Origin of the sequence: Mucilaginibacter sp. Mucisp86, from assembly GCF_047324315.1 — a bacterium.
Lineage (GTDB): Bacteria > Bacteroidota > Bacteroidia > Sphingobacteriales > Sphingobacteriaceae > Mucilaginibacter.
On sequence record NZ_CP168503.1, the window covers coordinates 1957484 to 2188169 of the forward strand.

Consider the following 230686-nt stretch of genomic DNA (forward strand, 5'->3'; position numbering starts at 1 on the left):
TATCAGCAACTGTAGCTGCGCCTTTGGCTGCAATTTCGGATGTTTTATGACCTATCTTTTTTGTGGCTTTACTGATCTTACCACCAAGGGTCGAATCTTTATGTGTTTGGGCAAAACCGGGAGTAACCATAAAGGTGCCGGCCGCAAACAAAGCTATTTTAAACAGATTTTTCATGAGTGACAATAATTAAGTTTCGTTTCCTAAAATTAACTCAATTTCTCGGCCAAATTTCTCATTTCTATCACAGGTGAGCGTTTTTGATATAAAATAGCATAAACGGCTTCGCAAATGGGGATACTTACACCATATTGCTTATTAACTTCATGTAGGCAATTTACTGCATAATATCCTTCGGCAACCATGTTCATCTCCAGTTGTGCCGATGTTACGGTATATCCCTTGCCTATCATATTACCAAAAGTACGGTTACGGCTAAACTGCGAATAAGCGGTAACCAACAGATCACCCAGGTAGGCCGACTCTTTAATATCCCTGTCAATAGGGTGTACAGCAGCCACAAAACGCTCCAGTTCGCGTATAGCATTTGATATCAGCACTGCCTGGAAGTTATCACCATAGCCTACACCATGGCAAATACCACTGGCAATGGCATACACGTTTTTTAATACAGCGCCGTATTCCGTACCGTAGATATCGTCAGAAATATTGGTTTTGATATACCTGGTATTAATCATGCCTGCAAACTGTGCCGCCAGTTCGGTATCGCCGGAGGCGATAGTGAGGTATGACAGTTTTTCAAGCGCTACTTCCTCGGCATGGCATGGACCGCTGATCACCATAAAATCATCAAACGATATATCGTATTTTTGATGAAGAAACTCGGCAATTATCAGGTTTTCGTCGGGTACTATCCCTTTTATGGCCGATACTATTTTCTTTCCTTTCAGGTCGGCAGCCGTTATATCTTTTAATGCTTGTTTTAAAAATGCCGCAGGTACATTAAGCAATACAATATCGGCAACTGCGATAAGTGGTTTCAGATCGGCAGAGATATTTTGTTCTGGAAGCTTGATCTCAACCGAGCTTAGATAATGCGGGTTGTGCGCAAACTTTTGCAGATGTTCCACAGCTTCGGCGTTACGCATCCACCAAAAAATCTCTTTTGGGGTGGTGTTGTCGATAAGCATTTTAATATTGGCCGTAGCCCAGCTTCCTCCGCCAACAACTGTGATCTTGTTTAATTTTTTATCCATCAATAAATAATAGAAAATCTATGTGCCAGGTTTTAATCGGCACAGCAAATTAATGAAATATTATGCAGATTGGCCACATGACTTTTAGATGCAGGAATTAAGATGAGAATTGATTAAATTTGTATAACAGCGATTTGAAACATGACGACAGTAACCGTAGATATTATAAACGAAAAGGCCATGAAGCTTTTGAAAGACATGGAACTTCTTCAGTTGATCCGGGTACATACCGAAACTAAGGAATACTCCAAAAATAAAAATTGGATTGCCAAATATAAGGGAGCAATGACTAAACAGCCGTTACCCGAAGTTGACGCCCAATTAAAAGAATTGAGAGACGGATGGGAATAACTTATCTTTGGGATAGTAATACAGCAATCTATTTCCTGCAAAAACAATTTCCTCCTGTAACAGAAAAGCTTATTGAGGGATTATTAACAGAAAGTCTTCCAACAATATCAGCAATTACCGAGATTGAATTACTTTGCTGGAAAACAACTTCTGATGCTGATCTCCAACTGCTGGCTGATTTCATTAACGACGTAACTATCTTCGAACTCGAAAAAGCAGTAAAGCTTAAGACTGCAGAAATCCGTAAAACAAATCGCATAAAACTTCCTGATGCAATAATTGCTGCTACAGCATTAGTTCATGAACTTACACTTGTAACAAGGAATATCAAAGATTTTGATCAAATCAGGGGGCTAAAAGTCATTAATCCTTGGGCCTGATATTGCGATAGAAGCCTCTTTCCCGTCACGGGGTACACTATCGCTAAACCCGCGGCAGTTATAACAAAAACGCCCGGCTTTCGCCGGGCGCTACAAAATTTAATTCCTCATCTGCAAATTTGAGATCTGCACATCAAAAATCAATTACTTAGTATTATCTGCATTAAATAATTTCGATTTATCTACTTTCTCAACAGCTTGCCCATCGCTAAGTGTTTTTGAGATAGCCGAATAAGGGGCTGATACTACTTCCTCACCTCCTTTAAGACCGGATAGGATCTGGATATAACTATCATTTTGAATACCCGTAGTTACCTGCACTTGTTTCAGTTTGCCCGCATTAAGTACAAATACATATTCTTTAGCTACCGGGCTGATCTGTGGCTTACTCTTATCATCATCAGCTTTCGGCGGACCATTATTTTCTTTCTTCTCTTCGCGGGTGGTTACCGACTGGATCGGTACCGACAACGCTTTGGCAGAATTGGTGCTGATATCAACAGTAGCAGTTAATCCCGGGCGGAAAGGAGACGGGTTATCGGCTGTTTTCTTTAACAGGGCGGCGTATGATTCAGCATTGATCCTCACCTTTACAGTGAAGTTAGTTACCTGATCAGCAGAGGTACCTACTACGTTTGCCGAGCTGCCTATTTCAGTTACCACACCGGTAAATTTCTTGCCTAAAAATGCATCTACTTCAATTTTTGATGAATCACCAAGAGAAATACGGTTGATATCATTCTCGTTCACATCAACATTAACATCCATTTTACTCAAATCAGATATGGTCATGATCTCGGTACCGGCAAACTGCTGGGTACCCAAAACACGCTCGCCTTTTTCGACAGATAGTTTTGAAACAACACCATCAACCGGCGAGTAAATGGTAGTTTTTGCCAAGTTATCCTGAGCTTCCTTAACAGATGCCTGAGACTGGGCTAAGCCGTATTGTGAACCTACAACATTCTGTTTGGCTGCCTCAAGAGAAGCTTTAGCGCCTTCATATGCAGCTTTAGCATTTTCAAATTCCGAAATAGTTAATACCTTTTTATCAAAAAGCTCTTTACTGCGTTTGTAAATACCAGCCTGATTAGCATAAGTAGCTTCGGCTTGTTTAAGCATTTGGCTTGAATTACCTACACTGGCTTTCTGGGTATTGTATGATGCGATAGCACGGTCATAACCTGACTTTAAAATGTCTGGTCTGATTTTACATAATAGCTGGCCTTTTTTAACCACATCCCCCTCTTTAATGGGCAGCTCAACCACCTCGCCCGATACTTCGGGGCTTATCTTAACCTCAACATGCGGTTTGATTTTTCCACTGGCCGATACTGTTTCATTTATTTCACGTGTTTCGGCCTTTTCGGTAGCTACCTGGGTTAGCGCAGGCTTACCTATTAAGCCCGCCGCCTTAGCAATGATCAGCAGGACAATCAGTACGCCAAGACCTATCAGAATATATTTAGTAGTTTTTCCCATGACGGTGAATTTGGATATTTTACGGTTAAGATTTTATTAAAGTGTTATAGGGTTGCCTAAATAATAGTCAATGACTTTGCTTCTGAAAATCACCTGGTATTGCGCCTCAATCATATCAAACTGCGATTTGTTGAGGTTAGTTAATGAGGTGTTATAATCAAGTGAGTTAACCAGACCAACAGTATAGCGTTGCTGTATAATATTAAACGCATCTTTATTGGCGTTGTAGGTTTGCGTTGCCGATGCATAACGCTTATCCGCCGCCTGCAAATCCCATACAGCCTGGTAAATGATCTTGCTCAGATTATTACGGGCCAGTTGCGCCGTTACTTCGGCATTTTGATTTTGCAGTTTGGCTTTCCGTACCGCCGTGCGCGACTGAAACCTGTTAAATATTGGAATCTGCAAACTTAAACCAACTGTTTGATTAAAATTATCTTTCAATTGCCTAAAAAAGGGATTGCTTTTAAAACCTACTTTATACCCATTGACTACAACCTGTTGTTGGGTATTTTGCACAAAACCAATAGTGTCAACTCTGCCTGTTGGCGTATAGCTGAAAGGGACGTTTTTTGCATCAGAAAAATTTGAACCGGCTGCGCCAAACAAAACTATAGATGGATAATAATTCCCCTGGGCTATTTTAACTCCCTGCGCAGCGGCTTTCTGGCGTTGCTCGGCCAGTAATACGTCCGGGTTTACTGCAAGGGCTGTTTTTACAACCTCTTGGGCGTCGTACACGGTTTTCACATTGTTAAGCTTGCTGATATCGGGGCGTTCAACCTTAATATCAGTTCCCGGATCCATCTCCATATATTGTTTCAGCGTTAGCAGCGATTGCTCCAGCTGATTTTCGGCATTGGTATAGTTCAGATCGTTGGTTGATAGCTGCGCTTTAGCTTGCGACAAATCTGCAAGGGTTTGATTTCCCACATCAAAATTTTTCTGCGCACGGTCTAAAGCTATTTTTGACACATTAATTTGTTGCTGCGCGGCAGTTACCAAATCCTGGTTAGTTAGTACAAGCAGGTAAGTGGTTACCACGTTTAATATCAAATCATTTTTTACCTTGGCTACGTTGGTTTTATCGGCGTCAAGTAAAATCTTGTTCTGGATAACCGTATTACGCAATTGCCCACCCTGAAATAAGGTCACCTGCGAACTGAAGTTGCCATTAACCGCCAGGATCCGCTGATTACCAAACTGGTTGGTTGAGGGGTCAATACTCCGACCAAAATTAAACGCGGCCTGCGGACTTACACCCAAATTAGGCAATTGATTGTACTTCGACTGTTTAAGATCTTCATTTGTGACAGCGGCCGTAAACTCGGCTTGTTTAATGGTAAGGTTGCGTTCGAGGGCAAGATCTACCGCTTTTTGCAAGCCTATTACTTCCTGCGCACCGGCATTAAAGCCGCATACCGAAAATATAATTGTGCAAATGAGCGTTGCTTTAACTGATAGTAATAATTTTAGTTTCATAAGGTTTTTCTATACAATGGTAAGCAACTGTTCATTACATTGCAGTGTTTATTTTTGTTAAATGTTGTTAATAGGGATAAAACACAAACTACCTCATCTGTATGTACCTGGTTAAAACTCCCTGGCTGCTAAAAAAGCTTTATCCCCAACTTACCTGGGAGATAAAATCAACTGACCGTTGCATTTATCTCACTTTTGACGACGGCCCTATACCAATTGTTACACCGGCTGTATTAAATATTTTAAAACAATACAATGCCAAAGCCACCTTTTTTTGTATTGGCGACAATGTACGCAAACACCCTGATATTTTTGAACAGGTAAAAGCCGAAGGCCATGCAATTGGCAATCATACTTTCAACCATCTTAAAGGCTGGAAAACCGACACGCAAACCTACCTTGATAATTTTTTAAAGGCTGATAAATTGCTGGATACACGCTTGTTTCGCCCTCCTTATGGCAGGATCAAAAGGGCCCAGATCCGCGCGCTGAAAACAGCAAAGCCCGATCTTAATATTTTTATGTGGGATGTGCTCAGCGGTGATTTTGACATGGCGCTTCAACCCGAAGATTGCTTAAAAGGAGTGCTTAAATATACCGAAGCAGGATCGATGGTGGTATTTCATGACAGCATCAAGGCTTTTAAGCGATTGGAATATGTACTGCCAAGGGTATTGGAGTTTTGGAGTAAGGAGGGGTTTAGTTTTACCCCCCTGGCCCCCTGAAGGGGGGATCAAGTGCTAAAATCAAAAAAGCCGTATGCTGCAGGCACACGGCTTTTTGATGCGGGGCGTTTTTCTCAGCTTATTTTTTCACAGAAGCATTTTCTGCTGCTTTGATAATTACAGCGGCAACAGCTTTAGGTTGCGATATGAAAACAACATGGCTTCCTTTTATTTCGGTTATTGTTGTATTTGAACGTTTGTACATAGCACGTTCTATATCAGGGTTGATACTTTTATCTTCAGTAGCAACTATGCCGTAAGCAGGTTTAGTTTTCCAGGCAGGATTAGTGATTGGCGTACCAAATCCCTTTGCATAAAAGGCACCTTGTGAAGCATACATGAAATCAGCTTCTTCTTTGCTGATATCGGCACAAAAGCCGGCATGGAATTTAGCTTTGTCATAATAAACAATGCCTTTATCATCTGGTGCTAAAACACCGTTTTCGGGAGCAGGAGGAGCAGTTTGTAACCACTGAACAGATGTTTCACCTTTATCCGGCTGCAGTGCTGCGATATAAACAAGGGCCGCTACCTTCGGATTGTTACCTGCTTCAGTAATTACTGTACCACCCCATGAATGGCCTACCAATATAGCTGGTCCGTCTTGTTTGTCAAGTGCAACTGTTACAGCTTTAACATCGTCTTCCAATGAAGATAATGGATTTTGCACCACAGTAACGTTGTATCCTTTTTTGGTAAGTTCGGTATATAAAGCTTTGTAGCCAGAGCCATCGGCAAATGCGCCGTGAACCAATACTACATTTTTAACGGCCTGGGCCTGTGCTGAAAAAGTAAAGCCTAAAATTGCGGCGAAGATTAACGCTAAACTGATTATGCCTGCTTTAATGCTGTTTTTTAATGTTGGAGTTTTCATATTGTTTTGTTTTTAAATGTTGTGTTTGATTTAACAATACAAAAGTGCCCCAAATGCGGCAGGCTGGAAATGTCGCCAGTTCCCGAAAGATTGTAATTTCTTCCCGGATGGTTTAAAGGAGTTGGGAAAGTCCTTCAATTCCCTCCCTTGGGAGGGGTGCGGCTGGTTTGCGCGGTGGCAGGGAGGGGTTTGTACGCCATGCTAATATGCCGGGCGATGCCCCCCCTCCCTACACCCTCCCAAGAATCACACATAATCCTGCTTTTAACATAATACCTTTGTTTCCTTTCACGCTGCCACCTGCTGAGTCTTCCCGCTCCTGAACTCAGCGGGCGATTGCTTGGTATGCCGTTTGAAAAAATTGCAGAAATAGGCCGGATCTTCAAAACCCAGTTCATAAGTAATCTGCTTAACCGACTTGGTAGTGTAGCTAAGCAGCCGCCTGGCTTCAACAATAATACGCGCCTGGATTACCTGCTGTGGTGTTTTGTCGTTATAAAGGGAGAAAATATTTGACAATGTTTTAGGCGATTTATTCATCAGGCCCGCATAAAAGTTGACTGAATGTTCGCTTTTGAAATTCATTTCAACCAGCAGGTTAAATTTCCGGAAGATGTCCAGCTTTTGATCCTGGTTGTTTTCTGCGGGGATATATTCAGTACGGGCCATCTGTGTCACCATGATGATCAGCCGCTTTAACAGCATGATCAGCATATCATTCTGAATATTATCTTTAATATGCAGTTCCTGGGTAAAAATATCAAGTAATACTTTAAGCTTTGATTGGTTGGGATCATCCAGAGGAATGAACAGCAAATCGCCCATGCCAAAAAGAAAGCCTACGCAGCTTACTTCAGTATCATGATCAATCAGGCAGTAAAACTCCCTGTTAAACTGCCAGGCGATGATGTCCGCAGATCTTTCGAAGGTAAATGTCTGATCGAACATGAGCGGCAGCAGCGTGTTGGAATTAAATGCATGATCCACGCCATCTATATTGATAATCTGGCTTGCGCCGGTATTCCAGGCAATAGTAAAGTACTTCTTTGCTTTATCACGGGTATAAAAAAAGCGGTCAAAATTTTCCTCTCCGCTGATCAGTAACAGATCGCCGCCGGTTTTATGATCGGAAACAATTAACTTCATTAATTTTTTTGGTGTTAAAGATAAGGCAGATTGATGAGGTTTTAAACAAAACATCCGCATACGGTTTAAGGCATGCGGATGCTTAAAGGGTAGATAGTTTATTTTTACACTTCAGAAGCTTTTTGGGCGGCTTCAATGATCACTTCGGCAACAGTTTCCGGGTGCGACATAAAGATTACGTGACTGCCTTTTACCTCTGTAACGATAGTGTTTGACCGTTTATACATAGCATGCTGAATATCCGGGTTGATACTTTTATCTTCCGTAGCTATTAAACCATAAGCAGGCTTGTGACGCCAGGCCGCATCAGTTATTGGTGCAACAAAGCCCTGGGCATAAAACGCGCCCTGTGAGGCATACATAAAAGCGGCTTCATCAGCGTCGATATCAGCGCAAAACCCTGCATGAAATTTATCTTTATCATAGTATACTATACCTTTTTCATCAGGAGGCAGCACACCGTTTTCGGGTGCAGGTGGGGCAGTTTGCAGCCACTGTAATGCCGACTCACCGTTATCCGGCTGAAATGCCGCGATGTAAACCAAAGCAGCTACATTTGGATGGTTCCCCGCCTCGGTAATAACAGCGCCACCCCATGAATGCCCGGCAAGAATAGCTGGCCCGCCGATCTTGTCCAGCACAACGTGTGTTGCTTTTACATCATCTTCCAGTGAACTTAGCGGGTTTTGTACAACCAATACATTATACCCTTTTTGAGTAAGGATTTGATAGAGGGCTTTAAAGCCTGAGCCGTCTGCGAATGCACCATGCACGAGCACGACATTTTTTAAGTTTCCCATAGTTAATCTGTTGTTTTATAACGATTTGACTTATCACAAAGCAACAAACTGTTTCAGCTTAAAACAATGTATGAATAGCGGAAACATATGTACAATTAGCGGTATTTTTTCCGGAAAGCCACCGGCGACATTTTTACCATACCGATAAACATCTTTGAAAAATAGGTATAATCGGCATAGCCCAGTTCAAAGGCGATAGCTTTAATAGTTTTATCGGTATAGATCAGCAGGCGTTTAGCCTCAACCATAATCATATACTGGATCCAATAACTAACCGTGTTACCCGAAATTTCTTTAACCGCCTCGTTAAGATAAGGCGTAGATATATGCAATGCCGCGGCGTATGATGACGGCTTTTTCAATTTTTTATATTCTGCAAAAATCAGCCTTTTAAAAGCTGTAGTGATCCTGACCGCGCTGGAATCTTTTCTTCCATGTGCTACTGTGCTATCGGTATATTCTCCGGCAAACATACCAGCTACCGCATCTATCAACCCGCGTTTAATATGCTCTTTACAGCTATTGATGCTTTTATCTTTTATCTCTGCAGCCAGCAACAAAATAGCAGCCTGTAATCTTTTAGCCTTTTCCGGATCTATTGAAACCGGTATTTGTGCAAAACAACCCTCATCAAGGATATACTTATAAGTTTGATTAAGCAAAAAGGCATCCACTGCAATAACATAGGCATCGGCATCGGTGTCAAAATGCTGCATTACTTGTCCCGGCAAAATGTAATAAACAGACTGGGCGGGTATCACCACCCCGCGCGAATCAACAATGAGTTTCAGGTTACCTTCATTTACCAATACAAAAAGATAATGCTCATTGCGGTGCGGGCTTTTAAGAAAATGGAGGTCACCCGCTTTTCTGTAATCAACCACTTGCAAACCAAGCTCAGTTACTTCGTCAAGTTTGATTGTAGGAATAAGTTCATTGCTCATTTTGTTAAATTTAATACAGTTATGCACTGTTGTTTAATTAATTACACAAAGTTGCTTATTCATCAGCGCAGTATATCTATGTATAATTCCCGGATGATTGTAATTATTTCCTGTTGGACGATACCAGTTCAAAATCCCTGCCTTACAAAATAACAGGGTTTTGAACTATTGCCGAATTATCTTTCCTTTGCACCCATGAGCAACGAACTCACCGACAAGGCATTTTGGGCCGGTTACTGGGAATCAAAAAAAGACCTGGCTTTTAATGTGCCGGCAAATTATACTTTTCATAAACTACTGAAAAACATTACAGAAGCTAACAAGCCGGCTTCAGCCATTGAATTGGGCGGTTTTCCGGGGTATTTTGCCATTTTTTTGAAAAAGTATTTCGGATTAAAAACTACGCTGTTTGATTTTTACGTACACCCTAAAGTTTTAAAGGAAGTACTGGATGCCAACCAGCTTAATGATCAGGATATCGCGGTTATTGAAGGTGATCTGTTCAAATATCAACCCGCAACCGAATACGACCTGGTACTTTCGTGCGGATTGATTGAGCATTTTAATGATACCAAAGGCATTATCGAAAAACACCTCTCCTTTCTTAAACCGGGCGGTACACTGTTCATTACCCTGCCAAATTTTACAGGTGTTAACGGCTGGGTACAGCGCAATTACGATCTTAATAATTACGAAAAGCACAACATCAATAGCATGAACCCGGCACTCCTGGCTAATTACTGCAAGGAACTGGAGCTAAAAAATGTTGAGGCATATTATTACGGCAAGTTTTCGGTTTGGCTGGAAGATAAGGCCAATAAACCGGCATTGGCTAAAGCCATCACCAAACTGGTTTGGGTGGCAGGTAAGGTTGTCACTAAAATTATCCCGTTTGAATCAAAACTGTTATCGCCTTATATCGTAGTTACAGCAACTAAATAAGGGGTTTTATCAACTCCCTTTTCGGAAACTATATTTTGCCAGTTTATGGTGTAAATATCCGCGTCTTTTCATCGCTTCCGAAAGCGTTTTGTCATCAGCAAAATCATCACGGAGTTTGGTTACACCAATTCTTTGCGAACCATAGATACCTGTATGCCCGCTGAAAAGGTAAGCGGTAAAACAAGCTACAGCAAATAACAGGGCATGCTCGCCGCCAAAAAGCTCTATCCCCATAAATGTGCAAGCCAGCGGTGTATTGGTTGCGCCTGCAAAAACGGCTATAAAGCCTAAAGCCGCAAACAGGCTTACAGGAGCATCGAGCAAGCCGGACAAAGTATTGCCCAAAGTAGCGCCGATATAAAACAGAGGCGTTACTTCGCCGCCTTTAAAACCGGTACCTAAGGTTATAGTAGTGTAGATGGTTTTCCAGAGCCAGCTCCAGGTATCGGCACCGCCGGCATGAAAGGCCGATGGAATGGTAACGGCACCCAGGTGTTCGGCATCTACCCCTAAACTTAAATAATCGGGTTTACCATTAATAAAAGTAAGCGCAATGATGATAAACCCTCCAATAAAGGGAATAAGCCAGGGGGTTTTAACATATTTAGTGAAAAACCTTTTAATGCCGTGCACCATTTTTGCGAACAGGTAGCTGGCCAATCCGAAAGCTATTGACGCTACTATTGTTTTCATGATCAGCAACAGATCGGTTGAGATATAACCCGAAAACCAGTGTGGTATAACAGGGATAATATCGATATGATAAGGCGTATGATGAACACCCCAGGCCGACACCGTAACATCACCAACTATGCCGGCGATGAGGCAGGGTAGCAGCGCATTATATTGTACCCGACCAATAGTTAGCACTTCCATAGCAAAAACAGCCCCTGTTAATGGCGTACCGAACACCGCCCCAAAACCTGCCGCTATACCTGCGGTAAGTAATGTTTGCGTATCGGCTTCATTGAGTTTAAGCCATTTGCCTATCATTTGGGCTAAGCTGCCCCCCATTTGCACAGCCGTACCCTCTCGCCCGGCCGAACCGCCAAACAGGTGCGTAATGATGGTAGTAATGAGTACCAGCGGGGCCATGCGTTTAGGAACCCCGCCGCCGGGATTATGAATTTCATCGATAATTAAATTATTTCCCTTCTCTGCCGAACCACCAAAAAGTTTATAGATGAAGTATATGGCTATACCTGCGAGCGGTAGCAAATACAACAACCAGTTATGAGTAAACCGAAAATGAATAGCCCAACTCAATAGCCAAAGAAATAAAGCCACCGCACTACCGATAACAGCGGCAATAGGAATGACGATGACCGTCCAACGAAGGGCGTTCTTCAGGATTGCGAAATGTTGTGAAGAGAAAAGTTGGTTTTGCATGCTGCTGATATTATTTACCCACAAAAAATTATCACAGGGCAAAACCCCGTGAGTTAATTATCTGTAGGCGCCATCAGCTTTTTTAGGGCGGTTAAGTAGGAAGACACCATTTCCTTTTGATGAGGCTAAGATAGCTTTCTTTTGTTAAAAATAAAATATGGAAAAATCGCTTTAAGTATAAGGAGGCACCTACGGAGCCAATACATGTGCTTCATTTTCTATAAACATGGTACACCTACGGAGTTTGAAACAGCATATTCACAAAACTCCGTAGGTGTACCATGTTTATAGCTTACGCAAGCGAGAAGACATCTGGCTCCGTAGGTGCCTCCTAATTAAAAGTTCCTCAAACAAAATAGCCTTACTTAGCACGCATGCATGAGTAAGGCTATTTTTCCAGGTCGGGTTGAACCAACCGGCTCAAGTTATTCTACTTAAGCAATGCTTAGTGTTTCCACATCCTTCAGAGCCAGAAGCATTAATTTACCCTGGTATTCCACCCAGATGTCGGCGAAACTGTTCTCATCGTACCCCATAAATTTTAATGGATGACCAATGTGCAGGTTTTTCCATTTTTTCCCGATGTACTTAAGGAGTTGTCCGCTTTTTAGTGTGTGCTTTGCCATAAGTTTTAACTTTTAGGAGTGAAAAACTAAATTAATTAACGAAACCGATAAAATTTAACTTTTTAAGAATATTTTTAGAATTGTATCAGGTTTATTACAACTGTTGGTTAAACAGCCTTAGCCTTACTTTGCTCAATTACCTCTAAATAAAAGTTCTCGTACTTGGGCAAAATGGTAGATAATTCGAACTCTTTGGCGTGCGCCAGCGCATTTTCTTTAAATTTAGCTAAACGTTCTTCATCTTCCAAAATAAATATTGCTTTTTCCGCCATGCCGTCCACATCGCCGGGCTCTTTCAAAAAGCCGGTTAATCCGTCAACGTTTAATTCGGGCAAACCACCCGCATTACTGCTGATTACCGGCACCTTACAAGCCATGGCTTCCAGCGCCGCCAAACCGAAACTTTCCGACTGCGATGGCATCAGGAACAGGTCCGATACCGAAAGGATCTCTTCAACAGCATCCTGCTTACCTAAAAAGCGCACATTATCGGTAACACCCAGATCACGGCAAAGCTGCTCACACATGGAACGCTCTGGCCCATCGCCCACCATTAGCAGTTTAGAGGGGATCTTTTTGATCACTTTGGCAAAGATCTTCACTACATCTTCGGTACGTTTTACCTTGCGGAAGTTAGAGGTATGCACCAATATCTTTTCGCCCGAAGGGGCAATGGCTTTCTTAAAGTGATCTTTCGGTTTAAGGCTGAACCTGGTAAGATCGATAAAGTTAGGGATCACCAGGATCTCCTTCTTAATATCAAAAAACTTATAGGTATCGTCTTTGAGGTTTTGCGATACTGCAGTTACGCCATCACTCTGATTGATGGAAAAAGTAACAACAGGTTTAAATGTGCGGTCTTTACCGACCAGCGTAATATCGGTACCGTGCAGCGTGGTTACTACCGGTATATATATGCCATAAGTCATTAATATCTGCTTGGCCATAAACGCAGCCGAAGCATGAGGGATAGCATAGTGTACATGCAATACATCCAATTGCTCATGGCGCACCACGTCAACCAGCCTGCTTGCCAGCGCCAGCTCATACGGCGGAAAATCAAACAGCGGATAGTTGGAAACCGAAACTTCGTGATAGAACAGATTTTCGGAAAAGAGGTCCAACCGGGCAGGCTGGTTATAGGTAACAAAATGTACCTGGTGACCGCGGTCGGCAAGGGCTTTACCAAGTTCAGTGGCAACAACCCCGCTTCCGCCAAAGGTTGGGTAACAAACAATTCCGATTTTCATTAATATGAATATGTTTTAATTGGTGCAAGTTTAACTGCAATTTACATCAAATGTGTTAAGGCTGTGTAAAATGATGGCCGGATGATAATTACCGCATATTTATTTTGCGGCCATAGTAAACCATACTTCAGGCTAAGCGTTTAAACATATATTAAACTTACAACAAACGTCTGATTATCAACATGAGCAGCAATATAAATTTAGCGATAAACGGCATACAACATATCGGCATCCCGGTAACCAATACTGAAGCATCACAACAATTTTACAGCCGGTTAGGCTTTAGCAATGTAATGCAGGCCCCCTTTACAGATAATGGTGGCACCGGCACCTGTGTTATGATGCAGCGCGGCAATATGATCATGGAACTTTACCAATTGCCGGAGGCTTCGTTAGCAGAGATCCGCTCGCGCTCAAACGGGCATGTCGACCACGTGGCTTTTGATGTAGATGACATAGACCTAACTTTTAAGACAATTAAAGAAGCCGGCTTTAATGTTCTTGAGCCGGAACCTGTGTTTTTGCAATTCTGGAAAAAAGGCTGCAAATATTTCAACATCACTGGGCCGGATGGTGAGCGGCTGGAGTTTAACCAGATATTGTGATTTGGGATTTCGGATGTTCGATTTCGGATTTAGATAGGCTGACAAGGAAAAGTTAAAGATGGGGTCATGCTGAGCCCGTCGAAGCATGGTGGGCTGGGCCTCTGCGTGCGTTCTTCGACAGGCTCAGGATGACGGCCCCTTTACACCTAAACATCACTTTTACCTTTAGAATCTATGAATTTTTCAAACACAGCATGATAAAAGTTTAAAACGCCCTGAATAACGGCCTGCTGATCAACGGCGAAAACGACCATGGGACAGAACTTAATATAACCAGCAGTGCAATAGTTAGCCAGATAGCTATAGTTTTAAACTTTTCCTGATCAGTTGTTTTCCGTTTAGCTTTTGCCGAAGCTATGGTGATCAGCGTTATGCCGATGAGCATCATGGTGACATGCTCCATGCCAAAAAACCGGATCTGCCGCTCGTGCACCGCTTCTTTAAAATGGCTGATGAAGTAATTTGCTATTGGACTTATAAAGTACAACCACAACCCAACAACTAATTGGATATGTGCCACGGTAGCAGCAATAGTGCGCACCCGTTCATCCAGTTTTGAAAAAGTTTTATTGCCGAGCCACCCGACATAGGCACGATAAAGAGCAAAAAGTAAACTGGCCAAAACAAACCAGCGAATAAGGGAGTGTAGTGCTAAAATAAAGGCGTACATATATTATATTATGACGAGCGGCAAAGGAAAAGATTTTATTTGAAATAAAATTATTTTGATGCCAGCCCTCTTATGTAAACAGTACCAGGCTTATCGTTAGGGTTCGGTTTATAAACAAACCCTTTACGGGCTTCAGGCGCCAGCATCCATATGTTGATTGTTACGTCAGTTGTAGCACCCTTATTCTTTTTCCAGGTTAAGTTTATTTCGTTAATATCCTGTGCAGAAATGAGCATGCTTTCATCATCAACAAAATAGCCATCTATAGCAAACCTGGCTTTGCCATCTATATTAAACCTCTTTTTTATATCATTAAAGGTGTTTGTTTCAATCTTCACATCTTTTTTAAGTGTGATGGATATTACACCAAACCTGCTTAAATTGGCCAGATTGGCTGGCGAATCCCTATCTTTCAAAACCGTTAAGGAAGCAATATCGTTAGGGTTTATATGACCAAGCCCGGTAATGATATTGGAGTTAACAATAATTAATGGTTGCTTTTCCTTCGCATCGGGCAAATGGCGGTATAACGAGTCCGATGCATTGCTTTTGACAGCCTTTGCACTATCAGCTTGTGCCATTACACTAAATGCACTAAAAACCGCAACTAATACTGTAATAAGTTTCTTCATGGTTTATAATTTATGGATAAGATGTAAGTACCATGCAATTTCCATAAATTAAATCGCTTTTTTTTAAGAAAACCTACCTGCTTGCCGAAACCTGATTAGTGAGCTTTACAAAATCATCAACGCTCAATCTTTCCGCACGGAGATCAAGTATCGGCTCACTGGCCATTTTTTCTTTGTTGATGAGTGACGAAATAGCGTTGCGTAAAGTTTTACGGCGTTGGTTAAAACCTGCTTTTACTATCTGCCAAAACAGTTTTTCATCGCAATCAAGGGTTTGTTTATCATTGCGGGTAAGCCTGATCACTGCCGATAGTACTTTTGGCGGAGGGTTAAATACACCGGCTTTTACCGTAAACAGGTATTCAACTTTATAGTAGGCCTGCAAAAACACACTGAGGATACCGTATTCTTTGCTGCCCGGTTTTGCGGCACAGCGTTCGGCAACTTCTTTCTGGAACATGCCAACTACCTCAACCACCTGCTGGCGGTTATCAAGCACTTTAAACAGGATCTGCGATGAGATATTATAAGGAAAGTTACCGATGATGGCGAAGCTTTCAGGAAAAATGCTCTGAAAATCAAGCTCCAGAAAATCGGCATTGATCAACCGTGTGCCTAACTGCGGATATTTCTTTTTCAGGAAATCGTACGATTCGGTGTCGATATCGATAAGCGATGTTTCGTACTCAGTTTTTTGCAGCAGGAAATCAGACAGTACACCCATCCCCGGCCCTACCTCAAGCACATGACCGAAACGCCCTTCGGGCCTCAGACTGTCAACTATCTTTGCTGCTATGTTTTTATCAGTAAGAAAATGTTGCCCTAAATGTTTTTTTGCCCTTACCAATGTCATTATTAATCAAATATTTGAGCAAATTAAATCATATTTGTGCTTTTATCAGGAACTGTAAGCTTAAAATCTTTTATTTGCATGTGTAAAGATAGGTTAAAGGTAAAAGGTTTGCCTTAACTACTAAGCTCTTATAAACCATTACAGGTTAAAGGCGAGTGGTAAAAGGCAAAAGGTTTGGTTAAGCTTTTATAAACCATTAATAATCATCACTGTTAAATCAACTGAAATCATTGCTTAAAAATCAGTGAAATCATAATTTAATCGGTGAAATCCACATAAAAAAATGAGCGATAAATTAAAAATTGGGATCAGCATTGGCGATGTAAACGGCATCGGTTTAGAGATAATTATTAAAACTTTGGCCGACAGCAAAATTTATGAGTATTGTACGCCTATTGTTTACGGGCATACCAAGGTGGCTTCTTTTCACCGTCGTGCAACCCATGTAAATGAGCTTAATTTTTTAGTGATCAATGATCCGTCGCAAACGCATTTCCGCAAGCCCAATATGATCAATTGCTGGGAAGAGGATGTAAAAATTGAGTTGGGCCAGGTTACCGAAGCAGGCGGCAAATATGCCTTCAAATCATTAGAGCGCGCAGTATACGACCTGAAAGAAGGTTACATAGATGCCCTCGTAACAGCTCCTATCAATAAGGATAACATCCAGAACGATAAATTTCATTTTCCGGGCCATACCGAATATTTGCAGCAATATGATGGCGCCGCCGAATCGCTGATGTTTTTAGTAAGCGACACTTTGCGCGTTGGCGTGGTTACCGGCCACATCCCGGTATCGAAAATTGCCGAAAGCATCACTGCCGAAAAAATATTGGCTAAGCTGAAGTTGATGAATCACAGCCTGCAAAATGATTTCTGGGTACGCAAACCCAAAATTGCTGTATTGGGACTAAATCCCCATGCGGGCGATAACGGCCTTATTGGCAGTGAAGAAAAAGATATCATTATACCTGCCATTGAAGAAGCCCGCTCAAATAATATCCTGGCGTTTGGCCCGTACTCTGCCGATGGCTTTTTTGCCAATGGCACCTACCTTCAGTTTGACGCTGTGTTGGCCATGTATCATGATCAGGGCCTCATCCCTTTTAAACAGATTGCTTTTGAATCGGGCGTTAACTTTACCGCCGGCTTAAACTTTGTGCGCACCTCACCCGATCATGGTACCGCGTATGATATCGCTGGTAAAAACCAGGCCTCTGAGATCTCGTTCCGCGAAGCTTTGTTTACTGCCATTCACATTGTAAAAAATCGCCGCGAAGGGCTCGAACTTAATGAAAATCCGTTATTATTTAGCAAGTTGAGCCGCGATAGGGATTAAAAAACGTTCTGTAATAGTAATGTTTCAATTTAATTGCCGTTAAATTAAAACATTTACCCCGCTACGCGCATTTACATGACTGAATGAGTAATTTTCTGAGTCGTATACGTTCAATTGATGCTTTCCGTGCTGTAACAATGTTTTTGATGATATTTGTGAATGACCTGGATGGCATTCCGAATACCCCAAACTGGCTAAAACACGCGGGCTCAAATGTGGATGCACTGGGTTTGGCCGATACCATTTTTCCGGCATTTTTATTTATCGTTGGGCTTTCAATACCCTTTGCTTTTCAAAACAGGTTAAAGCAGGGTGATAACTTCAAGCTGCTATCACGCATAGTAAGCCGCTCGTTTGCGCTCATTTTTATTGGCTTCTTCCATGCTAATATGGAAACTTATAATGAGGCTACTACGCTGTTGCCCAAGCCTGTTTGGGAAAGCCTGGTAACTTTCAGCTTTTTCTTTATTTTTTTAGATTACAGCAAAGACACACCACCCACAAGGCGCTATTTATTGCAGGGTTTCGGGGTTTTATTACTTGCGGGTATGGCTGCCCTTTATCGCACCAGCGACCCGGGACACACCTGGCTGCATTTTACCTGGTGGGGCATTTTAGGCTTAATAGGCTGGTCGTACATGTTATGCGCCCTTATCTACTATTACTCCGACGGGCATTTGTGGGTGCAGCTGGCAGCATGGATGTTTTTCATGTTCTTTAACCTGGATGTGCATTTCGGTTTTCTTGATTTTATCGACAGGCTGCAGGGCTATATCTGGATAGCGGGCAACGGCGCTATGCAGTCATTCACCATGGCAGGGGTATTTATATCGGTACTGTACATGCGCCTTAAAGCTAATAACGAAATGAAGATGCTCTGGGTAGCCATGATCCTGATTGCTATCATCCTTTTTAACCTCGGCTTCATAGTACGTTATTTTAGTGGTGGTATTTCTAAAGAACGCGATACACCATCATGGGTGCTCATTTGTACCGGGATAAGCCTGGTGGTATACGCCTTTTTCATTTTCCTGGTTGATGTTAAAAACAAATACAACTGGTTTAAGGTAATAGAGCCAGCCGGCACCAACACCTTTACCTGCTATATAGTACCTTTCCTGTTTTACCCTATATATGAAATGAGCAGGATAGGCTATCCCGAATACCTGAGCCAGGGTATCGGGGGCTTAATCAAATGTATTGTTTTTGCCTTTGTAATGGTATGGCTTACGGGGTTGCTGGATAAGATCAATATCAGGATAAAAATATAAGCAGATTATTTGGTTTGATAAGTCCGAACAAGATCACCTGTGCTGGGTTCTACAATTACTGCTGTATCGCACCAATTAAATAAAACCAATTCGTTTTGATCATTGATTAATGCCCCGACAAAAGGGCAATCTTTGCCCTTATAATATAGCGGCACATCCTTAATCTGCCACAAAAAATTGCCTACCCTGTCAAATGCAAAAACATTACGACGGTCATAAACTCCGTTTGGAATTTTCAATATAACAACTAAAATATTATCGACTTCAAAAATAGCGTCGACAGGATATTCAAAATCGACGATATTATCCTCGGTAAACGTTATTTGATTGCCATTTTTGGAATAAGCCATTGTTAATTTTTTAATTAAATGGGCAGAGTTAGGTTTTTTTCGATTTAAAATGTAAAATATATGTATTAAAAATCAAACCAATACCACGGTTAATTGCATTTAACACATTAGTGTTTATATTTGCGTTCGCAAAAAAACATCATTTTACTATAATGAGAGAAATACAATTCAGAGAAGCGCTAAGAGAGGCCATGGTCGAAGAAATGCGCAGCGACGAGAATATATACCTGATGGGTGAAGAGGTTGCCGAATATAACGGTGCGTACAAAGTAAGCCAGGGAATGCTGGACGAATTTGGCGAAAAACGCGTTATAGATACGCCTATCTCTGAATTGGGCTTTGCCGGTATCGGCATCGGCTCGGCAATGAATGGCTTACGCCCTATCATTGAGTTCATGACTTTCAACTTTTCACTCGTAGCTATCGACCAGATCATCAATGGCGCTGCCAAAATGATGTCAATGAGCGGTGGCCAGTTTTCGGTGCCAATTGTTTTCCGCGGCCCAACCGGTAACGCAGGTATGCTTAGCTCACAGCACAGCCAGTGCTTTGAAAACTGGTATGCCAACTGCCCGGGCTTAAAAGTGGTTGTACCGTCAAACCCTTACGATGCTAAAGGCTTGTTAAAATCAGCTATCCTTGATCCGGATCCGGTTATTTTCATGGAATCTGAATTAATGTATGGCGATAAAGGTGAAGTACCTGAAGAAACCTATTACATCCCACTGGGTAAAGCAAAGGTAGTAAAAGAAGGTTCTGACGTTACTTTAGTTGGCTTTGGCAAAATCATGAAAGTGGTTATCGCTGCCGCTGCTGAACTTGAAAAAGAAGGCATCCATGCCGAAGTGATCGACTTGCGTACCGTACGTCCTATCGATTATGCTACAGTTATCGAATCTGTAAAGAAAACAAACCGTTTGGTAATCATCGAAGAAAGCTGGCCTTTAGGTTCAATTGCTACCGAGGTTGCTTTCAAAGTTCAAAAAGATGCTTTCGATTACCTTGACGCTCCTATACAGCGTATCATGGGTGGCGACGTTCCGCTTCCTTATGCTCCAACTTTGATCCAGGAGTACCTGCCAAACCCTGAAAGGGTGATCAAAGCGGTTAAAGAAGTAATGTACGTTACCAAGTAATCGTTTTATAAATAAAATATCAAAAGGGCCCGGTGTGAAAATATCGGGCTCTTTATTTTTATCACCCTCAACCTAACTTTTTAAGTTCCTTATCATTATGAAGTACTTCTTTGCTTGTATTTTCTTAATAACAGGCCTTTTTGCATACGGGCAAAAAGCAAAAATAATCCCGCTGGATGATGTTGAGATCGGCAATGTTTTGAAAGAAAATCAAGCTATTATTTACGGAAGTTTTATTCAGCGCCTCAGCTTTTGGCAAACCGGTTACCAGCAAAATATCAGGATCAGAAACCTGGAAACCAACGAAATATTTTCATTTGTGGTGAAGCCCCCACTCAGGTCAAGAAAAGAGAACCAATTTTGTTTCTTTATAAAACCCGGTACTTATGAGGTGGTAAACTTCTATTATTCAAAAAGCAAATGGTATGGCACAGAATATAATATGAGACCGGTTTTCAGAGGGATTGATTTTGAGGTCAACGTTAAAAATAAAATAGACAGTGGCCTCATCAAGCTGGAAGATCTGCATCGTATTGTTTTTAAAGTAGCTAACAACACGCTTACCTATCTTGGACAATGGCACTTTGAATCCGGTGCGCCATCATTCACCGATGAAAAGGCAACACTTGATAAGAAGCTAAAGGAAGATTACGTTCTTCTTGAATTTGAAAAGGCTGTCACCGTACTGCCCGAGTAAAATTTTACACCCGTATCAAAATCTTTTTTTGTAAAAAATACCTACTTTTAAAAATTAACATTTGTAAACATGCGTTACACCTATTTTAAAGCATTTAAACCGTTATTTTTTATAGTATCGGCCCTGATACTGATTAGTGATACTGCTTCCGCACAAACCCAGCCAGCCGCCGTACCGGCCACTGCCGCACCGGCTGCAGTTGCCGGTGTGCAAACCCATATTGATAAGTTTTTTAAGGAATACGATAAGCAAGGTACGGCCCGGGCGGTGATTGATATTTTTAAAACCAATAAGCTGATGGATTCAACCAGGCTTACAGGGCTTATTGTTAAAATAGACTCCATGAGAAGCGTAATCGGCAAATACCTTGGCAAAGACCTTATCATGCAGCGTAAAGCCTCAAACAGCCTGGTATTATACAGCTACCTGCTTAAACATGAAGGCCAGCCGGCACGAATGACCTTTATGTTTTACAAACCGAAAAACGAATGGGAAATTTACCGTTTATATTTCGACATAGACGTTGACGGTGAACTTGCCGAGTCATCAAAGGTGACGGGAAAACCTTAAGAAAAGGTGAAAGGCGAAAGGATAAAGGTGAAAGGCTTATCTTGTATTGCCGATGAAGCAACCTTTTGCCTTTCGCCTTTAACCTTTTACCTCAAAATTAATCCACCAAGATATTTTCTCCAAACTTTTGGGAAACCGTGGTATCCTCGCGGTCTTCGATTTTTATCACCAGCGAATTATCGTAGGGTATTTTTTCAATCAGTTGGATTTTTGTGCCGATGCCGATGTTCAGCTTTTGCAGATATTGCAAAAAAGAGCTGCTGGTATCACGCACTGCGGCAACCTGGCTTTGAGAGCCGGGCTTAAGTTCAGACAAGCTTACGGAATATGATTTGGGCACTTTGCCGTTGGCTTTCGGAATAGGGTCGCCATGAGGGTCATACTCGGGGAAGCCCAGGAATTTATCAAGCCTGTCGGCGAGGCTGGCATCATTAATATGTTCCAGCTCTTCGGCAATATCATGGATCTCATCCCAATGATAGCCTAACTTCTCCAGCAAAAAAACCTCCCACAAGCGATGGCGGCGTACAATTAATATGGCATCCTTTAAGCCCTGCGTGGTTAGCCTCACACCTTTCTTTTTATCATATTCAATCAACTGCTTTTCGGTAAGCTTACGGATCATATCCACTACCGACGCCGGATTGTTATTAAGCGACTCTGCAATGGCAGTAGGCGTAATTTTAAAATCCTTCCCCTGCGATGCAAGGCGATAAATAGCTTTTAAATAGTTTTCTTCCGAAAGCGTGTACATCAGTAAAGAGGTTGATAAAATACAAACATAAGCAAAAGGAGGACGCTTATTATATGTTGAACGTTACTAATTAGCTGTATGTACCCGTAAAAACAAGAACGGCCTCCTTATCTGGAAGCCGCTCATGTTTTAGAAAATGTCTTTATTAATGGTGCCCGTGACCACCGCCATGTCCATGTTCGCCACCGCCGTGGCCATGTTCGCCACCACCATGCCAACCTCCCCTGTTTGGGTTGCCACCGTGCCAGCCATTATCGCCACGCCATCCACGGTCGCCCCCGCGCCAGTGATTAGCATATCTTACATCACGGCTGTTACGAATAATAACCTGGTCATGACGACCACGATAGCCATAATAGTGATCCCTGTAATAAGTATTACGGATCCATGGGTTGCGGTCGTTTATTACAACCTTGTAACCATTGTACACATTGTAATTGCGATATCTTACAGGTAAATACCTGCGGTGTACCCATACATTGTTTTCAAAATAAACGTAATTGTGTGCCGGTACATCGTAATAAGCATCAATGTCGGGCATGTAATAATAATTTACATAATCATACCCTACCGGGCCCCAATCTGGCTGACTGCCTATATTAATACCCAATCCAATACTCACTTGTGCCGAAGCCATCTTTGCAGTGAAACAGCTTAATAATATTGCAGCCGATAAAATAATCTTTTTCATGACGTGTGTAATAAGTTATGTAGGTATGACTATGGTTAACGCCCATGGTTTAACCTGTTTTAATACCTGTTGCGCTATTTATTCAAAATAGATGCCATTGTAATCACCTCCTTAGTGTAACGAACTAAAACTAAGTTATTACAATTCAGCCGCTACAGCTTGTTATTGTATTAATTAAACGCCATGTATTTTAAATTAAAAAACCTGTGTTTTACTATTAAAAATTAAAATTTACAGCGTGGATAAAGGTTAAATGCGGATACTCAATTGCGACAACACGCTGCTACGAATTGTATATAAAAATATACAATAATAACAATCTACAAAAAAAGCTACCCTTTTCGGGGTAGCTTTAAATATTAATAGTTAAAACTAAATTATTGTTTAGGTGGGGCAGGCTGATCGGCAGGTGCTTTGCCTATCAGATCCATAAACTGATCCAATTTTGGTGTAATGATGATCTGTGTACGCCTGTTTTGTGCTTTACCACTCGGAGTTGAGTTATCAGCAATAGGATTGTACTCGCCACGGCCACCGGCAGTTAAACGCTTAGGATCAACCTGGTAAGTGGTTTGCAGCGCCTGTACTACTGATGATGCACGTAAAGCACTTAAATCCCAGTTATTACGGATATTTTTCTGTGAGATAGGTACGTTATCAGTATTACCTTCAATCAACACATCGTAATTGCTATAATCCATAATGATCTTAGCTATTTTGCTCAAGGTAGCGCCAGCTTTGTCTGATATCTCGTAGCTGCCAGATTTGTACAGCATGTTATCAGATAATGAAATGTAAACAACCCCTTTTAACACTTTTACGTCAACATCCTGGGTTTCCTGCGGAGTTAACGAACGGGTAAGGTTGTTGGTTAACACCATATTAAGCGAATCGCTTTTGTTTTTAGCATTAACCAGTTGCTGGATATAACGGTTAGAAGCGTTGATTTCATCAACCAGTTTTGAAATGTTAACATTGCCCTGGCTGCTTGAATTTAAACATTTATTCAATGCATCCTGTAAAGCAGTTACATTGTTTTTTTGCTGCTCAATTTGTTCTTCAAGGCTTTTGTTGCGGCTATTAGCTACCGCAAGGGCTTGCTCGCTGGTTTGATATTTAATGCTCAAATCCTTGGTACTGTTTTGCAGTTGCGTGTAATTAGCATCCAGTTCTTTGTACTTCTTGCTGCTTACACAGCTTTGGCCTAATACTGCTACTACAAGCAGCGCCAAAACGGATATTCGATATTTCATAAGTGTAATTTGATTTAAATCGTTTAACAATAAATCGGTTAACTAAGTAACGAATATAATGTTTGTTTATAGCTAAACCTAAGTAAACAAACTATAAAAGTTAACTCAAACGTGACATAAATCGGCAAGTTTTGTGCCGAAGGACTGGAATGCCGCTCATAGCGGAAATGGCAAGGATTTCCATCAAAAAAGGACTGTCCTTTTTGGGGGACAGTCCTTCATAAAAACAATCAAAAATTACAACAATATAAAAACTTAATCACGGTGGCCACGGCCATGATCGTGATCGTCGTGACCGTGGCCACGTTTATCATGTTTAACTACATCAACCCTGCGTACGGTTTTGCGTTCAACATAATGGTTACGATACTTTTCATCATGGCTATCGCGAATCACAACCTGATCATGGCGGCCTTTATATGAAGCATATTTACGTTTGTAAACATCGTTTCTAACCCATGGGTTACGTTCATTAACTACCACTTTATAGCTGCGGTATACATCATAGTTGCCAAAACGCGGAGGTAACATGGCACCATGAACCCAAACATTGTTATCAAAATAAACATACTGGTGAGCATTGATATCATAATAAGAATCAATATCGGGCAGGTAGTAATAATCTACGTGATCATAACCTACCGGGCCCCAGGCCGGCTGGCTGCCAATGTTAATATTTAAACTTATTTGAGCGCTGGCTATTTTTACAGTTAAACTGCTTACTAAAATAGCAGCTGTTAAAATTATCTTTTTCATGTTGTGTTATTGTTTTGTTTGTAAGTATGACAATAACCGTGCATAAAAGTTTAACCCGTTACATGTTGCAACGGGTAACTAATTGGTTACAATATTTTAACTGATTTAAAACCTACTGATAATCAAACTATTCGTCATCATTATCTTTATCGGCAGCCTTTTTTCCGGCCATGGCAAGTACAGGCTTGCCAATAACTTTATAGCTGCCCTCACCCTTAAGAATAGATGCCAGCTGGGCTTTATCCTGCATGGTTTTTACGGCCTGAGCAAGTTCCTTGTCGTACTTAAAATTGGTTTCGTAGCGGCCTTTTTCGTAGTAATAGCGTGAAGCAATCTCATTTTCAAGCACTTGCCTTATCTCGTCTTTGTGCTGGATAAGATCATTCTTTTTGCTGGCAATCAATTTTGTTTTCAAACCCTCATATTCGGTCTGAATATCGTTGAACTGCTTATCCCTGGTGGCTTCAAGTTTTAAGGTGGTTAGTAATTTTTCCGACGCGGTGGTATAGTTGTAATTTTTATCGGCCAGGTATTTTATAAAGTCGTTGTAATCACCATCAGATAGCGTAAACGACCGAGCATCAGCAATTTTGGAATGCTTGTCGCGATAAACAGTTGCATAATCAAATATTAATAGCTTGCCTACCAGTGCCTGGGTAACGTTGGCAAATTTTTCCTGTTTAATAAACAGATCAGGATAAATGCCGCTGCCATCATAAACAGAGCGGCCGTTTTTTGTTTTAAATTCGTGGATAAGTGAATCAGCCACTTTTACCACGCTGCCATCATCTTTACGGTGAGTGTAATCCAGTGCCTGGATGCAGCGGCCCGATGGTACATAATACTTGGCGATGGTAATTTTTACCAGGCTATTGTATGGTAAATTAAACGTTTGCTGTACCAACCCTTTGCCATAGCTGCGCTGCCCGATAATAACCGCACGGTCGAGGTCCTGCAATGAGCCGGCAACAATTTCACTTGCCGATGCTGAATGGCTGTTAACCAGCACAACCAAGGGCAAATCAGGTTCGAGGGGCGAGCTAATAGTGCTGTAGGTAAAATTCTTTTCCTTTATTTTTCCTTTTTGCGATACGATTTCTACATCTTTTGGCACAAAAAGGTTTACAATTTTAACGGCCTCCTGTAATATACCGCCGCCATTTGATCGCAGGTCGAGAATAATACCGTTAGGGTTTTTCTTTTTCAGCTCGGTAAGCGCAGTAGTAACTTCGGCGGCTGAATTTTCGAGGAATTTATCCAGCTTAATATAGCCCATGTTACCATTAACCATCCCATAATAAGATACATTGGGTTGCTTGATCTCGTCGCGGATCAGGTTTTTCTCAAACGGCTGTGGTGTGTTATCTCGTTTAATGAAGAGTTTTATGGCAGCCCCCTTTGAGCCTTTAAGCAACTGGCTTACCTGGTCATTATCTTTACCGTTCAGGTCAACATCATTGATCTTCAGTAGCTGATCGCCGGGATGAACATCTCCTTTTTGGGCAGGAAAACCCGCAAAAACTTCGGATACAAATACCTTGCTGTTGCGCACAAAGATGCTGGCGCCAATGCCCCCATACTGGGTACTTACGTAATGGAGCTTATAGTCTTCTATTTCTGATTCGGGTACAAACTCGGTATAAGGATCAAGGCCATCGAGCATGGCGTCAACACCGGTTTTAACCAATTTGGCCGAGTTGATATCGTCGACATAATTGATGTTAACTTCCTTGTACACCGAAGCGAACACATCAAGATTTTTCGAGATCTGGAACAGGTCGTCATTAAAACCTACTATACCTGCGGCCAATAATGCAATACCTGCAAATAAGCCGGCTTTTTTGTATCCTTTTTTGAACACTAACCCCTGTTTCATCATTTATCCTCGAAAAAAATAAAAATACAAAAAAGCTTGCCAGTTTGTATAACCGCAGTGTCTATTTTACAGTCGGTTAGTATCAATATTAACCAGCGCCTTTTTTAAGGTGAAAACCACATATGCACGGTCGCGGTTAACAAGGTCCATTAGTTTGGTAATCAGGCTTTCTTCCTGTCCTTCGCTGTATTTCAACTGCTCGTCTGTAAGATGGTTGTATTTACGTTGAATTTTAATTTTTACGCGTTCCCAGTCCTTGTTTGTAATACTGATTTCAGCCATGTTCAATTTATTTTCAGCAAAAATATAAAAAATACCAAGTTGCTACTGTTTAAATGTTTGGCTCATGTATTGATAATGTACAATACGGCCCAAATATGAGCCTGGTTATAAACCAAAATAAATTAATAGCGTAAAGCCGTATACAATTTTAAGGATAACGTGCGTTTATGGCTTTACATTTAACATTGAAAATCATGAAAAAGTATCTATTAAGTGCGGTATTACTGATTGCTGTAAGCATCAGCGCCAAAGCACAGTTTTCTTTAGGTGTAAAAGGAGGTGTCAATTTTTCAAAAATTGGCTCCGATAATTTTAACGACAAAAACCTGACAGGTTACCAGGCAGGTTTGTTTGCCCGTGTAGGTAACAGCGTTTATTTACAGCCAGAGCTTTACCTGAGCGGTACGGGCGGTAAGTTTGAATCAAATGATAACAATACCGCTTTTAGTGGTAAGGTACGGTTCACCAACTTAAATGTGCCATTATTGATTGGTAAATCATTTGGCGAAAAAGATTTGAACTTCCGTATTATGGCAGGGCCTATTTATACCTACACCCTTGATCAAAGCACAAGTCTTGGCAATAATATCAGTAATGCCGCGAATGACTTTAATAAGAGCAATCTTGGCTTCCAGGCAGGTGCCGGTGTTGATATCGGCTCTATTACTGCCGATTTAAGGTACGAAGGTGGTTTAACCAAGGTAAGTGACAGCTTTGCTAAGCGTCAAAACCTTTGGGCACTGAGTGTGGGCTTTAAGATTTTTTAAGCTTGAAGTTCGTGGGGACACGAACTTGGGGAAGTAAAACGGCCCGGCAGGTTAACCTGCCGGGCCGTTGTTTTATAATATCAACCCGCCTTTAAAAAATGTCATTGCGAGCGATAGCGTGGCAATCGCATGCTTTACAGGGCCGCTTAGCCTTCGTGCGGTTGCTTCGTCGTTCCTCCTCGCAATGACATATTTAGGGCTACTTCGCGCTAAAAACCACCGATGTTACCCCGGCTGTCATGGCAGCTTTACTTGCCGGTTTGTACACAAAGAACAGCTTATGTATTTTGCCATCCGTTACCGGTGTAAGCACCAGGTGAACAACACCGCCCTTGGCATCTTTGGCCGGTACCGGCATGCTGCCTTTACCCGCAAGGGCACCAGTTTCTGAATCAAGCCTCAACTCAAAATTAAGCGGAGCAGTTGGTGGCGCCTGCCAGAAATTGGTCAGGTTGATTGAACGCACACCTGAAAGGTCGATATTATCCAGTTCAAACCAGCCTTCACCCGGAGGATAGATCATCAGGTTCATACCATTGTATTTAAAGGCGGTAAACCCGTTGAATTTTTCGGTGCCTTTAAACTGGTAGGTACTGCTGTTTAAAGATACAATGGCGCTACCGGTCAACTTCTTAATATCATTGCCGCCATCATCAGTATATTTAGCCGATAGTACCAGCGCCGCCGACTGTTGTTTCTCAGGTGGAGCAGGCAAAATAATACCTGACGAAGCCAGCGATGGTTTTTGATTACTATTGTCAAGCGAAAGCACCCAGTTAATGATCTGATCAAGGTCGCCTTGTTTAATGTTTGGATGGGCAGACATTGCGGTTTCGCCCCAAACACCTGCGCCGCCTTTGATTACCTTTTGGGTAAGCTTAGTCATAGCATTAGGGTCTTTTTTGTATTTCGCGGCAACTTGCACAAATGACGGGCCTATTGATTTACCGTCTTCCCTATGGCAGCTTTTACAATCCATAGTTAACATGAGTGTTTTACCGCGATTTTCAGGTTCGCCCTGCTCGTGCTGCGCTGCTGATTGCGCTTTGTCAAAACCTTCAATATAATCGAGTGCTACATAAATACGTTTCGGATCAACTGCTTTAGTATCCGGTCCGTCGGTTACGTTAACTGCATATTTGAACGGCACGCCCGGCAGATAGAATGATTTATTGCCTCCGGTAATATTGATACTAACCGTTGGCTGCTCGTTGCCTGCATAAACGCTAACCGGCGCGCTTTTACTTGCTGCACCTTTATCGTCTTTTGCTTCAACAGTAATTTTATAATCGCCAACTGTTGTATAAGTATAGCTAAGTGATGGAGTAGTTGTTTCTTTAGTTACGCCATTACCCAGGTTCCATGTGTAAGAAATATTATCTTTTTCCGGGTCGGTGGCTTTAGCAGTAAGCTTAACGGTGAACGGCAATACGCCCGATGTTTTATCAGCTTTGAAAGATGAAATTTCGGGAGGACGGTTTCCGGCGATATAGTCAATGCGGAACAGGCCTGCATCCGGGTTATGTGAAAACCAGCCGCTGCCATATTCCAAACCATAAAGCCTGCCATCCGGGCCAACCTCCATATCAATCATGGAGTTTACTTTCAATTTAGGGAAGAAAGGCTCCATTTTATCAAAATCACCTTCAGGAGTTAGGCTAACAGCTTTTATCCAGCCGCGCATCCAGTCGTACGCCAAAAACTTACCGTTATAATAATCAGGCAGGCGGGTTTCTGCCGGGAACATATCAGTATAATAAACAGGACCAGCCATAGCGTTACGACCACCTGTACCAACCTGCGGAAAATCGGCCGATGGACCATAAGGGTACCAGATAAATGCCGGTTGTGCCGGTGGCAGATCTGTTAAGCCGGTATTATTGCGTGAGTTATTAACCGGGTGCTTAGGGTCAAACGCCGGGCCCGATTTGCCTGTGGCATAATCATAAAGATGGTACGGCTTGTTATCGCCTACAAAATATGGCCAGCCAAAGTTACCCGCTTTTTTAGCCTGGTTAACTTCATCATAACCCATTGGGCCACGATTGTCAAGGCTATCATTATGCGCATCCGGGCCTACTTCGCCCCAATATAGGTAGCCGTTTTTCTGATCAACCGAGATCCGGTAAGGGTTCCTGTCGCCCATTACATAAATTTCGGGGCGGGTTTTTGGTGTGCCTTTCGGAAACAGGTTACCTTCGGGTATTTCATACGTGCCATCATCCTTAAGATTAATGCGCATAATTTTACCGCGAAGATCATTGGTATTGCCGGCCGAGCGGCGGGCATCATACTGCAAATGACCTGGTCGGTCATCCAACGGAGCATAACCACTGCTTACATATTTTTGTCCTTTTTCATCAAACGGAGTTGAGTTATCACCGGCCGAGAAGAACAGGGTTTTATCCGGCCCCGGACCAAAGGCTATCGAGCCACCTGTATGGCAGCAGATATCACGCTGAGCTTTCACCTCCAAAATAACTTTTTCGGTTTTTTTATCCAGCGTATCATTTTTAAAGGTAAACCTTGAGAGACGGTTTACTGAACTATCGGCAGGACTATAGTATATATAGATCCAGTTGTTTTTTTCAAACTCCGGGTCTTTAGCCAGGCCAAGCATGCCCTCTTCGGCATTTACGTTAGGCACGTGGGCTTTCCAGTACACATCAAAAAAGCCAACCTGTTTTACTTTTTGAGTATCGTGCTTGTACAGCATGATCTCGCCACGGCGCTGAATTACCATAATGTCTAAGTTTGGCAAAATGGTCATCTCTGTCGGCTCAAAAAACTCGCCAGTTGAAAGTTGTGTTTTCTTGAAACGGTCTTCATCTGGCGGCAACTGGGTTTTGGCTCTGTCATAATTTAGTTCTTTGTTACCGCCTATGGCATATTTAATACCCGCAAGCAGCATTTTCAGGTAGCCGGCTTCTTTGTAACTTTCGTCGGTATGGCCCATTGCGGTATAAAACGCACGGCCACCGTCAAAATCATGATACCAGGTAGCCGGGTGCAGCCCCATACGCTTACCACCTTTATAAGTACTTTCATCAAGCGTGATCAGCACGTGAACATCTTCGGCCAGCGGTTTGCGAAAACTGTAAAACTCGTCAGTACGTTTCCATACTTTAGGCAGGTCTTTAGTAGCATCGTTATTGGCATCAACTATATTATAGGTACCCGGCTGTACATTAGGGTTTTTATCATGAATACCCGGGTGATCATAAAACCAGGCGCCAACTAAGCGACCGTACCAGCCCCAGTCATATTCGGTATCAGCCGCCGCGTGGATACCCACAAAACCGCCTCCGGCTTGTATATAACGTTCAAAAGCAGCTTCCTGCCTGTAATCAAGCACATCAGCAGTGGTACTTAAAAAAATAACAGTTGAGTATTTTTTCAAAGTATCTTCATTAAACATGGCCGAATTTTTTGTGGTATCCACATCAAAACCATTCTCTTCGCCGAGTTTTTTAATGGCTGCTATACCGGCATCGATGGATGCATGGTGAAAGCCCATGGTTTTTGAAAAGATAAGCACCCGCGGTTTATTGGGGCGTGTTTTGTTACAGGATAAGTAAATGCAGCTAAATGCCACAAGCACCATCAGGACGATTTTTTTCATATCGACTTGTTGTGGGTTTTGGGTTAATTGGTTTTAAATGTTGGTATATTCAGGGTTTGTGCCGCAATCTACTCAATCGATTGCAATAAATTGTTGCCTACCAAATTTATAACTAAATCTTTACGAAACAAGACGCAATGTGTAAAAATGACACATTATTATTGCTGTAGTTTTGACAGTTTTGAACAACTCTGTGTACAGTGAAGATTATTTCCTCTTCCGGTTTTCGAGCATATCAGCAATACTTATCACAGAGCAATCTGTAATAAGGGCCGAAATTATATCAAGGGGAATTTCGCCGGAGCTCGTGAAGTTGATGCAGCCTTTTTGAAATTTAGCATCGGGTAATAACGCGGCATACCTGGCATGGAGCACCGGGTTCATATAAATAGGCATACAATGCAACGACATGTAAGCTTTCACCGCCGACAGTCCATATTTCATATAACCTCTTTCTTTATAAAGGATCATTTGTTTGCCCATCATACTTTCGACACCTGGTACAATCGACCCATCATTGCCGGTAATTACATGATGAAGACTTGTTAAAAGCTCCTGTCTTTCTTCAGCTTGTTCAAGGATATAGTTGGATGGTGTCATGAGGTTTTGGCCTGGTATGCTAATTTACACTATTTTCCGATTGCTACGCCCAACACAAAAACCTATAAAAACAGCAAAGCCCCTGATGGGCAGGGGCCTTTACTAACCAATTATAAACCTAAATTATGAGAAGAGCTGTAGGAGAAGGAGTCGAACCTTCACGGAGTGGTTATTTTTATTACTAAAAGTTTCCCAAGATCTCCGCCACCGCGACAAGGAGGTGTGTCTGCCAAAAATTTCACCATCCTACAGTGTTGTAAGTCTTAAGTCGTTAGTCTGAAGTTCCAAGTCTTTTGACTTAAGACTTCTGACTTTGTACTTAAACTTGCTGTTGGGGAAGGATTCGAACCTTCACAGAGTGGTTAGCCCTTACGGGTTTTCCATAATCTCCGCCACCGGGACAAGGAGGTGTGTCTGCCAAAAATTTCACCACCCAACATTGTTTTTCTTTTAAAGAACAGGTAAGCATTTCCCTTTTGCTTGATACAAATTTAATAGGACTATCTATTTCTTGCAAATATTTCAACAAAAATATTTTATTTTTAATCGAATTTTAATTAAACTTGTATTTCAATATAGATATTCAAATTTATGTCCCACAGAAAAGCTCAAAATTTAGAAATTGATAATCTTGATATCCAGATTTTATCAATATTAATGAAAAATGCTACTACTCCGTACACCGAGATAGCTAAAGAGTTGATTGTTTCTGGCGGAACCATACACGTGCGGATGAAAAAGTTAGAGGAGATGGGTGTAATAAAAGGTGCCAGCCTTGAGGTAGATCCGCAAAAATTAGGATATGACATCACTGCATTCCTGGGTATTTACCTCGAAAAAGGATCACAGTATAATGAAGCGGTGAAGCAGTTAAAAACAATTAAAGAAATTGTTGAACTGCATTACACTACAGGCGAATGGAGCATTTTTGCTAAAATTGTATGTCATGACACGACTCACCTGCGCGAAGTTTTAAACGAGCAGATCCAGGGTGTAAGGGGCATTCAACGTACCGAAACCTTTATCTCGCTTGAAGAAAGTATCAGGAGGCAAATAACGCTGGAATAAATTTTTACTCAAAATTATTGACACGCCCAGCCTGGTTTTTACCGGGCTATGGGTGTTTGTTTTTTATAAAAATTAGCTTACAGAACCATTCATACCCCCCAGGGTCTCTCGCAGATTTAAGTTAACCCACAAAATTGCTTTGTCATTTAACCAGTAAGGCGTTTTGTTTTGCGCCCTCTGGGGCAAAGGCTATTTCTATATATTTTTATGCTACAAACCTTTTGCACCTCTGGTGCACCTGTGCTTGGCAATTAATACCTGTTCATTAAATTGCAAAAATCCCCCAGAGGGGGAAAAGGTTTGTAGAAAATAACATAACACCCTTTCCCGAACCCCAGAGGGGTTCAACTTATGCACATTACCCAATTTCACAATCGATTTTGTGGGTTAACTTAAATCTGCGAGAGGACCGTGAGGTTCACCGCGTCCTAAACATCTACCAAGATATTCTGAATAGCGAATCTGCTTGATGCAAACATCAGGGTCCTCTGCGAGAGACCCTGATGGAACGATAATATATTGAATATGGCTGACGTGCCAAGCGGCCTCAGAGAGGCCACGTGTTTATAGACAAAATTTAAAGAGATATTGGACTCCAGCGGAGTCTCGTAATCGTAAACTTGCTTCCCAGCCCTTAGGAACATTTAGATTTTGTGGGTTAACTTAAACCCTGAAGGGACGTAACTAGCCTCAATACAACTTCTTCCGCCTGCCGTTTTTGTTCATTTAACCTTTTTTATCATTTAAGTGTTAAAAAATGTCAAAATCAGTTAATTACATTAATTAAAAGGCCATTTTCATCTCAATTTCATAAAGCGCCGCTACTTTAGTTTTTGTAAAGGATTGATGTAGCGTAATTGATCTAACCCTCGTAAGGTACATTACAATACATTTTGTGTTCATTTTTAGATACTTAAAACTAATTTTATGCTGGCTATAAAAACTTTAACCGATAATTTAATAGTCTACAAACGTAATGCGCGTTTAATGGGCGATAAATTTGAGATTAGTGTAGTGGGTAATAACCCGCTACTGGCCGATGAGCAAATTGACATTGCCATTGATGAAATTAACAGGGTTGAAAAACTGCTTTCGGCATTTAGCGATGATAGCAGCATCAACCAGATAAACCGCAACGCCGGCATTGCCCCGGTAAAAGCCGACGGTGAAACTTTCAGGCTTATTGACAGGGCCTTGCAAATAGCTGAGCTTACCTACGGTGCTTTTGATATTACCTACCTGGCGGATAGCGTAGCTAACGAAAATGACGTTGAAGCCGCTTCAGTAAAAACTACAAAACGTACGCTATCACTTGCCAGCTATAAAAACATTGTACTTGACGCTGTTAAACAAACTGTGTTTCTGAAAGAAAAAGGAATGCGCATAGGCTTTGGCGCCAACGGCAAAGGGTATGCTGCCGACAGGGCAAAATATGTATTGCAACTGAACGGTGTAAGCAGTGGCGTGATCAATTTTGGCGGCGACCTGCTTGCGTGGGGCCTGCAGCCAAACCTGCAACCATGGACTGTTGCCGATGCCGACAGCACCCAGCAAAACCAACCATTTGCCGATTTGGAAATCAGCAATCTTGCTTTTGCAACTTCAGTTAACGCCGAAAAGTATGCAAGCATCAGCAATAAAAAATTCACTAACGTATTTAACCCTAAAAAAGGGTTCCCGGTTAGCGGCATTACAAGTGCAAGCATCCTGAGCCCTACCGCTGAATTTGCCGACGCTTTGGCTACACCAATACTAACCATAGGTGTAAATGCCGGCTTATACATGATCAACCAGCTTAACCAGGTTGCCTGTGTTATCATCGACGATCAAAACAGGGTTTATCCATCAAAAGATATAGTTCTTTAGTTTTCAGCAATTAAAGTTCATTCATAAACCTTTCATCATAATTGTGATCTGTTATTATTCATTTGCATCGGCATTTTTACAAGTGCCCCTGCAAATGAATTGTTATTATTGTACCTTTCTCATTTTGGTGTAAACATTTAAAATAACCGTTATTTGAGCCTTATTTTTACTTTTTCCTCTTCTAAATGATAAAGTGGTTTGCGTATATTGTCCTGTTATTGATATTTGCAACACGTATATCATCTGCCAATGCCCTTACAAAAAACATTGATGCACATGCTTATACCGGTAACAAAATGCCGGCTATCTTGTGGCATACTTCATTAGCGGCCGACACTATCAAAACCAAAAAGCAACAAGAGGACGAAAAGAAAAAGATCAAAGAAATAGCCAAAGCAAAACGGCAGGCCAAACCAGCTACTGTTGATGACGATGCTGTACCGCCTAAGCCCAAGCCAAAAAGGCAACGACGCCCCGAAGGCATGGAGCGCCCGCCCGAAATACCAAGGAGAAATGGTAATTAAACAGGTTAAACAGTTAAATATATTGATGAAATACCTTTGCTTACTTCTTTTTATGGCTACAGCCAGTACCGCCTTTGCCGGAGATACTGATCTGCGCCTTTTTGCCGGTAAGCATTCTTTAGTTGCCGACTCTGATACCATTATCCGTAAACGGTCTGTTTCGGCAGGGGTAAGCTATGGCAGCGATGTGCTGTTTTTTGGCCGTACCGGCCCGATAAAATATCCTTTTGTTACTGCCGATCTGATCTATAATACCAAATCGGGCATTTTTTTATATGGCTCGGCATTTAAGGTTTTGGGCTATGCGCCAGTTGATGAGGTGGATTTAGGCGGAGGATATTTTTATAAGTTTTCAAAAGCTTTTTCAGGCTCTGCAAGTTATACACGATTCTTTTTTGCCAGGGATGCCGCGCAGGTTATTAAATCGGCCTCATCAAATGATATCAACTTCAAAAACTCGTATGATTGGAAATACCTAAAAACAAGTGCCGTGCTTGATTATCTTTTTGGTAAATCAAATGATATTTTTTTAACAATAAGTAACTCTAAGTATTGGGAAAGCAGCTGGAGTATTTTTGACGATCAGGATTTCCTTTCCTTTAACCCGTCTTTTAATTTCATCCTGGGTACACAAAACTTTGTTCAGCGCTATTCGCTTGATCATCATTTCAGAGACGAGGCTGCCAATATATCTATTGAGTACGATCCGCGTTATGCAAGCCGTAACCGCCGGTTCAATATGTTGAACTATAGCTTCAAAATTCCGGTGGCTTACAACCGGCCGCATTATACGTTTGAATTTTCATACAAATATTCAATTCCGGTTAACGTAGAGGGGGTACTGCTTAACCGCCGTGAATCATTTTATAACTTAACTTTTTATTACGTTTTTTATTAGCCATAATACATGAATGTTTTAATAATAGAAGACGAAACAGCCCTTGCCCACGAACTGGAGATTTTTCTTTCAAACTATAACTACATCTGCGAGGTATGTTTTGATGGCACTTCGGCATCCGAAAAGATCGCTACCAACCTGTACGATTTTATATTGATCGACCTCGGTTTGCCCGATTATGATGGTCTTGACCTGCTCCGCGAATCAAAAAAAACCAACTCGGAAGCAGCCTGCATCATATTAACTGCCCGTGCCGAAATCAACGACCGCATTAAAGGCCTTGACCTTGGTGCCGACGATTATCTGCCTAAGCCCTTCTCGCTGCTTGAGCTACAAAGCCGTATGCAGGCCATCATCAGGCGTAAATTCGGGGTTAAAAACAATATTGTTGAACTGGGTGGTTTCCTGATTGACCTTACAGCACGTACTATATCTTACTACAACAGCGTTGTTAATACCATCACCAAAAAGGAGTTCGACCTGATAGCCTATCTCATTTTGCATAAAAACCGTACGCTTACCCGTATGCAGCTTAGCGAACATATCTGGGGCAGCGTGGTGAATAACGACTACGATAGCAATTACATCGACGCGCATATAAAAAACATCCGCAAAAAATTAAATGCTTATGCCCCGCCCGATTGGCTGGAAACGGTACGAGGTTTGGGCTATAAAATAAAGATCAACGCCTGAGTATTTGAAATTAGGAACAAAACTTACGCTTTTTAACGCCATCTCCAAGCTGGTTATCGTGATACTGTTTGTATTGCTTGTTCCTGTATTGATCAAAAACATCAGTCGCAATTACGTTGACAGCAAACTCATCAAACAAAAAAACAAGCTGCTGCAAATTGTAAAAAGCAAAGGCATTGAAACCTATATCGAAAATGGCGAAGCCTATGGCAGTTACCTGCCGCTGAAGGACGAGTACATCAGTTTGGATGAAGTTGATCCGGACTATTTCCTGGATACCATAAAAAGAGGCAAGCGCCTTTTTAGTGAGGGCGATACCTTAGAGTATCGCATACTAAGCCACACCTTTAAAGTTAAAAACAAAAATTACCTGCTTGAGATAGGCAAAAGCGTGGACACCCTGGACGAAACCAGCGTGCCGCTGCAAAATATAGCCTTCCAGGTATTGCTGGGGATGATCCTGCTTACCGTACTGGCCGACCAGGTATATTCAACCTATGTACTTAAACCACTAAGGCTTATTATCAAAACCAAGCTTGTAGGCCAAAAGTTCCCTAACTTTCATACCTACCGGCAGGTTCGTACTACCACGTCCGACTTTCAGCACCTGGATATCAGTATCCACAACATGATCGAAACCATTGCCGATAAGTTTCATAAAGAGCGCGAATTTATCTCCAACGCTTCACATGAGCTGATGACGCCTATCTCGATCCTCCAGTCAAAAATTGAGAATATGTTTGAAGAGGAGGATATTAATGATGAGCTGAAAGGCAGGTTACTGGAGATGCAAAAGATCCTGAACCGGTTAAAAAGCATCACCAAAACATTACTGCTTATTTCGCAGATAGAGAATGAACAGTTTTTAAAAGAAGACAAAGTTTCGGTATCAGAGCTTTTGCAGGATGTTTATGACGAAATCTCTATCCGTTTACAGGATAAAAACATAGATTATGATATGTTGGTGCCTGATAACTGGCATTTTGTCAATATCAATAAATTTTTACTTTTTAACCTGTTTTTTAACCTTATTAACAATGCCATTAAATACAATAATGAAGGTGGGAGTATTAATGTAACAGGTGTGGCTGTACATAGTAAATTTGTGATCAGCATAACCGATACAGGCATAGGTATTGCCGAAGATGCCATACCGCTGATCTTTAACCGATTCAAAAAATTCAGACAGTCATTACAGCAGGATAGTTTTGGGCTGGGCCTGCCCATCGTAAAATCAATTGCAGGCTTTCACGATATTGAAATTGACGTAGTTTCTGAAAAAGATAAGGGAAGCACCTTTAAACTTATCATCCCTTCAACGCTAATTGTTGTTTCCTAAAACAGCAAAAAAGCATGCCATGTTGTACTGTATCTAAAATTTTACGCCGCTTTGTACTAAAAACCGGGCAGTGCAAAAAAACCTCCAATCCAATATTCTTTACTTCATCGACATTAACTTTACTTATCATTAAAAAAATGTTGCAATGATTGATGGATAATGTCCTTTCAAGGAATGTGATTATTAAAACTGCCATCCCCTCATTTTGGCACCTGCTTTGTAAAACATACGGTATAACATAATTATACAAGTACAATGAGAACGCTAAAATTAAAAGTAGCCACCCTTGGCATAGCATTAGCTACCGCAGGCATATTAGGCTCAGGATGTAATTCACTTACAAAAACACAAAAAGGTGCTGCTATTGGTGCAGGTGCCGGGGGTACAGTAGGTGCATTTATTGGTAAGGCCGCAGGTAATACTGCTTTAGGCGCTATCATAGGCGGTGCCGTTGGCGGTACTGCAGGCGCTTTTATTGGCCGCAATATGGACAGACAAGCTGCTGAAATTAAACAAACAGTACCAGGCGCTACCGTAACCCGCGAGGGCGAAGGTATTTTGGTAAAGTTTGATTCGGGTATTTTATTTGATACCAATAAATCAGATTTGAAACCGGCGGCACAAACCAATTTGCAAAATCTGGCTGCTTCATTGCAGAAAAATCCCGAAACCAATATTACCATCATTGGCCATACTGATAACACCGGCTCTGATAGCTATAACCAAACACTTTCGGTACAAAGAGCTGATGCGGTAAAATCATACCTGGCTGCAGGTAACGTAGCAACATCACGTATGACAGTAACCGGTAAAGGCGAAAGTGAGCCGATTGCTGATAACACTACTGCCGATGGCCGCGCGCAAAACCGCAGGGTTGAGATTACTATTGTTGCAAACGAAAAAATGAAAGAGCAGGCTAAGCAATCTGCCCAATAACCAAACGAATAATAAGATCAGTTAATAGTTTAATGAGGAAGTCCCCGGCGCAAGGCCGGGGCTTTTTTGTATGTGCCAAAATCACTATTTGCACATTTGTTAAACTATGGATCACCCAAACTGGTAAAAACATTTTGTAATCAACAAGTTAATCACCTACTTTTGTAATATGGTAAAAAGATCAGGAGCAATATTACTCACTATGCTGTACACAGTTACAGTGCTGGGCTTTGCTCTTAATTTCCATATCTGCGGTGACTATGTAGCATCGGTAAAAATTGATGCCCCGGCTGTTAACTGTAAAATGGACAAGCAGGGTGGCAAAATGAAATGCTGCAAGGACAAGCAAGTTGAAGTAAAAGTGAAGGATGCCCACCAGGGTGAAGCTACTTCATTTTTGGCAAAAATATTTGGTTTTGAACTGCCAAGCTGGTCGTTTGATAGCCTTTTTCCTGCTTTGCCATCTTCTTCATCCGACAAATTTTATGACCGCGGCCCGCCAGATCCGCCTGCGCAAGGCATCGCTACATTTATCCGCAACTGTATCTTCCGTATTTGATCTGTTAATTGCTAACCCGATAAACCTTATCTTCAGTTTATTATCTAACAGTTAATTATACGATCAACATGAAATCTTTAAAAATATTCATCATCATATTTTCGCTTTCTGTAACCGCAGCCAAAGCTCAATTTACTAAAGCCGAACTACAGGTAAGCGGTCTTACCTGCGCCCTTTGCGCCAAATCAACAGAGAAAGCCTTACGTACGCTACCTTTTGTTGGCGAAATTAAAACCGATCTTATCCGTAATACATACCTCATTACCTTTAAAAATGATGTGCCTGTAAATTTCGAGCAGATCAGCAAAAAGGTTCAGGGCTCTGGGTTTTCAGTTAACAGCTTAAAAGCCACTTTTAACTTTGCCAATACCAAGGTTGCCGAAAATACTTTCAATTATGGAGGGGATACCTATCATCTGCTTAACGCTGCCGATAAATCATTTACCGGCGATGTCAACTTTACTGTAGTTGATAATGGTTTTGCACCCAAATCGGTATCTAAAAAATACCTTGGTCAGGTTACCGACGCCACTCCTGCAAGCGGTCGTGTTTATCATTTAGCAATATAAGTTCTTCATTTAACATCAATTTTTATGAAGAAGATCATATTGGCTATTTGCCTTATGGCAATGCCTTGCCCATTATTTGCACAGGAACTGTATGTAAATACAGAGCCTGCCAGCAATATGGCAACCGGCTCGTTAGGCATCCGTCTTGAAAACCAGGGGTACTTCAAACCATCGTATAAAAACCGTAGTACTATTGAAGCAATGTATGGCGTTAATCGTCACCTGATGGTTCATGGCTCGGTTTACATGTCTGATTATTACAGCAACAACCAGCATTTTGAAGGGGGAAGCGTGTATGCCAAATACCGTTTTCTATCTATTGATACCGTTCAGCAACATTTCAGGGGCGCATTTTTTGCCAAGCTGTCAAGCATCAGCAACCCAATAGTTAACCGGGAGATCACTTTAGAAGGTGATAACAGCGGAGTTCAGGGAGGCGTGGTTTTCACTCAATTGCTGCATAAGCTGGCATTGTCTGGTTCGGCAAGCTATTTGCGGGCTTTTAATAACAGCGGAGATTATGAAGTGCCGGTAGATAGGGTGCGCAATGCCGCTGCCTATACCCTATCAGGCGGATATTTACTGTTGCCGCGCAATTATCGCGACTACAAGCAGGTAAACTTAAACTTGTATTGTGAACTGCTGGGCAAAACAAATCCGGGGCATGGCGAAAGTTATTTGGATGTTGCCCCTGCCCTGCAATTGATTTTTAACAGTACCTGTCGGTTGGATTTCTCGTACCGTACGCCTATCTATAATGATATGCAGCGGAACACCAAAAACATGTACCTCATCAGGCTGGAGTACAACTTTTTTAATCTGTAACCCTACTCTGCTATGAAATCATATTTTTTGTTCATCATATCTGTGATATAGGGTAGGGCTTTTGCCCAACATCATTTATGACAGCACACAATTTGGAGTTGAAGTGTATGTGTATTTAAGGATAAGCCCGGTTCTGATGAAAATGTAATAATTTACACTAATTTTTTCGAATTAGGACGAATTACACGAATTGGAAATAATGGATAACTGCACAATAATTGCAATAACGTTCTTTTGAGATATCAAATACAAAGAGGCCCGGTTTGCTACGCAAACCGGGCCTCTTCCTTTTATTCGTGTAATTCGTCCTAATTCAAAAAAATTAGTATCGATAATTATTTAAGGGTAATACCTGTTTTACCCATAGTACCGCCATCAGCATAAAGCATAATAGTATAAGTACCTTTTTGGAATGGCAGGGTTGGGTTGATCCAGTCGATAGTGTATTGTGAACCATCGTCTTTAAAATCAATTGATGTTTTGTAGGTGTATTGCAGATCCTGGCCGTCGGCGCTGAAAGTACCTGAATCAGGTGCGGTGATGAGGTTACCTGTTGGGTCAATCACACGCACATAAATATCATGCATGGCTTTTGTAGCCAAAGTATTGCTGGCCACGGTGAAGTTGATTTTTAGCTTTTTAGCCGGATTTGCACGGGTAACATCAACTTCTTTTCCGCTTCCTCTTATTTTATAGGCTACCACATCTGATGTCGCCAGCTTAAGTGCCTGGGCTACCTTAACCTTAGCCCCAAGGTCTTCGTTTTGTTTGGAGAGCGTATCCACCTTTTTGGCAACCGTTGCCAGGTTGGTTTTCAAAGTATCCCGTTCATTGGTAAGGTTGGTGTTTTGTTTCTTCAACTCATCAATATCGGCAGTGTACTTGGTTACAAAGTAGCGGAGTTGTTTTACATCTTCCTGTACTTTGGCAAGTTCCTGCGCGGTAAGTTTACCTTTAGCCAGTTTGGCCCTTAAAATTTTGATGGTCGACTTTAACGAGTCGTTTTTTGCGGTTAGTGCCGCGGTCATTTTGGCTTTGCCTGCAGTGACCTGTTCAACCTGCGATTCAAGACTGTCAAGCTCGGTTTGCAGTCTTGTTTGCTCATCATGCTGGTAAACTATTTTTTTATCAGAGTTGTTTTTTTGCAGGTACAGGTACACATCGGTACCCAATAAAGCAAGCACTACTACAATAAGAAAATAAATGACGTTTGAGTTTTTCTTAGGTTGTTGTTGCCCAGATTGGTTTTCCATAGCAATTAAATGTTAAGTTTTAGCATAGTTAAGCAAGTGGTATAACAAAAGCTTAGCTATAGTGTTTGTTTTTGGCGAAATATCAACTGTTAATTAATGTAATTCGCTATCCTGCAAGCATATACAGGCTGTTTATTTTTAATGGTTAACATATTGAACGTTAAAACACTAAAAATATGATTAAAAAAATTTATTACATCAATTGTGTTAGGCGTGGGGCTAAAATAAATACAAAATGTTTAAAACACAATAAGGCTTCAATTTTTATACTTCATAATAAACCTGCTACGTTATGAGTTTATATCTTTGCAGCTTTCTAACTTAATATTATTTAATGCATATATACCAACGGTTTGTACTTCCTCTGATCATAATTCTGTTTACAAGTTTAACAGTTAATGCGCAGCCGGCTGAGCTTGTTCCGGCGCCGGTTGATGTAAAAATGCAGCCCAAACGCGAATTCAGAGGGGTATGGATAGCTACCGTAGTTAATATCGACTGGCCAACCAATTCCAAATCGCCATCCGAAAAACAAAAACAGGAACTGATTGATATACTGAACTCGCACCAGGAAACAGGTATTAATGCAGTTATGTTGCAGGTAAGGCCTGCTGCCGATGCATTTTATGCCAAAAGCCGGGAACCATGGTCAAAATATTTAACAGGCAAGCAAGGACAAGCCCCAAGCCCCAATTATGATCCGCTTGAGTTTGCTATCACCGAAGCACATAAACGCGGAATGGAGCTGCATGCCTGGTTCAATCCCTACCGTGCTACGTTTGACGGCAACTTTGCAGCGCTTAGTCCACAACATATTACCAAGATAAAACCAGAGTGGTTTTTTACTTATGGCGGGATAAAAACCTTTAATCCCGGCCTGCCCGAGGTACGGGATTATATTGTACAAGTGATACTGGATGTGGTGGATAACTATGATATCGATGGCGTACACATGGACGATTATTTTTATCCGTACCCTATTGCCGGCCAAAAAATCAACGACGAAGAAACGTTTAAAAAATATGGCGAAGGCTACGACAATATCAAAGACTGGCGTCGTCACAATGTGGATTTGCTGATACATATGATTGCCGATAGCGTTCATGCGCATGATCCTAATATCAAATTCGGCATTAGTCCGTTTGGCATCTGGGCCAATAAGGCACAAAACGATGAGGGCTCAGAAACCAACGGTGGCTCTTCCTATTATGAAAACTATGCCGATACCCGCAAGTGGGTAAAGGAAGGCTGGATAGATTATATTAACCCGCAGCTTTACTGGCAGATAGGCAACCGCGCCGCCGATTTTCAGAAACTCTTAAGCTGGTGGAGCGATAACACGTATGGCAGGCACCTGTACGTAGGCCAGGCAGCTTATCGTATTAACGAACGCAAGGTTCAGGCTTTCAGAAACCCGGCACAGTTGCCGCAACAAATAGAACTTATCCGCGATAACCCCCGGGTACAGGGTAGTGTTTATTTTAGTTCTAACTCACTTACCAGCAATCCGCTTGGCTTTACCGATTCGCTGCGTGATAATTATTACCAATACCCGGCCCTGCCACCGGTAATGCTTTGGCGCGATTCGATACCGCCTAATGCTCCACAACAGGTTACGGCCAAAGTTGCAGGAAGAAGTGTAGCGGTAAGATGGCTTACGCCAACTTTAGCTAAAGACGAAGAGCCTATTTACGGCTATGTGATCTACCGTTTTAATGATGGCGAAAAGATAAATATCGACAATCCTAAAAATATCCTTAAGATCAAATATGATCCAACACTCGGGTATGATGATAATACCGTCGTAAAAGGCAAAACCTATTTTTATGTGGTCACGGCACTGGATAGGATGAAAAATGAAAGCGAACGATCACCTACGATTGCGGTTACGGTGCCGTAAGGTATCTAATAAGATCCGTTGTCATTTCGAAACGAGGAACGAGTGAGAAATCTTATACATCATGCTTTGCGATCATGCTAACCGCCCAACCAGGCGCATAAGATTTCTCTTTCGCCCCAATGCTTTGCCCCTTCCTGCTCAGTCGAAATGACACAATGTTTAAATCTTCTCTATCAAACCCTTTTCTTTCAATTTATCCAGGTAGATATCAATCTCCAAATCGCCCATACCAAAAATGCTTTCAGATTTCCAGAAGGCATGGTAAATTTCGATTTTGGTTTTTGCGCCGCTCTTGTAGATATCCAATAGTTTTTGCTCAATATAAGTTAATCCATCTGCATTGTTTTGCATCCGTTTCAGGTGCGCTTTTAATGCCGGTTTAAGCAGCGGAACACCACCCCAAAAAGTGTTTTCATTGAGCCATTTTTCTAATCCCGCCAGATCATTATTTACGTACAATCTCCAGGCATCAAAGGCCAAGCCAAGCTCCCACTCGTTCAGCCGTTCGCGGGCGTCGTACAGCTCTTCAAATTGCTCGCCGGTCAACTCTCCTAATCCTTTCTTATTATCAAACTGAACACAATCTGCCAAACAAATGAGGTAAATAGCCGGGGCCGACATATCGGTTTTTAGCGATAACATCTCCAATACTCCCAACAGGTTTACCTGGCAATGCAAGTCGAACTCAAACCACAGATTAATCTCTTTGTACTGGCTGTTCAATTTACCGAGCTCGTCCAACACTTTATGCTGGTAATCGCCCTCCGGCGCGTTAAATGTCTTTTCGATCCAGTCACGGCGGGCACTCCAAAAACTGCCCGAAAGGATATTTTCCTGAAGCGGCCCCTCAGAAAAAACTTCCCGCCAAACCATAACATCACCATCAAGCCCGGTTTGATCAAAACCATCTAACGCAGCATCGCCATTTAATATGTGTAGGATAGAGTTCATAAAAGCTAAGTTATAAATAATTAGCCCCCCACCCCGCTAAAGGCGGAGTTTTTTGATTTGCTTAAGTTGCTATGACAGTTGTTATAAATACCTTGACCTTTCTTAACAAACAAGCCCCGCCGGAGAGGCAGGGCTGTCACATAATTAACTATTTATAATTGATTAAAAAATCCATATTTATTAAGAGCACCCCATAGAGTTGCCGCAATTTAAACATTTGTAGCAGGTGCCGGAACGTACGGTGGTATGCCCGCAAACGTTGCAACTTGGCGCATCGCTTTGTACGCCCATACTAACGTCGAAAGATAAGCCTTTTCTTTGACCATTTGAAGAATTATCTGAAGATACCTGATTATGGGTAGATGGCTGGTAAACATTAGTTTCATCAGTATTAAAATCCTCATCGCCCATTTGCGGGTTGCCCAACACACCGTTCTTGTCGGTAATAACGTGTACAAGATCGGTACGGTCCTGGTATTCGTAACCCAACATCCTGAAAATGTAATCGATAATAGAAGTAGCGCTCTTAATGTTCGGGTGACCGATTACCATACCTGCCGGCTCAAAGCGGGTAAAAGTAAATTTCTCTACATACTCTTCAAGCGGCACGCCATATTGCAAACCTACCGAAACGGCTATAGCAAAACAGTTCATGAGTGAGCGGAAAGTAGCTCCCTCTTTGTGCATATCCACAAAAATTTCGCCCAGGGTGCCGTCCTCATATTCGCCGGTACGTACAAATACATTTTGGCCACCAATATTGGCTTTTTGCGTAAAACCACGACGTTTATATGGCAGATTTTTCTTTTCAACCACACGTGATAGCTGGCGCATGAAAGCGGTGTCCTTTGATTTTTCCATGATGGCCATGGCGGCTTCAATAACCTGCTCAGGGGTTAAGTCTGCCAGTTTTACATTGGCAGCTTCACCTAATACTTCTTCAACAGTGTCCAGTTTATCATCGGCTTCTTCTTTAACATCCGATTTGGTTGAAAGCGGTTGCGACAGTTTACAGCCATCGCGGTAAAGCGCGTTGGCCTTTAAGCCCAACTGCCATGAAAGCTCATAGCAATCTTTAATCTCCTCAACCTTGGCCTCGTTTGGCAAGTTGATGGTTTTTGATATAGCGCCCGAAAGGAAGGGTTGTGCGGCGGCCATCATTTTGATATGACCATGAGCGTGGATATAGCGCTCGCCCTGGGCTCCGCATTTATTAGCGCAATCAAAAATAGGATAATGTTGCTGTTTAAGATACGGCGCGCCTTCAATGGTCATGGTACCGCAGATATATTCGTTAGCTTCGGCAATCTGTTTTTTATTAAAACCGATTGCTTTCAATAAATTAAAATCTGGCGCATTGTATTGCTCGGCATTCATGCCAAGGCGTTTCAGACAATCTTCGCCCAATGTCCAGATGTTGAACGCAAAACTTATTTCAAATGCTGATACCATTGCCTTGTCCAGTTTTTCCAACTCATCGTCGGTAAAACCCTTAGCTTTAAGCGTATCAATGTTGATATGTGGTGCGCCTTCTAAAGTCGCAGCGCCTTTGGCGTAATTTACAATAGCTATAACTTCATGTTCCCGGTAACCTAAATTACGCAGAGCCTCGGGTACGGCCTGGTTAATGATCTTGAAATAACCTCCGCCAGACAGCTTCTTGAATTTCACTAAAGCAAAATCAGGTTCGATGCCAGTGGTGTCGCAATCCATTACCAGACCAATTGTTCCGGTTGGAGCTATAACGGTAGTTTGGGCATTCCGGTAACCATATTTTTCACCCATTTCAACGGCTCTATCCCAGGCATTGCAGGCTGCCGAAAGCAAATAATCAGGACAGATCTTTTGGTCGATACCCGGGGGGGCAATTTCCAGGCCCTCATAATTTTCGGTAGAGTTATAGGCCGCGTAGCGATGGTTGCGCATTACCCGCATCATGTGTGCTTTGTTATCATTATAACGGCTGAAAGTACCCAGTTCGCGAGCCATTTCGGCCGAGGTGGCGTAGGCTGTACCAGTCATGATAGCAGTAATCGCTCCGCCAATAGCGCGGGCCTCGTCACTGTCATAAGGAATACCGTTTACCATCAGTGCCGAACCAAGGTTGGCATAACCCAAACCAAGTGTACGGTAATCATATGATAATTGAGCAACTTCTTTTGAAGGGAACTGTGCCATCAATACCGAAATCTCCAGTACAACAGTCCATATGCGGCAGGCGTGCTCAAAACCTTTTACATCAAACACCCGGGTTTGCGGATCAAAGAAATGAGCCAAGTTTATGGATGCCAGGTTACAGGCTGTATTATCCAAAAACATATACTCTGAACATGGATTGGATGCATTGATCCTGCCGCCTTCGGGGCAGGTATGCCACTCGTTAATGGTACTATCAAACTGAACACCGGGATCGGCACAGGCCCAGGCTGCAAATGAAATATCATCCCATAGCTTTTGCGCAGATATGGATTTAACTGCCTTGCCACTCATCCTACTGGTCAGGTTCCAGCTTGAACCTGTTTTAAGTGCATTGAAGAAACTATTGGGAATACGTACCGAATTATTGGAGTTTTGGCCTGATACTGTACGATAGGCTTCGCCCTCATAATCCGAAGAATAACCGGCAGCTATCAGAGCTGCTACCTTTTTTTCCTCTTCCACTTTCCAGTTAACAAAGCTTTCAATTTCGGGGTGATCAAGATCAAGGCAAACCATTTTGGCCGCCCGCCGGGTTGTACCACCCGATTTGATGGCACCGGCTGCCCTGTCGCCAATTTTCAGGAACGACATCAGCCCCGACGAATAACCACCTCCCGATAGTTTTTCATTATCGCCCCGGATCTTAGAGAAGTTTGTACCCACACCCGATCCATATTTAAAAATGCGCGCCTCACGTACCCATAGGTCCATAATACCACCCTCATTCACCAGGTCATCATCAACAGAAAGGATAAAGCAGGCATGGGGCTGCGGGCGCTCGTAGGCCGAGGTTGATTTGCTAAGCTGTTCTGTTACCGGATCCACAAAATAATGCCCCTGCGGCTTGCCTGTGATACCGTATGAAGTATGCAAACCGGTATTAAACCATTGCGGCGAATTTGGTGCTGCCAATTGCCCCACTATGGTGTAAACAATTTCGTCATAAAATATATCGGCGTCTTTTGGTGTAGCGAAGTAACCGTAACGCATGCCCCAATCTTTCCAGCAATTGGCCATACGGTGGGCAACCTGTTTAATGCTTTTTTCCGATCCGGTTGTGCCATCGGGCTGTGGCACCCCTGCCTTACGGAAATATTTTTGAGCCAGGATATCGGTAGCCACCTGCGACCAGCCAGCCGGCACTTCAACATCGTTCATTTCAAATACAGCATCGCCAGATGGGTTGCGGATAACCGACGATCTTTTTTCATATTTAAACAGGTCGTAAACGCTGGTACCTTCTTTGCTAAAATAGCGTTCTGTTTTGAGTCCCTTTCCACCGCCTGCTGCGGGCGATTTACTGGTAATGTTTTTAGCCATAGCCTTGCGTAAATTATGATAAAATTAACTGAGTAGATGCAACACTAAAAAGGTTCAGGGGTTTTAACTCAAATCTATTAGTATGCTGAATAGCATAATAGCCGGAGTTTTCCACAGGATTGACAGCAATTGCGCAGGATGAGGATTACGTGAATTAAACAGCTTGATTTTTAGATTTTTACAATGTTAATAATTATAAATTTCATATTTTTTCAGGAGGGGAAGTGTTAGTTATGTAAAGGCTTTACAATAATAGGCCCCCAGCTGGCGCAAGTCTTGTGTGGTCGCCCGTGTGGGGATGACTTGTGCCTTTAGGAGCCCTTGTAAACGTATAACAGGATTTAGCAAGAAAAGCACAAGTCCCCCCAGCTGGCGCAAGTCTTGTGTGATCGCCCGTGTGGGGATGACTTGTGCCTTTAGGGCCCTTGTAAACGTATAATAGGATTTAGCAAGGAAAGCACAAGTCAGCCACGCTCATCGTCCCAAACACAAGACTTGCGCTAAAAATGTAAACATATAATAGGACAAGACACAAACAAAAAGCCTCCGGATTGCTCCGGAGGCTGGGTTAATTGTTATATTAAGATCAGTCAACAATTACATCTCTAAAAAATGGTCGAATGTATCGCTGCGGATACCCAACCTTAAGGTTTCAAGCGGTATAATATCCGTTGGAGCGATATTGCCCAGGCTCACATTCGCCCCTATCAATTTAATAAACCAAACCTGCTGCGCTTTTTGAGGCGCTTCCCAAATAATAGATTCTTCTGGTATCTGGGTCAGGATCTCATCAACCAACCCCTGGCGAACCTCGCCCGAATCACGATAGATCCCCACGTTACCGCTTTCGCGCGCCTCAGCAATAACTTTCCATGAACCAGCCTGAATTTCGGCACTCATGAGTTTGATCCATTTATATGGTGCGAAAATCTTTTGTACATCTTTTGAGCCTACTTCAGATATTACAGTTACCTGCTTAGCCAGTTCGCTGATGTATTTGCATTTTACATCATGCTCAATAGTGATTGATCCGTCAGATACTTCGCAATGTTCCAGCTGATATTTATCCAGTAAGCGACGGTAATCATCAAACTGGTTCCGTACAATAAAGGCTTCAAATAGCGTTCCGCCAAAATAAACCGGGATTCCGGCTTCACGGTATAGCTTTAGCTTTTCCTCGAGGTTAGGCGTAACATATGATGTAGCCCATCCCAGCTTTACAATATCAGTATATGTGCCTCCCACCTCAATAAAATCTTCCACTTGTCGCAAACTAAGCCCTTTATCCATAACCATAGTAATGCCTTTATCACGTGGTTTAGCTGTACGGTCGGGAAGATGATTGATAGTGTAGTTCATTGTAAGTATTTGTTATAGCCTATAACTAAAAGTTCTAACGAGACAAAGGTCGCAACAAATATGCAGATGTGCAAATTTCAAATGTTAAATGATCTTAAAATTGATGTGCGAATTTGCAGATTTCAGATGTGCAGATTGAAGATTACAAAAGCATATTTAGTAACATAAAACAAAAAAAGCAGATGAACCTGATTTAATCATCAAGCCATCTGCTTTTTCATTTGCATATCTGCACATCTAAAATCTGTACATCTACTTGGTATACCTGTTAATGATATCCACAATCACCTTATTCTTTTGCAATTGCGGCAGGTAATCGAACAGGATATAATGTTTTTCCGGGTCGGCAGCCAAGGCATATTCGAGGTTGTTAAGGGCTTCGTTGTATTCGCCTTTTGCAAACAGGTAGGCCACCATACGATAGTATAGTTCAGCCGCTTCGGGATTGTTTTTGATGGCCTGGGCAATAATTTCAATAGCTTCATTAAGCTTTTGCTGCTCGTAAAGTATCGATGAATAATCAAGCCATGCATCAATATCCAGCGGATTCAGTTCCACTACTTTTTCGTAAGCCTTTTCTGCTTCGTCTAAATGGCCAAGCTTATACTCGGCATCGGCTATGGCAAACCAGTAATCGGCATTGGCTATATCCAGGTCGAGCGCTTTTTTGTAAAAGTGGAGAGCTTCAAAATAACGTTCTTCAAAATCAAGGGTAACACCAATCCCAAACCAGGCATCGGCCAGTTTCGGATCCATCTTAACCGATTTTTTGTAGAAGGCGCGCGCGTCGTCCATCTGTTCCAGCTTTTCATAGCATTCACCAATGGCGCAATACGTATCGGCATTAGGTTGCTCATACTCAAAGGTGTGGCGGTATACTTCTATAGCTTCAGCATATTTTTCAAGGTTAACCAGTGCATTGCCTTTGTTGAAATAGGCCGATGCAAAGCTATCCTTAATTAATATAGCGTAATCATAAGCGTCGATAGCTTTTTCGAACAGGCTTAGCTTGGTATAGGCATTGCCTAAATTATACCATGCCGCGTAGCTGTATGGCTCGTTATCAATATATTGCTGATAAAATTGCACGCTTTCCTGCTGGTTGTCCATTACGTCGTAGCAAAAAGCCAGTTCGTAAAGGGCATCCTGGTTTTCCATATTTTGCTTAAGACAGAGCTTAAGATAAGTTATGGCAGTATCATAATCGCCCATGTTTTGGTAAACGTAGGCAATGTGCAACAGGATCTCATCGGTTTCTTCGGCAAGGTCAAGGGCCTTTTCGTAGTTCTCCAACGCTTCGGAATAACGCTCCAGGCTTTCGTACAGGTTACCACGGATGATATAAATATCCGCGTCAGATGCTTCAAGCATAGCAGCTTTATCCAGTGCGGCAAAAGCCTCCGGAACTTTGTTGCTTACCACAAGCAGTTGGGCCTGTTTGATCAGGAAAATTGCCGCAAAAGGGTGCTGGCTCCGCGCGTACTCTGCTACCTGTAATGCCCTGGCCGGATCATTTTTTTCGATGTAGTAGTCGATAATGTTCTCAAACGCCTGGGCATCAAAAAAGTACAAGTCCTGATTTCTGATCATTTCCTCGTACCGTTCTACCGAGAATTTTGGGTCTTCGGTAAAACCAAATTCAAATTCTTCTTCCATTCAATTTTGTTTGCAGAACATCCGCTTTAGGTTGACAAATTGCCTTGTAAAGACTTATTGAGACTCAAATTACAACAAGTAAGCAACCAAAATGCAATTTAGTTTTCAACATTCAAACATTGTTAACAACTGTTCAATACAAAGCATTGATAATTAATGACAATGAATACAACAGGCAACGGATGAGTGATACTGAAAAATTGCCTTAAAGATTTCTACCTTTGGCAAAAGTAACAATTATGGAACCTAATATTTCAGATATCCTAAAACGTTTACATATAAACGATATTAATGATGCCTTTAGTACAGGCGGCAACTGGGGCAGCAACGCCGGTGCCGCAGTAAAAGATATAACCTCGCCGGTCGACGGTAAAAAGATAGCTTCGGTACGTATGGCAACCGAAGCCGATTATAACCAGGTTGTTGAACAAGCTGCCAAAGCATTTAAAACCTGGCGTAAAACCCCCGCCCCTAAACGCGGCGAAATAGTACGCCAGATTGGAGAAGCTTTACGCGCTGCCAAGCAAGATCTGGGAACTTTGGTATCATACGAAATGGGCAAAAGCCTGCAGGAAGGTTTGGGCGAAGTACAGGAAATGATAGATATTGCTGATTTTGCCGTTGGCTTAAGTCGTCAGTTGTATGGTTTAACCATGCACAGCGAAAGGCCGGAGCATCGCATGTATGAGCAATATCACCCGCTGGGCATAGTTGGTATCATTTCAGCCTTTAACTTCCCTGTGGCAGTTTGGAGCTGGAACTCGTTACTGGCATGGGTTTGCGGAGATGTTTGTATCTGGAAACCATCCGAAAAAACGCCTTTAACCGCTATTGCCTGCCAGCATATAGCGCAGGAAGTTTTTAAAAAGAATAATATTGAAGAAGGTGTGTCATGCCTGGTAATTGGCGAACGTAATATTGGCGAATTGATGGCTGCCGATACACGGGTTCCGTTAGTATCAGCCACCGGCTCAACCCGCATGGGCAAGGCGGTGAGCGCGGCGGTTGGTGCAAGGCTGGGCAAAAGTTTGTTAGAGCTTGGCGGTAACAATGCCATCATCATCAGCGAAAATGCTGATCTGGACATGTCGCTCATCGGCGCGGTGTTTGGCGCAGTGGGTACAGCCGGGCAGCGTTGCACCAGTACCCGCAGGCTCATTATTCACGAAAGTGTTTACGAAGCCTTTAAGCAAAAACTGGTTAATGCGTACAAGCAGATCAGGATTGGAAACCCATTGGATGAGCACAACCACATGGGCCCGCTGATTGATACCGATGCTGTTGCCCTTTATCTTGATTCTATCGGGAAATGCAAGGCCGAAGGGGGCAATTTTGTGGTTGAGGGCGGCAAGTTGGAAGGTGCGGGCTATGAATCCGGCTGTTATGTAAAACCATGTATTGCCGAGGTCGAAAATCACTTTAAAATAGTGCAACATGAAACTTTCGCACCTATCCTTTACCTCATCAAATACAGTACTATTGATGAAGCCATTGAACTGCAAAACAGCGTTCCGCAGGGTTTATCATCGGCCATCATGACCAATAATTTGCGCGAGGCAGAACAATTTTTATCGTACGCTGGTTCTGATTGCGGAATTGCCAATGTTAACATCGGTACATCGGGTGCGGAGATAGGCGGCGCATTCGGCGGTGAAAAAGAAACCGGCGGCGGCAGGGAGTCAGGCTCTGACGCATGGAAAGTTTATATGAGGCGGCAAACCAATACTATAAACTATTCAAAAACGTTGCCATTAGCCCAGGGGATAAAGTTTGATCTGTAATTTCTGAACCGGGATTTTGGGGATTTTTAGGATTGATGGGATTTGCTAGTCCCATTTTATAAGTAGTACAAGAAAAAATCCTGTCCTCCCCGTAATCCGCCCAAATCCAGGTTTAGACAATGCGTTAGGGATAGTAGCGGATACCGGCCACGAGCTTAAGGCCTGCAGGCGTATGAGCGAATAGCCCGGCCGGAGGCAACGCCCAAATAGTTGGGTCAATCATAATAGCTCCCGACAAGAGAAAATACATAAAATAAAGGAAACTTATATCTTAAGAAGCCGTTAAAAAAAGATTTAATCAAATAGTTAAAAAGGAATCAAACATATAAGGTACAAAAAGTAATCTCAAAATATGCACATCTGCTTTGTGAATTGGGGATTGCTTCGTACCTCGCAATGACGCTTTTATAACAAGCTTCTAAAGAATTCTATATATCATATTATACACTGTTCATGTTCAAATTTTGTAAGTACGTAGGCGCAACCACTTTATCAGCAGCACTATTAGTTAATTTACCGGCATCGGCACAGCAGGCGCCGGTTGCCGACCCCGCCCCGCCAAAAGCCTGGCACCTGCTCGATTTAAAAGAGAGCGGCTTTTACGGTATCAGCTTAAAGCAGGCTTACATGTTTGTGCAAGGCAAAAAAAGTAAGCCGGTTGTAGTTGCTACTATTGACAGCGGTGCCGATACCTCGCAAACGGACCTGAAAACAGTGTTGTGGGTAAATAAAAAAGAAATTCCCGGGAACGGCATTGATGATGACCATAACGGTTATATTGATGATATCCATGGCTGGAACTTTTTAGGCGGCCCCGGCGGTAAGGCCGACTTTACCGAAACCACAGAGGAAGTGCGTGAATATAACAAACTAAAAGGCAAGTATGCTTCAGCCACCGATTCTACAGCGACTGATAAAAAAGAATACGCTTACTGGCTGCGCGTAAAAACAGTTTATGATTCAACAGTAAACAAAGCTAATACCGAAATTGGCCAGCTTTCGCCGGTCATGAATGCGCTGATGGTTACCAGCGGATATATAAAACGCGGTCTCAACCTACCTGCCAACGGCACGTTTACTCAAGCCGATCTTATTAAAGTTAAGGCCACTAACGATACCTTAAGTCAAAGTAAATATGTTTGGGAGTCGGTATTTTCACAGGAAGGCGCGGGTTCTACCAACGCCAAGATCATTAAAGATTTGAGCGAATACCTGGCAAAACTTAACAATGATATCTCACCTGATCTTACTTCGCGTAAACGAATTGTAGGTGATGATCCGGATACGATGGATGGCAAACCTTATGGCAATAATCTTGTAAAATTTGCGGATGCCGCGCACGGAACAGGGGTAGCCGGGCTGATCGGTGCTGTGCGTAATAACAACTATGGCATTAACGGCGTGGCCGATAATGTTAAGCTAATGATCATTAAAGCCGTACCTAATGGCGATGAATATGATAAAGATGTAGCCAACGCAATTCGTTACGCGGTTGATAATGGCGCCAGGGTGGTTAATATGAGCTTCGGCAAAAAGATCTCGCCGCACAAGGAGTGGGTTGACGCGGCCTTTAAATATGCTGCATCAAAAAATGTTTTATTGGTGATGGCTGCCGGTAATGACAACCAGGATATGGATACCCAACCCGAATTTCCGAATGATACTTTTTTAGATGGCTCATCAACCGATGCAGACAATGTGATCAGCGTAGGTGCTTCCGGCCCTAAACTGGGGCAAAACCTTGCCGGCGATTTTTCAAATTATGGTAAAAAAAGTGTGGATATTTTTGCACCGGGGGTTAAAGTAACTTCTATCACTACGGATGCCGAAGTTGACACCGAAGACGGCACCAGCTTTTCATCGCCGATAACGGCAGGCATAGCCGCTCTGATCTTAGAATATTATCCAACCCTGAGCGCTAAACAGGTAAAAGAAGCCATTTTAGGTTCGGCTACACCACTTACGGGCACCATGGTATTAAAACCGGGCAGCAAAACCGAAAAGGTTGATTTTACAACACTTTCAAAAACAGGCGGTATAGTAAATGCATACAAAGCTTTGCAACTGGCTTCAAAAATGAAGGGCGAAAGCTTAGCAAACTGATTTTTAGCAACATAACAGTGATTTTTATTTTATCCAAAAATCACTGTTATACAACCTTTTACCTTTCGCCCTTTGCCTTTCACCTTTCCAAAAGGGCAAAATAAAAAAACACTTTCCAGTTATGGTATTTTTCCCTACATTTGCGGGCTAATTGTTGCTCATTGAAATCGCTTAAGAAATATTCGATTCCCTTTACGGGGCTTAAACTGGGGAAACACCTGTTTGAGTATGACATACAGGATGATTTTTTTGACGAGTTTGAATATTCACTCGTTAAAAAAGCAACCCTGCACTGTGAAATTGAACTGGATAAGCAGGAAACTATGCTCATCCTTAATTTTAAGATAGATGGTACAATTGAAACCACCTGCGACAGGTGCCTGCAGGTATTACCAATACAAGTTGACATTACCGAGCAGCAGATAGCTAAATTTAGCGATGAGCCGGTTGATGAGGATGAAGAAATTATAACACTTGGCAAAAATGATCATGAGATCGATGTTGCCGGGTTGATATACGAATACATTAATGTTGCAGTGCCGTTTATATCAATTTGCGGCGAGGGTAATACCTCAACCTGCGATAAAGAAATGCTTGATAAACTAAACAGTTTATCGGCAAATGGTGAACAAAGTGAGCAAACAGACCCACGGTGGGATGCGCTCAAAAACATGAATAAATAATTAATTTAGGATATTATGCCACATCCAAAGCGGAAATTTTCAAAATCAAGGAGAGATAAACGCAGAACCCATTACAAAGCGGAAGCTCCAACTTTAACTACCTGCCAAACTACAGGCGCTGTGCATTTGCCGCACCGTGCATATACTGTTGATGGTAACGTTTACTACAACGGTAAAGTTCTTATTGAGAAAGCAGCAGTAGCATAAGTTTAATTTTCTGAAAATGAAGATTGGCTTAGATATTATGGGCGGTGATTACGCTCCCAAAGCAGCTGTTTTAGGAGCTATCGAAGCTTATAAAACTTTATCTGCCGACCAGAAACTGGTACTTATTGGCGATAAGGAAGTTACAGTAAGTATTCTTCAGGAAAATGGTGTAAGCCCTGATAACTTCGAGTTTGTACATACAACCGAGGTTATTGGCATGGGCGAGCACCCTACCAAAGCTATTGTTCAGAAACCTGATTCGAGCATATCAGTTGGTTTTCAACTGCTTAAAGCTGGCGAAATTCAGGCTTTCTCATCGGCTGGCAATACCGGCGCTATGCTTGTTGGCGCCATGTTCAGCGTAAAAACTATTCCGGGTGTTGTACGCCCGGCTATGACTACTATTGTACCCAAACTTAAAGGAGGTTTGGGTATTTTGTTGGATGTAGGTGCTAATGCCGATTGCAAACCCGATGTGCTTGTTCAGTTCGGTGTGCTCGGCAGCTTATTTGCCCAGACAGTTTATGATATCAACAACCCACGGGTTGCCCTTATGAACATTGGCGAAGAAGAGGAAAAGGGTAACATCCTTAGCCAGGCTACCTACCCATTAATGAAAGCAACAACGTTGTTTAACTTTGTTGGCAATGTTGAAGGACGCGACCTTTTCAGCGAAAGCGCCGACGTGTACGTATGCGACGGTTTTACCGGCAATATAATATTAAAGCTGGCCGAATCGTTTTACGTTATAACAAGGAAGAAACAGCTGAAGGACGAGTTTTTTGACAGGTTTAATTATGAACAATACGGAGGTAGCCCGATTTTGGGTGTAAATGCCCCCGTTGTTGTTGGTCACGGCATCTCGAGCCCCGAGGCAATAAAAAACATGGTCCTTTTATCACGGAACATGGTAGAGAGTAACCTCGTTGATAAAATAAAACAAGCATTCCAGTAATTTTATAAAAGATGAGTAAAGTTCATGCCGCTATTACCGCTGTACATGGTTACGTCCCCGACTATGTATTAACCAACCAGGAGCTGGAAACAATGGTTGATACAAATGACGAGTGGATAACCAGCCGTACAGGTATCAAAGAGCGACGAATATTAAAAGGCGAAGGCCTTGCTACATCTGATATGGCGGTTCATGCCGTTACCGGGTTACTAAAAAAACGCGGTATCAGTGCCGATGAGATCGACCTTATCATCTTTTGCACTACCACCCCCGATATGATCTTCCCGGCTGCGGCCAACATTTTAGGCGCCAAAATTGGCGCTAAAAATGCATGGGGATTTGATTTACAGGCAGCCTGTTCAGGTTTCCTGTACGGCTTAACATCAGGCGCCCAATTTATTGAAAGCGGTAAACACAAAAAAGTATTGGTAGTAGGCGGCGATAAAATGTCGGCTATTGTTAATTACGAAGACCGTGCTACCTGTATCATTTTTGGCGATGGCTGCGGTGCCGTGTTGCTTGAACCAAATGAAGAAGGTAACGGTGTTATCGATTCGATCTTGAAAAGTGACGGTGCAGGTGCGCAGTATTTAAACCTTAAAGCCGGCGGTTCATTGAAACCGGCAAGCCACGAAACTGTTGATGCCAAAGAACATTATGCTTACCAGGAAGGGCAGGCAGTGTTTAAATTTGCGGTAACCAACATGGCTGATGTTGCCCATGAAGTTATGGAGCGCAACAACCTTAAGGGCGATGATATTGCCTGGTTGGTACCACACCAGGCCAACAAGCGCATTATCGATGCCACAGCAAACCGCACCGGTATCAGCCCCGAAAAGGTAATCATCAATATCGAGCGTTACGGCAATACCACCAACGGCACTATCCCCTTATGTTTATGGGAATGGGAAAGCAAATTTAAAAAAGGTGATAACCTTATTTTAGCAGCTTTTGGCGGTGGCTTTACCTGGGGCTCGGTATATTTAAAATGGGCTTATTGATGTGCAGATTTCAGATGTGCGGATGTGCAAATTTTATAAAAAGCACATTTGGTATATCAAAAAATTAAAACATCCGTAAAAAGCGCCTGTTATCTGCTTATGAACAATGTAAATGACAGGCTATTTATAGTAATCCGTTCACTAATTAATCAACATAATAATCTGCATATCTGCGTATTTGCATATCTGCACATTTGAGTATAACTTAGATATAAACTTTGTCCAAAACCAATTAATCCTTCAACATGGATATTAAACAAATTCAGGACCTTATTCGCTTTGTTTCCAAATCGGGCGTGAACGAAGTATCAATCGAGCAAAAAGATTTTAAGATCACAATAAAAACCAACGAGGTACAGCCTACAGTGGTCCATGCTACAATCCCAGCTGTTACACAGCCAGTTACCCATGCATTGCCAACTGCACCCGCTCCTGCCCCAGTTGAACCTGCTGCACCGGCCGCTCCTGATACATCGAAATACATTACCGTTAAATCGCCTATGATCGGTACTTTTTACCGCTCTTCAAGCCCGGATAAACCTATGTTTGTTAACGTTGGCGACGAGATAAAACCAGGTACTGTGGTATGTATCATCGAGGCTATGAAATTGTTCAATGAAATTGAATCTGAAGTTTCGGGCCGTGTAGTAAAAATCCTTGTTGATAATGCCTCACCTGTAGAGTACGATCAACCACTGTTTTTAGTAGAACCAGTTTAATAATTTGAAAATTGCTTGATTTGAAGATTTGAAAATGGTCAGGTCTTCAAATCAATCAATCATTTTTGAAGATACCATTTTCAAATTGACACATTTTCAAATTTTCAAATTATAATCATGTTTAAAAAAATATTAATAGCTAACCGCGGCGAAATCGCCCTTCGTATTATCCGTACCTGTAAGGAAATGGGTATTAAAACGGTTGCTGTATATTCAACTGCCGATCGCGACAGCCTTCACGTTCGTTTTGCCGACGAAGCTGTTTGTATCGGTCCGCCACCAAGCCGCGATTCATATTTAAATATCCCCAACATCATTTCAGCTGCCGAGTTAACCAACGCCGATGCGATCCATCCCGGCTATGGCTTCCTGTCTGAAAATGCTAAGTTCTCGGCTATTTGTGCTGAGTATGGTATCAAATTTATCGGTGCAACTGCCGAACAGATCAACCAGATGGGTGATAAAGCTTCGGCTAAGGATACCATGAAAAAAGCGGGCGTGCCTATTGTGCCAGGTTCTGACGGTTTGCTTACCGATGTTAAATCAGGTATCGCTATCGCCAACAAAATTGGCTACCCTGTTATATTGAAAGCTACCGCCGGCGGCGGTGGCCGTGGTATGCGTATTGTTTGGAAAGACGAAGAGTTTGAGAACGCCTGGGATTCGGCCCGTGCCGAGTCAGGTGCAGCTTTCGGTAACGATGGCTTATACCTTGAAAAATATGTTCAGGATCCTCGTCACATCGAAATTCAGGTTGTAGGCGATCAGTTTGGTAAAGTATGTCACCTTTCTGAGCGCGACTGCTCTATTCAGCGCCGTCACCAGAAACTGGTTGAAGAGTCACCTTCTCCTTTCATGACCGAAAAACTGCGTAAAAAAATGGGTGAAGCAGCTATTAAAGGTGCTAAAGCCGTTTCATATGAAGGTGCGGGTACAGTAGAGTTTTTGGTTGACAAAGACCGTAACTTCTACTTTATGGAGATGAATACCCGGATCCAGGTTGAACACCCGGTTACCGAAGAGGTAATTAACTTTGACCTGATCAAAGAGCAAATTAAGGTTGCTGCAGGCATCCCTATCTCAGGTAAAAACTACGAGCCAACAATGCACGCCATTGAGTGCCGTATCAACGCCGAAGATCCGTTTAACGGTTTCCGTCCGTCACCAGGTAAGATAACCAACTTCCACTCACCAGGTGGCCATGGCGTACGTATCGATACGCACGTATATACAGGTTATGTAATTCCGCCAAACTACGATTCGATGATTGCTAAAGTTATTTGCGTGGCCCAAACCCGCGATGAAGCTTTAAGTACTATGGAACGTGCATTGAGCGAATTTGTGATAGAAGGCGTTAAAACAACCATTCCATTCCACTTAAAATTATTGAAGGATCCAAACTTCCGCGCTGGTAACTTTACCACCAAGTTTATGGATACATTTGAGATATAATTCAAACTATCTTCATAAAACACTACGTACTTAGCAAGATAGCGTTTATACAGCGGTATATATTACAATGAGCGAGAACAAGATCATCAAGGCCATAAAGGATAAAGGAAAAACGTTAGAGGCAGAAATGTCCTTCTTTGATCACCTCGAGGCCCTAAGATGGCACCTCGTAAGAGCTTCAGTAGCCATTGTAGTATTTACCGCTGTTGTTTTTTATTACTACGACTGGATCTTTGATACCATTATCATGGGCCCCAGCAAGTCAACCTTCTGGACCTATCGTATGCTTTGCAAAATTGGCGCAGCTTTACACCGCGACGGTTTTTGCATTGATAAAGTAAATATCAAATTAATTAACACCGAAATGGCGGGGCAGTTTACCCTCCAAATCAACTCTGCGCTGATTATTGGCATTACACTCGGCGTTCCTTACCTGATATGGGAGATCTGGCGTTTTATTAAGCCCGCCCTGCATGATGCCGAACGCAAAGCTGCTACCGGCTTTGTATTTTATGCCTGTGTGCTTTTCTTTTTAGGTATCACGTTCGGTTACTTCGTGATTACGCCTATGTCAATCAATTTCCTTTCAAGCTATACCGTTAGTGCCGCTATTGAAAACTTATTTGATATTGACTCTTATATTTCATCTGTAGCTACCCTTACCCTTGCTACCGGTGTGGTTTTTCAACTGCCTATACTGGTTTATATACTGGCGAACCTGGGCGTTATGACACCTAAGTTTATGAAGGAAACCCGCCGCTATGCAATTGTGGTAATCCTGATCATAGCGGCTGTAGTTACCCCTACGCCCGATATGCTTACCATGACGGTTGTTAGTATCCCGTTGTTTGTGCTATATGAGGTTAGTATAGTTGTAGCAGGCCTTGTTGAAAAACGCAGGATCAAAAAGGAACAGGAATTGGATAAAGCATAATTGTCGTTTTCGCCTTTTGACAACTTGCTTTATTGTACGTTAAAGCAAAAAAAGTGAGATTTTCATATTTTCAATTGGATTAATCCCCTTTTTTGGTAAATACACACTGGCTGGTTTATAACAAATTATTTACCTTTAGAAAGTAGTAAAACGTTATACTTTTGTTAAATGAAGCAGGGACTAAAAATCGCTATCGGTTCGGATCACGCCGGGTATGAATACAAACAAATTTTAACGGAGGCTTTATCATCAGTCGAAGTAAAAGACTTCGGCACTTATTCATCCGAATCGGTTGATTATCCTGATTTTGCGCATCCGGTTGCCGAAGCCGTTGAAAGCGGCGAATGCGACCTCGGAATCCTGATCTGCGGTGCAGCCAATGGTGTGGCCATAACAGCCAACAAACACCAAAACATTCGTGCAGCTATTTGCTGGAAAGAAGAAATTGCGGTACTGGCCCGCAGCCACAACAACGCCAACATTGTTTGCGTACCTGCTCGCTTTGTCACCCCCGAAGAAGCGAAGGCAATTGTAACTACATTTTTAACTACTGAATTTGAAGGCGGCAGGCATGCTAATCGTGTTGAGAAGATAGCCTGTGTTTAAGCCGGAGATTGGAGGTTAGAGATCAGAGATTAGTCGGATTTGTTCCGGCTGATGGCTATGATCTATTAACTATGATCCATTAACTAACATCGAACTATTAACTAAAAGAATGAATAAATTACCATTATTGCTTATCGCGCTGGCCTCGGCAACTACGGCTTGTGCCCAGCAAAACGCTACGGCAATGAAATATGCCGGGCTGATTACTGCTGAAGACGCGAAAAAGCACCTGAGCATACTGGCTTCGGATGCCTTTGAAGGCCGCGAAACAGGTAAGCCAGGTGCCGAAAAAGCCGCTAACTATATAGCCGGCGAGTTTAAAAAATTGGGGCTTCAGGCTCCTGTTAACGGTTCATACTTTTTTGACGTACCCCTTACCGAAAATGCTTTGAAAGTAACGGCTTTCACCGTTAACGGCAAATCATTTGAGTATGGTACCGATTTTTATTTAGGTGGTTCATTTCCGGATAAAAGCACATCTGTAAATGATATCGTTTTTGTTGGCTACGGTACCGATGCCGAAATTGGCAACGCCGATTTAACCGGTAAAATTGTACTTTGGATCAACGAAGACAAGCCCGAAGCAGGTACGACACCAAATACCAGCTACCGCATGAGCAATGCGCGTATGAAAGTTGTTAAAAACCTGCAAAGCAAAAATCCGGCAATTATATTGGCTGCTAACCCGGGTATTGCAGCCGCACTGGCCCGTTTTGGCAAAAGTGTAACCAGTCCGCGGTTAACTATTAAGGATGACGCAGCAAAACCGGCAAATACCAATGCACCTGTATTTAACATCACTGCAACATTGGCCGATGCACTGGTAAAGCCAACAGGAAAAACCTATGCCGATCTTAAGTCAGCTTCGGCAGCAGCGGTTACCCCGGCAACAGCTATTAAAAACAATGTGGTTATCAACTACGCTACTACAAAAAGTGATGTAAAAGCAGTTGACGTATTAGGCTACATGCCCGGTACTGATTTAAAAGATGAAGTACTGGTATTTTCGGCACACTATGACCACATCGGTTTAAACCCAGATGAAAAAGCTAAGGATAAAGTAAACAATGGCGCCGATGATGATGGCTCGGGGACTACCGGCATTCTTGAAATTGCCCGCGCTTTTTCTAAAGCTAAAAAAGACGGTCATGGCCCGCGTCGCAGTATCCTGTTTTTAGGTAACGTTGGCGAAGAAAAAGGTTTGTTAGGCTCTGAGTATTATTCAGATCATCCTGTATTTCCATTGGCTAATACCATTACCGATTTAAATATTGACATGATTGGTCGTGTAGGTGAAGAGTATATTGGCAAACCCGATTCTGCAAACTATGTATACCCAATCGGTTCGGCTATGCTGAGCAAAGAGCTTCATGAAATTGGTGAAAATGCCAACAATACTTACACCAAATTAAAACTTGATTATAAGTATGATGATCCAAATGATCCTAACAGGTTTTACTATCGCAGCGATCACTACAATTTCGCAAAGCACGGCGTACCAATTATCTTCTACTTTAACGGTGTGCACGCCGATTATCACCAGCCAGGCGACGAGGTAAGCAAAATCAACTTCCCATTACTGGCCAAACGTGCTCAACTGGTATTTTATACCGGCTGGGAACTTGCCAATCGCGATAAACGCCCCGTAGTGGATGCAGTTGCTGGAGAAGGGAAATAGTGAATGCTCGATTAGGAGAATGGTTCCCCTACTAAAAATAAAACACAAAAAGGTGCACAATGTGCGCCTTTTTGTGTTTTATAAATCCTGACTACCGCAGGTTTAGCGCAGCGTAACCCGTGGGATGTATGTGTTAAGTTTTCAACTTAACCACAGAAGTGGAAAGCTTAACTACTGAAGCTGAAAGCTTCAACTATTTAACACCACGGGTTACGCTGCGCTAAACCCGCGGCAGCGAGAAAACTTCTAAAACCTTCTCATATCTTATCTGTTCAAAAACAACCACTCACCTAATCAACTTAATCAACCATTCACCAACTTTAAAAACAAAATCCTACTTTCGCATATATGGGAGCAACCGCTGAAGAGTTTTTGGTAAAATCGGAAGAGAAGGCATTTGATGCCGATCATCGCCGTATTATCAATTTCAATATTGACCGGTACAATACAGCGGTTTCGCGTGGCCTGTCGCGCGTTATTAACTTAGATAATGCCAAGAAAAAAGGCCACGTACTTAAGTGGAAAGTGATGGAGAACCTCGACAAATTCCTTCCGGAGTTTGAGGCCAACTTTCAGAAACGCGGCGGTAAAGTGATCTGGGCTAATGATGTGGAAGAAGCCCAGCGCGAGATTCTTAACATCATCAAAAAGGCCAACGCTAAAACCGTGGTCAAATCCAAATCGATGGTTACCGAAGAGATTCATTTGAATGAGTTTTTGGAGAGCAACCAAATCGAATCGCTGGAAACAGATCTTGGCGAATATATAGTGCAGCTATTAGGTCAAAAGCCTTACCATATTATTACGCCTGCCATGCACCTCAGTAAAGAGGATATCGCGAAGCTTTTCCACGAAAAGTTTGGTACCCCCATTGACGCTACGCCCGAACAAATTACCCTGAAAGCACGCGAGCTGCTTCGCAAAAAATATGTACAGGCCGATGTAGGTATCACCGGCGCCAATTTCCTGCTGGCCGATACCGGCAGCATTGCCATCAGCGAAAATGAGGGCAACGCACGCCTTTGTACCACGTTTCCTAAAATCCACATCGCCATCGTTGGTATTGAAAAGATTATTCCTTCCATTACTGATCTGGATTTGTTTTGGCCGATGCTCTCGACACATGGCACAGGTCAAAATCTTACTGTTTATAACAGCATACTGAGCGGCCCGCGCCAGTCAAACGAAACCGACGGCCCCGACGAAATGTACGTGGTGCTTTTGGATAATGGCCGTACAAATCTCCTGGCAAAAAAAGATCAGCGCCAGGGGCTTTACTGCATCCGTTGCGGGGCTTGCCTTAATGGTTGCCCTATTTATAAAAACATTGGCGGCCATACTTATGCCACTACCTACAGCGGCCCTATCGGTTCTATTATCACTCCGCACACACGCGGAATGGAAGATTTCAAGCACCTGAGTTATGCATCAAGCCTGTGCGGCAAATGCACCGAAGTTTGCCCGGTTAAGATCGATATTCACAAAATGTTGCTCCTTAACCGCCGCGACGCTGTGAAAGAAAACCTGGTTACCAACAAAGAGCGCTGGGGCTGGGCCATCTGGAAAAAGGGAATGCTTAAACGTAAGCTCACCGACTTTTTTGGCGGCGGCATGAAAAACTTCCTCCTTAAAACTTTCTTTAAACGTACCTGGGGGCATTTACGCGAGATGCCTAAAGTGGCTGATAAATCATTCAGCAAACAATGGCAGGAGATGAATAACACACCTGAAGAATAGCAATCCATGCGCAAAATAATTTTAAACCTTGCAGTGAGCCTCGATGGCTTCATTGAAGGCCCTAACGGCGAATACGACTGGTGCCTTGCTGATCAGGACTATGGCATGACCGAGTTTTTGGGCAGTAGCGATGCCATTTTCATTGGCCGTAAAAGCTACGACTTGCTGATGGGTACTGACCCGGAAATGTTCGGCGCATTGAAAATGTATGTTTTTTCGGATACCCTTCAGGCGTCGCAAAACCCGAATACCGAAATCATCAAAAGCGCTGATTTTAAATCAAGTGTTGAAGCCATCAGGAATCAACCGGGCAGCAATATTTGGCTGTTTGGCGGAGCAAGCCTGCTTTCGGCGTTTATTGATGAAGGTTTTATTACCGAACTTCTCCTATCGGTGCATCCCATTATTTTAGGTAGCGGTAAACCACTATTCACCGGCTCCAAAGATAGGATTGAACTTATATTATTAGGCAGCGAACAATTTTCAAGCGGGCTGGTACAGCTCCGGTATGCCATTAAACCTAAATTTGATTTAGGGATGCTGGAGGGAATGTAACAGACTTTAGGCTCTTAAAAAATGTGTCATTTCGATAGAGCAAGGGGACGGACTGGAAGATGGGGCGATAGAGAAATCTTATACGCCATACTTAGCTCGAATTGCAAGATGTATAAGATTTCTCCTCGTTCCTCGTTCGAAATGACAAATTTTACTGGGAAAAGGTCTATCCCACCTGAATTACTACATAGTCTTTTTGCATCCGCTTTACCTGTTCGGCCATGCGTTTAATGAACAGGTAATTTGCTGTGCCGCCAATAACTGCACCAATCACCGGCACCAAACGTTCGGCAGTTCGGGTACCCAGTATCATCAACATCCGTTCGGCAATACCTTCCATCATGCTTTTGGTAATGGCTACCCCGGCTTCCACTCTTACTGATGTTGCTACTAATGACATGAAATCGTCGAATCCGTTATCATAGGTGCCCCGGTAATAATACATGATCCCCATGGTAGCTCTAAACTGCTGGGTTATGAGATTAATAAAATCAAATGGGATTCCAGCTACCAATGTAAACATGCCGCCACTACCAGCCATAGCGCCCGAACCTGCAGCAAGGCATGCGCACTGGTTAATGAAACCTTCGAGGCCAAGTTTATCAACACCATTTTTTATTTTAAGTTGGTCGATGCCTTCAAATATTTTCCTGAACCCGGTGTGGGCAAGGCTTTCGGTATGCATCCGGATATCGGTACGTATTTTATTGAGTTTGATGAGTTTCATTGTTTACTGATTAATTGCAGGTAACGATCCTGCGTATATCAGTAACAACAGATGCCAACACCTGTTTTGTCAACAACCCGAAATAGACATAATAATTTAAAAGATTGATGACATCAAACAAACCTTCATGTCCTGTTTCCTGACTCTTAAAGCCTTGCCCCACGTACTCACTTCCATTTAAAGCTTTTGATCATTACAGCCATGTCCTGTTTGATAAAGCTAAGCACAGGCTGGATCGAATCAAGCCGGGGTTCGCTGTTAAAATACAGCGCCCCGCGGATATAATTTTGTGTGCTATCTGTCAAGAAAAACTGAGCTGATGAAGCAGCGTTCCCGTCTATGGTATAATAAATGCCATAAACCTTTTTATCGGCATAGTGGATAATGCCCTCATCAATTGATGTGGCTTTTACGGTATGTTTAAAGGCAAACGTACGCGCGTCTTCAACCAGTTGATTAAACTCCTTTTTGGAGGTGATGGGCTGATAACTTAAATGCAGCGTAGCGTTAAACTGCGGAAATTGCATATTAACCCAGCAGGGCTTGGCATCACGCTTTTTATCCGGTTCGATATAGGCATATTTAGGGTAGGTAAAAGTGTAAGGACAACCTGTAACATAATCCTGGTATTCCTTTTTAGGGAATACTATGCGATAAAATCCGCGCGGCTTAGGGGCATAATCATGATCGCCACCACACGCCGCCAGGAATAGCAATGCCGCTACCAATAGGGTTAAATACTTCATGGGTGTTTCTCTTTTGAATTCCAGATCTCCCATGACTTTTCTGCCTGCAAAACCAGCATTTCGTAACCATTTTTGGTAATAGCGCCACGTTCCCGGCCTTGCTTTAAAAACAGGGTTTCTTCGGGATTGTATATCAAATCATATAAAATATGCTCTTCACCTATAAAATCATAGGGTATAGGCGGGCATTCATCAACATTGGGATGAGTGCCTAAAGGCGTTGTATTGATGATAAGTTTATGTTGCATGATATGGTGCGGCTGAAGGTCCTTAAACAATATATTATCTGCATGATGTGTGGGCTTGCGGGTAACAACTTTATAAGCAATACCTAAATTTTCCAGCACACATTTTACGGCTTTTGCAGCACCACCATCGCCCAAAACCAGGGCATCGTCATTACCATCACCAATTAAAGGCTTTAATGATTCCTCAAATCCGTAGATATCGGTATTGTACCCTTCCAGCCTGAAATCATGGTCTTTAATGCCAATTTCGCCCGAAAATGCGGCTTCAATAGGGCTTTCGGCAGTTACCCTGATACAGTTTACGGCACCGGCTTTACGGGCATCATGCTCTATCCAATCTAAAAAAGGTAATACATTTATTTTATGCGGAATAGTTACGTTGAGACCGCAAATATCGGGATGTTCATCGAGCAGGTCCTGCAGGTCCTTAATATGTTCAATGGGGTAAAGATCATAGCGCGAATCTGTAATGCCTTCGGCTTCGAATTTTTCGGTAAAAAACTTTTTTGAGAATGAATGAGAAAGCGGAAAACCGATTAGTCCGTAATGTTTCATGGTCAATTTTATAACAATACCAGCTGCTAAAGTAATCAATTATAGCATTAAGCCGGCCATGTAACTTTTAATGACGTAATATTAACAACAAAACAAGCAATTTTGATTACCCGATTTAAAAGGGCACACAGCAAACATTCCGGATAATTTTATTTAGAACGAAATTTATTTCAAAACGTGGGATTTTCAACACCAATAAAAAATTTCGGGATATTTTTTAATGTAAATGGCGGTTTTGTAAAGGTAAATGGCAGTTTTATTATGTTGCTTTTGGGCAGCTTTGTTAGATATAATCCCCCTAAGATAAATGACAGTGATTTTTAATGAGGATAAGCTCCGAATTCATAACAATCCAACTGATACAATACCAACTATCGGCAAAGCACCCGCCGCAATATGCCCGAGATGCAAAAACAAATTTTGCGACCGGATAAAAAGAGGTGCGCTGGTTAAGCTTTTGCTTCCCAGGCTTCAGGTAAAACGCTACCACTGCAACAAATGTTTAAATCGCTTTTATAAACGCGGGTAAACTTTATTGAAGAAACATCTACCTTTTATTTTTTAGGATAGCAAGAGAAGTCGGACTTTCAACCTAAACCTGAGTTGTGCCAGATTTTAATTGTGCTTTGCCGGCTTACTTTCAGGTAGCCGGCATTGTTTTTATAAAGGGATTAATTAATTGTTACTTCCTTAAGATATAAATAGACATTATCAGTGGATAACTTAAAAACAAATTCATCCCAGAAAATTTCATTATCCATGGTGCATGATGAATCAAGGTAGCCTTCCTGGTTCCAACTGGAAATTTGCTTCAAGTCGTCAATGATCAGGTCGCCGTAAGCAAATGAAAAATCGCATTCTACCGGATTGTTAAAAAAAGTCCATTTATAAAACCTCCGTGATTGGTTCTCAAGTAAAAAATATTGTAACCTCCACTTATCTTGTCTGTTTTTGATATGAGCACAAAATAATGTGTTTTTTTTATGCTGAGGGAAAATCATTGAGTAACCATACCTGAGCTGCGCAGCTTCCCGATAATTTTCAGGATCCGATATTTTTAATTTACTAAAAAAGGGTTCTAAAAACTCTTCATTAATATACCGGACATAGGCCATGTTTACGCGTTCCTTCTTTTGCTGTTTAATTATTGACACCATCCATGGTTGGTCTTTAAACTCAATAGAAGTTGGTAATAGCTCTGCTTTTTCATATCCTGCTAATTGATACACTTTTTCAGGATAAAATAGGGTGTCTTTCCAAATATTACCTGTAATAATACCTCTCTCTTTATACATTTTCAATTCAGGCTCGGTCAACTGATCTCCATAAAAGGCAAGACTGGGCACAATAAACCATTCGCCTTCAAAGCATATCCCGATAAATGATATTGAAAAATACTTGTAGATACCTTCATCAATGCATTCATTCACGGTTTTGCTTTGCCACGAGTTTAAATCAACCATCTTTTTAGTTTTTTCATAATCGTGATGACTTGATGAATAACCGCTTAGCTGTTCATGATGCCACTCATAAATTTCATAGTCAACATACGAAAGCTTTACCCAGGTTAGTGCATAAAGCTTATCTCCATCCTGATTAAAAACACCTCCATAATATCCATCTAACAAATTTTCATGAAACCTGCGTTCAAGAATAGTTTTTAGCTCCTGGTTGTAAGGTAAAGACATAGCTGTTTATCAATTACTTTTTGAATATATGATTTTGATCAAAACATTCCCACAATAAAAAAGCCCGCCAGTTATCCCGGCGAGCCTTCTTCATTAAAAGTAAGATCTTAAATGGCCTTATTCAATAACACTTAATTTAAGCGTATTGGTTTTACCCTGCTTAATAATAGGAGTAGAAGCAGTGTTAATAACGATATCACCCGCTTTAATCAGGCTTTCGGCTTTCAGTATATCATTAACATCGGCAATGGTTTGATCGGTACTTTCCAGCTGATCATAGTAAAACGCCCTAACACCCCATACAAGGCTAAGCGCATTTAACAATTGCTTGTTTGACGTAAAGATATATGTACTGGCTTTAGGCCTGTGGCTTGATATTTCAAATGCAGTATAACCTGACGTAGTCATTGAAACAATACCTACCGCATTGCTTTGTTCGGCGATGTGTACTGCCGACTCGCAAAGTGCATCGCTCAGGAAATACGGAGAAGCCGGGTCTTTAACTACCGCTTCTTTAGGGGCGTTAAAAGGATATCCAAACTCTTCAACATTGCGTACAATTTTAGCCATTGTTTCAATAACAATAACCGGAAACTCACCAACAGATGTTTCACCGCTTAACATCACCGCATCAGCACCGTCAAGTACCGAGTTGGCAACGTCATTTACCTCTGCACGGGTTGGGCGCGGTGTAGTGATCATTGACTCCAGCATCTGAGTAGCTACAATAACCGGTTTTGAAGCAGCGCGACACTTACGGGCAATCATTTTTTGCAGCAATGGTACTTCTTCAAGTGGCATTTCAACCCCAAGGTCGCCACGTGCAACCATTACACCATCAGTTGCAGCAACAATGGCATCAATATTTTCAATTGCTTCAGGCTTTTCAACTTTGGCAATTACTTTAGCTGCCGAGCCGTTCCGTGCAATGATGCGTTTCAGGTCAATAATATCCTCACCGGTACGAACAAAAGAAAGACCAATCCATTCAACATCCTGTTTAAGGGCGAATTCAAGGTTGATCAAATCTTCCTCAGTTAAGCTTGGGATAGATACTTTAGTATTTGGCAGGTTAACACCTTTACGTGATGTTAAGATACCACCGTGAACAACTTCACATATAACCGTATCAACTTTGTTGGTTTCTATAACCCTTAATTGCAATTTACCGTCATCAAGCAAAATAATTTCATTTGCCTGTACATCCTGAGGGAAAGTATCATAAGTAATATAGATCTGCTCGTCGTTACCAATGCACTCGTGCGTGGTAATTTTGATGTGCGTTCCGTTAACTAAATGAATACCGCCATCCTTTACAAGGCCAATACGGATTTTAGGGCCCTGTAAATCGGCCAGGATACCTACGTTGGTTTTGTATTGCTCGTTAATTTCGCGGATAAGATCGATCACTACCTTATGATCTTCGGGTTTACCGTGCGAAAAATTAAGACGGCAAACGTTAACACCTGCCTTGATCATCGCTAATAAAACGTCCTTTTTAGCTGATGCCGGCCCCATGGTGGCAACAATTTTTGTGCGATTATAGTATAGTTCCATATTATTCGGGTTAAAACTGGAGGGTATTTAATGATTGTAAAACCAACATCTATTTTAAATTCGGCGCTAAAATAAAAGATTTTCCCGTGATTTTATTTTTTTTGGGTCAATCTTTACTGCTGCCACTATCTCAGGAATTTTATTGAGCGAAGAGATGATTGTATCAAGCTCATTATCATCTATATAGTTGCGGATCATTAAAAAATAGTCGGCACTTTTTATTTCGGGCACCAGGTAACCGTCTGAGCCTTTATTGCCTATAAAGAAGAAGTCTGTTTCGGTGGTTTCCCAACTGTAGCGGTATAATGAAAACAAAACAGGCTCGGCCCCGGGGTAGATATCCACTTCCAGGTCATCGTTTTTTACGAAATTAAAATTCAGATACTTGTTGATTAGAAAACAAACCCGGTAATCCTTAAGTGAGCTTGTTACCGCAATGAGCACAAAATCAAAATCGATCTCAAACTTTAAAAATTTCCTGTTCAAAATCATTACTTTTACGCCGTCAAAATTACTAATACAAACCGTTTCAATAAAATTTTGTTTAGAGATTTATATTGTAAAAGTTTTAGATTTGTTTATTGACAGAATTTATTTTTCTTTGCACTGAATTTTTATTAATCATTAAACTATAAAGACTATGTCTGATATCGCTTCAAGAGTAAAAGCTATTATCGTAGAAAAACTGGGTGTTGACGAAAGTGAAGTTACGCCAGAAGCGAGTTTCACCAATGATCTTGGTGCCGACTCGTTAGACACCGTGGAATTAATCATGGAGTTTGAAAAAGAATTTAACGTGGCTATTCCTGACGATCAGGCAGAAACTATTGGTACTGTTGGCCAGGCAGTTGCTTACCTTGAAAAAAACGTTAAATAAGAACTCCCTAACTGGATTAAATGGAGTTTAAAAGAGTTGTAGTAACCGGGCTTGGAGCACTTACTCCTATTGGCAACACTGTTTCAGATTACTGGAACGGACTGATCAATGGAGTAAGTGGCGCTGCCTTGATTAAAAGTTTTGATACCGAAAAATTCAAAACTAAGTTTGCGTGCGAAGTAAAAGGCTTTGACGCGGATGGTTTTTTGGGCCGTAAAGACGCCCGCAAATTAGATCCTTTTGTACAATACGCTTTATTCTCAACAGAAGAAGCTGTAAAAGACGCGGGATTAGATTTCTCGAAACTGGATACCAGCCGCATTGGCGTTATCTGGGGTTCGGGTATTGGCGGTTTAAAAACTTTCCTTGATGAGGTAATGACCTTTGCCAAAGGCGATGGTTCTCCGCGTTTTAACCCGTTCTTCATCCCTAAAATGATTGCCGATATAGCTCCTGGCCATATCTCAATTAAATATGGTTTGCGCGGGCCTAACTTCACTACCGTTTCAGCGTGTGCCTCATCAAATAACTCACTGATTGATTCATTTAACTATATCCGTTTGGGTAAAGCTAACATGTTTATCAGCGGTGGTTCTGAGGCAATCATTAACGAAGCCGGTATTGGTGGTTTTAACGCTATGCATGCATTATCAACCCGCAATGATGATCCGGCAACGGCATCACGTCCGTTTGATCTGGACAGGGATGGTTTTGTGGCCGGCGAAGGTGCAGGTACCATTATTTTAGAGGAATTAGAGCACGCTAAAGCCCGTGGCGCTAAAATATACGCCGAAATGATAGGCGGCGGCATGAGTGCCGATGCTTATCACATGACCGCACCTCACCCCGATGGTTTAGGCGCTGCTTTTGTAATGCGCGCTGCCCTTGAAGATGCAAACTTGAAACCTGCCGATATTGATTATGTGAACGTTCACGGCACATCAACCCCAATTGGTGATCCGCAGGAAATTAAAGCAATACAGGATGTGTTTGGCGATGATATTTACCGTATCAACATCAGCTCAACCAAATCAATGACAGGTCACCTGCTTGGTGCTGCCGGCGCGGTTGAAGCTATTGCATCGATACTGGCATTGAAACATGGTATCATCCCTCCAACCATTAATCACTTTACTGATGATCCGGCATTTGATCCTAAGATCAATTTCACCTTTAATACCGCTCAAAAACGCGATATTAACATAGTTCAAAGTAACGGGTTTGGTTTTGGCGGCCACAATGCTTCTGTAATATTTAAAAAGTACGAAGATTAATTGTGGTAATTTGATGCCTATCAATCGGTTCTACAAACTATATATATCCCCTAACCGGAAATATGTTAAAATATTAAAGAATTTGCTCGGCTTCGTGCCGGGCAATTTGTCTTTATACCGCATGGCTTTTCGCCATAAATCGGTAGCACAAAACATTAAGAAGGGGGTGAAGAACAGTAACGAGCGCCTGGAGTTTTTGGGCGATGCCGTATTGGGCAGCGTTGTTGCTGAAGTACTTTTTAAATTATACCCTTATGAAGATGAGGGATTTTTAACCGAGTTACGCTCAAAAATAGTGAGCCGCGTTAACCTCAATGCGCTGGGTAAAAAATTGGGCTTTGACAAACTTATTGAGTATGATAACCGGATGCTTAATTCAAGCAGGCAGGGGTCATTACTTGGCGATGCGTTTGAAGCCCTGATTGGTGCGGTTTATTTGGATAAAGGATACGATTTTACCAAAAACTTCCTGATCAACCATATCATAAAGCCTCATATCGACATCCACAAGCTTGAGCAAACCGAAACTAACTTCAAAAGCAAGCTTATTGAATGGTGCCAGCGCCATGGCCGCGATATTATTTTTGAACTGGTAACCAACCAGGATGGCGAAAGCACCAAACTTTTCACTGTGCAAGCCAATGTTGATGGTGAAGTAATGGGCTCAGGTAAAGAATTCAGCAAAAAGAACGCCGAAAAGCTTGCCGCAGAAAAAGCGTGTGAAGCTTTAGGTATTTAAAATGCCTTTTGTTTAAAGCGGTAATTTCTTTTCCTTTTTAAGCTCTACAGGCCCCTCGCCAAGTTTTACAGTTGAATCCGGAACGATAAATGTTGGACTGTTTAGGCGCTCAAGCTTATCTTTTTCGCTGCTGTTTTTGTAGTACTCATATGCCCGTATGGTATGCTTAATCAGGTCATAATCTGTCCAGGCTTTGATATCCTTATATGTAGGTGTATAATAGTTCATGAACTTACGGGCGAGGCTATCTGTAGCCAGGCCAGTGTATTGTTTCACAAACGGAATATTATAATGTTTATGAATCTCTGCCTGTTCAAGTTCGCTTTGGGCGTTTTGTGCAAAACGACGCGCTCTGTTAGGGGTTGTACCCAAAAGCTCATAAAGACCGGTTACAGGATTGCTTAAAAAAGATAATGCCGGCGGCCTTCCGTTGTAAGTAGAACCTTGTTTCTTGTAATCTTTCAAAACCTCGTTTATCTCCTGCCTTTTGGTTTGGCCAACAACTTTTACTTCATCAAGCTTAATAATGGGTTGCATATAAACCGGCATATCGCTGTTATTAAGTACCACAACCTTTTGAGGAGTATAATCATCCCTGGTAAAAAGCAGGGTATCGCCAACACGGGTTTTTATGCTAAACCAGCCGACATCATCGCTAAGTATTAGCGTTTTTGTGTTGAGATCTTTAACGAAAACCTGCCCTACGCGCTCGTTGGTTACCTTTTTAGAGATAACACCCTTTACCGTAAACTCCTGGGCCGAAACATGAACGGTTACAAGGCATAGAACGCCTGTTACAAGCAGGTATAAATAGTTGCGCATCAGTGATAATTGAACGTAAATATAGGAACTGTATTTTATTTGAAATGTGAAAAAGTGTTAAAGGGCTTTGTTTCAGTGGTTGGAGATTAGAGATTGGAGGTTAGTTTTTCTTTTTTTTGAGTGGTGAATTCTCTCAATTTTCGCAATTGCATTTATTTCAAATCCGAAATCGAACATTCGAAATCCGACCTAACCCAACCTCTAATCTCCGATCTCTAACCTCTAACTAAATTTGCTATCTTTGCGCATGATAAAATCCATGACAGGGTATGGAATTGCCAGTTTTGATTCGGGCAATACAAAATATACCGTAGAGGTTAAATCCCTGAACAGCAAATTTTTAGAATTATCGCTTCGTTTGCCGAAGATTTTTGCCGAAAAAGAGTTTCAGCTACGTAACGACTGCAGCAAGCTCATTGAACGCGGTAAAGTTAATCTATCTATTAACACCGAGCAGGTAAGTCAATCGGTAAAAGCAGCGGGGATCGATAAAGATCTGCTTAAACATTACTATAATCAGCTTAAGTCAGTAAGTGAAGAGCTTGGCGAGCCAACCGGCAACCTGCTTCAGCTGGCATTGGGCTTACCCGAAGTTGTTAAATACGAAGAAGATACCATATCCGAAGATGAGTGGAAAGCCGTTGAAAAAACTTTTCAGCAGGCAATGGCCGCTTTTCAGGATTTCAGGGCGCAGGAAGGCATTGTTATTGAACAGGAAATTAAAGGCCGTATCAATACCATATTAAAAAACCTGGAACTTGTTGAACTGGAAGATCCCAAACGTGTTCCGTTGATCCGCGAGCGCCTCGATGCATTTTTAGCCGAAGCTGCAAGCCGTGAAGCTATCGACCAAAACCGTTTTGAACAGGAGTTGATCTATTATATCGATAAGCTTGATATTACCGAAGAAAAGGTAAGACTTAAAGCTCATTGCGAATATTTTATTGAAACCCTTAAAAATGCCGATGCCAATGGTAAAAAGCTGGGTTTTATTTCGCAGGAGATTGGTCGCGAGATCAACACATTGGGTTCAAAAGCCAATGATGCCAACATCCAGAAACTGGTAGTAGGCATGAAAGAAGAGCTTGAAAAAATTAAAGAACAACTGTTAAACGTATTGTAAAGTTCATAGATAATGGTTCATAGTTCATGGCCCCCATTTACTATAGCCAGCTATGAACCATGAACTATAAACTATGAGCCAAAACGGTAAACTCATCATATTTTCGGCGCCGTCGGGTGCTGGTAAAACAACAATTGTACATCATTTGCTGGGGAAAATCCCTGAGCTTGAATTTTCCATTTCGGCCACCACGCGCGAACGCCGCGGTGATGAGGTGCATGAAAAAGATTATTATTTTATAAGCAAGGAAGAGTTTCTGCACCGTATTGCCAAAAAACAATTTGTTGAATTTGAGGAGGTTTACACCGGTACTTTTTATGGTACGCTTCGTACCGAAATTGAGCGCATCTGGGCAAAAGGCAAAACCGTAATATTTGATATTGACGTTGAAGGAGGTCTGCACCTTAAACGCAAATACGGCTCGCAGGCACTGGCCATATTTGTACAGCCACCATCACTTGAGATTTTGATTGAAAGATTAACCGGCAGAGGTACCGATAGCGAAGAAAAACTAAAAGAACGCTTTGCTAAAGCAGAAAAAGAGCTCAAATACGCCCCACAATTTGATATTATACTGAAAAATTACGATCTTGAAACGGCCTGCAATGAGGCAGAGGAATTAGTGAGCACGTTTATTGGCCCCCCGGCCCCCTGAAGGGGGAGTACAAAAATCCCATTTTGTACACCGGGACATTTTAATCTACAAAAACTTTTAATTCCCCCTTTAGGGGGTTAGGGGGCACCGCATGAAAATAGGCTTACTGTTTGGTTCGTTTAATCCTATACATATAGGGCATTTGATTATTGCTAACTACATGGCAAACCATACCTCACTTGATAAGGTGTGGCTGGTGGTATCGCCCCAAAATCCTTTTAAAAAGTATGGCGATCTGATCAATACTTATGACAGGTTGGAGATGGCCCGGTTAGCTACAGATAACGCAACCAATATAACCGTGAGTGATGTGGAATTAAAACTCCCTCAACCATCATATACCATTGATACCCTTGCCCATTTGAAGGAAAAGTATCCTGAACATGAGTTTGCCCTGATTATGGGGTCCGATAATCTCGGTACCCTGCATAAATGGAAAAATTATAAGCTTATCCTGCGCGATTACCGTATTTATGTATACCCGCGCCCTGGCTATGAAAATGCAGAGCTGGCCGATCATCCATCAGTTACCATCACCATGACGCCGCTTATGGAGCTATCTGCAACATTTATCCGCAAATCCATCGCCGAAAAAAAGAACGTACAGTACTTTGTACCGGATCCTGTATTGAAGTTTATTGAGAATAAGAGTTTATATAGGTAGTTAGCGCACCTAATCAATAAAATATCCCCTGCGCCCGTGTCCTCACGGGCGCTTTTTTTATTACATGCAAGTTGACCGTAAAGACACGGCCAACGGGGAAGAATTTGTAAAGGCAGTTACAAAAAACGTCATTGCGAGTAACCATCAGGGAAATCCTGAAAAAAATCGTAATGACGTGCAAGATATTTTTTAGAGATGGTGCGCTGGACTGCGTTAGGGATGGGAGCGGATACCGGCTTGTGGCTAAGGCCTTGTGCAGTATGAGCGTACAGCCCGGGCCGCAGGCAACGCCCATATTATAAAACTCACTTAAAAAAAACATATTTAATAATCAACAACTTACAATCACGTCACTATAAGGTACGAAGCAATCGCGAACAATACAGGGCGGATCTGTTAATTGGGGATTGCTTCGTACCTTACAATGACGTGTGTATAAGAATATTCTCGCAGACGCTTTTTTGTGTACAAGTTGACCGTGAGGACACGGGCAACGGGGAATATTTGTTATATCTTATCCAATAAAGTGGTATAAAAACACAACGTCGCCGCTAAAGGCTGGTTTACGCTGATCTTTTATTTCCATTTCGATGCTCATAGTAGCTTTGATCACACCGCGAAGATTAAGCAAACCAGCCAGCTTTACTTTTAACCGCACTTCATTATCAACCAATACCGGCTGGGCGAAACGCAGGTTTTCGATACCATAATTGATTTCCATTTTCAGGTTTTCGATCTTAACAATCTCTTTCCACAAATGAGGGATCAGTGACAGCGTAAGGTAGCCGTGTGCTATGGTTGATTTAAAAGGACTTTCTGTTTTGGCCCTTTCAGGGTCGGTATGGATCCATTGGTGATCGAGGGTGGCATCGGCAAATTTGTTGATCTGCTCCTGCGTAATGGTGTGCCATGACGAAACACCAAGATTGTTGCCTACCTGTTGTTCAAACTCCTGAAAATTACTGATTACAATCATATTGGTTTATTAATAGTTAGGGTCTTTTTTAAGCCGCAAAGGTATTAAATTATAGCGCTTATTCACCCAGCAAAGCCTTTAAGCTTTCGAGGGTATCGGCCTCTTCTTTGGGTTTATCATGCCGCCACCGCAATATCCTCGGGAAACGTAAGGCAATGCCCGATTTATGCCGGGTTGATTTATTGATCCCCTCAAAACCTATCTCAAACACCAGCTCGGGCTTTACGGTGCGTACCGGGCCAAATTTTTCGATAGTGTTACGCTTGATGAAATAATCAACCTTGTTGATCTCTGCATCGGTAAGGCCAGAATAAGCCTTAGCAAAAGGCACCAGTTTATCACCATCCCAAACAGCGAAGGTATAATCGGTATAAAGATCGGCCCGGCGACCGTGACCTTTCTGGGCGTAGATCATTACGGCATCAACCGATAGTGGGTCTATCTTCCATTTCCACCAATCGCCTCGCTTACGGCCAACCTGATAAGCAGCACTTTTACGTTTAAGCATAATACCCTCGGCTATCATGGCGCGCGATTGCTCCCTGATATGGCCAAGCTGCTCCCAGGTTTCAAACTGAATGAGTGATGAAATGCGGAATACTTCTGGGTATTGCGTTTCTGACTGCAACTGTTCTAAAACCTCCCGCCTTTCTGCCTGGGTTTTATAGCGGATGTCTTCGCCATTATATTCAAGACAGTCATAGGCGATAACGGCAACAGGGCTTTCCTCCAAAATCCTTTTACTTAGATTTTTGCGGCCAATACGGGTTTGCAGCACATTAAAAGGCAGAGGTTGTCCATTTTGGAAACTGAGGATCTCGCCATCAATCACCGTACCATCGGGCAGGGCATTCAGGAAAGGGTGTAACTCGGGAAATTTTTCGGTAGCCAGATCTTCTCCCCTGCTCCAGATAAATATTTCGCCATTACGCTTTATCATCTGCGCACGGATGCCGTCCCACTTCCATTCGGCCTGCCAGTCCGCTGCATCACCCAGGGCAATGCCTACTTCTGCCGGTGTTTTTTGTTTCTCGGATGTTTCCTGGATAGGATAAGCTAAAAAGAATGGGTAAGGCCTGGAAATATTGGCTTCGGCATCCTGTTCCTCCATCAACTGTGAAAACTGGTAAGTTTCGGGCAGCCAGCTTCCCATAACACGGTGGGTTAGTACTGCAGGTTCCAGTCCGGAGATATCCGCCAGCGCTTTGATCACCAGGTTTTGCGATACCCCAACCCTGAAACTACCGGTGAGCAACTTATTAAATACAAAGCGCTCCTGGCTATCCAGCATGGCCCATGAATCTATCAGCCATTCTTTTTTTTGCTCTTCGGTTTTATCGTTGAGGGCGTTAATCTCGGCGATCCATTCGGTAAGGGTTTTGCTGCTGCTTGTATTGCTTTGAGGCATTAATAACGCCATGGTTTCGGCCAGGTCACCTACTACGTGATAGCTTTCCTCAAACAGCCAGGCAGGGATGTGTGATGCTTCGATAGCCCAGTTACGTACCAGGGTAGAATTGATCTGACGCTTTGGTCGCCGCCCGGTAAAGAGGGCGAGCATGTGCATCTTATCGGTATCCGGTACGGTATTAAAATAGTCTTTTAATACTTTAACCTTTTCGTTGGTTTTGTTGGTTTCATCAAGCGAGAGAAAGAGTTGGGCGAAAGCTCTCATAACACCCCTCCTAAATCCTCCCCGAGGGGGAGGACTTTCTTTTCTGGTTCTCCGGTGTTGGAAGCCTCCCCTTCGGGGAGGTTGGAGGGGTCTTCTTCTCCTCCGTACAATGTATGCACCTCCCTGGCGTTAAATCCAATCTCATTTAAATATCTGGAAAACGTGGCGGTATATCCATGCGTAAGGTAAACGCACTCGCAGCCCGTAGCATCAATAGCGCTGATGAGACCGTCCCAATCGGCATGATCAGACAGCACAAAACCCCTGTCGGCAGCACGACGGCGTTTAGCTCCACGGATAGCCATCCACCCCGAGCAATAACCAAAACTATAAGGCTGGAATTTCCGCATCCATGGTGTACCTACCGATGATGGCGGCGCGATGATAATGCCCTTCCTGACATCATCCTTTGAGCTCTCTGATGTAATCCGTTCTGTTGGGTTTAACAGCACACCATTGCGGCGCAAAGCTTCGTTGGTGTTTTCGATAACACCGTGGGTATAAACCTTGCCATTAAACAGATCGAGGTTTTGCAAGATCCGCTGGGCCTTACCTAAGGAGTAACCTACAATTACTGTTGCCAGTCCGTGTTCGAGGTTATTACGCCACCAGCTATTGATCTCATTAAAGGTTTGTACCTGCGGCTTCCATTGATACACCGGCATCCCAAAAGTACATTCAGAAATAAAATGGTGGCATTTAACCGGTTCGAAAGGTGTGGATATGCCGTCGTTTTCTACCTTGTAATCACCGGATACCACCCAAACCTCACCTTTATATTCAACACGAATTTGTGCTGAGCCTATCACATGGCCTGCGGGGAAGAGAGATACAGTAACACCATTTTTCAGAACCGTTTCACCATACTCAACTGTTTGCAGGTTGATTTCGCCCAGGCGATATAGTAATACCTCGCGTGAGAGATGATGTGCTAAATAATATTTATGCCCCCAATAAGCATGATCGGCATGCGCATGGGTTATCACAGCGTCGTCAACCGGCTTCCAGGGATCGATATAAAATTTGCCTTGCGCACAGTAAATCCCTCTATCAGTAAATTCAAGCAGCGGTTTTTTAGCCATGATGTATAAACTACTGATAAGCAAATTGGTTTGGGTCCCTGCCCCTAAAGGGGGAGTTTTAAAAACTCAAAAAGATGTCATTTCGAATGAGCAGCGGGTCGGAAACGAACATCCGGGCGAAAGAGAAATCTTATACACCCTGCCAGCGGCTATGCATGGCGTATAAGATTTCTCCTCTCGCTGCCGCACTACCCTGGCATGTTCGTCGAAATGACATTTCTTTTATTTTGAGGGTTATTTAAACCACAACCTCGCCTGCTTTTCATCAACCTGCAATCCTACCTCCCGCCCGAGCACCAGGCTATTATTATCCGGGATATGCCCCGCCGGGAAATCAAAACATACCGGGTAGCTATATCCTTGTACAATATCCATCACTATTTGCGATACTGTTTGCCCAAAGGGTATATCGTTATCTTTGATATCGGTAAAACCGCCTACCACCAGACCTGCGAGTTTTTTTAATTTGCCGGCCCTGTCCAACATCCGCAGCATCCTGTCTACTGAATAAAGGTATTCACCAACGTCTTCTATAAATAGAATTTTCCCCGCATAGTCCAAATCAGATACTGAACCTGCAGAGGCTACCAATAACGACAAATTGCCGCCTACTATGATCCCCTTAGCTTCACCTGGCTTATTGGCATCGTGAGTTATAAATTCATAGCTTAATTCCTCGCCAAATAACGCCCGCCTTAAAGTATCTATCGAATGTCTGGAGGCGTCGGGAATGTTAACCGGCATTTGCCCGTGAATGGTTTGCGCCCCGTAATTAGTAAAAAGATGGGTATGCAATAGGGTTATATCGCTAAAGCCTATAAGCCATTTGGGATTTTGTGCAAAGCGACCGAAATCAACCTTGTCAATCATCCTCATGGTTCCGTAGCCGCCACGAGCGGCAATGATGGCCTTGATGCTATCATCATCAATAAAGCGTTGCATATCGGCTGCCCTGAAATCATCGTCACCGGCAAACTGATGAAATGAAGCATCTACGGTGTCGCCCAACACCACTTCCAGGCCCCAGCTTTGCAGCAGTTCCACGGCATCGGTCATTGGGTTGGGGAGTTTCTTTGCGGGGCAGGTGATGGCTATTTTGTCACCTTTTTTGAGGTATGGGGGTTGAAGTCCGGAAGTCCGAAAGTCGGAAAGTCCGGAAGTAGCTCCATTATTTGGATTATCCATGGTTCAATATTATCAAAACTTTTAGATTCATCTTTCGGACTTCCCGACTTTCGGACTTTTCCGACTTAAAAAATTTATCTTTGCACACTATTTACCAAGGCGATATTTAATGTCACAACTCAACAAATATAAACGATTCACCATTACATCGGCCCTGCCTTATGCCAACGGCCCCTTACATATTGGTCACCTTGCCGGTGCATACCTGCCGGCTGATATTTTTGTGCGGTATTTAAGGCTAAAGAAGAAAGATGTAGTGTATATATGCGGCTCGGATGAGCATGGCGCTGCCATTACTATCAAAGCCAAAAAAGAAGATACTACCCCGCAAGCTATCATAGATAAATATCACAAACAGATAAAAAAGAGTTTTGAAGAGTTTGGGATTGCTTTTGATATTTATCACCGTACCTCGTCGCCCATTCATCATGAGCTAAGCCAGGAGTTTTTCCTGAACCTTTATGAGAAAGACGAGTTTGTTGAGAAATTCTCCGATCAGTATTTTGACGAGGATTATCAGCAGTTTTTGGCCGACCGCTATATCATCGGTACCTGCCCTAACTGCGGCAATGAAAATGCCTACGGCGACCAATGCGAACGCTGTGGCACCTCGCTTAGCCCGACCGACCTGATCAACCCGATATCAACCCTGAGCGGCAAAACGCCTGTCCTTAAATCAACCAAGCACTGGTACCTGCCTTTGGACAAATACCAACCATGGCTGGAGCAGTGGATAGATGCCAAAGAAGGCAGCTGGAAAGTTAACGTTTTTGGCCAGTGTAAATCATGGCTTAAATCGGGCCTGCAGCCACGCTCCATGACCCGCGACCTTGACTGGGGTATCGATGTACCTCTGGCCGAGGCCAAAGGCAAAAAGCTTTATGTGTGGATGGATGCCCCTATCGGCTATATTTCTGCCACCAAGCAATGGGCCATTGACAATAATAAAGACTGGAAATTATACTGGAAAAAACAAGCCGACGAGCAGGATGATGCTTGTCTGCTGCATTTTATCGGCAAGGATAACATCGTTTTCCACTGTATTATTTTCCCATCTATACTGCATGCGCATGGCGAATATATTTTGCCTCAAAACGTACCGGCAAACGAGTTTTTGAATTTAGAAGGTGATAAACTTTCTACCTCACGTAACCATGCCGTTTGGCTGCATGAATACCTGGAAGAATTTCCGGGTAAACAGGACGAGTTACGCTATGTGCTAACATCAATACTGCCTGAAACCAGCGACAGCGAGTTTACCTGGAAAGATTACCAGGCCCGTGTAAATAATGAACTGGTAGCAATCCTCGGAAACTTCGTGAACCGGGTAATGATACTGATGCACAAGTTTTACGGCGGTAAAATTGAGGCTGACACCGACAGGATTGAATTTACCGACGAGAGCCTAAGCACCGGCGTTGGCGAATATTACGATGAGATAGAGAAGAACCTTGAAGCTTACCGCTACCGTCAGGCTTTGCAGGCTGTAATGGATATGGCCCGCTTAGGTAACCGCTATCTTACCGAAAAAGAGCCATGGAAAACCATTAAAGCAGATCCTGCCGCTGCTAAAGAAGCGCTGCACAACTGTTTGGTGCTGATTGGTCACTTGGCTACTGCCGCGCAGGCGTTTTTACCGGCTACAGCTAAAAAGATCATTACCATGCTTAACCTGCCTAATGAGCCAATAGCTTACGACCAGGAAATGTATTTCAACAACGGTCACCAGTTAAACCCGGCTGCTTTGTTGTTTGAAAAGGTAGAGGATGATGTAATAGAAGCCCAGCTAAAAAAACTGTCGGATAAAAAAGCCGCTGCCGCTCCGCCAAAATCGGCCAATGTGCTGCCCGCAAAGGAAAACGTTAATTACGAAACCTTTGCTACCATGGATATCCGTACGGGTACCATTTTAGCTGCCGAAAAGGTTGCCAAAACCAAAAAGCTGCTAAAACTGACCATTGACACAGGAATTGACGAGCGCACCGTAGTATCGGGCATTGCCGAATATTATGAACCGGAAAACATCATCGGCCAAAAAGTGAGCATCCTGGTAAACCTGGAGCCAAGGGAAATTAAAGGTATCGTATCGCAAGGCATGATCCTGATGGCCGAAAACAGTGAAGGCAAGCTAAGCTTTGTTGCCCCAACCGAAGATTTCCACAACGGCGCAGTAATTAGGTAGATGTGCAAATTTCAAATGTGCAGATGTGCAAATGAAGCCTGTTTTAAATTTTGAATTTTAAGGTGTGATTTTTCAATGAAAAATTGCACCTTTGCAAACTAAATAAAAGATCGGCCTTTTTTCGAGGCTGATTTTTAAACGGTCCCGTAGTTCAACGGATAGAATAGGAGTTTCCTAAACTCTAGATATGAGTTCGATTCTCGTCGGGACCACATTTTACGACAAAAGCCTTTAGACGGAAGTCTGAAGGCTTTTTCTATTTTTTTACTTTTTCAAAATCATATTCTGTTAGTATTTCATCTAAATAAAGCCCTTTAAATTTTTCAGCTTTCAGTTTCTTCCCGGTTTCTATATCGACAATTTCTATTGCAGATTTAGCGTAGCCTCTGCCAAACTCAATGTCGGTCCTGTAAAACCCTTTGTCTAACGGTGACTTATTAACTAAACATACGGGATGAGCGCCGATTACCTCGTTATATTCATTGCACACAGAATTATATTCGTAATAATCTATTTCCCTTCTTTTTATATCCACAGAAACAACATTGAATATTTCCATATAAAATCGGTCATTATAATTGGCAAGGTCATAAAAGGAAATACCTTGGTAGTTATTATCAATACAAAACTCTTTAAACCTAGCGGAAACGATTACATAAGAGTCATAGGTTACCGAAATATCAGCCCTTCTGTTTTTTAGCTTGAAGTTGGGGTTCAAATGGAGATATCTATTTTTGACGTGGTCAAGACAGCCACAAATGTCAACGCCCCACATATTAGAATTCATGTAAGATTTGCTGTCATAAATACCAAGGGAATATCCAATTAAAGCCATATCTAAATATCAACAAAATTTATCGGTGTATAAGGTTTAGGTAACCAAATTATCTTCCAAATTCGCCTCACAATGCAAATCAGCCATAAAAGAGTTCGGGTTTTGTAGTCTAAAGACCCACATTTTAAGACAAAAGCCTTTAGACTTCCGTCTAAAGGCTTTTGTCGTTATTGGAACTTTACAGTAGTTCGGTGATAACATCGAATACAAGCAAAAATAATTATGAGAAGCTTTGGATGAAAATTCAAAAGCTTTCATAATTCTTGTTGAATAAATTAACTTTAGTTTCATGAAACCGATTCCTATAATTGGCTTATTGACATTTGCTTTGTTGTTTTTTAACGTGGCCAATAATACTCCTTTTAAAACAAGCTTCACCGAAAAAGAGATACTTACTCAATTGGATCTTGCCTTTAAAGGCATTCCGAGCGAATATTACCCGGTTGGGAAGAAAGATGATATTAAATACAATTTCTTTTTTGACCTTGAACATGGCTATTTTTCAACAGCGGGTAATCATATCCACCTTTATGCGGATGCAAGCCGTTGGGCAATTGTTTTTGAAAAAAGTGGTTACGCAAACCGCGGCGGTGATGCCGAGATCGAGTTGAATTATATAGGAAACTGCATTAATTATCCTATAGATAAATACCCTGAGCGGAATTATATCACTAATGTAAGCAGTATAATATTAATTACAGGAGAGGAATACGAGCGAATACAAAACAAGAGTGGGTCAGAAATGGAACAGTTCGAGTTAGTTGACCCAAACGCTAACTATGTTATTGTGAGAGGTCATAAGATTAAGATTGAACACAGCGATAAAAATTACACTCATTTTGGAATTAAGCCAAGAGGCTTCGATAACCCCAAGCGCCTAATAAGTTTTAAGGGATTAGTACGATACCTCAGCGAAACTCAACCCTCAATTGTGAATGCAACCAATGACGATATCAAAGCACATTTGCCGGGCGACCTGCCTGAAATATCGGTTATAGATAAGTTCCATTTTGAGAGTGTTTATCAAAAACACATTTTGCCAAGTAACCAGGAAACGTATCAGTTGATTGCAAAAGTGCTTGTAACCGGAAATCCCGCTTTTTGGAAACCGAAAAACAAACCAAACAACCATTGGTCAAACTGGGAGTCGGGGAATTTATAACGGCTCACTAACATTGCTTTTAAAACTTCCGCTAAAGTGCTCAAATTTACTATTGATTGACTCAAAACAATATCATAAAAGAAAAGCCTGCAAATAATTGCAGGCTTTTCTTTCAGAGCAAATCACACTAATTTCTACCCCTGCTCAATCTGCTTCAAGCTATCCATCTTTTTATAAGCCAAAAACCCTTTGATATCCTCAAAATGCTCGCGGACGCGTTTATTGCCAAACTCGAATACTTTTTGTACCAGTCCATCCAGGAAATCACGGTCGTGGGATACCAGGATCAGCGTTCCGTCAAAATCTCTTAGGGCATCTTTGATAATATCTTTGGTCCTCATGTCCAAATGGTTGGTTGGCTCATCCAGGATCAATACGTTTACAGGTTCCAGCAGCAGTTTAATCATGGCTAAACGCGTTTTCTCACCGCCCGAAAGTACCTTTACCTTTTTGGTGGTATCATCGCCGCTGAACATAAACGCACCCAAAAGATCTTTGATCTTTACAGTGCCATCACTTAATGGGATTTGGTCGATGGTATCAAACACCGTTAAATTCTCGTCTAATAAGGCCGCCTGGTTTTGGGCAAAGTACCCGATCTTGGCATTATGACCAACTTTTAAAGATCCTTCAAAATCAATCTCGCCCATGATGGCTTTGATCATGGTTGATTTACCTTCACCGTTTTTACCAACAAAAGCCACTTTCTCGCCTCGTTCAATCACCATGGCTGCATTCTTAAATACAACATGATCACCGTAGGTTTTTGTGAGGTCTTCAACCATTACCGGGTATTGGCCCGAACGTGGCGACGGTGGAAACTTCAATCGCAATGCCGAAGTATCCACCTCGTCGATCTCGATAACCTCGAGCTTTTCGAGCATTTTTACACGAGACTGTACCTGTAAAGTTTTAGAGTATGTACCTCTGAACCTATCAATAAATTCTTGGTTATCGGCAATAAAACGCTGCTGTTCTTCGTAGGCTTTGAGTTGATGTACCCTGCGCTCGGCACGTAACTGGAGATAGTGGGTGTATTTGGCCCTGTAATCATAGATCCGGCCCATGGTAACCTCAATGGTACGGTTGGTGATGTTATCAACAAAAGTACGGTCGTGAGAGATAACCATAACTGCCTTTGCCGAGTTCACCAGGAAATCTTCCAGCCATTGTATACTCTCAATATCCATGTGGTTGGTAGGCTCATCCAGCAAGATCAAATCCGGTTTTTTCAACAAAATTTTAGCCAGCTCGATACGCATGCGCCAGCCGCCCGAAAATTCGGAAGTTTGACGGGTAAAGTCTTTGCGTTCGAAACCTAAGCCCTTCAGCACCTTTTCAACCTCTGCATCATAATTCACCTCTTCCTGCGAATAAACTTTTTCGCTCAGCTCCGATACCCGTTCAATCAGTTTCATGTAGTCGTCACTGTCGTAATCGGTGCGGATGTTGAGTTGCTCATTCACTTCATCCAGCTCCTTCTGCATTTGATTGGCTTCGTCAAAAGCTTTCATCGTTTCTTCAAAAACGGTAACATTGTCCTGGGTGAGCAAATGTTGCGGCAAATACGCTATCACCGCGTCCTTAGGGCCGGTTACATTGCCGGTAGTGGGCTTAGCAGCGCCGGCGATGATTTTGAGGATGGTTGACTTGCCTGCGCCATTCTTGCCCATCAGGGCTATTTTATCATTCTCGTTTATAGAGAAGGTTACATCGCTAAATAAGGTGGTTCCGCCAAAAGAAACGGAAATGTTATTGACATTAATCACTGTATGGATATATTGAATTTTGCGCAAAGATAAGTGAAAGACACAGAATTACGGCAGAAGGATATAAACACTTGAATGCTCTCAAACGAAACCTTTTTGCGGCATGGAATCGCTTAGTTTTGGCGCTATCCGGTTATTTTTTTAGTTTTACTCCGTAAAGTTTTAATATGACAGAGCTATCTCCTTGCCCAATATGCAAATCTACCTTCACGTATGAAATGAACGGCCTACTGGCCTGCCCGGAATGCGGCCATGAGTGGACGCCTGAAGAAGAAGACAATAGCTCAGGCGATCAATTTGTTGTGAAAGATAGCAACGGCAATATTTTGCAAAACGGCGATGCGGTGGTGATCATAAAAAACCTTCCGGTAAAAGGTTCGCCCCAGGGCATTAAGGCCGGAACTAAAGTCAAAAACATTCGCCTGGTAGACAGTGACCATAATATAGACTGCAAGATAGATGGATTTGGTGCAATGGCGCTTAAATCTGAGTTCGTAAAAAAAGCATAAACACCTATCGCTTTTGCATGTGGTGAAACTTCAACTTTCAAGCTTTATTTGCCGAGTCCCGGTGTCATAAACTGACATTCTGCGAACGCTATCCCATGTATTAATTGCTAATTTTACAGCACATAAAAAATTCGCAAATGTCTATATCCACCGAAAACGAGAGAATTGGTATGCAGGAAGCCAGTGATGCTGTAGCCATTACGCTTAAGAAGATGCGGGAGTATGCCAAACCAGGAATCTCCACCAAAGAACTTGACGACTACGGCGGCGAATTACTGGCACAGTTAGGCGCACATTCTGCACCTTTGCTAACCTACAATTTTCCTGGGTTTACTTGTATCAGCGTTAATGAAGAAGCTGCCCATGGCATCCCGTCGGCCGATAAAATCCTTAAAGAGGGCGACCTGGTAAACATCGATGTATCGGCAGAGCTAAATGGCTTTTGGGCCGATAACGGTGGTTCTTTTGTATTAGGGCAGGATATTCACGGCCATGGCAAACTGGTAGAAGCGTCAAAAGAGATCTTAAAAAAAGCGATCAGCAATATTAAAGGCGGTGTCAGGATTTCGGAGATTGGCAGGTTAATCGAAACCGAAGCTAAAAAAGCCGGCTATACCGTTATAAAAAACCTCACCGGCCATGGTGTTGGCCGCAGCCTGCATGAAGAGCCGCATGAAATTGCCAATTTCTGCGACAGGTATAACACTGCCCGTTTTAAAAAGAACTCGGTGGTAGCTATAGAGACATTCATCTCAACACGATCAACAATTGCCGAAACACAAGCCGACGGCTGGACGCTGCTCGGTAATAAAGGTGGCTTTGTGGCACAACACGAGCATACCATTATGGTAACAGGTGGCCAACCGGTGATATTCACTGCACAGAATGGTATTTGGGATTAACCCTGCCTACGATCTCTGATTCTGCATTTCAAATCTTCTTTAAAAGCGTTCATATTAAGAGCCATACCGTCTACCCATTACATAATAAATAAAGAATGTTCCCGTCAGCAGGTAAGCTTCGGGTGAAAGCGGGCAGAACAATGCCGGCCATGAGCGCATGAAGGGGCATAGCAAGTTTTTGCAGAAGCATTGGGAAAGCGCGAGCGTAGCGGGGCAAAATAATTGCAGCCCGTGGTTCTGACCGCTTTGCAGGGCAAAGGCCTGTGCGCAAAGAAGCCTATCTGCTGACTTGACTTTTTGGATACTTTTGTGTCAAGACAAAAGTATCTGGCCCCGCGCGGCCAAAAGCGCGACGATGTAAATCTATAGAACAAAGCCTTTTGCCTTCCTGCAGGGGATTGCTTTGTACCCCACAATGACGAGGCGGAGATGTCACTGTACCTTCAGAATCTAACGGATTTAAACACTCAGCATGAACGCCTTTTATTTATTATCTTTTTAAGATATCAAACTGTCATGTCCCCATTTCTAAAAACCGATCGTCATTAGCGTAAACAATACTATTAAAACATGAAAAGTGCATTACACATTATTTCAAGTGCGCGTGGCGGGCAGTCATACAGCAAGGGGCTTAGCACTGCCATCATTAATAAGCTTATCGATAAAAATGAAGTTAACGAGGTAGTAGAAAGGGATTTAACCAAATTACCTCCGCCGTTTTTGGATGAAGCATTGATCTGGGAGTTTTACAAATTTCCGGAGATGATTGACGAAAAAGGAGAGCAATTGCTTAACTACGCCAAAGCCATTTTTAATGAGATGAACCAGGCTGATATCATTGTCATAAGTACACCAATGCATAACTTCGGGATCTCTTCGCTTTTAAAAGCCTGGCTCGATCAGCTGGTGCGGGTGGGCGTGAGCTATAAGTTTAACGCGGATGGCACAAAAACCGGATGCCTCAATAACAAAAAGGTATATTTGGCTATAGCTTCCGGCGGCAGACTGGCATACTGGCCCCAGGAGTATGAGTTCATTGAATCATACATAAAAGCAGTATTTAGCGCCTATACAGGGATTACCGACATTTGTACATACAGGGTTGAAGGCACTGCTGAACAAAACTTCAAAGTCGATTACGAAGACATTATACAAAATCTTTAGTTTCAGATATGAAAGAGTTCATGTTAATTTTCAGGCTCAAAAATATTGATGACTTTAAACCTACGCCAGAGCAGGTGCAGGAACGTTTGAACTGGCTGGCCGGTATCGCTGCACAAAATAAACTGGTTGACCAGGGCAATTCGCTCTTACCGTTCTCGGGAACCGCAGCAACAGTACAGGATGGTGGCGTGGTAACCGATGGGCCATATACCGAGATTAAGGAATTTATAGTAGGCTATGTCATTATAAGGGCTGAAACAATTAATGAATCGGTGGAAATGGTTAAAGACTGTCCGGTCTTTAAACTTGGCGGCAATGTAGAAATAAGGGAGGTTTTAAAACGTTAGCGATATTGAGGGCAAAGCAATTAAATAACATAACTTTATTGGGTGATCTTTACAGGCAGGAATACCTGAAGATGATTGCCATGCTATGCCATCATTTTGGATTGGAGCACATTGAAATTGCCGAAGATATTATTGGCGAAACTTTTCTTAAAGCATCTGAAAACTGGGCTATTACCGTCGTGCCGGAAAACCCGGCCGCCTGGCTTTACACTGTTGCCAAAAACAAAGCGAAAGATCATTTAAAGCGCGTTACACTTTTTGACACGAAGATTGTTGCCAACATTAAACACAACATAACGGAAGCCGAACCTGATGTTGAATTTGAGGACGAGCATATTGGCGATAGTCAGTTAACAATGGTCTTTGCTGTTTGTGATCCGGCCAATTCTACAGAAAGTCAGATCTGTCTGGCGCTCCAGATCCTTTGCGGTTTTACGGTAGAGGAAATAGCCAATGCTTTTCTGACCGGGGTGGAGACCATAAAAAAACGCTTGCACCGGGCAAGGACCGCCCTTCGCAATAATCCTTTTCAGATCAGGGCGTTGAGCGAGCCCCATATTATGTTTCGCTTGGATACAGTTCTTAAAACCTTGTACCTATTATTCAATGAAGGGTATTTTTCAAAAACCAATGATCAACTCATCAGGAATGAGCTATGTGCAGAGGCGATAAGACTGGCACTCGTCCTTACAGAAAACCCCATAACTGATACGGCACAAACCAAAGCGCTGCTGGCACTGATGTGTTACCAAAGCTCGCGGATTGAAGCACGTACCAATAATAATGGCGAAGTTGTTATTTATGACGATCAGGATCAAAACCGATGGAATAAAGACCTCATTGAAAAAGGCAATTACTATCTTGTAAATGCCTGCCAGGGTAACCAGGTATCAAAATATCACCTTGAGGCGGGTATCGCCTACTGGCATACAAACCCTGCAGCTCTCAACAAGTGGCAGCATATTTTACAACTTTATAATCAGCTTATCTTAATAGCATATTCGCCTGTAATTGCATTAAACAGGGCATTTGCCATTGCCATGGTATACGGAAATGAAAAAGCCATACTGGAGACAGAGAAGCTAAAACTGGCAACCAACGATCATTATCACAAATTATTGGGATACCTGTATGAAACGGTAGACCTTGATAAAGCAATCGAACACTATTCTCTTGCCTTACAATACATCAAAACGAAAGCAGTAAAAAATGATTTGATTAAAAAAATAGAACAGTTAAAGCGCTAAGCATAGATACAGGAAAACAAGCTTTTTAAAACTAACAATCTAAAAATAAGGCAAATAATATTACCCCCAACTATAAAAACTCTTTATTCTTAAATAAAATCGCTGTACTTTTAAGTAACTATATTTTACCCGCCCGGGTAGAATTTGCCGAAAGGCATTACCAATTTTTTAAACCGATAATTACTAAAAAAATGGAACAGCAACCTAACCAACCATCGCCAGAAAACATCATGAAAATTGGCACAGGATTTTGGGCTTCAAAAATTCTGTTAACCGCCGTGAGTTTCCAGTTATTTACCAAACTTGCCGAAAAGGGTACGATGAGTGCAAAAGATGTTAAGGACATCCTAAAACTTAATTGCACCGACAGAAATGTCTTTGATTTTTTAGATGCTTTAACTGTATTTGGCTTTTTAAAGCGTGAAGGAATCCTTGATACAGCAATTTACTCAAATACCAATGATACCGATACATTTTTAGATAAAAATAAGCCATCATATATCGGTGGCATCCTTGAAATGATGAACAACCGCCTGTATACATTTTGGGGGAACCTGGGTGAAGGGCTGCTTACCGGGCTTCCGCAAAACGAAGCAAAGAGAAGTGAGGACTTTTTTGGCTTAATATATTCAGACCCTGAAAAATTAAAGGAGTTTACCAATGCCATGAGCGGCATCCAGATGGGTAATTTTATGGCCTTCGCTCAAAAGTTTGATTTCACAAAGTATAAAACGTTAATTGATGTAGGGGGCTCGGCCGGGTTGCTTTCTATAATGGTAGCCAAGCATAATCCACACATGCGTTGCACCAGTTTTGACTTGCCACCGGTTGAACCTATTGCAAACGCTACCATACGACAATTCGGGTTATCCGATCGGGTAAAAACGGCAAACGGCGACTTTTTCACCATGCCAATACCCAGCGCCGATATTGTTGTAATGGGCAATATCCTGCATGATTGGAACGAAGAAAACAAAATAGCCTTAATGAAAAAAGCTTATGACGCCCTCCCCGCGGGAGGAGCATTCGTTGCTATCGAAGGGATTATAGATGATGAAAGAAAACAAAATGTTTTTGGCATGATGATGAGCTTAAATATGCTTATTGAAACAGGGACTGGCTTTGATTACACGTTTGCCGACTTTAACAGGTGGGCTGATATTGCAGGGTTTCAATCAACCGCAATTATTCCGTTAACAGGGCCGTCAAGTGCGGCAATTGCTTACAAATAAACAAAGGTAGCACTAATAGGGATAAAGCTGGAGTCCCCGCTATATCTTTTTTCTTTCATCCTTCAATGATGGCGGTTCATGAAGCTCAACCTCCCAATAATCAAAAGGAGGTTCCACAATGAATGAAGGGTCGCAGTACGCCCGAAGATAGTCTGTCGCTCTTTTTTCTGCATATTTAGCATTCAGAACTTTTCCGGCATCATCCAGTTCAATTACATTGGCATAAATGGCAAACACCTGTTCTATAGCACTTGGTTCATTGCCATACAATGAGAGATAATCAATTCCCTCAAGTGTATTCTGAGTTCCGCTTGCCATGAAGTAGGCAAATGTTCTTAATGCCCCACTGAAAGAGTTACTTAATTTCATGCGATAAATCTATCACGTTTTTAATAAATGGGAGCAATAATAAAATCTTCACGTCAATTCTTTACCTTGCTTAACCTTATTCTAAATCTTGCAGCTAAAGATTCGAGGTCACGTTTTTCAATATCATCGGGCTTATGAAATTGAGATAAAATGAGGGCTCTGGAAAGTTGAATGGTGCCGTTGGTGGTTTTTACAAAAACGTTATCTCCACGTTCCGAATGATTTTTATAATTTCCAATTTGAGGATCAATGCCCGCAAGGCGCATTAATAATTCAACTATAGCATAAAGTGGTAATGTGTTTTGCGACATACATTAGCTTGTGTTGTTTAATACTAAGTTAAGCATATTTTAACAAATAATAAATATTACAATCAAACACGTTATTATTTAACATAATTTTCATAATGTCATTGTATGCTTTAAATGATATTTCATTCCCTGTAATCAGCAAAGTAGAAGATATTACCATTGTTATCAACAACTGCAAATTGACGCAATCCCCAGGGCATCATCCGCAAAGCACCGTTCGGATGGATTAAGTCTGATTGTTGATACTCATTATAAAGCTGCTCTATATCGGTTACATAAATATAGCAGCCCATGTTGCGGCAGGTTTCCGGTTCATTACAGGGAAATAAATGCACATTAATGCCATCACGGCTAAATACCAGGTAACCATTATGGCTATCACAAAAGGTAAAGCCTAATTTTTCGGTGTAGAAAGCTAGTGTTTTAGCTTCATCAAGCGAGGCTAATATTGGTGTGGAACGTTTAAACATTACTGTAAGGCTTGATTAACGCAATCCTAATTTACAACTATCAGCCGATATCAACCTATCTGTGCAATAACCTAACGGACTTTTGTTATTTTAATATTTTGTAAAAAAATATCCCATCGCTAAAGCCGGAATTGAAATCCCCTGCAGGCTCCTGCACATTCTTTATAAATCATAAATTTACTGCCATGAAAAAATTAACCTTTTTAACCTTATTTGCCCTGCTCAGCAAATTTGGTTTAGCACAAAACTTAAATACTATGCAATGGTACAGTAAACCTCAAAAATCATCAATAGAAGGCAGTACGCTGCACATGACTGTTGACCCGGCAACCGATTACTGGCGGGTAACGCATTACGGCTTCATTAGGGATAACGGTCCTTTTTATTTTACCGAACAGGAAGGCGATTTTGAGGCAAGCGTAAAAATTACCGGAGCCTATAAAGAATTGTTTCATCAGGCAGGTTTAATGGTGAGGATAGATAACAAAAACTGGATTAAAACCGGCATTGAATATGTTGACGGCGTTCAAAACGTAAGCGCTGTGGTTACCCGCGAAGTTTCGGACTGGTCGGTAGTGCCAAGGCATGACAGCCCAAAATCTGTTTGGCTGAAGCTGTTACGCAAAGGCGACTTCGTGGAGATCAAATACTCGTTCGATGGCGAAAAATATGATATGCTTCGCCTGGCCTATTTTCCGCCAACTGTAAAAGCGATGATAGGTATGGTAGCAGCGGCGCCAGGCAAACAAAGTTTTGATGTAAAGTTTGAAGATTTTAAAGTGGAGAAAGTGACGAAGTAGTTTGTAAAGGGATTGAAGCATAGTAAAGCCTTTGAACGGGAGTTTGAAGGCTTTTTTGCTATCGTTTAAATAATTCTCTCGCTTTTTTTAGTATACTTTTTTGGCTACAATGTTGTTCGATCCGTTCTTGCGCATATGTTGCACCAAGTTCTTTTGCCTTTTGCCAATCCTCGCATGCTCCTTTGCTGTTTTTTAAATTTAATTTAGAATTCCCTCTATTAAAGTAAGCCATTTCATTACCTGGCTCTAATGCTATAACCTGGGTATAATCAGCAATTGCTTCTGAATATTCGCCAGCGTTGTCTTTATTTACACCTCTGTTTAAAATGGCATCTGTAAAGTCGGGGGCCAACTCAATCGCTTTATCGTAATCGCGCCTTGCGGTTTTCCAGGTATGCAATTGATCTTTTACTGTAGCCCTTGAATACCATGAATTAGGATCATTCGGATTTATTCTTATAGCGGTGGAGAAATGAATTATAGCCATTCCAAGATTTCCCTTATTATAGCATTCCATGGCACGTTCAAAATAATAGTCATCGTCTTTGGTCTCTATATCTGGAAATGTCTGATTGCAGGCGTCGCCCATCGCCCCATAACCATCAAGTTTACAATCAAACTCGTAGCCCTTGCAATATAGGCCAAGTCCCCAATACATCAGGTTGTTTTCATCAACCGGAAATTCTGTTGCATCGCCGGTTAGTTCCCAGTGGTCATCTCTTCTAACCGGTACGTTTATTTTATATTCGTAATTGTTTGACAAAAAGGCTCCCAACGCTATCAGCTTTTCTTTTGCATCTGAAATAAATACAAAATCATAAGTGGCCAGTGAATAATCGGCCATACCGCTCTCTTTTCGTCGTTCGTAAACACTTACAGCAGATGCCATTTCTTTGCCAAATTTGCTGTTAAAGTCGATCCAGGTAAAAAATCGGTTTCCCATTTGTAGCGTAGATTTAAGATCTTACGATATTACCAATATTTAGAAATAACTACAACTCAACAATAAGATAGTGTATATAATTTCACGTATAGCTCGCTATTATTATATCTAACACCTTTTTACTACCTTTGCCCCGGTAACCAACCTCTCCCTTTATGTGATAAATAATTTCTTTCAGGACAAATGACACAGTGCCGTTGCTGCAACGCCCCTGTAATTATTCACCTTTTTCAAGAAAGAAATTATGCTTATTCTTCACGATATTACCTATATACAGCCTAACCGTGATCTTTTATTTGCCGGTATTGATCTCGTAGTTAACAAACATGATAAAATTGCCCTAATAGGCAATAACGGCACCGGAAAATCGACCCTGCTTAAAATCCTGGCCGGAAATCTAAAGCCAGCCGGCGGTGTGGTTAAAACTGATTCGCGGCCATACTTTGTTCCACAGATCTTTGGGCAGTATAACGAATTTACCGTTGCCGAAGCCCTGCAAATAGCCGATAAGCTAAACGCCCTGCAACAGATCCTCGACGGTAATGTAACCGACGAGAACATGACCATACTCAATGATGACTGGGCCATTGAAGAGCGCTGCACCGAAGCGTTTATTCACTGGCAGCTTACCGACATCGATCTGGCACAAAAAATGGGCTCGCTTAGTGGTGGTCAAAAAACAAAGGTATTTTTGGCAGGTATAGCCATTCATCGCCCTGATATAGTTTTACTTGACGAACCAAGCAATCACCTGGATGTCGTCGGGCGCAAACTGCTTTATAACTATATCCAAACAACAAATAATACTTTGTTGGTAGTTAGTCACGACCGTACCCTGCTTAACCTGCTCAATACGGTTTGTGAACTCAGCAAACGCGGCATAACCGTTTACGGCGGCAACTATGATTTTTATGCCCAACAAAAGGATATTGAAAGCGAGGCACTGAATCAAGATGTAAAAAGTAAGGAAAAAGCACTTCGTAAGGCCAAAGAAACAGAACGGGAATCTATGGAGCGGCAGCAAAAACTGGACGCGCGCGGCAAAAAGAAGCAGGAAAAAGCCGGCGTGCCCACCATCATGATGAAAACCCTGAAAAACAGCGCCGAAAAAAGCACCTCAAAAATGCAAGGTGTACACGCCGAAAAAACCGGGGCTATTGCACAGGAACTAAGCCAGCTGCGCAGCCAACTGCCTGATATCGATAAAATGAAGATGGACTTTGATAACTCCGCTCTTCATAAAGGTAAAGTGTTAATAACCGCCAGGGAGCTGAATTTTGGATATGATGGGCAATCACTTTGGAACCCGCCGCTTAGCTTTCAAATAGTTAGTGGCGAAAGATTAGTGATCAGGGGGGCAAACGGCTCTGGCAAAACTACGCTCATAAAGATGTTGCTTAGTCAACTGGAACCCCAATCTGGGGTGATTGAACGTGCAAAAGTTAAAGCCATTTATATCGATCAGGATTACTCACTAATCAATAATAAGCTCAGCGTTTACCAACAAGCAGAAGAATTTAACTCCGGTGCATTGCAAGAGCATGATATCAAAATTCGCCTTAACAGGTTCCTGTTTACCTGCGAGGATTGGGATAAACCGTGCAGCGCACTTAGTGGCGGCGAAAAAATGAGGCTGATGCTTTGCTCATTAACCATCGGCAACCAGGCACCTGATATGATCATCCTGGATGAACCTACTAATAACCTCGATATTCAAAATATTGAAATATTAACAGCTGCGATTAATGATTATCGCGGTACGCTGATCGTAGTATCGCATGATGAGTATTTTTTAAAGCAGGTTAATGTAGAGCGGGAAATTTTGATAGGGTAAAAAATAAAAATGTCATTTCGAAACGAGGAACGAGTGAGAAATCTTATACGTCGCGCTGATCGTGTCTGATCAACATGGTATATAAGATTTCTCCTCGCCCTATCTCACACCCCTACACACTGTTCGTTCGAAATGACATTTTTTATTAAAAATTGGAGCTATTTCTAATTAATCACCGCTCCATCTTTTACCTCATCACTTGCGTTTTTAAGAATAGTGTCATTGGCTTTCAGGTTACCGAATACCTCTGTCGAATCATGTCTTGTAAGCCCTTCCTTGATATCTGTTAAAACGGCTTTGCCATTTTTAACTGCAATCACATATTCCCGCTCGGTAGAACGGATAATGGCGTTATTGGGAACCAATAATGATTTTGCACCCGACAGCATCGGGATCTTTACTTCGGCATACATGCCCGGCTTCAATATTCCATTTTGGTTTTGCACATCTATTTCAATAGCTTCGGAACGCATGCTCCCTAAGGCATTGGCCGAGCGACTGATCTTTGCTGTTTGTTCCTGTCCCGGCATAGCGTTAAACGTAAATTTTACCTGTTGTTTCAGGTCAACTTTATCTACGAAATCTTCGGGGATATAAACCTCTAAACGCAGTTTGCGGGTATCCTGCAAAATAAGCATAGGCAAATCTGTACCTTTACCCGGAGCCACCAAAGCTCCCGGAGATACGTTACGCTGAATGATCATACCATCAAACGGCGCGCGGATGTTCAGGTAATCCTGCATGGTGCGTACAGATGCCACGATTGAGCTTTCTGAACGGGCCATAGCATCATCAGCCTTCATTTTTGACAAGGCGTTATCCAGCTCAAGCGGAGATACTGAGCCCGGCTCTTTCGCGGCTTCTTTTAAGCGCTGATATTTTTCCTTACTGGCAACTGCATTTTCCCTGGCCTGCATATATCGCGAATCCGCAGCCTGCAGTTGCGATTCCATTTCGGGAGCCTCTAAAGTGACTAACAACTGCCCTTTTTTTACCAGCGTACCGCGGTCAACAAAAACGGTTTTCACAAACCCGTTTACTTTAGGGAACAAGTTTACTTCGTTATAAGGTTTTAACTGTCCCGGTAGGCGGGCTTCGCTCGACAGTGCTTTTTCTGACACTTTACCGGTTTCATACTCGGTTGCTTTTGGGGTGGATTTTTTGTTTTCTGTAAGGTCCACCGGTTTTTGATTGCCTGCACATGCGGCCATCAGGCTGATACTGCTTAGCAGTACGATATATTTTAGTTTCATGATATTAGCTGTTGGAAGTTTCAAGTTGTTGCGGTTGGTTAACGTTTACATCCTTTAACAGGGATGGGGAATCATAAGTAGTTTTTTGCTGAACCCAGGCAAATACCTGCGGCAGTATAAACAGCGCGGCCAAAGTTGAGGCAAACAAGCCACCTATCACCGCGCGACCCAACGGCGCGGTTTGTTCCCCGGCTTCACCCATACCCGACGCCATCGGGATCATACCGGCCATCATGGCCAAACTGGTCATAAGGATTGGCCGCAACCTGATAGAGGCACTAGTAATGGCCGCCCTTGTGGAGTCTTTATAATCCAGCCTCAATGTTTCGGCATTGGTTACGATCAGAATGGCGTTTGCCACCGATACTCCTGTGGACATGATCATACCCATATAACTTTGCAGGTTAAGTGTTGAACCTGTAAGCAGCAATGCCGTTAACGAACCTAATATTACCGCGGGCACGGTAGATAACACCGTAAGGGATAATTTGAACGACTGGTAATTGGCAGCCAGCAGTAAAAAGATCACCAAAATGGCAAACATCAAACCGTTTTGTAAGCTATCAAGCGTTTCAGTCAATAAGCTCGACATCCCTTTAACTTCCGCAATCAACCCTTTAGGAGGCGCACCAACCGATTTAATTACTTTTTGTACCGCGGCGGTAGCTGTACCCAAATCTTTTTTATAAATATTAGCACTCACAGTTAAAAAGCGGCGCGGGCCGGTTCGGTCGTATTCGCCGGGAACGTAGTTAACCTTGAAACTGGCGATATCGCCAAGCACCGGTGTGCTTTGGCCCTTTACCAGCGGAATCTCCTTCAGCTCATCCATGGTATTCATCACATACTCCGGAATTTGTACCTGCACCTGGTAGGTATAGGCCGATTTATCATCCAACCAAAGGTTTTTCTCGGTGAAACGGCTTGATGAGGTACTGGCCGTAACCGAACGGGCTACATCTTTAATATCCAGGCCTAACTGGGCTGCCTTCAACCTGTCGAGCGTTATGGCCACTACCGGGAATTTTAAAGGCTGAGTGATTTGCACATCCCGCAGGTAATCTATCTTTTTAAGACCGGCTAACACTTTATTGGCATAGCCCTCTATCTGTGCCATATCTTTACCTGCTACCCTTATTTCAATAGGAGTAGAAGCTCCCTGGCTCATGATCTTCTCGGTCATGTCGATAGGTTCAAAAGTGATGCGCAAATCAGGTAAGCGCGATGCTATATTTTTACGTAACGCATCTTTAAGCTCATCCATGTTGATATGGTAATCTTCATCAAGGTTAACCTGCAATACGGCCTCGTGCGTACCGGTATTAAACACATAAAGATTACTGGTACCGTAGCTGCTGGGCACAATGCCCACATAGCCTGACGTAATTGCCACATGATGATTAACCGTACTGTCGATGATCTGCAATACCTGTTTTAGTCCATCTTCCGTACGCTCAAGCCTTGTCCCATCCGGCTCTTTGATCCTGATCTGGAACTGCCCGTTGTTAAGTTTCGGCATCATATCCTTACCAATGGTAACAAAGCAAATACCGGCAAGCGCCAGCACCACAACAAGGTAAACAGGTACAATTATCCGTTTATTTGGCATCCATTTTTTGAGGATGTTCATGAAGCGCATTTTTATCCGTTCAAACAGATCGTTCTTTTCCGGATGTTTTTGTTCCTGCTGCAGATGATGGTTTACCTGTCCTTCCTCCGGCCTGTCCATAGCTTCGCCAGCATGCGCGTGCAGTTTGCCATGCTCGTAATGCTGATATGTTTCGGCCTTGATAAGCCAGTTCGACATGATGGGCACCAGCGTTTGCGCTATAATGTACGATACTATCATGGTTAAACCGATAGACAACGATAGCGGCAAGAACATGGCCTTAGGTACGCCGTTCATCATAAATGATGGCGCAAACACGGCCAGGATACAAAGCAGGATCAGCAACAGCGGAAAGGAAATTTCCTGGCAGGCATCAAAAATTGCCTGTGCTTTACTTTTACCCATCTCCAGGTGTTGGTGAATGTTCTCTATGGTCACCGTGGCCTGATCCACGAGGATGCCGATGGCAAGCGCCAGTCCGCTCAGGGTCATGATATTGATAGTTTGACCGAATAAGCCAAGCAACAGTACGCCCAATAAAATAGATACCGGGATGGTGATCACTACGATCAAGCTGCTTCGCCAGTCGCGCAAAAACAGTAACACCATTAAGCCTGTGAGCAGCGCTCCTAATCCACCCTCTGTTAACAAGCTTTTTACCGCGTTTATCACAAATATAGATTGGTCAAACTCGTACGAGATCTTAACATCATCAGGCAAAAGGCCCTGAATTTCCGGGATCTTCTTTTTCAGGGCCTGCACCACGCTCCAGGTACTGGCATCGGCAGTTTTTACCACCGGCAGATAAACGGAGCGCTTGCCATTGATCAGGGCATAGTCAACCGTAACGTCGGTAGCATCGGCGACACGGGCAACATCTTTTACTAAAATGGGCACACCGTTTTTAGTTACCACAGGGATATTACCAAACTCGTCGGTTTGGTTAATGAGTGTGTTGACCGTAGTTACAAACATGGTATTACCCAACCTCAGGTTGCCCGAAGGCGACATTACGTTAAACTTAGCTAACGCGCCCACCACTTCGTCGGGAGTTAGCCCGTAACTTCTAAGTTTGTTTGGATCAACGTTTAAGGTGATCGACCTGGCGTTTGAACCAAACGGCGGCGGGGCCGATAGACCCGGAACTGTTGCAAACATTGGCCTTACCTTGGTGGCCGCCATATCGTAAATATCCTTCAGACTGCGATTAGGAGCCGATAGCACCAACTGCCCTACGGGTAACGACGAGGCATCAAACCTTATCACCTGCGGCGGCAATGCTCCCGGAGGGAAAAAGCTCATTACACGGCTTACCTGTAAGGCTACCTGGGCCTGTGCTTCGGCCATATCTGTGCTTTCGTAAAAACTGAGCTTCACCATGGTTAGGCCCTGAATGTTTTTACTGGTGATGCTCTTGATCCCGTTCACATACAGAAACTGATCCTGCAAGCGGGTTGAAAAGAAGCCCTCCATTTGCTGGGGCGACATGCCCCCGTACGATTCAATTACATAAATGGTGGGCAGGTTTAATTTGGGAAAAATATCTATTGGTATATTGATAGCACTAAGCACCGCGAAAATGAGCAGGCTTAAAGTAACCACCACCGTTGTGATGGGCCTTTTAAGTGCGGATGTGACCATTGACATAGCTAAATTATTTTAAAAGGTTTAATACAGAACTTACCTGGTTTTCGGTAATGGCTTTCTGGAACAGTGCGTTCGAGTAAGCATATTTAGCCTGTACATAATCGGTTTCGGCGCGGTAAAGGATGTTTAGCGCGGCATTGAGTTCTATGATATCGGTTAAGCCGTTTTTATACAACGACAGCTTTTGGCGATAGCCATCAGTCGCGGCTTTAAGCTGATGAGGGATCTCCAGCAAGCGTTCGTGCGCAGTTTGCAGTTCCACATTTGATTGATTGGCGCTTACTGCCAGCAATTGCTTTTGCTCTTCCAGCTTTTTCCGGGTATAATCGTTATTGGCGCGTTGCGTGCGCAATTTTAGCTGACGGCGGCGGATATCAAACAGGTTATAGGAAACACCTATGCCTACCAGGTAATTGTTCCTGTCGAAACCCCAGCCACTACTTAAGCTATTAAAATGATCGTTAGCATCAACACTTGAGCCCCTGCCCCAAACTGCACCCTCGAGCATTATTTTAGGATTGTAACTTTTACTAACAAGTTTTTCCCGTTGCAGGCTATTTTGATACACTGATTTATAGTAGTTGATCAGCGGATGATTAGCGGTGTCAACTTCGGTTGGCAGCAGGTTGTTTTCGGAACTGATCAGCTCCTGCTCAAGAGTGGTATCAGGTACAATAGTTTGATAAGGCAAGCCACTAATAGCCGACAATTGCAACTGAACCTGTTTTAACTGGTTATTGAGCTCAATATAATTTAAGCGGGCTTTAGATAGCTCAGCTTCTGCTATACTGGTATCAACCCCGGCACGTACCCCGCTTTTAGCAAGCGATTGCACCGAGCGCCGGATCTCTTTGTTACGGTTGATATTGCGGGCCTGGATAGACAGGAAATTTTCCAGTTTCAACAACAGCAGGTAGCTGCCAATGGTATATGCCTGTAGCTGGTACTTTGAATCAGCAAACTGGTTCTGTTGCACCTGGATATCAGAGTTGGCCACTTTATTTTGAGCGCCATAAGCTCCGAAGTTATAGATCTCCCAGTCGAGCGCGGCTACTCCTACATTAGCGGATACTGTGGTAGTGTTGCTTTCAGGGCGCACACCTCTTGAGTTTGACGGGATAATACCAAAGCCAAAATACGGACCGGCGACGTTGTTGTTGGTGCCATAGTCGGCCTGGTAATTTAATTTAAGGTTGGGCAGCCAGCTGCTGCGGGTTTCGGTAGCTATGGCTTTTTTTATGGCTATCGCCGCCGAATCGGTTAGCAGGGTTGGGGCGTTTTGGTTTACGCTATTGAGCAACGTTTTTAAGCTAACCGGGGTACTATTTTGCTGCTGCGCATATGTACAGGCTGTTATGAGCAGACTGATCAACAGGCAGCAGAACTCTTTTGAAATTCGCATGTTTTGATTTTCCGAAATATGCTTACCGGTAAATATCACCGCTGTTGATCATGAATGCAGATCAATGGCAGCAGAAAACCATACCGGTAAACGATGGATAATTATTTGAAAATGATCGATGACGTAGCTAAAGGCGGAGGGCCTTCAATCATTCAGATCAAATGCGAAAAGTGCAAAGGGAAAGAAAGGTATATTGATATCGAGGTATAAGTCCGAAGTTCCGGATCAATTGCTTTGGATTGAATTTCCAAAGCTGCAATGCAAAAAACAGCAGTATAAAACTGCTTACAACAGCACTGATCAAATCGGTAACCGATTTCTTTTCTTCAAGGGTTGATTTATCAGGCCTTTGAACATAGCTTGATTCATTGAAGCTACTGCGTACAGTTTCGATTTTTCGTTTAAAAACTGAATTAAACGCTGTTGAATGTGTGCTTCTTAACTGCGTTAAGCGGGGGAGGAAAAAAACGTGGCTGCTTGCAATGAGCAAATAGAAAATCATTACTGACATTACCAGCAATGATTTTGAAGCCTCATGTTTCCTCTTTTTCAATATAATTAACTTGTGCTGTACAAAAATGAAAAAAAATGTCAATTTGTTTTGCAAAAGTATTGTTGCAATTATCAACTTAACGATGGGCCATACTAACTCATTTTAAGCGTTCGAACGCACTGTAGCTTTATTAGTCATTGTCGTATGCCATTTCGAAAGCTTATTCATCAGCTCATCGAGCTTTACAGGTTTGCTGAGATAGTCATCCATACCGGCCTGCAAACAATCCTGCTCATCACCGGTCATAGCGTTAGCGGTTAGTGCTATAATAACCGGCTGCTTAATATCTTCCTTCCGGATTACCCGGGTGGCTTCAAGCCCATCCATAACCGGCATCTGCATATCCATCAAAATAAGTCCATAATCATTTTGATAAAGTGCTTCTATTGCCTCAAGTCCATTTTTGACAATGCCCGGCTTATAGCCCATTTTACTTAAAATGTGCTTAATAACATGCTGGTTAATCTCATTGTCTTCGGCAATTAAAATATTAAAGGGATACTTATCACTAAAGTCGACCGAAAGTTTGGTTTTAACCTGTTTGTCATCATTTTGGCCCGAACTGCTTTTAAGCGCCATGAAAACCTGCTTGCCAAGCACCTGTTGCTTTATTGGCTTACTCATGATAGAAGTGAAAAGCGCCCGCCTGTCTTTGATAAAATCTTCGCCAACTGAGCTTAATAGTATAATGGGCAGGTGACTGTACTCATCTTTTATAATTTTTGCCAGCATAGCACCGTCCATCACGGGCATATGCATATCGGTAATAACCAGGTCGATATCTTTGTTCTTTTGCAATATCACCAATGCTTCAGCACCAGATTCGGCCGTTACTGCTTTAAGGTTCCAGCTATCAAACTGCCGCTCAAGGATAGACAGGTTAGTATGGTTATCATCAACCACTAATATTTTTTTGCCGTGTAATTCTACAAGATCAAAGCTTGCCGGCTGCTGATTTGATACATCTCCGGGATAAGCATTTATCGTAAAAGTAAATTTTGCACCTACACCGGGTAAACTTTGAACGCCTATGGTACCGCCCATTAGTGTAACCAACTTTTGGCAAATTGCTAAGCCTAAGCCTGTACCGCCATACTTGCGGGTGGTAGATGAATCAACCTGTGAAAATGCGCGAAACAGGCGGTGCAGTTTATCTTTCGGAATCCCAATACCGGTATCCCAAACATCAAACTGCAATTTCAGCAAACCATCGGGCTGCTTTTCAAGGCAACCCACATGAATGCCAACTTCGCCTCTTTCGGTAAACTTAATGGCATTATTTACCAGGTTTATCAGCACCTGCTTAAGTCGTAACGGGTCACCGATAATGCAGGGTGACACCTCTTCATCTATCTCGTAAACCAAATCAAGCCCTATTTGCCCTGCTTTAACAGCAAACATATCCATTACATCTTCAATGCTTTGCCGCAGGCTAAAATCTTCCTGTTCAAGATCGAGGCTGCCTGCTTCTATTTTCGAAAAATCAAGAATATTGTTGATCACATGGATCAGTGTTTCGCCGCAGTTGATAATGGTTTCCGTAAACATCCGCTGCTCATCATTAAGCTCGGTTTCATTTAGCAGCGCCGACATACCGATAACCCCGTTCATAGGTGTACGGATTTCGTGGCTCATGGTGGCCAGGAATATACTTTTTTCCTGGTTAGCCTGATCAGCCGCCAGGCGGGCTTTTTGAAGTTCCTGGTTTGAGTAATGAAGCTCCTGATTTGCTGCCGCTAAAACTTCCTCGTTATATTTGCGCTCAAGCGATAACTGGGCTTCGCGCTGCAAATCGGCCATTTGCAGGGTTTGCACAATTCTTAATTCATTGTATTTGCGCAGCTGGTATGCCCAAAGGCCGCATATGAACATAATAACCCCGGTAAGCAATATGTGGATTACAAACGTTTGAAGGTCAAAATAATTAAGCTGAGTAAAAAATATGTTCCCAAACCCTATGTCCTGCAGGTAACTAAAAGTAGCATGATGTATAATAACTACTATAAGCAGGGGTATTTGCAGCCTCCAGTTTTGGTAGGTGATAAGCAGGGCACTTGAAATAAATGCGAAAAAGTGCATTTCAAACATCCCGTGCATTTGGTAAATATACTGGGCCATGAAAATGCCTAACACGGCAGCCAGCACATACTGATATAAAGAAGATTTGGGCAAGGCTATTTTTGCAGTATAATAAGCCAACAGACAAAGGCCGCCAACACCAAAAGCTATGAGCCAGGTATCATAAAAAAAAGCCAGTGCCAGGCCAACGGCAAAATGCAGGGGCAGGAAATAATCCATCAACCGGTCTGACCGGTCCTTGATCTCAGTTTGAAAATTGATGTTATGAGCTATAGCTGCTGTCACTACTTAAAACTTAGGGGTATGTTAATTATGACAATCGGGCAAGCGACAGCCATATGAAATTAAGGCCAATTTATTAAACGTAAGGCGGGTATTACTATTAAGTAAACCGTTAATTGCAATTTTGGCAAAACTTGTCTTCTCATCGGTACAGTAGCGGCTTATATTATAATTGCCACGATAGTACAGCCTGCTCGCTGTATCAATAAGGGCAACTTGTGGTGTTGAGTAAACCCCGCAGGCCTCGGCAACCGACGGGTCAAATATTACCGGAATCTTCATCCCGAATTTATCCTGGATCTCGCTTTCGGTAAAATGTTTATTGCTCATGATCACAATGGCAAAATTTACCCGGCTGCGATATTGCTCAACAATAGCTTTAAATTGTTTCACATTAAAACGTGAGCAGGGGCAATTCGGGTTAAAAAAATGAAGAAACAGCGGCTTGCTATGGTCTTTATAATGTTTTGGATTGATGGATACTACAACACCTTGTTTTACCGGCTTATAGTTTTCCGGCACAGGCGTGGGTAGTTGGTATTGCAGCTCATTATACCAAAACAGGGCGCCTACAATAGCGAAAAGTATAACAAGCCAACCAATAACTAACGTTTTCCTCATTGTGCCAAAAGGGCGTGCATCTCATAAAAGGAGATTAGAAAAATGCACAGAACCACTTGTAAAAATACTATTTTTTTCGTGTATAAAAAACACTTTTTCAGCACTTTAAACATGCAGATTTTAAATTTACCTGTATTAGTAAGCCGCGCGCTTAACCTTTAATTAAGCTCAAGTATAATGCTATTTCCTTTTACTTAACAGCTTGCTTTCTTCTTTCTGTAAGATATCGGCGTAATGGGATATCATACACTTTCATAACAAGGTAGGCCAATGCAATAAGCACAATTAAACCGGGGATAATGATATATGCCAGGTGTGCTGCATCGGGTTTATTTGCTGCATAATAACTGCCAAACATCCACATCACAAAGTAATGTGTCATGTATAAGGGATAGGAGATATTGCCCGAAAAAACGCATAGTTTACGAAAGCTATTATTAAGAACAGTGCCCGCCCCTAATGCAACCAGCAACGGGAAATAAATAATAACTACAAAAGGTTCGCTAAGCCAGTTCCAGGATGAGAATGGCATCAGGAAAGCCAGCATTAATAAAATTGAAAGACCAATAAAACCAAGCTTATTTTTTATGATAAGATTATAACGGTAAATCAGCAAACCGGCGGTAAAAGAATAGGCTATCCGCACACCTCCATCCCAAAAAGTATCGCCGCTCCAGCCGCCCATCAAATTACCCGAACGGCCGGCTACATAGCAAATGCCCACTGCCGAAATCACTGCAAGCACTATCAGATAGCGCCGGTGAAGGCGACAGAGCACAAACGCATAAACAATATTGGCTGCATATTCCCAAAACAATGACCATGCGGGTGCATTAAAACCAAACAGGTTAAAATATCGCTCGGTCATGGTTGCGTTGGGGATCATGAATATCGAGCTAAGAAACAACAGTAATATACTACCTGCGCTACGGGCGATAGGCTGAGCGTTAAACGGATCAAATATAAACCCCAGCAAGCCCAATACCGAGCCAAAAACAACAAGCGGATGCAGCCTGATCAACCTCGATTTAAAAAACTCTTTGATGCCCATTTTACCTATCCTGTCATCATAAGCGTAGCCAATTACAAAGCCAGAAAGGCAAAAGAAAAAATCAACAGCCAGGAAACCGTGACCTATAAAATCCTTACTGTAATCGGAGTAAGCTATCTCCATAAAATGGAAGGTAACAACAGCTATAGCTGCTACGCCCCGCAGGCCGTCAAGAATTTCAAAATGTTGCTTGGTTTTAAGGATTCCGGGATTCAGTTTTTCCATATTAAGTTATCCAGGTTGGGTGCAGGAACCTGGTTTGCTAAGTAAACAAAAATGTGCCGACTAAAGAGCCTGCATTTTCAATTAGGTTTTTAACAGCCAAACTGGGTAAGGTGATGATCAAGATGTTTATAAAACATATTATTCCACTCGGTATGTGTTAACGGGCCAAATGAATGCGACTCGCGCCCATCAAAAGCGCTTTCACCTAATTGCTGCGTTTTACGGATATAATTGATCAACCGCTCTTTTTCGGTTGTAAAATCCCGCTCATCCGTTATAATGAAAGCAGGCGCAGTTGGATTGTTGCGCTTATAAGGAACTTCGCTTGCTACTTTGTTTTTAACCAGCATTTTAAGGATCAGCTTCATGAAGGCGTTGGGCTTGGGGTGTTTATCTTCATAAACCATTTCGTATGTTACACAGCAGTGAGCCAGCATTTGAGCAACGTTCATTTTACCCCATTGTGGTGAAGTTTGCGGAGTTAGTTTGTTGATGCGGCTGATCACATCATCAGCTATCTGCACTGTAAAAATATTGGGTAAGACCATGAGGGAAAGATAGGTACAAATTGGTGATCAATTTCTTAACACCATGTTAAATTTGTTTTTTTAGTAGCTTGCAACAATAAAATGGACACAATACCTTCTGATGTCAGAAACCAGCCTTATCAAACAAAAATTTCAAAGCGCCATACGCCGGGGCACCGGTGAAACACATTTGCTGATCCAAAGCCATCCTGGTATAGATTTTTCGGAGGAGATTATTAAAGCTTGCGTTAAGAATTTCGCGTACGACGGGCAATGTGAACACAGCAGGGAAGAGTATCTTGTTGAATTAATCAACCATTCAGGTAAAAAAGACAAAATAAAAAAGGCTGTGCTGAAAGCCCTTTTAAAACCTCAAAAAGATACCTGGACATTGACACAGCTTTTTGGCCTAACTAAAATATTTGCCCAGGAGGGTGATGCCGAAGCCAAACGGGCTATTTATGATGGCTTCGTTCATAATCCTATTTGGAGATCGGACTGGGCTGGTACATACCAGATCATGGAACTTGATGGACTGGAAGGCCTCAAATTTATTGCAGAAGAATTTGGCAAACGCCTTGAAAAAGATCCGGAAGATTGGCAGGACGATGACCTCATTAAAAGCTTTCAAAAAGAAAATCCAGAAATTGATGTCTGGACACAATTGGATATTGCTGCTGAGCAAAACCGCTTTATCAGGATATATACTGATGATGTACGGCGGAATATAGGCCAGCGCAATGAACAGGTTAAACCCACTCTCATTTATAAAAATATAGTTAAAGAAGCCCTGTTGCGGCAAAGCAGGACTTGGTTTCTTAATAGAAAACTAAAACGCGCCGAACTCGAATTAATAGCACAGCAACTTTTAATTGAACGAAATAAAAGTAACATCGAAAAATTACTGCGGGTTTTCACAAAGCATAAGTTTCCGCTTGATAAAGAGCTCCTTTTTAATCTGGCCCTTAAAGACACCGCAAGGAACATGAGAATTGTGATATTGGCTATTCAAGCGCTTGGTCTTTTCAAAGGTAAAAATATCAGGCAGCTTGCTTTGGAACAAATCGCTGTTAGCAAGCGCCCTGCATTTTTTGCTAAAATTCTAATAGAAAATTATAAAAAAGGTGATCAAAAACTGCTGACCACTCTCGTGAAAAAAGCCAGTACTGGCGATGAGTTAGAAGGTTTGGTAATTGACATTACCAATATTTATTACGCCAATAAAACACCAGAATGCCGGGAACCATTGGAGGCTCTTTATGATAAAAACACCTGCGGCTTGTGCCGGAAACGTGTTGTTGAAATATTAAAAGAAAATGATGTGCTGAGTGAGCGAATAAAAAATGAGATCAGATTTGATTGTAATAAAGATACAAGGAAGCTGTATGAGCAGTTTATTTGAGCCAGCAATGGGAAAGGCTGGTTGGCCCCTGCGAACTTATTTTTACCCGGAGTATTGAAGGACGCAGATTATTGTTAAAAGCAAGGATAAAATCATTATCAGCACAGTTTCAGAAAAAGCCCGAAAGGATAAATAAGTGGCAATAAGAACTTTGAGTTATGGCTTTATTAATCTCCGATAAAAATAAATCGTCATAAACACAATAAAAAATCCCTCTTTAAAAATTTGGATAATAAAACTTAAATCACTTATCTTCGTTAATTACCAAATAGCAAGACTATGTAAGCAAAGGGCTTATATAGTCTTGTTTGCTTTTATAAGCGTTGCGTCCTTTCTTAAAACAGGGAAGGGCGGTTTTTTTTGGTTTACAGACAGGAATAAATATTAATTAATTTTTGCGTTATGGCAGAGGTATCATACTATACCAAAGATGGTTTAGAGAAATTAAAAGAAGAACTACAAAGATTAAAAACAACCGGCCGTGCCGATATATCAAGAGCAATCGCTGAAGCACGTGACAAAGGCGATCTTTCGGAAAATGCCGAATACGATGCTGCTAAAGAAGCCCAGGGTTTACATGAGGCTAAAATAGCTCAGTTACAGGAAACATTGGCAAATGCCCGCCTGCTTGATGAATCAAAAATAGATACATCAAAAGTGCTGGCACTATCTGTTGTTAAGATCAAGAACCTTAAAAACGGTGCTACCATGAGTTATCAGCTGGTATCAGAAAGTGAAGCCGATCTGAAAACCGGCAAAATCTCTGTAGCATCGCCGATAGCTAAAGGCCTGCTTGGTAAAAAAGTTGGCGAAAAAACCGAGATCACCGTACCTGCAGGCAAAATTGAATTTGAGATCCTGGAAATAAGCAGGTAATTGGTTAAGTGGTTAGGTGAATGGTTAAGAGGTTATAACCAATCGTTCAACTAATCAATTATCTAAACAAATCCAACCACTCACCCAATCAACACAATCAACCACTCACTACCAATGACCATCTTTTCAAAAATAGTTGCAGGCGAAATCCCGGCTTATAAAGTGGCCGAGAACGATAATTTTTTGGCCTTTTTAGATATTTTTCCGCTTACGGAAGGCCATGTGCTGGTGATCCCCAAAAAGGAGGTTGATTATCTTTTTGATCTGGATGATGATACTTATACAGGCTTGCAGCTATTCGCCAAAAAAGTAGCTGTTGCCTTAAAAGAAGCTGTTCCGTGCCCCAGGGTTGGTGTGGCCGTAATGGGACTTGATGTTCCTCATGCACATATCCACCTTATCCCGATGAATGAAATGAGCAGCATTAACTTTTCGGCCCCAAAACAAAAGTTCACACCCGAGCAATTTAATGCTACTGCCGAAAAGATAAGACAGGCTATTGGCTAATCAGAGAAAGAGCTTTTTACATTATAACATTACAAAAGCCGCATCAAAATATAACGATGCGGCTTTTTTTTACCTGATTGATACTCAGGTAAATTAACCCGCCATAAAATTTAACTACTTTTAATGATTACATGGTTGGCGATTGCTGGTAAATATCCCAGTACTGATCCTTTGTATTTGTTTTCTTGGCGAGGATGATCTTTGAATTGACACTACCCTTTTTGTCGGATGGGGTAAGGTACAGGTCGGTACCTTTTAGTTTAATCAGGAAAGTATCTTTATCTATCGGCTCAAACTCGTATTGCTGATTAGCATTATCTGCATTAAGCGGTTGCTCTTCCAGTGCTACTCCGGCATTGGCTTCGGTTACCGGTTGAAAGGTTTTACTGGTGAAAAGATTCTTCAGTTTATAAGTGCTGCCTTCCACATGTTGAAAATCCCAGGTCATGCATTTCCAGTTTTCGGGGTAATAGGCTACCAGCGGGGTACCATTGGCCGATTGTGCGTCTTTAACCCGTAACAGCATACCGGTTTGCTCATTTCTAATAGCATAAGTCCCTTTAATTTGCTGGGCCGAAACGACAAGACCAGGCAACAGGAAACATAACAAAAAGACAAATCTTTTCATAGGTATATCGGTTTAAACAAATTTAGATACAAAGCATAAACAGCTGTTATACAAATCAGTTCAGTTTTTCGTCAATACGTATCAAAGGAGCCAAATTATGTGTAAGGTTTTAGCGATAAAACCGACTAACCCGGCAGATCCCAATTTCGTCACCATCGTTATGTTTTTTAAAACATAACGTTATTTTTACACTTCACTTTAATGGTCGCAACCTAAAAAACCACATGAACAAAAAACTACTTTTAACTTTATCAGTATTAAGCACGTGTTTAGCAGCGAACGCGCAAGACACACTCAGGAAAGTCCCTGCCGATACAACTACCATTAAAAAGAAGCAACTGCAGGAAGTAGTTGTCTCCGCATCCCGCATCAGCGAGAGTATTTTACGCTCGCCGGTAAGTATCGAGAAGATCAGGGCATCAGCATTCAAACTTTCGGCAGCGCCGTCGTTTTTTGATGCCCTTGAAAATGTAAAAGGCGTGCAGCTTATTACCCCCAGCCTTGGCTTCAGGATCATTAACACCCGCGGTTTTGCCAATACCACCAATGTGCGCTTTACCCAATTGGTTGATGGGATTGATAACCAGGCACCGCATTTAGGTGCCCCTATAGGCAATGCGCTCGGGCCGAGCGATCTTGATATTGAAAGCGTGGAGATCATACCCGGCACTGCGTCTGCGCTTTACGGCCTGAACGCGATAAACGGACTTGCGAATTTTATCACCAAAGATCCTTTTACTTCGCCCGGTATTACCATTCAACAAAAAACGGGTATCAACCACGTAGGCGATAAAGAAACGGGGGTAAAAAGCTTTTCAGAAACCAGTTTCAGGATAGCGCAGGTGCTTTCGCCGAAATTCGCATTTAAATTGAATGGTACTTATACCACTGGTTACGATTGGATAGCCGACAACACCACCGATCAAAATGCTGCGGCCAACACCAAACTCGGTATTCCCGGCGGGCCGCAGAACCCTGCCTATGATCCTATTAATGGCTATGGCAATGAATCATCCGACAGGAAAACCATCACCCTCGGCGGCAAACAGTATTCGGTTGCCCGCACTGGATATGCCGAAAAAGACCTTACCAGCTACGGGCTGCACAATGTGAAGCTGGATGCAGCGCTGGCTTATAAATTCAATGCTAACACACAACTTACCTATACCTTCTGTTTTGGCGATCTGGATAATATTTATCAGCGGGCCAACCGTTTCAGGCTTAAGGGCTATACCTTGCAGCAGCACGCGCTGGAGTTAAAGAATGATATTTTCCAGGTGCGTACCTACCTTACTATCGAAAATACCGGCAAATCATACAACCTGCGTTCTGCCGGCGAAAACATAGACCGCAACTTTAAAAGTGACAACGACTGGTATGCCGATTTTACCAAAGGTTTTAATAATGCCACCTCCGCAGGGGCCAATGTGCAGCAAGCCCTGAACCAGGCCCGCCAGTTTGCCGATGCGGGTCGATATCAGCCCGGAACGCCCGCCTTTAATGCCACCCTTAACAAACTTGCCGATATTAATAATTGGGACGTAGGTTCGGCCCTACGCGTTAAAGACGATCTGTTTCATATAGAAGGACAGGCAGATATTTCAAAAGCCATTTCAAAAGATTTTATCAAACAAACCGGGCTGGATCTGCTTGCCGGGTTTGACCATCGTACTTATATCATTCATCCCGATGGCAATTACTTCATTAACTATGTGCCCGGCAAGGAGTTCAGTAATTTAGATTACAGCAAAACGGGCGGTTTTATACAAGCCTCAAAAGAGCTTTGGGACAATAAACTTAAACTATCGGCCACCCTGCGCGGCGACAGGAATGATTACTTTGACCTGAAGCTTAACCCTCGTTTTACATTGGTATTTTCGCCGGTTGTTGAGCATAACATCCGGGTATCATTTCAAAGCGGCTACCGGTTTCCGAGTATTTTCGAAGCTTTTTCTAACGTAAACAGCGGCGGGGTTAAACGCATTGGAGGTTTACGTGTGGTATCAAACGGCATTTTTGAAAATTCGTATCTGCGTACTTCAATTGATGCTTTCCAAACTGCCGTTAAAAATAATTTTAACCAGGGGATTTCAACAAACGCAGCTATCGAAAAAGAAAAAGGATTATTAAAAAAGAACCCTTATACCTATTTGCAGCCTGAGCATATTAACTCATTTGAAGCCGGTTATAAGGCATTATTTTTTGATGGGAAGCTGAGTGCCGATGCTGACTTTTACTACAACAAATATGATCACTTTATTGCCCAGGTAGAGATCAATGTACCCAATACCCAAAAAGCCGATTCGATCCCTTACTATCTGAATGATAAAACTAAGCAGGCCCGCTACCGGGTATGGACCAATTCGCAAAGTAAGGTTACCAATATTGGTGGTAGCATTGGGCTTACCTATCACTTGCCAGCCAACCTGCAATTATCGGGCAATGCCTCGTATGCTAAGTTACAGCGCACAACCAATGAGGACGCGCTTGAAGATGGCTTCAACACACCGCAATGGATCACTAATTGCTCTTTCGGCGGTAATAGGGTGGCAGGCAATTTAGGGTTTAATGTAACCTATAAGTGGCAAAGTGGCTATTACTGGCAATCGTTTTTAGTAAATGGCAACGTAGACCACTATGGAATCATTGATGCGCAGGTTAACTATGATTTCCTGAAAACCAAATTGAATGTAAAACTGGGCGCCAGCAACCTCACCAATAAATATTATAATTCGTTTTTAGGAGGCCCGTCGATTGGTGGCTTTTATTATACTACGCTTACTTATACTATTAAGTAATTGTTTTTTTTTCATTTCAGACTTACGAAATTTTGAAAGCTTCGTAAGTCTTTAAAAGTATAATTCTGGCCTGTTTTCAAGTACTTGAACTGCAAGTCTGTCTCATTTTGGCGCTGAAGTTGGAAACTTCAGCTATGTTTAACCACGGGTTACGCTATCGCTAAACCCGCGGCAGAATTATTTTATCCCCTCATCACATTCACCCTGTCCCCTTTCCAATCCGGGAAAAGTATGTGATCATTATTTATCGCGAGGTGCTTATCGGCAACAGCGCTGAACACGCTTCTGAAATCGGTAGTTACGGCAAGGTCGCGGCCATCTTCAAGGTTTTCGATAGCTAATGGCTTTACATCGCCATAAACTAAACCACCGTTTACATCATTGCCTAAAATAAAGTTGCAGGAGGCGCGGCCATGATCCGTACCGCCGGTTCCGTTTTGATGAACGGTACGGCCAAATTCGGTCATAGTCATTACGGTAACATCATCCTGATAAGTTCCGAGGTCTGTCCACAGCGCCATCATGCTATTGCTTAAGTCGGCAACGTTACGGGCAAAGATGCCATTCTCAGTGCCCTGGTTAAAGTGGGTGTCCCAGCTGTTTGATTCGGCAAAGGCTACCTCAAGGCCAACATCCATTTTAATGAGCTGGGCTATTTGTTTTAACGAATTGCCCAATGCCGAATTAGGGTAAACAGCACCGTTTGCAGGCGTATAATTTTTAATGTCGGTTTTCTGAAGCATCTTCATGGCTTCAAAGCTTTCCTTCCCGGTTTGTTTCAGCAGGCCGGATGCCGTTTGATCATAGAGGTCTTCAAAGCTTTTGGCCGCCATGTTGGCTCCTGTAGGATTACCACGCATCTGGATAGCAAAATCCTGCAGGTTACTGATGGCTACCGAAGGGTTATCGCCATAAAAAGAACGCGGCATGGCCGAGGTCATGCTCACAGCAGTAAAAGGCGTAAGCGCATCATGGCCAAGTAATCCCACAGCACGGTTAAGCCAACCGCTTGAAGTGCCTTTATTGAACGGTGTGCCCGATTCCATGTAATCCTGGGCATCAAAATGCGATCGGGTATTATTGGGTGAACCAATACCATGCACTATCCCTAATCTTTTTTCACGAAACGTAGGTTCAAAGGCTTTCATGGCAGGATGCAGACCAAAACGGCCATCCAGATCAATCAGCGGATTACCTGCACCACTTTTTGCTGCCGACATAAACAGGTTTGGCCGGGCGGCTTTCAAATAGTCATCTGTAAAAGGGGTAACCGCCATGAGGCCATCCATAGCACCGCGCTGGAAAATGCAAACCAGCGTTTTTTTCTTTTTATAGGGCGATAAGATCTTTTCGCTTGCAGCAGCCTCGGCCAAAAAGCCGGGAATGCCTCCCAGCAAACCTACGCCTAAAAGGGCCAGTCCGCCCGATTTTAAAAATCCTCTTCTTGATACCATTTTTAAATCCTCCTGCTGTTACCGCCTCTGATATTCGGGCGAACCAATAATTACTCCAACCACCTGTGCCAGCATTGAATTATTGCCAGTTGTGGCTTGCATCGCTATAAAATTATTTTTTCGCTTGCCTTTCAAGCCTGGTTGTTGAGCCATCATTTCGTCATTAGCGGGCGCCATAGTTGCAGCAGGAGTTTTGGCGCTGGCTTCGTCAACCTTTTCCATGAGCTTAGGATCATTAAGCATGGGGGTAAGCCGTTTGATGGTTTCATCAAGAGGGCGTCCCGGCAATATCAATTTGGTATATGTAGTAAGTGCAGCCTCGGCGCTTTCGGGTTCGTGATGATTATTGAGTGCCGCCAGATCAACCTTTACTCCGGGAATCCTGCCCGATGCCAGCGCCAAACCAAAATTCATCCGGTTAAGCAGCGCGCCGGTATTGATCCAGTACTGGCCCTTATCAGGAAAGCCTGTGGGAGCCTGGTAGTAATAGATCTTTTCGCCCATTTTGTTGATCCAGTTAAACAACTGGTAAGGCTGATTAACGTCGGCATGCAAAGCACGCACCGAACCTATGGCCAGTTCAAAAGGCGATTTCGTTTTTTCTCTCACGGCCATCGCGCTCCAAAACTCCGGCGCATCAACCATGGTGATCAATACCTGTTTAATATCGCCATCTTTATTCATAAAGGCGCGCGCCATTTTATCAATAAGCGATTGCGGTGGATTATCGCTCACAAAACGGGTAGCTAATTTCTTTGAGATAAACTTTGCGGTAGCTTGCTGATGGGCCAGCATGGTAAGCAGTTGCACTCCTTCATCATAACCGCCGCCGGCTGCAAAATGATGGCCTAAGACTACTTTTTCACCACTATCATGCCTGTTGGGATTAAATAAAAAATCGCCTTCATGAACAAAACCACGGCTTTGCAATTTATCATCACCAATGCGGTTCATTAACTTTTGACCGGCATTGCCATAAGCCCCCATAGGGTAAACAGACCAACCAGTAAGTACTCTTGCTGCCTGGGTTACATCCTGCTGGGTATAACCACCATCTACCCCAAGGGTATGCAGTTCCATTACCTCACGGGCGTAATTTTCATTAAGCCCCTGGGCTTTTTTTGCCTTTAGTTTGGGGATATTAGCCACACGGCTTGTATCCGCATTTTGCATTTGTAACATTAAACGCCTGCGAGGGGTCTGGTCGCCTTGCTGCATGTTATCGTTATTGCCCGAACTGCTGAAATTATCCAGGTAATACAGCATAGCCGGAGATTTGGCAGTGGCCAGTAATAGGTCATTAAATTTCCCCAAAGCATTAGGACGGATCACATCACGCTCATAAGCCGGAATAAACTGAGAGCAATCATTTTTAACAACGGACACGTTGAAATGGTTAAACCAAAAGCTGGTCATCACCTCTTGTAACTGGTTATTGCTATAAGCAGCTCTTAATATTTTTTGATTGATAAACTGGCGAAGCAATTCCTGCTCAGGTTTTAAACCGTTTTGCTGCATATAATTTTGCAACTGATCGCGATAAGCCTTTCTATCAGTTTTTACCGAATCTTTATTAACAACGCCGTCTTTTACGGCCATACGTAAAACCTGGCCCCCTTTGGGATATTGCGCTACAACTTGGGTATTAGTTAATTTCAAAGCATCATATTTATCCAGAAGCTGATTTAGGGAATCATCCGGCATTTGGGCATCCAATTGAGCGGCGAACCATTTTTCCGGGCCAATTTTAACTACTTCTTCTACTTCACCGGGTGTTGCGCCGTATGTAAAACGGCTTAGTAAATGAGCCGCAGCCTGTTCGGGGATTAAGCCGGCTTTTTTATAAGGAAATTTTAAATCGGGATTTACAGGGTAGCCCGGCAAAAAGGCAGTAAGTACGGTAAAAACACTCAACAACAAAACAAAGCCACACCAGTACTTAACAGCCTTTTTCATAGTGTCCGGGTTATTAATTAAAAGATTTAACTTATATGCTACTATACGACCATAAAAAGGCCGTTTGGTTTAATTTAATTGTAAAACAAACTTAAATATTTAGCTATTTAAACTAAAACCCATCTATATTGTCAATAGCTTTAATTATCCAAAAAAATAACGAACCATGAAAAAAATACTGATGATGCTGGCCCTGGCCGGCGGGCTGAGCTTTACTGCAAGCGCACAACAGAAAGTTGAAAAAACACCTGCTCAAAAAGCCGGCAATAAAACCGAACATCTGCAAAAACATCTGAAACTCACTGCCGACCAAACCAAAAAAGTAAATGCGGTTTTACTGGCCCAGGCTACAAGCATTGATAGCCTGAAAAAATTAAAACAAGATAAAAAAACAAGTCACCTGGCCGATCAGAAGATCAAAAAACAGGCAACTGAAAAACTCGACAAGATATTTACACCGGAGCAGAAAAAGGCTTACGCTGAAATGAAAGCCGAAAAGAAGGCTAAAAAAGATGCAGTGAAAAAAGGAACAGAATAATCTGAATTTACTTGAAATACAAGGGTGCATCATATAAATGAGCAACCCGGAGCGTAAATGAAAAGGTTCTCCGCCTACTCAATTAAATAAAAGAGGCTGTCACACTGGTGGTGTGAGACAGCCTCTTCTTTTGGTTACTAAACTTTGTAGGGAATAACTATTGTTGTTGTTGAATGTATCCTATTATACCCTCGTAAACATATCCGCTGTTACCGCCGGCATTGCCCAATTCATTAAAGTTGGTGGTATAAAAATGCGCACCGCCTTTAACTGGAGCGTAACGGTAAATAGGTATTGTTCCTGTTATTTGGGTACTGCTAAGGTATCCCGGGATACCTTCAAGAACAGTTGAACCCGAACCATTTCCCAACTCATTAAAATTGGTAGTGAAGAAATGTTGAACACCTGCTAATAAGTACCTGTATAACGGTTTTGTCCCGGGCATTGATGAATCTGTATATATTAAACCCATCTGCGATTCTATGCGCCAGTCTGAATTTCCGGCCAATTCTTGCGGTTTTTCGGTTAATATACGGTCGCCATTCCTGGTATTAAAACACCTGTACAAAGGAGTTGTTCCATAAATCAATGTAATGACATTATGACTTGCCAAATACTGTGTAATATAATCTGCTACCGCTTGCTTTTTCGCAGCGTCATCAATCAAATCTGAAAGCTGGATGAGGGTACCAGGTGCATTGCTTATTTGTATAAAAGCAGCATTGTCACGAGTGCAAGTGCTTTGCCATGGAGCAATATCTACTTTAGGAGCGCTATTATCCAGGCTTAGCTGACCAAATACTCCTTTAGTTCCATCGCCGCCCACGGTGCTGTAATACATTGTCTGGTCATAATTTGAATTTACAGACGAATCCGCATAAGTTACGTCTGATTTAAATCCAAATGTGCGGAACATACCGTGCACGTCTAAACCCGCTTTTACAGATAGTCCCCTATTGGAGCTTGAGGTTTGTGAGCGATAAAAAACATTTAGCTTGGCACCTAAAATAATATCCGTTAAAACATGGGTACCATATTTGGTCACCAGCTGCTGGGCCGACATGGAGGCAACGTCTGACTTAAATACAGAAGTTAAGTAGGTGCTTTTAATCAGATCAATCGGCGCATTAAATTTTAACCTTTTTTGCTTTATGATAAGCGAAGCGCTTGCATACGAATATTTTGATGAAATTTTACTTGTTTCATGAAAGTTTACCGTAAGTGTTGCGCTCCAAAACTTACTTGCTCCTGCCGGGGTTAGTGTTGAAGTAGTATTTACTGTTAGGCTATGCAAATAATCCGAAGCGTTCCCACCAGCGGCGTATTCGGCATACTGGCTAACATTATTATCCGGTACATATCGGCCGGGTTCATTTTGTACCAGTTTGTCCATGTCGATCACAGGGTAGGTTGCAGAATTTGAGCTGGCATACTCTCCGGTTATATCATAACCAAAACCAAGCAGGTCATACTTATTATCTACGCCAGAATGCGTAGTTAATTTTGATGATTGTACATTATCTGCTCCAGGCGCACGGACAAGATCTTTTGTACAACTTGAAAAAATGGATGTAAATAAAATAACTGCTCCCGCAGCTAAAAACTTGGGGTTTAGGCTTTTTACCATGATTTATTAATAAGATTTAGTTCACAAAAATACTATTAATAAATTAATAAATACATCTTTTAGGTTAAATATATGTTAAAAAAATGCTTATTGGATAAATTATTTAGTTATATAAACTTTAAATAACTGATTATAAATAACATAAAATAGCAGATTTATGGGCAACTTTTTTTTTGTTTACAGGCTTTTCTTGCTTTGTTTAAAATATCCTAAATTTAATGTAAATCGGTTACCATAACATGGCTTCAAACCTGCTGGCAAAAAATAAGCACACCATACTATACGGGCTGTGCCTTGCCGTATTGCTTTTTTTGCTAAAATGGCTGGAATTAAAGTTTGTAATAGTTAATAACGCTTATGAGGTGTACATGGGTGCTATAGCCGTGCTTTTTACCGCACTCGGTATCTGGCTTGCACTTAAACTTACCAAACCTAAAACTGTAGTGATAGAAAAACAGGTGTATGTAAATAGCGGACCTGAATTTACCATTAACCAACGCGAAGTAGAAAAACTGGGCCTCAGTAAACGCGAGCTGGATGTTTTGCAATTGATGGCCGAAGGACTAAGCAACCAGGAAATCTCGGAGCGGTTGTTTGTATCGTTAAATACCATCAAAACGCATTCCGCAAAGGTATTTGAAAAAATGGAGGTAAAGCGCCGTACTCAAGCTGTTGAAATGGGGAAACGATTGTCCATCATCCCCTAAAAAGGATCATACTTTAGTACTGAAATTAGCCGGTATTTTCAAAATCACCCTAAAGTATGAGCCCAAAAAGTTTCTGACAAGCCAAATTTGTTCTATCAAAACATAAAACGATATAAAAAAGAATGTACTTGTTTTTGGATCAATCTCCGGTTTGATCATTGCCGCAACCGGAGGCATTTCGGGTGCCCTGTGTTATAATAATCCCAACTTTCAGGGCAACATGTGGGTGGGCTATGGCTCCATGTTACTGGCCTTCTCACTAATATTTGTAGCCATCAAAAATTACCGCGATAAATACAATGGAGGCGTAATCAGTTTCGGCAAAGCCTTTATGATTGGTCTTTATATTGTGCTGATCACCTCAACTGTTTATGTAATTATATGGCTTATCGAACTCTACAATTTCTTTCCTGACTTCATGACCAAATACGTTGCCCATGTTTTAAAGGAAGCCAAAGCCCATGGCGCAACAGATGCCGAACTTAAACAGCAGTAAGCAAGCATGGCCGGGTATGTTAATATGTATAAAAGCCCGTTTGGTGTTATAGTGCTTACTTATATGGAGATCTTGCCTGTTGGTTTGGTAATTGCGCTGATAGCGGCATTAATCCTGAAACGCAAAAATGCCAGCCCGCAATTGGCTACTAATTAAAAGCAGCTATGCCAAGAAGCGTAAAAGCCGCATTTTGCACTTCGTTATAGGAGGCACGAAGCAATCGCGAACTTTACAGAGTAGCATGATGGGCTGCTTTGCTAATGGGGGATTATTAATAATTATAATTTGATTTTTATAGGTATTAATGAGCTCCCTACGGTCGGTTGTCTTCGTACCTTATAATGACGTTGCCGTAAGTTGTTGATTATTAAGTGCTTTTTTGATTTGTTTTATAATATGGGCGTTGCCTGCGGCCGGGCTATCCGCTGCAAGTCCTCGCCTTTCCTGCCCGCAAACCCAACCCGCGCTGTGGGCTTTACGCTTCTATCCCTAACGCGGCCCTCGCGCAAAATCCCTAAAACATAGTTTAAACGTCATCAATTTTTTTTTCTGGTTCTTTAATGGTTACTCGCAATGACGCTTTATTATTAGCTAAGATATTAAGCATTATTCCTAAATTGGCTCAATGATATTTGATTTCAGGCTGAAGGTTTTTTATACGGTTGCACAGCGTTTGAGCTTTACCAAAGCGGCATCCGAATTATTTATTACCCAACCCGCCGTTACCAAACATATCAAAGAACTGGAGCAGCAGCTTAGCATACAGTTGTTTAAACGTAATGGCAATAACATAGCCCTCACCCCAGCCGGTAAAATTCTAGAGAAATATGCCGAAAAGATCTTCCAAACTTATACCGAGCTTGAAACCGAACTGGCTCAGCTTAACAACTTAGAAGCCGGCACACTACATATAGGGGCCAGTACTACGGTGGCACAGACCATTTTGCCCAAGCTGCTGGCTATGTTCAAAAAAACATACCCTAAGGTTACCTTCAATTTTATCCAGGCCAATACAGATCAGATCTCGCAGCTGGTTCTTGCCGAAAAAATAGACATCGCTATTGTTGAAGGTGCAGCCCATTCGCCGCAATTATCTTATACTGATTTCATTAAGGATGAAATTGTATTGGTAACCAGCGCTAACAATAAGTTATCCAAAAAGGCCGAGATCACCCCCAAACAATTACCCTCCATTCCACTGGTTTTAAGGGAAGCCGGGTCGGGTACGCTGGATGTTATTTTCAATGCTTTGGCAGCGGTGCAGATCAACCCTAAAGATCTTAATATTGAGATTCAACTGGAGAGCAGCATCGCCATCAAACAATACCTTTTATACTCAGAAACTGCCACTTTCCTCTCCATACAATCGGTAGTGAGTGAATTAAAATATAACGAGCTCAGCATTATTGATGTTAAAGGTTTGGAGATTTTCCGCACTTTTCAATTTATCCAGCTGCACGGAAAACATAGCAAGCTGATTGAACTTTTTAAACGTTTTTGCCTCGCCAATTATAACTTAAAGTAATCTTATATTACTTTATATCATTTGATTACCAACGAGTTTAACGCCAAATTTGATTGCTGAACATAAGGCAATCACACATGGAACATATTACTACCGATATCTGTATTATAGGCGCCGGGCCTGTTGGTTTATTTGCTGTTTTTGAAGCCGGGCTGCTTAAAATGCGCTGCCATCTTATTGACGTACTGCCGCAGGTTGGTGGTCAGCTTTCTGAGATCTACCCGCATAAACCGATATATGATATCCCCGGCTATCCCGATGTTACTGCACAGCAATTGGTAGATAACCTGATGTTGCAAATAGCGCCGTTTCACCCAACTTTCAGTTTAGGCGAACGGGTTGAAAACCTGCAGCGCAATGAAGATGGTTCCTATAATATCATCACCAACGATGGTACCGTTGTGCATTGCCAGGTGGTAGTAATTGCCGGCGGACTTGGCTGCTTTGAGCCCCGCAAGCCTGAAATTGACCGCCTTACAGATTTTGAAGGTAAAGGCGTAGCCTATATGGTGAAAAACCCCGAGCATTTCCGCGATAAAAAAGTGGTATTGGCGGGCGGGGGTGACTCCGCGTTAGACTGGGCAGTTTTCCTGAGCAATGTAGCCGAACGCGTTACACTTGTTCACCGTGGCGATACTTTCCGCGGAGCGCCTGACAGTGCCGAAAAAGTATTTGAACTGGCCAGGGAAGGTAAAATTGATCTGATCTTGAAATCAAACGTTGTTGCCTTAACCGGTGATGACCGCCTGCGCGAGATCACCTTGCTCGACCGCGACCAGCAGGTTAGCCATATTGAAGCAGATCACCTCATTCCGTTATTTGGCCTTAGTCCTAAACTTGGCCCTATTGCGGATTGGGGCTTAAACATAGACAGATCAGCCATCGCCGTAAATACAACTGATTACAGCACCAATATCGAGCGAATCTATGCCATTGGGGATATCAACATCTACCCGGGCAAGCTTAAGCTGATATTGTGCGGCTTTCACGAGGGGGCGTTGATGGCGCAGAGTGCCTTCAAATATGTTTACCCTGAGCAAAAACTAAGTTTTAAATATACCACCGTTTACGGTGTAAGCGCTTTTTAGCCATGATAAATTTAACCATAATTGACCGCGACGGCGGCAGCAGGCCAGTCGAGATTCCGGAAGGCATAAACCTGAGCCTGATGGAAGTATTAAAGGCATCTGAATATGACATCCTGGCCACCTGCGGCGGCATGGCGCTTTGTGCCACTTGCCATGTACAAGTAATAGAAGGCCCTGCAGCATATTTTACCGCTACAGATACCGAACTGGATGTATTAGATACCCTACCCTATGCCCCACCTGCAAGTCGTCTGGCCTGCCAAATCAGGATTACTGAGGATATGGATGGAATGGTGTTTAAGCTGGTGGGCGAGGAATAAAGTCGGAAGTTTTAAGCCCTAAGTCTTAAGTCGGATTAAAAATTCTTGTGTTTTGTGTGCGAGCCCTGTTGCCGGCTTACTATTTTTCTTTCCGGCAGCGGGGTTTTGTTGCCTTGGTACTCGTCATTACGAGTAACCATCAGGGTACCTGAAAAAAATCATAATGACGTATAAAACATATTTCAGCGATGGTGTGCGGGGGCGGCGTTAGCGATAGTAGCGGATACCGGCCTTGTGGCTAATGCCTTGTGTAGTATGAGCGGATAGCACGGGCCGCAGGCAACGCCCATATCCATAAAGCCGATCAAAAAACATGCTTAATAATCAATAACTTACAAACACGTCATTATAAGATACGAAGCAATCCCCTTGCAAATTCCCTGTACAATTCGCGATTGCTTCGTGCCTTATAATGACGTGATGGAGATGTCTCTCACTTCTCCGTCAGCACCGTAAACTTAAAATCAAGCGGCTCAAACAGACGAATCAGTTCATCAATAAAAGTTTGTCCCCATTTCACATACATCAGGCCAAAGTTTTCAGAACGCTCCTGCAGGCTATCTTTCGGGAACAGCTCGGCTTTAACAGCGGTCAGCTGTTCTAAACGCACACTATAGTTTCTTTTTTCGGCACGGATGAGTTTCTTTTCCAGGTTATCCATAGCCTTTTTGAGGCGGGCTTGTACAGCCGCAGCCGATGGAGAAAGCGTAGGATCTATCTTGTAGGCACGCAGCTTTATTTTTTCGAACAGGCTTTCCATCTCGCGCCATTCTTCAGCAATGCTCAGGTTATGATCGCTGTGCTTTTTGATCCAGTAGGTTTGCAGCGCATCGCTTTGTTTAAATAAAGCCAAGGCATCTAAATCCATGCGGGATATTTTGGCAGCCTGCTCCTTTTTGATCACCAATGCCGAGTTGCGGAGAATCAGGATCGGGAAATCAATTTTATAATGATCAAAGTTAGATTTCAATTCCAGCCAGTAAACCACTTCTGCGCCGCCACCGATGTAGGCGATATTGGGTAAAATACATTCCTGGTACAATGGGCGCATCACCACGTTAGGGCTAAAGCGCTCGGGGTATTCGGCTATCTCCTTTTTAAGTTCAGCTTCGGTAAACTTAATTTCAGTATTAAGGACGTTGTAGCTGTCATTCTCAAAAACTATCCTTTCGCGCAGTTGATCTTTCAGGTAAAAGAAATTGATTTCCCTCGGATTAACCTGGATATGCACACCAAGTTCATGCAGCTTTTGATTGGTTTCACTAATGTTTTTAAAACTATGCTGACCGATGATATCCTGCTCAATAATTGGCGCGAACTCTTTTTTAAATTCATGGTCATCAGCATCAATAATAACGAGGCCGTATTGGCCGAAAAGTGAATTAACAAGGTACCTTGTAGCATCGGCAAGCTTATCAAATTTGGTGTAGGCCGTTTCAACAATTTCGGCAAGATCGGTCGCGTGGCCTTCCATGCCTAAAACGCCTTTGTATTGGTTAAGTGCCTGACGCATACTCACCGGGTCTATACGACCGGTAGCTCCCGAAGCCTCGTACCACCAATGCACTTTTTTACCGCCAATGTTGGTGTAATTGATCTCGGCAAAATCATGGTCTTCGCTGGCCATCCAGTAAACAGGCACAAAGTTTTTATCGGGATGAGCGGCTTTTAATTGCTGCGCGAGTTTTATGGCGGTGGCAATTTTATAAAGGAAATATAAAGGCCCGGCAAAGATATTGAGCTGATGCCCGGTTGTAATGGTATAAGTATTATCCTGCTTTAACAGCTCCAGGTTTTGGGCTGTGAGCGCGGTTGAATAAGTGCATAATTTACCGGGCTCTTTACCTAAACATTCGTACTGCTTAGTTAAAACACGTACCAAAACTTCACGATCTGCAACAACCTTTTTATTTTTCAAAAATTCGGCAAAACCGGCCATATCAGGGCGGTAACCATAAAAAGGTTGTAGTTCGGGTTTATTGTCGATGTATTCGGCAACTGTGTTTGAAAAAAAACCGGTGTCTTTATAACTTATACAGGATGCGTCCATTTCGTTGATTCATGTTTTGGATGCTCGGTTTCAGATTTGCCCTAAAACAAAACATCAGCAAATAAAATTAAATGCTGATGTCGAAATTAGATTATAAATCGCAAATCGCTTTACAGCAGACTGCAAATTACTATTATTTTACAATTTGTCCATAAAGGTCAAAGTCCTCGGCGCTGTCTATCTTCACGTTAACAAAGCTGCCAACGGTAGCGTAGTCAATACTTGCGTCAATCAAAACTTCGTTATCAACCTCAGGCGAATCAAATTCGGTACGGCCAACAAAGTAACCGCCATCCTTTTTGTCAATCAGCACTTTATAGGTATTGCCGATCTTTTCCTGGTTTTTATCGAAAGAGATACCCTGCTGAATTTCCATAATGGCATCAGCACGTTCTTGTTTAACTTCTTCAGGTACGTCATCAACCAAACTATGGGCGTGGGTTTTTTCCTCGTGCGAGTAAGTGAAACAACCCAGACGGTCAAACTTGGTATCTTCAACCCATTGCGCCATCTCTTCAAAGTCCTGCTGGGTTTCGCCCGGGTAACCGGTGATCAGCGTAGTACGCATGGCAATGCCCGGAACGCGGTCGCGGATCTCATTAACGATATCAATGGTTTTTTGCTTGGTGATACCACGGCGCATTGATTTCAGCATATGATCGGTAATGTGCTGCAATGGCATATCCAGGTACTTGCAGATGTTTTCGCGCTCATTCATCACATCCAGGATTTCCATCGGGAAACCTGAAGGATAAGCGTATTGCAACCTGATCCATTCAATACCATTCACATCAGATAAACGGCGAAGTAATTCATCCAGGTTACGTTTACCGTACAGGTCAAGACCATAATAGGTCAAATCCTGTGCAATCAGGATCAATTCTTTTGTACCGTTTTTAGCAAGCTTCTTTGCATCCTCAACCAATTGTTCAATCGGCGAACTCAGGTGCTTGCCACGCATCAGCGGAATAGCGCAAAACGAGCAGGGGCGGTTACAGCCTTCTGCTATTTTAAAATAAGCAAAATGTGATGGTGTTGTTAATAAACGCTCACCAATCAATTCATGCTTATAATTAGCCCCTACGGTAGCCAATAAGTTTTGCAGATCGTTGGTACCGAAATAGGCATCAACGTTGGTGATCTCAGCTTCAAGTTCGGGCTTGTAGCGCTCGCTCAGGCAGCCGGTAACAATCACCTTACCTACCTTGCCCTGTTCCTTAAGCTCGCTGTATTGCAGAATAGTATCTATTGATTCCTGCTTGGCATTATCAATAAAGCCACAGGTATTAATTACAATAATATCATTTTTGCCTACCTTATCGGCCTCATGCACCACATCAAACTGGTTGCCCTTCAACTGGCCCATCAATATTTCCGAATCGTAAATATTTTTTGAACAGCCTAACGTAACCACGTTTACACGGGGTTTGGCCTGTTTAACAGATGGACGGGAAATTTCTTTTGTCTTCATTATATATTTTTTGATTTCAGTGATTTTTTTGATTTCACTGATCTCGTTTACACAGACATCCTTTTAATTGAACAACTTACGTTACTGAAATTAATCAATAAGCCTGTTTTAATTTTACTTGCCTTTAAATATGATAGGAGCTGTTTTTGGAAAATTACTGGTAAAAAAGGACCTATTACCGCTTTTATTTCAACAATAACTTTGCCTTCGATAAAAAAATCACATCTAAATTCCCCAACACACTTTTCCTTAAAATATAATTCGAATTTCTTTTCTGTTTCGAAGGCTAAACCTTCCAATTGTAACTGATGTTGTAAAGCTTTTGAATACACTTTCTCAATAAACCCCGGTCCCAAATGTTTATGAACTTCAAAGCAACAGCCTATTATCTTTTCTGTTAACGAATCGTTTTCATAATTTGCCATAAGTAATCGGTGAAATCAAAAAAATCACTGAAATCAAACTTTAAATAAACTATCCACAAATGCCTGCCTGTCAAATAACTGCAGATGATCCATGCCTTCGCCTACACCTATATATTTCACCGGGATCTTGAACTGATCTGATATACCAATCACCACGCCCCCTTTTGCCGTACCGTCAAGCTTGGTAAGCGCCAGGGCGTTTACGTTAGTGGCCTCGGTAAATTGCTTGCATTGCTCAATGGCGTTTTGCCCGGTTGAGGCATCCAGCACCAGCAAAATCTCGTGCGGAGCTCCGGGAATCACCTTTTGCATCACGTTCTTGATTTTGGTTAACTCGTTCATCAAACCAACTTTATTATGCAAACGGCCGGCAGTATCTATAATAGCTACATCATCGCCGTTGGCCACTGCCGAGCGCAGCGTATCGTAAGCAACCGAAGCCGGATCTGATCCCATGGCCTGGGCAACAACTTTTACGCCAACACGCTCACCCCAAAGCTTGATCTGATCGACTGCGGCAGCACGGAAGGTATCGGCAGCACCTAAAACTACCTGGTTGCCGGCCTGTTTTAATTTGTGAGCCAGCTTGCCTATGGTAGTGGTTTTACCCACACCATTAACACCAACAACCATGATTACATATGGCTTATGATCGCCATATTCAAAATTACGAAAATCGTTGCTGTTGTTTTCGGCAAGCAACTGCTGAATCTCATCTTTCAACAGGGAGTTCAGCTCATTGGTGCTTACGTATTTGTCGCGGGCAACGCGGGCCTGGATCCTGTCGATGATCTTGAGGGTGGTACTTACACCAACATCGGAGGTAACCAATACTTCTTCCAAATCATCAAGCACATCATCATCAACGGTTGATTTACCGGCGATGGCTTTAGTGATCTTTGAAAAAAAGTTATCCTTGGTTTTTTCCAAACCGGTGTCAAGCGCCTGCTGGTCCTGCTGCGTATTTTCCTTTTTCTTAAAAAAATCAAATAATCCCATATTACGATGTGCGGATTTTAGATTACAGATGTGCAGATTATCAATATGCAAATATGCGGATTTCAGATGTGCAGATTGATTTTTTTCATCTGCATATCTGCACATTTAAAATCTGCACATCAAACAAAAAAAGCCCTCTCGTAAAAACAAGACGGCTTCAATATTTTAATCAAAGAGTGATTATATAGTTTTACCAGCAATTGCATCCTTAACTAAATCGTTAGGGACAATTTGGGTTTTGAATGAATAAGCACCAGTTTTAGGTGATTTATTCATGGTGATCACTTTTGAATATTCTTTGCCTTTACCTGCTACTTTCAGGGTTGCAACTACTTTCTTTGCCATTTCTTGTTAATTTTTTGAATTAGTGAATGATTTAATTAGCAAGTTAATTGTTGTTAGCATGTTAACCTAATCAACCAATCAACTTCATCAACCAATTATTTTATCTCTTTGTGAACAGTTACCTTACGTAAAACCGGGTTGAATTTTTTCAACTCTAATCTTTCGGTAGTATTTTTCTTGTTCTTAGTGGTGATATAGCGAGACATGCCTGGCATACCGCTTGTTTTGTGTTCGGTGCACTCTAAAATCACCTGAACCCTGTTGCCTTTTTTTGCCATTTTATTTTTATGTTGTACGTGTCACCTCACGGCTTACGTAATTTTTCAATTTTATTATACTGCTAAACTTGCAGGCCAACTACTAAATGTAGCCTTTTTTAACAAATTTATTAATGCAGGCGGTAATACCGTTTTTGCTGATAGTTTTCACAGCAGAAGTAGATACCTTTAAGGTAATCCATTTATCTTCTTCAGGAATATAAAACTTTTTAAGTTTCAAGTTAGGATGAAACCTGCGTTTTGTTTTAACGTTTGAGTTTGAAACGTTGTTACCTACGATAGATCCTTTTCCTGTTAGATCACAAATTCTTGACATGACAAATATTTTTAATTATCAACCCTTTATCCAAAAAGAGTTTGCAAATATCAGACTTTTAAATCAAATATTCAACAGTGATTTAAAAAATTTTCAAAAAAGATTTTCGACGATGCCAGACACCTATCTAATTAGTTAATAACAGGTTATTTTTTCTTGTATTTGCTATTGTCTGAACTCGAATTTATGGAATTTCGTGAATTGACAGAATGCTAAACAAATTCCATAAATTCTTTAATTCGTTTAATTCGAGTTCAGACAATAGCCATCGCACGCTATGGGTTTTCCACTTCTATCCCTAACGCTGCCACCGCATCAACCCAATAACAATACCAAAATATAGAGCCGTTATTCGTCCAATCGCTACTTCTTAAAAAAATTTAAAAAGTAGCGATTTTAGTTTACACATCGCACATAAATTATTAAATTACGCCCACCATTTAAACCCGTATGAAAGCGTTATAAGCTATACATAAACAAACAATTTAAGCACATAACAGCTCCATCAACCAAACACCAAACAACCAATGAAAATTACATCGTTTGAAGAGTACAAAAAAGTTTACCAGCAAAGCGTTGAGCAGCCCGAACAATTCTGGGCCGGCATTGCCGATAATTTTTTATGGAAAAAAAAGTGGGACACCATACTCGACTGGAACTTTAAAGAACCAAAGATTAAATGGTTTCAGGGCGCACAACTCAATATTACCGAGAATTGCCTCGACCGCCATCTGGAAACTCTTGGCGATAAACCAGCTATCATTTGGGAACCAAACGACCCGGAAGAAGACCACCGTATATTAACGTACCGTCAGCTTCACGATAAAGTTTGCCAGTTTGCCAATGTGCTAAAAAACAATGGTGCTAAAAAAGGAGATCGCGTTTGTATCTATATGCCGATGATTCCTGAGCTGGCCATTGCTGTTTTGGCCTGCGCCCGTATCGGTGCTATTCACTCGGTAGTGTTTGGTGGTTTTTCGGCGCAATCAATTGCCGACAGGATCAACGACGCTGAATGTAATATCGTGATCACCTGCGACGGCGGTAAACGTGGTAATAAAGAAGTACCGCTTAAAACTGTAATTGATGATGCTTTGGTTCAATGCCGTTCGGTTAAAAAAGTAATTGTACTTACCCGCAGCCGTACGCCGGTATCCATGATCAAAGGCCGCGATGTTTGGTGGGAAGACGAGATCAAAAAAGTGGAAACGCAAGGTAACCCAAGCTGTCCTGCCGAGGTTATGGATGCCGAGGATATGCTGTTTATCCTGTACACATCGGGCTCAACCGGTAAACCTAAAGGCGTAGTGCATACCTGTGGTGGTTACATGGTTTATGCCGGCTATACCTTTGCCAACGTATTCCAGTACAACCAGGGCGAGGTTTATTTTTGTACTGCTGATATCGGCTGGATCACCGGCCACTCCTATATAGTATATGGCCCGCTTTCTCAAGGAGCTACTACATTGATGTTTGAAGGTATCCCAACCTACCCTGATTGCGGTCGTTTTTGGGAGATTGTTGATAAGTTTAAAGTAAACATATTATATACTGCGCCAACCGCCATCCGCTCGTTAATGAGCTTCGGGTTGGATAATGTGAATAACAAGGATCTGAGCTCGCTTAAAAAATTAGGCTCGGTAGGCGAACCTATCAATGAAGAGGCATGGCATTGGTTTGACGATAACATCGGTAAAAACCGCTGCCCAATTGTTGATACCTGGTGGCAAACCGAAAACGGCGGTATCATGATCTCGCCAATTGCAGGCATTACCCCAACAAAACCTGGTTATGCTACCTTACCCCTGCCAGGCGTACAGCCTGTTTTGGTTGATGAAAACGGCAAAGTAATTGAAGGCAACGGCGTAAGCGGCAACCTTTGTATCAAATTCCCGTGGCCGGGTATGCTGCGCACCACTTATGGCGATCATGAGCGCTGCCGCACCACTTATTTTGCCACTTACGAAAATATGTATTTTACCGGCGACGGTTGCCTGCGCGATGAGGATGGTTATTACCGCATTACCGGCAGGGTAGATGATGTATTAAACGTATCCGGCCACCGTATCGGCACTGCCGAAGTGGAGAACGCCATCAACATGCACAGCAGTGTTGTTGAATCGGCAGTGGTTGGTTATCCGCATGATATTAAAGGGCAGGGTGTTTACGCCTATGTGGTTAGTCCGGATAAACATGGCGATGAAGAGATCACCCGCAAGGATATCATCATGACAGTATCACGTATTATAGGCCCGATTGCCAAACCGGATAAAATCCAGTTTGTAACAGGTTTGCCAAAAACACGTTCGGGCAAGATCATGCGCCGTATTTTGCGCAAGATAGCTGAAGGCGATACTTCAAACCTGGGAGACACCAGCACTTTGCTCGATCCATCAGTTGTGGACGAGATTAAAGCAGGAGCATTATAATAAAACTAATTCGCGTTCTTTCTGAATGCGGCCCAAACATAAAACGGGATGCCGGCAAGAAGCAGTAAGAAGCCATAATATACTGCTTCTTGCCCAGCTCCCGCAATGGCCCAAAGCGCGTAGCCAAAAGCCATTACAGCCAACGCCACAGCTCCGGCCCAGCCGCCTGCCTGTGGCGTTTTCCGCACCCGGATAACGAGATAAGCCGCCGCGGATAACAAATAAGGGATCAAGACACTCAACAACGAGAGCAGCAGCAGGAATTTAAACTGAGCCACCAAACCTTTGGTATAATTCATGGTCATGAATAGTGATACCATTACACTGCTGATGATGATACCCATATAAGGCACACCTTTTTTATTGGTGCGGCTGAATATGGGCGGGAAAAGTTTGTCTTTTGAAATAGCGTAAGGTACCTGCCCCTGTAGCAACGTCCATCCATTAAGCGAACCGAAAGCTGCGATAGCAATACCCGCACTTACCCAGTAACGGGCACTGTCGCCGTAGATGATCACCGCCGTATCAGCATAAGGCGTAAGTGATTTTTGCAATTGCGCCGCCGGGATAATACCGATAACACTTACACTGCCCAGTATATAAACAAACGTAGTAATAAGCAGCCCCAGCATAGTTGCCCTGGCTACCGTTTTTTCGGGGTTAGCCACACTGCCCGCTGGCACGGTAGCGCTTTCAATGCCAATAAAGGCAAACATAGTCATGGTGGCTGTCGCCTGTAAAGCGCTTACTATACTACTACCGCTTGCGTTAAAAGGTGTAAAATTGGCCATCTTAATAAAAAACAGGCCACCTACAGCCACAAGTAACAATGGTAACACTTTTAAAATAGTAGTAACCAGTTGCAGTTTACCGCCTGCAACAATGCCCAGCGTATTGATATAAGCCAATAACCATATCGAACATAAACCGGTGATTACAGCAATGATACTGCTACTGCCCAGCACCGGAAAAAAAGTGCTCAAAGCACTTACAAACGATATGGTGATAGCCGCATTGGCACAAGCTACTGCGAGGTAATATCCCCAGGCCACTAAAAAACCGATGAAATCGCCCAGTCCATCGCGCGTATAGGCGTATGGTCCGCCGGTAGCATGAGGCAACAATTTGCTCAGGTTACTGAAAACCCGGGCTAAAAAGAATGACCCTATTGCCGAAAACACCCATCCCAATAAACCAATGCTCCCGAATGAAGCCATAGCCGCCGGCATCAGGAAAATACCAGCACCAATCATATTGCCAATCACAAGCGAGGTGCTGGTCCACAGGCCTAATTTGTTTTTCTCGGGAATGATTTCGGGCATAGATTTTTGTTTTGCTGAAAAGATAGGATTTTTCCGGAGAAATATAACGAAGCCTCCTCCACTTCAATTTTATGTACTATAGCTAACTTTTCGATAAAAAATAAGATATTATCTAAACATTTACCTGCAAAATTGCTTTTATAGCAGGTTATTGCTTTTTAAAAAGCGGTTCTGCATTTGCATACCTTGTTCGCCTCAAAAATGAAAAACAAAAAAACTGTGACCGGCGTGATGCTGGTACTATGCGCGCTGTTTATTATCAGTTTTAAAAACGCAGGTAAAAGAATCATGCCGCCGGTTAAGGACACTACTAATGGCGGCTTGTTCCTGCCCGGCAAATTTAAAGCTGTAGTAGTGGTTGATAGCCTGCAAGGCAGGGCAAGACATATTGCAGTGAACACCAATGGGGATGTGTATGTAAAACTCCGCTTCCCTGATTCGATAGGCGGCAATGTTGCCCTACGCGACACCAATGGCGATGGCCGGGCTGATATCATCAAAAAATTTGCCAATTATGAGGATAAAGGCCCTTATGGCACGGGGATGAGAGTGCATAAAGGCTACCTGTATTTTAGCTCCGAGGCAAACGTTTATCGTACCAAACTAAATCCTAAATCGCTTGTGCCCGATGGTCCGCTCGAATTGATTTTGCATGATGCTACCGCTCCTCATGAACATGATGCCAAGCCTTTGGCTTTTGACAATGCAGGGCATATGTATGTGGCTTTCGGCGCCCCCTCAAACGCCTGCCAGGAACAAAACAGGGTCCCCGGTTCAAAGGGGATCAAGGGTTGTCCATTGTTAAAGGAATACGGCGGCATCTGGCAGTTTGACGAGGCTAAACCCAACCAGGTACAGGCCGATGGCATCCGTTATGCTACCGGCATGCGCAGTGTTGTTGCTATGGAGTGGAACACGGCCGATAATTGCCTGTATGTGGTGGCCCACGGCCGCGACGACCTGCGCCTGCAGTTCCCTAAAATATTCAGCGCCTGGCAAAGTGCAGTACTGCCTGCCGAAGAGTTCATTAAAGTAAAAAAAGGCACAGATGCAGGCTGGCCTTACTACTATTATGACCCTATTAAGAAGAAAAAACTATTGAACCCCGAATACGGCGGTAATGGCATAAAAGCAGGAAACGGCGCTAAATATGCTCAACCAATTATGGCTTTCCCGGCTCACTGGGCTCCTAATGATCTGTTCTTTTACACTGGCGATCAGTTTCCGGCAAGATATAAAAACGGAGCTTTTATTGCCTTTCACGGTTCAACCAATAGGTCGCCCTATCCACAGGCTGGTTTTTTTGTGTGCTTTGTGCCGTTTAAGAACGGAAAGCCAGCTGGCCAGTGGGAAATCTTTGCCGACGGCTTTACTGGTAAAAGCACGGTAGTAAGTGTAAGCGATGCTGTTTACCGGCCTATGGGGCTGGCTATGGGGCCCGATGGTTCATTGTACATCAGCGAAACAGAAGAAGGAAAGATCTGGAAAATCTCCTACACCGGGAATAAAGCAGGGTTCGGCAAGGCCGATCTTGCCAAAATGGAATTGCGCAAAAAACTCCCTGCCTTCCGGCTGCCCGATGTTCTAAAGAGCGACCTCCAAACCGGCATGCTAAAAGGCGGCGCTAAAATTTATAATACTTACTGCACCAATTGCCATCAAAAAAATGGCCGTGGCGATGGTAATATGATCCCTCCGCTCAGCGGCTCGGAATGGGTTACCGGTGGCAAGTATATGGAAAAAGAACTGGCCATAAGGGTACTGCTTAACGGTCTTGATGGGCCAATCAAGGTAAAAAACAGGCCTTACAACAGCGCCATGCCCAAGCATAACTTTTTAAATGATGCCGATATTGCGGCAGTGCTGACTTACATCCGCAATAATTTCGGCAATAACAGCAGCCTGGTTACGGCGGCTGAAGTTAAAAAGATAAGGGCGGAGAAATAACATCTCCAGAAAAATCACCAACCCCGCACATTTTTGCAACAATTAAAAACTTACTTTAGAGTTTTTGTACCATATATAACTATTACTGAAAGTATTGATGATTAACAATTTTCCGCTTAAAAAGCTTGTGCTGGTAGCCGGGCTTTGCTTACCTGTGTTCGCTTATGCGCAGGAAGCGCCAAAAACTAAACCTAACTGGCAAAATCTCGATCTTAAAACCGATTCCGTGTTCGGCATCAGTACCGAAAAAGCATATAACGAACTGCTAAAAGACAAAAAACACGTTACCGTGCTGGTAGCTGTAATTGACGGTGGCGTTGATGTTGATCATGAGGACCTTAAAAAGGTGATCTGGAACAACCCGAAAGAAATCGCCGGAAATAAAAAGGACGATGACAAAAACGGTTATGCCGATGATGTTCATGGATGGAATTTTATAGGCTCGGCTAAAGGTGATGTTCATTATGATAACCTTGAACTTACACGTCTCGTACGTATTAACAATGCTCGTTTCGCCAAAACAGACAGCACCAAACTTACTGGTAAGGACCTTACAGATTTTAAAGCATATGGCGCTATGAAAGCCGATATGGACAAGCAAGTTGCCAAAGCCCAGCAAACATATACCGTCATCAATAAATTCAACACCCTGCTTGATGGCGTGCTTGCAAAATTGGGGAGCCAAAATCCAAGCCTTGAGGACATCAAAAAATTTGAGCCCAAAGACAACGGCGAAGCTTATGTTAAGCGAGTACTGGAAAGTGCCCTGCCCGAGTTTAAGAATATGGCTGATTTCAGGGAGAAAGAAGTAAATGGCGGCTTAACCCATTTCAAAGAGCAGTTGGATTATCATCTTAACCTTAATTTTAATTCAAGGGATACCGTTGGCGATAACTACAACAATGTCAACGAACATTTTTACGGCAATAATGACGTAACCGGCCCGGATGCGGATCATGGTACGCACGTTGCCGGGATCATAGGTGCGGTAAGGGATAACAATTTGGGTATTATGGGCGTGGCCAATGACGTAGCTATTATGTCGGTGCGCACAGTACCCACCGGCGACGAACGTGATAAAGATGTAGCCAATGCCATTCGCTATGCTGCTGCAAACGGAGCTAAGGTAATCAACATGAGCTTTGGCAAAAGCTATTCATACAACAAAAAAGCGGTTGATGAAGCTGTAAAATTTGCATTAAGTAAGGATGTGTTGCTGGTGCATGCTGCCGGTAATGACAACAACAATACCGAAGTTGAGCTGAACGTGCCTAACAGGACTTACGAAGATAAAAGCGGTGTGGCAGGTGCATGGATTGAGGTAGGCGCATCTGGCCCTAAAGACGATGAAACACTGAAAGCATCTTTCTCCAACTATGGTAAAACCAGTGTTGATGTATTTGCACCGGGCGTGGCTATCAATTCAACCACACCAAAATCAACCTATGGCGAGCACGATGGCACCAGTATGGCGGCACCGGTGGTAACCGGCCTGGCAGCGCTGATCCGTTCATATTATCCTAAACTGACAGCTGTGCAGGTTAAAGAGATCATTATGAAATCGGTAGTGAAAATATCACATAATGTAGAAATCAAAGACGGTGAGACTAAAAAAGAAGTTCCATTTAGCGATCTTTGTGTAACCGGCGGTGTGGTTAATGCTTATAACGCGCTTCAGCTGGCTGCCACTTATTAAGATCAACCATTTATGAAGAATATCATCCTCCGGATACCGGTATGCACATTTTTACTGGGTATGTTTTTAGGCTTTAACGCCTGCGCACAAACAGTTGTAACCAAAGTATCAGGCGGATGGATAAAAGGTATTGAGGAAGGGCCGACATTGGTGTTTAAAGGTATTCCGTATGCCAAACCACCGGTTGGCCCTTTACGCTTTATGCCACCACAGCCAACGACATCGTGGAAAGACACTCTCTCCTGCATGAAGTTTGGCAGTCCCGCATCACAGGGCGGCGGCGCTGGCGGACTTAAAGGCAGTGAAGATTGCCTTTCGTTAAATGTTTATACCCCTACAACCGCCAGGGATGCCAAACTTCCGGTACTGGTATGGGTGCACGGGGGTTCGCTTACAGGAGGCTCGGGTATGGGGATGAACGGGCACGCCTTCGCCGACGATGACAGTGTTGTTACCGTTACCATTAATTACCGACTTGGTGTTTTTGGCTTTATGTATTTGGGGGATGTAAGTAAAGCCTACCAATCTTCGGGTAATAATGGTTTGCTTGATCTGATCATGGCGCTGAAATGGATCAGGCAAAACATTGCTGCCATGGGCGGCGATGCATCAAATGTTACCGTAATGGGCGAGTCGGCAGGGGCCAAACTAACCAGTGCCCTGTTGGCAACGCCACAATCTAAAGGCTATTTTAAACAGCAAATTTTAGAAAGCGGTGCAGTACAGTGCATCAGGGATTCTGTTACGGCCAAAGGCATCAGGCGACGCCTAATGACCGAACTGGGCGTTACCAAACCAGCCGAACTGCTCAACATCTCTGCCGAGAAACTTATAGCAGCACAGGCAAAGATCAGCAACGGCGCACAGGGCACCAACTATTTCGGCCCCGTAATAGATGGTTCTGTTATTTCAGAGGATCCTTATCAATACATTCGTAAAAACAGGAATGATAAAGTACGTTTCCTGATCGGCACCAATAAATTTGAAAGCAAAATGTTTATGGGTTTTGATAAGCGCCTTAATCATCCCGATAGTACAGTACTGTACGGATGGTTTGGTGATAACTACCGTTATGTTCTATCAAACTTTGAAAGTGAAGCTAAAAATGGCAATGCCGATAGTGCGGCCATAAAAGTACTTACACAATACATGTACCAAATGCACAGTTACCGGCTGGCCAACACTTTGGTGCAGGCAGGCAACCACGTTTGGATGTACCGGTTCGACTACAAACGCGACGGTACCGGCGCTACCCACGCCGATGAATTAGGCTATGTTTGGCTTCTGCCTCATCAAAATAATTTTAATGATACCGAGCTGAAGCTCGCCAGCCAAATACACCAAACCTGGGTTAATTTTATAAAGGGTAAGGCCCCCGGCCTGATAAATGACAAACCATGGCCGCATTTTGTAGCCGGCGAAAACAATATCATGATTTTTGATAGCATATCAGGTCCGGTGCAGCTTAGTAAAATTTACAACGACAAGGCCAGCCCTTCTTCTTGTTTTATTTTGAAGTAGATTTTCTATCCGACTAAACATTATTCAAGCCCTCCCGATAATTGACAGTAGTTTAATTGGTAAAACTTTATTTGTTTTCAAAACCCGGTTGCAAATATTACCGTATACATCATAAAATTATTGAGAAAAATATAGCCTAATTAAAATCCGGTTAATATATTAATAATGCTTATACGAGATACTTAAAGCGTTTCGTAAATATTTTTGAGATAATTTAAGTATTATTACTGTTACTTAATGACACCCCTACGTTAAATGGCCGATCCAAAATTCGCGGCTTATTGCCGTCACATTGCACAATTTCTGGCGTGTTTACTGCTTTTTATTTCAGGGGCTCCGTTTAGCTTATCTGCCCAGATCTCCGACTCCCGGTTCAGGCATATCAGCAACGAACAAGGGCTTTCAAATAGCACAGTAAATTGCATCTTTCAGGATAGCCGCGGTTTTATGTGGTTCGGCACACGCGATGGCTTAAACCGGTATGACGGCTCAAAAGTGCTCATCTATCAAAACAATCCTGCAGATAAGGCTACCATAAGCGATAATTTTATCAATTGTATTTACGAAGATGCAGCTCATAAACTTTGGATCGGCACCAATTATAACCTGAATAGCTTTGATCCGGTTACTAATAAATTTTCGGCCTGGGGTTTTAAAAACACAACCATTACCGCAGTGACAGCGCAGGATGATACCCATTTATGGGTAGGTACACAAGGTAACGGATTAAGTCTGCTCGATATCAAAACGGGTAAGACTGTACATTACGGGCATAATAAGCAAAACGGGACAGGTGTCAGCTGCGACACCATAAACACACTTTACAAAGACAACAAGGGTACTTTATGGGTAGGCACACGCCATGGTCTTTGTGTATTTGATGCCGCTAAACACGCGTTTAAACCATTTACAATTAACGGGCCTGTTGCCGGCTGCGATATTACATCCATTACGGCCGATAAAGCCAACAACATCTGGATTGGTACTAACGGACAGGGCGTAGCGACATTTGACACACAGGGTAAACATTTCAGATTGTTTGCGCATGATGATATGGATAACGGCAGCTTGTCGGGTAACCTGGTATTACAGGTGCTTTGTGACAGTAATGGAAATATCTGGATTGGCACTATTAACCAGGGCATGAACTTGTTTAATGCCCAAAGCAATAAATTTGTCAGGTATTTTCCGCGGCCCGAAAACGCAGGCAGCCTTTCAAACACCACCGTCTCGGCAATTTATGAGGATATACAACATGACCTTTGGATAGGCACACACCGCGGCGGGGTTAATTTGTATGTAGCCGAAACCGATAAATTTAAGCTCTACAGGCAAGGCATCAATGAAACCACCTTAAGCTATAATGATGTCAAGGCTTTTTTTGAGGATAGCAGGGGCAACATCTGGATAGGTACCGATGGCGGCGGCCTTAACCTGTTTAACCGTAAAACCGATCAGTTTCGTCAGTATAAATTTAATCCTTATGATGGTTCAAGTATCTCCACTAACGCCATACAGGATATTGCCGAAGATGCGCAAGGCAACATTTGGGTAGGCACCTGGGGGGGTGGCATCAACCTCATGAACCCGGTAACCGGAAAGTTTACCCGTTTTAAAGCTAATGCCGCCGACCATAATGCGGTAAGCTCGGATTTTATGCAGCGAATGTTGCTGGATAGCCGCGGCAACTTTTGGGTGGCTTCGTACTTCGGCGGCCTTAATTTGCTGGATACCAAAACGCACAAATTTACCCGCATACTGAAAGACCCGGATGGCAAAACCTCGTTTGAAGGGAACAACGTTGTTTCGGTGGGCGAAGATAAAGATGGCAATATTTGGTTTGGTACTGATGATGGCGGCCTTAACTGTTATAACTTAAACACCCGTCGTTTTTCGCATTATTTTGATCATGAAAAAAAGAAAACCGATTCGAGGGTAATTTTTACCGATAGCAAAGGCCGGGTTTGGATTGGGATGGCCGGTTTATATCTGTTTGATAAGGCCAATAACAAATTCAACCTGTTTACGGCTAAAGGCAATTTAAGCACCGACTACATCAAGGGAATTACCGAAGATGAAAAACACAATCTTTGGATTTCCACATCCACAGGGATCAATCGCTTAAACCCTGAAACAGGCGACAATAAGCAATTTAACACTTATGATGGCTTACAAGGCACCGAGTTTGAAGCCAATGCCTACCTTAAAACCCGCGATGGTGAGATGTATTTTGGCGGCATTAAAGGCTTCAACAGGTTTTATCCCGAAAAAATAAAAGCCAACACATTTATCCCCCCCGTCTACTTAACCGATTTTCAATTGTATAATAAATCGATAGTACCGGGAAAACAGGACTCTTTGCTGAAAAACGATATAAGCTTTACAAGAAAAATAACGCTTAATTACAATCAATCATCCATCGCCTTTAATTTCATCGCGCTTAATTATATCGTAAGCCGTAACAATCTTTACCGGTATAAGCTGGATGGACAGGATAAAGACTGGATCAATGCCGGTATGGAGCGGCGGGCAGCTTATACCAATCTCGATCCGGGAACTTATACCTTTCATGTAAAGGCATCCAATAACGATGGGGTTTGGAATAACATTGGCGCATCGGTCATTATTGTAGTCACCCCGCCGTTTTGGGTACGATGGTGGTTCAGGCTGCTGGTATTACTGTTTATTATAACAGCTGCCTACAGCTTTTACGCCTACCGTATCAATGCAATCCAAAAACAGAAAGCGCATCTTGAAAAGCTTGTGCAGGAACGTACCCGCGAGGTTGTGCAAAAAGCCGGTGAGCTGCAGGTAAAATCAACTGAATTGCAGGAAGCTTACGAAGAATTGCAAGCCCAGTCGGAAGAGTTAAAGGCACAATCGGAAGAGCTGCAGGTTCAGTCCGAACATCTGCATGTGCTTAATAATAAATTGGTGCTGCAAACAGAGCAGGAACAACAGGCAAGGGAAGAAGCGGAAAAAGCCAACCAGGCCAAGAGTATTTTCCTGGCAACAATGAGCCACGAAATCCGCACGCCAATGAACGGCGTTATAGGTATGGCCTCGCTGCTTGCCGAAACAAAGCTTGATTATGAACAACGGGAATATACCGATACCATTATCAGTTGTGGTGAAGGTTTACTGAGCGTAATAAACGATATTCTTGATTTTTCGAAGATTGAATCGGGTAAAATGGAGGTGGAGCATGAAGACTTCGATCTGCGCCATACCGTTGAAGAAGTAATGGATATTTTTGCACAAAGGGCTGCCCAGCAAAAAATAGATCTCATTTATCAAATCGACGAAGATGTTCCGCTGTACATTGTAGGTGATAGCCTCCGTATAAAACAGGTATTGATCAACCTTATCAATAACGCCATCAAGTTCACCTCCAAAGGAGAGATCTTTGTTAAAGTATTTTTAAAGGAGCAGATTGGTGAAGAGGCAGAAATTGGGCTTAGTGTAAAAGATACCGGCATCGGAATCCCGGAAGAAAAGATCTCGCGCCTGTTCAAAGCATTTTCGCAAGTTGATTCATCAACCACCCGTAAATATGGCGGTACGGGGCTTGGACTTGCCATTTGTCAACGATTGGTGAATTTAATGGGCGGCGATATTTCAGCAACAAGCAAATACGGCGAAGGCTCGGTGTTCAGTTTTTCTATCAAAACCATTAAAAGTAAAAACCCGGTACGTACACCGCTGGTTTGCGACCTGGCCGCATTAGCCGGATTACGGGTGCTCATAGTTGATGATAACGACACTAACTTATTTATACTCCGAACCCAGCTTGAAAATTGGAAGCTGGAGCCGGTAACAGCCTCATCAGGAGCCGGGGCCTTAGCTATACTTCAACAGGACGATAGCTTTAAATTACTGATAACCGATATGGAAATGCCTGAAATGGACGGTGTTGGCCTGGCAAACCAGGTTAAGATTAAATACCCAAAACTGCCAATTGTGATGCTAAGCTCCATTGGTGATGAAACCAAAAGTAAATTTCCGGGATTATTTTCATCTATATTGGTTAAACCTGTTAAGCAGCATCATTTGTGCATGAGCATCCAAAAAGCATTTAACCAGGACCACACAGCTACGACCGAAATTGCAGCCAAAAGCGTACTATCTGCCGATTTTGCCAAAGATCATCCGCTTCGGATCCTGGTGGCCGAGGATAACCCGATAAACCAAAAGCTGATTGAGCGCGTATTAAACAAGCTGGGCTACCAGCCTGATATGGCGACCAATGGTGTTTTTGTACTGGAAAAACTCGGCGAAAAAGACTACGATATTATTTTGATGGATATCCAGATGCCCGAAATGGATGGACTGGAAGCCACTGCCCAGATTCGCAATCAAGGTGGTTATCAACCCTACATAGTAGCCATGACAGCCAATGCTATGCAGGAAGATCGTGACATTTGTATGCAGGCTGGCATGGACGATTATCTGTCAAAACCCATGCGCCTGGAAGATTTAGTAACAATACTGGAAAAGGTACAGGTTTTAGGATAACCAGCCTCCGAGTCGACTCACCCGATCTGCACTTCGCTGGACTACCCTCTCTCCGGCTTCGCCGCAAAGAGGGTAAAAACAAAACGATAAAAGAGGCTGTATCATAAATCAAATGATGCAGTCTTGGTGTTGTGTTACCTACGAATTGAAATTTTAGCCGATAATATTTATACAAAATTTATGCAAAAAAGGGGGTTAACACATTTTTCGCATAAAATACATTTAACTATTTAATTATCAATTACATAGTTAAATATTAACCCTAAATTCTGTTAACCCTGTTAACCCCCTTTTTGTTGGTAGAATCAATCCAACCCAAAACTATATATCTTAAGTACCTGCAAAAAAAAGAGGCTGATCATGATTTATGATACAGCCTCGGGGCGCAATGTCATTAAGTTAAGAGTTTTAGAGGCTGCACCAGAGGTGCAAAAGGTTTGTAGAAATAGAAATGAATTGGATTTTTTGTGTGCCAAAGGTACACAACTCCGCTGTTCCGTACCTCTGGCACGGTTATTTTCGGTATATTATGTGCTACAAACCTGTTCCCCCTCTGGGGGATTTTCTTAACTTAATGACATTGCCCGGGGCGACAAGCAAAACGACGTCGGGTTAAGTTGACGAAGTTTTATTCCTACTCAAGCAGCTCGCATAGATAGCCATGTTTTTTAAGAATAGCTACAACCCGCCGATGGGAAATATCTGTGCCTTCAACCCTGAGAATTTTATCACAGTCTTCAAGATCGAAATTTACACGGCTATTAATGATTTGCTTTTGAAGCAAGGCGACCAATATTGAGGCATCTGCCGGATTCTCAACATTGGTTTTGAAAACCTCGACCATCGGATTAATGATTGTTTCCATTGCTGTGCTTGATTTGATGTTAAAAAGCGTAACCTAAAAGTGATAACTAATTCCCGATTCAACAGTAAGGCCTGTCTTTTTCAATTCGGCAAGTGGAACACGTTTGTTCAGGTCATTAAATGGTGCCCAGTTAACCTTTTGGTCTTTATTATAAAGGTCAAGCTTCTGCACAAAATTGTAACCACCACTTATTTGTACCGAAAAGTTTTTAGCCAGCTGATAATTATAAAAAAGCGTGTTTTTATATTGCTGCACCTGTAAATAATTGGATCCCGTTTTCTTTGATAAGCGGTATGAGCCTCCGCCAATACCAAAGTCGCTGCTGAAACCAATAATGCTTTTATCGCTTAGCTGGTATTTCAATTTTTCGGAAACCGGCAATGTACCGCTTAGACTTAATCTTTCGCTGATCTGCCATTCTATCCCGATAACAGGGAGCAGTATCGTACCGAAGAACTGACGCGAATAACCCGCCCCAACGGCATAGGAAAAGTTTTTTGATGTGCGGATCTTCAGCATGGCAAAACCAGAATACAACATATCATCGCCCGATACATCTTTCAAGTCTGACGACAAGGTGGGTATTGCAGATATTAGCAAGGCATACTTTTGAGAAAAGGACTTTTGGAATGTTATTGGCACTGAAACCGAGTAAAACTCGGTGCCGCCAAACGTTTTTCCCATACCGGACAAGGTAAGGCTGCTATAGCTAACGCCTGCAAGGAGGAAATCAAGTTTTCCATCTTTGAAATTGTTGATTAGCGGAATGTTTATAGAAGCATTTGACTGCTGTATACTCATATTTTTATGATTAACGGTAAATGGTGAATAGGAATACCCGGCATCAAAAGATCCGATTTTGGGCTTAAATACGGTATCGGTATTAGCTGCCTGATTTTGTTGGGCGTTGGCAGTAAAATTAAATGATATTAAAAGGATGACCAGATAAATTAAAGATGTTGCTTTCATTGCAATTGTGTGTTGTTAGAAGATTATTTCAATTTGCCCCTTAAACACGGCTGAAGCAACTTACCCCTATTACTGCCAAATATATTTTTCGGCAGGATGCACACCGAACCGCATAATCAAATTTTTTGAACGAAATAGAAAAATCCATTCGAGAATTATCCCGTACCTTTACCCATTATTGAAGATGATAGAAAAAGCAGTTAAAGTACCCGACGAATTGGTTTGTGCCCCTTATCACCATAGGGATATTAAGCTAAATGGCCTATCCATAGTGGAGTCATGCACCGTTACGCATCGGAGCCGTGGCTCCATGTTCCTGGAAGATCATATGCTGCTTGTTGTATTGGAAGGCACCAACACCATCACCCATGGCAACATGGACTATGTTGTTTCTAAAAATGAGATGGTGTTACTCAAAAAAGCGATCCAGATCAATTATGATAAGGTAGGCAATCCCGAAAAGGGCGCTACCTATAACAGCCTGATGTTTTTCCTGAAAGATGAATTTTTGCGCGATTTTGTTAAAATGGCCAAAATTGAATCGGTAGAAACAGTTGAGCCGGCAAAGGTAGCCGTGAAACCTGTTAAGGAACGCCTGCGTAAATTTTTTGAATCGGTAGTGCCCTACTTTGAAGAGCCCGAAAGTATTGATGGTTCATTGATGCGGCTTAAAATGCTGGAGCTGCTTTATGACCTCGTGCACGTGGATAAGAACATGCTTCAGCAATTGCTACAGCTTAAACAGCAGGTTCATGGCGATATCCGCAATGTAGTGATGGACAACTATGCCTCACCTGTTTCTATTTCCGAACTGGCGTATCTTTCAGGCCGCAGCCTTTCCAGTTTCAAGCGCGATTTCTTTGCCATTTACCAGGTTACCCCCGCACAGTGGATCCGTGAAAAACGATTGGCTAAAGCTAAGGAGATGCTTACGGCAGATATGGCAGTAACGGATGTTTGCTATTCACTTGGTTTCGAAAACCTTGCTCATTTTTCGCGTCTTTATAAAGCTTATCATGGTTGTTCGCCATCAGCCCACCGGCCAACTGTACAAATGCAGTAAAGAGATTTGGACAGAATAGTCAAATAACTTGAACTTTATAAAATAACGCCTTCTTGTTATAGTCCGCATCTTTGTATCATAAAACATTTTGATATGATACAAACAAAAGCATACGCTGCACAAACCAAAGAAACTGATCTTGCACCATGGACATTTGAGCGCCGCGAGGTTGGCCCTCATGATGTACAGTTCGATATTTTATTTTGCGGTGTTTGTCACTCCGATCTGCATCAGATCAAAGACGAGTGGGGCGGCTCTATATTCCCAATGGTTCCTGGTCATGAAATAGTTGGCCGTGTGGTAAAAGTTGGCGATCACGTAAAAAAATTCAAAGTTGGCGATCTGGCCGGTACCGGCTGCCTGGTTGATTCATGCCGCGTTTGTGACAACTGTAAAGATGGTTTAGAGCAATATTGCACTAATGGTCACTCTCAAACTTACAACGGTTACGAACAGGACCACAAAACCCCTACTTACGGTGGTTACTCAAATACTATCGTGGTTCATGAAGATTTTGTTCTCCGTATTTCAGATAAGCTTGATTTGGCTTCAGTAGCACCTTTACTGTGTGCTGGTATTACCACTTATTCGCCGTTGCGCCACTGGAACATTGGCAAAGGTCATAAAATAGCTGTTGTTGGTCTTGGCGGTTTGGGGCACATGGGCGTTAAATTTGGTGTTGCCTTTGGTGCCGAAGTAACGGTATTAAGTACTTCAGCTAAAAAAGAAGAAGATGCCAAAAAATTAGGCGCTCATCACTTTGTAGTAACTTCAGATCCGGAGCAAATGAAAGCTGTAGCCGGCACTTTCGATTTCATCCTTGATACAGTATCTGCCGAGCATGATCTGAACGTATACCTCGGTTTATTGAAAACCAATGGCACACATGTCTGTGTAGGCGTACCTACCAAACCTGCTGAAATTGCAGCGTTCAGCATTATCGGCGGTCGCAAAAGCCTTGCCGGTTCAATGATCGGTGGCTTGCCTGAAACCCAGGAAATGCTTGATTTCTGCGCCGAACATAACATCGTTTCAGACATCGAACTGATTGACATGAAAGATATCCATACAGCTTATGACCGCATGCTGAAAGGCGATGTACGTTACCGCTTTGTGATAGATATGGCAACATTGTAATCAACAAAATAAAGTCTCCAAAAAAGGCGATGGCATTGAGTCATTGCCTTTTTGTTTTGTAGGGTATCATGTGATTTGTTATTGAAAAAGAATTTAAATCCCGATATTGACATTAAATACAACATCATGTGGACAAAAGACAACAATAAGAAATTACAGAGTGCCGGGGCCACAGGCGCTTATGCATTAGGCGCAAGGGCGATAGGGGCCGGTGTAACAGGGGCCTTTGCATTGGGATGCGTTGCAATTGGATCAATTGCTATAGGCGCGTTTTATCTTGGGCGTTTATCTGTAAAAAAGGCCTCAATTGATCAAATGCGTATCGGCAAGCTTACCGTCGACAATTTGGAAATTATAGATGGAAAGATCAACGCTAAGGGGTATTCTGATAAAAAGAAATCTAAATAAAAACCCACGAAAACTTACGGTTTCCACTTGCTGTATAGGTAAGCAGCCTACCTCCAGTAATCCACCCTTAATTTTCCTGCGTTAAATGAGCTTTGGAATTTCTGTTTAACCTGAACAGTACCAGCATTACCACAACTGATAGCAGGATAAACACCAAATAGCTATAACTCAGGTTACGCTCATCCTTAGCCGGGATAGCGGCAACAACCACATAAGTAAGCAACGAAAGTATCACATACACCATACCGCCGGTAAGCCCGCCAGACATGGCCGCATTTTTTGGGAACCGGCCTAAACAATAAGTGAAGTAGTTATTATACGTAAATCCCGCTCCTACGTGTATTATAAAAGCAAATAACACCATTACATAAACATTGCTCACAAAGTTTACGCTGATGATCATCAATGTAACCACTAATAGCTGTAGCAAGATATTAACGAACAGCTTACTAAAAAATGGACGGCTGATCAGAGCCCGGCCGATAAAGCCCCCTACCATCCAGGCCAGGCCTAAAATAAGCGAACAATAGCCTGCAACTACCGGCGTAAAATTAAAGTGGTGCTCAACAATAAAAGGCCCTGTCATGTTGTACATGATCACCATTGAATAAGCGAAACACAGCATCAGAATGCCCAGGCTAAACGTAGTGGTCTTGATCATTTCTGCATATAAACCGGCTATTTTCTTCAAATGAAATTCTGTGCGGTGACGAATAGTTTCGCCGCTATAAAACACTTCAAGCACAGCTATAACCGAAGCCAATGCTGCCAGGAAATAAAAGTTAGACTGCCAGCCGAACGTAGTTTGAAAATAACCACCCAAAAAGGGTGCAACAATTGGCCCGGCCGACCAAATAATGGTAAACATACTGAGATAATGTTTTAGCCGCTCACCTTCGTAAACATCCACAAAATAAGCGCGCTTAGCCACTACTATCATGGCTACTGCAATGCCGTGGATGATCCGCATGGCATAAATAACATAAATATTATGTGTAACGGCAATAACCAAACTGGCCAAAATAAAAACCACCAGTGCGCCAAGGCTAAACTTATACCGGCCGTATGAATCTAAGATGCTTCCCAAAAACAATTGTGATACACCATAGCTGATCAAAAATAGTGTCAAGGTTAATTGAACCTGGATGCTGCTGATATGCATATCAGCACCCATGCTGGGCAATGAGGGAATATATATGTCGGTTGCAAAACCCGAAAGCGGCAACAAAGCAAAAGCTAATACTGTTGAAACAGCACGATTTTTAAGTTGCGGCGTTGTTATGGCGGTTGTAGTAAGCATTTGCCACAAAATTAACAATACCTAAAATGGGGATTGTTGGCTGGAAGTAATAAAGAGCATGCCAGGGTATCAATCTCAAGGCAACAAAAAAATTAATTATTAATCGTGAATCCGCTGATTTGCCTTAAATTATTTCAAATCGAGCATATAGCAAATTCCTGCGAGTTAAAAAGTTGTATATTATAAATTAAATTATGTTTAACTTTATAATACACAGCCTTTTATCGCCATGCCTGCAGAAGCCAATAAAGCTGTATCGCCTTTGAGTTGGGTTATTATAACCGGATTAGGCTTTGTGCTGTTTGTGGCGGCTGCGGTAATATTGATGATCTTTAGTACTAAAGCGGCAAGTTTGAGTCCCCAGCTTTATTTTTTTCTGTTGATTTTTGCGGCCTTAATTGCATCGGGGTTTTTATTTGGGGCATTAAAAGCCCATGCAAAATATAGCGGCCAATTACATAATGGCACTTTAGCACTTGGCGGACCGGCTGTGATCTTTTGCCTGATCATCTATTTTGGCCTGAAGCTTAAGCCCGAAGCCGATTCATTTGATGCGAAATTCATTGTGTTTGGCGATGAAAGTAAAAATGAATTGGTAAATGGCGGATTACTTAAGGTACTGTTCAACAAACCCGACTCGGCAAGGATCGAAAACGGCGTAGTAACTTTTAACGAACAGCCCGTAACCTTATTAGGAAAAAGTATTACTGTTACTCCCACCGTTGCTGGTTATTATCAGAAGAGCGAGCAAATAACCATCCCTGTTGACGGGCGTACGCCTGTTGAACTGCATCTTAAAAAAAAGCCAGATTCATTGATTGTAAGCGGCTTGGTTGTAGATATGCAAGGGCAGCCAGTGCCCGATGTATTGATTGTACTGGCCGACGGGCTTTATAAAACCAATGCCGATCAATTAGGTAATTTCAGCTTAACCCTGCCAATAAAAGATGGAACTGAGCTCCCTGTAAGGATTTACGCCGGAAAAAAGCTGCGTTTTAACAGCACCCAGATTTTTTCGTCGAAAGTACCGCTTACCCTTCAACTGAATAAGTTATGAAAGGGATAATTTGCATCATTGGTTTATGCACAGTCGTATTTAGCGCTTACGGACAAACTATTGTTTTTAAAGGGGAGTTGTTAAGCAATAATGCTTTGGTTAAAAATTATACCATAACTATCGACGGCAACCCGGCAACAACAAACGAATCCGGCGTATTTACCGCAGCCATTAACAGCAATACCACGCAGGTAGAGATTAAAACTTCCGACAAAAGCTATATCGTTTTATACCCACTTGGCGGGAGGGTGCTTATTCCTAAAAATCCGTCGCTGCTAACGCAGATAGTGTTGGAAAGCTTTCAATCAAGCGGGCAGATCAAGAGTTACATGGCCTCATTGTCACAATTAAAGGACGCCGCTAAAAAGGGACAATCTGACACGAAGGCATTACAGAGTAAAATTGATTCTATAGCTGCTAATCTTAAAAAGTTGGGTTATTCGAACGATGATTTGAGAGCTGCACGGGAAAAACAGGATGGTATAGATGTGTTTTATCCTGAAATCAGCGGGGCTTTGCAAAACTATATCCTGCAGGCACAAACTTTAATGATCGCTTTTAAATTTATAGGTGTTTATGCTTTTGTAAATGTTAATGCGCTTTCCCAATATGCACAAACCCAAAATGGTTTTAACCAGGCATTTGAAAAATTATATGTCAACTATCCCACCTACTCAAAAAAGATAGCCGATTACTGGGACGATCCTTCGCTTCCCAAAACGTTTGAGGGGATAGCTGATACGCTCATTTATGGTATCGGCAAAAATAAGATAGTCCCTTTAAACGACCTCAAAAACCAGATCAACCAATATTTTCAAAATCAAATACCTGAAAAAGATAAAGAAAACCTAAAAAAACAGATACAATCACAAATAGAAACACAGGTTCCACCCATTAGTGATCAGCTTATTGGCATGGAACAACGTGTAAAACAATTCCTGAGCCTGTTAAAAAATTAATAATCATTAATAACTAAAGCATTTAATCATGAAAAAGTTAAATCCCCCTCTCTATGTTATTTTGATCGTTATTATAGCTTTTGGTACCACAACCTGTGGTAAAAGTAGTGATGGTGGCGGTGGCGGCGGTGGTGGCGGCGTCATTGTTCTTTTGGGCGATCTGATAGGTTTTTGGCAAACCAGTACCGATTCATTTACGTTTGGCAATCAGGATGGCAAGCTTAGCGGCTCCGGTACTGTTGGAGGTAAAACCGGTGATGTCACCAATAGTAAAATCGATAAGTACCAGTTTTCTTTTGACCTTTTGTTTAACGACAATAGCACAAAAAGTTATACCGGTACCATAGATGAATCAAAGAAGGTTATAAAGTTAACCACAGGAGGAACAACGACCGCTTTTAATAAGCAATAGCAAATTGAGCCTCTGTTAGCCAATGACTATAGGTGTTCAGAATACAAAAAATCATGTCATTGCGAGGAGGAACGACGAAGCAATCGCATACTATACAGGGCAGCTATGCTTCCTTGCGGTTGCCGCGCTTTGCTCGCAATGACATGGTTTCTTTTTCAAACAACTTTCATCTAAAAAAATAACTTAGATGCAATAAAGCAGCAAACTTTGTCCCCGCCGTAAATGCTATGCCATCAACAGGGGCCTGGTTTTTTAAGCGGGTTATTGTTTCAAATTGAGTTTCTTTCCAGCGTACATTGAAGAGATTGTTTATAGTTAAGCCTATCTCATATTTGGGCCTGGTATAATTCAACACCAGGTCATTAATAAAATACCCTTGAGCAGTCAGACTATAATCGGCATTTGCAGGGCGGTCGCCAAGATACCGGTACCGCAGGCTTCCGTTAAAGCCATTTTTTAAAATATAGGTTACACCGCCTGTGCTGCTCCAAACCGGAGCTAAAGGAATATAATTTGCCCCGGCCGGGTCGTCGAGCGAACGCCCATGTGCGTAATTCAGATCAGCATCAAAATATAATGACTTGAGCGGTTGGTAACGCGCAGACAAGTCAAAACCAATGCGACAGGTCCTGCCACTAAAATCTACCGAGCCCCCATCGCCGGCGTACACATATTCTTTTTGCAGGTAACTATACCATAAGGCTGCGTTGAACAGCAGGTTTTTGGCTGGTTTAAATACTGTACCCAGGTCTGCACCGTATGCTGCAGGCAGAGTTTGCAAACCGCCCTCCGCTACCACTACCCGCGTGTCGTTGGAATGGAAGCCTTTTCCTGTTAATAAATAAAGCTGGGTTTTATCATTAAGCTGATAGTAAAAATTTAGTTTGGGGCTCACAATATTATTGGTGGCGGTATAAATACCAATACCATGAAGTGTACTGTCGGTAGCCAGTTTATTATTATAACGGTAATAGAACTGATCAAACCTTAATCCTGCACTCATAGTGAACTTTGAGTTGAACTGAAATATCTCATTCAAATAAACTCCCGCACCCAGTTCAGTAATATCACCTGATTTGATAGGATTAATAACTGTGGAGTTATTGACAGTGTGCGACAACTCCGAGCCCTTTGTTATATCCAGCCTGACGTTGATCCCCATTTCTGTTGTGAGTTTTGCATTTCCAATAAACCCCTCGTGTTTGTAACTACCGTTATAACCGTACAAATTGCGTGCTTCCCGCTGACGAATTTCATCGCCATTAACGGTATCCGCCAGGTAAAAGGTAAAATTGGTGTGCAGGTCAAATTTATAACGCGAATAATAGAGCTGGTTTTTAAGGATATCATGATTAGACAATTGAGTTAAAAGCTGTGCGTTTACATTGATACGCGACGCGATCCCCCCTTCGTTGGGATCAAGCGCACCGTAAAACCCTACCAAACCATCGCTCACTGCACTTTCCGGAATCTGGCCCGACGCTTTCCAAGAACTTGATAAGGCAGAAGCACTTACCGTTAGCCAATTGTTAGTATTTAACCGGCCATGATATTTGGTGAAAAAATTGAAGCGTTTAAAATGCTGCGGGTTATCGAAATAACCGTCGCTATACCTGTATTCTGAAGCTGCATACCAGGATTGGTTATTGGCTTTTGCTTTATTGCCGAGCAAGTTGACCATGCCAAACACACGGTAAGTATCAAACTGCCCACCTTCTATTTTAATTTGGTTAGTATTTATCGCATTGGCAGTGTTAAAATTTACATATCCGGTAACGGCCAGGTCTCCTTTCTCCGCATTATACATCCCTTTTTGGTAATCTGTGCTTTCAATAGTTTCGGGGATGATGAAATGACTATCGGCATACCCTTGTCCGTGTGCCTGCGATACCATATTGATGGGCATACCGTCAACACTCATGTTGATATCGGTGCCGTGGTCATTGTCAAATCCCCGCAAAAAGATCTGCTCGGCTTTACCACCGCCCTGGTGCTGACCAATAAACAAGCCCGGAACCGTGCGCAGTACTTCCTGCGAATTGGACACACCGCGTAATTTTATATCCGTTTCGCTGATAGTTTTATTGGGATTGAGGTTGTTTGCCGTGATCACCACATCTGTCAACAAAGTTTGCTTTGGGCTCAGGCTTATCAGCGGAATAAAGCTATCCCGGGTAAGTTCAATTACTTTTTTTTGATAGCCTACAGCTGTGATAGTAAGGGATAGTACTTTCGGCTCTACATTTCTGTAGGAGAAATGCCCGGTTTCGCCGGTAATAGTTGTTTTATTTATTGGGTTTAAAACAATGGTAACACCATTAATTGGGGCATGGGAAACGCTATCGATAACCGTTCCCGAGATAGCCCTTTCCTGTGCATATAATCTCGCGGTGCTCAATAAAAGTGTGCATAATACCAATAGTCTAAATTTCATATTATCAGCCACATAACTTCTGTACTTATTTCTGTATGATTGTGATAAATGCACAAGAGTTTCTTTAACCCGATGTAAACCTAACGGCAACCTTTAATTTAAGAAACCGGGCATAGATGAATGACCCGTTTTTAGTGACGAAAAGAGTATTGATACTTCAAATCGATATCTTTTATGCTGATGTTCCTTTTAGATGAGATTTAGCCTTCAGGTAATTGTATTGGCATTTCATCTATACATTTAGCCCTGTCACCGATGGTTTGTTTTTCTGTACAAAGCGTTTGTGTTACTTTATAGCATGCCTCGCATTAAAACTATTTCGATCATTCTGCATATTGCAGGCTGGATAACGCTCATGGCCATTCCGCTGGTCTTTCTGAATAGCGGCAGTGGATTTAGCGATATCATCATCCTTTTGCATAACACCGATTACTGGTTGTTCGGGCTTACTTTTATGGTTGTTTTTTACAGCAATATTTTTTTTGTTAAATGGCTGCTACTCAATAAAAAATGTGTTGCATATGGTTTTGCTGCATTTTTTTTGCTGTTTGGCGTATTTTGTATCCGGCCTTTTGACAGATTGCTTCATATCAGCGAGCATGAAAACATTGGTCGCCCGGTAATCGCATATCACTCTCATAACGAAAAACGTCCACCCGGGCAGAGCCCCGGGCGGTCCTCATACCGGGACAGGCCTTTAAGCAGGTCGCCGTTTAAACAGCCCCTGGATATTACAAGCTTTTTTATCTTCTTTACGCTTTTAGCCTTTAGTGCCGCTTCCAAAATCATCAGGAAATGGCTAATTACCGAGCAAAGGGCCTCCCGGGCAGAGGCAGACAAGGCAACCGCCGAGCTCTCTTTTTTGAAAGCACAGATCAACCCGCACTTTTTGTTCAATACAATGAACAATATTTATACGCTTGTTTTAACAAGAGATGACCATGCAGCCGACAGCGTGTTGCGACTCTCAAAAATTATGCGTTATATTACAGAAGATATAGCTGGGAATTTTGCCCCACTGCAACGCGAAATTGATTGTATTACCAGTTATATCGAATTACAGCGTTTACGCACAGGTAACCTTACCATTGTTGACTTTGAAGTAGATGGAGACATTGACCAAAAGCAAATAGCGCCGCTGTTATTAATGACCTTTATTGAAAACATTTTCAAATACGGCGTTAGTAAACACGAAGCATCGACTATCAGTATTAAATTGAATATCAGCGAAGAAAGCTTGGTTTTTTATTGTAAAAACAAGATTTTTAGCTCAAATAGCAAATACGGGGGCACCGGGATAGGCATTAAGAACACCCGTCGCCGTTTAGAGCATTTATATAACGGCAAATATTTATTAGATATCAGCGATAATAACCAGGAGTATATTGTTCAACTAACTTTACAAAATTAGTCATGACTTTAAAATGTATAGCTATTGATGACGAGCCTTTGGCATTACGGCTCATAGACGAGTATGTATCACGCTTTCCCGACTTGCAGCTTATAAGAACATTTGAAGACGCAGTTTCAGCTGCCGAATTCTTGAAAAGCAAACCGGTCGACCTGATTTTTTCAGATATCAATATGCCCGATATTACTGGTATCGACCTGGCAAAATCGTTAACGATAAAGCCAATGATCATTTTCACCACTTCCTACCGGAACTATGCTTATGAAGGTTTTGAGTTGGAAGCTATAGATTTTATTGAAAAACCAATTGAATTTGAACGCTTTACCCGTGCGGTAGAAAAAGCGCTTATGATCCATCAATATAAAAACGCCGCGAAAGGTAAACCGAACGAGATAGATGAAAGCCTGTATGTACAGTCGGAATACAAGGTTATAAAGATCGCTTTGAGCGCCATCAGGTATATTGAAAGCATGGAAAACTATATCCGGATCCATTTAACCAATGATAAACCGGTTCTTACATTAATCCCCTTAAAAGAAGTGTTAAAAAAGCTGCCTGCTGCCAAATTTCAGCGGATTCACCGCAGCTATATTGTTCCGGTACATAAAATAAAATCTTTACAAAAACGTAAGGTGCAATTAGCAGGCATTGAGCTGCCCGTGAGCGACGCCTATTATGAAATTATCCGCGGCTTAGTTACCTGGGGGGTATAATCATCGCCACTGTACCTACCTCTGTTAATCATAGCAAAGAGGCCGTTGTTATTGTATAACGCGGGCCTCTTTGCTGTGCACTAAGTTATAAATTGTTTATTTCCGGAGATAGCCGGCTACAGCAATATCGGTAATTAACCCGGAAGCTTTAGGTTGCCAATTTAAAGCAGCACGTGTTTTTTCGCTGGATGCACGACAATTCATTGCGGCAAAGTGCAGAAACCAGCCAAAATGTGCCGCCGCCTCATCACCGGTTTTGCTAAGCACCGGCAAATTCAAGCCCTTGCCAATTGTTTCCGCAATGTCCCGAAATGCAATGCCTTGCTCATCTACCGCATGAATCACGCTGAGTTCCGGTTGTTTCTCTACGATCAGACGATATAACGCCGCGGTATCTGAACGGTGAACAGCAGGCCAGCGATTGTTGCCCTCGCCTATATAAGCCGATTCACCTTTTTCCTTCGCCATATTGATAACTATTGGCACAAAGCCATTATCGCCTTCGCCATGTACAATAGGCAGGCGCACTATATAAACTTTCACGCCCGTTGCGGCTACAACTGCAGCAGCCTCTTCGGAGGCTGCACGTGCTATAACATCTGATGTGGCGGGCACCATATCATCTTCGGTCACCAGGCGACCATAATTTAACAGGCCAACGCCGGATGTAATAACCAACGGCCTATTTGTCCCCGTCAGTGCAGCACCTAAGGCTTCAACTACTTTTCGGTCGGCTTCGCAATTAGCTTTATACTGCGAAAAATCGTGGTTAAAGGCCGTGTGAATAACGGCATCACAAGCGGCAGCGCCTTTTTGAATAAACTTCAGGTCATTTACATCGCCGTGGTATACTTCGGCACTTGTTGATGCTAATTGTTCGGCTCCCTTATCTGAGCGGACAAGGCCGAGTACTTCATGGCCAGCCCCTAAAAGTTCTTTTACTACTGCTGAGCCTACAAATCCCGAGGCTCCGGTTACAAATACACGCATAAGTCAATGATTTTATTTGATACAAAACTCTCCAATAAAATCCTGCCAAAGATGGTCACATGACCATAATTACAATTAACGCTGAAGCTGCGCGTGCCTGATGCGGGTAAGGGTTTTTATGGAGATGCCCACATAGGCGGCTATCATGCGCAGGGGCAAACGGGCAAGGTAGTTTGGAAAGGTTTGAACAAAATCTTCATACTTTTCTTCGGGTGTGGCGCTTAATGAAAGCAGGATCCGCTTACGGCTGTAATGCGTGTTGCGGGCTATGAGGTCTTCGGCAAACTTTTTCAATTGCGGCACTTCTGCCAGCAACATATCGAAATCCTTTTTTTGCCAGCTGAGTACACGGCTGGGCTCTACTGCACCAATACTTACTTGCGAAGGTATCTGCCTATCGTAACTTTCAACATCCAGCGTCCAGCTGTTTTCGGGCGAAAATTGCAGGATATGCTGATTACCGCCGGCAGAGATATTGAAAGTATGTAACAATCCGCTCATCACAAAAACTTTATGCCTGCATATTTCGCCTGCACTGAAAAGAAGTTCGTTACGGCGCAGGTTTCGCGGCACGGCCATGTCACTGATCCGGCGGATCGTTTCTTCAGCCATGTCACTACCTTTTCGCAGGTATGTTTCAAATTCCGGATGCATTACTCAAAAATAATAAACATTTCAGTAGCAAGCCTTCAGATATTATTGTGATAAACGATTATGACAAAACACAAACGGCTATCCTTTGCGGGATAGCCGTTTGCTTTAATACAGTAATTGATAAAAGATTATTCTTTAATAAAAGCTAAAAGATCCTTGTTGATGGTTGCTGCCTCAGTAGTAGGCATGCCATGCGGGAAACCCGGATAGGAGATCAATTTGCCGTTTTTCAGGTGTTTGATAGATTTTAGCGCTGAGTTTGCAAACGGAACAATCTGGTCGTCTTCGCCATGCAAAATAAGTACAGGAATATCTACACTTTTAAGGTCTTCTGTAAAATCTGTTTCCGAAAAAGCTTTAACGCAATCATAATGTGCTTTAATGCCGCCCATCATGCCCTGGCGCCACCAGTTGTCCCTGATACCTTGCGAAACTTTAGCACCTTCACGATTATAGCCGTAAAACGGAATAGTCAGATCCTGGTAAAATTGATTCCTTTGAGTTGCGGTGCTCTCACGGATGCCATCAAATACAGCAATCGGCACACCATCAGGGTTGCTTTCACTTTGTACCATCACAGGCGGAACCGCGCTGATCAACACTGCTTTTGCTATACGACCTTTTCCATATTTGGCAGCGTAGTGGATAACCTCGCCGCCACCTGTAGAGTGCCCGATGTGAACAGCATCTTTCAGGTCAAGCGCCTCAACAAGCTCGGCAACATCAGCTGCATAAGTATCCATTTCGTTGCCGGTTGCAGTTTGGCTTGATCTGCCATGCCCGCGGCGATCGTGTGCTATAACGCGGAAACCTTGTTCAAGGAAAAAGAACATCTGGGCATCCCAGTCATCTGCAGACAGGGGCCAGCCATGATGAAAAACCAATGGTTGTCCGGTTCCCCAGTCCTTGTAATAAATTTCGGTTCCGTCTTTTACTGTAATTTTACTCATTTTGTTTTTCAGTTATGGTGATTAATAAAACGCTGAAGATGTAGGGCTGCTAAGCAAAACATTGTCGATGAATGCCTTATGTTCTGGGGCTGATTTCTTACCCTAACCAAAGCTTATCGACAGCCTAAAAGTAATAAATTAAAGGCAGGAGGCGCCCCGACGTCCTTCAAAAATTACCCTCATACGATAAATCATCACGTTTTTTTGACAGCTCCATTTGAAAGCCCGCAGGCAACTGCTTTTATAATCACCGATACAAAAATCAGGGATTAGTGATCCACCAGGTATTGCCAAACGGATCTTTTACACCGGCACTCCGGCCATAAGATTGATCGGCAGGGGGCATAATACTTTCCGCTCCATTATCAAGGGCTTTTTGGTAGGTATCGTCGCAGCTTTCCACATAAACAAATATACCGGCATTTTGCTGCGCATAGGAGTCTGTACAATCGGCAAACATGATGGTACCGCCATTGATGTTAACCTCAGCATGCATAATAATATGCTCATCGCGCATGGTTTTGAACTGTTCCGTTGCGCCAAAAACCTTTTGAGTAAATTCGATGAATTTAGCGCCGTTTTTAACAACGAGGTAAGGCATTACAGCCTGATAATTTTCGGGAATGTTTATTGTTGCCATAGCTTTTTGATATTTTATTCAAAATTAGCCGCCTCACAACTCTCAAAATTGTAAAAACCGGACATTATGCATCCCGGTATTCAGTTCCCTCGGCCTTGCCCGAAAAATAAAAGCCCGGATGATAACCCGTAAATTCCTTTACATCATGAATAAAGTGCGACTGATCATAATATCCGCATTCCATAGCTATCTGAGTCAGGGTTTTATTGGTATTGTACTGCCTCAATGCGTCCTGCAGGCGCACCAACCGCATGTAGGTTTTGGGACTAAACCCTGCGTCCTCCTTAAACTTACGGTCAAACTGCCTTGAAGACAGGTTATAAGCATCGGCCAGTTGACTAACTGTTCTGTACTGTTTATTGTGGATCACATCCCTGATAGCTATCGCCATCCTATCATCTTTTAACACATTTTCACGTAAGCGGGCAATTAAAAAAGCCGACAGGATCTCCGCCCGTTTATAATTGTCGGCGGCCAACATAATTTGCTCTTCCAATTCCCGGCCCGGCCGGTTTAAGAAAGTATTAAAATCAAACGCAAGGTTGCTGGTTTGACTACTGGGGATATTAAAAATATAAGGAACGGCAAAAGGATAGATATAGGCACCAAAAATGCCAAAGCTTTCGGTTGTAATAAAACGCCGGTATTGCGTGGTTTGAAACTGGATACCTGATGGACCCGCATCTTGATTACCCTTATCTGTTAGCTCATTAAATGCAGAGCGATAGTGAAACACCATTTCAGTACACCCATCGGCAACAGAACGATAAATATATGATGGCTCATCAGCGCCCAGCTCATGCTCAAGCACCCAGTAAAATCTTACATAAGGTTTCAATTCGGCCGGCGGCTGGATGGTGAAATAGCGCATCTTCTGATTTGGGAGTTCGGATGTTCGATTTCGGAATTAGATAAAGTTACCACTTTATTGTTTAAAAGGCACAACGCCCTTTGTTCTTTTCCAGCTCTTCGTACGTGCGCCAGGAAACTTATAAAATAAAGATGCCGCAAACATATAAGCTTGCGGCATTAAAAAATCAAAATCCGAAATAGAACATTCGAATTTCGATATCCCCTTACAATCCTTTAGCTATCGCCTCATAAACCACATCCTGAATCCTTGGCCTGATGTTAAGGCTTCCTAATTTACTGCCTACAGAGGGATTTACCCTGTTTGACAGGAATATATAAACCAGATTATATTTCGGATCGACCCAGATACAGGTGCCGGTAAAACCTGTATGCCCATAAGTTTGATCAGATGCCAATTTTGAGGGATAGTGCCTGTCGGCTATCGGGTCCCAACGGTCAAATCCCAAACCACGGCGGCTTACCGGCGATTGTTTGGAAGTAAACAGATCAACTACTTCCGGCTTAAAATACTGGGTACCGCCATAACTGCCTTTGTTTAAAACCATTTGGTACAATATGGCCACATCATTAGCACTGGCAAATAAACCGGCGTGCCCGGCAACCCCACCTAAAAGTGCCGATGTTGGATCATGCACATAACCATCCAATAACGACATACGGTATTCCTTATCATTCTCGGTTGGTATTATCCTGTCGGGCGTAAAACGGTATAAGGGCAAAAAACCTGCAGTTTGCATCCCCAGCGGTGTATAAAAATGTTGCTGCACATAGATATTGAGCGGTACGGCAGTAATATTTTCAACCACCTCCTGCATAAATAACATGCTGACATCACTGTATACGTACTGCCCACGCGTTTTCAGGGGCGAACTTAGCATCTCAGGGAACATTACATCTTTATAATAGTCCTTACGCAGATAATAATGGTCTGATACTTTTGTAGGATAAGCAGCTGATGAATCGGTACTGTGGTCAGTCGGTTTCACCTTTTCAAACGATTGGATATCCGGAATTAAACCAGCCTGATGCAGCAACACTTCGCGGATTTGGATATCATTCTTATTGCTTTTGCGTGCCAGCGGAATGTAATCGCCAAGGGTTTTCTCAAGGCTTAACTTGCCCTGATCGGTAAGCTGCATAGCCTCCATAGTAGTTGCCGATACCTTAGTCATTGAGGCCAGGTCAAAAATATCGGTAAGCTTATCGGGTATTGCATTATCATAAGTGTGATAGCCATAAGCTTTATTAAATATCACTTTGCCATCTTTAGCAACCAATACCACGCAGCCCGGCGTAGCGTGTTCCCGGATAGCTTCCTGTGCTATATTGTCGATACCCTGCAAATTGGCAGCGTTGATGCCAGCCTCTTCCGGAACAGTATATTGAAGGCGGGTTCTATCTGTGATAAACCCCATCCCGGTTTTATAAACTGGGCTGTAGTTTTTTGTTAATTTTTGAGAAATAGCTATCCCCCCAAATATAGCTTCGGCACTATACATGGCCGATACCTGGGATACCCGCTCCGTCCAGATCACCGGGGCATTAACCACGTCAAGCTTACCTAACACTGAACCATTACCAAAAGCTGCGACAATAACATTCTTGTTTTTTTGGTTAGAGCTGATAAAGTCGATCAAATCAGGGTTACTCAGATCAGCATCGTTTACCTGCACTATGATGGTATTATAAAACTTCAGATCGGAAGTAAGGTTTGCCAGCGTTTTATTGCCCGAATAGGTGTTGCCATCAAACGGGTCTACTTTGTTATATTTATTTAACAGGCTATCAAAAACAGTAGCATATTGATTGCTGAAATGCACACTGGCAATTTTCAATTCCTCCAGCTTTTGCAGTGGCACCAGGTACGAGGCATTATTAAGTAATACAGTTGAGTTACCAACCAATCTTTCTTCGGCAATGAAGGCCTGCCCTGTTAATGGCGGGTTTTGAGCACAAGCGGTATTAAATAATGCAAACCCTAATAGTACTAAAGGAACACGGCCCCATTTATTTTTTATCATATACTTTAACTCCGTTTATATAGGTTTTTGTCACTTTGACTGTTGAGATCTCGCTGCCCTTTACTTTCATGATATCCTTATCCAATATCACAAAATCGGCAAACTTACCAGGTTCAATGCTGCCTTTTTCCTTTTCTTCAAAGTTGGCTTTGGCAGCCCAGATGGTCATACCTTTTAATGCGTCGATCCTGCTCAAAGCATTTTCGGGCTGGAAGCCACCTTCGGGGAAACCTTTCAGATCTTTACGCTCAACCGCTGCATAAAACGTATAAAGCGGGTTAATATTCTCAACCGGGAAATCGGTACCAAGCGGCAGCCATCCATTTTGCTTCAGCAATTGTTTATAAGCATAAGCCGTTTTAAGCCTTTCACTGCCAAGCCTTTTGCCTGCCCAGTACATATCTGATGTTGCATGGGTGGGCTGTACCGATGGGATAACGCTGTAAGCTCCAAATTGATCAATGTCTTGAGGTGATACTATTTGCGAGTGCTCAATACGCCATCTCAAATCGTTTTTACCTTTCAGGTTAGCAGCATAAATTTTAAGCATCACCCGCACTGCCGAATCGCCGATGGCATGGGTGCACATCTGAAAACCATGAGCTGCGATCTTTGGTGCTATTTCTTCAAAATGTTTTTGACTGCTCAGCAAAAAGCCATTCCATTTGGCCGAGTCGGCATAAGGTTTTAACAAACATGCTCCTCTTGACCCAAGCGCTCCATCAGCATAAACCTTAAAAGCCCTTACATTTAAACCAGGTGTTTTAATGATGCCATGTTTAAAAAGATAGTCATAGTTTTCCTGTCTGTCGGCCAGCATCACATACAGGCGCATTTTCAGGTCGCCTTTATGTTGCAGCTCATTAATTGTATTTATCATGGTGTAAGGCAATCCGCAATCATCAATTGTAGTTAACCCCACAGTAAAACAATTTTTCTGTGCCGAAAGGAGGGCTGTATCTACCATAGCTGCTGTAGGCTCCGGAATTTTGCGGGTAACTATACCCACTGCGTTATCAACCAGTATCCCGGTAAGCTTTCCGTTACTGGTTTCAATTTCGCCTCCATTAATAGTTTGCCCGGGCTTAACGCCGGCAATATTAAGTGCCGCCTGGTTGGCTATGGCGGCGTGGCCGTCAACACGGCTAAGTATCACCGGCCGTACCGGGAACAGCGAATCCAGCTTTGCCTTATCAGGGAAATGTTTATTAGTCCAGTCGTTCTGATCCCAGCCATTACCGATGATCCAGCCATCAGTATTACGCTCGGCGTAAGTTTTTACCGAGTCGATAATTTCGGGCCAGCTATGGGTGCCTACCAGGTTTACCTGCTGCAGGCCCATACCATACTCATAAAAATGAGCGTGGGCATCAATAAAGCCAGGGTAAACAGCCGCACCGTTTGCATCAAGCACTTCGCGGGCATTGTACTTTTGTTCAAGGGAATCGGCATTGCCTACTGCAAGGATCTTTCCACCACTTACTACAAATGCATTTGCTGTTGTAAAATTACTATCTACGGTGTAAACAACCGCGTTTTTCACCAGCATATCGGCATTGTATTCCTTTTGTTTGCAGGCTGCTGCCAGTAATAGCAGCGCGGGCAATAGTCTCTTCATAAAGTGATTGTATGATTATTGTAATTGTATTAAGTCACAAAAGTATATACAACTATCAAATCATAAAGTTATGCCATCAAATATTTAATTTAGCATCGAAATAGAAATTGAAGGGAATTTTTTTTAGATGTCAGACATTATTCAGCTTTTACCGGATGCCGTTGCCAACCAGATTGCCGCAGGCGAAGTAGTGCAGCGACCGGCTTCTGCAGTAAAAGAATTGGTTGAAAACGCTATTGATGCAGGTGCAGATAAAATCCAGCTTATTATTAAAGATGCCGGCAAATCACTGATCCAGGTTATTGATAATGGGTGTGGCATGAGCCTTACCGATGCACGCATGTGTTTTGAGCGCCATGCAACTTCAAAAATACGTAAGGCCGATGACCTGTTTGCCATTCGTACCATGGGTTTCAGGGGAGAGGCTATGGCATCTATCGCCGCTATTGCCCAGGTTGAGCTTAAAACCCGCCGCCATGAGGATGAGCTGGGTAGCTGTATAACCATCGAAGGTTCGGAAGTGATAAGCCAGGAACCATGCGCGGCTAATACCGGCACTTCTATCTCCGTAAAAAATCTGTTTTATAACACTCCAGCCCGCCGAAACTTTTTAAAAAGTAACCCGGTAGAGATGCGTCATATTATTGACGAGTTTCAACGTGTGGCATTAGCAAACCCTCAGATATTTTTCACCCTTCATCATGACAGCCAGGAGGTTTATCACCTACCGGGGACTACGCTTAAACAGCGCATTGTACACCTGTTTGGCAATAATTATAACCAGCGGCTTGTTCCGGTTGAAGAAGAGACAACCATCATTAAGCTGCGCGGTTTTGTGGGCAAGCCCGAGTTTGCGCGTAAAACCCGTGGCGAACAGTTCTTTTTTGTAAACAACCGCTTCATCCGCGATTCATATCTTAACCATGCAGTAACTACGGCGTTTGAAGAATTGCTACCGGATGATTGCTTCCCGTTTTATGTACTGTTTATTGATATTGATCCTTCAAAGATCGACATCAACGTGCATCCTACTAAAACAGAGATCAAATACCAGGACGAGAAGGCTATTTACGCCATTATCCGTTCGGCGGTAAAACGATCATTAGGCCGGTATAACATTACGCCAAGTTTAGATTTTGACCAGGAAAACAGCATTGAACACCTCATCACCCCCAAGCCATTTGAAGAGATCATAGCGCCTACCATTTCCTTTAATCCGGATTTTAATCCCTTTGCCAACAAGGAAGAAAAGCCCAGGCAGGAACATCCTTTTTTAAGGGATAGTGGTGGATATAAAAAAGACCCGATACCGCAAAACTGGGATACGCTGTATGAGATCAGCAAAAAAGAAACCCTTTTTCAACATGAGATCCACGAGGAAAAAACCATAGCGATTGATGAACAGGATGTAAGCAAACCAAGTGAGCGCCAACTGTTCCAGATCCATAACCGGTTTATCCTGTCGCCGATAAAATCGGGCTTTATGCTTATTAGCCAGCAGGCTGCGCATGAGCGTATTTTGTACGAACGCTTTTTGCTTCAGCTGCAAAATCATTCGGGGGTAAGCCAGCAAAGTTTATTTCCGCAATCGGTAACACTAAATGGTTCTGATTTTGAGTTATTGAGAGAACTTTTACCTGACATCCGCGCATTAGGATTTGACATCCGCGAGTTTGGGAAAAATACAGTAGTTGTTGAGGGAATCCCGGCCGAACTAAATAACGTAGGTGAACATGAACTGTTAGAACATTTGCTGGAAGGTTTTAAAAACAATCTGGCAATCCTTAAATTAGATAAACGTGATAACCTTGCCCGTTCACTGGCCCGTAACGGCGCTATTAAAACAGGAACAAAATTATCAGTAGAGGAAATGAACCAGCTTATCGACCAGCTTTTTGCCTGTCAATCACCTAACCAGGCATTGAACGGTAAGCCCGTAATCAGTACCTTTACTATGAACGAATTAATGGAACGATTTGAAAAATAGCCTTGGGCTAAATTATATATGAACGGATACAATCAATCACCTTTTGCCAACCTTACACCTGTTGTTAAAAACCTGCTGATTATAAATATTATATGTTTTTTGCCATTTGTACTATTCGGCCAATTTTATGATGCTAAAATAGTACCGCTGTTAGGCGGTTTTTATTTTAATTCGCCTTACTTTAAGCTGTGGCAGCTTATCACCTACATGTTCTTGCATGGTGGTTGGAGCCATATTTTCTTCAATATGTTTGCCCTGTTTTCTTTTGGCCCTATCGTAGAATATGCCATCGGCTCAAAACGTTTCTTTAACCTGTATTTTTTATGCGGGATAGGAGCAATCCTTTTTCAGATAGCGGTGCAGGCCATAGAAGTGCATGGCATAACCGGCAGTTTTACCATTGATCATCCTGCATTGCAATCATCTTATTTAGAATATGGTGCAAATGCGCAGAAACTTTTTGATATTTATGGTACACCTATCGTTGGTGCATCAGGTGCGATATTTGGTTTGTTGATAGCTTTTGGCATGTTATTCCCAAATCTTGAACTGATGATATTGTTTATACCCGTACCTGTTAAGGCAAAATACATTATTCCCGTATATGTGGTGGTGGAATTATTTTTAGGGGTGAAACAATTTTCCGGTGATTCGGTAGCGCACTTTGCACACCTCGGCGGAGCGCTTATCGGGTTTTTATTAGTTAAAATTTGGCGATTACAACGGCCAAACAATTTTTATTAATAACAGTAGTTATCTTTGTAATACAGCTTTATTATGAGCACTCTTTGGCAAAATATCCACTACAAAATGCTGCGCTCCGGCAATAGGCTGAACTTGCTTATCGGCATCAATGTGATTGTTTTTCTGGTAATAAATATTTCGGCAATAGTTGAACAACTGTTAACGCATTTCGGAGGTAGCATCATTTTACTTTACGCCGATAAGTATCTGAATATGCCGGCATACCTGCCCGATTTGCTTAAGCGCTTCTGGACGCCCTTAACCTATATGTTCATGCATGCGGGTGTACTCCATATCCTGTTCAATATGCTTTGGCTTTACTGGATGGGGCAGATCTTTGAGGAGTACCTTGGCAATAAGCGCACTATAGGTTTATATTTAATGGGCGGTATTGCCGGTGCGTTACTATACTTGCTGGCCCTCAATTTGCTTCCTGCATTTACCAGCGCTAATGCGGCGCAGAGCAGCACCATTGTTGGCGCATCGGCCAGCGTAATGGCCATTGTTGTGGCAACTGCTACATTACTGCCCGATTATACAATATCATTAATTTTATTTGGGCCTGTAAAATTAAAATGGTTGGTATTTGTAATCCTTGTTATTGACTTTTTGGGCATAGTTGGCGCAAACGCCGGCGGCGAAATTGCCCACATAGGTGGTGCTTTAATGGGATTTGTGTATATCAAACAGCTGCAAAAGGGACACGATTGGGTTGGCGGTATAGCCAAACTATTTAAATCAAAACCTAAACTGAAAGTTGTTTCAAATAATATGGGTAAAAATGCCTCAGATTATCCACGCCAGGAAGAGATTGACCGCATTTTAGATAAAATATCGCAATCTGGATATAACAGTTTAAGCAAGCAGGAACGGGAAATTTTATCGCGCGCAAGCAAACAGGACTAAATGATTAAAAAAAAGCAAAGTATCTTCAGCAGGGTTTTATTATGGATAAACCTGTTTTTCTGTTTTGCTTTATTGATAGGTTATTTAGCTCCTTCCATTGATCCCCGCAAGTATTGGATATTTGCTTTCTTCGGTCTCGCCTATCCTCCAATACTACTGCTCAATGTAATTATGATGTTGTACTGGCTGCTGCGTAAACGCTGGCAGTTTCTGCTCTCGTTGGTCAGCATTTTACTTGGCTGGGGAGTACTTAATAACAATATCGGTTTCAGGTTTAAATCAAGCTTTTCATTACCTCCCGGGCTCAATGTAGTGCACGTAATGACCTATAATGTGCATAATTTCAAGCATTTTGGGTTCAGCAATGATATCTCGACCAAACATGAGATTCTGTCGCTCATTGACAACGAGCAGCCGGATGTAATAGGCTTCCAGGAGTTTTACACACGCAACAAAGGCCAGTACGAAACACGGGATTCCCTTTGTAAGATTTTAGGTAGCAATAACTTTTATTTTGAGCCTTTCAGCTTTAACAGTCTCGAAGCTATTGGAATGGCTATCTTTTCTAAATACCCCATTATATCAAAGGGAATGATCCGTTTGGCGGCTGACAGAACATCAGGTAATCAGTGTTTATATGCCGATATTAAAAAGGGCGATAAAATTTTCAGGTATTACAATGTACACCTGCAATCTATCAATTTTGATCCGGATGACTATAAATATATCGACAGCGTATCCAAAAAAGGCAAAACAGATATCAAATCAACCAAACGCCTCGGGAGCAAACTGAAAACTGCATTTATGAAAAGGGCCGAGCAGGTTTTTAAAGTAAAAGAGCATGCAGCCCAATGTCCGTACCCATATATTATAGCCGGCGATTTTAATGATACGCCATCATCATTCGCGGTTAACCAAATGGCCAAAGGCTTAAACAATTCATTCCGCGAAAAAGGCTCGGGCTTAGGGCGTACCTATAACGGCGATTTCCCTAATTACCAGATAGATTATATCATGAGCAGCAAGCAATTTTCGGTTTTCAACTACAAGGTAATCGAAAAAAAACTGTCTGATCATTATCCATTACGCAGCGACCTCATATTGAACTAATAAACCATTGCCGTTCCTTTGTAAAAATAAAGCCGAAAGCGGCTGGGCCGTAGCTTGAAATTGAAAAAATCGTAAGTTTGCGCTCATGCAACAAAATTTGTTTGTTTACAACACTTTAACACGTAAAAAAGAATTATTTAAGCCCATTAACGCGCCGCATGTTGGCATGTATGTTTGCGGGCCTACAGTTTATAGCGATGTTCACTTAGGCAACTGCCGTACTTATATATCTTTCGACCTTATATTCAGGTACCTTACAGCCATTGGCTACAAGGTGCGCTACGTGCGCAACGTTACCGATGCCGGCCACCTTGAGGGAGATGCGGGCGACGAGGGCGAAGACAAAATTGCAAAAAAGGCCAAGCTTGCACAGCTTGAGCCAATGGAGATAGTCCAAAAATACACTGTTGGTTTCAGGGATGTAATGAAAGTATTAAACAACCTGCCGCCAAGTATAGAACCTACTGCAACCGGGCATATCATTGAGCAGATAGAAATGGTGAAAGCCATTCTTGAAAAAGGCTATGCCTATGAGGTTGATGGTTCCATTTACTTTGATGTTGAAAAATATAACAAAAGCCAGGACTATGGCATATTAAGTGGCCGTAACCTTGAAGATCTTTTAAATAATACCCGTACACTTGGCGGTCAGCAGGAAAAGCATGGCAAACTTGATTTTGCCCTGTGGATAAAAGCAAAGCCCGAGCACCTGATGAAATGGCCTTCGCCATGGGGCGTGGGCTTCCCGGGCTGGCACCTGGAATGCTCGGCTATGAGCCAGAAGTATCTTGGCAGCCACTTTGATATTCACGGTGGCGGGCTTGATCTTGTGCCAACGCACCATACCAACGAAATTGCTCAAAACGTGGCCTGCTGCGGCACTAACCCGGCAAATTACTGGGTGCATACCAATATGCTTACAGTAAACGGGCAAAAAATGTCAAAATCATTGGGCAACAGCTTTCTTCCGCATGAACTGTTCAGCGGCGAAAATTCTATACTGAACAAAGGCTACAGCCCTATGACGGTAAGGTTCTTCATGCTGCAGGCTCATTACCGCAGCACGCTTGACTTTGGCAACGAAGCCATGGAAGCGTCTGAAAAAGGTTTTAAACGCCTCATGAACGCCTTTGCACTACTTAACGACGGATTAAAAGCCTCTGCTACTACCGAAGTTGAAATTGCACCGTTAATGGAACGCTGCTACGCGGCTATGAACGATGATTTTAACAGCCCTGTTTTAATTGCCGAGTTATTTGAAGCCTCACGCATTATTAATTCAGTATATGATGGCAAAATGAAAATTGATGCTGCTAACCTTGAGCAGTTAACTGCATTGATGAATTTATTTGTGGTTGATGTACTGGGCCTGCAAAATGAACAGGCTGCCAATGATGATTTACCCAAAGTATTAAACTTTATTGTAGATCTGCGCAGCGAAGCAAAATCCAATAAAGATTATGCTACCTCAGATAAGATACGCGACGGTTTATCGCAGATAGGTTTCCAGTTAAAAGACAGTAAGGAAGGCACTACCTGGAGCAAAGCCTGATAACAGTTACCATATTTTAAAGCGAGTTGTAATAGCTGAATAATTTAGCTAATGCAACATCGCTTTTAAAATCAACCTTATTGGCTTTAATATATTCCTGCATTTTATCGGCTTTATCATTTAACGCTGGCAGGATAGTTTTTTGCGATGGTTTGATTTTCGCAATTTTGTTATCGCTGAATAAATAATAACTGTTTGCGGTTATAAAGGTTTTTGTAGCTACCTGCGAGGCAAAGCCGGTAGACTCAAGTATTTTCTTTTTATAGTAGCGCAGCAGCTTTACTTTCCCATCTCCCACCACCTGGTAAAAAGTTTTTGTTGTTTGATCATCTACTGCCGGAAAACCGCTGCTAAATGTAATATCCGTTTGGTCGCTTCCTTCCAGCACAACACCTTTTATTGAAAAACTCTTTACCTGATCAACAAATGCCTGAACCGATGAATCCTGCGGGCTTTTAAATAGTAGTTCATCACCATAAACATTGTAATTTAGTATTGCATTGGCTGTTTTACCGTTAGCGAAATCAACGGTACCCTTCATCCAATTATCGGTAAGCAGCGGATTTCCCTGTATTTCACTGTTGGTTTTAAGATAATAAGGCCGACCGGTGTAATCGGATAAATATTGAGCCTTCGCCTGTATACATAGCAGTAAAAATCCAACTACGCAGAAAAGGTTAAATTTTTTCATGAAAGCAATTTATATTGGTTTAAACAAAAACAGATGCGATTGGTTATGAAGATAATTAATTTTTATTCACTCAGCATAAAGTAAATTCAAATATTTGCGCCTATTTCAGATGATCAAACTCGCTCGCTGCAATTATTCGCCCAGATCTTCGTTTCAGCATAAAGCAAAAAATAATTCTATTGTTAAATTATGTTACTTGCTTAATGCATTTTGACTATTGCGTTTTCCACTTAAAATTTATTACTAAATTGCTCCCTAAAACCCGAATATAAATATGAAGAAAATAATATTAGCTGCTACATTTATTGGTTACAGTGTTTTTGCTCTTGCGCAGGACGCTGTTAATGTAAACAAGGTAGTTAGTGTTGAACAAGCTTTTGATAAGTTAGTTGAACGTAAAGGAATAAAAGAGGGCTTCCTGGCAGTTGCCGATCCCGACGGCATTATTTTTAAGCCCGATGCTGTTAAAATTGTTGACTTTTATAGCAAAATAGATAAACAGGCTGGCAAGCTTAGCTGGGAACCTAAATTTGCGCGTATCTCGGCCAATGGCGACCTGGCATTCACCGCCGGCCCGTACGTATATCAAAATGGCAAAACCGATGATGATAAAGTGTATGGCGATTATGTATCTATCTGGCGTACCAATACCGATGGTAAGCTAAAGCTCCTTATCGACCTTGGTATCCAACACCCCGAAGCCGAAGAAGAAGCCGTTACCGATTTTAAAGAGCCGGATCCGGCGCAGCGTTCAGGCCCAAGCAAAGACCCTTTCGGTGCTAAAAATGTTATTATAGGCACCGACAAAACTTTTAATCATGGCTTAACCTTATCGGCTATGGCCAGCTATAAAGAGTTTTTAAGCCCCGAAGGCCGTTACTATTTCCCGGGCTTTCCGCCAATGACAGGAACCGACGTAGTAATGAAGTTTATTAACAATGAAGCTATAAGCATTACTGCCGAAACAACCGATGGTGGCCGCGCTGCAAGTAACGATCTTGCTTATACCTATGGTCATGCCCGTATTACCAAAGGCAATGTTGTTGGTAACTACAACTATGTAAGGGTTTGGGAAATTGACAAAGCTAAAAGGTGGAATATCCTGCTTGAAATTTTCTCGCCGATTGAGAATGAATAATAATTGTCTGAATCAGAATTTTCAGAATTAGAGAATTTTCAAAATTTTATAATAAACAAAGAGGCCTTGCAAAATTTGCAAGGCCTCTTTGTTATTCTGTTAATCTAAAAATTCTGTAAATTCTGATTCAGACAACTAAAACAACTGCTCGATAATATCAGCTGCAGATAAGCCTTCGGCTTCGGCGTGGTAGCTGCGTACTATACGATGGCTCAAGATAGGTTTAGCCACGGCCTGTACATCTTCAATATCCGGCGAATATTTGCCGCTAAGTACGGCGTGGCATTTGGCACCTAATACCAAAAACTGCGATGCCCTTGGGCCTGCCCCCCAGCTTAACAAACGGTTTATTTGAGGCGTGGCAAACTCACTGTTAGGGCGGGTTTTTGATACCAGCTTAACCGCGTATTCCATCACATTATCAGTAACGGGGATATTACGTACCAATTGCTGAAAATAAATGATCTGCTGGGCATTCAATATTTTATTAACCTCGGTTTTATTAGTGCTCGTGGTATTCTTAACTACTTGTAGCTCCTCTTTAAAAGAAGGATAGCTTAGTGCGACATTAAACATGAACCTATCCAATTGGGCTTCGGGCAACGGGTAGGTGCCTTCCTGCTCAATTGGGTTCTGGGTGGCCAGCACAAAAAATGGCTGGGCAAGTTTATGGGTAATACCGGCTGCCGTAACCGCTTTTTCCTGCATGGCTTCAAGCAGGGCGGCCTGTGTTTTTGGCGGTGTACGGTTTATTTCATCGGCCAGGATAATGTTTGAAAAAACAGGGCCTGGAATAAATTTAAAGTTACGGTCTTCACCTAATATTTCTGAACCGATGATGTCTGACGGCATCAGGTCGGGCGTAAACTGGATTCTTTTAAAATCAAGGTCGAGCACCTGCGATACCGTTTGCACCAGCAACGTTTTGGCAAGACCGGGCACACCAACCAATAAACAATGTCCGTTACTGAAAATAGAGATCAGCACAAATTTGATCACTTCATCCTGGCCTACAATTACTTTACCTATTTCGGCACGAATTTGCTGGTAGGCCCGCTTTAAAGCGTCTGCAGCTTCAACATCAGAACGGTGTTGCATAAAATTATTTAGATGATGATTTGATTTTGGTTTCGGGGATTACCAGTGTAGGATTGGTGTTTACCCATTTCTTCAGCACATCATATTGCTGATACTCCTTATCAATTTTGATGAAAGTTTCCTTGCGGCGTTTTTCAAACCACTGTGATACAGTTTTGTTTACCTTATCATTATAGGCATATTCCTTAAGTTTAGGGAAATCCTGCTCTAAATTAGCTTTATGGGCATTGGTTGCCGATTTAAGCAACAAGATCTTATAGCTTTTTTTGCCATCGGCGCCGGTAAACAAATCAGGCTTTGAAATGCTGCCAACTTTCATGGTATCTGTAATAAGCGCTACTTTAGGGTCAAGTTTATCGGTAGGGATAAATGTTGAACGGCTTTGTACATCTTCTGCATTCAGCATCATACCGCCATTGTATTTGGTATCTTTATCATCTGAATAGTATGCCGCCGCGCTTGAAAAATCAATAGCCATATTTTTATCTTTTACAAGCAGATTATAAATACTATCAGCCTTGGCTTTGGCCCTGTCTAAACTGGCCTGCGTAACTATCGGTGTAACCAGGATATGCCTTACATGCACCTGCTCACCGCGGCGTTCAATTACCTGTAAAAAGTGGAAACCAAAATCGGTTTCAAACACTGGTGAAATCTCGCCAGCCTTTAGCTTAAAGGCATTAGCTGTAAACTCCTTCACAAAAGTGGTACGGTCAGCAAAACCAAGGTCACCACCCTCTGGTGCCGAGCCCGGGTCCTGCGAGTAAAGCCTTGCCAGTGTACCAAAGTCTTCACCTTTTTTTACACGTTGCCTTAACTCTTCGGCTTTAGCTTTATAAAGATCTTTTTCTTCTTTGGTTAACTTAGGCTGAAAAACAATTTCACCAACCTCAACTTCTTTGTTAAATGAAGGCAAGCTGTCTTTAGGGATTCCGTCGTAATATTTTTTAACATCCTGAGGTGTAACGTTCAGTTTTTCGGTAATGTGCTGCTGCATTTTCTGAGCAACCATTTGCTCTTTCAGGTCGGGCCTGATCTCATCTTTGTACTGAATAACCGAGCGGCCTAAAAATGCTTCCAGTTTTTCCTGCCCGCCGGCACGCTGAGTCATTTCACGCATACGGCGGTCAACATTAGCATCAACGTCTTCTTCCTTTACCTCAATACTGTCAATAGCAGCCTGTTGGGCCAGTAGTTTTTGAGTTAACAATGTTTGTAAAATACGGGCCTTAACCGATGGATCGGGCTGATTACCCTGCACCAGGAAATTGGCATATGACAATTCAATATCTGATAGCAATATAGGGCTGCTCCCAACTACTGCTGCAATTTTATCAAGCGTTTTACCGGGTGTGGGTGCAATAACCGAATCGGCTTTAACCAGTTTCTTTGCCGCCGTGTCTGATGCTACCTGTGCCTTTGCAAATGTTATTGTTAAAATAAAACTAAGTACTAATACTCCTAACTTTCTCATGTAACGCTGTTATGCTAAATAAAACGGGATAGTTAACCCGTTAAAAACTACGAATTTCGGTAAAATTTATTAATTATAGCCGAACAAAATTCTCTATAAAATCAGCAGGCTATAATTGTGCTAATATGCCTATAAAGCTTGAGATCGTTTAACTACTTTTGGTTAAAATTTGTTAAAGTGAAAGTTGAGAACCCGGCCGCGTTTCGTTTTTTGTTAGAGGATGAACTTTACCTGCTTAATGCAGATAAAATGTTGTATGATAAAATTGCCGAACCTGAACCTCCCATAGCACAATCACCATCCGCGGTTATTGAAAATACAAAACCCGAACCAGCAACAGCCAGCCCTTCTTTAGCCCCTGAACCTCAACCTGTAATACAAACGCCGGTTGCTGAGTTTAAGTATAAAGGCCAAAACCTAAAGAACTTCCTGGTACTTACACATTATAAAACCGACGAGTTTATAAATGCCGGGCATTTAACAGCACTTGAAAGCATCCTTAAACGTAAGGAGCTTGGCCCGGATGATGTAGCTATATTTAACCTGGCTAATTACAGTGAAACTAAATTTAGCCAGCTGAAGCCATTTTTTAAGCCAACCAAAGTGCTTGTTTTGGGAGGAGACGCACTTCCGCAGGACATCAAAGTGCTTAAACCAAATAAACCGGTAACCTCAAACGGGATCACCGTACTCTACAGTTACTCGTTTGATGAGATGATGAGCAACGTGGAGTATAAAAAAACCTTTTGGGAACTGGTAAAAACATTATAAAGCAAACTCATCATTAAATTACTATGCAGCAATTAGTTTTCGCAACCAATAACCGTCATAAACTTGATGAGGTTTCGGCTAAACTCAATGGGGCTATTCAGCTTTTAACCCTGCACGATATTGGCTGTTTTGATGATATTGAGGAAACAGGCACTACGTTTAAAGCCAATGCCTCTATCAAAAGCCATCACGTTTATGCTGAGTATAAGCTCAACTGCTTCGGCGATGACAGCGGACTGGAAATAGATGCCTTGGATGGGGAACCTGGCGTATACTCGGCCAGGTATGCCGGTGCACATGGCAATCACGCAGCTAACATCAATAAAGTACTTGAAAATTTAAAAGGCGAAACAAACCGCAAAGCCCGCTTCCGCACGGTAATCTCTTTAATCTGGAACGGCGAAGAACACTTTTTTGAAGGTACGGTTGAAGGCACAATCCGGCAAGAGGTGAGTGGTACTGGCGGCTTCGGCTATGATCCAATTTTTGAACCTGAAGGTTATGATATAACTTTTGCCGAAATGAGCATGGCCGAAAAAAATGCTATCAGTCACCGCGCAAAAGCAATGGAACAACTGATCGCATTTTTAAACGAAGCAGGAAAATAAGCAGGGTATCAATTACCGATTAACTTATACTTAAAAGCTCTGTTTTACAGGACTTTCGTTTTTAAATTGCTTTTTATTTTTGTCAGATAAAACGTTTCACCGAATATTAGTCAATATTTAAAAAAATAATGCAACCTTACCTGCATCTATCCCGTAAAATATAGCTATAAGGAGTAACCTATGAACATTATCAAGCAGATCGGTAAAATTTTATCGGCAAGGGACACCAATCCTAAGTTTATTAATAGCCTTAAAAAAGTGCGGGAGGCAGATCTAATTGCCGAATCAATAAACAAAAGGTTAAACGAATTAGAAAAACGTACCCGCCAGCAGGCAGTAAATTTATAATTATGCATTTTGGCAGGATTTATGCTATTTATGCATAAAATATACTGTCATGAAAAAGTTAATTCAAACCTCAATCGCAATCTTTTCGCTTGTTTTGGTCATTTCGGCCTGTTCAACAACTAAAAACACTACTACTACCTCCAATGTATCGCGCGGTAAATTTGTTGGCACCTGGACCTGCAATAATGTAAGTTATGATGGCCTTGTACAAAATGCAGTACAAAGCGTATTTGACCAGGCCCCGCCCGAAGCCTTTGTAGGCAGTACCTGGAAACTCACCAACAGCGGTAATGGTATCTACACGTTAACCAACGGAACATCTCAAACCATATTCTGGTCGGTTTATAATGGCGGTACAACCGGTACTCAATTTCAGTTTAAAAAACTTTACGAAGGTGATAAAGCCAAAAACGTAGCCGAAGGTTACCGCCTGGATATTGCGAACAATGACGGATCAGCAATGACCTTGAAATCGCCGGTTACCGTAGGTAACAGCACCGGATATATTGTTTATTCGTTCACTAAAAACCCATAATTTTAGGTTAAAGGTCAAAGGCGAAAGGTTAAAGGTGCCTTTCTATCTGATATAAAAACAAAAGGCTAAGTTTAAGAAATCTTAAACTTAGCCTTTTTCAATTTATGCTAAAGGCAAAAACCTTTCGCCTTTTACCTTTATCCTTTCACCTTACTACTATCCTTTCACCTTATTCCGCTGGTGCAAATTTCAAACAAACAGGGTTGCCGATATCAACTTTTATACCTGTTTGGTTAAGTTTTCCGGTGTTTTGATCTATCCTGAAAACCCACATATTATCACTGTTTTGGTTTGCCACGATCAGGAAGTTACCTGTTGGGTCGATAGCAAAATCGCGCGGATTTTTACCAAAAGTTGATTGGCGTGCCACAAAGGTAAGCAGGCCTGTCTCCTGATTTACCGAGTAGATATTGATCTCGTTGGTTTCTAAACGGTTTGAAGCGTAAAGAAAACGGCCGTCGGGCGACAGGTGGATAGCTGCACCAGCGGTTTGTCCGCTAAAGCCATCAGGCAGCATCGTGATAGATTGTTTTTGTTTCAACTTACCATTATTGTAATCAAACGCAATTACGTTCGATCCCATTTCAGTTACCAGGTAAACAGTCTTTTTATCGGCCGAAAACTCCAGGTGCCTCGGGCCTTCGCCAGGGGTAACACTAACAAATGCCGGAGTTGCAGGTTCAATGCGGGGATCTTTTGACGGGCGGTAGCGGTAAATATTTATCTTATCTGTACCCAGGTCATTATACAACACATATTTTTCGTCGGGCGTAAAAACTGCCATATGCGCATGGGCCGATTCCTGCCGTTCCTTGTTTACACTATGCCCTCCATCGTGCTCGGTTTGCATCCCGTTTGCTATCGATCCATCTTTATTTAAAGGCATCACTGCAACGTTACCGCTTGAGTAGTTGGCGATAATCAGGTTTTTTTGCGCTTTATCAACCGAGATGTGGCATGGATCGGCACCCAGTGTTGATTGCTTGTTGATAAAAGTCATTTTGCCTGTTTTTGGCTCAAACGAAAACGCGCTTACTTCGCCTTTTGGCAACTCATTAACGGCATAAATAAATTTATTGTTGGCACTTAATGTTAAATACGACGGATTATTAACACCATCAATTTCACTAAGGTAGGCCAGCTTGCCGGTTTCGGCGTAAAAACGGTACACTACAATGCCCTTGCTTTTGCCGGTGGTGTAAGTGCCTACTACAAGATCGAAAGTTTTAGGCCCTGTTTTTTTATTTTGGGCGAATATTAGCGCCGGTGAAAGCATAGCTATGATCAAAAGGAATTTCTTCATGGTTGATAAATGATGGTTATTGCTGTGCAAGATAGTAAAATAGACAAAAAAAATGCCCCGCTGTTTAGCGGAGCATCTTATTATTTCATCAGGTGTTTTAACTGGATCACCTCTTTTTCATCAAGGTAACGCCAGCGGCCACGCGGAAGGTCTTTTTTGGTAAGGTTGGCATAAACCACCCTGTCCAGCTTTACTACTTCATAACCAAGGTGCTCAAACATACGGCGCACAATACGGTTTTTGCCGCTGTGGATCTGGATGCCGATCTCGCGTTTTGAACCTCCGGTAACGTATGATACCGAATCAGGTTTAATAACACCATCTTCCAGCTCAAGGCCGAAAGTTAACTTATTCAAATCGCCCTGGCTTAAACTTTTGCTTAGTTCAACCTGGTATAGTTTGGTGATGCTGTTACGTGGGTGCGAAAGCTTGTCAGCTAAATCGCCATCGTTAGTCATCAATAACAAACCTGTAGTGTTACGGTCAAGGCGGCCAACCGGATAAATACGCTCGCGGGTAGCTTTTTCAACCAGGTGCATTACTGTACGGCGCTCCTGCGGATCATCAGTTGTTGTGATGTAATCTTTTGGTTTATTTAATAATACATAAACCATTTTTTCGCGTTTAAGCGTTTCGCCGTTATATTTAATGGTGTCTTTAAGCGGGTTCACTTTTGTGCCCAGCTCAGTTACCACTTCGCCATTTACTGATACTACACCTGCAGTGATCAATTCATCGGCCTTACGACGTGAACAGATGCCCGCGTTTGATATATATCGGTTTAAACGGATCAGTCCGTCATCCTCTGTTTTGCTTGCCGCTTTTTTACGGCCACGCATGGTTTTAGGAGCATCCTGTTCAGCAGCCCTTTCATGTGGTCTGTGTGGTGGTCTTTCGCCAAATGGTGATTTTTCCTTAAAACCACCTTCACGTTTTTTGAAGCCGCCTTCGGTTCCTCTTGGTACAAACTTACGTTCGCCGCCTGCATCGCCGCCAAAGCTTCTCTTAGGTTTACCTTCAAAGCCTGCTGACGAACGTGTACGCGGAGATGAGTAAGGTTTCTTTTCGCCTTGTGCATCGCTGCCAAAGCTTCTTTTTGGCCTTTCATCATCGCTGGTTGGCCTGCCGCTGTAAGGTTTGCGTGGGGCACTACCAAATGATTTCCTTTCGCCGGTACTGTCTCCGCTAAAGTTTCTTTTCGGCCTGTCGTCGCCACCACTTGTTGGCCTGCCACTATATGGCCTTGACTTGGCGCCTGATCTTTTATCGGTAGATGATGAACTATCCCTAAAATTGCTTTTGGGCTTATCGTCACTGAACCTGTTGCTTTGGAATGTTTTTTCCGGCCTGGAAAATATTTTTTTCTCTCCGTTTGGAGTAGCTTTACCTTTTGGGGTTGATGCTGATTTTTTTGGTCTGTCGTCGGATCTTGAACTCCTTGATGACGACTTTCCGGGTTTGTCGTCGCGACTACCTGCTGGTCTCTTAAATACCATAATTTTTTGTTTAGCGCTTTCGCAGCGTGAGGGTCAAAGTTACGCTTTTTTGCCAATTTTCATCTAAAAAGATCAAAAAAATATCCTCTTGCAAAATCGCCGTTTAAACGCTTTTAAACGCTGTTTTTGAACCGAAAACCGCATCTAAAAAAATCAGCAAAATCCTAAGTATTTGATTATGTGATTCGTATGACATACCTTTGCAGCACATTCTACCAAATGTATGGTTAAATGATAGGACAAGAAATGATTAAAAAACACTTACTTACGTGCTCCGTAACGCTGGTGCTGGTTCTCATTTCCGGACTTAATATTTTCGGTAAAATTGTTACAGAAAAAGCTGCAAAAGCGGCGCCTTTAAGCCACCGAACCTCAGATTTTATTTTTCTTAAAAGCACAAAGGCAGGTGCTTACAACTTTGCCAATGAAGCTTTACCAGTTAATGACGCAAGGGTTACCCGTAAACTTAACAAATCGCTCAGGCAGCATGACTTTAAAAGCGTGCAAAGCAACGTATTGCACCGCAAAGCCGAGTTATGGTTTCCGATTATCGAGCCCATTTTAAAGTTTTATGGTATTCCTGAAGATTTTAAGTACATCCCATTGGTTGAATCGGGCCTTAAATCGGGCACATCACCAAAGGGCGCGTCGGGTTTTTGGCAATTTATGCCGGGTACAGCACGTACCTACGGGCTTAGAGTAGGCCATGGTGTTGATGAGCGAAAAAACCTTCGCAAATCAACCATTGCAGCCTGCAAGTATATCAAAGAACTATACGATGAATTTAACAGCTGGACACTGGCGGCTGCCGCCTACAATAATGGCTCGATCAAATTAGCTCGAGCTATTAACAAGCAAAATGAAGATAACTACTTCCGCATGAAGCTGAACCGCGAAACCGGTTCATACGTTTATAAGCTTATTGCCATGAAAGCGGTTATTGAACAGCCAAAGCAGCACGGGTATGATAATTATTTTTATATCCCGCCTGCATCACAGTTGCTGGCAATTAATTAACAGCAGGTAATCATACTGTAAATTAATTAAAAGATTACATTACGGAGCACTTTGAGGCCGGTTATCCACAGTGGATAACCGGCCTTTTTTGCTTATATTTGTAGCAAAACATTGATGGTTTAAGCCAAAAATCTTAGGAAAGCAGCATTTTGTAAAAAACTGGTAACTATAATAATTAGCTTCAAACAATGTCAATAAATCCATATTAATAAAGTATGAGTACAAAACCTCTTGTTGACCTGGGCGAGCAAAGTGAAGTTGAAGTTTATGGTGCCCGGGTGCATAACCTGAAAAATATAGATGTTTCGTTTCCGCGCAACCAGCTGGTAGTAATTACAGGATTGAGCGGCAGCGGCAAATCATCCCTTGCATTTGATACTATTTACGCCGAAGGCCAGCGCCGTTATATGGAAACATTTTCGGCCTACTCGCGCCAGTTTATGGGTGGCATGGAACGACCGGACGTGGATAAGGTATCCGGATTGAGCCCGGTTATTGCCATTGAGCAAAAAACTACCAGCAAAAATCCACGCTCGACCGTAGGTACCATTACCGAGATCTACGATTTTATGCGATTGCTGTTCGCCCGGGCGGGTGATGCCTATTCTTACACCACCGGTGAAAAGATGGAACGCATGAGCGAAGATCAGATCTTGAAAACCATCAGCGAAAAATTTGACGGGCAGCCGGTTAATATCCTGGCCCCGGTGGTTAAGGCCCGTAAAGGCCACTACCGCGAATTATTTGAATCTATCCGCAAGCAGGGCTTCTTAAAGGTTTGGGTTGATGGCGCCATAGCCGATGTTGAACCCAAAATGCAGGTGGACCGTTACAAAATTCACGATATTGATATCGTGGTTGACCGCCTGGTGGTAAGCGAAAAAGATAGCAAACGCCTATACACCTCTGTTCAGCAGGCTTTAAAAATTGCCAAGGGCATCATCCGTATTGCCGATAAGGACAATAATGTATCCTATTATAGTAAATACCTGATGGACCCGGTTTCGGGTATCTCGTATGATGAGCCGCAGCCAAATACCTTTTCGTTCAACTCTCCTTACGGGGCCTGCGAAAAGTGTAACGGGCTGGGCTATATTTTTGAGGTTGATGAAGCTTCGGTAATCCCTAACCCAAAACTCAGCATCATGAATGGCGGTTTAGCGCCTATTGGCGAATACCGCGAAACATGGATCTTCCAGGTGTTGAAATCCCTGGCGAAAAAATATGAGTTTTCGTTGTCAACTCCTATCGAAAAACTGAACCGTGATCAGCTGGACATGATCCTGAACGGCGCACCAGAAACATTAAGCGTTGCCGTTGAATATAATAAATGGAACGTTCAAAGCTACCAGATCACGTTTGAAGGGATCATCCGTATGCTGGAAGAACAGCAGGAACGCCGAAACGACGAAGGTGTGGATGATATGGAGAACTATCGCGTACTCCGTACCTGCCCGGTTTGCGAAGGCGCGAGGCTTAAAAAAGAGTCGTTGCATTTTAAAGTAGATGGTAAAAATATATTTGAACTGGCTTGCATGGATATCAACCATCTGCAGGAATGGTTTGATGGACTGGAAGACCGCCTTAACGAACGTCAGAATGTAATAGCCAAAGAGATCCTGAAAGAGATCCGCGCACGGATCGTGTTTTTGCTTGATGTTGGTCTGAGCTATTTAACGCTCGACCGTACAGCCAAAACCCTTTCGGGCGGCGAAGCACAGCGCATCAGGCTGGCTACGCAAATTGGTTCGCAACTGATGAATGTGATGTACATTCTGGATGAGCCAAGCATCGGTCTGCACCAGCGGGATAACGAACGCTTGATCAACGCACTTAAAAACCTGCGCGATTTGGGTAACACCGTACTGGTTGTTGAACACGATAAGGATATGATACTGGAAGCCGACCATGTAATTGACATGGGCCCGGCAGCAGGTGTACATGGCGGCCAGGTTGTTGCCGAAGGTACTCCAGCCCAGTTAATGGAAAAGCATACGCTTACCACATCATATATTAATGGCGAACGTGAAATTGCGGTACCTAAAAAACGCCGCGAAGGCAATGGCAAAACCCTGAGCCTGAAAAAAGCAACCGGCCACAACCTTAAAAAAGTATCGGTTGATTTTCCGTTAGGTAAGCTGATAGGCATAACCGGTGTATCGGGCAGTGGTAAATCAAGCCTGATCACCGAAACATTATATCCCATTCTCAACCATCATTTTTTTAGGGCGAAGAAACAACCGTTGCCTTATGAAAAAATCGAAGGTCTGGAGCATATTGATAAAGTAATTGAGATAGATCAAACGCCTATCGGTCGTACGCCGCGCTCAAATCCCGCTACTTATACCGGGGTGTTTTCAGATATCCGCAATTTGTTTGTGGCATTGCCCGAGTCAAGGATCAGGGGGTATAAACCCGGTCGTTTCTCGTTCAATGTAAAAGGCGGCCGTTGCGAAACTTGCCAGGGCGCAGGTATGAAGGTAATTGAAATGAACTTTTTACCCGATGTGCAGGTTCCATGCGAAGAATGTGGCGGCAGACGCTACAACCGCGAAACACTGGAAGTACGTTACCGTGGCAAATCCATCAGCGATGTGCTGGATATGAGCATTGAAGATGCTACGCCATTTTTTGAGCACATTCCGTCTATCTACCGTAAAGTAAAAACGCTGAACGATGTAGGTTTAGGTTATATTACTTTAGGGCAGGCTTCAACCACCTTATCAGGCGGTGAAGCACAGCGTGTTAAACTGGCTACCGAATTATCTAAAAAAGACACCGGCAACACTTTTTATATATTGGATGAGCCAACCACCGGTTTGCATTTTGAAGATATCAATGTGCTGTTAGGCGTACTTAACCAATTGGTTGATAAAGGCAACACTGTTTTGGTAATTGAACACAACCTTGATGTTATTAAGGTGGTCGATCACGTAATCGACCTTGGCCCTGAGGGTGGCTCTGGCGGCGGTAATATCCTGTTCTCCGGTACTCCCGAAGGTTTGTGTAAAGTGAAGAACAGCTTTACCGGCAAGTTTTTAAAAAAGGAAATGGGGTTGTAATAGCTATCCAAAACTTACGAAGTTTTAAAAACTTCGTAAGTTTGAAATATCACGAAACCACAATCATGAGCTATTTAGAAAAAATACAACAGATTGACAGTCTCCAGGCTGCCATACAGGCTCATGGCCCTATTCCGCAGGAACTTCTTAAGAAAATCAATTATAAATTACGCCTTGAATGGAACTATACTTCCAACAGCATGGAGGGTAACAGCCTTACCAAACGCGAAACGCGTACAGTAATGGTCGGTGTAATTAATGTGCAGGACAAACCTCTTAAAGACGTAATAGAGATCCGCAATCATGATAAAGTGATCAGTATGATCATGAAAATGGGGAAAGGTGAACTTAATGTTTCAGAAAGCAGGGTAAAGGAAATACATAAGAATATTATGTATGAAGAAGACCCTGAAAAGCTAAAATATGTTGACCAATGGAAAAACGTAGATAACTACATGATCAACTTTGAAGGCGAACGTTACGATTTTGTTCCGCATACTGAAGTTAGCGAAAGGATGCACCAGTTGGTCAATTGGCTTAATGCGGAAAAAGAAAAATTAGAGCGATCAAAACTCGATGCGATACATCCAATTGTTCTGGCGCTTAGATTTCATATCGATTATCTTACCATTCATCCGTTTTACGATGGCAACGGTCGTACAGCCCGGATCCTTTCCAATTTGATATTAATATCCTATGGTTTTCCTCCTTTTTATATTAATGATCATGAAAAGCAAAATTACTATAGATACCTCACGGATATTCAAAGCAATGGCGGTGAGCCAGATCTGTTTTATGAGTTTATGGCGGGGTTGATATTGCGATCGTTACAGATTACTTCTGATGCTATTGATGGTAAGGAAACTGGTGAAGATTAATCAAGACAATCAACAATATTTAACAGCATATACCTAATCGGATATGCTGTTTTTGTTTTATATCTTTAGTAGATGGAAGCAATAACGATTAAACATTTTAAAAAGAATATAAAATCGTATTTTGATAAGGTCTGTGCAGATCGCACGCCGCTTGTGGTTACGGATATCTTGCACGGTGATATTGTAATCTTATCGAAGGCTGAATATGACAGCATGGAAAACACTTTTTATATTCTTAAAAGCCCGGGAAATGCTGCCAGGCTACTACAAGGCACTGAGGAATATAAACAAAGCAAGTAAGTTCCAAATCTCCATTCCATTCCTTAGCTTTATCTTTTAATCAAAACCCTCATGAAAAAAATATTACTCATGCTATTTATAGCAGGTGCATTTACGGCCTGCAATCAGCCTAAATCAACCGATACCGGCAGCAGCAGTATCCCGGCCAATAAGGACCTGGCCAAAGTTTTTGAAGATTATTTCCAGGACGGCTTAAAGCTTTACCCACTTAATGCCACTTACATTGGCGACAGGCGCTACAACGACCTTCTCCCCAATGATGGCTCGGCTGAGTTTTTGAAAAAGGCGTATGATTATAACTCGGTTTATCTGTCAAAAGTGAAAAACTTTGAAAGGGCGGAACTAAATACAGACGATCAGCTATCTTATGATATTTTCACTTACGAAGTACAACTGGCACTTGATAACTTTAAATATCATTTTGAGTACATGCCTTTCAACCAGTTTTATGCCTTGCCAATTACCATGGGTCAATTGGGCTCGGGGTCTGGCGCACAGCCTTTTAAAACCGTTGTTGATTATAACGATTGGCTGAAACGCTTATCAGCTTTCCAGATTTGGGCAGATACTGCTATCTCCAATTTTAACAAAGGCATCAAAGCGGGCGTGGTATTGCCAAAATCACTGGTTGTTAAAATGATTCCCGAAATGCAGGACCTGGTATCAAAGAATGTAGAAAAAAGCCTCTTCTACGGACCAGTTACCAACATGCCGAAAGACTTTTCAGAAGCCGATAAAAAACAACTGACCGAAGCCTATAAAAAAGCTATCACTGATATAGTTAACCCAACATACCAAAAGCTGGCCGATTACCTGAAAAACCAATACCTGCCTCATGCACGTGCTACCTCAGGATTTTCATCACTGCCGGATGGTGCCGCTAAATATACTTACTTAGTAAAACAGCAAACCACCACCGATAAAACTCCTGAAGAAATTTACCAGTTAGGCTTGAAAGAAGTTGCCCGCATTCGCGGATTAATGGATAGCATTAAAACCAGTGTAGGCTTTAAAGGCGACCTGAAGGCGTTTTTTGAATACATGAAAAACGACCCGAAGTTTACGCCTTACAAAACACCTAAAGATGTGCTTGATGCATTTGAAAATATCCACAAACGCATGGAGCCCAACCTGAAGAAAATGTTTAACCATGTGCCTAAAACGCCGTTCGAGATCAGGCAAACAGAAGCTTTTCGTGCGGCATCGGCCAGTGCGGAGTATAACCAGGGCTCGGCAGATGGTACCCGTCCGGGGATATTTTATGTGCCGATATTAGATGCTACCAAGTTCAATACTACATCGGGCATGGAGTCGTTGTTTTTGCATGAAGCTATTACTGGTCACCATTACCAGATTTCATTAACGCAGGAAAATACATCATTGCCGAAATTCCGCCGGTTTGATGGCGGTGAAACTGCTTACGTAGAAGGTTGGGCGCTGTATTGCGAATCATTAGGTAAAGAACTGGGCTTATACACCGATCCATACCAGCACATGGGTGCCTTAGGCGATGAAATTCACCGCGCCATCCGTTTGGTAGTTGATGTTGCCATCCACACCAAAGGTATGACCCGCGAGCAGGCTATTAAGTATATGATGGATAACGAAGCCATTAGCGAACAGGGGGCAACCGCCGAAATTGAACGCTATATGGCTATCCCAGGTCAGGCGTTGAGCTATAAAATAGGTGCGCTTAAAATCCGTGAACTGCGGACCAAGTATGAAAAACAATTAGGCAGCAAATTCAATATTGCCGAATTCCATAATCAGGTATTAAAAGACGGCGCAATGCCAATGGCTGTTTTTGAGGCTAAAATGGACGCCTGGGCTGCGAAGCGGTAGTATTTGATAATATTAAATTTAGTATAGAAGCCGGGGATGAATAAACCTCATTTCAAACTATCAACGGTAATAGCCATCTTGATGCCCTTGTTGATTTTTCTTGCCGTTTTACGATCTGAGTATTTTGATATTTATTTGTTATCGTTGAATGGGAGAGTTAGTAACATTAGAATTGATATAAAAGAATCAATGTATATTACTGTAACTGGAGAAGAACACATACTTTACCATGATTGGCCGAAGTTTCAGAGGAATGTTAAAGCTGGAGATTCAGTATATAAACAGCCGAAGAGTTATGATATTCTTCTTGTAAAGAAGAATGGGATGAAATTTCTCTGTCCACGTGAAGATAAATAGGTGCCTTTAAAGACTTACGAAGTTTTAAAAACTTCGTAAGTCTTAGTCGCTTTGTCATACTCCCTTCAGGCCTTGGCCTTTATTTAGAATGATAATGGGCTATGCCATCTTAACATTCATTGAGGATGAGCTATTTTAACTGCCTTGAGCGGCGTACTTAGTAATTAACGCGGCCGTTTTAGCTGATGCTCCGGGCTGTCCCATCCTCACATCAAGCTCATCATAATTATCAAGCATTGTTTGGCGGTAGCTGGTGTTGTCGATCAGCAGATTTAACTCTTCAGCAATTTTGTTGGCAGTACACTCTTCCTGTATCAGCTCTTTAACTACTGCTTTGTCCATAATCAGGTTTACCAGCGAAATAAATTTGAGTTTCACCAGCATGCGGGCTATAGCAATAGTTAATTTTCCCCCTTTGTAAACTACTACCTGCGGTACATTAAATAAGGCGGTTTCAAGCGTTGCTGTGCCTGAAGCTACAATAGCGGCCTGCGCATGATTTAGCAGATCGTAAGTTGCGTTGAATACAACAGGGATCTTTGCGCCATTTAAATAAGGAGTATAGTAATCGGCCTGAAAAGCCGGAGCCCCGGCAATCACAAACTGATATTCTGGAAAATTAGCCGATGCTTCAATCATATCAGGCAGTAACCTGCTAATTTCCTGTTTACGGCTGCCGGGCAGTAACGCAATAATTTTTTTGCCGGTAAGATTATTTTTCTGAAGAAAGCTTGGATCTGCTTTAAACGCCGAAACGGCATCAAGCAGCGGATTACCTACATAATCAACATCCATTCCCCATTCTTTGTAAAATGCAACCTCAAATGGCAGGATACAAAACAGATGGTCAACAATGCGTTTGATCTTAAGCACCCGCTTTTGATTCCATGCCCAAACCTTTGGCGATATATAATAGCAAACCAAAAAGCCTTGCGTCTTAGCGTACTCCGCTATTTTAAGGTTAAAGCCCGGAAAATCTATCAGGATCAATACGTCAGGTTGGTAGGCCGAAATATCCTGCTTGCATGATTTCATGTTTTTAAGAATGGTTTGCAGGTTAGCTACCACTTCCACAAAGCCCATAAAGGCCATATCGGCATAATGCTTTACCAGTGTGCCGCCCTCGGCCTGCATCAGGTCGCCACCAAAAAACCTGAAATCAGCCTGATGGTCGAGCGCTTTCAGGGCTTTCATCAAATTAGCTCCGTGCAAATCGCCCGAGGCCTCGCCGGCTACCAGGTAGTATTTCATTATAAGGATTGCAGTTTAAAAATGAAAATGGCCAGCATAAACAAAAGTGAGATCATGGCAATACCGTTCCCCGTTTTCTCGGCGCCTTTACCATAAAAGTAACGGATGATAAACAGGTTGATGGCAAAAGCGACAAAATAGGGAATGCCCGGCTTGTGCATGAAAACAAACTTGTTTTTAAGCAAAAATCCAAAAACAAACAGGCTGATACCCGGCAGTATAGCACCAATAAGCAAGCCTGCAGATATGTCATTCTTCTTTAACATAGTTACACGTTAAATTTCCAGTTGTTTAAGTATGGGATAACGTGATGGGCAGTCATATCAAACTGCACTGGTACAACCGAAGCATAACCTTGTTCCAAAGCCCAAACATCCGTATCCTCACCACCATCATTTAGCTGAAACACACCGGTAAGCCAATAATATGGCCTTTTGTGCGGATCAACACGTTCGTCAAATTCTTCGGCCCATTTGGCAGCTGCCTGCCTGCAAATTTTAATACCTTTAATATGTTTTGTATTAGGGAAGTTTACGTTCAACAAACTGGCCTGAGGTAAACCATTGGCCAAAACCTGCAAGGCAAGTTCTTTTACAAACTTAATGCAAGGCTCAAAATCGGCCTGCAAGGTATAGTCATCCAAAGAAAAGCCTATTGATGGAATACCTTCGATAGCACCCTCAACCGCTGCCGACATGGTGCCTGAATACAGCACATTGATAGAGTTATTTAAACCATGATTGATGCCGGATACACAAAGATCGGGCTTTTGTCCTTTGAAAATCTTGTTAACAGCCAGCTTCACACAATCAACCGGGGTACCCGAACAGCGGTACATTTCAATACCTTCATAAATATCAACCGGGTCAAGTCGTAAAGGTTTGCCAATGGTAATGGCATGTCCCATGCCCGATTGCGGGCTATCCGGCGCAACTACTACAACGCGGCCAATTTCGGCCATGGCATCCATCAGGGCTTTAATTCCCGGCGCGGTAATGCCATCGTCATTTACAACAAGTATGGTTGGTTTGGTAACTTTCATTAGGCAAAGTTAACAATCCTCAACAATGTAGCTGGGGATAATAGTTTCGACGGAATTAATAATCGTTGGAATGAAGTTGTTTTTGATTAAATTTAGATATGCTAACAGCAGCTAAGAAAATTACCCTTGATGAATATATGAGTATGCCCATTGGAGCACCTTATCAATATATCAATGGTTATCTTGTTGATTGGCCTTCAAGAACAGTTGACCATCAAATCGCGCTTGGAAATTTAGTCCAAATGATTATGAATTGCGAAGATCGATTGCAAAACAAGGGGATTTATTTAATGGGGCCAATAGAGGTTGTATTAGATGATCAAAATTCATTTCAACCCGACTTTGTTTACATTTCAAAGGAGCGGGGTGATATCATAAAGGACTATATTTATCGCGCTCCTGACCTGGTTGTTGAAATTTTATGGGAGAAAAATGCCTACTATGATCTTCGACCTAAAAAAGACGCCTACGAAAAATATGGTGTTAAAGAATATATAATCATTGATCCTATTCAACAAAACGTTGATTTATATATTCTTAAAAATGGAGTTTTTATACTGGAACAAAAAGCACAGTTAACCGAGATCCTTAAATCCGCGTTATTGCCTGGCTTTGATATTGAGGTGTCCAAGCTATTTCAATAAAAAAAAGCCCCGTGTTCCTGGAGCCTTTTCAAATTTTTATAAGCTATTGATCCACTTCACCAGCTCGTCCCGGGTTTTGCCCGTTTTTTGTTGAAGTTTGCCAAGTGTTTCATCGTCTTTACCTTCCTGCCAGGTAAGGTCATCGTCGGTAAGGTCGCCATAGGCTTGTTTGATTTTTCCCTTCAGCTCGTTCCATCCGCCTTTTATTTCTAATTTATCCATAATGTTTTTTATTTAGATGTATCAGGATAACCGATGCGAGGCAAGGATGGTTTGCAGAATGTGGATTTATATCGAAGCTAAAAGTTCTTTAAAACCTTAGCCCTAAGCCGGCATCGTCATTCAATATATATTTCCCATCACTAAATCCAGGCATTTGGTAAGGATTATTGCTTACTAAAAAAGGGCCGTCAAGGTCCACCCAATCAGCCTGTGGCGCAAGGGCCAAACCTGCAAGGGCAGCGCAGCTGGTTTCGGTCATACAACCTATCATGATCTTCAGGTCGAGTTCGCGGGCTTTATCAACCATCCGTTTGGCTTCATGCAAACCGGCCGATTTCATCAGTTTGATATTGATCCCGGTATAAACACCCTTGGCCTTTTCTACATCTTCAAATCGCTGAACAGCTTCATCGCCTATAATAGGAATAGGGCTGCGCTCGGTAAGCCAGGCATTGCTATCGGGGTCGGTTTTGAGCATGGGCTGCTCTATCAATTGTACGCCTTGTTCATGCAGCCAGTAAGTCATGTCCAGGCTTTGCTGCAGATCAGTCCAGCCCTGGTTAGCATCTACATAAAGCGGCACATCAGTAACCGAGCGGATAGTATTAATCAACTCTTTATCTGTATCGCGGCCAAGTTTAACCTTAATCACCTTAAACCCTTCGGCCTCTTTTACTTTTTTAACAATCATTTCGGGCGTATCAATGCCTATGGTGAAACTGGTAACAGGCATCAGGGCGGGGTTGCTGCCAAGTAATTGCCAGCAGGGTTGTTGTTTTAGTTTGCCATCAAGATCATGCAATGCAATATCAATGGCTGCTTTAACAGCCGGATTGCCGGGAGTAATGCTATCAAGGTAATTGATGATCGCCTCAAAATCAAAAGGGTGGTTAAACTGGCCAATATCTACCTTGCTCAAAAATTCGGTGGCGCTTTGATGGCTTTCGCCCATATAAGGCACCATGGAGGCTTCTCCATACCCTGTTTTGCCTTCGTGGCTGATCTGCACCAGCATAACCGGGGTAGAAGTCCTTGAGAATTTGGCTATCGTAAAAGCATGCTTCAGCTGAAGCTCGTAAGGTTGATATGTCAGTTCCATGTTAAAAACCAAAGCTAAAATTTTAGTATGAAAATCGTGCTTATCTTTGTGGCCATGCCGGCACAAATTTATTCACCATTCACCAATTTCAATTTCAGCAACAATAAATGTTTCCTTACAGGGCAAAACCTTAATTCGCCTGAGGAGCAGATCCAGGTGTTTCCGCAATGGCTCATGAGCCGTTATGAATTGGAAGACAAGCCTTTTAAGCTGCTCGACGAAAGTATGGCAACCTACAAAGACCTGAAACTGCCCTGCACAGCCGAAGTTAACGAACGCTATCTTGAACCGCTCGAAAACACAATTGCTGCTGCTTTTGATACCGGTTATGACGCTGTAAAGGCGCTTGATGAAGATCAGCTGTTCCTATGGGCAGGTAAATTGTTGTACGGCATCATTTTCAACGAGATCCAGGCAGGCATTAAACTACAGCACTCACAGGGCGAAGAGTTTAATATATCTCAATCTATCATCCATAAGTTCAACAATCTGCACATGATGCTGCAAAGCCTCAATTTGCCTGTTGAGTTTGATGGCTTTAAACCTTACAGCCTCGTATTGTTTAAGGTAGATAATGCTGAAAACGTTTTCGGCTATCGCGATGAAATCAATACGCTTACCTTTTCATTAAGGATAAAAGATTTTGGCCTGATACTATGCCTGCAGGATAACGGCGCCAATGCCCGCTACCATAAAGAAGCTTTGGATAAAATTGCAGATCATACACTGCATCCTATCCAGTTTGAAGAGTTAAACGCCAGGTTCTTTTACTCGGCATATTTGTTTAACCGCCTGCCGGAGTACGATATTTTCAATATTGGCGATACCATTTCATTAGAGGCCCTGCCCCTGCGTGGCACCAGCAGCAAACCATTGTTTGACGACTGGATGAACAAAACTTACGGACAGGTACTGGAAAACTTCTGGAAAAATTGGGGGTTCCTGCTGTTAGAGATCATCAGGAACCCCGAAAAACCTATGAGCTTTTTATTTAATGCCGATGGGGAATTTATTAATGGCCAAGATTTGAAACTGCCATTGTAATCTGCTGCCAAAAATCGGGTAAAATTTCATGATGAAATATAATGGTGATCATTAAGCCGCTCAGCGCACCATAAAAGTGTGCATCGTGATTGATCTGATCGCGTGAGTATTTCGAGGCGTAATGACAATATACAAGATATAACACACCAAATATTACAGCGGGGATAGGAATTGGTATTGGTAATATTACCATCCGGGCCAGTGGGTTATATAATATGGCACTAAAAATAACCGCACTTACTGCCCCTGAAGCTCCAAGACTGTAATAACTGTAATGATCTTTGTGTTTGAGCACAGTAGGCATATCGCTTAAAATTAAGCTCACAGTATACAATATGGCAAATTGAACGTGCCCTAACAGCGGTTCAAGTCCAAAAGCAAAAAAGTAAAACGACAGCATATTGAAAAACAAATGCATCCAATCGCGGTGAATAAGCCCGCTGGTGATAATAGTGTGGATATCCTTACCGCGCGAAACGGTATAAGGATGCAGCATCATGCGCCCGTAAAGGTTATTGTTTGAAAAAGCTAAAAGCGAAGTAATAATTGTTATTGCGAAAATAGCACAGGCCACCGGGGCCGTTTGTAAGTATTCCATTTATTTAAGGTCGAGTTTGGTATTAGTTAAAAGTCTGCCTACCGGGTAGCGCATAAAAGTTTTTTCAAAGTAAGGCGAATTGCGATAAACAAAGAATAATTGCGCACCGGCATTATTGGCCAGTTGTGGGTCTTTTGCTTTGGCATCGTCCAGCTTTTGTTTGATCGATGGATCTTTTTTTAGCAGATCGGCAGCTATATCCTCAAAAACATAATCCGAAAAATACTCCTTTTCGCCCAGTACCGAATCAAAAAAGTTCCAGGCAAAAAACGAGTCGACACCCTGCGGTTCCAGCGTTTCCATGATATAACGGTTTATTGGCTGATTAGTATACACCACATAATCCCCGGTATAAAATTTAACCGGCATATCCACCGGGTTAAGCTTTACGCCGGTATGCAGATAATGCCCCTCAAATGGTCGCGCAGGTGTTTTCAAATCGGCTATATAATACATTTGTAGATTAAGCGTGGTGTCATGTGCCAGCTGTTTCATCTGCACGCCGTTTAGCTTAAACAAATCAATTACCTTGCCCCAGGCCTGCGGAATTACATAAGCCGCCGGTTTATCGGCAGTGGCTGTAACCTTATAAGTATTAAAATATTTGATGGTTTTGGTGTAAGGTTTATCGCGATCATAATACAGCCTTGGCAATCCGCTCACTCCGCTGGTTTTATGGCCAGCCTCGTAGCCTTTAAAGGTAATGGTATCAACCTTGTCCATATCAACCGCCCAGCTTAATGCAAAAGTTTTTTGATTGGTTACCTGCTCATCGGCTTTGCGTTTCAGTTCACCAATTAGCTTGGCATCGCGTTGATTAATTTCAATAAGATGCTGCATAAAATCATAGGTAGCATACACACGCTTATCAAAAGGTTTAAGCATGTGCGTTTCGGTGATATAGCTGATGATGTTATGCTGGGCTGTAAAACCGGTAGCAAAGCGCGGGGTTTCCAAAAAACTCACAATGCCCGAATCAGGTAAACCCTCTTCACCCGCGCCGTAAGGGATCATTTCATAGCCACTCTTTTTCATTTTGCTGTACAAGTACGGGGTAAGCGTTTTAGTGGTATAATCGGCCAGGATAGGGTTTTGTTTCTCCTTTTGCGTTTCAATCAATGTCATTACGTATTGATAGTCGGCGCCATCACTGGTGTGATTATCTAAGAAGATTTCGGGCTTCCAGGTGGTCAGTATCTGTGTAAAGGCTAATACATTGCGGCTATCGGCCTTTATAAAATCGCGGTTTAAATCAAGATTACGATAGTTACCCCTAAAACCGTAGGCCAATGGGCCATTCTGGCTTACACGGCTCACACCGCGGTTAAGGTTACCGTCTATATTATATAGTGCGATAAGGCAGATCACTACATCTTTTGGGAGTGTATTATTTTTCAGCATATCACGCACCAGCATCATACTGGCGTCAATGCCTTCCGGCTCGCCGGGATGGATACCGTTATTGATTAGTAACACCCGTTTGTTTTGCTTTTTTATAACTGCCGGATCAAATACCTTATCTTTTGAAAGTACAACAAGTGTTAAGGGTTTACCTACATCAGTGGTGCCATAATTGATAAGCTTCATTTGCTCCGGGTACAGCTTATTTAACTTTTGATAGTAATCAATTACCTGGGCATAGGTAGCAGTATAATTTTTATCCTTACTTAACTCAAACGGGGTGAGCTGAGCTTTGGCAGATAAGGTAATAAAACAGGCAATTAAAGCGACGAAAACTATCTTCATGAGTAAATACGTTGCTCAAATATAGTTTAAGAATGCCAATTAGGCGTGCAGGTACACAATAATATTACTGATCGGGAATAGTGCCCCAGCCATCAAACTCACAATCAAATTTATAACCAAGATTACACATCTGACTAATCCATGCTGCAACAACAGCATCTTTCATTTTTATTTTGGTTGTCCATCCGGTGACAATGAATAATTTTTTATCCCCTTCAGAAACGCCGTATTTTACCTGGTAGTTTAAATTGGATAATTCCAGCGCAAATGCCTCCGCTTTTTGATAAGTATTGGTATAAAAGAAAAACTCAAGCATCAGTTCCCTGTCCTCGTCAACATTTAACTCCCTGAGCTTTTCCATAAGTACCGGCAGCATATTAAGCTGCGTCGTCGATTTTTCTTCGAACGCTTCTGTCGATACAAATTGTCCGTTGTCCTTTTTTCCGAAAAAGCTGAATAATCCCATGAGGATATATGTTTTACTTATAATGCAGCTATCTCAGCCTGCACTTTCTTTGGCAAACTTTTAACTACTTCATTATAGGAATGGTCTATCATTTCGCAGAGTTGTTTGCGTGTGAGGGAGCCATTCATTTGCACCGTATTCCACATTTTTTTATTCATATGGTAGCCGGGCTGTACTTCAGGGTGACGTTCACGAAGTTCAACAGCCCATTCGGGGTCGCATTTAACATTGAACCTCTCGCCGGTTTGCAAACCAGTTAATAAAAAGATCTTTTCAGCGATTTTAAAAACCAGGGTATCTTCTCCAAAAGGGAAACCCTCGGTAGCGCCCGGCTTTTGCAGGCAATAGTCACGCAACTCTTCTATGTTCACCGTCTGAAATTTCTGACAAGTTTGGTGTATGATACAGTATTGCCAAAGTTATACTTAAAGCCAAGGGTAAACATGGCAAACTGATCAGGAGCGTTATTTTTAAACTTCTGCGGATTGTCATTATATCCATCCAGTCCCTCACCAAAAGCATAACTATGCTGATAACCGAGCGTTATGGTATAACCTACCTGGTCATAATCATCATATATTTTAAATTCATAACCAAAGCGTAAAGGCACCATAAGGTTAACGCTTTTATCTTTCCCGGGGAAAACATAGGTATTGGGGCCGTTATACAGATAAAGATTGGTACGTTGAATGTCCTTCATCTTGTTGAATATTGCGCCAATTCCGGCACCACCATAAAAATTTTTAATAACATTTAAAAAACCACTGTTATCATAATCAATTATTTCGCCCAACTGCAGGTCGGCATGGAGTACCAGGGCTTTATAATTGTTTTTTGAATAGCGGCCAAACTGATCTTTATCCGGCGTACGCCCACCACCTTCAAGTGTACCAAACTGAAATTCAAGGCTCATAGGTACATAAGGGCTGTAATTATAGGTTAAATTCAGGCTTCCCCCCGGATGCCAAACCTGCTTGTTAAGATCATCAAACCCCCGGCCATAGCTTGCGCCAAAACCAGCACCCCATTCATAATAGTTAAAACCACTTTGCGCTTTCGCCATAACCGAGGCAAAAACCAAAACAAAAAGCAGAAAATGTTTTTTCAATGTATAATTTTAATCAATATTTACAATTGGTGATGGTGTTAGCCGCCTCCTAAATTTTTACTAATATAAAAGCTTTATATGAATTTTAGCTCATTCATTAAGTTCACTGTAGCCGAGCGTTTTTTGCGCTATGTTACCATTGATACACAATCGGATCCCACTTCTGTTTCATTTCCATCAACAGAAAAGCAAAAAGATCTTGGCCGGATGCTGGTTGATGAGTTGTTGGCCATAGGGCTAACCGATGCGCATTTGGATGAGTATGGATATGTTTACGCAACTATACCCTCCAATACTGACAAGCAAGTTCCTGTTATCTGCTTTTGTTCGCACATGGATACTGCGCCAGATTGCAGCGGCAAAGATGTGAAACCCATTGTTCATAAAAACTACCGGGGGCAGGATTTAATATTGCCGGATGACGATACCCAGGTAATCCGCATGGCAGAATATGAAGACCTGAAAAATCAAATTGGCAACGATGTAATAACTGCCAGCGGCACAACACTGCTTGGCGCTGATAATAAAGCCGGTGTAGCCGAAATTATGGATGCCTGCTACCAGCTCATGAACCACCCCGAAATTAAACATGGTGATATCCGTATTTTATTTACTCCCGATGAAGAGGTTGGTCATGGCGTTGATCACGTGGACATCGCCAAGCTTGGCGCGTTTGCCGCTTATACTATGGATGGAGAGAGTGCGGGCAATATGGAGAATGAAACTTTTTCGGCCGATGGTGCAAGGCTTACCATTAATGGCGTAAGCTCACACCCGGGATTTGCAAAAGGCAAAATGGAAAGCGCCATTAAAATTGCCGGCCAAATTATTGCCGCCCTGCCCGATGAGCTTTCGCCGGAGCATACCGAGGGCATGCAAGGCTTTGTGCACCCGGTAGGTATGGAGGGCCACGTTGAAACCGCTACTATCGACTTTATAATCCGCGATTTTGATGAAGCCAAACTTGCAGATCATGTGGAGGTTATCCATAAAACAGCAACCGAAGTGCTAAAGAAATTCCCGGGTTCAACGTTTGATATTGCCGTGAGCCAGCAATACCGCAATATGAAAGGCATACTTGACCAGCACCCGCAAATTGTTGATTATGCCATGGAGGCCATAAACCGCACCGGTTTAACTGCCAAATTATGCAGCATTCGCGGCGGCACTGACGGTTCAAGGCTTTCGTTTATGGGGTTACCCTGCCCCAACATTTTTGCCGGGGAACATGCTTTCCACAGCAGGCATGAATGGGTATCGGTACAGGACATGCAAAAGGCAGTTGAAACCATTTTACACTTGTGCATGATCTGGGAGGAAAAAAGTTAGTATGAAGTCTTAAGTTCTAAGTCGAAAGTGTGTTTTTGACATCGGGCTTAAGACTAACTGCTTTAACAAAATCGTAATTATTAACACGCAGCTAAATTTAAAAATGTACACGATACGTACCGCTACCATAAATGATGTAGAAACTATCCGCAATATTGCTGATAAAACCTGGTGGGTAACCTACAGCCCTATACTCGAGCGCGAACAGATAGCCTTTATGCTGGGCGAAATTTATTCGACAGAAAAAATAACCAAGCAGGTTAAAGAAAATCAGCAAACTTTCCTCCTGTTGGAAGAAGAAGGTAGACCGGTAGCATTTGCCGCCTATTCCCCCCGCGAAGAAGATTCTGAGATCTACAAACTGCATAAACTTTATTGCCTGCCCGAAACCCAGGGCAAAGGCTACGGTAAGGTATTAATTAACGAGGTAGCAAAAAAAACCAAAGATGCCGGCAAGCAAACGCTTGAACTAAATGTGAACAGGTATAATAATGCCAAGTCATTTTACGAAAAGATGGGATTTGCAGTAGCTTATGAAGAAGATATAGCTATTGGTAAATACTGGATGAATGATTATGTGATGCGGAAAGAACTGTAGTTGATTGCTATTTAGCGGGTAGGGTTTTCAAAAGTTCTTTAGCGGGTACCACTTTGAAACTGCCATCAATTTCGCCAATGATAAGACTTTTACCTTTTTCGGCAGAAGTTTCAACTAATTTTCTTATGGCTATATTCATGCCTTTCAACACTTTGGCTTCCAATTCATTTATATCCATGTTGATATTTATTTTAGTTCTCATTTGCCTGGCTTAAAATTATTTCCCAAACATCGGGTTTAGCTATAGAAGGCTTTGAATTTTCTATGCCTCTTGCTACAAGCTCCGGACCTGTATCCATGTTTTTTATCACCAACCATGTTAACCAGCGGTATATACAAAGATATTAAATTTCTTATTCTCCTGTAGTACCTACGCTCAATCACATCTATAGGAATGTTATGCCCGCCTTCATTCACACGTGTAGCTACCCTTTGCATCGCTATTTGTGGCGAACTTAGCCAAAAGAACAATAAAGTAACTTCGTATCCTTTTTGCCGGGCTTTTTTAACAAAGGAAACATAACTCCGGGTTGAAAGCGTAGTTTCGAAAGCAAAATCAACTTCCCGACTTAGCAATTCGTCAATTCGCTGTAACATGATTCGGCCTGCTTCAAGTGCAACGCTTTCCGGGTTAAAGGAAGAAAGCCCAGCTGCAATATTATCAGCATTTACAAACTCATTGCAGTTAAGCAATTCGGGCAAAACCGTGTAGCTTGCAGTAGTTTTACCGGCACCGTTGCAACCTGCTATGATGTATAAATTGGGCATTTGTTTTAAAATAGTTTCAATTAATCCTCCTTAAATATAGCATACATATGCTTATCCATCACCTCACCATTTTTAATGATCGATCTCCTCAACACGGCCTCCTTTAAATAACCAGCCTTTTCAAGTAGCCGCATAGATGCTGTGTTTTTATCATACACCCCGGCTTCAATACGTATCAGCGGAAAGTACTCAAATGCATAAGTGGTTACCAGTTTTACAGCCGCAGTCACAATACCTTTACCCCAGTATTGCTCACCAAGCCAGTAGCCTATCTCTGCAGTGATGCGGCTTTCATCATTAAACGGTTCAATACCGATACCGCCGCAGGCTTCGCCGTTAATCACTATGGCAAAACTTGTTAATGGTTGCTGATCTTTTACCAGATTCACCCAAAACAAAGCATCATCCAGTGTATACGGATGCGGGAACCTATCGCGCAAAAAAGCTGCTACTTTTGCATTGTCTGCGTGGTGTTGAAGCGATATTTCATCTCCCTGTTGCCATGCCCTCAATAAAAATCCGTTGCCCTGTAGTTCCATTTGTAACAATAAAATGCTTAAAAATAGCAATCATTGGCTAAACTGCTAAATTGCATGCTTTATTGAGATATGAAGAAACTTTTAAGCTTATTGTTCCTGATGCCGGTAGCAGGTGCTTTTGCACAAAAGCTGGACAGCCTTACCATCGAAAAAATTATGCGCGACCCGAAATGGATTGGGGTATCCCCCTCCAATGTTCGCTGGGCTAACGATAGTAAAAAGATCTACTTTAAATGGGATGATGATGCTTCGGGTGATGCGCGTTTATATGCTGTTAACCCGGCTGATAACAGGGTGCAAAAGGTTAGCATTGCCGAACAGCGTGATCTGGCACCGGGCGGCGAATGGAATAAAAAGCATACTCAAAAGGTATTCAGTAAAAATGGCGACTTGTTTTTATACGATGTAAAAAGCAATAAAACCACCCGCTTAACCAATACCGTAGGGCAGGAAGACAGCCCTGCTTTTAACGGTGATGAAACAAAGATTATCTATAAAGAAGATAACAATCTCTTTGCCCTAAACCTGAATGGCGGTAGCCTGGTGCAGCTTACTAACTTTGTGCGTGCAACAAGTGATAAAAAAAACAAGGATAAACCTAACGAGCAGGAGCAGTGGCTCAAAAAACAACAGCTTGAACTGTTTGATATCATCAAAAAAGAAGCGAAAGATGATAAAAAAGACTCAACAGAAACAGCATTACTCAAACCTGATAAATTAAAAGAAATTGCCTTTGGCGAAAAAAGGCTGAGCGCCGTGCAGATCAGCCCCGATGGCCGTTTTATAACTTACAACCTTACCAAACGTGCCGAAGGAGTTCAGAATGCTATCGTACCAAATTATGTTACCGCATCAGGCTTTACCGAGGATATTCCTAACCGCTCAAAGGTTGGCCGGCCTTCATCAACTTCAGAGACTTTTATTTACGATAAGCGCCGCGAGGCCGTTTACCCGGTTATTACATCAGAGATTCCCGGTATTAAAGATCTGCCCGATTATTTAAAAGATTACCCCGAAGAATTAAAAGCCCGCCAAAAGGAAAATGCCGACAGGCCGGTAAATATCGACGGTGTTTTATGGAACCAAAACGGCAGCAATGCGGTGGTTATTATCTCGGCACAGGATAATAAAGATTGCTGGATCATGCGCCTCGACCCGGTAACCGGGAAACTCAACCAGCTTGATCGTCAGCGCGATGAAGCCTGGATAGGCGGGCCGGGTATTGATGATCCCGGAAATGCCGGTTTTATTGACGACACCCATTTTTATTACCAAAGCGAAGCCAGTGGCTACTCACATATTTATGTGGTTGATGTAACCAGCGGTGCAAAAAAACAGCTTACCAACGGCAAATGGGAAGTGCAAACCTTACAGCTAAGCAACGATAAAAAAACATTTTACTTTACTGCCAATATAGATCATCCGGGCATAACCCATTTTTACAGGATCCCGGTTGGCGGAGGAACCCCGGTTAAAATTACCGGTATGAAAGGGGGCAACGAGGTAACGCTTTCTCCGGATGAAAAATGGCTGGCCATCAGGTATTCTTATTCCAACCGCCCCTGGGAGTTATATATCCAGGCTAATAAGCCGGGGGCAAAAGCAATCAAGCTAACCAACTCGGTTTCGGCCGAGTACCTGTCGTACCCATGGCGCGACCCGGAGATCATCTCCTTTAAAAACCGCTATGGTACCGATGTTTATGCACGCCTGTATCAGCCAAAAAAATCCGATCCTGCAAAACCGGCCGTAGTTTTTGTACACGGTGCAGGCTACCTGCAAAACGTTACCTATTCATGGAGTTATTATTTCCGTGAGTTTATGTTCAATAACATGCTGGCCGATAATGGATATACCGTACTGGATATCGATTATACCGCAAGCGCAGGCTATGGCAGGGATTTTCGGACCGGCATTTATCGCCACATGGGCGGCAAGGACTTAACAGACCAGGTTGACGGTGTAAAACTACTGGTTGAAAAATATGGTGTAAATCCGAAGCATGTAGGCTTGTATGGTGGGTCATACGGCGGCTTTATTACCCTGATGGGTATGTTTACCGAGCCTGATGTTTTTGCAGCAGGCGGCGCTATCCGCTCCGTTACCGATTGGGCCCACTATAACCATGAGTATACATCGAACATATTGAATGAGCCTTTTACCGACGAGCTTTCATACCGCAAAAGCTCGCCTATTTACTTTGCTAATGGTTTAAAAGGTAACCTGCTGATGTTACATGGCATGATAGACCAAAATGTAAACTACCAGGATATCATTCGCCTTACCCAAAAACTAATAGAATTACACAAAGAAAACTGGGAACTGGCTTCATACCCTGTAGAAGATCACGGCTTTGAACAACCCAGCAGCTGGACCGATGAGTATAAACGGATTTATAAGTTATTTGAAGGGACTTTGAAGAAATAATTGTTATCATGAAAAAACTACCAATTTTACTCGGGTTGTTTCTTTTTGCATGTTCAACGCAGCCGATACAACAAGCAAAATTGGTCACGATGCCGGCACTGTACCCTGCGAAAAACTACTCAAGCAAACTTTATGACGAACCTTTCTTTAATGAAGAACATTTTAAGTATGTATTAAACAAGCAAAAGGGAGATTCTTTAAAACGTATTTATACATCAGAAACGACAATTACTGACGGTAAAGCCAAACAGTTTTTCAGAAGCGGTGATGTGACCCTCAACAAAGACACGTTGATTTTTATATTGACTGACACTCCTTTCTCAAATGGTCGTTACGAGTTGAGATTTGTTAAATCACCAGGCGTATTTAATGCTAAATACTATCAAACTTTTTCAATTACTGATAGCTCATACAAAAAACCTGTTTTTGAGGTAATAAACAAAAATTTGATCCTTGATAAAGGCACTTACGCAAAGGGCGACCTGCTGAAAGGTAAGTTTTCATTTCAGATAGCGGTATCACATACGTGGGAAAGCAAATATGTCGATACTATATCTGTGTACGGATTTGTAAAAGCAATTGTAAAGTAGCCTTATCTTGCGTTCATCTATAAACAAGCACAAGACTATAATAAATCTAAAATTCATCATAAATTTTTAATTATAATGCAGTTTATAAGATGAGCATTTACAACAAACTGATCAAAGAGCATTATATATCAAATTGGGGAAGCAATTTTGAAGAGAGGATATGGACAAAGGGACCTATCAAAGAATTTGATAATAAACTTACAATTTTAGAATTTAAACCAACAGGCAAGAGGAAAATGTGGACTTATGCAACATGCGGGATGTCGGCATTTACCCATGAAAAGCCTGTTGAATTACATTTGTTCTCCGCTGCTCAGGATAACTCGATATTAGAGTTGTTGACAAGCGTGGTTTACTACCACAATATATATCAAAATTTAAATTTGGGAGATACAATTAATTTCGGCAGGGCCTGGCAGGGAGATTCTGAATGTAGTTACGGCTTCATTTCTTTGCCTTATCTTGATGGACCTGATCTCGAACGGTTTTATCCGGATAATAGCGATAGAGCAATTTTTTGTTATTGGCTTATCCCTATAACACTACAGGAGCGAAATTATAAAATACAAAATGGCTTGGAAGAATTAGAAGAGAAGTTGGAGGGAAGCCAATTTAATTATCTTGATAGTAATAGACGGAGCGTCGTATAATAAAACGTCTAAACTTGCGCGGGCTACAAACAACCGCAAAGACTTACGAAGTTTCAAAAACGTCGTAAGTCTGCAAGCATTAACATTGGGTTACTTAGTCCCTTTGCCTTTTTTATTTTGTGAGGCGTCCTGGGTGTCCTTAACCTGTTTCAAAAGCCTGAGCTTCATAAAAATTACAATTACACCAACAATGATGGCGCCCGCCATTACAGGGTAATTGTGGGTTGTAAGCATCTTATAGGCAACAATAAAGCACAAGGCTACACCCATGGTGTAAAGCACATTGAGCACTAATTTAAAGCCCATTAGTATACGTTTAATTCAGGGTCAATTTCGGCCTGCCACGCAAGGATACCGCCCCTTAAGTTCGACAGGTTGGTAAAGCCAAGCTGCTCCAGCTGCATAATTGCGGCTGCGCTACGTTTACCGCTGCGGCACATTACTACTACTGGTTTATCTTTACTTATCTTTTCTGATTCTATCACTACGCCGCCGAGCGGTATAAGTTGTCCGCCAAGGTTTGAAGTTTCGTATTCAAAATCTTCCCTAACGTCAATCAGTTGAAAGTCTTCGCCTTTGTCAATTTTTTCTTTTAGTTCCTGTACGGTTATCTCGTTCATGTTAAATGTAATTATAATCCAAAGGTAGTTTTTTTCTTAATCAAATATTTAGGCTTGTTATTTGTAACAATCAAAGTGTATGAGCGTTTCATATATGTTTACACAATAATTACTTAATGAAAAAAGTTACACGCTTTTTCTGGTTCTGTTCAGGAGCACATATCGATACCTTAAAAAAGTACCCTATCGAGCATAATAAGTATGTTGGTATTGGGGCAACTATATTTTTCACCGCTTTGTTTGCGGCTTTATCCGGCGGCTATGCCATGTACTTTGTTTTTAATGGTGATGGTTTTGCTGTAGGCTTTGCTATACTATTTGGTTTGCTTTGGGGAACGGCCATTTTTAATATGGACCGTTACATTGTATCCAGTATTAACAAAGAAGGTACAACCAATCAGCAGATTTTGCAGGCATCGCCGCGTATTTTGCTGGCCATTATGATTGGTATCGTAATATCGCGTCCGCTTGAGCTCAAGATCTTTGATAAAGAAATTCGCCAGAAACTAAAAACAGCCTATTTAAAAGGGCAACGCAGTAAGATTGATACCCTCGAAAAAACCTACATGCAGAAATATGCCATGGAGTTGGGTAAAAATACCGATCTAAAAAAGGAAAAGGATTCGCTTGAACGGGATATTAACCGCTCACGCTACCAGCTTAACCAGGAAGTTTTTGGCGATAAAACCAACCAAACATCGGGCATCACCGGTTACGGAACTTACGCCAAACAAAAACAATCTGTACTGGAAGAAAAAGAAGCCCGCCTCAAAACTGTTACTGATAATTTAGGGCAGATGGACCAGTACCTGAGCGCTCGTAAGGATTATGAGGGCCTAAACAGTACACGCCTCTTTACCGAACATCAACTGGATAGCCTGGCCAGCATTGCAGGTTTCTCTGACCGTAACTGGGCATTGGGCCAACTCACTTACACGGAAAACGGGAAGCGCGACCTGGATACCTACCTAGCTATCTCATTTATTGGGTACCTTTTTATTTTGTTTGAATGCTTGCCGGTGTTTGTAAAGCTGATGTCGCCCAAGGGACCTTATGATACAGCCATAGCCAAAACCGCTGAAGCCAATATTCATCTGGCCGAACGGGACAAGGAACGGGATATGGCAGTTACGGATAATATTTATGACCATAACCTGGATACGGATATCCAGCGGCGAAAAAAGATCATTACCTCACAATCTGATTATGATTTTGAGCGGCATAGCTATGAGTAAATTATGAATGCGGAGACACATAATTGTGTCTCCCGATCTACAAAGCGTCTCTGTATAGTTCAGAGACGCAATTATGCGTCTCTACGTTATTTTTTGCAATTCCCGGCCTAATCCCTCATCTTGCACAACATATCATCAACCTATGTTTGAGCAATTTTCCCATTCAAACTTTCATCTCATCTGCGATAAGCTTGCTGCTAATGACCCTGATCTTGCCCTGATCATTCAAAATCATGGCTATCCGCCCTTATGGTCGCGGCCCAACAGTTTTGAAACATTAGTGCATATTATTTTGGAGCAGCAGGTATCGCTGGCATCTGCATTATCGGCCTTAAATAAATTAAGGGAACGGGTGCAGCAAATTACCCCAACCCGGGTGCTGCTCCTTACCGATGAGGAATTTCGCGCATGCTATGTAAGCCGGCAAAAAACTATCTACATAAAATACCTTGCCGAAGCCATTGTAAACGGACAAATTAACCTTGCCGAAATGGAACAAATGCCTGATGACATTATCCGCGCCAAACTAACCGCCCTTAAAGGCATCGGCAACTGGACAACAGATGTGTACCTCATGTTTGTGCTGCAACACGCCGACGTTTTCCCTATAGGAGATCTTGCGGCTGTTAACGCGCTAAAAAGGGTAAAAAACTTGCCAAAAGATACATCAAGAGAAGAATTGTTATTGGTAACCGAACAATGGAAACCTTACCGCACCGTTGCATCAATGTTGTTATGGCATTATTACCTGTCGTCGCCACGGCCTCCGAGGACCTAGTAAGCCAACAAGCTCTCCATACTCTCCTGCAGTCTTGCCTTTGCCAAAAACTGATCTTCCAATGCTTTGCTCATCGGGATAGCGGTATCCAAACTGCCGCAGCGCATTACCGGGGCGTCAAGGTATTTAAAACAATGCTCGGCAATGTGGGCGGCAATTTCGGCGCCGAAGCCGTTGGTTAGGGTATCTTCATGTAAAATCAGCACCCGACCGTTTTTTTTAACGCTGGCTTCAACAGCTTCCTGGTCCCAGGGTTGAAGGCTGCGCAGGTCGATGATCTCTATGGATTGATCGGGATGCTTGTCCGCATATTCCAAAGCCCAGTGCACGCCAAGACCAAATGTTATGATAGTGGCTTTATCGCCTTGTTTAATTACATTGGCTTTGCCAATCTCAATCATTACATCATTATCGGGTACATCTGCATTGATGCTGCGGTACAGGTATTTATGTTCAAAATAAATTACGGGGTTAGGATCATCAATGGCGGCAAGCAACAGCGCTTTGGCATCTGCCGGGAAGGCAGGATAAACAACTTTCAAACCGGGCGTTTTGGTAAACCAGGCTTCATTACTTTGTGAGTGGAATGGCCCTGCTCCGGTTCCGGCACCTGCGGGCATCCGGATCACCACGTCAACGCCCTGTGCCCAGCGGTAATGCGTTTTGGCCAGGTTATTAATGATTTGATTAAAGCCGCACGTGACAAAATCAGCAAACTGCATTTCAACTACCGCCTTGTAGCCGTTAAGGGCAAGCCCCATCCCTGCGCCAACAATTGCAGATTCGCAAATAGGCGTATTACGAACGCGGGCTTTGCCAAACTCTTCCACAAAGCCCTGTGTAATTTTAAAAGCTCCGCCGTATTCGGCAATGTCCTGCCCCATGATCACCAGGTTGGGATGTTTGCGCATGGCTTGTTTAAGGCCATCGCTAATGGCATCTATATAGCGCTTATTAGTAACAGGCGAAGCGTTTGGCTGTACAAGCGGGAAACTGTAAGGCTTATACATATCCTGTACCTCAGTGGCTACATCAGGTATAATATCAGCTTCGGAGTAAACCTTTTCAATTTCGGTTTCAATCAATGCCGCAAACTCCTTACGGATCACAGGGATCATGTCCTTTAGCAAAACCCCTTCGGCAAGCAGGTATTTTTCAAAATTTGCTACCGGATCTTTCCCCGCCCACCACTCAAACAAGTTATTGGGCACGTATTTAGTGCCCGATGCTTCTTCGTGGCCGCGCATCCTGAAAGTCATACATTCCAGCAAAACAGGGCGCGGGTTTTCACGAATAGCTTTATTAAGCGTAGTTATGGTGTTATAAACTTCAAGCAGGTTATTGCCGTCAATACGGCGGCCTTCAATACCGTAGCCTATGGCCTTATCAACCAGTTCGCGGCAGTTATACTGCTCATTTGTTGGAGTAGAAAGAGCGTAGCCATTGTTTTCGATCAGGAATATTACCGGCAGCTTCCAAACCGAGGCTATATTGAGTGCCTCGTGAAAATCACCTTCACTGGTAGCACCTTCGCCGGTAAAAACAAGTGTTGATTTCTTTTTGCCCGATAATACATCGGCTAAGGCAATACCGTCGGCCAGTGCAAGCTGCGGCCCCAGGTGCGATATCATACCGATGATCTTATATTCCTGGGTGCCGAAATGAAAAGAGCGGTCGCGCCCTTTGGTAAAGCCCGAAGGTTTGCCCTGCCATTGCGCCATTAAGCGCGAAAGCGGAATGTTTCTTGAAGTAAAAACGCCGAGGTTGCGGTGCATGGGCAAAATATACTCGTCGGTATTCATGGCCAGGGTGCTGCCAACAGCTATGGCTTCCTGGCCAATACCCGAAAACCATTTGCCAATGCGCCCCTGCCTTAGCAGGATCAGCATCTTCTCTTCAACCATGCGCGGGAACAGCAATTTTTTGTAAAATGCCAGCAAAGTATCATTATCGAGGTTTTTCCTGTCAAAAATCATAACGTAAAACTACTGAAGTTTTTAAAACTTTGTATGTTTGATGATACTATCAAAAAACTATGAAGCGCACCTCTGTTTTCATCATTATACTACTGCTCATGATCGGCTTCGCGGCCAGTTCGCAGGATTTTTTCTTATTGCCACATAATTTTTACGTTCATAAAGGCGATAAGCTTAACCTGCATTTACTGAGCGGGAACGAGTTTAAACCTGAAAATGAATTTAAATATGCCACGGCTAAGGCAACCAAGTTTATGCTTTACGAAGGCTCAAAAAAAACAGATCTTTCAAAAATCACTAACCAGGCCGATAGCAGTCTGCTTACTTATGAGCTGCAAAACTCGGGCCTTGCCCTTTTTGAGTTGGTTAGGAATGATGAAACGGAATCGGAAAGGAATAAATTTATCAGGGCGCTTGAAAGCGAAGGGCTTGATAAAATGGCCGAAGAAGCAAGGGCCAGCAGTCAGCAGTATTTTGTTGAAAGGTACCACCAGTCAACAAAAACGCTTATTTCTGTTGATAAGGCCAATGGTAAGGATTTCGATAAACCCCTGGGCGAAGATTACGAAATTGTGATCCAGCAAAACCCTTATAAAGCCGCCTATGGCGATGATGTAACAGCACAGGTGCTTTTTAGGGGTAAACCAATGAAAGACGCTGTTGTAATTCAGTATGTACGTACGATTAACGGCACTATAATTCCGCAAAAATTGTTAAGTGATAGTAACGGTTTGGTGTTTTTTAAACTAAGCCGCGAAGGAGTTTATATGATCAGCTCAACCCATGTTGAGCCATCGCAGGATAAAAAGGCCGATTATGAAAACTGGACTACCACGTTCACTTTTGCCTTCAGTAATACGGATGACGTACCTAATTCATACCGGGAGTTTGGCTTTGGGAACAAACATTAATGAGTAGCAGTTTTAAGTAGCAGCGGCAGTTATTTAACGGAGGGAATGAGTTTTACTCCTGTTGTATAACTGCCGCTGTGCTTCATGTTCCATCAGGGTCTCTCGCAGATTTAAGTTTACCCACAAAATTGTTTTGTCGTTTAATCAGCAAGTGTTTTGTTTTGCCCCTCTGAGGCAAAGGGTATTTCTATCATTTTTTATGCTACAAACCTTTTGCACCTCTGGTGCAGCTATCCTAAGACACCTTTGATTAACACCTAATTATGTTATAAAGCCATGCCGGCCCCAGCGGGGCCACGTGTTTATAGCCTAAAAAAGCAGATTTATGGCTCCGTAGGTGCCCCCTATTGAAATTTCAGATTGGTGATTTTGTGGGTTAACTTAAACTCGCAGAGGACCCTGAGGTTCGCCGCGCTCAAAACATCTAATAGATATTTTGAACAGCGATCTGCATGACGTATACATCAGGGTCCTCTGCGAGAGACCCTGATGGGACGGTGAAGAATATTTTTTATATGTCATCACAATTTTTTTCTGGATTTCCCTGATGGTTACACGCAATGACATAACTGCCGCTGTGCTTTTAAAACTCCACGTGTGCTCTTAGTGAAAACACGTTTACAGGCCCCCTGTCTTTATTATAGGCAGGGTTCAGTAAAAACTGGTATCCTGGTGTAAGCCAGAATTTCTTTTGATAAGCGTTTATTTTATAATCAAGCTCGGCAATAAATTCTGTGCCGTAGTTAAGCTTGCCATCGCCAATGATAAAACCATAACCTCCGGCAGCAAGATAATCGCGATGGGCATTTGAGATACCGTTAGCCACAAAAGCCAGGCCTAATTCGTCATCGCCACGGTTCCATGAACTGCCCTTAAGCACACCGCCAAAGCTTAGCGAGCGGTCAATTTCGGTAAAATACCAGGTTTCGGTTTTGCCGTTATTGTAACTCACTTTGGCAAACACACCAAAATCTTTGGTTAAATACTGATCTGCACTGATACCAAAGCCATATTTGTGCCTGCCCCAGGTCTGGGTAGTATCAACATTAGGAGCCGTTGGGCTAAGCGCCAGTGCCTGACGGTAGTCGCCCATTTTACCATTATTCCTGAAACCGAGGACCCTGAAAGTACCTTTTTGACCATTTAGGGTATAGCGTTTTTCGTACTCTAAAGTTTGGGTATTGGCCTTGCCTATTTTCTGGTCCCAGATGGCGCCGTTGGCAGTAGTGGTCGACATAGTGAAGGCGAAACGTAATGTCCAGTTTGGCTGTCCCAATTCGGTATGTACGCCCAAAACATAACCGCGGGTATTAGCCGGATAATCCCATGCCCCGTTATCCATCAAGCTCCAGTTCATGAATTGTGTGCGCGGATCGTGACTAAATTCATTGCCGTCATAAAAGTCGGCCATGCCAAATTTACCCACAGTAACCGAAAAATAGCGTTTGCTTTTTAACCCGGCTAACTGGTTGGCATCATCGCTTATGGTATCTTTATCCTTACCCCATTCAAAGTTTTGGGTAAAATATAACCGGGCGATATAGATCTTAGGCTCGGCACCACCTACACGAAAAGTTTCGCCATTGGGAAAGCCTGCTGCTCCCAAAGTTTTGCTCAGGCCGGCTCCACCCGAAAGCTCAGGGTTAAAATATGCTTCAGCACCTTTCCAAAGCCTTGCACCGCCAAAAAGTGTGGTGGTAATAGAGCTTTGCGTTTCCTCGCCGGTAAGCAAGCTGTTATCGCCGGTATAATCAGCATGGAATGATGGTTTGTACTGGGTAATTACCGTTTGCTGGAAATGGAAGTTGAACCGTTGACGTTTAACTGTATCCTGCCCAAAAGTAACGGCAGCAATAAACACGGGTATTATAGTAAATATAAGTTTCTTCATGGGGTATCAAAATTTGGCGCAAAAGTAAGCTTTCGCGTTAACTATGAACCACATTCTTGAAAAAACTGTTTCAAATAATCTTCCATAAAAGCATGTCTTTGCGCTGCAATCGCTTTTCCGGCGGGCGTATTCATCTTATCCTTAAGCAATAGCAGCTTTTCGTAAAAATGATTAATAGTTGGGGCGGTTGTATTTTTATATTCTTCTTTGGTCATGCTAAGGTTTGGCTTAATTTCGGGATTATACAGTTCACGGCCCTTAAAGCCACCATAGGTAAAAGCGCGGGCAATGCCGATGGCGCCAATTGCGTCAAGCCTGTCTGCATCCTGCACTACCGCTAACTCCGGCGAATGAAATGACTTTTGATCAAAGCTGGCCTTGAACGACATGTGCCTGATGATTTGCTGTACATGTTCAATTACAGCAACATCAACATTCATGCTTTGCAGATAGTTACCGGCCGTGCGCGGGCCAATCTCTTCATCGCCGTTGTGAAATTTACTATCGGCAATATCATGCAGCAAAGCAGCAAGTTCAACTACAAGCTGATCAGTTTTTTCTGTTTGGTTGATGAGTTTTGCGTTGGTCCAAACGCGGTGAATGTGCCACCAGTCGTGGCCGCCTTCGGCATTTCTGAGGGTATCGCGTACAAAATCAACAGTAGCGGCAATAAGTTTATCGTGTTCCATCTCCGGCAAAGATACTAAGCAAAAGACGGAACATTAAAATTGTGCATAAAACGTTAAGCCGCAACTGTTTTTTCGGTATTTATAAGTTCAGAAACTTCAATTTCTAAAATAGAAGCAATCTGAAACAGCCTTTCGACGGTTATTTTTGTATAACCTAACTCTATTTTGCTGTAGGCATTTTGCGATATACCTAACTTGGCCGCAAGGTATTCCTGGGTATAATTTAATCCTTCCCTGGTATGCCTGATGTTAGCGGCGATGGCCTTGATCTTAAAATTTAGCATATCTTTCATCCAATTATATTTTAATTCAATTATAACTAACGAGAATAATTGAAGCCCGGATTTCAGATTTTGTAAAAAAATCCAACTCGCCCGCCAGGATACAGGAGATTTTTTTAGGTTTTAATTAAAAGTAAATGCCACCAATGGCCCTATAAGCATGATTACGAAAAAAGTTACGCTTTGGTTTTAACTAAAACTATATTTTTTTCAAAAAAGATTTTTTCAAAAAAAAGCGACAGGCCCTAAGATCTGTCGCTTCCAAATATGTTTTATTAATAAACTATTCGCTTAAATCGTAACTAACCGTAACCGAAGGCAATAAAGTAGCCGTTTCAAGCGGTACCTGGTTGTAAGATATGATAGGCCTGCGTTTGCTGTAGTAATCAAATGCGGCCTTCATGGTTGCATTACTGGTATTTGCCGGCGCATTAAAGTTGATAGAAAATGGCAAAATAAAATCATGCAGTTTTTCATGATCAGGAATGATCCATTTATGGTTTGATTTTTTTAGCGCCTCAATGATAGGCACTACCAGTATAGCATCATCGGCATAGTAAACTATGATCTTTTTAATGGTGCCTTTATCATCTGCAGTAAATTTAAACACAGCTGTGCCTGTAGCTTTCTTTTTAATGATCTCGGGCGATACAACGAGGCTGTCTTTAAAAAAGCGGTTCATAATAGGACTACCGCCCTGAAATGGAAATGCTAATTGTGTTTGTGCCTTAACTAATACCGATGATAAAATAAGTGTTATAAATAACAGGATCTTTTTCATTTAATTTTCTTCTTTCGGTTCGCGTTTGCTGCCCTGGTACAGTTCATACTCAAACAGGCGGCAATCAAGCTTACCATTATAAAATTCAATTTTGCGGGCAGCCTTTAAGCCTATTTTCTTGGCTAAATCGGGATTGCCCGTAAAAACGTAACCATTATACCCGAGGCATTTCTTTTTCAGGAAATCGCCCATACGTTTATAGGTGATCTCCAATTTGGTGTGCACACCCAAACGCTCGCCGTATTCAGGGTTAAACATCACTACACCTGTTGCTTCAGGCACCTCGGTATCTTCAAAGTCACAAACGGCAAAATCGATTAAATGTTCTACGCCGGCAGTTTTTGCATTTTTGCGGGCAATGTCAACAGCATCTTCAGAAATATCTGTAGCGATGATTTTAAAGCCGGTTTCTTTTTTGGCTTTATCTTTTAATGCACGGCGCTCTGCAAAAAATACGGTTTCATCATAACCAAGTACGTGCATAAAGCCGTAGTTCATCCTGAACAAGCCAGGATGTTTATCGGTAGCCAGCAAGGCGGCTTCAATAGCCAGGGTGCCCGAACCGCACATGGGGTTAATGAAAGTACTTTTCATATCCCATTTGGTAGCCATAATGGTTGATGCCGCTAATGCCTCAAGCATAGGTGCTTTGCCCGGTATTTTACGGTAACTGTGTTTTGCCAGGGTTTCGCCGGATGTGTCCAGGAAAATTTCGGCACGGTCATCCTGCCAGTAAAGGTGCACCAGCGCTTTATTAACCTCGGGGCCAGAGTCGGGCCTGATGCCTTTGATAGATTTGATCCTGTCAACAATGGCGTCCTTTACCTTTACATTGGCAAACAAAGGGGTAAGGATGTGCTCGTTATTTACGTTTGATGATACCGAAAAATAGCCGGTAAAATCGATCAGCTTTTCCCATTCAATGGTTACCAGCTCATCGTAAAGCTCTTTCGGGTCGCGGGCGGTGAAGGTTTTTAACGAATACAGGATCTGGCTTGCGCAGCGCAAATTCAAATTAAGCGGAATGGTATCTGTAACGGTACCTTTTAGTTCGACCCCTGTGGGGAAAACACGCACCGGCTCAAAGCCTAAAGCTTCAACTTCCCGTTGCAGGTAAGTTGAAAGCCTTTTGTTACATGTAATTATGATTTTACTTTCGGTGTGGAAAACTTGCATATTAATTCGGCAAAATTAAGAATTAAAAAGCCCCTATTTTAATTTCTTACTATTAACTTTACATTTTTAAATTATTTGAAGATTAATTATGGAAGTTAAAGGTAAGGTACATGAAGTATCGGCTACCCAGCAAGTAACCGATTCACTTAAAAAACGCGAACTTATACTTGAATATATTGAGAACCCTCAATACCCTGAATATTTAAAGTTTGAGGCTATACAGGATCGTTGCAATTTGCTTGATAATGTAAAGATTGGGGACGATGTAGAGGTTTCTTTTAACCTTAAAGGTCGCCCATGGACGGATAAAATGGGTAAAAAAACCTATTTTAACTCATTGCAGTTATGGAGAATTACTCCTCTTGCAGCTGCTAACAATGCATCAGCTGCTCCGCAATATGCAGCACCATCAGCTGATATCAGCTCATCAGCCGATGATGACGATCTGCCATTCTAAGAACAGAAAAGCATAAGTAATAAAATATTTCAAAAGGCCCTTTATCAGGGCCTTTTGTTGTTTACAAGATTTCATATTACTATATTGATGTAGATCTGTAATAACACCAATCAAATAGGTTATCATATAGCAGCTATCAAAGAACGAGCAAAATAATATGGCAACAACTCAAATTCAAACGCAATCATTGCTCACCTGTCCTTTTTGCGGATATCAAAAGGAAGAAACTATGCCTACTAATGCCTGCCAGTACTTTTATGTATGTGAAGGCTGCCAAACCATGCTAAAGCCGCTTGCAGGGGATTGTTGCGTGTATTGCAGTTATGGAACAGTAAAATGTCCGCCGGTACAGGCTGGCACTTCCTGCTGCCGATAACCTGGCCATACTAAAGTCGTAGAAAACAACACTTTAATGTTAGTTACATTTGTTAAATTTTGTTAAATACAATTTTTGTGTGCGGATTTAGGATAATTTTGTTTGTTTAATAAATGAAGAAAAGGAGCATAGGTTTAATTATTGGCTTAATGAGCTTTGCGCTGTTGGGCGTAATGGCTATGCAATTTTATTTTCTGAGGCAATCATACCAGATGCAATCCGATTCATTCGATCGCCAGGTGAGGGAAGCCATGAATAATGTGGTAGATAAAGTTACACGCCAGGACGCAAACAATTTTTTGAAAACCAAAACCCAGCAAGCAGCCATCAGTACTGATAATGAAGAGCCGGGCATCAGCACAATAAAGGTAACTGGGTTACCCAAAGAAAAAAGGCATTCTACTGCCCGCGAAAAACGGATTGCATTACTGCGCGACAGCCTGCAGCGCATGATTGAGCGTAAAAAAATGGATGATGAGCTTAACGGCTTGTTACAAACCGAGGGTACTGTTGATTTTAAGGTACGTGTTGAAGAATATACTGATGAGTTTGGTGTGGTACACGAACAGCTTACGCCCGAGATTGTACATACCCGCATCACCCGCAGGTTAAGCCGGCCCAAAAAGCTTCATAAATATGATACACTGAGATATGTTTATGTCGACCCTCAGTTCGGCAAGCAAATGATTTCAGTACCACGGATCAATCCGCTTTGGGTGCAGGAGCAAAACCGTAGGCAAAAGGAGCGTCAGGTTCAACAGATCAAAAAAATGCTTGAGACTGATTCGCTTGAAAAAGTGAACAGTGTGGGGACCAAGCCTACAGTTATTGAAAACCTGGCCGAAGAATATCGTAAATCGGGCGAGCCGTTGAATAAGCGAATCAACCCTTTCTGGATAGATTCATTACTCCGTTTTGAGCTTCATAATAAGGGTATTTTTTTACCCTTCAGCTATGAGGTTACAACAGCCAACAGTGATTCACTGATATTTTCAAACGCCAGCGATAGCCAGGGCGAAAAGCTGCCTGTGTTTACCGCAGCAAATACTTACCAAACCCCCATTTTTACTAAAGAAGTGATCAATGATCCGGGCAAGATCAGGCTTTCGTTTCCGCAAAAAAACTCACTGATTTTGAGGAATATGACAGCTACCATGGCCACAACCGGCGGCCTTACCATGGTGTTGATCCTTTGCTTTGGGTATACCATATTTTCGATATTAAGGCAAAAAAAGATCTCAGAAATGAAGATCGATTTCATTAACAACATGACCCACGAGTTTAAAACCCCGGTGTCAACTATTATGATAGCCAGCGAAGCTTTAAGGGATAATGAAATTGCAGAAGACAAAAGCCGGGTAGCCCGTTTAGCCAACATCATATTTGAAGAAAATGCGCGCCTGGGCAGCCATATCGAAAGGGTGTTGAACATTGCCCGTATTGAACGCAATGATTTTAAGCTGGAGAAGAAGCCGGTTGATGTGAACGAAATGGTGAGTATAGTGCTTGATAGTATGGCGCTAAAACTGCAAAAATGCGATGCCAAAACCACACTGCACCTCGATGCCGAAAACGCCTATATCATTGCCGATGAGCTGCATTTTTCAAACGTGTTGTATAACCTGATTGATAATGCTATTAAGTACAGCAACGAAGCACCCGATATAACTATCAGCACATTTATTAAAAATGGACAGGTTGTTATTAAAGTAGCTGATAAAGGTATAGGTATGAGCCGCGATCAGCAGTCAAAAATATTTGAGCAGTTTTATAGGATTCCTACAGGGAACCTGCATAACGTTAAAGGTTTTGGCCTGGGCTTAAGCTATGTTAATACGATAGTTAAACGCCTTAATGGTACCATAAGCGTAAAATCAGAAAAGGAAAAAGGCTCGGAGTTTGAGCTGAAATTTGCGGTAGCGTAATTCTTAAGTCGGAAAGTCCGGGAGCCCGGGAAGTCCGAAAGTGGGAAGCAGCGAAATACAATAACTAAAATAATCTTACGGACTTACGGACTTTTCCGACTTCCCGACTAATAAATATGAAGAAAATACTACTGGTTGAGGACGATGCCAATTTAGGTTTGTTACTGCAGGATTACCTTCAATTGAAAGGTAAGTTTGATGTTGTTTTATGTAAGGATGGTGAAGAAGGCTTGCGCGCTTTTACCAAACAAACTTACGACCTGCTGATACTGGATGTGATGATGCCTAAAAAAGATGGTTTTACACTTGGCAAGGACATTCGTAAGATCAATACCCAGGTACCTATTATTTTTGCCACTGCCAAGGGTATGATAGAGGACAAAACCCAGGCATTTAATTTAGGTGGCGATGATTATATAACAAAACCCTTCCGTATTGAAGAGTTACTGTTGCGTATTAATGCCTTATTAAAACGTACGGATAACCCGGGCAAAAAAGAAGAGGAAAAACAAACCTCCTTCAAAATTGGGAAATATACCTTTGATTACACTACGCAGATGATTATGACTGCAGATAATCAGCAAAAACTATCAACCAAGGAGGCTGAACTGCTGCGTTTACTGTGTGTGCATAAAAACGAGGTACTTACCCGCGAGGAAGCGCTGTTGAATATCTGGCATGATGATAATTATTTTAACGGCCGCAGTATGGATGTATTTTTGAGTAAGATCCGCAAATATCTGAAAGACGACGCTAACGTAGAGATCATCAACGTACATGGGCGCGGGTATAAGCTGTTGATTAACTAATTACCCGATACGTAATCATCCTTCTCCTGACATATCCTCACCAAAATGGATGATGTTACCGTTATTGTCTAAAATACTAAACTCTTTTGTTTTCCAGGGCCGTATTTGCAAATCAGCATTGGGATGCACTATGCCCAGCGGCTTATATTCAGCATATAGCTTATCAACCTCCATTACAAAAATATAACAGCCAGTGTTTTGAGCAATTTCCGGATTGCTGCAAGGCCACAAATGAATAAACAGGTTATCGCGGTGCATAATGAGGTAGCCGTCCCAGCTTGCATTAAAAGTAAAGCCCAGCTTTTCGGTATAAAACTTAACGGTTTCTTCTTCATTTAATGAAGCTAAAACTGGTATTGCGGTTTTCAGCATAAAAGAGCTTATATTTTATAAAATTACAAAGATCATTTGCTCCTGTATATCTTTTTGGGTAATTATCCAGGAGTTGAATTCAATTGCTTAATAGGTAATTATTGGCTTTTGTGCCATGCTTGTTTTAACTCATGCGTAATAAATATAAAACAAACGCAGCATTATTTTAATGTAACATGATTAATACACATGTATCGATGTATAAAAGGGATCGCATTTGGTAATTAACTCGAAGTCACGTAATTTCCATTTTTAGAAAAACCTAAATGGTAAAAAAATTACTCCTGGCCTTAGTTATCACCTGGGGCATAATAGCAAACGATAATGTTTCTGCGCAAACGGGCATCGATAGCACCGGTTTAAGCTTCGCAGTTGCTAAATACAATACTGCCATAGGTCAGCAATCGCACTTGTATAACGGACCGGAATATGAATTTTATGATCCGCTAATAAAAGGCAACGCCTATGTTTTTGACAACAAGGTATTTACCCCAGGTTCGGTTAGGTACGGCGCTGCTGTTTACAGCGATGTCCCAATGTTATATGATCTTAATAAGGATTTAGTAGTAGTACTGCTGTATAACCACTTTACCAAATTTTCATTACTAAGTGAGCGGGTACATGAATTTTGGCTGCTTAACCATCATTTTATCCGCATCAATACTGATTCGACAGGCAAAGCTGCACTTGCTACCGGTTTTTATGATCAATTATATCCGGGGCGAAAAATCGGGATTATAGTTAAAAGGGCCAAGAGCATCCAAACCAGCACCGGCAGTAATACAGTGGAATCTTATTTTAGTGAAACAAAAGGCTACTATGTTAAAAAAGGGGGAAACTATTTTAGTTTCAGTGGGAAAAGCGGGCTGTTAGATATTTTTAAGGATAAGAAAAAGGAGCTGCGGCAATATATAAAGGCAAATAACATTGACTTCCGCGAAAACTTTGAACAGGCTATAGTTAATGTGGCTACTTATTACGATCAATTAACTAATTAATGTATCGCGCTATGTTGTTAATGCATGGCGAAGGTGATATTGCATTGAATGTATACGGCAGGAAAATAAAATAACCGGATGAAAAAAATTTACTTTCTAAGTTTTTGCTTTTTGATTTTAATTAAACTGTGCCACGCCCAGCAGGGGCGGGGAAAATCAATCAGCGTAAACTTTCAGCAAGCTACTATTGAACAGTTTGTAACAGAACTGGAAGCCAAATCAGGCTTTCATTTTTTTTACGACCCAATGCAGTTTGACAGTTTGAAGGTAACCCTGCAAGTAACGGATAAACCTATTGAAGCTATATTGGGCCAGGCCTTCAAAAACACCGGTTTTAGTTTTGCCATCACCAAACAGCAGCAGGTATTTTTAACCAAAGGGCGCGAAATACAAACCGGGCTGGCAATTGGTTATTTTGGTATCACAGCTGCCAATGCAACCGCAGCCAATATGAGTGTTTCGCCTGCCAATGCCGATCCTGATAAAGATAAGAAGATCCCTGAAGCAACTACCGAAAATAAGCTGTATGAAATAGGCCTTAAAACCAATACCATTGAGGCGGGCACGGCAACACTTTCCGGTTACGTAAAGGAAGCTAAATCCGGCGAATCAATAACCGGGGCCAGCATTTATGTCACCAATACAAAAACAGGGGTAGCTACCGATCAGTTTGGTTATTTCACCATCAAATTACCAAAAGGCAGGCAGGTTTTAAGTGTAAGGGGTATCGGCATGCGCGATACCCGCAGACAGATCATCCTTTACTCGGACGGTAAGATCATTATTGAGATGCAGGAGCAGGTAACCAGCCTTAAAGAAGTAAAGATCTCTGCCGAAAAAGTGGCAAACGTACGCAATGTGCAGTTGGGTGTAAACAGGCTTGATATTAAGAGTATCAAACAGGTACCTACCGTATTTGGCGAGGCCGATATATTAAGGGTGGTGCTTACCCTGCCCGGCGTTCAGTCGGTAGGTGAAGCTACAACGGGCTTTAACGTTCGCGGTGGCTCGGCCGATCAGAACCTCATCCTGATGAATGATGCCACTATTTATAACCCATCACATTTCTTCGGCTTCTTTTCATCATTTAATCCCGATATAGTTAAGGATATCGAACTTTACAAAAGCAGTATCCCGGAAAGATTTGGCGGGCGTTTATCGTCGGTATTGGATGTAACTAATCGCGAGGGAAATAAGAAGAAATTTACCGGTTCGGCAGGTATTGGTTTAATCACCAGCAGACTTAATGTTGAAGGCCCTATCATCAAGAATAAAACCTCGTTTTCATTCGGCGGCCGTACCACTTACTCCGACTGGCTCCTTAAACTCCTGCCCGATGCCTATAAGCATAGTTCGGCCTCGTTTTATGATCTCAATCTTGACATAAGCCACCAGATAGATGATAAAAATAACCTGTATTTAACCAGTTATATAAGCAAGGATAAATTCAGGCTCAATAGTGATACTGCCTACAGTTACAGCAACAGGAACATCAACCTTAAATGGAAGCATAATTTTAACAATAAACTATTCAGCGTTATCACCGCCGGTATAGACAGGTACCAGTATGATGTTTCAAGTGCCGACAACCCGGTGAATGCTTACAAGCTCAATTTTGACATCAACCAAAGCAATTTCAAAACAGATTTTACTTATTATCTTAATCGTAAAAACACTGTCGACTTTGGTTTAAGCTCCATTTATTATAAACTCCATCCGGGCAGTTTTCAGCCGCTTGGCAATCAATCATTGGTAGCCCCCGATGTTGTAGCCACGCAGCAGGCGCTTGAAAGCGCCCTGTACCTTGGCGATAAGTTTGATGTAACCGATAACCTGTCGATAAGCGGCGGTGTTAGGTATTCTATCTACAATTTCCTGGGGCCGCAAACGGTTTATAACTATGCGCCTAACCTACCTAAAACAAGCGCCAACCTATTGGATAGCACCAATTATTCGAGCGGAAAATTTATTAAAACTTATTCGGGGCCCGAGATCAGGCTTTCGGCAAGATATCAATTAGGCGATAACCTATCCATAAAAGGAGGTTATAATACATTAAGGCAGTATATCCACCTGTTATCAAACACAACAGCCATATCCCCTACCGATGTTTGGCAACTGAGCGATCCTAATATCAAACCCCAATATGGCGACCAGGTATCGTTAGGCCTTTACCATAATTTTAAATCAAATACCATTGAAACATCGGTTGAGGTATATTACAAGCGGTTAAGGGATTACCTCGATTATAAGAGCGGGGCGAACCTGGTTTTAAACCATCATATTGAAACCGATGTGATAGGTACGCAAGGCAAGGCATACGGTGTTGAGTTTTTGGTAAAAAAAGCAACAGGTAAAGCCAACGGATGGATCAGCTATACTTATTCGCGGACATTTTTAAGGCAAAATGATCCTAATGCCGGTGATTTGATTAATGGAGGTGCTTATTATCCTGCAAATTTTGACAAGCCGCATGATTTTAATTTTATTGGCAACTACAGGTTTTCCCACCGGTTTAGCGTTTCTTTAAACCTCACTTACAGTACAGGCCGGCCCATTACGTTACCTATTGCCAAGTATGAATATGGTGGCTCTGAACGGGTGTTTTATTCGGACAGGAACCAGTACCGCATCCCGGATTACTTCAGATCGGATTTTTCAATGAACATTGAAGGAAACCATAAGGTACATCAGTTAACACATAACTCATTTACAATAGGGGTATACAACTTAACCGGAAGGCAAAACGCATATTCGACATTCTTTACAGAGCAGGGCGGGGCCATTAACGGCTACAAGCTATCCATATTTGCTAAACCTATTCCGTTTATTAATTATAATATCAGGTTTTAATCGAAAGAGATGAAAGGAAAACGATATATATTGATTTTATTGTTGCTGGCAGGCATTTACAGTACCTGCAAAAAGCCATATAATCCTAAAATTGTGGATTCGCCCAATCACTACCTGGTTGTTGAGGGAGTGATCAATAACGGTAACGACTCAACCATTATAAAATTAAGCAGAACGGTTAATATCTCAGGCAATGTAAACACGAGCGGAGTTGATAACTGCACGGTATCTGTTGAGGCCGAGGGGGGAACAGCATATTCGCTTACACCGCAGGGAAACGGGGCTTATGTTACGCCGGGGCTTAACCTGGATGCATCAAAAAAGTACCGGGTGCATATTATTACCAACGATAGTAAAGAATATGCATCAGATTATGTCGAGGTAAAAAAAACACAGCCTATTGATAGCATTGGATTTTACATTAAAAATGGTGATGCGCAGGTTTACGTAAACACACACGATGCTACAAATAGTTCCCGTTATTATCGCTGGAACTTTGAAGAAACATGGAAGTTTCATTCAAAGTATCAGTCGTCATATATGGTTGACCCGGTAAAAAAAGAAGTTGTTGCAAGGCCATTCAGCGAGAGTAGTTATTATTGTTTCGCCGGAGATAAGTCGACTACTATCGTAATAGGTTCATCGGCTAAGCTAACGCAGGATGTAATATTTCAGCAACCGTTAACAACTATAGCTTCAACATCCGAAAAAGTTGAAATGCGTTATTCCATTTTACTAAAACAGTATGCCTTAACAAAAGAGGCCTACCAGTTTTGGGAAAATATGAAGAAAAACACAGAGCAATTAGGGAGTATATTTGATGCCCAGCCATCGCAGTTAACCGGAAATATTCATAACCTTAAAGACCCGGCCGAGCCCGTTATTGGCTATATCAGTGTAACTAATATTCAATCAAAAAGGGTATTTATAGATAATGCAGATCTTCCTCGCGGTTGGGTACCGAAATACCCTTATGATTGCGGCCCGCCGGATACTGCATTGTTTTTTAATCCGAAAACGCATCAAAACGATGTGCTAAGCATGATCATTAACGGTAGCGGGATTCCTATAACTGATGTTTCGCAGCAAAATAGTACAATTGGCTATACCTATTCATCAATTGAATGTACCGATTGCAGGATCAGGGGACGGGTACAAACCCCTACTTTTTGGATAGAGAGATAATAAAATCATGAATGATGCCATGAAAATAAATCAATAAGGTTTGGTTATGAAAGAAATTAAAAAACTTGCTATTGTTCCACTGCTTTCAGGCATGTTACTATTATCATTGAACGGGGTGGCACAAACTATAAACCAAATCTCCGAGAGCTTTAATAAATACAGCCAGGCTACTGTACAGGAAAAGATTTTTGTACATACCGATAAAAGCGCTTATATCACCGGCGAAATTTTATGGTTTAAGATATATAATATTGATGCTGCTTATCACAAGCCATTGGGCCTTAGTAAAGTTGCATATATTGATGTGTTGGACGATAAGCAAAATGCTGTTGTACAGACTAAAATAGAAATAAAAAATGGCTTTGGGAATGGTTCGGTTTATGTACCGATATCGGCAAGTAATGGTACTTATAAGTTAAGGGCATATACCAACTGGATGAAAAATTTCAGCCCTGATTATTATTTCGAAAAAAGTATAACCATTATTAATCCTTTAAAATCTCCCGGAGCCACAGTTAAAGCACAACCATTGGATTACGATGTTCAGTTTTTCCCGGAAGGGGGAAACCTGGTTGCGGGCATCAGCAGTAAAGTTGCTTTTAAAGTTACCGCGTCGGATGGTAAAGGGCTAAGCGAATACAGGGGCTTTATCGTCGACCAGAAAAATGATACAGTAGCGAGGTTTAGTCCCTTGAAGTTTGGCATTGGCAGCTTTTTATTTACCCCGATAGCCGGAAATGTTTATAAAGCTATTATAAGGTCAGGTAATAATACTGCCGTTATTAAGGAGCTGCCGGCCGTTAATAACGAGGGCTATGTAATGACGGTGAAAGATGCAGGCAGCACGCAGATAGAGGTTATAGTAAAAGGCATAGGTGTTGAAACCGGCGAGCTATATCTTTTTGCACAAACAAGGCAGTTGATTAAAGCAGGTATTTCGGCACCATTTAATAACGGAACGGCAACCTTCATGCTTGATAAAGCTAAACTGGGCGAAGGTGTATCTAACATAACAATTTTCAATAGCGCAAAGCAACCGGTATGTGAAAGATTATATTTTAAGCGACCAAAGCAAAAAATCAGCATTGATGCCGCAGCCGATCAGCCTTTATATGCGCAACGTAAAAAAGTAAATGTGAGCATTGCAGCTAAAGATCTGTCAGGCCAGGTAAAACCCGCCAACTTGTCAATGTCCGTTTATAAGCTTGATTCGTTGCAAAGTACAGATGGCGGCGAAATATTCAGTTACCTGTGGTTAAGATCGGATTTGCGGGGAAATATTGAATCGCCGGATTATTATTTCAAAAATACAGGTGAAGAGGTGGATGCTGCCCTTGATAATCTCATGCTATCACAAGGCTGGCGAAGGTTTCAATGGAATAATGTGCTTGCTAACAAGCCGGCAGCATTTAATTTTTTGCCGGAGTATGACGGCCACCTGATTACCGGCAAACTCACCAATACACAAACAGGTAGCGTTGCCAAAGATATTGTGGCTTATTTAAGTGTTCCGGGAAAACGGGTACAGTTGTATGCGGCAAAAAGCGATTCGGCAGGGAGGTTAATTTTTAATACAAGGCAACTTTATGGCCCGGGCGAGATAGTAGTTCAAACCAATTCGGAACGGGATTCAATTTATCACATTGATATTTTAAGCCCATTTTCTGAACAGTACTCAAAATACCCGGCATCAAAACTTAGCCTTACCAGGGGCATGCAACGTGCCATTGAAGAGGGGAGCCTTGGCACACAGGTTCAAAACATTTATTGGGCTAATAAGATCAAGCAATTTTATGAGCCGCAGGTTGATAGTTCAGGCTTTTTTACAACACCCTATAAAACATATCTTTTGGATAATTATACCCGCTTTACCACCATGGAAGAAGTGTTGCGGGAGTATGTAAGGGAAGTATGGGTAAACAGGTCACAAAAGCGCTATCATATTAAGGTACTTAATGGCAATGGTTTTTTAGATAGCGATCCCTTGGTCATGCTTGATGATGTGCCGGTGTTTAATATCGATAAGGTGATGGCTATCGATCCCTTAAAAGTTCGTAAGCTCGAAGATGTTCCCTACCGGTACTATTGGGGGCCATCGGTTTATGAAGGGATCTTAAGCTTCACAACCTATAAAGGCGATCTTGGTGGTGTTGAGATAGATCCACGGGCTGTGGTGCTTGATTACGAAGGCCTGCAACTGCAACGCGAGTTTTATTCGCCGGTATATGACACGGAGCAAGCGGCTAAAAGCAGGATCCCGGATTTCAGAAATTTGCTTTATTGGGCGCCTGAAATCGGCACCCCGGCCCAGGGCAAAGGTGAGCTGTCGTTCTATACATCTGACCAAACAGGGAAATATATAGGTGTTGTACAGGGAATTACAGCAGAAGGCGATGCCGCAAGTCAATATTTTGGCTTTGAAGTGAAGTAAGTGTTTTAAAACTTCCATGAGCCGCGCCTTATATTCTCTTAATTTCAAACTGATTATCAGTACATTGGAGCTAATCAAGAAAGGCAAACAAATCAAAAAAGCCATTAATCACCCCATTAATGAACTTTTTTAAAAAACAATTTGCGTAGAATAAAATGGTTTGTATATTTGCACACCCAAACGGAGGAGTGGTAGTTCAGCTGGTTAGAATACATGCCTGTCACGCATGGGGTCGCGGGTTCGAGTCCCGTCCATTCCGCTAAGAGACCCGTCCGGTCCGCGAAAAGCCTCACTTAGTGAGGCTTTTTTAGTTTAAATCCGCTTGTAGCGCGGAAATTCTAAAAAATCATTTCACAAGTTTTATCAATCATTTACAAGCTGAAAGGTCACCTATTCGGTTACCATAGTTTTTTACTCAACTTTAGGTAACCTTTTTGATGAAAACTACTGTCAGCAAGGGTTTTGTCGGAACGATCAACTAATCGTTCATCAAAACAGTGAATTATGAAAGTAAATGAAGAAATGGCTTTATTGCCGATGTTTAAAAAAGCAAAGATGACCTCAGACGGCCTGGGACCAATCGTAATCCGAATCACTATTGAAGGCGTCCGTCGTGAAATCTCTCTTGGTCGCAAAACTTCCCAAAAAATGTGGAACCAAAAAGCGGGTTGCGTAAAAGGGGCGTCACAAGATGCGTTACTGCACAATCAAGCTATTGAAATCAAAAAAATCGCATTAAGAAAACTTTACGACCAATTGAAGGGAGAAAATGATTTTGTCTCCGCTGAAATGGTAAAGCAAGCCCACGATAAGAAACCAGAAAAGTCTAAAGGCTTAATGGAGGTTGTTAACTTGGCAGTTGATAAAATAGCTAAAAAGGTAGAAAAGAAACTCAGAGCAGAAGCAACGCTAACCAAATGGAAAACCACCAGAGATCATGCAACTGGATTTTTAAAAAATAAATTTCAAACCGACGACATTCCATTAAATAAGCTTAATGCCGCATTTGCGGAGGACTTTGTTGACTATTTAATGGTTGAATTGGGTATTAGTCAAAACGTCGCTCATTGGTATTTAAAAAAGATCAGAGGGGTTGTTACAAATGCTGTAGATAATGGCTGGGTAAGACATAATCCGTTAAATACCTACGTATGCAGCTATATTGATCCCGAAAGGGACATTTTGGATGAAGCAGAACTTCTTACTTTATTAAACAAGAAAATGCCTAATGAACGACTGGAAAGTGTAAAAGACGCCTATCTGTTTATGTGTTTTACTGGCTTTGCTTACAAAGACACAAGCAAATTAACCCCGGACAATATTGTTACTCATTTTGATGGCGACCAGTGGGTTGTAAAAAACCGACAGAAAGTGACAACTACCATCTGTAAAGAGAATGTTCCTTTGCTCCCACAGGCGCTGGAGATAATTACGAAGTATAAAGAAGATAAATACTGTAAAGCAAAAAACGTCCTGTTACCAATTAACAGCAATCAAAAGTATAATGCCTATTTGAAGGAAATTGCAACTATCTGTGACATAAAGAAAGAACTTACAACCCACACCGCTCGCCATACTTTTGCAACTACTGTTACGCTTGCAAACGGTGTGCCTTTAGAAACGGTAAGTGCGATGCTTGGGCATAAATTACTAAAGACTACGCAGATTTACGCCAAAATTGTTGCTTCAAAGGTAAGCGCCGACATGAAAGACCTAAAAGAAAGGTTAATAGTAAAAATGCCAACTGTAATGCTTAAAAATCCAGGAGAAGCAGCATAAAAATCAATTATCACTTTCAATTAGTTTTTTAGATTGTTACGTTTGTTTTTCATCAGGCAACCAGCCTGACTTGTGATAAAATTTAGGTTAAAGTCCTGAAACAGCGAATGTTTCAGGACTTTGTTTATATAGTCTTGATTACATAAAATTGCGATAATCGTAGGTTTTTCCCTCGAAGCGATTAAGCAACCAACCTATTCTTGCAATTTCATTAGAGGACTGTATAGTAGCAGGCAATTTTGAATAAAGGTCAAAACTATTCCAATTCATTTTAGTCAAACCTAAAATTTCATTAGCAATGGTGCTGATGTTGCTATTGCCGTAGTGCTTCGTAACCTTTAACGGAATGGGAATATTTTTACCCCCTAAATAATAGCTTCGATTAGCAGATTTCACGGATGGCACTATCCCATGTGTCCAAAGTAACGCACTGGTGGAATTTAATAAAAAGCATGTGCCTCGTGACAAAGGAAAATTTGCAGACTGCATTATTCCATTATAGGTACTAAGTGAAATAAATCTTGCATCTTCTTCGAAATTAATCTCAATTAAATCTACCTGCTGGACCCCTGATTTTTTGAGGCTATCGACAATGCCTTTTATTTCATCTCTTCTAAAATGAGTGCGTTTATGAACTACCACCCGCTTGGGTATTTCCCCCATTGTATTGAAAAAGAGTTCGCGGATTAAAGCGCCAAACTTATATGCCTCTTGATAAGAAAGGTATGGATTGTTTTTTCGATCAAAATAGCAATCTTCCACCTTCGACAAACGATACTTTAGTCCTTGCCCGTAGGAGTTATAAATATGGCTACAGCCTAGTACAACCTTATTCTTACCAGCTTGCCGGTTGATGCTATATCCGATTCCAACAAAAGCAGTGTTTGCTTCAAGGCCATTTAAAACCCAGGGGGTACGTTGGGCTTTCACATAGAATGACAAGGAGAGCCACCAATTAACCTGGCATAACAAGGTGTCTGCCAATGTGCTTTCCTGAATGAATTGAGTGCCAATTTGCTTTTGAGCCGCGTATGCCTTGATATAATCATGCAGATCAAATTTCTCATGTTCTTCATCAAGATCTGTGATAATGTTCCAATCGGTTGGGATGAAAATTACTAAGACAAGCTTCTTATTTATTGAAGCGAGATAATCTATAGACTTTTTGATCTTACCAGCGAACTCCATTGCCGATTTCATCAAATCCGAAAATGGTGTTGTAATAACGGAATCTTGCCAAAATTCGCTATTCTTATCAGGTATATTGAGGGGCACGCCATATGCTCCAAAAAAACCAGGATAGTCCAGTAGATAATCCGGATTAAACGCTTCTGCGGATTGCGATCTGTTCAATCTTGATAAAAAGCTATATAGAGCGTCGCTATGTGTATTTGGACAAATAATGCCAAGATTGATCTCTGAATCAAAAACGTTTCCGTTGAGGGAATAGTCATAGGGTCTGCCATCTATCAGTCCTTTCATTGGATGAAAGTTATTTGCAATATTGCCTGTGCCTTTATCTGTAAATTCCAATGAAGGTT

The 230686-nt window shown here is 42.3% G+C and carries 214 protein-coding genes, 3 tRNA genes and 1 riboswitch (2 of these 218 cut by a window edge); of the genes, 111 read left to right on the forward strand and 106 right to left on the reverse strand.

Going from position 1 to position 230686, the window contains the following annotated elements; genetic code table 11:
• On the reverse strand, positions 1-175 hold the 5' portion of the coding sequence (locus tag ACEN9X_RS08090; protein ID WP_413669888.1) for a hypothetical protein. It extends 137 nt beyond the left edge of the window; only the first 175 of its 312 coding nucleotides appear in the window; its start codon is at positions 173-175; the stop codon falls past the left edge of the window.
• Between the two features lie 32 nt (positions 176-207).
• Positions 208-1215, reverse strand: a complete 1008-nt coding sequence (locus ACEN9X_RS08095) for an NAD(P)H-dependent glycerol-3-phosphate dehydrogenase (RefSeq protein ID WP_413669889.1) — start codon at positions 1213-1215, stop codon at positions 208-210.
• A gap of 141 nt (positions 1216-1356) precedes the next feature.
• Between ACEN9X_RS08095 and ACEN9X_RS08100 the strand changes: the two genes are divergently transcribed.
• Positions 1357-1566, forward strand: a complete 210-nt coding sequence (locus tag ACEN9X_RS08100) for a hypothetical protein (protein WP_413669890.1) — start codon at positions 1357-1359, stop codon at positions 1564-1566.
• Positions 1557-1946: a type II toxin-antitoxin system VapC family toxin gene (locus tag ACEN9X_RS08105; RefSeq protein WP_413669891.1), complete on the forward strand. Its 390-nt coding sequence runs from the start codon at positions 1557-1559 to the stop codon at positions 1944-1946. Before ACEN9X_RS08100 ends, ACEN9X_RS08105 begins: the two co-directional genes overlap by 10 nt.
• A gap of 144 nt (positions 1947-2090) precedes the next feature.
• Here ACEN9X_RS08105 and ACEN9X_RS08110 read toward each other — a convergent pair whose 3' ends face one another.
• Both ACEN9X_RS08110 and ACEN9X_RS08115 read right to left on the reverse strand, forming a co-directional pair.
• On the reverse strand, positions 2091-3428 hold the full coding sequence (locus ACEN9X_RS08110) for an efflux RND transporter periplasmic adaptor subunit (protein WP_413669892.1): 1338 nt from the start codon (positions 3426-3428) through the stop codon (positions 2091-2093).
• 36 nt (positions 3429-3464) lie between these two features.
• Positions 3465-4910 (reverse strand): TolC family protein, encoded by a 1446-nt coding sequence (locus tag ACEN9X_RS08115; RefSeq protein WP_413669893.1) that lies wholly within the window; start codon positions 4908-4910, stop codon positions 3465-3467.
• A gap of 101 nt (positions 4911-5011) precedes the next feature.
• On the opposite strand from ACEN9X_RS08115, the gene ACEN9X_RS08120 reads away from it, so the two are divergent.
• Entirely contained in the window at positions 5012-5635 is a 624-nt protein-coding gene (locus ACEN9X_RS08120) for a polysaccharide deacetylase family protein (protein WP_413669894.1), read from the forward strand.
• A gap of 79 nt (positions 5636-5714) precedes the next feature.
• Here the strand turns inward: ACEN9X_RS08120 and ACEN9X_RS08125 are convergent, their stop codons facing one another.
• The 4 genes from ACEN9X_RS08125 to ACEN9X_RS08140 form a co-directional block, all read right to left on the reverse strand.
• Positions 5715-6509, reverse strand: a complete 795-nt coding sequence (locus ACEN9X_RS08125) for an alpha/beta hydrolase (RefSeq protein ID WP_413669895.1) — start codon at positions 6507-6509, stop codon at positions 5715-5717.
• 288 nt (positions 6510-6797) lie between these two features.
• Positions 6798-7655, reverse strand: coding sequence for a helix-turn-helix domain-containing protein (locus ACEN9X_RS08130; protein WP_413669896.1), 858 nt, complete (start codon positions 7653-7655; stop codon positions 6798-6800).
• 104 nt (positions 7656-7759) lie between these two features.
• Positions 7760-8455, reverse strand: a complete 696-nt coding sequence (locus ACEN9X_RS08135; RefSeq protein WP_121233348.1) for an alpha/beta hydrolase — start codon at positions 8453-8455, stop codon at positions 7760-7762.
• A gap of 95 nt (positions 8456-8550) precedes the next feature.
• Positions 8551-9399, reverse strand: coding sequence for a helix-turn-helix domain-containing protein (locus ACEN9X_RS08140; protein WP_413669897.1), 849 nt, complete (start codon positions 9397-9399; stop codon positions 8551-8553).
• 195 nt (positions 9400-9594) lie between these two features.
• On the opposite strand from ACEN9X_RS08140, the gene ACEN9X_RS08145 reads away from it, so the two are divergent.
• Positions 9595-10341: a class I SAM-dependent methyltransferase gene (locus tag ACEN9X_RS08145; RefSeq protein ID WP_413669898.1), complete on the forward strand. Its 747-nt coding sequence runs from the start codon at positions 9595-9597 to the stop codon at positions 10339-10341.
• Between the two features lie 9 nt (positions 10342-10350).
• Here the strand turns inward: ACEN9X_RS08145 and ACEN9X_RS08150 are convergent, their stop codons facing one another.
• From ACEN9X_RS08150 to bshA, 3 genes are all read right to left on the reverse strand, one after another.
• Positions 10351-11730 (reverse strand): voltage-gated chloride channel family protein, encoded by a 1380-nt coding sequence (locus ACEN9X_RS08150; RefSeq protein WP_413669899.1) that lies wholly within the window; start codon positions 11728-11730, stop codon positions 10351-10353.
• Positions 11731-11787: 57 nt separating this feature from the next.
• Positions 11788-11853: riboswitch (Fluoride riboswitch) on the reverse strand.
• A gap of 311 nt (positions 11854-12164) precedes the next feature.
• The gene (locus ACEN9X_RS08155) at positions 12165-12356 is read right to left on the reverse strand and encodes a hypothetical protein (RefSeq protein WP_091215242.1); all 192 of its coding nucleotides are present in this window, start codon (positions 12354-12356) and stop codon (positions 12165-12167) included.
• Positions 12357-12463: 107 nt separating this feature from the next.
• A complete protein-coding gene (bshA, locus tag ACEN9X_RS08160) occupies positions 12464-13606 on the reverse strand; it encodes an N-acetyl-alpha-D-glucosaminyl L-malate synthase BshA (RefSeq protein WP_413669900.1) in 1143 nt (380 codons plus the stop codon).
• A 182-nt stretch (positions 13607-13788) separates the two neighbouring features.
• On the opposite strand from bshA, the gene ACEN9X_RS08165 reads away from it, so the two are divergent.
• Entirely contained in the window at positions 13789-14211 is a 423-nt protein-coding gene (locus ACEN9X_RS08165) for a VOC family protein (RefSeq protein ID WP_413669901.1), read from the forward strand.
• A gap of 205 nt (positions 14212-14416) precedes the next feature.
• Here the strand turns inward: ACEN9X_RS08165 and ACEN9X_RS08170 are convergent, their stop codons facing one another.
• From ACEN9X_RS08170 to rsmA, 3 genes are all read right to left on the reverse strand, one after another.
• The gene (locus ACEN9X_RS08170; protein WP_413669902.1) at positions 14417-14881 is read right to left on the reverse strand and encodes a hypothetical protein; all 465 of its coding nucleotides are present in this window, start codon (positions 14879-14881) and stop codon (positions 14417-14419) included.
• Between the two features lie 50 nt (positions 14882-14931).
• The gene (locus ACEN9X_RS08175; protein ID WP_413669903.1) at positions 14932-15513 is read right to left on the reverse strand and encodes a hypothetical protein; all 582 of its coding nucleotides are present in this window, start codon (positions 15511-15513) and stop codon (positions 14932-14934) included.
• A gap of 73 nt (positions 15514-15586) precedes the next feature.
• On the reverse strand, positions 15587-16366 hold the full coding sequence (gene rsmA / locus ACEN9X_RS08180) for a 16S rRNA (adenine(1518)-N(6)/adenine(1519)-N(6))-dimethyltransferase RsmA (protein WP_413669904.1): 780 nt from the start codon (positions 16364-16366) through the stop codon (positions 15587-15589).
• 283 nt (positions 16367-16649) lie between these two features.
• On the opposite strand from rsmA, the gene pdxA reads away from it, so the two are divergent.
• Together pdxA and ACEN9X_RS08190 are read left to right on the forward strand one after the other, a co-directional pair.
• A complete protein-coding gene (gene pdxA, locus ACEN9X_RS08185) occupies positions 16650-17705 on the forward strand; it encodes a 4-hydroxythreonine-4-phosphate dehydrogenase PdxA (protein WP_413669905.1) in 1056 nt (351 codons plus the stop codon).
• Positions 17706-17788: 83 nt separating this feature from the next.
• Positions 17789-18976, forward strand: a complete 1188-nt coding sequence (locus ACEN9X_RS08190) for a DUF5009 domain-containing protein (RefSeq protein WP_413669906.1) — start codon at positions 17789-17791, stop codon at positions 18974-18976.
• Positions 18977-18981: 5 nt separating this feature from the next.
• Here ACEN9X_RS08190 and ACEN9X_RS08195 read toward each other — a convergent pair whose 3' ends face one another.
• Positions 18982-19326 (reverse strand): hypothetical protein, encoded by a 345-nt coding sequence (locus ACEN9X_RS08195; protein WP_413669907.1) that lies wholly within the window; start codon positions 19324-19326, stop codon positions 18982-18984.
• 152 nt (positions 19327-19478) lie between these two features.
• On the opposite strand from ACEN9X_RS08195, the gene ACEN9X_RS08200 reads away from it, so the two are divergent.
• The 3 genes from ACEN9X_RS08200 to ACEN9X_RS08210 all read left to right on the forward strand — a co-directional run bounded on the left by ACEN9X_RS08200 (position 19479) and on the right by ACEN9X_RS08210 (position 21729).
• Positions 19479-20462 (forward strand): pyruvate dehydrogenase complex E1 component subunit beta, encoded by a 984-nt coding sequence (locus tag ACEN9X_RS08200; RefSeq protein WP_413669908.1) that lies wholly within the window; start codon positions 19479-19481, stop codon positions 20460-20462.
• Positions 20463-20559: 97 nt separating this feature from the next.
• Positions 20560-21159: a hypothetical protein gene (locus ACEN9X_RS08205; RefSeq protein ID WP_413669909.1), complete on the forward strand. Its 600-nt coding sequence runs from the start codon at positions 20560-20562 to the stop codon at positions 21157-21159.
• Positions 21160-21228: 69 nt separating this feature from the next.
• Positions 21229-21729, forward strand: coding sequence for a hypothetical protein (locus ACEN9X_RS08210; protein ID WP_413669910.1), 501 nt, complete (start codon positions 21229-21231; stop codon positions 21727-21729).
• 97 nt (positions 21730-21826) lie between these two features.
• Here ACEN9X_RS08210 and ACEN9X_RS08215 read toward each other — a convergent pair whose 3' ends face one another.
• From ACEN9X_RS08215 to ACEN9X_RS08240, 6 genes are all read right to left on the reverse strand, one after another.
• Positions 21827-22483: a metal-dependent transcriptional regulator gene (locus ACEN9X_RS08215; RefSeq protein WP_413669911.1), complete on the reverse strand. Its 657-nt coding sequence runs from the start codon at positions 22481-22483 to the stop codon at positions 21827-21829.
• Positions 22484-22628: 145 nt separating this feature from the next.
• Positions 22629-23174 (reverse strand): hypothetical protein, encoded by a 546-nt coding sequence (locus ACEN9X_RS08220; protein WP_413669912.1) that lies wholly within the window; start codon positions 23172-23174, stop codon positions 22629-22631.
• A 377-nt stretch (positions 23175-23551) separates the two neighbouring features.
• On the reverse strand, positions 23552-24427 hold the full coding sequence (locus ACEN9X_RS08225; protein WP_413669913.1) for a flagellar motor protein MotB: 876 nt from the start codon (positions 24425-24427) through the stop codon (positions 23552-23554).
• A 255-nt stretch (positions 24428-24682) separates the two neighbouring features.
• Positions 24683-25183, reverse strand: a complete 501-nt coding sequence (locus ACEN9X_RS08230) for a hypothetical protein (protein ID WP_413669914.1) — start codon at positions 25181-25183, stop codon at positions 24683-24685.
• Between the two features lie 127 nt (positions 25184-25310).
• Complete coding sequence (locus tag ACEN9X_RS08235; protein ID WP_413669915.1) at positions 25311-27044, reverse strand: S41 family peptidase; 1734 nt, start codon at positions 27042-27044, stop codon at positions 25311-25313.
• A gap of 81 nt (positions 27045-27125) precedes the next feature.
• Positions 27126-27341: a hypothetical protein gene (locus tag ACEN9X_RS08240; protein WP_091215171.1), complete on the reverse strand. Its 216-nt coding sequence runs from the start codon at positions 27339-27341 to the stop codon at positions 27126-27128.
• A 194-nt stretch (positions 27342-27535) separates the two neighbouring features.
• Here ACEN9X_RS08240 and ACEN9X_RS08245 point away from each other — a divergent pair, with 194 nt between their 5' ends.
• Positions 27536-28108, forward strand: a complete 573-nt coding sequence (locus tag ACEN9X_RS08245) for a porin family protein (protein WP_413669916.1) — start codon at positions 27536-27538, stop codon at positions 28106-28108.
• A gap of 199 nt (positions 28109-28307) precedes the next feature.
• On the opposite strand, the gene ACEN9X_RS08250 is transcribed toward ACEN9X_RS08245, so the two are convergent.
• The 3 genes from ACEN9X_RS08250 to ACEN9X_RS08260 all read right to left on the reverse strand — a co-directional run bounded on the left by ACEN9X_RS08250 (position 28308) and on the right by ACEN9X_RS08260 (position 32769).
• Positions 28308-31730, reverse strand: a complete 3423-nt coding sequence (locus ACEN9X_RS08250; RefSeq protein WP_413669917.1) for a ThuA domain-containing protein — start codon at positions 31728-31730, stop codon at positions 28308-28310.
• Between the two features lie 207 nt (positions 31731-31937).
• Positions 31938-32330, reverse strand: coding sequence for a DUF1801 domain-containing protein (locus tag ACEN9X_RS08255; RefSeq protein WP_413669918.1), 393 nt, complete (start codon positions 32328-32330; stop codon positions 31938-31940).
• Positions 32331-32658: 328 nt separating this feature from the next.
• Positions 32659-32769 (reverse strand) — tRNA-Asp (locus ACEN9X_RS08260).
• 152 nt (positions 32770-32921) lie between these two features.
• Between ACEN9X_RS08260 and ACEN9X_RS08265 the strand changes: the two genes are divergently transcribed.
• The 10 genes from ACEN9X_RS08265 (at position 32922) to ACEN9X_RS08310 (ending at position 41607) form a co-directional block, all read left to right on the forward strand.
• Positions 32922-33398 (forward strand): Lrp/AsnC ligand binding domain-containing protein, encoded by a 477-nt coding sequence (locus ACEN9X_RS08265; protein ID WP_090532141.1) that lies wholly within the window; start codon positions 32922-32924, stop codon positions 33396-33398.
• A gap of 927 nt (positions 33399-34325) precedes the next feature.
• Positions 34326-35264 (forward strand): FAD:protein FMN transferase, encoded by a 939-nt coding sequence (locus ACEN9X_RS08270; RefSeq protein WP_413669919.1) that lies wholly within the window; start codon positions 34326-34328, stop codon positions 35262-35264.
• Positions 35265-35449: 185 nt separating this feature from the next.
• Positions 35450-35788 carry a hypothetical protein gene (locus tag ACEN9X_RS08275; RefSeq protein WP_413669920.1) on the forward strand — a complete coding sequence of 113 codons (339 nt, stop codon included), beginning with the start codon at positions 35450-35452 and terminating at the stop codon, positions 35786-35788.
• 25 nt (positions 35789-35813) lie between these two features.
• On the forward strand, positions 35814-36686 hold the full coding sequence (locus tag ACEN9X_RS08280) for a hypothetical protein (RefSeq protein ID WP_413669921.1): 873 nt from the start codon (positions 35814-35816) through the stop codon (positions 36684-36686).
• A 9-nt stretch (positions 36687-36695) separates the two neighbouring features.
• Positions 36696-37379 carry a response regulator transcription factor gene (locus ACEN9X_RS08285; RefSeq protein ID WP_090532151.1) on the forward strand — a complete coding sequence of 228 codons (684 nt, stop codon included), beginning with the start codon at positions 36696-36698 and terminating at the stop codon, positions 37377-37379.
• Positions 37380-37383: 4 nt separating this feature from the next.
• The gene (locus ACEN9X_RS08290) at positions 37384-38718 is read left to right on the forward strand and encodes a sensor histidine kinase (RefSeq protein WP_413669922.1); all 1335 of its coding nucleotides are present in this window, start codon (positions 37384-37386) and stop codon (positions 38716-38718) included.
• 255 nt (positions 38719-38973) lie between these two features.
• Complete coding sequence (locus tag ACEN9X_RS08295) at positions 38974-39654, forward strand: OmpA family protein (RefSeq protein ID WP_413669923.1); 681 nt, start codon at positions 38974-38976, stop codon at positions 39652-39654.
• A 169-nt stretch (positions 39655-39823) separates the two neighbouring features.
• On the forward strand, positions 39824-40213 hold the full coding sequence (locus tag ACEN9X_RS08300) for an HYC_CC_PP family protein (RefSeq protein ID WP_413669924.1): 390 nt from the start codon (positions 39824-39826) through the stop codon (positions 40211-40213).
• Positions 40214-40281: 68 nt separating this feature from the next.
• Positions 40282-40782, forward strand: a complete 501-nt coding sequence (locus ACEN9X_RS08305) for a heavy-metal-associated domain-containing protein (RefSeq protein ID WP_413669925.1) — start codon at positions 40282-40284, stop codon at positions 40780-40782.
• Positions 40783-40806: 24 nt separating this feature from the next.
• Positions 40807-41607 (forward strand): hypothetical protein, encoded by an 801-nt coding sequence (locus ACEN9X_RS08310; RefSeq protein WP_413669926.1) that lies wholly within the window; start codon positions 40807-40809, stop codon positions 41605-41607.
• A gap of 335 nt (positions 41608-41942) precedes the next feature.
• Here ACEN9X_RS08310 and ACEN9X_RS08315 read toward each other — a convergent pair whose 3' ends face one another.
• Positions 41943-42860 carry a hypothetical protein gene (locus ACEN9X_RS08315; RefSeq protein WP_413669927.1) on the reverse strand — a complete coding sequence of 306 codons (918 nt, stop codon included), beginning with the start codon at positions 42858-42860 and terminating at the stop codon, positions 41943-41945.
• A 334-nt stretch (positions 42861-43194) separates the two neighbouring features.
• Here ACEN9X_RS08315 and ACEN9X_RS08320 point away from each other — a divergent pair, with 334 nt between their 5' ends.
• On the forward strand, positions 43195-44760 hold the full coding sequence (locus ACEN9X_RS08320) for a glycoside hydrolase family 10 protein (RefSeq protein WP_413669928.1): 1566 nt from the start codon (positions 43195-43197) through the stop codon (positions 44758-44760).
• 159 nt (positions 44761-44919) lie between these two features.
• Here ACEN9X_RS08320 and ACEN9X_RS08325 read toward each other — a convergent pair whose 3' ends face one another.
• From ACEN9X_RS08325 to ACEN9X_RS08340, 4 genes are all read right to left on the reverse strand, one after another.
• Complete coding sequence (locus ACEN9X_RS08325) at positions 44920-45711, reverse strand: hypothetical protein (protein ID WP_413669929.1); 792 nt, start codon at positions 45709-45711, stop codon at positions 44920-44922.
• A gap of 180 nt (positions 45712-45891) precedes the next feature.
• A complete protein-coding gene (locus tag ACEN9X_RS08330; RefSeq protein WP_413669930.1) occupies positions 45892-49230 on the reverse strand; it encodes a vitamin B12-dependent ribonucleotide reductase in 3339 nt (1112 codons plus the stop codon).
• A 597-nt stretch (positions 49231-49827) separates the two neighbouring features.
• Positions 49828-50589 carry a phosphosulfolactate synthase gene (locus ACEN9X_RS08335; RefSeq protein ID WP_413669931.1) on the reverse strand — a complete coding sequence of 254 codons (762 nt, stop codon included), beginning with the start codon at positions 50587-50589 and terminating at the stop codon, positions 49828-49830.
• Positions 50590-50841: 252 nt separating this feature from the next.
• A complete protein-coding gene (locus ACEN9X_RS08340) occupies positions 50842-52245 on the reverse strand; it encodes a tetratricopeptide repeat protein (protein ID WP_110586176.1) in 1404 nt (467 codons plus the stop codon).
• A 239-nt stretch (positions 52246-52484) separates the two neighbouring features.
• Here ACEN9X_RS08340 and ACEN9X_RS08345 point away from each other — a divergent pair, with 239 nt between their 5' ends.
• Positions 52485-54026, forward strand: a complete 1542-nt coding sequence (locus ACEN9X_RS08345; protein WP_413669932.1) for an aldehyde dehydrogenase family protein — start codon at positions 52485-52487, stop codon at positions 54024-54026.
• Between the two features lie 124 nt (positions 54027-54150).
• Here ACEN9X_RS08345 and ACEN9X_RS08350 read toward each other — a convergent pair whose 3' ends face one another.
• A complete protein-coding gene (locus ACEN9X_RS08350) occupies positions 54151-54276 on the reverse strand; it encodes a hypothetical protein (protein ID WP_413669933.1) in 126 nt (41 codons plus the stop codon).
• 203 nt (positions 54277-54479) lie between these two features.
• Between ACEN9X_RS08350 and ACEN9X_RS08355 the strand changes: the two genes are divergently transcribed.
• From ACEN9X_RS08355 to ACEN9X_RS08410, 12 genes are all read left to right on the forward strand, one after another.
• The gene (locus ACEN9X_RS08355; protein WP_413669934.1) at positions 54480-56129 is read left to right on the forward strand and encodes a S8 family serine peptidase; all 1650 of its coding nucleotides are present in this window, start codon (positions 54480-54482) and stop codon (positions 56127-56129) included.
• A 161-nt stretch (positions 56130-56290) separates the two neighbouring features.
• Positions 56291-56812: a YceD family protein gene (locus ACEN9X_RS08360; RefSeq protein WP_413669935.1), complete on the forward strand. Its 522-nt coding sequence runs from the start codon at positions 56291-56293 to the stop codon at positions 56810-56812.
• 15 nt (positions 56813-56827) lie between these two features.
• Positions 56828-57019, forward strand: a complete 192-nt coding sequence (gene rpmF / locus ACEN9X_RS08365; RefSeq protein WP_090534782.1) for a 50S ribosomal protein L32 — start codon at positions 56828-56830, stop codon at positions 57017-57019.
• A gap of 16 nt (positions 57020-57035) precedes the next feature.
• Positions 57036-57974, forward strand: a complete 939-nt coding sequence (gene plsX, locus ACEN9X_RS08370; protein WP_413669936.1) for a phosphate acyltransferase PlsX — start codon at positions 57036-57038, stop codon at positions 57972-57974.
• Positions 57975-57985: 11 nt separating this feature from the next.
• Positions 57986-58975, forward strand: coding sequence for a beta-ketoacyl-ACP synthase III (locus tag ACEN9X_RS08375; RefSeq protein ID WP_413669937.1), 990 nt, complete (start codon positions 57986-57988; stop codon positions 58973-58975).
• Positions 58976-59220: 245 nt separating this feature from the next.
• On the forward strand, positions 59221-59694 hold the full coding sequence (gene accB, locus ACEN9X_RS08380; RefSeq protein ID WP_413669938.1) for an acetyl-CoA carboxylase biotin carboxyl carrier protein: 474 nt from the start codon (positions 59221-59223) through the stop codon (positions 59692-59694).
• 117 nt (positions 59695-59811) lie between these two features.
• On the forward strand, positions 59812-61146 hold the full coding sequence (accC, locus tag ACEN9X_RS08385) for an acetyl-CoA carboxylase biotin carboxylase subunit (protein WP_413669939.1): 1335 nt from the start codon (positions 59812-59814) through the stop codon (positions 61144-61146).
• A gap of 67 nt (positions 61147-61213) precedes the next feature.
• Positions 61214-62080 (forward strand): twin-arginine translocase subunit TatC, encoded by an 867-nt coding sequence (gene tatC / locus ACEN9X_RS08390; protein ID WP_413669940.1) that lies wholly within the window; start codon positions 61214-61216, stop codon positions 62078-62080.
• Between the two features lie 168 nt (positions 62081-62248).
• Entirely contained in the window at positions 62249-62686 is a 438-nt protein-coding gene (gene rpiB / locus ACEN9X_RS08395; protein ID WP_413669941.1) for a ribose 5-phosphate isomerase B, read from the forward strand.
• 109 nt (positions 62687-62795) lie between these two features.
• Positions 62796-64364 carry a M28 family peptidase gene (locus ACEN9X_RS08400; protein ID WP_413669942.1) on the forward strand — a complete coding sequence of 523 codons (1569 nt, stop codon included), beginning with the start codon at positions 62796-62798 and terminating at the stop codon, positions 64362-64364.
• A gap of 348 nt (positions 64365-64712) precedes the next feature.
• Complete coding sequence (locus tag ACEN9X_RS08405) at positions 64713-66101, forward strand: LutB/LldF family L-lactate oxidation iron-sulfur protein (protein WP_413669943.1); 1389 nt, start codon at positions 64713-64715, stop codon at positions 66099-66101.
• Positions 66102-66107: 6 nt separating this feature from the next.
• The gene (locus ACEN9X_RS08410) at positions 66108-66656 is read left to right on the forward strand and encodes a dihydrofolate reductase family protein (RefSeq protein ID WP_413669944.1); all 549 of its coding nucleotides are present in this window, start codon (positions 66108-66110) and stop codon (positions 66654-66656) included.
• Between the two features lie 166 nt (positions 66657-66822).
• On the opposite strand, the gene ACEN9X_RS08415 is transcribed toward ACEN9X_RS08410, so the two are convergent.
• The 6 genes from ACEN9X_RS08415 to ACEN9X_RS08440 all read right to left on the reverse strand — a co-directional run bounded on the left by ACEN9X_RS08415 (position 66823) and on the right by ACEN9X_RS08440 (position 72663).
• Entirely contained in the window at positions 66823-67383 is a 561-nt protein-coding gene (locus tag ACEN9X_RS08415) for a hypothetical protein (protein ID WP_413669945.1), read from the reverse strand.
• A gap of 167 nt (positions 67384-67550) precedes the next feature.
• The gene (gldD, locus tag ACEN9X_RS08420; RefSeq protein WP_413669946.1) at positions 67551-68129 is read right to left on the reverse strand and encodes a gliding motility lipoprotein GldD; all 579 of its coding nucleotides are present in this window, start codon (positions 68127-68129) and stop codon (positions 67551-67553) included.
• The gene (locus tag ACEN9X_RS08425; RefSeq protein ID WP_413669947.1) at positions 68126-68932 is read right to left on the reverse strand and encodes a shikimate dehydrogenase family protein; all 807 of its coding nucleotides are present in this window, start codon (positions 68930-68932) and stop codon (positions 68126-68128) included. Before ACEN9X_RS08425 ends, gldD begins: the two co-directional genes overlap by 4 nt.
• A 671-nt stretch (positions 68933-69603) precedes the next feature.
• Entirely contained in the window at positions 69604-70620 is a 1017-nt protein-coding gene (locus ACEN9X_RS08430; protein WP_413669948.1) for a hypothetical protein, read from the reverse strand.
• Positions 70621-70737: 117 nt separating this feature from the next.
• Positions 70738-72177, reverse strand: coding sequence for a pyruvate kinase (gene pyk, locus ACEN9X_RS08435; RefSeq protein WP_413669949.1), 1440 nt, complete (start codon positions 72175-72177; stop codon positions 70738-70740).
• Positions 72178-72243: 66 nt separating this feature from the next.
• Positions 72244-72663: an IPExxxVDY family protein gene (locus tag ACEN9X_RS08440; RefSeq protein ID WP_413669950.1), complete on the reverse strand. Its 420-nt coding sequence runs from the start codon at positions 72661-72663 to the stop codon at positions 72244-72246.
• Positions 72664-72817: 154 nt separating this feature from the next.
• Between ACEN9X_RS08440 and ACEN9X_RS08445 the strand changes: the two genes are divergently transcribed.
• From ACEN9X_RS08445 to rnc, 3 genes are read left to right on the forward strand one after another with little or no spacing between them, the layout of a single operon-like run.
• Complete coding sequence (locus tag ACEN9X_RS08445; protein ID WP_031266521.1) at positions 72818-73054, forward strand: acyl carrier protein; 237 nt, start codon at positions 72818-72820, stop codon at positions 73052-73054.
• Between the two features lie 20 nt (positions 73055-73074).
• Complete coding sequence (gene fabF / locus ACEN9X_RS08450; RefSeq protein ID WP_413669951.1) at positions 73075-74328, forward strand: beta-ketoacyl-ACP synthase II; 1254 nt, start codon at positions 73075-73077, stop codon at positions 74326-74328.
• A 13-nt stretch (positions 74329-74341) separates the two neighbouring features.
• Positions 74342-75067 (forward strand): ribonuclease III, encoded by a 726-nt coding sequence (gene rnc / locus ACEN9X_RS08455; RefSeq protein ID WP_413669952.1) that lies wholly within the window; start codon positions 74342-74344, stop codon positions 75065-75067.
• A gap of 12 nt (positions 75068-75079) precedes the next feature.
• Here the strand turns inward: rnc and ACEN9X_RS08460 are convergent, their stop codons facing one another.
• Positions 75080-75889 (reverse strand): hypothetical protein, encoded by an 810-nt coding sequence (locus ACEN9X_RS08460; protein ID WP_413669953.1) that lies wholly within the window; start codon positions 75887-75889, stop codon positions 75080-75082.
• Between the two features lie 247 nt (positions 75890-76136).
• Between ACEN9X_RS08460 and ACEN9X_RS08465 the strand changes: the two genes are divergently transcribed.
• From ACEN9X_RS08465 to nadD, 3 genes are all read left to right on the forward strand, one after another.
• On the forward strand, positions 76137-77012 hold the full coding sequence (locus tag ACEN9X_RS08465) for a YicC/YloC family endoribonuclease (protein WP_413669954.1): 876 nt from the start codon (positions 76137-76139) through the stop codon (positions 77010-77012).
• A 73-nt stretch (positions 77013-77085) separates the two neighbouring features.
• On the forward strand, positions 77086-77667 hold the full coding sequence (gene gmk, locus ACEN9X_RS08470; protein WP_413669955.1) for a guanylate kinase: 582 nt from the start codon (positions 77086-77088) through the stop codon (positions 77665-77667).
• A gap of 91 nt (positions 77668-77758) precedes the next feature.
• Positions 77759-78331 carry a nicotinate (nicotinamide) nucleotide adenylyltransferase gene (gene nadD, locus ACEN9X_RS08475; protein ID WP_091216099.1) on the forward strand — a complete coding sequence of 191 codons (573 nt, stop codon included), beginning with the start codon at positions 77759-77761 and terminating at the stop codon, positions 78329-78331.
• A gap of 514 nt (positions 78332-78845) precedes the next feature.
• Here nadD and ACEN9X_RS08480 read toward each other — a convergent pair.
• The 4 genes from ACEN9X_RS08480 to ACEN9X_RS08495 form a co-directional block, all read right to left on the reverse strand.
• On the reverse strand, positions 78846-79307 hold the full coding sequence (locus tag ACEN9X_RS08480) for a MaoC family dehydratase (RefSeq protein WP_413669956.1): 462 nt from the start codon (positions 79305-79307) through the stop codon (positions 78846-78848).
• A gap of 58 nt (positions 79308-79365) precedes the next feature.
• A complete protein-coding gene (locus ACEN9X_RS08485; protein ID WP_413669957.1) occupies positions 79366-80982 on the reverse strand; it encodes an ATP-dependent DNA ligase in 1617 nt (538 codons plus the stop codon).
• Positions 80979-82064, reverse strand: coding sequence for a ligase-associated DNA damage response exonuclease (locus tag ACEN9X_RS08490; RefSeq protein ID WP_413669958.1), 1086 nt, complete (start codon positions 82062-82064; stop codon positions 80979-80981). Before ACEN9X_RS08490 ends, ACEN9X_RS08485 begins: the two co-directional genes overlap by 4 nt.
• Before the next feature lie 234 nt (positions 82065-82298).
• Positions 82299-83249, reverse strand: coding sequence for a S66 peptidase family protein (locus tag ACEN9X_RS08495; protein ID WP_413669959.1), 951 nt, complete (start codon positions 83247-83249; stop codon positions 82299-82301).
• A gap of 109 nt (positions 83250-83358) precedes the next feature.
• Between ACEN9X_RS08495 and metG the strand changes: the two genes are divergently transcribed.
• Positions 83359-85431: a methionine--tRNA ligase gene (metG, locus tag ACEN9X_RS08500; protein WP_413669960.1), complete on the forward strand. Its 2073-nt coding sequence runs from the start codon at positions 83359-83361 to the stop codon at positions 85429-85431.
• A 140-nt stretch (positions 85432-85571) separates the two neighbouring features.
• A tRNA-Arg gene (locus ACEN9X_RS08505) sits at positions 85572-85643 on the forward strand.
• A 44-nt stretch (positions 85644-85687) separates the two neighbouring features.
• Here ACEN9X_RS08505 and ACEN9X_RS08510 read toward each other — a convergent pair.
• Positions 85688-86266, reverse strand: a complete 579-nt coding sequence (locus ACEN9X_RS08510) for a hypothetical protein (protein ID WP_413669961.1) — start codon at positions 86264-86266, stop codon at positions 85688-85690.
• A 289-nt stretch (positions 86267-86555) separates the two neighbouring features.
• Here ACEN9X_RS08510 and ACEN9X_RS08515 point away from each other — a divergent pair, with 289 nt between their 5' ends.
• Positions 86556-87428 carry a DUF7003 family protein gene (locus ACEN9X_RS08515; RefSeq protein ID WP_413669962.1) on the forward strand — a complete coding sequence of 291 codons (873 nt, stop codon included), beginning with the start codon at positions 86556-86558 and terminating at the stop codon, positions 87426-87428.
• A gap of 134 nt (positions 87429-87562) precedes the next feature.
• Here ACEN9X_RS08515 and ACEN9X_RS08520 read toward each other — a convergent pair whose 3' ends face one another.
• Positions 87563-89197: an ABC-F family ATP-binding cassette domain-containing protein gene (locus ACEN9X_RS08520; RefSeq protein ID WP_413671123.1), complete on the reverse strand. Its 1635-nt coding sequence runs from the start codon at positions 89195-89197 to the stop codon at positions 87563-87565.
• 167 nt (positions 89198-89364) lie between these two features.
• Between ACEN9X_RS08520 and ACEN9X_RS08525 the strand changes: the two genes are divergently transcribed.
• The 6 genes from ACEN9X_RS08525 to ACEN9X_RS08550 all read left to right on the forward strand — a co-directional run bounded on the left by ACEN9X_RS08525 (position 89365) and on the right by ACEN9X_RS08550 (position 94598).
• Complete coding sequence (locus ACEN9X_RS08525) at positions 89365-89706, forward strand: zinc ribbon domain-containing protein YjdM (protein WP_413669963.1); 342 nt, start codon at positions 89365-89367, stop codon at positions 89704-89706.
• 137 nt (positions 89707-89843) lie between these two features.
• Positions 89844-90608 (forward strand): type I methionyl aminopeptidase, encoded by a 765-nt coding sequence (gene map / locus ACEN9X_RS08530; RefSeq protein ID WP_413669964.1) that lies wholly within the window; start codon positions 89844-89846, stop codon positions 90606-90608.
• Positions 90609-91178: 570 nt separating this feature from the next.
• Positions 91179-91772 carry an FMN-dependent NADH-azoreductase gene (locus ACEN9X_RS08535; protein WP_413669965.1) on the forward strand — a complete coding sequence of 198 codons (594 nt, stop codon included), beginning with the start codon at positions 91179-91181 and terminating at the stop codon, positions 91770-91772.
• An 8-nt stretch (positions 91773-91780) separates the two neighbouring features.
• The gene (locus tag ACEN9X_RS08540; protein ID WP_413669966.1) at positions 91781-92119 is read left to right on the forward strand and encodes a YciI family protein; all 339 of its coding nucleotides are present in this window, start codon (positions 91781-91783) and stop codon (positions 92117-92119) included.
• Positions 92120-92124: 5 nt separating this feature from the next.
• Positions 92125-93366, forward strand: coding sequence for an RNA polymerase sigma factor (locus ACEN9X_RS08545; protein ID WP_413669967.1), 1242 nt, complete (start codon positions 92125-92127; stop codon positions 93364-93366).
• Positions 93367-93557: 191 nt separating this feature from the next.
• Positions 93558-94598 (forward strand): methyltransferase, encoded by a 1041-nt coding sequence (locus ACEN9X_RS08550; protein ID WP_413669968.1) that lies wholly within the window; start codon positions 93558-93560, stop codon positions 94596-94598.
• 39 nt (positions 94599-94637) lie between these two features.
• Here ACEN9X_RS08550 and ACEN9X_RS08555 read toward each other — a convergent pair whose 3' ends face one another.
• From ACEN9X_RS08555 to ACEN9X_RS08565, 3 genes are all read right to left on the reverse strand, one after another.
• The gene (locus ACEN9X_RS08555; RefSeq protein ID WP_413669969.1) at positions 94638-94967 is read right to left on the reverse strand and encodes a hypothetical protein; all 330 of its coding nucleotides are present in this window, start codon (positions 94965-94967) and stop codon (positions 94638-94640) included.
• A 53-nt stretch (positions 94968-95020) separates the two neighbouring features.
• Positions 95021-95278: a hypothetical protein gene (locus tag ACEN9X_RS08560; protein ID WP_413669970.1), complete on the reverse strand. Its 258-nt coding sequence runs from the start codon at positions 95276-95278 to the stop codon at positions 95021-95023.
• Between the two features lie 122 nt (positions 95279-95400).
• Complete coding sequence (locus ACEN9X_RS08565) at positions 95401-95748, reverse strand: bleomycin resistance protein (protein ID WP_413669971.1); 348 nt, start codon at positions 95746-95748, stop codon at positions 95401-95403.
• Positions 95749-95933: 185 nt separating this feature from the next.
• On the opposite strand from ACEN9X_RS08565, the gene ACEN9X_RS08570 reads away from it, so the two are divergent.
• A complete protein-coding gene (locus tag ACEN9X_RS08570; RefSeq protein ID WP_413669972.1) occupies positions 95934-96548 on the forward strand; it encodes a DUF1349 domain-containing protein in 615 nt (204 codons plus the stop codon).
• A 58-nt stretch (positions 96549-96606) separates the two neighbouring features.
• Here ACEN9X_RS08570 and ACEN9X_RS08575 read toward each other — a convergent pair whose 3' ends face one another.
• Positions 96607-97491: a tetratricopeptide repeat protein gene (locus tag ACEN9X_RS08575; RefSeq protein WP_413669973.1), complete on the reverse strand. Its 885-nt coding sequence runs from the start codon at positions 97489-97491 to the stop codon at positions 96607-96609.
• A 244-nt stretch (positions 97492-97735) separates the two neighbouring features.
• Between ACEN9X_RS08575 and abc-f the strand changes: the two genes are divergently transcribed.
• The gene (gene abc-f, locus ACEN9X_RS08580; RefSeq protein ID WP_413669974.1) at positions 97736-99325 is read left to right on the forward strand and encodes a ribosomal protection-like ABC-F family protein; all 1590 of its coding nucleotides are present in this window, start codon (positions 97736-97738) and stop codon (positions 99323-99325) included.
• 164 nt (positions 99326-99489) lie between these two features.
• Here abc-f and ACEN9X_RS08585 read toward each other — a convergent pair whose 3' ends face one another.
• The 8 genes from ACEN9X_RS08585 to ACEN9X_RS08620 form a co-directional block, all read right to left on the reverse strand.
• A complete protein-coding gene (locus ACEN9X_RS08585; protein ID WP_413669975.1) occupies positions 99490-100578 on the reverse strand; it encodes an efflux RND transporter periplasmic adaptor subunit in 1089 nt (362 codons plus the stop codon).
• A gap of 4 nt (positions 100579-100582) precedes the next feature.
• Complete coding sequence (locus tag ACEN9X_RS08590) at positions 100583-103828, reverse strand: efflux RND transporter permease subunit (protein WP_413669976.1); 3246 nt, start codon at positions 103826-103828, stop codon at positions 100583-100585.
• Between the two features lie 13 nt (positions 103829-103841).
• Positions 103842-105236: a TolC family protein gene (locus tag ACEN9X_RS08595; RefSeq protein WP_413669977.1), complete on the reverse strand. Its 1395-nt coding sequence runs from the start codon at positions 105234-105236 to the stop codon at positions 103842-103844.
• A 157-nt stretch (positions 105237-105393) separates the two neighbouring features.
• On the reverse strand, positions 105394-105789 hold the full coding sequence (locus ACEN9X_RS08600) for a hypothetical protein (RefSeq protein ID WP_413669978.1): 396 nt from the start codon (positions 105787-105789) through the stop codon (positions 105394-105396).
• A 102-nt stretch (positions 105790-105891) separates the two neighbouring features.
• Positions 105892-108153 (reverse strand): response regulator, encoded by a 2262-nt coding sequence (locus tag ACEN9X_RS08605; RefSeq protein WP_413669979.1) that lies wholly within the window; start codon positions 108151-108153, stop codon positions 105892-105894.
• Between the two features lie 21 nt (positions 108154-108174).
• Positions 108175-108771 carry an AhpC/TSA family protein gene (locus ACEN9X_RS08610; protein ID WP_413669980.1) on the reverse strand — a complete coding sequence of 199 codons (597 nt, stop codon included), beginning with the start codon at positions 108769-108771 and terminating at the stop codon, positions 108175-108177.
• Positions 108772-108961: 190 nt separating this feature from the next.
• Positions 108962-110047, reverse strand: a complete 1086-nt coding sequence (locus ACEN9X_RS08615; RefSeq protein ID WP_413669981.1) for an acyltransferase family protein — start codon at positions 110045-110047, stop codon at positions 108962-108964.
• Positions 110048-110136: 89 nt separating this feature from the next.
• Positions 110137-110571 (reverse strand): DUF1569 domain-containing protein, encoded by a 435-nt coding sequence (locus ACEN9X_RS08620; protein ID WP_413669982.1) that lies wholly within the window; start codon positions 110569-110571, stop codon positions 110137-110139.
• A 394-nt stretch (positions 110572-110965) separates the two neighbouring features.
• Here ACEN9X_RS08620 and ACEN9X_RS08625 point away from each other — a divergent pair, with 394 nt between their 5' ends.
• The 3 genes from ACEN9X_RS08625 to ACEN9X_RS08635 all read left to right on the forward strand — a co-directional run bounded on the left by ACEN9X_RS08625 (position 110966) and on the right by ACEN9X_RS08635 (position 113359).
• Positions 110966-111976: a hypothetical protein gene (locus tag ACEN9X_RS08625; protein WP_413669983.1), complete on the forward strand. Its 1011-nt coding sequence runs from the start codon at positions 110966-110968 to the stop codon at positions 111974-111976.
• Between the two features lie 402 nt (positions 111977-112378).
• Complete coding sequence (gene greA, locus ACEN9X_RS08630; RefSeq protein ID WP_091208700.1) at positions 112379-112852, forward strand: transcription elongation factor GreA; 474 nt, start codon at positions 112379-112381, stop codon at positions 112850-112852.
• 114 nt (positions 112853-112966) lie between these two features.
• A complete protein-coding gene (locus ACEN9X_RS08635) occupies positions 112967-113359 on the forward strand; it encodes an HIT family protein (RefSeq protein WP_413669984.1) in 393 nt (130 codons plus the stop codon).
• 127 nt (positions 113360-113486) lie between these two features.
• Here ACEN9X_RS08635 and ACEN9X_RS08640 read toward each other — a convergent pair whose 3' ends face one another.
• Positions 113487-113987 carry an RICIN domain-containing protein gene (locus ACEN9X_RS08640; protein ID WP_413669985.1) on the reverse strand — a complete coding sequence of 167 codons (501 nt, stop codon included), beginning with the start codon at positions 113985-113987 and terminating at the stop codon, positions 113487-113489.
• Positions 113988-114211: 224 nt separating this feature from the next.
• On the opposite strand from ACEN9X_RS08640, the gene ACEN9X_RS08645 reads away from it, so the two are divergent.
• On the forward strand, positions 114212-116785 hold the full coding sequence (locus ACEN9X_RS08645; RefSeq protein WP_413669986.1) for a TonB-dependent receptor: 2574 nt from the start codon (positions 114212-114214) through the stop codon (positions 116783-116785).
• Between the two features lie 182 nt (positions 116786-116967).
• On the opposite strand, the gene ACEN9X_RS08650 is transcribed toward ACEN9X_RS08645, so the two are convergent.
• On the reverse strand, positions 116968-118239 hold the full coding sequence (locus ACEN9X_RS08650) for a DUF1501 domain-containing protein (protein ID WP_413669987.1): 1272 nt from the start codon (positions 118237-118239) through the stop codon (positions 116968-116970).
• A gap of 18 nt (positions 118240-118257) precedes the next feature.
• A complete protein-coding gene (locus ACEN9X_RS08655) occupies positions 118258-120195 on the reverse strand; it encodes a DUF1800 domain-containing protein (RefSeq protein ID WP_413669988.1) in 1938 nt (645 codons plus the stop codon).
• A 166-nt stretch (positions 120196-120361) separates the two neighbouring features.
• Here ACEN9X_RS08655 and ACEN9X_RS08660 point away from each other — a divergent pair, with 166 nt between their 5' ends.
• Complete coding sequence (locus tag ACEN9X_RS08660) at positions 120362-120733, forward strand: hypothetical protein (protein WP_413669989.1); 372 nt, start codon at positions 120362-120364, stop codon at positions 120731-120733.
• A 157-nt stretch (positions 120734-120890) separates the two neighbouring features.
• Here the strand turns inward: ACEN9X_RS08660 and ACEN9X_RS08665 are convergent, their stop codons facing one another.
• Positions 120891-122360 (reverse strand): MAC/perforin domain-containing protein, encoded by a 1470-nt coding sequence (locus ACEN9X_RS08665; protein WP_413669990.1) that lies wholly within the window; start codon positions 122358-122360, stop codon positions 120891-120893.
• A gap of 239 nt (positions 122361-122599) precedes the next feature.
• Here ACEN9X_RS08665 and ACEN9X_RS08670 point away from each other — a divergent pair, with 239 nt between their 5' ends.
• The 6 genes from ACEN9X_RS08670 (at position 122600) to ACEN9X_RS08695 (ending at position 126496) form a co-directional block, all read left to right on the forward strand.
• Positions 122600-123067, forward strand: coding sequence for a response regulator transcription factor (locus ACEN9X_RS08670; protein ID WP_413669991.1), 468 nt, complete (start codon positions 122600-122602; stop codon positions 123065-123067).
• Positions 123068-123209: 142 nt separating this feature from the next.
• A complete protein-coding gene (locus ACEN9X_RS08675) occupies positions 123210-123563 on the forward strand; it encodes a DUF4199 domain-containing protein (protein ID WP_413671124.1) in 354 nt (117 codons plus the stop codon).
• 6 nt (positions 123564-123569) lie between these two features.
• Positions 123570-123719, forward strand: a complete 150-nt coding sequence (locus tag ACEN9X_RS08680) for a hypothetical protein (RefSeq protein ID WP_413669992.1) — start codon at positions 123570-123572, stop codon at positions 123717-123719.
• Positions 123720-124188: 469 nt separating this feature from the next.
• Entirely contained in the window at positions 124189-125088 is a 900-nt protein-coding gene (locus ACEN9X_RS08685; RefSeq protein WP_413669993.1) for a LysR substrate-binding domain-containing protein, read from the forward strand.
• A 77-nt stretch (positions 125089-125165) separates the two neighbouring features.
• Positions 125166-126176 carry an NAD(P)/FAD-dependent oxidoreductase gene (locus ACEN9X_RS08690; protein WP_413669994.1) on the forward strand — a complete coding sequence of 337 codons (1011 nt, stop codon included), beginning with the start codon at positions 125166-125168 and terminating at the stop codon, positions 126174-126176.
• A gap of 2 nt (positions 126177-126178) precedes the next feature.
• Positions 126179-126496, forward strand: a complete 318-nt coding sequence (locus ACEN9X_RS08695; protein WP_413669995.1) for a 2Fe-2S iron-sulfur cluster-binding protein — start codon at positions 126179-126181, stop codon at positions 126494-126496.
• Between the two features lie 433 nt (positions 126497-126929).
• On the opposite strand, the gene bshC is transcribed toward ACEN9X_RS08695, so the two are convergent.
• From bshC to rpmB, 7 genes are all read right to left on the reverse strand, one after another.
• On the reverse strand, positions 126930-128546 hold the full coding sequence (gene bshC, locus ACEN9X_RS08700; RefSeq protein ID WP_413669996.1) for a bacillithiol biosynthesis cysteine-adding enzyme BshC: 1617 nt from the start codon (positions 128544-128546) through the stop codon (positions 126930-126932).
• A gap of 133 nt (positions 128547-128679) precedes the next feature.
• Positions 128680-130017, reverse strand: a complete 1338-nt coding sequence (gene rimO, locus ACEN9X_RS08705) for a 30S ribosomal protein S12 methylthiotransferase RimO (protein WP_413669997.1) — start codon at positions 130015-130017, stop codon at positions 128680-128682.
• Positions 130018-130064: 47 nt separating this feature from the next.
• Positions 130065-130442, reverse strand: a complete 378-nt coding sequence (locus ACEN9X_RS08710) for a GxxExxY protein (protein WP_413669998.1) — start codon at positions 130440-130442, stop codon at positions 130065-130067.
• Positions 130443-130475: 33 nt separating this feature from the next.
• Entirely contained in the window at positions 130476-131441 is a 966-nt protein-coding gene (gene ftsY / locus ACEN9X_RS08715) for a signal recognition particle-docking protein FtsY (protein WP_413669999.1), read from the reverse strand.
• Between the two features lie 180 nt (positions 131442-131621).
• Positions 131622-131786 (reverse strand): DUF4295 domain-containing protein, encoded by a 165-nt coding sequence (locus tag ACEN9X_RS08720; protein ID WP_022830074.1) that lies wholly within the window; start codon positions 131784-131786, stop codon positions 131622-131624.
• Positions 131787-131881: 95 nt separating this feature from the next.
• Positions 131882-132064 carry a 50S ribosomal protein L33 gene (rpmG, locus tag ACEN9X_RS08725; RefSeq protein ID WP_022830075.1) on the reverse strand — a complete coding sequence of 61 codons (183 nt, stop codon included), beginning with the start codon at positions 132062-132064 and terminating at the stop codon, positions 131882-131884.
• Positions 132065-132146: 82 nt separating this feature from the next.
• Positions 132147-132380, reverse strand: coding sequence for a 50S ribosomal protein L28 (gene rpmB, locus ACEN9X_RS08730; RefSeq protein WP_022830076.1), 234 nt, complete (start codon positions 132378-132380; stop codon positions 132147-132149).
• 527 nt (positions 132381-132907) lie between these two features.
• Between rpmB and acs the strand changes: the two genes are divergently transcribed.
• Complete coding sequence (acs, locus tag ACEN9X_RS08735; RefSeq protein WP_413670000.1) at positions 132908-134809, forward strand: acetate--CoA ligase; 1902 nt, start codon at positions 132908-132910, stop codon at positions 134807-134809.
• 5 nt (positions 134810-134814) lie between these two features.
• Here acs and ACEN9X_RS08740 read toward each other — a convergent pair whose 3' ends face one another.
• On the reverse strand, positions 134815-136131 hold the full coding sequence (locus tag ACEN9X_RS08740; RefSeq protein WP_413670001.1) for an amino acid permease: 1317 nt from the start codon (positions 136129-136131) through the stop codon (positions 134815-134817).
• Between the two features lie 201 nt (positions 136132-136332).
• Here ACEN9X_RS08740 and ACEN9X_RS08745 point away from each other — a divergent pair, with 201 nt between their 5' ends.
• The 4 genes from ACEN9X_RS08745 to ACEN9X_RS08760 all read left to right on the forward strand — a co-directional run bounded on the left by ACEN9X_RS08745 (position 136333) and on the right by ACEN9X_RS08760 (position 145810).
• On the forward strand, positions 136333-138078 hold the full coding sequence (locus ACEN9X_RS08745) for a c-type cytochrome (protein ID WP_413670002.1): 1746 nt from the start codon (positions 136333-136335) through the stop codon (positions 138076-138078).
• A 97-nt stretch (positions 138079-138175) separates the two neighbouring features.
• Complete coding sequence (locus ACEN9X_RS08750; RefSeq protein WP_413670003.1) at positions 138176-139774, forward strand: S8 family peptidase; 1599 nt, start codon at positions 138176-138178, stop codon at positions 139772-139774.
• Between the two features lie 12 nt (positions 139775-139786).
• Complete coding sequence (locus tag ACEN9X_RS08755; RefSeq protein WP_413670004.1) at positions 139787-141295, forward strand: carboxylesterase/lipase family protein; 1509 nt, start codon at positions 139787-139789, stop codon at positions 141293-141295.
• Positions 141296-141550: 255 nt separating this feature from the next.
• Complete coding sequence (locus ACEN9X_RS08760; RefSeq protein WP_413670005.1) at positions 141551-145810, forward strand: two-component regulator propeller domain-containing protein; 4260 nt, start codon at positions 141551-141553, stop codon at positions 145808-145810.
• 634 nt (positions 145811-146444) lie between these two features.
• Here the strand turns inward: ACEN9X_RS08760 and ACEN9X_RS08765 are convergent.
• Positions 146445-146675 (reverse strand): hypothetical protein, encoded by a 231-nt coding sequence (locus ACEN9X_RS08765; RefSeq protein WP_413670006.1) that lies wholly within the window; start codon positions 146673-146675, stop codon positions 146445-146447.
• Positions 146676-146708: 33 nt separating this feature from the next.
• The gene (locus ACEN9X_RS08770) at positions 146709-147644 is read right to left on the reverse strand and encodes a DUF6268 family outer membrane beta-barrel protein (protein ID WP_413670007.1); all 936 of its coding nucleotides are present in this window, start codon (positions 147642-147644) and stop codon (positions 146709-146711) included.
• Between the two features lie 184 nt (positions 147645-147828).
• Between ACEN9X_RS08770 and ACEN9X_RS08775 the strand changes: the two genes are divergently transcribed.
• From ACEN9X_RS08775 to ACEN9X_RS08785, 3 genes are all read left to right on the forward strand, one after another.
• Positions 147829-148707: a helix-turn-helix domain-containing protein gene (locus tag ACEN9X_RS08775; RefSeq protein ID WP_413670008.1), complete on the forward strand. Its 879-nt coding sequence runs from the start codon at positions 147829-147831 to the stop codon at positions 148705-148707.
• 93 nt (positions 148708-148800) lie between these two features.
• A complete protein-coding gene (locus ACEN9X_RS08780; protein WP_413670009.1) occupies positions 148801-149844 on the forward strand; it encodes an NAD(P)-dependent alcohol dehydrogenase in 1044 nt (347 codons plus the stop codon).
• A gap of 81 nt (positions 149845-149925) precedes the next feature.
• The gene (locus tag ACEN9X_RS08785; RefSeq protein ID WP_413670010.1) at positions 149926-150252 is read left to right on the forward strand and encodes a hypothetical protein; all 327 of its coding nucleotides are present in this window, start codon (positions 149926-149928) and stop codon (positions 150250-150252) included.
• A gap of 67 nt (positions 150253-150319) precedes the next feature.
• On the opposite strand, the gene ACEN9X_RS08790 is transcribed toward ACEN9X_RS08785, so the two are convergent.
• Positions 150320-151552: an MFS transporter gene (locus ACEN9X_RS08790; RefSeq protein ID WP_413670011.1), complete on the reverse strand. Its 1233-nt coding sequence runs from the start codon at positions 151550-151552 to the stop codon at positions 150320-150322.
• Positions 151553-151781: 229 nt separating this feature from the next.
• Between ACEN9X_RS08790 and ACEN9X_RS08795 the strand changes: the two genes are divergently transcribed.
• Genes ACEN9X_RS08795 through ACEN9X_RS08805 form a run of 3 tightly spaced genes read left to right on the forward strand, consistent with a single transcriptional unit; the run spans position 151782 to position 153980 of the window.
• Complete coding sequence (locus ACEN9X_RS08795) at positions 151782-152609, forward strand: hypothetical protein (RefSeq protein ID WP_413670012.1); 828 nt, start codon at positions 151782-151784, stop codon at positions 152607-152609.
• Positions 152606-153568: a hypothetical protein gene (locus tag ACEN9X_RS08800; protein ID WP_413670013.1), complete on the forward strand. Its 963-nt coding sequence runs from the start codon at positions 152606-152608 to the stop codon at positions 153566-153568. The genes ACEN9X_RS08795 and ACEN9X_RS08800 overlap by 4 nt, the downstream gene beginning before the upstream one ends.
• A gap of 28 nt (positions 153569-153596) precedes the next feature.
• Positions 153597-153980, forward strand: coding sequence for a hypothetical protein (locus tag ACEN9X_RS08805; RefSeq protein WP_413670014.1), 384 nt, complete (start codon positions 153597-153599; stop codon positions 153978-153980).
• 166 nt (positions 153981-154146) lie between these two features.
• Here ACEN9X_RS08805 and ACEN9X_RS08810 read toward each other — a convergent pair whose 3' ends face one another.
• On the reverse strand, positions 154147-156414 hold the full coding sequence (locus ACEN9X_RS08810; protein WP_413670015.1) for a TonB-dependent receptor: 2268 nt from the start codon (positions 156412-156414) through the stop codon (positions 154147-154149).
• 298 nt (positions 156415-156712) lie between these two features.
• On the opposite strand from ACEN9X_RS08810, the gene ACEN9X_RS08815 reads away from it, so the two are divergent.
• Complete coding sequence (locus tag ACEN9X_RS08815; RefSeq protein WP_413670016.1) at positions 156713-157825, forward strand: sensor histidine kinase; 1113 nt, start codon at positions 156713-156715, stop codon at positions 157823-157825.
• A gap of 2 nt (positions 157826-157827) precedes the next feature.
• Complete coding sequence (locus ACEN9X_RS08820) at positions 157828-158538, forward strand: LytR/AlgR family response regulator transcription factor (RefSeq protein WP_413670017.1); 711 nt, start codon at positions 157828-157830, stop codon at positions 158536-158538.
• Between the two features lie 96 nt (positions 158539-158634).
• On the opposite strand, the gene ACEN9X_RS08825 is transcribed toward ACEN9X_RS08820, so the two are convergent.
• The 7 genes from ACEN9X_RS08825 to ACEN9X_RS08855 all read right to left on the reverse strand — a co-directional run bounded on the left by ACEN9X_RS08825 (position 158635) and on the right by ACEN9X_RS08855 (position 166284).
• Complete coding sequence (locus ACEN9X_RS08825) at positions 158635-159528, reverse strand: SDR family oxidoreductase (RefSeq protein ID WP_413670018.1); 894 nt, start codon at positions 159526-159528, stop codon at positions 158635-158637.
• A gap of 75 nt (positions 159529-159603) precedes the next feature.
• The gene (locus tag ACEN9X_RS08830; RefSeq protein WP_413670019.1) at positions 159604-160182 is read right to left on the reverse strand and encodes a Crp/Fnr family transcriptional regulator; all 579 of its coding nucleotides are present in this window, start codon (positions 160180-160182) and stop codon (positions 159604-159606) included.
• 128 nt (positions 160183-160310) lie between these two features.
• Positions 160311-161132: an alpha/beta fold hydrolase gene (locus ACEN9X_RS08835; protein WP_413670020.1), complete on the reverse strand. Its 822-nt coding sequence runs from the start codon at positions 161130-161132 to the stop codon at positions 160311-160313.
• 262 nt (positions 161133-161394) lie between these two features.
• Entirely contained in the window at positions 161395-161772 is a 378-nt protein-coding gene (locus tag ACEN9X_RS08840) for a VOC family protein (RefSeq protein ID WP_413670021.1), read from the reverse strand.
• A 64-nt stretch (positions 161773-161836) separates the two neighbouring features.
• Positions 161837-162643: a helix-turn-helix domain-containing protein gene (locus tag ACEN9X_RS08845; protein WP_413670022.1), complete on the reverse strand. Its 807-nt coding sequence runs from the start codon at positions 162641-162643 to the stop codon at positions 161837-161839.
• Between the two features lie 205 nt (positions 162644-162848).
• Positions 162849-164666 (reverse strand): serine hydrolase domain-containing protein, encoded by a 1818-nt coding sequence (locus tag ACEN9X_RS08850; protein ID WP_413670023.1) that lies wholly within the window; start codon positions 164664-164666, stop codon positions 162849-162851.
• Complete coding sequence (locus ACEN9X_RS08855; RefSeq protein ID WP_413670024.1) at positions 164653-166284, reverse strand: amidohydrolase; 1632 nt, start codon at positions 166282-166284, stop codon at positions 164653-164655. The genes ACEN9X_RS08850 and ACEN9X_RS08855 overlap by 14 nt, the downstream gene beginning before the upstream one ends.
• A 127-nt stretch (positions 166285-166411) precedes the next feature.
• Here ACEN9X_RS08855 and mutL point away from each other — a divergent pair, with 127 nt between their 5' ends.
• From mutL to cysS, 5 genes are all read left to right on the forward strand, one after another.
• Positions 166412-168271, forward strand: a complete 1860-nt coding sequence (gene mutL, locus ACEN9X_RS08860; RefSeq protein WP_413670025.1) for a DNA mismatch repair endonuclease MutL — start codon at positions 166412-166414, stop codon at positions 168269-168271.
• An 18-nt stretch (positions 168272-168289) separates the two neighbouring features.
• On the forward strand, positions 168290-169015 hold the full coding sequence (locus ACEN9X_RS08865) for a rhomboid family intramembrane serine protease (protein ID WP_413670026.1): 726 nt from the start codon (positions 168290-168292) through the stop codon (positions 169013-169015).
• A 33-nt stretch (positions 169016-169048) separates the two neighbouring features.
• Positions 169049-169921: a rhomboid family intramembrane serine protease gene (locus ACEN9X_RS08870; RefSeq protein ID WP_413670027.1), complete on the forward strand. Its 873-nt coding sequence runs from the start codon at positions 169049-169051 to the stop codon at positions 169919-169921.
• Positions 169922-171031: an endonuclease/exonuclease/phosphatase family protein gene (locus ACEN9X_RS08875; RefSeq protein WP_413670028.1), complete on the forward strand. Its 1110-nt coding sequence runs from the start codon at positions 169922-169924 to the stop codon at positions 171029-171031.
• Positions 171032-171116: 85 nt separating this feature from the next.
• Positions 171117-172583 (forward strand): cysteine--tRNA ligase, encoded by a 1467-nt coding sequence (gene cysS / locus ACEN9X_RS08880; RefSeq protein WP_413670029.1) that lies wholly within the window; start codon positions 171117-171119, stop codon positions 172581-172583.
• Between the two features lie 16 nt (positions 172584-172599).
• On the opposite strand, the gene ACEN9X_RS08885 is transcribed toward cysS, so the two are convergent.
• Entirely contained in the window at positions 172600-173274 is a 675-nt protein-coding gene (locus ACEN9X_RS08885; RefSeq protein ID WP_413670030.1) for a hypothetical protein, read from the reverse strand.
• 274 nt (positions 173275-173548) lie between these two features.
• Between ACEN9X_RS08885 and ACEN9X_RS08890 the strand changes: the two genes are divergently transcribed.
• Positions 173549-174412, forward strand: a complete 864-nt coding sequence (locus tag ACEN9X_RS08890) for a hypothetical protein (protein ID WP_413670031.1) — start codon at positions 173549-173551, stop codon at positions 174410-174412.
• Between the two features lie 135 nt (positions 174413-174547).
• Here the strand turns inward: ACEN9X_RS08890 and ACEN9X_RS08895 are convergent, their stop codons facing one another.
• Both ACEN9X_RS08895 and ACEN9X_RS08900 read right to left on the reverse strand, forming a co-directional pair.
• Entirely contained in the window at positions 174548-175510 is a 963-nt protein-coding gene (locus ACEN9X_RS08895; RefSeq protein ID WP_413670032.1) for an AAA family ATPase, read from the reverse strand.
• Between the two features lie 4 nt (positions 175511-175514).
• Complete coding sequence (locus ACEN9X_RS08900) at positions 175515-176984, reverse strand: peptidylprolyl isomerase (RefSeq protein WP_413670033.1); 1470 nt, start codon at positions 176982-176984, stop codon at positions 175515-175517.
• Between the two features lie 177 nt (positions 176985-177161).
• Between ACEN9X_RS08900 and ACEN9X_RS08905 the strand changes: the two genes are divergently transcribed.
• The 4 genes from ACEN9X_RS08905 to ACEN9X_RS08920 all read left to right on the forward strand — a co-directional run bounded on the left by ACEN9X_RS08905 (position 177162) and on the right by ACEN9X_RS08920 (position 179246).
• The gene (locus ACEN9X_RS08905) at positions 177162-177755 is read left to right on the forward strand and encodes a hypothetical protein (RefSeq protein WP_413670034.1); all 594 of its coding nucleotides are present in this window, start codon (positions 177162-177164) and stop codon (positions 177753-177755) included.
• Positions 177756-177778: 23 nt separating this feature from the next.
• The gene (locus tag ACEN9X_RS08910) at positions 177779-178363 is read left to right on the forward strand and encodes a non-canonical purine NTP diphosphatase (protein ID WP_413670035.1); all 585 of its coding nucleotides are present in this window, start codon (positions 177779-177781) and stop codon (positions 178361-178363) included.
• Between the two features lie 180 nt (positions 178364-178543).
• The gene (locus ACEN9X_RS08915; RefSeq protein WP_413670036.1) at positions 178544-178711 is read left to right on the forward strand and encodes a hypothetical protein; all 168 of its coding nucleotides are present in this window, start codon (positions 178544-178546) and stop codon (positions 178709-178711) included.
• A gap of 49 nt (positions 178712-178760) precedes the next feature.
• Positions 178761-179246, forward strand: a complete 486-nt coding sequence (locus ACEN9X_RS08920) for a hypothetical protein (RefSeq protein ID WP_413670037.1) — start codon at positions 178761-178763, stop codon at positions 179244-179246.
• Positions 179247-179415: 169 nt separating this feature from the next.
• Here the strand turns inward: ACEN9X_RS08920 and ACEN9X_RS08925 are convergent, their stop codons facing one another.
• Positions 179416-180549 carry a lactonase family protein gene (locus ACEN9X_RS08925; protein ID WP_413670038.1) on the reverse strand — a complete coding sequence of 378 codons (1134 nt, stop codon included), beginning with the start codon at positions 180547-180549 and terminating at the stop codon, positions 179416-179418.
• Positions 180550-180629: 80 nt separating this feature from the next.
• Complete coding sequence (locus tag ACEN9X_RS08930; RefSeq protein ID WP_413670039.1) at positions 180630-182045, reverse strand: pseudouridine synthase; 1416 nt, start codon at positions 182043-182045, stop codon at positions 180630-180632.
• A 246-nt stretch (positions 182046-182291) separates the two neighbouring features.
• On the opposite strand from ACEN9X_RS08930, the gene ACEN9X_RS08935 reads away from it, so the two are divergent.
• The 5 genes from ACEN9X_RS08935 (at position 182292) to ACEN9X_RS08955 (ending at position 189144) form a co-directional block, all read left to right on the forward strand.
• A complete protein-coding gene (locus tag ACEN9X_RS08935) occupies positions 182292-183062 on the forward strand; it encodes a lytic transglycosylase domain-containing protein (RefSeq protein ID WP_413670040.1) in 771 nt (256 codons plus the stop codon).
• A gap of 215 nt (positions 183063-183277) precedes the next feature.
• Positions 183278-186124 (forward strand): excinuclease ABC subunit UvrA, encoded by a 2847-nt coding sequence (gene uvrA / locus ACEN9X_RS08940; RefSeq protein WP_413670041.1) that lies wholly within the window; start codon positions 183278-183280, stop codon positions 186122-186124.
• Between the two features lie 65 nt (positions 186125-186189).
• On the forward strand, positions 186190-187002 hold the full coding sequence (locus ACEN9X_RS08945; protein WP_413670042.1) for a Fic family protein: 813 nt from the start codon (positions 186190-186192) through the stop codon (positions 187000-187002).
• A gap of 72 nt (positions 187003-187074) precedes the next feature.
• A complete protein-coding gene (locus tag ACEN9X_RS08950) occupies positions 187075-187302 on the forward strand; it encodes a type II toxin-antitoxin system Phd/YefM family antitoxin (protein ID WP_413670043.1) in 228 nt (75 codons plus the stop codon).
• A 51-nt stretch (positions 187303-187353) separates the two neighbouring features.
• A complete protein-coding gene (locus ACEN9X_RS08955; protein WP_413670044.1) occupies positions 187354-189144 on the forward strand; it encodes a DUF885 domain-containing protein in 1791 nt (596 codons plus the stop codon).
• A gap of 492 nt (positions 189145-189636) precedes the next feature.
• Here ACEN9X_RS08955 and lpxB read toward each other — a convergent pair whose 3' ends face one another.
• Genes lpxB through surE form a run of 3 tightly spaced genes read right to left on the reverse strand, consistent with a single transcriptional unit; the run spans position 189637 to position 191794 of the window.
• On the reverse strand, positions 189637-190752 hold the full coding sequence (lpxB, locus tag ACEN9X_RS08960) for a lipid-A-disaccharide synthase (RefSeq protein WP_413670045.1): 1116 nt from the start codon (positions 190750-190752) through the stop codon (positions 189637-189639).
• The gene (locus ACEN9X_RS08965) at positions 190752-191018 is read right to left on the reverse strand and encodes a hypothetical protein (RefSeq protein ID WP_413670046.1); all 267 of its coding nucleotides are present in this window, start codon (positions 191016-191018) and stop codon (positions 190752-190754) included. The genes lpxB and ACEN9X_RS08965 overlap by 1 nt, the downstream gene beginning before the upstream one ends.
• 2 nt (positions 191019-191020) lie before the next feature.
• Positions 191021-191794, reverse strand: a complete 774-nt coding sequence (surE, locus tag ACEN9X_RS08970) for a 5'/3'-nucleotidase SurE (RefSeq protein ID WP_413670047.1) — start codon at positions 191792-191794, stop codon at positions 191021-191023.
• Positions 191795-191892: 98 nt separating this feature from the next.
• Here surE and ACEN9X_RS08975 point away from each other — a divergent pair, with 98 nt between their 5' ends.
• A complete protein-coding gene (locus ACEN9X_RS08975) occupies positions 191893-192438 on the forward strand; it encodes a Uma2 family endonuclease (protein ID WP_413670048.1) in 546 nt (181 codons plus the stop codon).
• 36 nt (positions 192439-192474) lie between these two features.
• Here ACEN9X_RS08975 and ACEN9X_RS08980 read toward each other — a convergent pair whose 3' ends face one another.
• Positions 192475-192660 carry a CsbD family protein gene (locus ACEN9X_RS08980; RefSeq protein ID WP_091208858.1) on the reverse strand — a complete coding sequence of 62 codons (186 nt, stop codon included), beginning with the start codon at positions 192658-192660 and terminating at the stop codon, positions 192475-192477.
• 88 nt (positions 192661-192748) lie between these two features.
• Positions 192749-193759 (reverse strand): dipeptide epimerase, encoded by a 1011-nt coding sequence (locus ACEN9X_RS08985; protein ID WP_413670049.1) that lies wholly within the window; start codon positions 193757-193759, stop codon positions 192749-192751.
• A 27-nt stretch (positions 193760-193786) separates the two neighbouring features.
• Here ACEN9X_RS08985 and ACEN9X_RS08990 point away from each other — a divergent pair, with 27 nt between their 5' ends.
• On the forward strand, positions 193787-194803 hold the full coding sequence (locus ACEN9X_RS08990; RefSeq protein ID WP_413670050.1) for a hypothetical protein: 1017 nt from the start codon (positions 193787-193789) through the stop codon (positions 194801-194803).
• Here the strand turns inward: ACEN9X_RS08990 and ACEN9X_RS08995 are convergent.
• The 5 genes from ACEN9X_RS08995 to ACEN9X_RS09015 form a co-directional block, all read right to left on the reverse strand.
• The gene (locus tag ACEN9X_RS08995; protein ID WP_413670051.1) at positions 194772-195401 is read right to left on the reverse strand and encodes a rhomboid family intramembrane serine protease; all 630 of its coding nucleotides are present in this window, start codon (positions 195399-195401) and stop codon (positions 194772-194774) included. The genes ACEN9X_RS08990 and ACEN9X_RS08995 overlap by 32 nt on opposite strands.
• Positions 195402-197147 carry a M14 family zinc carboxypeptidase gene (locus ACEN9X_RS09000; RefSeq protein ID WP_413670052.1) on the reverse strand — a complete coding sequence of 582 codons (1746 nt, stop codon included), beginning with the start codon at positions 197145-197147 and terminating at the stop codon, positions 195402-195404.
• 64 nt (positions 197148-197211) lie between these two features.
• On the reverse strand, positions 197212-197613 hold the full coding sequence (locus tag ACEN9X_RS09005; protein WP_413670053.1) for a ribonuclease E inhibitor RraB: 402 nt from the start codon (positions 197611-197613) through the stop codon (positions 197212-197214).
• Positions 197614-197630: 17 nt separating this feature from the next.
• The gene (locus ACEN9X_RS09010) at positions 197631-197984 is read right to left on the reverse strand and encodes an MmcQ/YjbR family DNA-binding protein (RefSeq protein WP_413670054.1); all 354 of its coding nucleotides are present in this window, start codon (positions 197982-197984) and stop codon (positions 197631-197633) included.
• Positions 197981-198721, reverse strand: coding sequence for a hypothetical protein (locus ACEN9X_RS09015; protein WP_413670055.1), 741 nt, complete (start codon positions 198719-198721; stop codon positions 197981-197983). Before ACEN9X_RS09015 ends, ACEN9X_RS09010 begins: the two co-directional genes overlap by 4 nt.
• Positions 198722-198799: 78 nt before the next feature.
• On the opposite strand from ACEN9X_RS09015, the gene pepT reads away from it, so the two are divergent.
• Both pepT and ACEN9X_RS09025 read left to right on the forward strand, forming a co-directional pair.
• On the forward strand, positions 198800-200050 hold the full coding sequence (gene pepT / locus ACEN9X_RS09020; RefSeq protein ID WP_413670056.1) for a peptidase T: 1251 nt from the start codon (positions 198800-198802) through the stop codon (positions 200048-200050).
• A gap of 103 nt (positions 200051-200153) precedes the next feature.
• Positions 200154-200648, forward strand: a complete 495-nt coding sequence (locus tag ACEN9X_RS09025) for an N-acetyltransferase family protein (RefSeq protein ID WP_413670057.1) — start codon at positions 200154-200156, stop codon at positions 200646-200648.
• Positions 200649-200655: 7 nt separating this feature from the next.
• Here ACEN9X_RS09025 and ACEN9X_RS09030 read toward each other — a convergent pair whose 3' ends face one another.
• The 3 genes from ACEN9X_RS09030 to ACEN9X_RS09040 are packed head-to-tail and all read right to left on the reverse strand — an operon-like array spanning position 200656 to position 201955.
• On the reverse strand, positions 200656-200850 hold the full coding sequence (locus ACEN9X_RS09030; RefSeq protein WP_413670058.1) for a hypothetical protein: 195 nt from the start codon (positions 200848-200850) through the stop codon (positions 200656-200658).
• A gap of 35 nt (positions 200851-200885) precedes the next feature.
• Positions 200886-201416 carry a zeta toxin family protein gene (locus tag ACEN9X_RS09035; protein WP_413670059.1) on the reverse strand — a complete coding sequence of 177 codons (531 nt, stop codon included), beginning with the start codon at positions 201414-201416 and terminating at the stop codon, positions 200886-200888.
• A 20-nt stretch (positions 201417-201436) separates the two neighbouring features.
• The gene (locus tag ACEN9X_RS09040) at positions 201437-201955 is read right to left on the reverse strand and encodes a GNAT family N-acetyltransferase (RefSeq protein ID WP_413670060.1); all 519 of its coding nucleotides are present in this window, start codon (positions 201953-201955) and stop codon (positions 201437-201439) included.
• Positions 201956-202024: 69 nt separating this feature from the next.
• Between ACEN9X_RS09040 and ACEN9X_RS09045 the strand changes: the two genes are divergently transcribed.
• The 3 genes from ACEN9X_RS09045 to ACEN9X_RS09055 all read left to right on the forward strand — a co-directional run bounded on the left by ACEN9X_RS09045 (position 202025) and on the right by ACEN9X_RS09055 (position 205622).
• The gene (locus ACEN9X_RS09045) at positions 202025-204382 is read left to right on the forward strand and encodes a prolyl oligopeptidase family serine peptidase (protein ID WP_413670061.1); all 2358 of its coding nucleotides are present in this window, start codon (positions 202025-202027) and stop codon (positions 204380-204382) included.
• Positions 204383-204390: 8 nt separating this feature from the next.
• Complete coding sequence (locus ACEN9X_RS09050) at positions 204391-204972, forward strand: hypothetical protein (protein WP_413670062.1); 582 nt, start codon at positions 204391-204393, stop codon at positions 204970-204972.
• A gap of 89 nt (positions 204973-205061) precedes the next feature.
• The gene (locus ACEN9X_RS09055) at positions 205062-205622 is read left to right on the forward strand and encodes a suppressor of fused domain protein (protein ID WP_413670063.1); all 561 of its coding nucleotides are present in this window, start codon (positions 205062-205064) and stop codon (positions 205620-205622) included.
• A gap of 90 nt (positions 205623-205712) precedes the next feature.
• On the opposite strand, the gene ACEN9X_RS09060 is transcribed toward ACEN9X_RS09055, so the two are convergent.
• Both ACEN9X_RS09060 and ACEN9X_RS09065 read right to left on the reverse strand, forming a co-directional pair.
• Entirely contained in the window at positions 205713-205928 is a 216-nt protein-coding gene (locus ACEN9X_RS09060; protein ID WP_413670064.1) for a DUF6358 family protein, read from the reverse strand.
• Positions 205928-206242 carry a rhodanese-like domain-containing protein gene (locus tag ACEN9X_RS09065; RefSeq protein ID WP_091208895.1) on the reverse strand — a complete coding sequence of 105 codons (315 nt, stop codon included), beginning with the start codon at positions 206240-206242 and terminating at the stop codon, positions 205928-205930. The genes ACEN9X_RS09060 and ACEN9X_RS09065 overlap by 1 nt, the downstream gene beginning before the upstream one ends.
• Before the next feature lie 116 nt (positions 206243-206358).
• Between ACEN9X_RS09065 and ACEN9X_RS09070 the strand changes: the two genes are divergently transcribed.
• A complete protein-coding gene (locus tag ACEN9X_RS09070) occupies positions 206359-207477 on the forward strand; it encodes a DUF4407 domain-containing protein (protein WP_091208897.1) in 1119 nt (372 codons plus the stop codon).
• A 142-nt stretch (positions 207478-207619) separates the two neighbouring features.
• The gene (locus ACEN9X_RS09075) at positions 207620-208255 is read left to right on the forward strand and encodes a DNA-3-methyladenine glycosylase family protein (RefSeq protein ID WP_413670065.1); all 636 of its coding nucleotides are present in this window, start codon (positions 207620-207622) and stop codon (positions 208253-208255) included.
• Here the strand turns inward: ACEN9X_RS09075 and ACEN9X_RS09080 are convergent.
• The gene (locus tag ACEN9X_RS09080) at positions 208252-210231 is read right to left on the reverse strand and encodes a thiamine pyrophosphate-dependent enzyme (protein WP_413670066.1); all 1980 of its coding nucleotides are present in this window, start codon (positions 210229-210231) and stop codon (positions 208252-208254) included. The genes ACEN9X_RS09075 and ACEN9X_RS09080 overlap by 4 nt on opposite strands.
• A 59-nt stretch (positions 210232-210290) precedes the next feature.
• Here ACEN9X_RS09080 and ACEN9X_RS09085 point away from each other — a divergent pair, with 59 nt between their 5' ends.
• Positions 210291-211142 (forward strand): DUF4198 domain-containing protein, encoded by an 852-nt coding sequence (locus tag ACEN9X_RS09085; RefSeq protein WP_413670067.1) that lies wholly within the window; start codon positions 210291-210293, stop codon positions 211140-211142.
• Positions 211143-211725: 583 nt separating this feature from the next.
• Here ACEN9X_RS09085 and ACEN9X_RS09090 read toward each other — a convergent pair.
• From ACEN9X_RS09090 to ACEN9X_RS09110, 5 genes are all read right to left on the reverse strand, one after another.
• Positions 211726-213033, reverse strand: coding sequence for a carbohydrate porin (locus ACEN9X_RS09090; RefSeq protein WP_413670068.1), 1308 nt, complete (start codon positions 213031-213033; stop codon positions 211726-211728).
• A 41-nt stretch (positions 213034-213074) separates the two neighbouring features.
• A complete protein-coding gene (locus ACEN9X_RS09095; protein ID WP_413670069.1) occupies positions 213075-213722 on the reverse strand; it encodes an HD domain-containing protein in 648 nt (215 codons plus the stop codon).
• Positions 213723-213775: 53 nt separating this feature from the next.
• Positions 213776-214015 carry a helix-turn-helix domain-containing protein gene (locus ACEN9X_RS09100; protein WP_413670070.1) on the reverse strand — a complete coding sequence of 80 codons (240 nt, stop codon included), beginning with the start codon at positions 214013-214015 and terminating at the stop codon, positions 213776-213778.
• A gap of 271 nt (positions 214016-214286) precedes the next feature.
• Positions 214287-214784, reverse strand: coding sequence for a hypothetical protein (locus ACEN9X_RS09105; protein WP_091208919.1), 498 nt, complete (start codon positions 214782-214784; stop codon positions 214287-214289).
• Positions 214785-215960 (reverse strand): THUMP domain-containing class I SAM-dependent RNA methyltransferase, encoded by a 1176-nt coding sequence (locus ACEN9X_RS09110; protein ID WP_091208922.1) that lies wholly within the window; start codon positions 215958-215960, stop codon positions 214785-214787.
• Between the two features lie 88 nt (positions 215961-216048).
• Between ACEN9X_RS09110 and ACEN9X_RS09115 the strand changes: the two genes are divergently transcribed.
• From ACEN9X_RS09115 to ACEN9X_RS09130, 4 genes are all read left to right on the forward strand, one after another.
• On the forward strand, positions 216049-216417 hold the full coding sequence (locus tag ACEN9X_RS09115) for a DUF3127 domain-containing protein (RefSeq protein WP_413670071.1): 369 nt from the start codon (positions 216049-216051) through the stop codon (positions 216415-216417).
• Between the two features lie 157 nt (positions 216418-216574).
• Complete coding sequence (locus ACEN9X_RS09120; RefSeq protein ID WP_413670072.1) at positions 216575-216793, forward strand: GDCCVxC domain-containing (seleno)protein; 219 nt, start codon at positions 216575-216577, stop codon at positions 216791-216793.
• Between the two features lie 113 nt (positions 216794-216906).
• The gene (locus ACEN9X_RS09125; protein ID WP_413670073.1) at positions 216907-218718 is read left to right on the forward strand and encodes a sensor histidine kinase; all 1812 of its coding nucleotides are present in this window, start codon (positions 216907-216909) and stop codon (positions 218716-218718) included.
• A 116-nt stretch (positions 218719-218834) separates the two neighbouring features.
• Positions 218835-219527, forward strand: coding sequence for a response regulator transcription factor (locus tag ACEN9X_RS09130; RefSeq protein ID WP_413670074.1), 693 nt, complete (start codon positions 218835-218837; stop codon positions 219525-219527).
• A gap of 15 nt (positions 219528-219542) precedes the next feature.
• Here the strand turns inward: ACEN9X_RS09130 and ACEN9X_RS09135 are convergent, their stop codons facing one another.
• The gene (locus ACEN9X_RS09135; protein WP_413670075.1) at positions 219543-219899 is read right to left on the reverse strand and encodes a bleomycin resistance protein; all 357 of its coding nucleotides are present in this window, start codon (positions 219897-219899) and stop codon (positions 219543-219545) included.
• Positions 219900-220165: 266 nt separating this feature from the next.
• On the opposite strand from ACEN9X_RS09135, the gene ACEN9X_RS09140 reads away from it, so the two are divergent.
• The 6 genes from ACEN9X_RS09140 to ACEN9X_RS09165 all read left to right on the forward strand — a co-directional run bounded on the left by ACEN9X_RS09140 (position 220166) and on the right by ACEN9X_RS09165 (position 229145).
• Positions 220166-220897: a hypothetical protein gene (locus tag ACEN9X_RS09140; protein ID WP_413670076.1), complete on the forward strand. Its 732-nt coding sequence runs from the start codon at positions 220166-220168 to the stop codon at positions 220895-220897.
• Positions 220898-220975: 78 nt separating this feature from the next.
• Positions 220976-223750, forward strand: a complete 2775-nt coding sequence (locus tag ACEN9X_RS09145; protein ID WP_413670077.1) for a TonB-dependent receptor domain-containing protein — start codon at positions 220976-220978, stop codon at positions 223748-223750.
• 9 nt (positions 223751-223759) lie between these two features.
• Positions 223760-224935 (forward strand): DUF4249 domain-containing protein, encoded by a 1176-nt coding sequence (locus tag ACEN9X_RS09150; protein WP_413670078.1) that lies wholly within the window; start codon positions 223760-223762, stop codon positions 224933-224935.
• A gap of 46 nt (positions 224936-224981) precedes the next feature.
• Positions 224982-227366, forward strand: a complete 2385-nt coding sequence (locus ACEN9X_RS09155) for a hypothetical protein (RefSeq protein ID WP_413670079.1) — start codon at positions 224982-224984, stop codon at positions 227364-227366.
• A 185-nt stretch (positions 227367-227551) separates the two neighbouring features.
• Positions 227552-227625, forward strand: a tRNA-Asp gene (locus ACEN9X_RS09160).
• Positions 227626-227870: 245 nt separating this feature from the next.
• Complete coding sequence (locus tag ACEN9X_RS09165; protein WP_413670080.1) at positions 227871-229145, forward strand: site-specific integrase; 1275 nt, start codon at positions 227871-227873, stop codon at positions 229143-229145.
• A gap of 138 nt (positions 229146-229283) precedes the next feature.
• On the opposite strand, the gene ACEN9X_RS09170 is transcribed toward ACEN9X_RS09165, so the two are convergent.
• A protein-coding gene (locus ACEN9X_RS09170; protein ID WP_413670081.1) for an SIR2 family protein crosses the window boundary here: on the reverse strand, positions 229284-230686 show its end. It continues 1783 nt past the right edge of the window; 1403 of the gene's 3186 nt are visible here — the last part of the coding sequence; its start codon lies beyond the right edge, outside the window; it ends in the stop codon at positions 229284-229286.

Excerpts from the sequence above, each read along its gene's own strand:
- ACEN9X_RS09025 (WP_413670057.1), top strand. The coding sequence starts at position 200,154 with ATGTACACGATACGTACCGCTACCATAAATGATGTAGAAACTATCCGC.
- ACEN9X_RS08615 (WP_413669981.1), bottom strand. The coding sequence starts at position 110,047 with ATGGAAAAACTGAATCCCGGAATCCTTAAAACCAAGCAACATTTTGAA.
- ACEN9X_RS09155 (WP_413670079.1), top strand. The coding sequence starts at position 224,982 with ATGAAAGAAATTAAAAAACTTGCTATTGTTCCACTGCTTTCAGGCATG.
- ACEN9X_RS09120 (WP_413670072.1), top strand. The coding sequence starts at position 216,575 with ATGGCAACAACTCAAATTCAAACGCAATCATTGCTCACCTGTCCTTTT.
- ACEN9X_RS08800 (WP_413670013.1), top strand. The coding sequence starts at position 152,606 with ATGAAAGGGATAATTTGCATCATTGGTTTATGCACAGTCGTATTTAGC.
- ACEN9X_RS09135 (WP_413670075.1), bottom strand. The coding sequence starts at position 219,899 with ATGCTGAAAACCGCAATACCAGTTTTAGCTTCATTAAATGAAGAAGAA.
- rpiB (WP_413669941.1), top strand. The coding sequence starts at position 62,249 with ATGAAGCAGGGACTAAAAATCGCTATCGGTTCGGATCACGCCGGGTAT.
- ACEN9X_RS08190 (WP_413669906.1), top strand. The coding sequence starts at position 17,789 with ATGAGTAATTTTCTGAGTCGTATACGTTCAATTGATGCTTTCCGTGCT.
- ACEN9X_RS09140 (WP_413670076.1), top strand. The coding sequence starts at position 220,166 with ATGGTAAAAAAATTACTCCTGGCCTTAGTTATCACCTGGGGCATAATA.
- ACEN9X_RS08560 (WP_413669970.1), bottom strand. The coding sequence starts at position 95,278 with ATGTCGCAAAACACATTACCACTTTATGCTATAGTTGAATTATTAATG.
- ACEN9X_RS08550 (WP_413669968.1), top strand. The coding sequence starts at position 93,558 with ATGGAACAGCAACCTAACCAACCATCGCCAGAAAACATCATGAAAATT.
- ACEN9X_RS08870 (WP_413670027.1), top strand. The coding sequence starts at position 169,049 with ATGAGCACTCTTTGGCAAAATATCCACTACAAAATGCTGCGCTCCGGC.
- ACEN9X_RS09165 (WP_413670080.1), top strand. The coding sequence starts at position 227,871 with ATGAAAGTAAATGAAGAAATGGCTTTATTGCCGATGTTTAAAAAAGCA.
- ACEN9X_RS08895 (WP_413670032.1), bottom strand. The coding sequence starts at position 175,510 with ATGCAACACCGTTCTGATGTTGAAGCTGCAGACGCTTTAAAGCGGGCC.
- ACEN9X_RS08445 (WP_031266521.1), top strand. The coding sequence starts at position 72,818 with ATGTCTGATATCGCTTCAAGAGTAAAAGCTATTATCGTAGAAAAACTG.
- ACEN9X_RS08950 (WP_413670043.1), top strand. The coding sequence starts at position 187,075 with ATGGAAGCAATAACGATTAAACATTTTAAAAAGAATATAAAATCGTAT.
- abc-f (WP_413669974.1), top strand. The coding sequence starts at position 97,736 with ATGCTTATTCTTCACGATATTACCTATATACAGCCTAACCGTGATCTT.
- ACEN9X_RS08570 (WP_413669972.1), top strand. The coding sequence starts at position 95,934 with ATGAAAAAATTAACCTTTTTAACCTTATTTGCCCTGCTCAGCAAATTT.
- ACEN9X_RS08490 (WP_413669958.1), bottom strand. The coding sequence starts at position 82,064 with ATGGCTAAAAAACCGCTGCTTGAATTTACTGATAGAGGGATTTACTGT.
- ACEN9X_RS08330 (WP_413669930.1), bottom strand. The coding sequence starts at position 49,230 with ATGGCTAAAAACATTACCAGTAAATCGCCCGCAGCAGGCGGTGGAAAG.
- ACEN9X_RS08575 (WP_413669973.1), bottom strand. The coding sequence starts at position 97,491 with ATGGGAAACCGATTTTTTACCTGGATCGACTTTAACAGCAAATTTGGC.
- ACEN9X_RS08110 (WP_413669892.1), bottom strand. The coding sequence starts at position 3,428 with ATGGGAAAAACTACTAAATATATTCTGATAGGTCTTGGCGTACTGATT.
- ACEN9X_RS08195 (WP_413669907.1), bottom strand. The coding sequence starts at position 19,326 with ATGGCTTATTCCAAAAATGGCAATCAAATAACGTTTACCGAGGATAAT.
- ACEN9X_RS08710 (WP_413669998.1), bottom strand. The coding sequence starts at position 130,442 with ATGGCAAATTATGAAAACGATTCGTTAACAGAAAAGATAATAGGCTGT.
- ACEN9X_RS08645 (WP_413669986.1), top strand. The coding sequence starts at position 114,212 with ATGAACAAAAAACTACTTTTAACTTTATCAGTATTAAGCACGTGTTTA.
- accC (WP_413669939.1), top strand. The coding sequence starts at position 59,812 with ATGTTTAAAAAAATATTAATAGCTAACCGCGGCGAAATCGCCCTTCGT.
- ACEN9X_RS08115 (WP_413669893.1), bottom strand. The coding sequence starts at position 4,910 with ATGAAACTAAAATTATTACTATCAGTTAAAGCAACGCTCATTTGCACA.
- ACEN9X_RS08325 (WP_413669929.1), bottom strand. The coding sequence starts at position 45,711 with ATGAACTCTATCCTACACATATTAAATGGCGATGCTGCGTTAGATGGT.
- nadD (WP_091216099.1), top strand. The coding sequence starts at position 77,759 with ATGAAAATAGGCTTACTGTTTGGTTCGTTTAATCCTATACATATAGGG.
- ACEN9X_RS09110 (WP_091208922.1), bottom strand. The coding sequence starts at position 215,960 with ATGCAAGTTTTCCACACCGAAAGTAAAATCATAATTACATGTAACAAA.
- ACEN9X_RS08765 (WP_413670006.1), bottom strand. The coding sequence starts at position 146,675 with ATGGAAACAATCATTAATCCGATGGTCGAGGTTTTCAAAACCAATGTT.
- gldD (WP_413669946.1), bottom strand. The coding sequence starts at position 68,129 with ATGAAGTATTTAACCCTATTGGTAGCGGCATTGCTATTCCTGGCGGCG.
- ACEN9X_RS08215 (WP_413669911.1), bottom strand. The coding sequence starts at position 22,483 with ATGTACACGCTTTCGGAAGAAAACTATTTAAAAGCTATTTATCGCCTT.
- ACEN9X_RS08270 (WP_413669919.1), top strand. The coding sequence starts at position 34,326 with ATGCTGGCTATAAAAACTTTAACCGATAATTTAATAGTCTACAAACGT.
- ACEN9X_RS08480 (WP_413669956.1), bottom strand. The coding sequence starts at position 79,307 with ATGATTGTAATCAGTAATTTTCAGGAGTTTGAACAACAGGTAGGCAAC.
- fabF (WP_413669951.1), top strand. The coding sequence starts at position 73,075 with ATGGAGTTTAAAAGAGTTGTAGTAACCGGGCTTGGAGCACTTACTCCT.
- ACEN9X_RS08230 (WP_413669914.1), bottom strand. The coding sequence starts at position 25,183 with ATGAAAAAGATAATTTTAACAGCTGCTATTTTAGTAAGCAGTTTAACT.
- ACEN9X_RS08640 (WP_413669985.1), bottom strand. The coding sequence starts at position 113,987 with ATGAAAAGATTTGTCTTTTTGTTATGTTTCCTGTTGCCTGGTCTTGTC.
- ACEN9X_RS08305 (WP_413669925.1), top strand. The coding sequence starts at position 40,282 with ATGAAATCTTTAAAAATATTCATCATCATATTTTCGCTTTCTGTAACC.
- ACEN9X_RS08915 (WP_413670036.1), top strand. The coding sequence starts at position 178,544 with ATGAACATTATCAAGCAGATCGGTAAAATTTTATCGGCAAGGGACACC.
- ACEN9X_RS08285 (WP_090532151.1), top strand. The coding sequence starts at position 36,696 with ATGAATGTTTTAATAATAGAAGACGAAACAGCCCTTGCCCACGAACTG.
- ACEN9X_RS08790 (WP_413670011.1), bottom strand. The coding sequence starts at position 151,552 with ATGCTTACTACAACCGCCATAACAACGCCGCAACTTAAAAATCGTGCT.
- cysS (WP_413670029.1), top strand. The coding sequence starts at position 171,117 with ATGCAACAAAATTTGTTTGTTTACAACACTTTAACACGTAAAAAAGAA.
- rpmB (WP_022830076.1), bottom strand. The coding sequence starts at position 132,380 with ATGTCAAGAATTTGTGATCTAACAGGAAAAGGATCTATCGTAGGTAAC.
- ACEN9X_RS08355 (WP_413669934.1), top strand. The coding sequence starts at position 54,480 with ATGTTCAAATTTTGTAAGTACGTAGGCGCAACCACTTTATCAGCAGCA.
- plsX (WP_413669936.1), top strand. The coding sequence starts at position 57,036 with ATGAAGATTGGCTTAGATATTATGGGCGGTGATTACGCTCCCAAAGCA.
- ACEN9X_RS08240 (WP_091215171.1), bottom strand. The coding sequence starts at position 27,341 with ATGGCTGAAATCAGTATTACAAACAAGGACTGGGAACGCGTAAAAATT.
- ACEN9X_RS08830 (WP_413670019.1), bottom strand. The coding sequence starts at position 160,182 with ATGCATCCGGAATTTGAAACATACCTGCGAAAAGGTAGTGACATGGCT.
- ACEN9X_RS08350 (WP_413669933.1), bottom strand. The coding sequence starts at position 54,276 with ATGTATTTTCTCTTGTCGGGAGCTATTATGATTGACCCAACTATTTGG.
- ACEN9X_RS08135 (WP_121233348.1), bottom strand. The coding sequence starts at position 8,455 with ATGGGAAACTTAAAAAATGTCGTGCTCGTGCATGGTGCATTCGCAGAC.
- ACEN9X_RS09080 (WP_413670066.1), bottom strand. The coding sequence starts at position 210,231 with ATGATTTTTGACAGGAAAAACCTCGATAATGATACTTTGCTGGCATTT.
- ACEN9X_RS08495 (WP_413669959.1), bottom strand. The coding sequence starts at position 83,249 with ATGGATAATCCAAATAATGGAGCTACTTCCGGACTTTCCGACTTTCGG.
- ACEN9X_RS08965 (WP_413670046.1), bottom strand. The coding sequence starts at position 191,018 with ATGTTAAAGAAGAATGACATATCTGCAGGCTTGCTTATTGGTGCTATA.
- ACEN9X_RS09030 (WP_413670058.1), bottom strand. The coding sequence starts at position 200,850 with ATGAGAACTAAAATAAATATCAACATGGATATAAATGAATTGGAAGCC.
- ACEN9X_RS08850 (WP_413670023.1), bottom strand. The coding sequence starts at position 164,666 with ATGATAAAAAATAAATGGGGCCGTGTTCCTTTAGTACTATTAGGGTTT.
- ACEN9X_RS08975 (WP_413670048.1), top strand. The coding sequence starts at position 191,893 with ATGCTAACAGCAGCTAAGAAAATTACCCTTGATGAATATATGAGTATG.
- ACEN9X_RS08525 (WP_413669963.1), top strand. The coding sequence starts at position 89,365 with ATGACAGAGCTATCTCCTTGCCCAATATGCAAATCTACCTTCACGTAT.
- ACEN9X_RS08660 (WP_413669989.1), top strand. The coding sequence starts at position 120,362 with ATGAAAAAAATACTGATGATGCTGGCCCTGGCCGGCGGGCTGAGCTTT.
- ACEN9X_RS08105 (WP_413669891.1), top strand. The coding sequence starts at position 1,557 with ATGGGAATAACTTATCTTTGGGATAGTAATACAGCAATCTATTTCCTG.
- ACEN9X_RS09145 (WP_413670077.1), top strand. The coding sequence starts at position 220,976 with ATGAAAAAAATTTACTTTCTAAGTTTTTGCTTTTTGATTTTAATTAAA.
- pyk (WP_413669949.1), bottom strand. The coding sequence starts at position 72,177 with ATGGAACTATACTATAATCGCACAAAAATTGTTGCCACCATGGGGCCG.
- ACEN9X_RS08465 (WP_413669954.1), top strand. The coding sequence starts at position 76,137 with ATGATAAAATCCATGACAGGGTATGGAATTGCCAGTTTTGATTCGGGC.
- ACEN9X_RS08150 (WP_413669899.1), bottom strand. The coding sequence starts at position 11,730 with ATGCAAAACCAACTTTTCTCTTCACAACATTTCGCAATCCTGAAGAAC.
- ACEN9X_RS08890 (WP_413670031.1), top strand. The coding sequence starts at position 173,549 with ATGAAGAAAATAATATTAGCTGCTACATTTATTGGTTACAGTGTTTTT.
- ACEN9X_RS08685 (WP_413669993.1), top strand. The coding sequence starts at position 124,189 with ATGATATTTGATTTCAGGCTGAAGGTTTTTTATACGGTTGCACAGCGT.
- ACEN9X_RS08170 (WP_413669902.1), bottom strand. The coding sequence starts at position 14,881 with ATGTACGCCTTTATTTTAGCACTACACTCCCTTATTCGCTGGTTTGTT.
- lpxB (WP_413670045.1), bottom strand. The coding sequence starts at position 190,752 with ATGAAATACTACCTGGTAGCCGGCGAGGCCTCGGGCGATTTGCACGGA.
- ACEN9X_RS08245 (WP_413669916.1), top strand. The coding sequence starts at position 27,536 with ATGAAAAAGTATCTATTAAGTGCGGTATTACTGATTGCTGTAAGCATC.
- ACEN9X_RS08590 (WP_413669976.1), bottom strand. The coding sequence starts at position 103,828 with ATGGTCACATCCGCACTTAAAAGGCCCATCACAACGGTGGTGGTTACT.
- ACEN9X_RS08100 (WP_413669890.1), top strand. The coding sequence starts at position 1,357 with ATGACGACAGTAACCGTAGATATTATAAACGAAAAGGCCATGAAGCTT.
- ACEN9X_RS08460 (WP_413669953.1), bottom strand. The coding sequence starts at position 75,889 with ATGCGCAACTATTTATACCTGCTTGTAACAGGCGTTCTATGCCTTGTA.
- ACEN9X_RS09150 (WP_413670078.1), top strand. The coding sequence starts at position 223,760 with ATGAAAGGAAAACGATATATATTGATTTTATTGTTGCTGGCAGGCATT.
- ACEN9X_RS08670 (WP_413669991.1), top strand. The coding sequence starts at position 122,600 with ATGGCTTCAAACCTGCTGGCAAAAAATAAGCACACCATACTATACGGG.
- ACEN9X_RS09040 (WP_413670060.1), bottom strand. The coding sequence starts at position 201,955 with ATGGAACTACAGGGCAACGGATTTTTATTGAGGGCATGGCAACAGGGA.
- ACEN9X_RS08815 (WP_413670016.1), top strand. The coding sequence starts at position 156,713 with ATGCCTCGCATTAAAACTATTTCGATCATTCTGCATATTGCAGGCTGG.
- ACEN9X_RS09050 (WP_413670062.1), top strand. The coding sequence starts at position 204,391 with ATGAAAAAACTACCAATTTTACTCGGGTTGTTTCTTTTTGCATGTTCA.
- ACEN9X_RS08175 (WP_413669903.1), bottom strand. The coding sequence starts at position 15,513 with ATGAAGAAACTTATTACAGTATTAGTTGCGGTTTTTAGTGCATTTAGT.
- ACEN9X_RS08585 (WP_413669975.1), bottom strand. The coding sequence starts at position 100,578 with ATGAAACTAAAATATATCGTACTGCTAAGCAGTATCAGCCTGATGGCC.
- ACEN9X_RS08930 (WP_413670039.1), bottom strand. The coding sequence starts at position 182,045 with ATGGTATTTAAGAGACCAGCAGGTAGTCGCGACGACAAACCCGGAAAG.
- ACEN9X_RS08320 (WP_413669928.1), top strand. The coding sequence starts at position 43,195 with ATGCATATATACCAACGGTTTGTACTTCCTCTGATCATAATTCTGTTT.
- ACEN9X_RS08335 (WP_413669931.1), bottom strand. The coding sequence starts at position 50,589 with ATGAACTACACTATCAATCATCTTCCCGACCGTACAGCTAAACCACGT.
- rimO (WP_413669997.1), bottom strand. The coding sequence starts at position 130,017 with ATGAAGACAAAAGAAATTTCCCGTCCATCTGTTAAACAGGCCAAACCC.
- ACEN9X_RS08990 (WP_413670050.1), top strand. The coding sequence starts at position 193,787 with ATGAAAATCGTGCTTATCTTTGTGGCCATGCCGGCACAAATTTATTCA.
- ACEN9X_RS08745 (WP_413670002.1), top strand. The coding sequence starts at position 136,333 with ATGAAAAACAAAAAAACTGTGACCGGCGTGATGCTGGTACTATGCGCG.
- ACEN9X_RS09085 (WP_413670067.1), top strand. The coding sequence starts at position 210,291 with ATGAAGCGCACCTCTGTTTTCATCATTATACTACTGCTCATGATCGGC.
- ACEN9X_RS08855 (WP_413670024.1), bottom strand. The coding sequence starts at position 166,284 with ATGAAGAGACTATTGCCCGCGCTGCTATTACTGGCAGCAGCCTGCAAA.
- ACEN9X_RS08300 (WP_413669924.1), top strand. The coding sequence starts at position 39,824 with ATGGTAAAAAGATCAGGAGCAATATTACTCACTATGCTGTACACAGTT.
- ACEN9X_RS08995 (WP_413670051.1), bottom strand. The coding sequence starts at position 195,401 with ATGGAATACTTACAAACGGCCCCGGTGGCCTGTGCTATTTTCGCAATA.
- ACEN9X_RS08635 (WP_413669984.1), top strand. The coding sequence starts at position 112,967 with ATGACCATCTTTTCAAAAATAGTTGCAGGCGAAATCCCGGCTTATAAA.
- ACEN9X_RS08165 (WP_413669901.1), top strand. The coding sequence starts at position 13,789 with ATGAGCAGCAATATAAATTTAGCGATAAACGGCATACAACATATCGGC.
- map (WP_413669964.1), top strand. The coding sequence starts at position 89,844 with ATGTCTATATCCACCGAAAACGAGAGAATTGGTATGCAGGAAGCCAGT.
- ACEN9X_RS08375 (WP_413669937.1), top strand. The coding sequence starts at position 57,986 with ATGAGTAAAGTTCATGCCGCTATTACCGCTGTACATGGTTACGTCCCC.
- ACEN9X_RS08265 (WP_090532141.1), top strand. The coding sequence starts at position 32,922 with ATGTCCCACAGAAAAGCTCAAAATTTAGAAATTGATAATCTTGATATC.
- ACEN9X_RS08885 (WP_413670030.1), bottom strand. The coding sequence starts at position 173,274 with ATGAAAAAATTTAACCTTTTCTGCGTAGTTGGATTTTTACTGCTATGT.
- ACEN9X_RS08655 (WP_413669988.1), bottom strand. The coding sequence starts at position 120,195 with ATGAAAAAGGCTGTTAAGTACTGGTGTGGCTTTGTTTTGTTGTTGAGT.
- ACEN9X_RS08805 (WP_413670014.1), top strand. The coding sequence starts at position 153,597 with ATGAAAAAGTTAAATCCCCCTCTCTATGTTATTTTGATCGTTATTATA.
- ACEN9X_RS08775 (WP_413670008.1), top strand. The coding sequence starts at position 147,829 with ATGATAGAAAAAGCAGTTAAAGTACCCGACGAATTGGTTTGTGCCCCT.
- ACEN9X_RS08810 (WP_413670015.1), bottom strand. The coding sequence starts at position 156,414 with ATGAAATTTAGACTATTGGTATTATGCACACTTTTATTGAGCACCGCG.
- ACEN9X_RS08430 (WP_413669948.1), bottom strand. The coding sequence starts at position 70,620 with ATGTCTTTACCTTACAACCAGGAGCTAAAAACTATTCTTGAACGCAGG.
- ACEN9X_RS08210 (WP_413669910.1), top strand. The coding sequence starts at position 21,229 with ATGCGTTACACCTATTTTAAAGCATTTAAACCGTTATTTTTTATAGTA.
- uvrA (WP_413670041.1), top strand. The coding sequence starts at position 183,278 with ATGAGTACAAAACCTCTTGTTGACCTGGGCGAGCAAAGTGAAGTTGAA.
- ACEN9X_RS09055 (WP_413670063.1), top strand. The coding sequence starts at position 205,062 with ATGAGCATTTACAACAAACTGATCAAAGAGCATTATATATCAAATTGG.
- pepT (WP_413670056.1), top strand. The coding sequence starts at position 198,800 with ATGAATTTTAGCTCATTCATTAAGTTCACTGTAGCCGAGCGTTTTTTG.
- ACEN9X_RS09045 (WP_413670061.1), top strand. The coding sequence starts at position 202,025 with ATGAAGAAACTTTTAAGCTTATTGTTCCTGATGCCGGTAGCAGGTGCT.
- ACEN9X_RS08145 (WP_413669898.1), top strand. The coding sequence starts at position 9,595 with ATGAGCAACGAACTCACCGACAAGGCATTTTGGGCCGGTTACTGGGAA.
- ACEN9X_RS08485 (WP_413669957.1), bottom strand. The coding sequence starts at position 80,982 with ATGAGAGCTTTCGCCCAACTCTTTCTCTCGCTTGATGAAACCAACAAA.
- ACEN9X_RS09090 (WP_413670068.1), bottom strand. The coding sequence starts at position 213,033 with ATGAAGAAACTTATATTTACTATAATACCCGTGTTTATTGCTGCCGTT.
- ACEN9X_RS08980 (WP_091208858.1), bottom strand. The coding sequence starts at position 192,660 with ATGGATAAATTAGAAATAAAAGGCGGATGGAACGAGCTGAAGGGAAAA.
- ACEN9X_RS08155 (WP_091215242.1), bottom strand. The coding sequence starts at position 12,356 with ATGGCAAAGCACACACTAAAAAGCGGACAACTCCTTAAGTACATCGGG.
- rsmA (WP_413669904.1), bottom strand. The coding sequence starts at position 16,366 with ATGACATTGGTAAGGGCAAAAAAACATTTAGGGCAACATTTTCTTACT.
- ACEN9X_RS08255 (WP_413669918.1), bottom strand. The coding sequence starts at position 32,330 with ATGACACCATCCAACTATATCCTTGAACAAGCTGAAGAAAGACAGGAG.
- ACEN9X_RS08515 (WP_413669962.1), top strand. The coding sequence starts at position 86,556 with ATGAAACCGATTCCTATAATTGGCTTATTGACATTTGCTTTGTTGTTT.
- ACEN9X_RS08120 (WP_413669894.1), top strand. The coding sequence starts at position 5,012 with ATGTACCTGGTTAAAACTCCCTGGCTGCTAAAAAAGCTTTATCCCCAA.
- ACEN9X_RS08220 (WP_413669912.1), bottom strand. The coding sequence starts at position 23,174 with ATGAAAAAGATTATTTTATCGGCTGCAATATTATTAAGCTGTTTCACT.
- ACEN9X_RS08770 (WP_413670007.1), bottom strand. The coding sequence starts at position 147,644 with ATGAAAGCAACATCTTTAATTTATCTGGTCATCCTTTTAATATCATTT.
- ACEN9X_RS09095 (WP_413670069.1), bottom strand. The coding sequence starts at position 213,722 with ATGGAACACGATAAACTTATTGCCGCTACTGTTGATTTTGTACGCGAT.
- ACEN9X_RS08205 (WP_413669909.1), top strand. The coding sequence starts at position 20,560 with ATGAAGTACTTCTTTGCTTGTATTTTCTTAATAACAGGCCTTTTTGCA.
- ACEN9X_RS08690 (WP_413669994.1), top strand. The coding sequence starts at position 125,166 with ATGGAACATATTACTACCGATATCTGTATTATAGGCGCCGGGCCTGTT.
- ACEN9X_RS08900 (WP_413670033.1), bottom strand. The coding sequence starts at position 176,984 with ATGAGAAAGTTAGGAGTATTAGTACTTAGTTTTATTTTAACAATAACA.
- ACEN9X_RS09000 (WP_413670052.1), bottom strand. The coding sequence starts at position 197,147 with ATGAAGATAGTTTTCGTCGCTTTAATTGCCTGTTTTATTACCTTATCT.
- ACEN9X_RS08095 (WP_413669889.1), bottom strand. The coding sequence starts at position 1,215 with ATGGATAAAAAATTAAACAAGATCACAGTTGTTGGCGGAGGAAGCTGG.
- bshA (WP_413669900.1), bottom strand. The coding sequence starts at position 13,606 with ATGAAAATCGGAATTGTTTGTTACCCAACCTTTGGCGGAAGCGGGGTT.
- tatC (WP_413669940.1), top strand. The coding sequence starts at position 61,214 with ATGAGCGAGAACAAGATCATCAAGGCCATAAAGGATAAAGGAAAAACG.
- ACEN9X_RS08760 (WP_413670005.1), top strand. The coding sequence starts at position 141,551 with ATGGCCGATCCAAAATTCGCGGCTTATTGCCGTCACATTGCACAATTT.
- ACEN9X_RS08665 (WP_413669990.1), bottom strand. The coding sequence starts at position 122,360 with ATGGTAAAAAGCCTAAACCCCAAGTTTTTAGCTGCGGGAGCAGTTATT.
- ACEN9X_RS08865 (WP_413670026.1), top strand. The coding sequence starts at position 168,290 with ATGAACGGATACAATCAATCACCTTTTGCCAACCTTACACCTGTTGTT.
- ACEN9X_RS08935 (WP_413670040.1), top strand. The coding sequence starts at position 182,292 with ATGATTAAAAAACACTTACTTACGTGCTCCGTAACGCTGGTGCTGGTT.
- ACEN9X_RS08720 (WP_022830074.1), bottom strand. The coding sequence starts at position 131,786 with ATGGCAAAGAAAGTAGTTGCAACCCTGAAAGTAGCAGGTAAAGGCAAA.
- ACEN9X_RS08910 (WP_413670035.1), top strand. The coding sequence starts at position 177,779 with ATGCAGCAATTAGTTTTCGCAACCAATAACCGTCATAAACTTGATGAG.
- ACEN9X_RS08795 (WP_413670012.1), top strand. The coding sequence starts at position 151,782 with ATGCCTGCAGAAGCCAATAAAGCTGTATCGCCTTTGAGTTGGGTTATT.
- ACEN9X_RS08250 (WP_413669917.1), bottom strand. The coding sequence starts at position 31,730 with ATGAAAAAAATCGTCCTGATGGTGCTTGTGGCATTTAGCTGCATTTAC.
- acs (WP_413670000.1), top strand. The coding sequence starts at position 132,908 with ATGAAAATTACATCGTTTGAAGAGTACAAAAAAGTTTACCAGCAAAGC.
- ACEN9X_RS08140 (WP_413669897.1), bottom strand. The coding sequence starts at position 9,399 with ATGAGCAATGAACTTATTCCTACAATCAAACTTGACGAAGTAACTGAG.
- gmk (WP_413669955.1), top strand. The coding sequence starts at position 77,086 with ATGAGCCAAAACGGTAAACTCATCATATTTTCGGCGCCGTCGGGTGCT.
- ACEN9X_RS09105 (WP_091208919.1), bottom strand. The coding sequence starts at position 214,784 with ATGAAAAAGATCCTGTTATTTATAACACTTATTTTATCATCGGTATTA.
- ACEN9X_RS08875 (WP_413670028.1), top strand. The coding sequence starts at position 169,922 with ATGATTAAAAAAAAGCAAAGTATCTTCAGCAGGGTTTTATTATGGATA.
- ACEN9X_RS08920 (WP_413670037.1), top strand. The coding sequence starts at position 178,761 with ATGAAAAAGTTAATTCAAACCTCAATCGCAATCTTTTCGCTTGTTTTG.
- ACEN9X_RS08315 (WP_413669927.1), bottom strand. The coding sequence starts at position 42,860 with ATGGAAAACCAATCTGGGCAACAACAACCTAAGAAAAACTCAAACGTC.
- ACEN9X_RS08540 (WP_413669966.1), top strand. The coding sequence starts at position 91,781 with ATGAAAGAGTTCATGTTAATTTTCAGGCTCAAAAATATTGATGACTTT.
- ACEN9X_RS08780 (WP_413670009.1), top strand. The coding sequence starts at position 148,801 with ATGATACAAACAAAAGCATACGCTGCACAAACCAAAGAAACTGATCTT.
- ACEN9X_RS09005 (WP_413670053.1), bottom strand. The coding sequence starts at position 197,613 with ATGGGATTATTCAGCTTTTTCGGAAAAAAGGACAACGGACAATTTGTA.
- ACEN9X_RS08280 (WP_413669921.1), top strand. The coding sequence starts at position 35,814 with ATGAAATACCTTTGCTTACTTCTTTTTATGGCTACAGCCAGTACCGCC.
- ACEN9X_RS08695 (WP_413669995.1), top strand. The coding sequence starts at position 126,179 with ATGATAAATTTAACCATAATTGACCGCGACGGCGGCAGCAGGCCAGTC.
- metG (WP_413669960.1), top strand. The coding sequence starts at position 83,359 with ATGTCACAACTCAACAAATATAAACGATTCACCATTACATCGGCCCTG.
- ACEN9X_RS09035 (WP_413670059.1), bottom strand. The coding sequence starts at position 201,416 with ATGCCCAATTTATACATCATAGCAGGTTGCAACGGTGCCGGTAAAACT.
- ACEN9X_RS08295 (WP_413669923.1), top strand. The coding sequence starts at position 38,974 with ATGAGAACGCTAAAATTAAAAGTAGCCACCCTTGGCATAGCATTAGCT.
- ACEN9X_RS08405 (WP_413669943.1), top strand. The coding sequence starts at position 64,713 with ATGGGAGCAACCGCTGAAGAGTTTTTGGTAAAATCGGAAGAGAAGGCA.
- ACEN9X_RS08510 (WP_413669961.1), bottom strand. The coding sequence starts at position 86,266 with ATGGCTTTAATTGGATATTCCCTTGGTATTTATGACAGCAAATCTTAC.
- ACEN9X_RS08595 (WP_413669977.1), bottom strand. The coding sequence starts at position 105,236 with ATGCGAATTTCAAAAGAGTTCTGCTGCCTGTTGATCAGTCTGCTCATA.
- ACEN9X_RS08310 (WP_413669926.1), top strand. The coding sequence starts at position 40,807 with ATGAAGAAGATCATATTGGCTATTTGCCTTATGGCAATGCCTTGCCCA.
- ACEN9X_RS09060 (WP_413670064.1), bottom strand. The coding sequence starts at position 205,928 with ATGGGCTTTAAATTAGTGCTCAATGTGCTTTACACCATGGGTGTAGCC.
- rnc (WP_413669952.1), top strand. The coding sequence starts at position 74,342 with ATGCCTATCAATCGGTTCTACAAACTATATATATCCCCTAACCGGAAA.
- ACEN9X_RS08945 (WP_413670042.1), top strand. The coding sequence starts at position 186,190 with ATGAGCTATTTAGAAAAAATACAACAGATTGACAGTCTCCAGGCTGCC.
- greA (WP_091208700.1), top strand. The coding sequence starts at position 112,379 with ATGGCAGAGGTATCATACTATACCAAAGATGGTTTAGAGAAATTAAAA.
- ACEN9X_RS08845 (WP_413670022.1), bottom strand. The coding sequence starts at position 162,643 with ATGCGCTATTTCACCATCCAGCCGCCGGCCGAATTGAAACCTTATGTA.
- ACEN9X_RS09125 (WP_413670073.1), top strand. The coding sequence starts at position 216,907 with ATGAAGAAAAGGAGCATAGGTTTAATTATTGGCTTAATGAGCTTTGCG.
- ACEN9X_RS09065 (WP_091208895.1), bottom strand. The coding sequence starts at position 206,242 with ATGAACGAGATAACCGTACAGGAACTAAAAGAAAAAATTGACAAAGGC.
- ACEN9X_RS08400 (WP_413669942.1), top strand. The coding sequence starts at position 62,796 with ATGAATAAATTACCATTATTGCTTATCGCGCTGGCCTCGGCAACTACG.
- rpmG (WP_022830075.1), bottom strand. The coding sequence starts at position 132,064 with ATGGCAAAAAAAGGCAACAGGGTTCAGGTGATTTTAGAGTGCACCGAA.
- ftsY (WP_413669999.1), bottom strand. The coding sequence starts at position 131,441 with ATGGGATTATTTGATTTTTTTAAGAAAAAGGAAAATACGCAGCAGGAC.
- ACEN9X_RS08835 (WP_413670020.1), bottom strand. The coding sequence starts at position 161,132 with ATGAGTAAAATTACAGTAAAAGACGGAACCGAAATTTATTACAAGGAC.
- ACEN9X_RS08340 (WP_110586176.1), bottom strand. The coding sequence starts at position 52,245 with ATGGAAGAAGAATTTGAATTTGGTTTTACCGAAGACCCAAAATTCTCG.
- ACEN9X_RS08410 (WP_413669944.1), top strand. The coding sequence starts at position 66,108 with ATGCGCAAAATAATTTTAAACCTTGCAGTGAGCCTCGATGGCTTCATT.
- bshC (WP_413669996.1), bottom strand. The coding sequence starts at position 128,546 with ATGGACGCATCCTGTATAAGTTATAAAGACACCGGTTTTTTTTCAAAC.
- ACEN9X_RS08275 (WP_413669920.1), top strand. The coding sequence starts at position 35,450 with ATGATAAAGTGGTTTGCGTATATTGTCCTGTTATTGATATTTGCAACA.
- ACEN9X_RS08415 (WP_413669945.1), bottom strand. The coding sequence starts at position 67,383 with ATGAAACTCATCAAACTCAATAAAATACGTACCGATATCCGGATGCAT.
- mutL (WP_413670025.1), top strand. The coding sequence starts at position 166,412 with ATGTCAGACATTATTCAGCTTTTACCGGATGCCGTTGCCAACCAGATT.
- ACEN9X_RS08425 (WP_413669947.1), bottom strand. The coding sequence starts at position 68,932 with ATGAAACATTACGGACTAATCGGTTTTCCGCTTTCTCATTCATTCTCA.
- ACEN9X_RS09100 (WP_413670070.1), bottom strand. The coding sequence starts at position 214,015 with ATGAAAGATATGCTAAATTTTAAGATCAAGGCCATCGCCGCTAACATC.
- surE (WP_413670047.1), bottom strand. The coding sequence starts at position 191,794 with ATGAAAGTTACCAAACCAACCATACTTGTTGTAAATGACGATGGCATT.
- ACEN9X_RS08610 (WP_413669980.1), bottom strand. The coding sequence starts at position 108,771 with ATGAGGAAAACGTTAGTTATTGGTTGGCTTGTTATACTTTTCGCTATT.
- ACEN9X_RS08535 (WP_413669965.1), top strand. The coding sequence starts at position 91,179 with ATGAAAAGTGCATTACACATTATTTCAAGTGCGCGTGGCGGGCAGTCA.
- accB (WP_413669938.1), top strand. The coding sequence starts at position 59,221 with ATGGATATTAAACAAATTCAGGACCTTATTCGCTTTGTTTCCAAATCG.
- ACEN9X_RS08840 (WP_413670021.1), bottom strand. The coding sequence starts at position 161,772 with ATGGCAACAATAAACATTCCCGAAAATTATCAGGCTGTAATGCCTTAC.
- ACEN9X_RS08345 (WP_413669932.1), top strand. The coding sequence starts at position 52,485 with ATGGAACCTAATATTTCAGATATCCTAAAACGTTTACATATAAACGAT.
- ACEN9X_RS08650 (WP_413669987.1), bottom strand. The coding sequence starts at position 118,239 with ATGGTATCAAGAAGAGGATTTTTAAAATCGGGCGGACTGGCCCTTTTA.
- ACEN9X_RS08740 (WP_413670001.1), bottom strand. The coding sequence starts at position 136,131 with ATGCCCGAAATCATTCCCGAGAAAAACAAATTAGGCCTGTGGACCAGC.
- ACEN9X_RS08125 (WP_413669895.1), bottom strand. The coding sequence starts at position 6,509 with ATGAAAACTCCAACATTAAAAAACAGCATTAAAGCAGGCATAATCAGT.
- ACEN9X_RS08565 (WP_413669971.1), bottom strand. The coding sequence starts at position 95,748 with ATGTTTAAACGTTCCACACCAATATTAGCCTCGCTTGATGAAGCTAAA.
- ACEN9X_RS09070 (WP_091208897.1), top strand. The coding sequence starts at position 206,359 with ATGAAAAAAGTTACACGCTTTTTCTGGTTCTGTTCAGGAGCACATATC.
- ACEN9X_RS08130 (WP_413669896.1), bottom strand. The coding sequence starts at position 7,655 with ATGAAGTTAATTGTTTCCGATCATAAAACCGGCGGCGATCTGTTACTG.
- ACEN9X_RS08820 (WP_413670017.1), top strand. The coding sequence starts at position 157,828 with ATGACTTTAAAATGTATAGCTATTGATGACGAGCCTTTGGCATTACGG.
- ACEN9X_RS08985 (WP_413670049.1), bottom strand. The coding sequence starts at position 193,759 with ATGGAACTGACATATCAACCTTACGAGCTTCAGCTGAAGCATGCTTTT.
- ACEN9X_RS09115 (WP_413670071.1), top strand. The coding sequence starts at position 216,049 with ATGGAAGTTAAAGGTAAGGTACATGAAGTATCGGCTACCCAGCAAGTA.
- ACEN9X_RS08555 (WP_413669969.1), bottom strand. The coding sequence starts at position 94,967 with ATGAAATTAAGTAACTCTTTCAGTGGGGCATTAAGAACATTTGCCTAC.
- ACEN9X_RS08200 (WP_413669908.1), top strand. The coding sequence starts at position 19,479 with ATGAGAGAAATACAATTCAGAGAAGCGCTAAGAGAGGCCATGGTCGAA.
- ACEN9X_RS08925 (WP_413670038.1), bottom strand. The coding sequence starts at position 180,549 with ATGAAGAAATTCCTTTTGATCATAGCTATGCTTTCACCGGCGCTAATA.
- ACEN9X_RS08955 (WP_413670044.1), top strand. The coding sequence starts at position 187,354 with ATGAAAAAAATATTACTCATGCTATTTATAGCAGGTGCATTTACGGCC.
- ACEN9X_RS08225 (WP_413669913.1), bottom strand. The coding sequence starts at position 24,427 with ATGAAATATCGAATATCCGTTTTGGCGCTGCTTGTAGTAGCAGTATTA.
- ACEN9X_RS08750 (WP_413670003.1), top strand. The coding sequence starts at position 138,176 with ATGATTAACAATTTTCCGCTTAAAAAGCTTGTGCTGGTAGCCGGGCTT.
- ACEN9X_RS09130 (WP_413670074.1), top strand. The coding sequence starts at position 218,835 with ATGAAGAAAATACTACTGGTTGAGGACGATGCCAATTTAGGTTTGTTA.
- rpmF (WP_090534782.1), top strand. The coding sequence starts at position 56,828 with ATGCCACATCCAAAGCGGAAATTTTCAAAATCAAGGAGAGATAAACGC.
- ACEN9X_RS08680 (WP_413669992.1), top strand. The coding sequence starts at position 123,570 with ATGGCCGGGTATGTTAATATGTATAAAAGCCCGTTTGGTGTTATAGTG.
- ACEN9X_RS08825 (WP_413670018.1), bottom strand. The coding sequence starts at position 159,528 with ATGCGTGTATTTGTAACCGGAGCCTCGGGATTTGTAGGCTCAGCAGTA.
- pdxA (WP_413669905.1), top strand. The coding sequence starts at position 16,650 with ATGAGCGATAAATTAAAAATTGGGATCAGCATTGGCGATGTAAACGGC.
- ACEN9X_RS08755 (WP_413670004.1), top strand. The coding sequence starts at position 139,787 with ATGAAGAATATCATCCTCCGGATACCGGTATGCACATTTTTACTGGGT.
- ACEN9X_RS09075 (WP_413670065.1), top strand. The coding sequence starts at position 207,620 with ATGTTTGAGCAATTTTCCCATTCAAACTTTCATCTCATCTGCGATAAG.